This window comes from Streptomyces uncialis (genome assembly GCF_001905345.1).
Lineage (GTDB): Bacteria > Actinomycetota > Actinomycetes > Streptomycetales > Streptomycetaceae > Streptomyces > Streptomyces uncialis.
Map to the genome: position 1 here is coordinate 288,109 of NZ_LFBV01000002.1, position 230,686 is coordinate 518,794.

At 73.0% G+C, this 230,686-nt stretch carries 193 protein-coding genes and 2 pseudogenes (1 of these 195 cut by a window edge); 98 read left to right on the forward strand and 97 right to left on the reverse strand.

Features of this window, described 5'->3' with window-relative positions:
* Positions 1–48: 48 nt before the first annotated feature.
* Both AB852_RS09615 and AB852_RS09620 read right to left on the reverse strand, forming a co-directional pair.
* Positions 49–711, reverse strand: coding sequence for a hypothetical protein (locus AB852_RS09615; protein WP_073786065.1), 663 nt, complete (start codon positions 709–711; stop codon positions 49–51).
* A 154-nt stretch (positions 712–865) separates the two neighbouring features.
* Positions 866–7,051 carry an RHS repeat-associated core domain-containing protein gene (locus AB852_RS09620; protein ID WP_425444165.1) on the reverse strand — a complete coding sequence of 2,062 codons (6,186 nt, stop codon included), beginning with the start codon at positions 7,049–7,051 and terminating at the stop codon, positions 866–868.
* Between the two features lie 222 nt (positions 7,052–7,273).
* On the opposite strand from AB852_RS09620, the gene AB852_RS09625 reads away from it, so the two are divergent.
* Positions 7,274–7,726: a hypothetical protein gene (locus tag AB852_RS09625; protein ID WP_143201204.1), complete on the forward strand. Its 453-nt coding sequence runs from the start codon at positions 7,274–7,276 to the stop codon at positions 7,724–7,726.
* A 169-nt stretch (positions 7,727–7,895) separates the two neighbouring features.
* On the opposite strand, the gene AB852_RS09630 is transcribed toward AB852_RS09625, so the two are convergent.
* Together AB852_RS09630 and AB852_RS09635 are read right to left on the reverse strand one after the other, a co-directional pair.
* The gene (locus tag AB852_RS09630; protein WP_073786069.1) at positions 7,896–8,501 is read right to left on the reverse strand and encodes a short chain dehydrogenase; all 606 of its coding nucleotides are present in this window, start codon (positions 8,499–8,501) and stop codon (positions 7,896–7,898) included.
* Complete coding sequence (locus tag AB852_RS09635; RefSeq protein WP_073786071.1) at positions 8,498–9,388, reverse strand: helix-turn-helix transcriptional regulator; 891 nt, start codon at positions 9,386–9,388, stop codon at positions 8,498–8,500. The genes AB852_RS09630 and AB852_RS09635 overlap by 4 nt, the downstream gene beginning before the upstream one ends.
* 344 nt (positions 9,389–9,732) lie before the next feature.
* On the opposite strand from AB852_RS09635, the gene AB852_RS09640 reads away from it, so the two are divergent.
* Both AB852_RS09640 and AB852_RS09645 read left to right on the forward strand, forming a co-directional pair.
* Complete coding sequence (locus AB852_RS09640; protein ID WP_073786073.1) at positions 9,733–10,164, forward strand: DUF4440 domain-containing protein; 432 nt, start codon at positions 9,733–9,735, stop codon at positions 10,162–10,164.
* 317 nt (positions 10,165–10,481) lie between these two features.
* A complete protein-coding gene (locus AB852_RS09645) occupies positions 10,482–10,862 on the forward strand; it encodes a hypothetical protein (RefSeq protein ID WP_073786075.1) in 381 nt (126 codons plus the stop codon).
* Positions 10,863–11,311: 449 nt separating this feature from the next.
* Here AB852_RS09645 and AB852_RS09655 read toward each other — a convergent pair.
* From AB852_RS09655 to AB852_RS09660, 3 genes and pseudogenes are all read right to left on the reverse strand, one after another.
* Positions 11,312–12,478, reverse strand: a pseudogene (locus AB852_RS09655) (SMI1/KNR4 family protein); the annotation flags it as partial.
* Between the two features lie 57 nt (positions 12,479–12,535).
* Positions 12,536–12,742: a hypothetical protein gene (locus AB852_RS41625; protein ID WP_178390976.1), complete on the reverse strand. Its 207-nt coding sequence runs from the start codon at positions 12,740–12,742 to the stop codon at positions 12,536–12,538.
* A 131-nt stretch (positions 12,743–12,873) separates the two neighbouring features.
* Positions 12,874–13,857, reverse strand: coding sequence for a zinc-binding dehydrogenase (locus tag AB852_RS09660; RefSeq protein WP_073786079.1), 984 nt, complete (start codon positions 13,855–13,857; stop codon positions 12,874–12,876).
* 61 nt (positions 13,858–13,918) lie between these two features.
* On the opposite strand from AB852_RS09660, the gene AB852_RS09665 reads away from it, so the two are divergent.
* The 5 genes from AB852_RS09665 (at position 13,919) to AB852_RS09680 (ending at position 18,050) form a co-directional block, all read left to right on the forward strand.
* Positions 13,919–14,227 carry an ArsR/SmtB family transcription factor gene (locus AB852_RS09665; protein ID WP_073786081.1) on the forward strand — a complete coding sequence of 103 codons (309 nt, stop codon included), beginning with the start codon at positions 13,919–13,921 and terminating at the stop codon, positions 14,225–14,227.
* Positions 14,228–14,434: 207 nt separating this feature from the next.
* Entirely contained in the window at positions 14,435–15,145 is a 711-nt protein-coding gene (locus tag AB852_RS09670; protein WP_073786083.1) for a GNAT family N-acetyltransferase, read from the forward strand.
* Positions 15,146–15,192: 47 nt separating this feature from the next.
* Complete coding sequence (locus tag AB852_RS41315) at positions 15,193–15,315, forward strand: hypothetical protein (protein ID WP_281257724.1); 123 nt, start codon at positions 15,193–15,195, stop codon at positions 15,313–15,315.
* Between the two features lie 103 nt (positions 15,316–15,418).
* Positions 15,419–16,933, forward strand: coding sequence for an alpha/beta hydrolase (locus AB852_RS09675; protein ID WP_073786085.1), 1,515 nt, complete (start codon positions 15,419–15,421; stop codon positions 16,931–16,933).
* Between the two features lie 313 nt (positions 16,934–17,246).
* Positions 17,247–18,050: an SCO4651 family lipoprotein gene (locus AB852_RS09680; RefSeq protein ID WP_079184466.1), complete on the forward strand. Its 804-nt coding sequence runs from the start codon at positions 17,247–17,249 to the stop codon at positions 18,048–18,050.
* Between the two features lie 141 nt (positions 18,051–18,191).
* Here the strand turns inward: AB852_RS09680 and AB852_RS09685 are convergent, their stop codons facing one another.
* Positions 18,192–19,142: a poly-gamma-glutamate hydrolase family protein gene (locus AB852_RS09685; protein WP_073786089.1), complete on the reverse strand. Its 951-nt coding sequence runs from the start codon at positions 19,140–19,142 to the stop codon at positions 18,192–18,194.
* Positions 19,143–19,411: 269 nt separating this feature from the next.
* Here AB852_RS09685 and AB852_RS09690 point away from each other — a divergent pair, with 269 nt between their 5' ends.
* The 5 genes from AB852_RS09690 to AB852_RS09710 all read left to right on the forward strand — a co-directional run bounded on the left by AB852_RS09690 (position 19,412) and on the right by AB852_RS09710 (position 23,210).
* Positions 19,412–20,320, forward strand: coding sequence for a phage holin family protein (locus tag AB852_RS09690; RefSeq protein WP_143201205.1), 909 nt, complete (start codon positions 19,412–19,414; stop codon positions 20,318–20,320).
* Positions 20,321–20,735: 415 nt separating this feature from the next.
* The gene (locus AB852_RS09695; RefSeq protein ID WP_281257725.1) at positions 20,736–21,176 is read left to right on the forward strand and encodes an HIT family protein; all 441 of its coding nucleotides are present in this window, start codon (positions 20,736–20,738) and stop codon (positions 21,174–21,176) included.
* A gap of 185 nt (positions 21,177–21,361) precedes the next feature.
* Positions 21,362–22,147, forward strand: coding sequence for a hypothetical protein (locus AB852_RS09700; protein ID WP_073786096.1), 786 nt, complete (start codon positions 21,362–21,364; stop codon positions 22,145–22,147).
* 186 nt (positions 22,148–22,333) lie between these two features.
* The gene (locus AB852_RS09705; protein ID WP_073786098.1) at positions 22,334–22,738 is read left to right on the forward strand and encodes a hypothetical protein; all 405 of its coding nucleotides are present in this window, start codon (positions 22,334–22,336) and stop codon (positions 22,736–22,738) included.
* Positions 22,739–22,805: 67 nt separating this feature from the next.
* A complete protein-coding gene (locus tag AB852_RS09710; RefSeq protein WP_073786100.1) occupies positions 22,806–23,210 on the forward strand; it encodes a hypothetical protein in 405 nt (134 codons plus the stop codon).
* Between the two features lie 220 nt (positions 23,211–23,430).
* Here AB852_RS09710 and AB852_RS39625 read toward each other — a convergent pair whose 3' ends face one another.
* Together AB852_RS39625 and AB852_RS09720 are read right to left on the reverse strand one after the other, a co-directional pair.
* Entirely contained in the window at positions 23,431–24,057 is a 627-nt protein-coding gene (locus AB852_RS39625; protein WP_178390977.1) for a hypothetical protein, read from the reverse strand.
* Between the two features lie 618 nt (positions 24,058–24,675).
* Positions 24,676–25,200 (reverse strand): CGNR zinc finger domain-containing protein, encoded by a 525-nt coding sequence (locus AB852_RS09720; protein ID WP_073786102.1) that lies wholly within the window; start codon positions 25,198–25,200, stop codon positions 24,676–24,678.
* 26 nt (positions 25,201–25,226) lie between these two features.
* On the opposite strand from AB852_RS09720, the gene AB852_RS09725 reads away from it, so the two are divergent.
* A complete protein-coding gene (locus AB852_RS09725) occupies positions 25,227–26,471 on the forward strand; it encodes an MFS transporter (protein ID WP_073786104.1) in 1,245 nt (414 codons plus the stop codon).
* A 252-nt stretch (positions 26,472–26,723) separates the two neighbouring features.
* Here the strand turns inward: AB852_RS09725 and AB852_RS09730 are convergent, their stop codons facing one another.
* A complete protein-coding gene (locus tag AB852_RS09730) occupies positions 26,724–29,792 on the reverse strand; it encodes an amidohydrolase family protein (protein WP_425444166.1) in 3,069 nt (1,022 codons plus the stop codon).
* 537 nt (positions 29,793–30,329) lie between these two features.
* Between AB852_RS09730 and AB852_RS09735 the strand changes: the two genes are divergently transcribed.
* The 5 genes from AB852_RS09735 (at position 30,330) to AB852_RS09755 (ending at position 33,698) form a co-directional block, all read left to right on the forward strand.
* Complete coding sequence (locus tag AB852_RS09735) at positions 30,330–30,767, forward strand: DUF3618 domain-containing protein (RefSeq protein WP_073786109.1); 438 nt, start codon at positions 30,330–30,332, stop codon at positions 30,765–30,767.
* Positions 30,764–31,030, forward strand: a complete 267-nt coding sequence (locus AB852_RS09740; protein ID WP_073786111.1) for a DUF4235 domain-containing protein — start codon at positions 30,764–30,766, stop codon at positions 31,028–31,030. Before AB852_RS09735 ends, AB852_RS09740 begins: the two co-directional genes overlap by 4 nt.
* 401 nt (positions 31,031–31,431) lie before the next feature.
* Positions 31,432–31,881: a hypothetical protein gene (locus tag AB852_RS09745; RefSeq protein WP_073786113.1), complete on the forward strand. Its 450-nt coding sequence runs from the start codon at positions 31,432–31,434 to the stop codon at positions 31,879–31,881.
* A gap of 294 nt (positions 31,882–32,175) precedes the next feature.
* A complete protein-coding gene (locus tag AB852_RS09750; RefSeq protein ID WP_073786116.1) occupies positions 32,176–32,550 on the forward strand; it encodes a hypothetical protein in 375 nt (124 codons plus the stop codon).
* 653 nt (positions 32,551–33,203) lie between these two features.
* A complete protein-coding gene (locus AB852_RS09755; protein ID WP_073786118.1) occupies positions 33,204–33,698 on the forward strand; it encodes an STAS domain-containing protein in 495 nt (164 codons plus the stop codon).
* Between the two features lie 174 nt (positions 33,699–33,872).
* Here the strand turns inward: AB852_RS09755 and AB852_RS09760 are convergent, their stop codons facing one another.
* The 5 genes from AB852_RS09760 to AB852_RS09780 all read right to left on the reverse strand — a co-directional run bounded on the left by AB852_RS09760 (position 33,873) and on the right by AB852_RS09780 (position 38,695).
* Positions 33,873–34,970 (reverse strand): glutamate--cysteine ligase 2, encoded by a 1,098-nt coding sequence (locus tag AB852_RS09760; protein ID WP_178390978.1) that lies wholly within the window; start codon positions 34,968–34,970, stop codon positions 33,873–33,875.
* A 211-nt stretch (positions 34,971–35,181) separates the two neighbouring features.
* The gene (locus AB852_RS09765; RefSeq protein ID WP_073786120.1) at positions 35,182–35,949 is read right to left on the reverse strand and encodes a metallophosphoesterase family protein; all 768 of its coding nucleotides are present in this window, start codon (positions 35,947–35,949) and stop codon (positions 35,182–35,184) included.
* 221 nt (positions 35,950–36,170) lie between these two features.
* A complete protein-coding gene (locus tag AB852_RS09770) occupies positions 36,171–36,713 on the reverse strand; it encodes a hypothetical protein (RefSeq protein ID WP_073786122.1) in 543 nt (180 codons plus the stop codon).
* Positions 36,714–36,843: 130 nt separating this feature from the next.
* Positions 36,844–37,350 carry a hypothetical protein gene (locus AB852_RS09775; protein WP_143201206.1) on the reverse strand — a complete coding sequence of 169 codons (507 nt, stop codon included), beginning with the start codon at positions 37,348–37,350 and terminating at the stop codon, positions 36,844–36,846.
* 658 nt (positions 37,351–38,008) lie between these two features.
* Positions 38,009–38,695, reverse strand: coding sequence for an adenylate kinase (locus AB852_RS09780; protein WP_073786126.1), 687 nt, complete (start codon positions 38,693–38,695; stop codon positions 38,009–38,011).
* Between the two features lie 382 nt (positions 38,696–39,077).
* Between AB852_RS09780 and AB852_RS09785 the strand changes: the two genes are divergently transcribed.
* On the forward strand, positions 39,078–39,473 hold the full coding sequence (locus AB852_RS09785) for a DUF4259 domain-containing protein (RefSeq protein ID WP_073786129.1): 396 nt from the start codon (positions 39,078–39,080) through the stop codon (positions 39,471–39,473).
* A gap of 26 nt (positions 39,474–39,499) precedes the next feature.
* On the opposite strand, the gene AB852_RS09790 is transcribed toward AB852_RS09785, so the two are convergent.
* From AB852_RS09790 to AB852_RS09810, 5 genes are all read right to left on the reverse strand, one after another.
* Complete coding sequence (locus tag AB852_RS09790) at positions 39,500–40,027, reverse strand: AAA family ATPase (RefSeq protein WP_073786131.1); 528 nt, start codon at positions 40,025–40,027, stop codon at positions 39,500–39,502.
* Positions 40,028–40,140: 113 nt separating this feature from the next.
* Entirely contained in the window at positions 40,141–41,151 is a 1,011-nt protein-coding gene (locus AB852_RS09795) for an amidinotransferase (protein ID WP_073786133.1), read from the reverse strand.
* A gap of 131 nt (positions 41,152–41,282) precedes the next feature.
* Positions 41,283–41,648, reverse strand: coding sequence for a hypothetical protein (locus AB852_RS09800; RefSeq protein WP_073786135.1), 366 nt, complete (start codon positions 41,646–41,648; stop codon positions 41,283–41,285).
* Positions 41,649–41,815: 167 nt separating this feature from the next.
* On the reverse strand, positions 41,816–43,219 hold the full coding sequence (locus tag AB852_RS09805; protein WP_073786137.1) for a chloride channel protein: 1,404 nt from the start codon (positions 43,217–43,219) through the stop codon (positions 41,816–41,818).
* 171 nt (positions 43,220–43,390) lie between these two features.
* The gene (locus AB852_RS09810) at positions 43,391–43,969 is read right to left on the reverse strand and encodes a TetR/AcrR family transcriptional regulator (RefSeq protein WP_073787601.1); all 579 of its coding nucleotides are present in this window, start codon (positions 43,967–43,969) and stop codon (positions 43,391–43,393) included.
* A gap of 105 nt (positions 43,970–44,074) precedes the next feature.
* Here AB852_RS09810 and AB852_RS09815 point away from each other — a divergent pair, with 105 nt between their 5' ends.
* A complete protein-coding gene (locus AB852_RS09815; protein ID WP_073786139.1) occupies positions 44,075–44,944 on the forward strand; it encodes an alpha/beta fold hydrolase in 870 nt (289 codons plus the stop codon).
* Positions 44,945–45,126: 182 nt separating this feature from the next.
* Here the strand turns inward: AB852_RS09815 and AB852_RS09820 are convergent, their stop codons facing one another.
* A complete protein-coding gene (locus AB852_RS09820; protein WP_079184468.1) occupies positions 45,127–46,332 on the reverse strand; it encodes a serine hydrolase domain-containing protein in 1,206 nt (401 codons plus the stop codon).
* A gap of 287 nt (positions 46,333–46,619) precedes the next feature.
* Between AB852_RS09820 and AB852_RS09825 the strand changes: the two genes are divergently transcribed.
* The 5 genes from AB852_RS09825 to AB852_RS09845 are packed head-to-tail and all read left to right on the forward strand — an operon-like array spanning position 46,620 to position 51,253.
* Positions 46,620–47,213: an RNA polymerase sigma factor gene (locus AB852_RS09825; RefSeq protein ID WP_073786141.1), complete on the forward strand. Its 594-nt coding sequence runs from the start codon at positions 46,620–46,622 to the stop codon at positions 47,211–47,213.
* Complete coding sequence (locus AB852_RS09830; RefSeq protein WP_342748471.1) at positions 47,210–48,325, forward strand: serine/threonine-protein kinase; 1,116 nt, start codon at positions 47,210–47,212, stop codon at positions 48,323–48,325. The genes AB852_RS09825 and AB852_RS09830 overlap by 4 nt, the downstream gene beginning before the upstream one ends.
* 50 nt (positions 48,326–48,375) lie before the next feature.
* Positions 48,376–49,239, forward strand: coding sequence for an ABC transporter ATP-binding protein (locus tag AB852_RS09835; protein WP_079184584.1), 864 nt, complete (start codon positions 48,376–48,378; stop codon positions 49,237–49,239).
* Positions 49,236–50,609 (forward strand): hypothetical protein, encoded by a 1,374-nt coding sequence (locus AB852_RS09840; protein WP_079184469.1) that lies wholly within the window; start codon positions 49,236–49,238, stop codon positions 50,607–50,609. Before AB852_RS09835 ends, AB852_RS09840 begins: the two co-directional genes overlap by 4 nt.
* A complete protein-coding gene (locus AB852_RS09845) occupies positions 50,606–51,253 on the forward strand; it encodes a hypothetical protein (protein WP_245876701.1) in 648 nt (215 codons plus the stop codon). The genes AB852_RS09840 and AB852_RS09845 overlap by 4 nt, the downstream gene beginning before the upstream one ends.
* Before the next feature lie 12 nt (positions 51,254–51,265).
* Here AB852_RS09845 and AB852_RS09850 read toward each other — a convergent pair whose 3' ends face one another.
* Positions 51,266–51,862 carry a GNAT family N-acetyltransferase gene (locus AB852_RS09850; protein WP_073786145.1) on the reverse strand — a complete coding sequence of 199 codons (597 nt, stop codon included), beginning with the start codon at positions 51,860–51,862 and terminating at the stop codon, positions 51,266–51,268.
* A gap of 49 nt (positions 51,863–51,911) precedes the next feature.
* Positions 51,912–55,211, reverse strand: coding sequence for an AfsR/SARP family transcriptional regulator (locus AB852_RS09855; protein WP_073786147.1), 3,300 nt, complete (start codon positions 55,209–55,211; stop codon positions 51,912–51,914).
* Positions 55,212–55,406: 195 nt separating this feature from the next.
* Here AB852_RS09855 and AB852_RS09860 point away from each other — a divergent pair, with 195 nt between their 5' ends.
* Both AB852_RS09860 and AB852_RS09865 read left to right on the forward strand, forming a co-directional pair.
* Positions 55,407–57,005 (forward strand): MFS transporter, encoded by a 1,599-nt coding sequence (locus AB852_RS09860; protein WP_073786149.1) that lies wholly within the window; start codon positions 55,407–55,409, stop codon positions 57,003–57,005.
* Between the two features lie 362 nt (positions 57,006–57,367).
* Positions 57,368–58,774, forward strand: a complete 1,407-nt coding sequence (locus AB852_RS09865; RefSeq protein ID WP_079184470.1) for an MFS transporter — start codon at positions 57,368–57,370, stop codon at positions 58,772–58,774.
* Positions 58,775–58,871: 97 nt separating this feature from the next.
* Here the strand turns inward: AB852_RS09865 and AB852_RS09870 are convergent, their stop codons facing one another.
* Entirely contained in the window at positions 58,872–59,321 is a 450-nt protein-coding gene (locus AB852_RS09870) for an MmpS family transport accessory protein (protein ID WP_073786151.1), read from the reverse strand.
* Between the two features lie 431 nt (positions 59,322–59,752).
* On the opposite strand from AB852_RS09870, the gene AB852_RS09875 reads away from it, so the two are divergent.
* Positions 59,753–60,787, forward strand: coding sequence for an acetylserotonin O-methyltransferase (locus AB852_RS09875; RefSeq protein ID WP_245876702.1), 1,035 nt, complete (start codon positions 59,753–59,755; stop codon positions 60,785–60,787).
* A gap of 151 nt (positions 60,788–60,938) precedes the next feature.
* Here the strand turns inward: AB852_RS09875 and AB852_RS09880 are convergent, their stop codons facing one another.
* On the reverse strand, positions 60,939–61,592 hold the full coding sequence (locus AB852_RS09880) for a DUF4230 domain-containing protein (RefSeq protein WP_073786153.1): 654 nt from the start codon (positions 61,590–61,592) through the stop codon (positions 60,939–60,941).
* A gap of 198 nt (positions 61,593–61,790) precedes the next feature.
* Between AB852_RS09880 and AB852_RS09885 the strand changes: the two genes are divergently transcribed.
* Complete coding sequence (locus tag AB852_RS09885) at positions 61,791–63,251, forward strand: Gfo/Idh/MocA family protein (RefSeq protein ID WP_073786155.1); 1,461 nt, start codon at positions 61,791–61,793, stop codon at positions 63,249–63,251.
* A 61-nt stretch (positions 63,252–63,312) separates the two neighbouring features.
* Here AB852_RS09885 and AB852_RS09890 read toward each other — a convergent pair whose 3' ends face one another.
* Complete coding sequence (locus AB852_RS09890) at positions 63,313–63,792, reverse strand: hypothetical protein (RefSeq protein WP_073786157.1); 480 nt, start codon at positions 63,790–63,792, stop codon at positions 63,313–63,315.
* A gap of 314 nt (positions 63,793–64,106) precedes the next feature.
* Here AB852_RS09890 and AB852_RS09895 point away from each other — a divergent pair, with 314 nt between their 5' ends.
* The 3 genes from AB852_RS09895 to AB852_RS09905 all read left to right on the forward strand — a co-directional run bounded on the left by AB852_RS09895 (position 64,107) and on the right by AB852_RS09905 (position 68,725).
* Positions 64,107–65,381, forward strand: a complete 1,275-nt coding sequence (locus AB852_RS09895; protein ID WP_073786159.1) for a DUF1266 domain-containing protein — start codon at positions 64,107–64,109, stop codon at positions 65,379–65,381.
* A 670-nt stretch (positions 65,382–66,051) separates the two neighbouring features.
* Positions 66,052–67,629, forward strand: a complete 1,578-nt coding sequence (locus tag AB852_RS09900) for an alpha/beta fold hydrolase (RefSeq protein ID WP_073786161.1) — start codon at positions 66,052–66,054, stop codon at positions 67,627–67,629.
* A 487-nt stretch (positions 67,630–68,116) separates the two neighbouring features.
* Positions 68,117–68,725, forward strand: coding sequence for a response regulator transcription factor (locus AB852_RS09905; protein ID WP_073786163.1), 609 nt, complete (start codon positions 68,117–68,119; stop codon positions 68,723–68,725).
* 100 nt (positions 68,726–68,825) lie between these two features.
* Here AB852_RS09905 and AB852_RS09910 read toward each other — a convergent pair whose 3' ends face one another.
* From AB852_RS09910 to AB852_RS09935, 5 genes are all read right to left on the reverse strand, one after another.
* A complete protein-coding gene (locus tag AB852_RS09910; RefSeq protein WP_079184471.1) occupies positions 68,826–70,829 on the reverse strand; it encodes an ABC transporter ATP-binding protein in 2,004 nt (667 codons plus the stop codon).
* Complete coding sequence (locus AB852_RS09915) at positions 70,826–72,598, reverse strand: ABC transporter ATP-binding protein (protein ID WP_079184472.1); 1,773 nt, start codon at positions 72,596–72,598, stop codon at positions 70,826–70,828. Before AB852_RS09915 ends, AB852_RS09910 begins: the two co-directional genes overlap by 4 nt.
* A gap of 145 nt (positions 72,599–72,743) precedes the next feature.
* On the reverse strand, positions 72,744–72,872 hold the full coding sequence (locus tag AB852_RS09920) for a SapB/AmfS family lanthipeptide (RefSeq protein ID WP_073786186.1): 129 nt from the start codon (positions 72,870–72,872) through the stop codon (positions 72,744–72,746).
* A 29-nt stretch (positions 72,873–72,901) separates the two neighbouring features.
* A complete protein-coding gene (gene lanKC / locus AB852_RS09925; RefSeq protein WP_073786188.1) occupies positions 72,902–75,559 on the reverse strand; it encodes a class III lanthionine synthetase LanKC in 2,658 nt (885 codons plus the stop codon).
* Between the two features lie 830 nt (positions 75,560–76,389).
* Entirely contained in the window at positions 76,390–76,992 is a 603-nt protein-coding gene (locus AB852_RS09935; RefSeq protein WP_079184473.1) for a CGNR zinc finger domain-containing protein, read from the reverse strand.
* 154 nt (positions 76,993–77,146) lie between these two features.
* On the opposite strand from AB852_RS09935, the gene AB852_RS09940 reads away from it, so the two are divergent.
* Together AB852_RS09940 and AB852_RS09945 are read left to right on the forward strand one after the other, a co-directional pair.
* On the forward strand, positions 77,147–78,577 hold the full coding sequence (locus AB852_RS09940) for an MFS transporter (RefSeq protein WP_079184474.1): 1,431 nt from the start codon (positions 77,147–77,149) through the stop codon (positions 78,575–78,577).
* A 54-nt stretch (positions 78,578–78,631) separates the two neighbouring features.
* Entirely contained in the window at positions 78,632–79,207 is a 576-nt protein-coding gene (locus AB852_RS09945; protein WP_073786192.1) for a GNAT family N-acetyltransferase, read from the forward strand.
* Positions 79,208–79,266: 59 nt separating this feature from the next.
* On the opposite strand, the gene AB852_RS09950 is transcribed toward AB852_RS09945, so the two are convergent.
* The gene (locus tag AB852_RS09950; RefSeq protein WP_079184475.1) at positions 79,267–80,274 is read right to left on the reverse strand and encodes a CehA/McbA family metallohydrolase; all 1,008 of its coding nucleotides are present in this window, start codon (positions 80,272–80,274) and stop codon (positions 79,267–79,269) included.
* A gap of 3 nt (positions 80,275–80,277) precedes the next feature.
* Complete coding sequence (locus AB852_RS09955) at positions 80,278–81,120, reverse strand: helix-turn-helix domain-containing protein (protein ID WP_073786194.1); 843 nt, start codon at positions 81,118–81,120, stop codon at positions 80,278–80,280.
* Positions 81,121–81,259: 139 nt separating this feature from the next.
* On the opposite strand from AB852_RS09955, the gene AB852_RS09960 reads away from it, so the two are divergent.
* On the forward strand, positions 81,260–81,694 hold the full coding sequence (locus AB852_RS09960) for a hypothetical protein (protein ID WP_073786196.1): 435 nt from the start codon (positions 81,260–81,262) through the stop codon (positions 81,692–81,694).
* 238 nt (positions 81,695–81,932) lie between these two features.
* On the opposite strand, the gene AB852_RS39630 is transcribed toward AB852_RS09960, so the two are convergent.
* Entirely contained in the window at positions 81,933–82,202 is a 270-nt protein-coding gene (locus AB852_RS39630) for a hypothetical protein (protein WP_073786198.1), read from the reverse strand.
* A 270-nt stretch (positions 82,203–82,472) separates the two neighbouring features.
* Complete coding sequence (locus tag AB852_RS09970) at positions 82,473–83,327, reverse strand: (2Fe-2S)-binding protein (RefSeq protein ID WP_073786200.1); 855 nt, start codon at positions 83,325–83,327, stop codon at positions 82,473–82,475.
* Positions 83,328–83,527: 200 nt separating this feature from the next.
* Here AB852_RS09970 and AB852_RS09975 point away from each other — a divergent pair, with 200 nt between their 5' ends.
* The 9 genes from AB852_RS09975 to AB852_RS10015 all read left to right on the forward strand — a co-directional run bounded on the left by AB852_RS09975 (position 83,528) and on the right by AB852_RS10015 (position 97,027).
* Positions 83,528–84,727, forward strand: coding sequence for an ATP-grasp domain-containing protein (locus AB852_RS09975; RefSeq protein WP_073787626.1), 1,200 nt, complete (start codon positions 83,528–83,530; stop codon positions 84,725–84,727).
* Entirely contained in the window at positions 84,724–86,478 is a 1,755-nt protein-coding gene (locus tag AB852_RS09980) for an IucA/IucC family protein (protein WP_079184477.1), read from the forward strand. Before AB852_RS09975 ends, AB852_RS09980 begins: the two co-directional genes overlap by 4 nt.
* 7 nt (positions 86,479–86,485) lie before the next feature.
* A complete protein-coding gene (locus AB852_RS09985) occupies positions 86,486–88,270 on the forward strand; it encodes an IucA/IucC family protein (RefSeq protein ID WP_073786204.1) in 1,785 nt (594 codons plus the stop codon).
* Positions 88,267–89,523 (forward strand): type III PLP-dependent enzyme, encoded by a 1,257-nt coding sequence (locus tag AB852_RS09990; RefSeq protein WP_079184478.1) that lies wholly within the window; start codon positions 88,267–88,269, stop codon positions 89,521–89,523. The genes AB852_RS09985 and AB852_RS09990 overlap by 4 nt, the downstream gene beginning before the upstream one ends.
* 136 nt (positions 89,524–89,659) lie before the next feature.
* Positions 89,660–90,397 carry an HAD family hydrolase gene (locus AB852_RS09995; RefSeq protein WP_073786207.1) on the forward strand — a complete coding sequence of 246 codons (738 nt, stop codon included), beginning with the start codon at positions 89,660–89,662 and terminating at the stop codon, positions 90,395–90,397.
* Entirely contained in the window at positions 90,394–92,739 is a 2,346-nt protein-coding gene (locus AB852_RS10000; protein ID WP_073786209.1) for a glycoside hydrolase family 65 protein, read from the forward strand. Before AB852_RS09995 ends, AB852_RS10000 begins: the two co-directional genes overlap by 4 nt.
* Positions 92,740–93,038: 299 nt before the next feature.
* Positions 93,039–94,268 carry a Cmx/CmrA family chloramphenicol efflux MFS transporter gene (locus tag AB852_RS10005; RefSeq protein WP_073786210.1) on the forward strand — a complete coding sequence of 410 codons (1,230 nt, stop codon included), beginning with the start codon at positions 93,039–93,041 and terminating at the stop codon, positions 94,266–94,268.
* A gap of 342 nt (positions 94,269–94,610) precedes the next feature.
* Positions 94,611–96,008 (forward strand): hemolysin family protein, encoded by a 1,398-nt coding sequence (locus AB852_RS10010; RefSeq protein WP_079184479.1) that lies wholly within the window; start codon positions 94,611–94,613, stop codon positions 96,006–96,008.
* Positions 96,005–97,027, forward strand: a complete 1,023-nt coding sequence (locus AB852_RS10015; RefSeq protein ID WP_073786212.1) for a hemolysin family protein — start codon at positions 96,005–96,007, stop codon at positions 97,025–97,027. The genes AB852_RS10010 and AB852_RS10015 overlap by 4 nt, the downstream gene beginning before the upstream one ends.
* A gap of 231 nt (positions 97,028–97,258) precedes the next feature.
* Here the strand turns inward: AB852_RS10015 and AB852_RS10020 are convergent, their stop codons facing one another.
* The 3 genes from AB852_RS10020 to AB852_RS10030 form a co-directional block, all read right to left on the reverse strand.
* Positions 97,259–99,085, reverse strand: coding sequence for a glycoside hydrolase family 3 protein (locus AB852_RS10020; protein ID WP_073786214.1), 1,827 nt, complete (start codon positions 99,083–99,085; stop codon positions 97,259–97,261).
* A 781-nt stretch (positions 99,086–99,866) separates the two neighbouring features.
* Positions 99,867–100,853, reverse strand: a complete 987-nt coding sequence (locus AB852_RS10025; protein WP_073786216.1) for an MASE1 domain-containing protein — start codon at positions 100,851–100,853, stop codon at positions 99,867–99,869.
* Between the two features lie 142 nt (positions 100,854–100,995).
* Positions 100,996–101,877 carry a PP2C family protein-serine/threonine phosphatase gene (locus tag AB852_RS10030; RefSeq protein WP_073786217.1) on the reverse strand — a complete coding sequence of 294 codons (882 nt, stop codon included), beginning with the start codon at positions 101,875–101,877 and terminating at the stop codon, positions 100,996–100,998.
* A gap of 250 nt (positions 101,878–102,127) precedes the next feature.
* Between AB852_RS10030 and AB852_RS10035 the strand changes: the two genes are divergently transcribed.
* The gene (locus AB852_RS10035; protein WP_073787628.1) at positions 102,128–102,853 is read left to right on the forward strand and encodes a hypothetical protein; all 726 of its coding nucleotides are present in this window, start codon (positions 102,128–102,130) and stop codon (positions 102,851–102,853) included.
* A gap of 14 nt (positions 102,854–102,867) precedes the next feature.
* Here the strand turns inward: AB852_RS10035 and AB852_RS10040 are convergent, their stop codons facing one another.
* From AB852_RS10040 to AB852_RS10055, 4 genes are all read right to left on the reverse strand, one after another.
* Positions 102,868–104,232 (reverse strand): NAD(P)/FAD-dependent oxidoreductase, encoded by a 1,365-nt coding sequence (locus tag AB852_RS10040; protein ID WP_073786218.1) that lies wholly within the window; start codon positions 104,230–104,232, stop codon positions 102,868–102,870.
* A 272-nt stretch (positions 104,233–104,504) separates the two neighbouring features.
* Positions 104,505–104,855 (reverse strand): UBP-type zinc finger domain-containing protein, encoded by a 351-nt coding sequence (locus tag AB852_RS10045; protein ID WP_073786219.1) that lies wholly within the window; start codon positions 104,853–104,855, stop codon positions 104,505–104,507.
* A complete protein-coding gene (locus AB852_RS10050) occupies positions 104,852–106,351 on the reverse strand; it encodes an ATP-binding protein (RefSeq protein WP_073786220.1) in 1,500 nt (499 codons plus the stop codon). The genes AB852_RS10045 and AB852_RS10050 overlap by 4 nt, the downstream gene beginning before the upstream one ends.
* Positions 106,348–108,024 carry an NAD(P)/FAD-dependent oxidoreductase gene (locus AB852_RS10055; protein ID WP_073786221.1) on the reverse strand — a complete coding sequence of 559 codons (1,677 nt, stop codon included), beginning with the start codon at positions 108,022–108,024 and terminating at the stop codon, positions 106,348–106,350. The genes AB852_RS10050 and AB852_RS10055 overlap by 4 nt, the downstream gene beginning before the upstream one ends.
* 551 nt (positions 108,025–108,575) lie before the next feature.
* On the opposite strand from AB852_RS10055, the gene AB852_RS10060 reads away from it, so the two are divergent.
* From AB852_RS10060 to AB852_RS10070, 3 genes are all read left to right on the forward strand, one after another.
* Complete coding sequence (locus AB852_RS10060; protein ID WP_073786222.1) at positions 108,576–109,919, forward strand: glycoside hydrolase family 18 protein; 1,344 nt, start codon at positions 108,576–108,578, stop codon at positions 109,917–109,919.
* A 354-nt stretch (positions 109,920–110,273) separates the two neighbouring features.
* A complete protein-coding gene (locus AB852_RS10065; RefSeq protein ID WP_073786223.1) occupies positions 110,274–111,203 on the forward strand; it encodes a hypothetical protein in 930 nt (309 codons plus the stop codon).
* 126 nt (positions 111,204–111,329) lie between these two features.
* On the forward strand, positions 111,330–112,688 hold the full coding sequence (locus AB852_RS10070) for a S28 family serine protease (RefSeq protein WP_073786228.1): 1,359 nt from the start codon (positions 111,330–111,332) through the stop codon (positions 112,686–112,688).
* Positions 112,689–112,900: 212 nt separating this feature from the next.
* Here AB852_RS10070 and AB852_RS10075 read toward each other — a convergent pair whose 3' ends face one another.
* From AB852_RS10075 to AB852_RS10105, 7 genes are all read right to left on the reverse strand, one after another.
* Positions 112,901–113,326 (reverse strand): SgcJ/EcaC family oxidoreductase, encoded by a 426-nt coding sequence (locus AB852_RS10075; protein WP_245876703.1) that lies wholly within the window; start codon positions 113,324–113,326, stop codon positions 112,901–112,903.
* A gap of 124 nt (positions 113,327–113,450) precedes the next feature.
* Complete coding sequence (locus tag AB852_RS10080; protein ID WP_079184481.1) at positions 113,451–114,653, reverse strand: S1 family peptidase; 1,203 nt, start codon at positions 114,651–114,653, stop codon at positions 113,451–113,453.
* A 327-nt stretch (positions 114,654–114,980) separates the two neighbouring features.
* A complete protein-coding gene (locus AB852_RS10085) occupies positions 114,981–115,400 on the reverse strand; it encodes a hypothetical protein (protein ID WP_073786233.1) in 420 nt (139 codons plus the stop codon).
* Positions 115,401–115,674: 274 nt separating this feature from the next.
* Complete coding sequence (locus AB852_RS10090) at positions 115,675–116,400, reverse strand: Clp protease N-terminal domain-containing protein (protein ID WP_073786236.1); 726 nt, start codon at positions 116,398–116,400, stop codon at positions 115,675–115,677.
* 176 nt (positions 116,401–116,576) lie between these two features.
* Positions 116,577–117,404 (reverse strand): MIP/aquaporin family protein, encoded by an 828-nt coding sequence (locus AB852_RS10095; protein WP_073786237.1) that lies wholly within the window; start codon positions 117,402–117,404, stop codon positions 116,577–116,579.
* A 365-nt stretch (positions 117,405–117,769) separates the two neighbouring features.
* Positions 117,770–118,873, reverse strand: a complete 1,104-nt coding sequence (gene ku / locus AB852_RS10100) for a non-homologous end joining protein Ku (protein WP_073786239.1) — start codon at positions 118,871–118,873, stop codon at positions 117,770–117,772.
* 102 nt (positions 118,874–118,975) lie between these two features.
* Positions 118,976–119,548: a TetR/AcrR family transcriptional regulator gene (locus tag AB852_RS10105; protein ID WP_073786241.1), complete on the reverse strand. Its 573-nt coding sequence runs from the start codon at positions 119,546–119,548 to the stop codon at positions 118,976–118,978.
* 261 nt (positions 119,549–119,809) lie between these two features.
* On the opposite strand from AB852_RS10105, the gene AB852_RS10110 reads away from it, so the two are divergent.
* Entirely contained in the window at positions 119,810–120,802 is a 993-nt protein-coding gene (locus tag AB852_RS10110) for a DMT family transporter (protein WP_073786242.1), read from the forward strand.
* Here the strand turns inward: AB852_RS10110 and AB852_RS10115 are convergent.
* The 5 genes from AB852_RS10115 to AB852_RS10135 form a co-directional block, all read right to left on the reverse strand.
* On the reverse strand, positions 120,769–120,999 hold the full coding sequence (locus tag AB852_RS10115; RefSeq protein ID WP_073786243.1) for a hypothetical protein: 231 nt from the start codon (positions 120,997–120,999) through the stop codon (positions 120,769–120,771). The two genes, AB852_RS10110 and AB852_RS10115, sit on opposite strands and share 34 nt — an antisense overlap.
* Positions 121,000–121,088: 89 nt before the next feature.
* On the reverse strand, positions 121,089–121,850 hold the full coding sequence (locus AB852_RS10120; RefSeq protein WP_079184482.1) for a GNAT family N-acetyltransferase: 762 nt from the start codon (positions 121,848–121,850) through the stop codon (positions 121,089–121,091).
* 220 nt (positions 121,851–122,070) lie between these two features.
* The gene (locus AB852_RS10125) at positions 122,071–122,802 is read right to left on the reverse strand and encodes an LAETG motif-containing sortase-dependent surface protein (RefSeq protein ID WP_073786245.1); all 732 of its coding nucleotides are present in this window, start codon (positions 122,800–122,802) and stop codon (positions 122,071–122,073) included.
* 263 nt (positions 122,803–123,065) lie between these two features.
* Positions 123,066–123,923 (reverse strand): SMP-30/gluconolactonase/LRE family protein, encoded by an 858-nt coding sequence (locus AB852_RS10130; RefSeq protein ID WP_073786246.1) that lies wholly within the window; start codon positions 123,921–123,923, stop codon positions 123,066–123,068.
* 280 nt (positions 123,924–124,203) lie between these two features.
* Positions 124,204–124,728, reverse strand: coding sequence for a mycothiol transferase (locus AB852_RS10135; protein ID WP_073786247.1), 525 nt, complete (start codon positions 124,726–124,728; stop codon positions 124,204–124,206).
* A gap of 219 nt (positions 124,729–124,947) precedes the next feature.
* On the opposite strand from AB852_RS10135, the gene AB852_RS10140 reads away from it, so the two are divergent.
* Positions 124,948–125,964, forward strand: a complete 1,017-nt coding sequence (locus AB852_RS10140) for a hypothetical protein (protein ID WP_073786248.1) — start codon at positions 124,948–124,950, stop codon at positions 125,962–125,964.
* Positions 125,965–126,009: 45 nt separating this feature from the next.
* Here the strand turns inward: AB852_RS10140 and AB852_RS10145 are convergent, their stop codons facing one another.
* Together AB852_RS10145 and AB852_RS10150 are read right to left on the reverse strand one after the other, a co-directional pair.
* The gene (locus AB852_RS10145) at positions 126,010–128,535 is read right to left on the reverse strand and encodes a SpoIIE family protein phosphatase (protein ID WP_245876704.1); all 2,526 of its coding nucleotides are present in this window, start codon (positions 128,533–128,535) and stop codon (positions 126,010–126,012) included.
* A gap of 239 nt (positions 128,536–128,774) precedes the next feature.
* Positions 128,775–131,453, reverse strand: coding sequence for a SpoIIE family protein phosphatase (locus tag AB852_RS10150; protein ID WP_073786249.1), 2,679 nt, complete (start codon positions 131,451–131,453; stop codon positions 128,775–128,777).
* Positions 131,454–131,693: 240 nt separating this feature from the next.
* On the opposite strand from AB852_RS10150, the gene AB852_RS10155 reads away from it, so the two are divergent.
* The 5 genes from AB852_RS10155 (at position 131,694) to AB852_RS10175 (ending at position 136,663) form a co-directional block, all read left to right on the forward strand.
* Complete coding sequence (locus AB852_RS10155) at positions 131,694–132,773, forward strand: iron-siderophore ABC transporter substrate-binding protein (protein ID WP_073786250.1); 1,080 nt, start codon at positions 131,694–131,696, stop codon at positions 132,771–132,773.
* A gap of 53 nt (positions 132,774–132,826) precedes the next feature.
* The gene (locus AB852_RS10160) at positions 132,827–133,909 is read left to right on the forward strand and encodes a FecCD family ABC transporter permease (protein WP_107499194.1); all 1,083 of its coding nucleotides are present in this window, start codon (positions 132,827–132,829) and stop codon (positions 133,907–133,909) included.
* A complete protein-coding gene (locus tag AB852_RS10165) occupies positions 133,906–135,018 on the forward strand; it encodes a FecCD family ABC transporter permease (protein WP_073786251.1) in 1,113 nt (370 codons plus the stop codon). Before AB852_RS10160 ends, AB852_RS10165 begins: the two co-directional genes overlap by 4 nt.
* Before the next feature lie 4 nt (positions 135,019–135,022).
* Complete coding sequence (locus tag AB852_RS10170) at positions 135,023–135,907, forward strand: ABC transporter ATP-binding protein (protein WP_073786252.1); 885 nt, start codon at positions 135,023–135,025, stop codon at positions 135,905–135,907.
* Between the two features lie 231 nt (positions 135,908–136,138).
* Positions 136,139–136,663: a GNAT family N-acetyltransferase gene (locus tag AB852_RS10175; protein WP_073786253.1), complete on the forward strand. Its 525-nt coding sequence runs from the start codon at positions 136,139–136,141 to the stop codon at positions 136,661–136,663.
* On the opposite strand, the gene AB852_RS10180 is transcribed toward AB852_RS10175, so the two are convergent.
* Positions 136,655–137,920, reverse strand: coding sequence for a cation diffusion facilitator family transporter (locus tag AB852_RS10180; protein WP_245876705.1), 1,266 nt, complete (start codon positions 137,918–137,920; stop codon positions 136,655–136,657). The genes AB852_RS10175 and AB852_RS10180 overlap by 9 nt on opposite strands.
* 118 nt (positions 137,921–138,038) lie before the next feature.
* Here AB852_RS10180 and AB852_RS10185 point away from each other — a divergent pair, with 118 nt between their 5' ends.
* The 10 genes from AB852_RS10185 to AB852_RS10230 all read left to right on the forward strand — a co-directional run bounded on the left by AB852_RS10185 (position 138,039) and on the right by AB852_RS10230 (position 148,294).
* On the forward strand, positions 138,039–138,374 hold the full coding sequence (locus tag AB852_RS10185; RefSeq protein ID WP_073787636.1) for an ArsR/SmtB family transcription factor: 336 nt from the start codon (positions 138,039–138,041) through the stop codon (positions 138,372–138,374).
* 443 nt (positions 138,375–138,817) lie between these two features.
* Positions 138,818–139,993, forward strand: coding sequence for a transcription termination factor Rho (rho, locus tag AB852_RS10190; RefSeq protein ID WP_073786254.1), 1,176 nt, complete (start codon positions 138,818–138,820; stop codon positions 139,991–139,993).
* 67 nt (positions 139,994–140,060) lie between these two features.
* Complete coding sequence (locus AB852_RS10195; RefSeq protein ID WP_073786255.1) at positions 140,061–140,753, forward strand: SMI1/KNR4 family protein; 693 nt, start codon at positions 140,061–140,063, stop codon at positions 140,751–140,753.
* Positions 140,754–140,936: 183 nt separating this feature from the next.
* A complete protein-coding gene (locus AB852_RS10200; protein ID WP_079184483.1) occupies positions 140,937–141,974 on the forward strand; it encodes a methyltransferase in 1,038 nt (345 codons plus the stop codon).
* Between the two features lie 219 nt (positions 141,975–142,193).
* The gene (locus AB852_RS10205) at positions 142,194–143,018 is read left to right on the forward strand and encodes a DNA polymerase ligase N-terminal domain-containing protein (RefSeq protein WP_107499197.1); all 825 of its coding nucleotides are present in this window, start codon (positions 142,194–142,196) and stop codon (positions 143,016–143,018) included.
* On the forward strand, positions 143,015–144,031 hold the full coding sequence (ligD, locus tag AB852_RS10210) for a non-homologous end-joining DNA ligase (protein WP_073786257.1): 1,017 nt from the start codon (positions 143,015–143,017) through the stop codon (positions 144,029–144,031). The genes AB852_RS10205 and ligD overlap by 4 nt, the downstream gene beginning before the upstream one ends.
* Positions 144,032–144,404: 373 nt before the next feature.
* Positions 144,405–145,322: a zinc metalloprotease HtpX gene (gene htpX / locus AB852_RS10215; RefSeq protein WP_073786258.1), complete on the forward strand. Its 918-nt coding sequence runs from the start codon at positions 144,405–144,407 to the stop codon at positions 145,320–145,322.
* 5 nt (positions 145,323–145,327) lie between these two features.
* Positions 145,328–145,906 carry a PspA-associated protein PspAB gene (gene pspAB / locus AB852_RS10220; protein ID WP_073786259.1) on the forward strand — a complete coding sequence of 193 codons (579 nt, stop codon included), beginning with the start codon at positions 145,328–145,330 and terminating at the stop codon, positions 145,904–145,906.
* Positions 145,907–146,007: 101 nt separating this feature from the next.
* On the forward strand, positions 146,008–147,045 hold the full coding sequence (locus AB852_RS10225; protein ID WP_073787642.1) for a PHP domain-containing protein: 1,038 nt from the start codon (positions 146,008–146,010) through the stop codon (positions 147,043–147,045).
* Between the two features lie 214 nt (positions 147,046–147,259).
* Entirely contained in the window at positions 147,260–148,294 is a 1,035-nt protein-coding gene (locus AB852_RS10230) for a glutathione S-transferase family protein (RefSeq protein ID WP_073786260.1), read from the forward strand.
* Positions 148,295–148,325: 31 nt separating this feature from the next.
* On the opposite strand, the gene AB852_RS10235 is transcribed toward AB852_RS10230, so the two are convergent.
* Positions 148,326–149,096 carry a hypothetical protein gene (locus AB852_RS10235; RefSeq protein WP_073786261.1) on the reverse strand — a complete coding sequence of 257 codons (771 nt, stop codon included), beginning with the start codon at positions 149,094–149,096 and terminating at the stop codon, positions 148,326–148,328.
* An 89-nt stretch (positions 149,097–149,185) separates the two neighbouring features.
* A complete protein-coding gene (locus AB852_RS10240) occupies positions 149,186–150,001 on the reverse strand; it encodes a VOC family protein (protein WP_073786262.1) in 816 nt (271 codons plus the stop codon).
* 626 nt (positions 150,002–150,627) lie between these two features.
* Here AB852_RS10240 and AB852_RS10245 point away from each other — a divergent pair.
* Entirely contained in the window at positions 150,628–151,590 is a 963-nt protein-coding gene (locus AB852_RS10245; RefSeq protein ID WP_079184484.1) for a pentapeptide repeat-containing protein, read from the forward strand.
* 320 nt (positions 151,591–151,910) lie between these two features.
* Here the strand turns inward: AB852_RS10245 and AB852_RS10250 are convergent, their stop codons facing one another.
* Complete coding sequence (locus tag AB852_RS10250) at positions 151,911–152,252, reverse strand: DUF6479 family protein (RefSeq protein ID WP_079184485.1); 342 nt, start codon at positions 152,250–152,252, stop codon at positions 151,911–151,913.
* A gap of 278 nt (positions 152,253–152,530) precedes the next feature.
* A complete protein-coding gene (locus tag AB852_RS10255; RefSeq protein WP_143201208.1) occupies positions 152,531–154,792 on the reverse strand; it encodes a LuxR C-terminal-related transcriptional regulator in 2,262 nt (753 codons plus the stop codon).
* 274 nt (positions 154,793–155,066) lie between these two features.
* Between AB852_RS10255 and AB852_RS10260 the strand changes: the two genes are divergently transcribed.
* From AB852_RS10260 to AB852_RS10275, 4 genes are all read left to right on the forward strand, one after another.
* The gene (locus AB852_RS10260; RefSeq protein ID WP_073786265.1) at positions 155,067–155,906 is read left to right on the forward strand and encodes a class I SAM-dependent methyltransferase; all 840 of its coding nucleotides are present in this window, start codon (positions 155,067–155,069) and stop codon (positions 155,904–155,906) included.
* Entirely contained in the window at positions 155,906–156,937 is a 1,032-nt protein-coding gene (gene egtD / locus AB852_RS10265; protein WP_073786266.1) for an L-histidine N(alpha)-methyltransferase, read from the forward strand. Before AB852_RS10260 ends, egtD begins: the two co-directional genes overlap by 1 nt.
* A 357-nt stretch (positions 156,938–157,294) precedes the next feature.
* Complete coding sequence (locus AB852_RS10270) at positions 157,295–157,984, forward strand: hypothetical protein (RefSeq protein ID WP_073786267.1); 690 nt, start codon at positions 157,295–157,297, stop codon at positions 157,982–157,984.
* Between the two features lie 413 nt (positions 157,985–158,397).
* Positions 158,398–159,486: an NAD(P)/FAD-dependent oxidoreductase gene (locus tag AB852_RS10275; protein WP_073786268.1), complete on the forward strand. Its 1,089-nt coding sequence runs from the start codon at positions 158,398–158,400 to the stop codon at positions 159,484–159,486.
* A gap of 169 nt (positions 159,487–159,655) precedes the next feature.
* Here the strand turns inward: AB852_RS10275 and AB852_RS10280 are convergent, their stop codons facing one another.
* The 7 genes and pseudogenes from AB852_RS10280 to AB852_RS10310 all read right to left on the reverse strand — a co-directional run bounded on the left by AB852_RS10280 (position 159,656) and on the right by AB852_RS10310 (position 164,248).
* Positions 159,656–160,372, reverse strand: coding sequence for an SDR family oxidoreductase (locus tag AB852_RS10280; RefSeq protein ID WP_073786269.1), 717 nt, complete (start codon positions 160,370–160,372; stop codon positions 159,656–159,658).
* 50 nt (positions 160,373–160,422) lie between these two features.
* Positions 160,423–160,926: a DoxX family protein gene (locus tag AB852_RS10285; RefSeq protein ID WP_073786270.1), complete on the reverse strand. Its 504-nt coding sequence runs from the start codon at positions 160,924–160,926 to the stop codon at positions 160,423–160,425.
* Positions 160,927–161,033: 107 nt separating this feature from the next.
* A pseudogene (locus AB852_RS41490) lies at positions 161,034–161,198 on the reverse strand (hypothetical protein); the annotation flags it as partial.
* Positions 161,195–162,082, reverse strand: coding sequence for a VOC family protein (locus AB852_RS10295; RefSeq protein WP_245876706.1), 888 nt, complete (start codon positions 162,080–162,082; stop codon positions 161,195–161,197). The gene AB852_RS10295 and the pseudogene AB852_RS41490, both read right to left, overlap by 4 nt.
* 229 nt (positions 162,083–162,311) lie before the next feature.
* A complete protein-coding gene (locus AB852_RS10300) occupies positions 162,312–162,782 on the reverse strand; it encodes an ATP-binding protein (RefSeq protein ID WP_079184488.1) in 471 nt (156 codons plus the stop codon).
* A 420-nt stretch (positions 162,783–163,202) separates the two neighbouring features.
* Positions 163,203–163,379 carry a hypothetical protein gene (locus tag AB852_RS10305; protein ID WP_342748472.1) on the reverse strand — a complete coding sequence of 59 codons (177 nt, stop codon included), beginning with the start codon at positions 163,377–163,379 and terminating at the stop codon, positions 163,203–163,205.
* Entirely contained in the window at positions 163,376–164,248 is an 873-nt protein-coding gene (locus AB852_RS10310; RefSeq protein ID WP_073786273.1) for a fumarylacetoacetate hydrolase family protein, read from the reverse strand. The genes AB852_RS10305 and AB852_RS10310 overlap by 4 nt, the downstream gene beginning before the upstream one ends.
* A gap of 134 nt (positions 164,249–164,382) precedes the next feature.
* On the opposite strand from AB852_RS10310, the gene AB852_RS10315 reads away from it, so the two are divergent.
* From AB852_RS10315 to AB852_RS10330, 4 genes are all read left to right on the forward strand, one after another.
* Entirely contained in the window at positions 164,383–165,084 is a 702-nt protein-coding gene (locus AB852_RS10315; RefSeq protein ID WP_073786274.1) for a GntR family transcriptional regulator, read from the forward strand.
* Between the two features lie 79 nt (positions 165,085–165,163).
* A complete protein-coding gene (locus tag AB852_RS10320; RefSeq protein WP_245876707.1) occupies positions 165,164–165,892 on the forward strand; it encodes a hypothetical protein in 729 nt (242 codons plus the stop codon).
* Positions 165,893–166,269: 377 nt separating this feature from the next.
* Entirely contained in the window at positions 166,270–167,934 is a 1,665-nt protein-coding gene (locus AB852_RS10325) for an ABC-F family ATP-binding cassette domain-containing protein (RefSeq protein ID WP_073786276.1), read from the forward strand.
* A gap of 61 nt (positions 167,935–167,995) precedes the next feature.
* Entirely contained in the window at positions 167,996–169,603 is a 1,608-nt protein-coding gene (locus tag AB852_RS10330; RefSeq protein WP_073786278.1) for an ABC-F family ATP-binding cassette domain-containing protein, read from the forward strand.
* 104 nt (positions 169,604–169,707) lie between these two features.
* Here the strand turns inward: AB852_RS10330 and AB852_RS10335 are convergent, their stop codons facing one another.
* Positions 169,708–170,370, reverse strand: coding sequence for a hypothetical protein (locus AB852_RS10335; RefSeq protein ID WP_073786280.1), 663 nt, complete (start codon positions 170,368–170,370; stop codon positions 169,708–169,710).
* 316 nt (positions 170,371–170,686) lie between these two features.
* Between AB852_RS10335 and AB852_RS10340 the strand changes: the two genes are divergently transcribed.
* Positions 170,687–171,184, forward strand: a complete 498-nt coding sequence (locus AB852_RS10340) for an OsmC family protein (RefSeq protein ID WP_245876708.1) — start codon at positions 170,687–170,689, stop codon at positions 171,182–171,184.
* A gap of 85 nt (positions 171,185–171,269) precedes the next feature.
* Positions 171,270–173,090: an ABC transporter ATP-binding protein gene (locus tag AB852_RS10345; RefSeq protein WP_073787660.1), complete on the forward strand. Its 1,821-nt coding sequence runs from the start codon at positions 171,270–171,272 to the stop codon at positions 173,088–173,090.
* 203 nt (positions 173,091–173,293) lie between these two features.
* On the opposite strand, the gene AB852_RS10350 is transcribed toward AB852_RS10345, so the two are convergent.
* Complete coding sequence (locus tag AB852_RS10350; protein WP_073786284.1) at positions 173,294–175,687, reverse strand: phosphoketolase family protein; 2,394 nt, start codon at positions 175,685–175,687, stop codon at positions 173,294–173,296.
* A gap of 346 nt (positions 175,688–176,033) precedes the next feature.
* Here AB852_RS10350 and AB852_RS10355 point away from each other — a divergent pair, with 346 nt between their 5' ends.
* Positions 176,034–176,402, forward strand: coding sequence for a hypothetical protein (locus AB852_RS10355; protein ID WP_073786286.1), 369 nt, complete (start codon positions 176,034–176,036; stop codon positions 176,400–176,402).
* A 685-nt stretch (positions 176,403–177,087) separates the two neighbouring features.
* Complete coding sequence (locus tag AB852_RS10360) at positions 177,088–177,600, forward strand: lytic polysaccharide monooxygenase auxiliary activity family 9 protein (protein WP_073786288.1); 513 nt, start codon at positions 177,088–177,090, stop codon at positions 177,598–177,600.
* 701 nt (positions 177,601–178,301) lie between these two features.
* Here AB852_RS10360 and AB852_RS10365 read toward each other — a convergent pair.
* From AB852_RS10365 to AB852_RS10375, 3 genes are all read right to left on the reverse strand, one after another.
* The gene (locus tag AB852_RS10365) at positions 178,302–179,282 is read right to left on the reverse strand and encodes a hydroxyacid dehydrogenase (RefSeq protein ID WP_073787663.1); all 981 of its coding nucleotides are present in this window, start codon (positions 179,280–179,282) and stop codon (positions 178,302–178,304) included.
* A 450-nt stretch (positions 179,283–179,732) separates the two neighbouring features.
* The gene (locus AB852_RS10370; RefSeq protein ID WP_073786290.1) at positions 179,733–180,119 is read right to left on the reverse strand and encodes a VOC family protein; all 387 of its coding nucleotides are present in this window, start codon (positions 180,117–180,119) and stop codon (positions 179,733–179,735) included.
* Entirely contained in the window at positions 180,116–180,409 is a 294-nt protein-coding gene (locus AB852_RS10375) for an ArsR/SmtB family transcription factor (RefSeq protein WP_073786293.1), read from the reverse strand. The genes AB852_RS10370 and AB852_RS10375 overlap by 4 nt, the downstream gene beginning before the upstream one ends.
* 518 nt (positions 180,410–180,927) lie before the next feature.
* Here AB852_RS10375 and AB852_RS10380 point away from each other — a divergent pair.
* The 3 genes from AB852_RS10380 (at position 180,928) to AB852_RS10390 (ending at position 184,310) form a co-directional block, all read left to right on the forward strand.
* The gene (locus AB852_RS10380; protein WP_073787664.1) at positions 180,928–181,740 is read left to right on the forward strand and encodes a class I SAM-dependent methyltransferase; all 813 of its coding nucleotides are present in this window, start codon (positions 180,928–180,930) and stop codon (positions 181,738–181,740) included.
* A gap of 157 nt (positions 181,741–181,897) precedes the next feature.
* Positions 181,898–183,091, forward strand: a complete 1,194-nt coding sequence (locus tag AB852_RS10385; RefSeq protein ID WP_079184489.1) for a hypothetical protein — start codon at positions 181,898–181,900, stop codon at positions 183,089–183,091.
* A 34-nt stretch (positions 183,092–183,125) separates the two neighbouring features.
* Positions 183,126–184,310 (forward strand): hypothetical protein, encoded by a 1,185-nt coding sequence (locus tag AB852_RS10390; protein WP_143201209.1) that lies wholly within the window; start codon positions 183,126–183,128, stop codon positions 184,308–184,310.
* An 84-nt stretch (positions 184,311–184,394) separates the two neighbouring features.
* On the opposite strand, the gene AB852_RS10395 is transcribed toward AB852_RS10390, so the two are convergent.
* Positions 184,395–184,844, reverse strand: coding sequence for a VOC family protein (locus tag AB852_RS10395; protein ID WP_079184586.1), 450 nt, complete (start codon positions 184,842–184,844; stop codon positions 184,395–184,397).
* A complete protein-coding gene (locus tag AB852_RS10400; protein ID WP_079184490.1) occupies positions 184,841–185,761 on the reverse strand; it encodes an AraC family transcriptional regulator in 921 nt (306 codons plus the stop codon). Before AB852_RS10400 ends, AB852_RS10395 begins: the two co-directional genes overlap by 4 nt.
* Positions 185,762–186,006: 245 nt before the next feature.
* Here AB852_RS10400 and AB852_RS10405 point away from each other — a divergent pair, with 245 nt between their 5' ends.
* Together AB852_RS10405 and AB852_RS10410 are read left to right on the forward strand one after the other, a co-directional pair.
* A complete protein-coding gene (locus tag AB852_RS10405; RefSeq protein WP_073786297.1) occupies positions 186,007–186,450 on the forward strand; it encodes an SPW repeat protein in 444 nt (147 codons plus the stop codon).
* Positions 186,451–186,743: 293 nt separating this feature from the next.
* The gene (locus tag AB852_RS10410; protein WP_073786299.1) at positions 186,744–187,199 is read left to right on the forward strand and encodes a peroxiredoxin; all 456 of its coding nucleotides are present in this window, start codon (positions 186,744–186,746) and stop codon (positions 187,197–187,199) included.
* 70 nt (positions 187,200–187,269) lie between these two features.
* Here the strand turns inward: AB852_RS10410 and AB852_RS10415 are convergent, their stop codons facing one another.
* The 3 genes from AB852_RS10415 to AB852_RS10425 all read right to left on the reverse strand — a co-directional run bounded on the left by AB852_RS10415 (position 187,270) and on the right by AB852_RS10425 (position 189,997).
* Entirely contained in the window at positions 187,270–188,058 is a 789-nt protein-coding gene (locus AB852_RS10415; protein WP_425444159.1) for a VanZ family protein, read from the reverse strand.
* 116 nt (positions 188,059–188,174) lie between these two features.
* Entirely contained in the window at positions 188,175–189,014 is an 840-nt protein-coding gene (locus AB852_RS10420; protein ID WP_079184491.1) for a response regulator, read from the reverse strand.
* Complete coding sequence (locus AB852_RS10425) at positions 189,011–189,997, reverse strand: sensor histidine kinase (RefSeq protein ID WP_073786303.1); 987 nt, start codon at positions 189,995–189,997, stop codon at positions 189,011–189,013. Before AB852_RS10425 ends, AB852_RS10420 begins: the two co-directional genes overlap by 4 nt.
* 329 nt (positions 189,998–190,326) lie before the next feature.
* Here AB852_RS10425 and AB852_RS10430 point away from each other — a divergent pair, with 329 nt between their 5' ends.
* Both AB852_RS10430 and AB852_RS10435 read left to right on the forward strand, forming a co-directional pair.
* Entirely contained in the window at positions 190,327–190,812 is a 486-nt protein-coding gene (locus AB852_RS10430) for a cation:proton antiporter regulatory subunit (RefSeq protein WP_073786306.1), read from the forward strand.
* A 4-nt stretch (positions 190,813–190,816) separates the two neighbouring features.
* Positions 190,817–192,106 carry a cation:proton antiporter gene (locus AB852_RS10435; RefSeq protein WP_073786308.1) on the forward strand — a complete coding sequence of 430 codons (1,290 nt, stop codon included), beginning with the start codon at positions 190,817–190,819 and terminating at the stop codon, positions 192,104–192,106.
* Between the two features lie 64 nt (positions 192,107–192,170).
* On the opposite strand, the gene sph is transcribed toward AB852_RS10435, so the two are convergent.
* Both sph and AB852_RS10445 read right to left on the reverse strand, forming a co-directional pair.
* Entirely contained in the window at positions 192,171–193,160 is a 990-nt protein-coding gene (sph, locus tag AB852_RS10440; RefSeq protein WP_073786311.1) for a sphingomyelin phosphodiesterase, read from the reverse strand.
* 292 nt (positions 193,161–193,452) lie between these two features.
* Positions 193,453–193,848, reverse strand: coding sequence for a hypothetical protein (locus AB852_RS10445; protein WP_245876709.1), 396 nt, complete (start codon positions 193,846–193,848; stop codon positions 193,453–193,455).
* 58 nt (positions 193,849–193,906) lie between these two features.
* Between AB852_RS10445 and AB852_RS10450 the strand changes: the two genes are divergently transcribed.
* Entirely contained in the window at positions 193,907–195,142 is a 1,236-nt protein-coding gene (locus tag AB852_RS10450) for a DUF4032 domain-containing protein (protein WP_073786316.1), read from the forward strand.
* Between the two features lie 87 nt (positions 195,143–195,229).
* Here the strand turns inward: AB852_RS10450 and AB852_RS10455 are convergent, their stop codons facing one another.
* The 3 genes from AB852_RS10455 to AB852_RS10465 form a co-directional block, all read right to left on the reverse strand.
* Positions 195,230–195,751, reverse strand: a complete 522-nt coding sequence (locus tag AB852_RS10455; RefSeq protein ID WP_073786318.1) for a DinB family protein — start codon at positions 195,749–195,751, stop codon at positions 195,230–195,232.
* Between the two features lie 115 nt (positions 195,752–195,866).
* The gene (locus AB852_RS10460) at positions 195,867–196,343 is read right to left on the reverse strand and encodes a DUF5709 domain-containing protein (protein WP_073786320.1); all 477 of its coding nucleotides are present in this window, start codon (positions 196,341–196,343) and stop codon (positions 195,867–195,869) included.
* 95 nt (positions 196,344–196,438) lie between these two features.
* Positions 196,439–197,668: an MFS transporter gene (locus tag AB852_RS10465; protein WP_245876710.1), complete on the reverse strand. Its 1,230-nt coding sequence runs from the start codon at positions 197,666–197,668 to the stop codon at positions 196,439–196,441.
* A gap of 84 nt (positions 197,669–197,752) precedes the next feature.
* Here AB852_RS10465 and AB852_RS10470 point away from each other — a divergent pair, with 84 nt between their 5' ends.
* Positions 197,753–198,172: a MerR family transcriptional regulator gene (locus AB852_RS10470; protein ID WP_073786322.1), complete on the forward strand. Its 420-nt coding sequence runs from the start codon at positions 197,753–197,755 to the stop codon at positions 198,170–198,172.
* A 107-nt stretch (positions 198,173–198,279) separates the two neighbouring features.
* Entirely contained in the window at positions 198,280–199,308 is a 1,029-nt protein-coding gene (locus tag AB852_RS10475; RefSeq protein ID WP_073786324.1) for a slipin family protein, read from the forward strand.
* Between the two features lie 5 nt (positions 199,309–199,313).
* Here the strand turns inward: AB852_RS10475 and AB852_RS10480 are convergent, their stop codons facing one another.
* Positions 199,314–200,570: a cytochrome P450 gene (locus tag AB852_RS10480; RefSeq protein ID WP_073786326.1), complete on the reverse strand. Its 1,257-nt coding sequence runs from the start codon at positions 200,568–200,570 to the stop codon at positions 199,314–199,316.
* 1,166 nt (positions 200,571–201,736) lie between these two features.
* The gene (locus AB852_RS10485; protein ID WP_073786328.1) at positions 201,737–202,150 is read right to left on the reverse strand and encodes an SsgA family sporulation/cell division regulator; all 414 of its coding nucleotides are present in this window, start codon (positions 202,148–202,150) and stop codon (positions 201,737–201,739) included.
* A gap of 397 nt (positions 202,151–202,547) precedes the next feature.
* Between AB852_RS10485 and AB852_RS10490 the strand changes: the two genes are divergently transcribed.
* Positions 202,548–203,996: a PP2C family protein-serine/threonine phosphatase gene (locus AB852_RS10490; RefSeq protein WP_073786330.1), complete on the forward strand. Its 1,449-nt coding sequence runs from the start codon at positions 202,548–202,550 to the stop codon at positions 203,994–203,996.
* A gap of 27 nt (positions 203,997–204,023) precedes the next feature.
* Here the strand turns inward: AB852_RS10490 and AB852_RS10495 are convergent, their stop codons facing one another.
* Complete coding sequence (locus tag AB852_RS10495) at positions 204,024–205,523, reverse strand: DNA-binding protein NsdB (RefSeq protein WP_073786332.1); 1,500 nt, start codon at positions 205,521–205,523, stop codon at positions 204,024–204,026.
* A 243-nt stretch (positions 205,524–205,766) separates the two neighbouring features.
* Between AB852_RS10495 and AB852_RS10500 the strand changes: the two genes are divergently transcribed.
* Both AB852_RS10500 and AB852_RS10505 read left to right on the forward strand, forming a co-directional pair.
* A complete protein-coding gene (locus tag AB852_RS10500; protein ID WP_073786334.1) occupies positions 205,767–206,954 on the forward strand; it encodes an aminoglycoside phosphotransferase family protein in 1,188 nt (395 codons plus the stop codon).
* Positions 206,955–207,181: 227 nt separating this feature from the next.
* Positions 207,182–209,134, forward strand: a complete 1,953-nt coding sequence (locus tag AB852_RS10505) for an N-acetylmuramoyl-L-alanine amidase (protein WP_107499223.1) — start codon at positions 207,182–207,184, stop codon at positions 209,132–209,134.
* Positions 209,135–209,205: 71 nt separating this feature from the next.
* Here AB852_RS10505 and AB852_RS10510 read toward each other — a convergent pair whose 3' ends face one another.
* Together AB852_RS10510 and AB852_RS10515 are read right to left on the reverse strand one after the other, a co-directional pair.
* Complete coding sequence (locus AB852_RS10510; RefSeq protein ID WP_073786336.1) at positions 209,206–209,706, reverse strand: hypothetical protein; 501 nt, start codon at positions 209,704–209,706, stop codon at positions 209,206–209,208.
* A gap of 64 nt (positions 209,707–209,770) precedes the next feature.
* Positions 209,771–210,397, reverse strand: a complete 627-nt coding sequence (locus AB852_RS10515) for an ABATE domain-containing protein (RefSeq protein ID WP_107499224.1) — start codon at positions 210,395–210,397, stop codon at positions 209,771–209,773.
* A gap of 79 nt (positions 210,398–210,476) precedes the next feature.
* On the opposite strand from AB852_RS10515, the gene AB852_RS10520 reads away from it, so the two are divergent.
* Positions 210,477–211,208 carry a pyridoxine/pyridoxamine 5'-phosphate oxidase gene (locus AB852_RS10520; RefSeq protein ID WP_079184494.1) on the forward strand — a complete coding sequence of 244 codons (732 nt, stop codon included), beginning with the start codon at positions 210,477–210,479 and terminating at the stop codon, positions 211,206–211,208.
* A 38-nt stretch (positions 211,209–211,246) separates the two neighbouring features.
* On the forward strand, positions 211,247–211,927 hold the full coding sequence (locus AB852_RS10525) for a leucine-rich repeat domain-containing protein (RefSeq protein WP_073787672.1): 681 nt from the start codon (positions 211,247–211,249) through the stop codon (positions 211,925–211,927).
* A gap of 255 nt (positions 211,928–212,182) precedes the next feature.
* Here AB852_RS10525 and AB852_RS10530 read toward each other — a convergent pair whose 3' ends face one another.
* From AB852_RS10530 to AB852_RS10550, 5 genes are all read right to left on the reverse strand, one after another.
* Positions 212,183–213,088, reverse strand: a complete 906-nt coding sequence (locus AB852_RS10530; protein WP_073786340.1) for a universal stress protein — start codon at positions 213,086–213,088, stop codon at positions 212,183–212,185.
* Between the two features lie 395 nt (positions 213,089–213,483).
* Complete coding sequence (locus AB852_RS10535) at positions 213,484–213,726, reverse strand: DUF397 domain-containing protein (protein ID WP_073786342.1); 243 nt, start codon at positions 213,724–213,726, stop codon at positions 213,484–213,486.
* 170 nt (positions 213,727–213,896) lie between these two features.
* Complete coding sequence (locus AB852_RS10540; RefSeq protein WP_073786344.1) at positions 213,897–214,619, reverse strand: alpha/beta fold hydrolase; 723 nt, start codon at positions 214,617–214,619, stop codon at positions 213,897–213,899.
* A gap of 118 nt (positions 214,620–214,737) precedes the next feature.
* A complete protein-coding gene (locus AB852_RS10545; RefSeq protein ID WP_079184495.1) occupies positions 214,738–216,030 on the reverse strand; it encodes an MFS transporter in 1,293 nt (430 codons plus the stop codon).
* A 369-nt stretch (positions 216,031–216,399) separates the two neighbouring features.
* Entirely contained in the window at positions 216,400–217,995 is a 1,596-nt protein-coding gene (locus tag AB852_RS10550) for a fatty acyl-CoA synthetase (RefSeq protein WP_079184496.1), read from the reverse strand.
* 191 nt (positions 217,996–218,186) lie between these two features.
* Here AB852_RS10550 and AB852_RS10555 point away from each other — a divergent pair, with 191 nt between their 5' ends.
* Together AB852_RS10555 and AB852_RS10560 are read left to right on the forward strand one after the other, a co-directional pair.
* The gene (locus AB852_RS10555; RefSeq protein WP_073786346.1) at positions 218,187–218,780 is read left to right on the forward strand and encodes a MarR family winged helix-turn-helix transcriptional regulator; all 594 of its coding nucleotides are present in this window, start codon (positions 218,187–218,189) and stop codon (positions 218,778–218,780) included.
* Between the two features lie 362 nt (positions 218,781–219,142).
* Entirely contained in the window at positions 219,143–220,918 is a 1,776-nt protein-coding gene (locus AB852_RS10560) for a serine hydrolase domain-containing protein (RefSeq protein WP_073786348.1), read from the forward strand.
* Positions 220,919–221,150: 232 nt separating this feature from the next.
* On the opposite strand, the gene AB852_RS10565 is transcribed toward AB852_RS10560, so the two are convergent.
* Together AB852_RS10565 and AB852_RS10570 are read right to left on the reverse strand one after the other, a co-directional pair.
* Positions 221,151–222,713: a phytoene desaturase family protein gene (locus AB852_RS10565; RefSeq protein WP_073786350.1), complete on the reverse strand. Its 1,563-nt coding sequence runs from the start codon at positions 222,711–222,713 to the stop codon at positions 221,151–221,153.
* A gap of 149 nt (positions 222,714–222,862) precedes the next feature.
* A complete protein-coding gene (locus tag AB852_RS10570) occupies positions 222,863–225,079 on the reverse strand; it encodes a serine/threonine-protein kinase (RefSeq protein ID WP_073786352.1) in 2,217 nt (738 codons plus the stop codon).
* Positions 225,080–225,395: 316 nt separating this feature from the next.
* Here AB852_RS10570 and AB852_RS10575 point away from each other — a divergent pair, with 316 nt between their 5' ends.
* A complete protein-coding gene (locus AB852_RS10575) occupies positions 225,396–228,140 on the forward strand; it encodes an alpha-L-rhamnosidase (protein ID WP_073786354.1) in 2,745 nt (914 codons plus the stop codon).
* Between the two features lie 132 nt (positions 228,141–228,272).
* Here the strand turns inward: AB852_RS10575 and AB852_RS10580 are convergent, their stop codons facing one another.
* Entirely contained in the window at positions 228,273–228,935 is a 663-nt protein-coding gene (locus AB852_RS10580; RefSeq protein ID WP_178390980.1) for a TetR/AcrR family transcriptional regulator, read from the reverse strand.
* A gap of 175 nt (positions 228,936–229,110) precedes the next feature.
* Here AB852_RS10580 and AB852_RS10585 point away from each other — a divergent pair, with 175 nt between their 5' ends.
* Positions 229,111–230,686, forward strand: partial view of an ABC transporter ATP-binding protein gene (locus tag AB852_RS10585; RefSeq protein ID WP_073786358.1) — the 5' portion only. Its footprint extends 266 nt past the window's final position; 1,576 of the gene's 1,842 nt are visible here — the first part of the coding sequence; it begins with the start codon at positions 229,111–229,113; its stop codon lies off the right edge, out of view.

Genomic DNA, 230,686 nt, shown 5'->3' on the forward strand with positions numbered 1-230,686 from the left:
TACTGGCGTTCCGGCGGAGGGCCGGGCCGCCGAGGTGTGGAACACCGGTCAGCCCAGGTCCGCAGGCCGGAGCTCAGGGCCGGCTCCGGGTCCGTCGTCGGAGCAGGTCAGCTCGTACGCCTGCCCCGGAGCCCCGGGTGCACCGCCGTTGTCCACGATCGGACGGACGATGAGCCGCTCCCCCGGAAGGAGGGCGAACAGGGCGACTCCGCAGGTGGGCGTCTTGCGGAACCGGGACGGCTCGGCGTCGGGTCCCGAGGACGCGCGTTCCACGTCCAGAAGCCCGACCTCCTGGCCCACGAGTACCTCGTGGAAGCACAGTCGCTCGCACCCTTCGTCGGCCTGGGGCCGTCCGGTGAACAGCTCGGTCTCCGACTCCCCGAACGGCGCCAGCGGTCTGCCGCGCAGTACGCCCGCGACATCCCGGCCGTCGGTCGGGTCGATCCCGAGGACACCTCCGGACAGGTGGTCGGCCGCCGTCCAGGACCCGTCGTCCCGCCGTGTCGAGAAATAGAGCTCCTCGGCGGCCTGGCCGTCACGGCGCCGGTGCAGGAGCAGCACGAAACCGAGGCCGCCGCGTACACAGATGTCGGCGACGACGGGTCCGGCCCCGATGCCGGGCCGGACCGCGGCGGCCTGGGTCACGGCGGTGTCCCGCTCGGCTTCGGCCGTCAGGGCGGCGTGGGCGAGCTCTGCCAGGTTCTTGGGCATGTGTGGGTCCTTCGGGCACGGAGGCGGTGTCCTCGCGGGATTCCTGACGAGCCGGGGTGGCCCACCGAGGCTTCGGTGGGCCACCCCGGGAGTGCGCCGCGTACGCACCGATGTGATCACCGTACGGGCATCACCGTACGCGGCTGTGGACCGGCTAGGAGCTGGCGTTGCAGATGGACGAGACCGCGGTCACGAAGCCGTTCCAACCGATCACCACGCCGTTGCCGTGGGTCACGATCCTCGTACCGGGCTTGACCTGGATGTTGTAGTGGACCTCCCACTGCTTCTTCCAGGGCGTGTACCAACTGGCCTTGCCCTGGAGCTTGGTCATCCTCCTCTTGCCGGGCCGGGTGCCCCAGGTCTCCGCGTAGACGGCGTTCCTGGACAGGTAGCGGTTCGCGAAGCCCTTGATCTGGGTCTCCACGTAGTACCCGATGTAGCGGTGGCCGTCCCGGGTCACACCGCCGCCGCGGCGCCTGGTGATGATCTGGAGGCTGTAGCCGTTGGTCTTGTGGACCTTCCCGCACTTGGGTGCGAGCCCTGTGGTGTCGGAGCTGTTGCACGGGTCGGCGTTGGCGTAGTCGTAGGCGTTCGCCGACCCGCCGGGAACGGGGTCGGCCTGGAGGAACCGGCCGAGCTTCGGGTCGTAGAGACGGACGCCCATGAGGACGAGTCCGGACAGGGTGTCCGCGGAACGCTGTCTGCCGCCGAGCCAGGCGTAGCGGGCGGCCGGGCGGCTGTCGCGCGGACCGCCGTACTCGTCGTGGTCGAACGCCGTCGGCGCCTCGGCGCTGTTCAGCGGGAGTCGCAGGGCGACGTCCCCGTGCAGGTTGGTGAGTTGGAGCACCACGTCACCGGTCCTGGTGCTGGTCGCGGTGAGGGCTCCGGCGGCGGAGACGATGTTGCGGGTGATCGCGCCGGTCGCGGTGTCCTCCACGACCCATCGGGGGCTGTCGGAGTCGCTGTCGTAGTGGTTGCGCTTGGACGCGGTCTGCGTCCAGGTGCTGCCGGAGCCGGTCTCCGTGGTCCAGGACCGTACGCGCAGCTCCGGGTCGCGCTGCCAGGTCTGGCGGCTGGAGCCCACCGTCTGGCGGTGGACGAGATCGCCCGCGTAGTAGGAGAGCGTGCCGTGGCCCGGGGCGGTCGTCGTCCGGCCGAAGGCGTCGTGGACGTAGCCGGTGCCGGTGAGGCGGTCACCGCTGTCGTAGGTGTGGGTGGTGGTGGTGCCCGCGGAGGTCGGGCAGTCCAGGCCCGGGGCGGCGGTGGCCGTGGTCAGGGCGGTGCGGGTGCTGCGTTCCCCGAAGGTGTAGGAGCGACGGGTGCAGACGGTGGCCGCGGTGTCGTCGACCCCGGCCAGCCGTCCGACGGCGTCGTACCGGTACTGCTGGTTCGACCAGCCCGAGTGGGCCGTCCGCTGGCTGTGGACGGATGTCTCGATCGAGTCGCTGAGGACGACCGCGCTGTCGGAGTTCCTGGTGTAGGTCCGGGACCGGGCCGAGCCGGTCGGGTCGATCTCCTGGGACAGGGTGTGGCCGCCGGGGAGCGTCTCCTTGGTCACGGCGCCGTCGGCGTTGTACACGGTGCCGATCTCACCGGCGACGGAGTCGGTGGTGCTGGTGGCCAGGCCGCGGGGTTCGGCCTGGTGGTCGTAGGTGTAGGTGACGGTCGAGGGGACGGAGTCGGAGGTCTGGGTGATCCGGTCGAGCAGGTCGTAGCGGATCTGGGTGACTCCACCGTCCGCGTCGGTGTAGGAGATCTGACGTCCCAGCTTGTCGAACACCTTGGTGATGGCGGCACCGCCGTCCGCGGTGTTCCGGACGGCTTCGCCGGTGGTGTCGTCGTACGTGGTGGTCGTCGTGGGCTGGGCCTGACCGATGCCTCCGGTCATGGCCACGGACACCGGGCGGCCCGCGTCGTCGTACGTCGTCACGGTGTCGCGGGTGATGCCCCCGGCGGTCTCGGAGACCTTGGCGGGGCTGCCCCACCGGTCGTACTCGGTGACGGTGACCGGCAGCTCGGCGGGGTTGGTGCCCCCGCCGACGACGGCTCCGCCGGGTGAGGTCCGGCACGGCAGGTCGGCCCATTCGGGGCGTCCGGAGCAGGTGCCTGTGCCGGTGGCCGACCAGTAGTCGGTCACCCGGGTGGTGGCCGATGTCGCGGCACCGCCGGGGCGGATCTCCTTGACCACCCGGCCCTGCGCGTCATGTTCGGTGACCGTGGTGACGGAGAGGCCGCCGGGGTCCTGGACGGTCCGGGTCGCCAGGCCGCGCTGCCAGTCGTAGACGGTCCGTGTCTCACGGGTGTCGGCGTGCAGGGTGGGCTGGTCGCGGAGCTGCGCCCCGGTGACGGTGCCGGTGATCTGGTCCTTGACGGTGGCGGTGCCGTCCGTCGGCCGCCCGGTGTCGTAGGTGTTGACGGTCCAGGCCCGCGCCACCACGGAGGAGCCCGCGGAGTTGAGGGTGGTGGTGCCGGACGTGAGGTCCCGTGTCAGGTCGATCCGGGACAGCGGTCCCAGTTCCTGGAGTTCGCGGGTCCCGGTGGCGTCGTGGACGGAGCGGGTCGAGAGCAGCTCGGCCCGTTCGGCGCTGGGCAGGTCCCCGATGCCCAGGTCCGCGAGCGCGGCGCGGTCGGCGGCGGTGGTGCCGAGTGCGAGGGCACGGTTGGCGGGAGTGAGCTCGCGGACGGTGTTGCCGAACCGGTCGGTCTCGGAGGCGGAGATGCGGCCGCCGGGCGCGGCGACGTTGACCTGGTGGCCCGAGGCGCCCAGGTACTGGACGGTGGCCCGTGCGTAGTCCCCGGCTCCGAGGGCGCCGCCCGTGTGGGAGGCGGGTGCGGAGTCGGCCGGGAAGACCGCTGTCGCGTCGGTGGGCGCGTCCGACTGTCCCCATGCCTTCACGTCGGCGGAGCCCATGCCGTAGGGGGCGGACGGGCCGGTGAGCGGTACGTCGTAGACGACGCTGGTGACGGCTTCGCCCTGCACGGTCCCGGCGCTGCCCGGCTGGAGGCCCGGACGCGTCACGCGCAGCAGCATGCCCGGTCCGGCGGCGGCGGAGTTCCCCGCCTGACCGTAGGCGAAGGTCCAGGGCAGTTGGCCCGGCCTTGTCTGCTGGGTGACCCGGCCCGCGCTGTCGTACGTGTACTCGGTGAGCAACCGCGGGATGATCTGCGGGTTCCAGGTGTGGCGCAGGCGCCCGGAGGTGTCGTACGCGTAGCTCTGGACGGACTTCGCGGTGGCCGCCGTCGCTCCGGGCGCGGTGGCCCAGACCTGGATCTCCTTGACCTGGCCGGTGAAGTCCCCGGGGGTGGTCGCGGTGGCCGTGGTGGCGGTGGCGTAGACGAACTCCAGCACCCGGCAACCGCGGGTGGCGGGGGTCTGTGCGCAGGTGCCGGCGGCGACGGCGGAGGTCGCGGCCACCATGCGCTTGGGCCGTGCCTTGATCCCGCCCGCCGTCGACACGTTCTCGGAGACGACCGTGGTGGTGGAGTTGCCGCGCCCGTCCAGCCGCACCGAGGAGACCTGCCAGGTGGTCGCGGCGGCGTCGAGCTTCTCGAAGTCGGTGACCGTGCCCTCGGCGTCGGTCAGGGTGAACGAGCCGGTCGTGCTGCCGCGCAGGGTCAGCTTCTCCGCGCCCGGTTCCGCGATCCACGCGGTCCTGGCGGCGTTGGCGGTGAAGTGGACGGCGTCGCCCTGGCTGCCGACCACGTTCACGGCGGTGTCGGAGATCCTGGTGATGTGGGAGTAGTCCGCACCCGCGGACTCCGCGACCACACCGGAGGCCCATTCGTCCCCGAAGATGGCTACCTGGCCTTCCTGGTCACCGGCGGACGGGGTCCGTGAGGAAGCGGTACGGGTCACGGACAGCCCGAAGTGCGGGGCCTCGACCTCGGAGAGGGTGAAGTCCCCGGTGAGCAGGTTCAGCGCCCCCGGTCCGACGAGTCGGGGTGCGGCGCCGGGTGCGTGCCGGTCGACGACCACCGTGTGCGGTTCGGTGCTGCCCGGGGCGCTGCCCGGTCCGGTGAAGTCGGCCTTGATCTGCACGGAGCCGTCGACGGCGACGGTATTGACGGCGTTCCACGCCAGCGGCGCGTTCTTGCCGTTCGTCAGCGGGACGGGCCACGCGGCGACCGGGCTGCTCCCCGAGGTGACGTCACCGGCCGGGATCTGCTGCCAGTTGTCCGCCGCGGAGCGGCGCCAGGAGAAGGAGACCTTGTCGTACTTGCTCGCGTCACCCTCGGCGACCAGCGGCAGACGTCGTGCGGTGCGTTCACCGTCGGACGGCTGGAGGAAGCCACCGGGGCCGGCGTGGAACCGGTACTCGGCCGCCTCGGACTTGTTGTCCGCGTTGTCCACGGCGCGCACCTGGAGGACATGGGTGCCGTCCAGCGGCGGGGTGACGGAGAGGGCCTTGGCGGCGTTGGAGCCGCCGGTGACGACCTTTGTCCAGGTCACACCGTCCAGGGACCATTCGAGCCAGTGGTGGTCGGCGGCGGGCGGGGTGACGGTGAAGGTACCGGCCTGGCCCGCGCCCTTGACCCATGCGGTGGACGGGTAGTCCGTCGAGGTGACGGAGGTGGGGGCGGAGGGAGCGGCGGTGTCCACGGTGAACGTCTTCCACGCCGACCAGCCGTTGTTGTAGTGGCTGCCGTCGTAGGGGGAGGTGCGGAACTTGTACGTCCTGCCGTTGGTCAGCACACCCGTGGGCACGGTGACGGAGGCGACCTGTCCTGACGGTACGTACTTGGAGACGAGGACATCGCCGGCCTGGGTGTTGGTGGCGTTGTCGAAGATCTGGAAGGTGCCGGTGACCTTGTCACCGTCGGCGTCCACGAAGGTATCGCGCAGGGTCGGCGTCACCGTGTTGACGGCGTAGGTACCGCCGTTGGAGAAGTACGGCGGTCCGGCCTCCTGCTTGGTGCCGGTACGGGGCCGGTAGTTGTAGGTGACCACGAGCTTGGGCGGATTGGACGCGGCGTTGGCCGAGTTGAGCCGCTTCCACTGCGCGGTGACCGACTCGCTGGAGGCGCGCAGACCCATATGGCCACGGGTGGCCTTGGCCGACGCCCACTCCTGGACCAGGGTGGACACATCGGCGTCGACCCAGCCGTCGGGCTGGGCGGCGCAGCCCGGGTTTCCCCTGGTCTCGGTGGAGGTGGCCCGCTTCGCCGTCCAGGCCGGCTGGGCGGACCAACGCGAGGAGGTCGTGGCAGCGCCGGTCGCCCACACCTCCCATGGGTATGCCTTGCAGTCGGTGTTGCCGGAGTGGAAGTTCCACAGCGACAGCTTGGCGTTCACGACCAGCGCGTCCTGGATCGGCGTGGTGTTCCAGGAGATGAACGAGCGGGCGGTCCGCGGCGTGCCGTCGGGGTTCGTGGTACCGGGGTTGCCCAGGTCCAGCTCGGTGTCGGCGGACCAGTCGACGGTCTCGCCCTGCTGCACATAGGTGTCGAACACGTTCGAGAGGGCGGACGTCGACGGATCGACCGTCACCGGGTACTTCGTGGCCGGGTCGGCCAGGAACTCGGCGTCCGGGGTCACCACCAGTTCGAAGGACGAGCCCTTGGCGGCGACCTTCATCCCCACCGGCACGCGCCGGGTGTGCTCGCCGGAGACGGGGTCGACGGTGGCGTCCCACATCACCGGCGCGGGCATCAGGGCCGTCTTCTTGTTCTTCCTGTCGGTGAAGAGCACGCTGCCGTCGGCCTGTTGCCGGACCTTGAGGCCCTGTGCCTTCAGGGGCAGGGTGTAGCTGTAGCCGTCGGAGGCCGGTCTCCGCTTGATCTCGACGAACTGCTCGAAGCCGGTCCGGGTCGCTTCGACCACGACGTCGGCACCGGGGACGGCGTTGACGTACTCGGCGCGCGTACCCTCCAGCTTCGGAGCGGGCAGGCCGCCCTTCCACTGGAGCGTGATCCGCTGATCGCCCTCGCCGAGCGTCACCAGATCGGTGGCCTTCGCCGTTCGCGCCGCCTTGAGCGACGTGGCCGGGCTGCCGGTCCGGCCGGCCAGCGTCAGCCCCTCGGGGTGGGCCACCGGCGCCACCGAGCCGTCGGCGCGCGCGGTGAGTTCGAGGTCGACGTTGCGCCAGTCGTCGGTGGCCCCGTCCCGGAAGCGCACCGGACCGGCGGTCAGTTCCGAGGTGAGTGAACCGTCCTTGTTCACCCAGGTCGTGGAGGTCTCCGTGCGCTCCGACAGCGCCTCGACCCGCTTGCCGGACAGCCGGGCCGCCACCCGCGCGGAGGTGATGTCCGCCGCCTGGGTCGCCGACGTCTTCCGGGGTTCCGCGTCCGGTTCGGCCGGGAGCGCCCTCGCGGGTGATCCGTCGAGCAGGGTGATGGACAGCGTCAGGACGAGACTGCCTGCTATGAAGCCCGAAATCCCTCCGGACCAAACCCGTCCGCGCTCTTCCGGCGCGGGCAGATGAACCGTCATATTCCCTCGTTTTCCGAATACTTGACCTTCACATCTATGAGTCGCCTGTGAACGTAGCAAGGAGGAAATGCGCTTGAAAGCGTGCCTAAACCGGCGAAAGAAGTTGCATCCGCTCATGGCGGGCGCGTGATCATGATCACCGAGAATTCGGGATTACGGCGCCCGAGGGAACAACTGCTCCGCTTCGACACGGACATCTTCGAGGAGAACCTGCGCACCATCGTGTTGGGCCTCGCCCAGGAGGCACTCTCCGAGCAGCAAGCCGCCCGTATCGCGCTCGCGCTCATGATCGCCGCGCCCGGAAGCCTGCAACAGGGGCGGGAGATCCTGCGCAACCTCGCGGACCAGCGCACCCCGCCGACCACGGCGAACGGAGCCGCGTCGGACCGCAGTCGGAACCCGGCCCACACGCACCACACCGCGCGGCACTCGTTCTGGCCGCCGCCGTCGTCTGGAGCAGACGGGGAACACAGCCGAGACCGGCCGCACCGGACACCCCGGGACAGCCCGTGTCCTGTCCTGCATCCCGCCGGGTACGGGACGACCGCTGATACCGAACGCCCGCTGATACCCCAGGAGGCGTGAACCAGGGCGGGCCGTCGGGGCACCTGCCCGAATCCAGGCAGCCACGACGCGGCCGTGGGGGCACCGCCCCGGATTCCGGTCCTGCCCAGCCGGGGTGCGGGCCGGACTGCTGCGGTTTCTGGCTGGCCTTACCGGGCTTGTGGTGGCCCGCGGCAGCGGAGCGGGGTGGTTATCCGTAGGCGCGGATGATCCGGCCGGTGTCGGTGCCTTCGACGCAGTCCAGGTAGTGGGTGACGAGTTCGTCCATGGGTACGGGTCGCATGCCCGGGAAGCGTGGGGAGAAGGCTTCTGTGGAGTCGCCGACCATCGTGGGGCTGACCACGTTGATCCGCATGCCCCTTGGTAGTTCGATCGCTGCTGAGAGCGTGAAGCTGTGGAGGGCGCCGCTGATGACGCCGCCGCCGGTGGCGTGGGGCCATGCCTGGTCCGCGAAGATGCCGGAGGTGAGGGTGAAGGAGGCGCCATCGGCGCAGTGGTGCTGGCCGGTGAGGACCAGGTCCGCCTGTCCGAAGAACTTCGCCCGCGTGTTCTCGTGCAGCGCGTCCGCGGTGAGTGCGGCGAATTCGTCGAGGAGTCCGTGCGCGGCGACGCTCACGACGCTGTCGACGGCGCCGGCCTCGCGGTACATGGCTTCGATGGAGGTGTGCGAGAGGAGGTCGACGTGGAGGTCGCCGGAGGTGCGTCCGGCGACGACGACGTCGTGGCCGTGGGACCGGAGTGCGGGTACCAGGCGTTGGCCGATGGTGCCGCCACCGCCGACCACGATGATCTTCATCGGGTGTTCTCCTTCTGGGGCGTGGATTCGGGTGCGGGCCGCCGGTCGAGGCTCTGTGCGAGCAGGGTGAGGGCGTCGGCGTCCGGGGTACCGGGGCGGGCGTGGAAGAGGCCGATCTGCTGGTCGTCGTCCGGCAGGGTGAGCGTCTCGTTCGCCAGGGTCACGCGGCCGATGAGGGGATGCCGCAGTTCGCGTACGTGGTAGGAGCAGATCCGCACGGGGCGCCTCGCCCACATCCGGGCGAACTCGGGGCTTCTGGAAGCGAGTTCGCCGATGCGTCGTTCGAGTGCGGTGTCGGCGGGGTGCCGTGCGGACGCGTGGTGCAGGGCCGCGACCGTGACCTGTGCCTTGGCGGACCAGTCGTGGTGGAGGGCGCGGTGGTGCGGATCGAGGAAGAGCATGCGGGCGATGTTCGGCCGGATCTGTGCGTCCGGGGCGTCGGCGTCGAGATGGCCGGCCAGCAGGGCGTGGCCGAGGCGGTTCCAGCCCAGGACGTCGGCGCGGTGGTCGATCACGATCGCCGGTGTTCCCGGGATCGCGGCGAGCAGGTCACGCACCGAGGGCCGCAGCCTGCTCCTGCGGGAACGGGAGGGGCTCGGGCGTCCGGGGGCCGCGAGGATCCGCAGGTGTTCGTGTTCGGCCCTGTCCAGTCGCAGCGCGGCGGCCAGCGCGTCGATGACCGCGGGCGAGGCACTGCTGCTCGCGCCCTGTTCGAGGCGGGTGTAGTAGCCGACGCTGACCCCGGCGAGTTCGGCGAGTTCCTCCCTGCGCAGGCCCGGGACCCGACGGTGGGAGAGGCCGGGCGCGATCCCTGCCGCATCCGGCGTCAGGCGTTCACGCCGGGTACGCAGGAATCCGCCGAGGTCGTTCGTTCCTGTGGTGGTCACCGGCCCATCGTCGCGTGATCCGTCCGCGTCTACCTGCCCCGGACAGGGATACCCTCACGCCCCGCCGACCACCCGGAGGAACCGGTCCCAGCGCCTCGTACCGCTGGAGCGGTGTTCCGCGGCCAGTCGGATCGCCCGTCCGGTCACGACGCCACGGCGGGTCAACCCGGCCCGGAGGGTCCCGCCACTGCCGTCGGCTGCATCGCATCGCGGACCTCACGCTGCCGCCGCAGGGCCGGAGAGCCGCACCACCCACCCCTCAGTAGTCAAGCTTGACTAATAGGGGTCGGCGGGCATACCTTGACCAGGTAATCGCTTGTGATCAGCTCGTTGGAGGAATACGCGTGACCCAGCTTCCGGACGCCGGATACACCCCGACCCCCGCCGACCACGCCGGTGTCCAGGCATGGTTCGCGGAGTACGACGCAGCCGCCGCGCGACGGGACATCGAAGGGATGGCGGACCTCGCCGTCTTCCCCCTGAACCTCGTCAGCGACGACCCCGCGGGCGAGGGCGCCTCGGCCCAGTGGGACCGCAAGCAGTTCATCGACACCATGACGCACGTGATGGGTGAGGGTTCCGAAGACATCACCTTCGAATCCGTTCGCACCCCGGTCTTCCTGAGCCCCGCGATGGCCGTGGTCTTCACCGACTCGACGATGACGGCGGGCGGCACCACCCAGCAGTTGCGGTACGCCGACATCCTGATCAAACGGGACGGGCGGTGGGCCTTCCAGACCATGGTCCAGGGAGGGTGGGGCGACAACCTCCGCTGACGGGGCGGCACGTGCCTCGTACATCGCCAGACGCGAACGGCTGTCTCGTGAATGACCCTCGGACGTATCCCCGCCGCCCTGCGCGAGACATACGAAGCATCACACTGAGCCCGGGACCGGCCTCCCGACCGATGTCCCTGAGCCCATGCTGCCGACTGGTCAAGGAAATTCGCTGACTGCGACAACGAGGACGGCCGCCTCGAAGCCGACGCAGCCGCTCCCCGGGGCCGCGGGTCACGGTGACGGGAGTTCCCGCCACGGCCCCGGGGGTGCGGCGAAGCGGGGCGGTCCGGGTCATCCGGCCAGGTGGGGCAGGTATGGGCGAGGGTCCGCCCGGTCAGCCGGCCGGTGAGGTGCGTGCCGGTCACGGCTGCGTCCGTGACCCTCTCGGCAGTAAGCGCAGGGCCTGGGAACTCGCCGGACACCCGCCCGTCGCCGGGACGGATCTCGCGCGGGAGCGTGTACCGGCCGCCTCTCACAGCCTCTACGGCACCGAGGTGGCGCCCGCCGAACTCCGCACCCGGATGCTCGCCCGCCACCGGATCATCGCCGTTGGCTCCCCGCCCGGCGACGCGGTGGAGAACGACCCGATGGCCCGGGTGAAGCGGGACACGCTCGCCAACCACTTCCAGGCATGCGGCGAGCGCCGGGCCGGCGGGGCGATGATCACGGTGTACGCACGCCCCGACCAGTGCTGAGTCGAACGGGACGGAGTCAACAGGGGGGACGATCCGCCCGTGGGCGAGGCGGATCGCACCGGGACGGTGGTTCAGGACTGTCCCCCGCGTGGGCGGGACGAATACTGCGTGACCTGCGGCGTTGTTACGTGATCATGCTGTTCGTCGTCACATCCTGCCTGTCGTCCTCTCCACTGAGGACTTCGTCCTGCTCGGCCAGGAGGGCGCGGCCGGACTGGGATTCGACCGGTTGTCCGGCCACCGTCGCCCCACCTGGCCCGGAATAGAGGCGTCCGGTACGGGCTCCGCAGCCACCCCGGGTGGGCGGCATCCCGTGACGGTCCGTCGGGCCGAGGCCGTCGCCTCGGCCGGTGGGAACGGCGCGGGCGGGTCCGTCCTCGTCCAGCACCTCACCTGCCCGGTCCTGCCCGACGCGGGCGCCGTCGGGTGGGGACGGCCTCGACCGACCGGGCGGGTTCCGTCGCCCCGGCCCGCGGTGCGGCGAGGATCTCCCGCCCGCGCTCCGGGGTGATCAGCGGGCCCAGGACCGGATCGGCGAGCAGGCCGATCGGAGCGATCAGCGAGGGCCCGGGAGCCTCCCACAGCGGAAGCGCGTCCCGCAGGGTCCGCCACGCGGCGTCACTCGCCCCCGCGCGGGCCGATTCCCGGGCCTGGGCGACGGCCCGGCCCCAGGGGCCGGGAGGCGTGTAGCGGTGGGTGCCGTCCTTCACCGCGTCCAGTACGGACCCGGCGGCCTCCCGGACGGCCCCGCAGGCGGTCATCGCCTCCAGCCAGCGGCCGTCACCGTCCAACCGCCGGTCGTCGTGTGCCCGCGTCATGGCCTCCACGGGCAGGATCTCCGGCAGGTAGCGCGGGTCGGCGACCAGGGCGCCATAGCTCCGCCGGAAGCCGTGCGGCTCCAGCAGATGCCGTATCTGGGTCAGCAGAACGGCGCTGTGCGGCCGTCCGAAGGACAGTGCCTCCTCAAGCAGGGGCACGGCCTCCTCGTACCGTCCCCGCAGCGACAGCAGGCGGGACTCCTCCACCCGGGCGTCATGGAATCGCGTGGTCGCGTTCACGAAGTCGGTTCTCTCCGCGCGGTCGGAGTGGAAGCCGCGGTACATGGCTTCCATGTACGCGCGGAACGACGGGTACCGGTCCGGCAGTTCACCGCTCCAGCCCCTGAAGACGTAGAGGGCCCACTCGCCGTCCTGGTCCTGGTCGCCCGGGTCGAGCAGGGCGTGCGAGATGTCGGAGTCCGTCTCCAGCCGTAGCGCCCGTCGCCACATCCCGGCGAGCAGGACGTCCTCCCTGCGCGGGTCGTCGCCCAGATTCTGCTCGAACACCGGGGTCACGTCGTACGGGTCCTGGAACCAGTCGATATCCGTGGCGCCGCCGAGCTGGTAGACCCCGGCCGTCTCGTCCACATGCCAACCGTCGCTCACGGCGAGGAACTGCCGGTACGAAGGCGGCAGCCTCCGGCCCAGCCGCTCTTCGGCCGCGACGATCACCGCCTCGTCCGCCCCGGGCCTGCCCAGGCGCACAGCCGTCCGCTCTCCGTCATCCTCCTCGCGCGGAACCCACTCGTCTTGCCAACGTCCTAGGAACTCACGCAAGTTGCGGGACTCGTGACTCATGGCCGAATGCTGTCATGCGGCACCGACAACGGCCCGCGACGACGGGCCGGACTCAGGTCAGGGTTCCGGGCGCCGGATCTCTGCGGACAGGATGGTGTCGGCGGTGGCCAGTTGGGAGTGCAGATGGTCCATGGCCCTGGGGCCGATCAGGACGTCACCGCGTACTCGCTTCTGCGCGGCATCGGCAATCGGTGCGTCGGCGCCGATCCCCGCTACGACGCGCGCCGCCTCGTCGATCTGGCGGTCATGGGACTGAGGCAGCAAGGCGCCGACTGAAGTGACCGAGGGCCGCGATCGGCCATACCACCTCGCCCCGAAGTCCCAACTCGACTCCCCCGCCGTTGAACGAGGCCACTCTCCACCGGGGTCCACGGGACTGACACAGCCCCACGCACTCACAGGTCCACAGCGACGGTGATCTTGCCGCGCGGACGTCCGCGGCCCTCGCCGGGAGAGCCGCCTTCCAGCAGGGTGTGCGCCTGCGCTATGTCGGCCAGCGGTAGCACGGCGCCGATCACCGGCCGGAGTTCGCCCTGGTCGACCAGTCGGCCGAGGGCCGCGAGCTTGGCCCGGCCGGGGCTGACGAAGAGGAAGTGGTAGGTCGCGTTCACGCCCCACGCGGCGAGCAGGTTCTGAGGTTCGGGGATGTCCACGATGGACACCACGCGGCCCCGGTCGGCGAGGACCTCCGGGCTGCGGGCGAGGGTGTCCCCACCGACCGTGTCCAGTACGACGTCCACCCCGCCCAGCGCGCGGACCCGCGGCACGTAGTCACCGGCCGAGAAGTCGATCGCGGTGTCGGCTCCCAGTCCGGTGACGAACTCATGATCCCGGGCCCGCGCGGTGGTCACCACCTCGGCTCCCAGCGCACTGGCGACCTGGACCGCGACCGAGCCGACCCCGCCCGCTCCGCCGTGCACCAGGACCCGTTCCCCGACCCGCACCCCGGCGCGTTCGACCAGCGCCTCCCACGCCGTCACACCCACGAGCGCGAGACCGGCGGCCTCGACGTGCGACAACCGTGCGGGCTTAGGGGCGACCAGTGCCTGGTCGACCACGTGGAACTCGGCGTAGCTTCCCTGCCCGGCGAACACCGGCGCCAGGTACCAGACCTCGTCGCCAAGCTGGAAGTCGTCTGCCTCAGGGCCTGTCTCGACCACCACGCCGGACACGTCGTTGCCGATCACCGCGGGCAGCGCCACCTGATCGCGGTAGTCGCCGCGCCGGGTCTGCAGGTCGAGGGGGTTCACGGACGTGGCCATCACGCGGACCAGCACCTGACCGGGTCCGGGAGCGGGTATCGGCAGCTCCCGGATGGCGAACGCGGTGTCCGCGTCACCGAAGCGGACGAGTTCCATCACACGCATCGACGTAGACATGCGATTACCTTAGATCGACATATCGCAAATCGTCAATATGTAGGTGCGTTAGGATCGCCGCATGTTCTCGGAGGCGGAGTTGCTGGCTGTGTTCCGGGCCCTGTCCAACCCGGCCCGCCGCCAGATGCTGGTGTGGCTCAAGGAGCCGATGAGCTTCCCCGGCCAGGAGCCCGAGGACGTCGAGATCGGTGTCTGCGTGACCGACATCCAGCAGCGCGCAGGCCTGGGGCAGTCGACCACCTCGCAGTATCTCGCGATGCTGCGGCAAGCAGGACTGGTGGTCGCCACCCGGCGGGGCAAGTGGACCTACTACCGCCGCGACGAGGCGAACATCGCCCGCCTCCTGGACACCCTGCGCGACGTGTTCTAGATCAGATTCCGTTCGGTCCGGTCCCGCTGCGGGCGAAGGCTCCGGCCATCCCCTGACCCCGGCCAACCGAAGAGCGGGTCCAGCCATGTCACGACGGCGTGAAGCGGCCGGCCACCCCGTCCAGACCCGGATCCCGCCCCATCGCCCGACCCCTTGCCCGCCCCATCGCCCGACCCCTTGCCCGCGACGCGCAGCTAGCCTCTTGCCATGAGCTGGGACGAAGAACGCCTGCTGACCCTGGAGATCGACGCGAACTACGGCCTCGCACCGGACGCGGACACCCCCTGTCGGACAGCCCTGAGAGATCCGTCCCTGCTCGCGGTGTGGGCATGGTCCCCCCGCGCACGTCTCCTGGCACTCGCGCCCGGACTCACGCTCCCCAGCTCCATCGACGGCATGGAGGAGAAGTACAGCCCCGGCCGACTGCCCGAGGCGCTTCGCTGTCTGGTCGCGTCCCTCGACGACCGGACGGTGGACGTCGAGGGTGGCCCGTGTTTCGTCTTCCCGGACCGCCTCGCCGTCCCGGACCCGACCCCGCTGCCCCTCATCGCCTCCACCACCGACGGCCGCCGCACCGCCGGACACCTCATCAGGCCTGACAACTGGCAGCCCGACGAGTGGAACGAACTGGTCGACGGACGCATGGGCGAGTGGGCCATGGCCGTCCACGACCGGGAGCCGGTGTCGATCTGCTTCACCCCCGCGTCGAACGCCACCGCAGCGGAGGCAGGCGTCTGGACCCGCCCCGACTTCCGCGGCAAGCGCCTCGCACCGGCTGTCGTGGCCGCCTGGTCCCAGCGTGAGCATCGCACCAGGACCGTGCTCTTCTACAGCACCACCGCGGACAATCACGCCTCCCGATCCGTCGCCCGCACCCTCGGCCTCACCCCACTGGGCTGGATCTGGACCGCACGCTGAGGGAGGAGCTCGTCGAGGTCAGCACGTACTTCACCGGCGACGGGCCCATGATCGGCGGCCTCATCACCGTCGGCCCCGGCACCTACCGGCTGCGCGTCCACGCCCGCGGACGGGACACCGCCTTCGAACTCACCCCCGACGGCTCGGCCAGTACTCGGTCCGGGCGTTGATCGGTTGCCCGGCCGTCCCCGCCCGCGAGGGAGTGCGTGAAACTGGACGACATATCGCCACCGACCGGGCGATATCAGGTTCGACGGCAGTAGCGTGCGGAGCGTGAAGAGGATCAGTGTGCTCAGCCTTGTCGTCCTCTCGGTCGCGGCCCTCGGACCGGCCGCAGGCGCCCCCGTTCCCGCGTCACGGTCCGGTGGTGACGGCCTGGACCGGTTCCGGAACCAGTCCGTCGACTGGGGAGTGTGCGCTGACGCCTCGCTCGCCGCGAGCGGTACCGAATGCGCGCACCTCACCGTCCCGCTCGACCACGGCCGCCCGCAGGGGCGCACCATCAGGATCGCCGTCTCGCGGGTCGCGTCGGCGGACCCGGCTCGGCGGCGCGGCATCCTCCAGACGAATCCGGGCGGTCCAGGTGCCCGGGGGCTCGGTATGCCCGCGGATCTGCGGAGGGTGATGAGCCCTGGGGTCGCTGCGGCGTACGACATCATCGGCATGGACACCCGCGGGCTCGGCGGGAGCACCCCGGTCGGCTGCGGACTCGGCCGCAGCAGCTGGCTGCTGTACGCGCCCGGGGCCGACCGGGCGGGGTTCGGGGCGGCTGTGCGGCTGTCCCGCGAGGACGCCCGCAGGTGCTGGAGGAACGCGCCGGGGCTCGTGCCCCATCTGTCGACGCGCAACATCGCCCGGGACATGGACCTCGTCCGTGCCGTACTGGGTGAGCGGCGCACATCATGGTTCGGGCAGTCCTACGGAACGGTCCTGGGCGCGACCTACGCCCAGATGTTCCCCCACCGGGTGGACCGGCTGGTCCTGGACAGCGCGCCAGACCCCGCCGAGTACCCGCTCCGGATGGTGCGCCGTCAGGGCCCCGCCAACGAGAAGGCGCTCGACGACCTCGCGCGCTGGGCCGCGTCCCGGGACGGTGTGTACGGTCTGGGCACCACACCCGCGGCGGTGCGTGCCGGGATCGAGAGGGTGATCGCGCGGGCGGCTCAGGAGCCGATCCGGATCGGCGGGCACCGGATCAGCGACCATGAACTGCCGCTGCTGCTCTATCTCTCCCTCGTGGACGACCAGGCGAACCCGGAGGTCGCGGGCATGCTGCGGGTCCTGCGGGACGCGGCCGACGGGCAGGCGGTCATCGTGCCGCCGGTGCTGCGGGCGACCCTCGACCTGATGTTCGCGGGCGCGGGTAGCCGTCAGGCGGCGGACTACGCGGCCCAGCTCGCGATGATCTGCGCCGACGCGGCCGTGCCCCGCGACCTGGGGCACTACCGTCGGGCCGTGGAACGCAGCCGCCGTTCACAGCCCGTCTTCGGACCCCTGACCCACACGCCGTTCCCCTGCGCGTTCTGGGAACAGGAGCCGCTCCAGCCCCTGATCCCCATCGGCAACAGGGTCCCGGCACTCCAGATCCAGGCCATCAGGGACCCGCGCACCACCTACGCGTCAGGGCTGAGGATGCACCGCGCGATGCGCGCCTCCCGACTCGTGACCCTGCCCGCCAGAGCACACACCGTCTACCTCAACCACCCCGACGACTGCGTCAGGCACACCGTCGACACCTACCTGCTGCACGGCACCCTCCCCGCCGACGACACCCGCTGCCCCGGATGACACGACGGCCGGAGTGCAGATCCGACGGATTCAAGGACGGGTTCCAAGGCACAGGGCAGGGGCAGATGCCCCGGCACAGCAGCGCGAGCCGGGCCGGACCGCCCTCGCGGGCTCGGACGGACGCGCTGCGCGAGATCCTCGGCTCCTCCCCTCCCAAACGCCCGACCGAAGGGCATCTTGTACGATCAGCGGACCAAGTGCCGCTACCTGCCCTACCCCGACACTTCACCCCGGTTCGGGTCATATGGGAGCAGCGGAACGCATCACGTGACGCGGTCCGGATGCGTATTCGCCCACATCTCCCGGAGAACCCATGCACCGCCCTCTGTCCCTGGTCGCTGCCGCGCTGCTGTGCGCGGGCTGTTCCGCGGTCGACACCCCGACCGCCAAGAACGCTGACGAGCCTGGCGTGACGGCGGTTTCTCCTGCTCCTCACTCCGCCGTGCGGGCGGCTGTCACCACCACCGGCAGGAGCTCCGCCCGGATCGACCAGAAGGTCGTGATGGCGAACGGTGAGAAGGAGTACACGCTGACCGTGACCGGCGGCTTCGACTTCGCGGCGGACCAAGGCCGCATCGCGGCCGCGATGCCGGGGGGCCCTTTCGGTCGCAGTGAGGTGACCTTCGCGGGCGGCAACGCCTACATCTCCGGTGCCAAGGGTCTCGACGACGGTGTCTGGGGGGTCATGCCCCGGGCGAAGGCAGAGGCCCATTATCTGCTGCGGGCCCCGCTGAACGACCCCGAACACATCCTCAAGCAGGTGTCCGCACTGCGGAACGTCTCCCATGAGGGCGAGGCCACCGTCCACGGGGTGCGAGCCGCGCACTACCGGGGCACGCTCGACCATGAGGCCTTCACCCTGCGGATGGCGCGGGACGTGCGGAAGGCGGCCGACCAGATCCGCGAGAAGTTGGGCGACGACCTGCCGGTATTCGCGGACGTCTGGGTCGATGACCGTGGGCGACTCGTCCGGACCCGCATGGCCGTGGGCACGGGCCCGGTCGACATGACGGTGACCATGACCCTCACCGACTTCGGAAAGCCGGTCCGCGTGACAGTCCCGAAGGCCGGGAACACCCTCCCGGTCGCCGCCGGCACCGGCATACTCCTCGGCTGATGTCGAGCGTGGACCGGGACGAGCGCCTTCGACCGGTACGGGAATGACGCGTGCTCGACGATCGGGCAGCGCGAGATCACCGCAGGGCCCGGTACGCCGTCACGGCGTACCGGGCCCCGGCTTTGACGGACGGACTCGCGATCAGTAGTGCGCCTGGTCCGTACGCTGCTCCATCTGGTGGATGGCACTGCGGCAGGCATTGACGAAGTGGCCGAACTTGGCGGTGGTGCTGCCGGGGCGGCCCGGGCGGGTGAAGGTGCCGAACATGCTCTTCCGCAGTCCGAGGGTGAGTTCGAGCTGGGCGCCCTGGCGCAACAGGCCGCGGTTGCAGGGGTTGTCGGGATCAGTTCCCGCCAGGGCGGGGACGAGGTCGCCGTCGTACGCGGTGATGTTGGCGAGCCCCAACTCCTGGATGAGGAGTGCCTTGAAGGTCGCGTTGAGGCCGCCGACCAGGACCGAGTCCACCGCAGGGTTCGGAATCCCCGGGCCCTGCGGGACGGTCTGCTTCAACTGGTCCACGTTGCAGCCGTGCACGCTGATCACGTTGGCGCTGCCGCCCGCCATGGAGAGGGCCACCAGGTCGTCGCAGCGGGTGGAGGTGATGTGCAGGTCGCTGTTGCTGGGGTCGCCGGGGCCGGTGGGTGTGCCGAGCAGTCCCTCGAACATCCAGTAGTCGTGCACGGCCCGGCCGTCGGGGGGTACGGGGACGACAGGGGCGAGCGTCGCCGGATCGTACCCGGCGATCCCGAGGGCGATCTCGGAGGTCCCCGGCTCGATGCCACCCCCGTGCAGCGCCAGCACGGTGGTGCGGGTGAAGGGGTGGGACGCGGCGAGATCGGCGTCGGTCCGCGCCTGACGCTTGTAGCGGCGCGCGTAGTGGGTGCCCTCGGTGAACTGCGGATCCCGGTAGAGGTCCGTGTTCGTGACGAACGGGGTCCGGCGGGTGGCCGGGATGACGGGCACCGTCGGACACGCGGCCGTCGTGGCGGCCGTGGTGCGGGGCGCGGCCACGGCCTGCCCTCCCACCAGCCCGGTCCCGAGAGCGGCTCCGGTGAACGCGGTCAGTATGGATCTACGCCTGGTTTCACTCATGATGACATGATCATGTGAAGAGCGTGTGGTGATCAACCCCCGGATGACGGGCGCCTCCGCAAGTGCCGACCCCGCTACATGGGGATGCTTCACGCGCCCCCGGCCCCGTTTGTCCGGGTCCCCTCGGCTTCCCAGCGCGCCTGGTCGGGGACGCTGTCGGCCACGTCGTGGACGAGTGTGGCATCGGTCGTGACGGGGGCGGCACAGCCGATCGAGGACTGCCTGCGGGCGGGGTTCCCCTGCCGACTGCCGAGCGGGATTCTGGCTCCATGAAGACTACGGGGCGGGTCGCCAGGAAATGGGCGTGCGCGGCCATCGGCGTGTGGGTGGCCTCCGAGGTTGTCGGCCCCTTGCAGCTCGGCGGCACCGGGACCGAGCGGGCGGCGGCCGTGGTGGTCGTCGCCGTCGTGTTCACCGCCGTCGTCCTGCTCGTGCCCATGCCACTGGGGCGGATGCTCCGACGGGCCGCGGTGCTGAATCAGCGGCGTATGACGGAGGAGCCCGACCGGGACACCTCCGACTCGAAGCTCTTCGAGCTGATGCGCCGTCATTTCATCTACGTCGGACTGGGCATGGCGCTGTCGACCGTCGTGCTGACCGTCGCGGGGCCCGCCGCCCTAGGGGCCGGCGTGGAGCTGGGCGCCGAGCTCGGCCTGGACGCCGAGCTCGGCGGCGGGCTCAAGGACCTTGTCACCGTCGGACTCGTCGTCGCCGCCGTGGAGACAGTGCTGCTGCTCGTGCTCGCCCTGCCGGTGAAGCGCCGCCGTCCCGAGGCCATGCGTTCGCTGGCCGGCTACCTCTTGTGTCTGGCGGGTCTGGCGCTCGCGGCGCTGTGGTTGGACGGGGTGGAGGCGGCGGGTACCTCGTGGCTGACGCTCGCCGTTGTCGCCGCCCTGTTCCATCTGCGGTTCGCGCTGAACCTGACAGTGCCCGTGCCCGGGATGGCCTCGCTGGTCCTCGTGTCGGCCAACGCTCTGGTGCTCTGGCTCATCGTGTGGCTCACAGGTCTGCTGCACATCGACGGTTTCTGGCCCCTCGTCGGGACGGTCGCCCTGATGTGGGTGGCGGAATGGCCGAGCCGCCTCGCCGACGCCGCCGCGGAGAACCGGACCAGCCCACCCCCGCCCCCCGACCCCCTCTGGCCCGACCACCATATGCCGCAGTCGCCGCTGTACTGACCGGGTCGCCGCGGTCCCTCGCCCCAGGAGCGAGCCGGACGCCCCGGAAGCTTGCGGACGGCCAGCTCCTCCGGCGTGACGGCTCGGACGGCTCGGACGGCGTCCATCGTGCCCGAACTCCGGGCGACCTCCGCGACAGCCTCCGACCCGGTCCGCACCACGCCCAGCGCCGAGAACACCGGCTCAGCAGCTGCCCGGTGGCAGCGACGTCGGCCGGGTCGGCTCAGCGCACGAGCGGGGCGGCTGCGGTGGCGGCCTGGGCAAGCGGGTCACGTACGTCGGCCACGCTCTGCGCGGGCGCGGACTGCGCAGTCAGGAGCACGTCACATTCCGGCGCTGTGGAATCGACTGGCGCGCACGCTCTCGCACCTGGTGTCGTGGAGGCACAAGGAGTTGCCGGGTCGGAGGTCAGATCGTGGACGGTGGATGTGTCTTCTGCGCGATCGCTCGGGGCGAGGTGGCAGCGAGCCGCGTGTTCGAGGACGAGTGGGTCATCGCGTTCATGGACCTCCAGCCCGTGACCCCGGGGCACCTGCTTGTCGTTCCGAGGTCACATGCGGAAGGACTGGAGGACCTTCCGGAGGACATCGGTGTGCGGATCTGGGCGGTGGCTCACCGGCTCGGCCGTGCGTTGCGGCTGTCCGGCCTGCGGTGCGAGGGGGTCAATCTCTTCCTGGCCGACGGCGAGGCCGCCTTCCAGGAGGTCTTCCACGTCCATCTGCACGTCTTCCCCCGCTTCAAGGGGGACCCTTTCCGTATCGAGGCGAACTGGCAGGTGCACGAGCGTCACCAGCTGGACGAATCGGCGAAGAGGGTCCGCAAAGGAATCGCCGCCCTGGATATCCGCCCCCGCTGACGTGCTCAAGCTGCCCTCATGAGCTGAGGCAGCGCCAAGGCCGTCGTTCCGCCCGCTGGTGCAGCTGCCGGAGTATCGCCGAGCTGACGGCGGCTCTCGGTTCCTGGCCGAGAGCCAGGTCCGGGGCGGTGGTCAGGCGCAGGGTCTGGTGTACGGATGGTCGGGGCGGGTGCGACCCTGATCCGATGAACGAGACAGCCGCCGCCCTGGCAGCCGCCCGGTGGCCGCTCGCCGCGTCCGGTGAAACCGCCTGGCTACGGGAACTGACCTCCGAGGACGGGCTCACCGGGTTCATGCCGCCGGCGCTCCCCGACGCGGCTTGGGTGCTCCACTCCATGTACGAGCACCAGCTCGGGCCGACCGGCATGTCGTACCTCGACCACCGACGCGCCGCGCTGACGGACGGCGGGCCCGGGATCGTCCCCGGCTTCGAAGCTGCGGACGTGCTCACCGGTACCGCGGGCGAGCACCCCGGCCCTCGCTGGCGCCGGTTGCGTTGGGCCGAGCTGGCGCTGCGGAACGGTGACCCCGTAGTACCCGAGGGGCAGCTGCCTTGCTTCAGCGCGTTCCCTTCGATCGCGCCGGAATGCTGGCCGGTCGGCATCCAGGCGCCGTCCGAGGGCACCCTGGACCGAACCGACTGGAACCGACTGGTCGACATCCTCACCGACCACAGCCCGCAGGGCGCGGACACCCGCTGCCTGGCCTACTACAACCCCCTGCTGGAAGGAGCCGCAGACCTCGACAACCTCCACGTCCGGGCCGGCACGCTCGGTGACGCCAAAGCGTTGTACGACCACCCTGAGGAAGACAACTGGAGCCCGTCCAACCTCTGGGCCCAGGACCGGACCTGGCTGCTCTGCACGGACCACGATCTATGGGCCACCAAAGTGGCGGGACCCGCCCCGCTCATCAACGCCTTCCTCGACGACGTGGAAATCGAGGCCCTGCGACTGCCCTGGGCACGGTGACATCAGCCCCGCACACCGTGGTTGAAGGTATGTCGTCGCCGGGTGCGAGCGGGTGTTCTCGGCCATTGCGGGCAAGGAACCGGGCACTCCTCCCAGCACCTGGCGTGTCGCCGCGCGGAGAGTTCGACGATCGGCAACCGCGGCCCCGTCCGGGCCCGCGGCAATGTCTTCCTGGGAGACCGCTCCGTGTCCGAAGTCATCACGCCCGCTGACGATCCCGATCTCGCCCATCTGATCGACCTCATCGACATCCTCCCGCCACCGCGGGTGGCGAAGTTCTGGGGTGAGGGCGACAACAGCATCGCGTCCAAGTTGGGATACCGGCTGAACGAGATCCTCAGCGGCCGGGGACGGGCAGACGACGTGGACTATCTGGCGGTGTATGTCCTGAAGTGCCTCGGGCACGGCAACGGGCACATCTCCCAGGAACAGATCACCGAGCACCTGATCGGCGTCGGTGACCTGCCCGCAGCCGGGCACGCGTGGGTGGAGGACGCCACCCGCACCGCATGGACCCTCGTCACCCGCTACAGCCTCCCGCGCTGGCGCGGCATCCGCTCGACCCCCGGCAGGGCATGGATCGGAGACTAAGGTCTCCCGCATACCGCCAGGGTCGGCCGACTGCCTCATACGGTGGGCCGTACAAGGGAAGGACGACATGCACCGCAACAGCCTCATGCTGCGCATGCTGCGAAGGGCATGCGGCATCATCGTGGCGCTCGGCGCGGTATGCGCGGCGCTCCTGCTGCTGGCCGCCGACCCCGACGCGGTGCTGATCACCTACAGACGCGGTGAACTCACCCCGCTGATCACCTTCTTCGCGGCGGCATGCGCCGGCTGGCTCTGCCTGCGCCTGACCGGACCGCAGGAACGCCCACCGGTCCTACCGGTCATCGCCGTTGTGTCGGCAATGGCCCTCCTGATCGTGCTGTGGCGGACGACCGACGGCACGGCCGACGAGCAGCACATCGTCACACCGTCCCCCAGCAGCGGACACTCCCAGCCCGACGGACGGGCCCCGGACACCGCGGTGCCCACAGCAGCGCCCACCGTCGGGCCGTGATCGCGCACGGACCCCGGAGCCCCGGACCGCGCCACCCGTGAACACGCCGCCGGTACGAGCCTGCGTGCGGCACATCGTATGGCGCCGCATCGGCGGTCACGACATCCCATCCGCACGACCCTCGACGGGTTCAGTGCCCGCGACGACTGCTCCGTCATGGAGTCGCCGTCAGCCTTGAGCTTCGGTGCGGGCCTGGTGTCGGACGGTCAGAGGGGTGAGGTCAGCAGGGGAGGGTGGACCTACCGGCGGCGCCGGTGGCACCGGTGGTGCCGTTCGCCGTGGCCGTGGCGGCCGTGCCGTTGCCGCCGGGCTTACCGGGACAGACCGGGCTGGCCGCGCCGCCGGCACCGCCTGTGCCGCCGGTGAAGACACCGCCTGCGGTGGAGGCGCCGCCGTTGCCCCCCGCCCCGCCGGGGATGCCGCTTCCGGCGTTGCCGACGCCGCCCACGCCGCCCTTGCCACCGGTGCCGCCGAGCGTGGCGGCGCCCCCTGCGCCCCCCTTCCCACCGTTGCCGTTGGCGCCGCCCGCGCCGCCGGCACCGCCCTGGCCGCCGATGCTCCCGCTGCCGTTGGCGTTGCCGCCATTGCCCCCGTTGCCTCCATTGCCGTTGGCGCCGGCAGCACCTCCGAGACCTCCGAGACCACCGATGCCGCCGCCGCTCCCGACCCCGCCCGTGCCGTTGCTGCCAGGAAATCCGAGGACGCCGAAGCCGCTACGGGCTTCGGAAGCGGCCGGGTCCGCGTGACCGGCGGTGGAGGCGACGGCAGGGGCCGCGGTGAGGCCGACGACAGCGATGGAGGCGACGAGGAGGGTCCGTGAAGCGGTGAGGGTGCGCGTGAAGCGCATGAGGTGCCTCTCGATGGATGCAGCCGGAGATACTCCCCAGCTGACTCGGTGTCAACGTAGCTCGCCCAGGAACGTGGCGCCGTCCACGCGGCCACTCGATGGCCTTAAATGGACTCTTTCACTATATTTTGGCTTTAAGTTCAAATTCTTCCGCTTCTTCAAGGGTCATGCCGAGGTGTACAGGGCCGGCTCTGCGGGGCGGGTCCAGGTAGAAGCAGCAGCTTGAGCAGCTGGCCGCGGGCGTGACTTGCCGATGGCCACGACGGCACGTCCGCCGACTGTTCGTGCGCATCGCTACCCGCCTTGGCGCCACCCGCACCCGCACCCGCACCGGAGTAGAGACTGCCCTTGAGCGTCACGGACCGAGTCCGGTTCATCCGGCATGCGGGGCAAGGTGGTTGGTGCGGTTCCGCTCCTGACCGGCCTGGGAGTCCTGGCCCAGACACCAGCCGCAAGGTAGCGGGTGATCACACGCTCGCCGCCGTGGCCACCTTCTCGTCGTGCTCGCGCAGCGTCCGCATGACGGTGGCGGGTGAGGGGTGCTGACCCTTCGAGGTGGACCGCCGGGCGGCCGGGCGTTTCACGAGCGACCACCTAGGAAACGGCCTCGGCGACTGGTCAGGTGACCGCGGTTCGTGCCCGGTGCCTGCGTACGGCGTCGCGATTGGCGCAGCGGTGTGAGCAGTAGCGCTGCCGTCCGGTCCGCGAGGTGTCGGCGAAGGCCCTGCCGCACTCGATCACCTCGCAGCGCCGCAGCCGGTGCATGCCCCGGCCCGCCAGATGCAGTGCGGTACCGACCGCGAACAGTGTGAACAGCACGGAGCCGAGCGGCTGTTCCGCGTCTCGGTAGTGCAGATGCCAGCCGGTACCGGGGTGGGAGGTCAGTCGCGGGTAGGCGGCTGCCTCGGCCAGCATCCGGTTCAGCAGATCGGCGCGCTCCTGCTCTCCGGCCGCGTCGACGATCCGCTCCCAGGCGTTCAGTGCGGCCTGGGAGCGGCTGAGATCGTCCGCTGTCACCCGGCGTTCCAGCGTGAGCCCGGCGGCGCGGCAGCGGTCTGCCAGCTCAACTGCGCTCTCAGGCCGGCGGTTGGCCAGGTCTGCGGCCAGGTTCACCGCGTCCTCGCCGTAAGGGTTGAGCAGCATAAGACCATTACAGCAGTGTGGTCGGTATGACACAACAAACCGGTGGACGCGCCGGATCCCGGGCCCGTGACCCGTGGCGCTATCGCTGGATCGTGCTGGGCATCGCCACCTTCACCCAGGCCGCGTCCGGCTTCTTCGTAGGCGGCATCGGAGCGCTCGGCGTCCACCTTCAGAGCGCCCTGGACCTGAGCACGGCGCAGCTGGGTCTGCTGGTCTCGGCGGCCCAGCTCGTGCCGTTGGCCGGGCTGCTGGTGGCCGGCGAGCTGCTGGACCGCTACAGCGAGCGCTGGGTGGTCGGGATCGGGGCGGGCGTGGTCGGGCTGGCTCTGGGTGCGGGGAGCCTGGCGCCGGGATACACAACCCTGCTGGTCGCCCTGTTGGTGGTCGGCATGGGATACAGCACCGTCCAGCCGGGTGGGAGCAAGTCGGTGGCGTCCTGGTTCGACGCGTCACAGCGCGGCTTCGCCATGGGTATCCGACAGGCCGGGCTCCCGCTGGGGGCGGCGCTCGCCTCGGCCGTACTCCCGCTCGTCGCCGAGGAGTTCGGCTGGCGGGCGACGCTGCTGACCGGCGGCTTCGTCGCGCTGCTCGGAGCCGGCCTCTTCATGGGCTGCTACCGTCGGCCACCCACACCGCCCGCCCCGGAGGGCAAGGAACCGTCGGACCCGCTCACGGCACAGCTCCGCGCCCGGCTACGAATGCTCCGGGAACCGTCCACAGTGAAGATCATGCTGTCGGGAACCAGCCTGATCTCGGTGCAGTACGGCGTGGGCATCCTGGCGGTGCTCCACCTCCACCAGGCGTCATCGGTCGGCGCCGCGAAGGCGGCCCTGGTCTTGGTGGCCTCCCAGGGTGCGGGCGTTGCGGGCCGGATATGCCTGGCGGCATGGAGCGACCGGAGCAGGTCCGGGCGCTATGCCATCGTGCTGGTCTGCATGGTCGCTGTGATCGCCGGGCTGGTTGTGCTGATGACACCGGCCGGGAGGGCACCGGTCGTCGCTTCCGGCGTCTTCGTCTGGCTCGGCTTCTTCGGCTTCGGCTGGTACGGCCCGTGGGTCGCCTACGTCACCGAAGCGGCTCCACCGGGCAGGACCGGCTCTGCCCTGGGTCTGGCCATGTCCGTCAACCAGATCGCCATCGTCACGGTGCCGCCCGTGCTGGGCCTGCTGGTCGACCGCACCAGCAGCTTCACCCCGGCCTGGGCACTGCTGATTCTGCTGACCGTCATCGCCCTGGCGGTCACAGCCGCCACGGAACGCCGCCCCCGCTAACGTCCCGGATCACACGCTGTCAAAACTTCTGACACGGTCTTCGAGCCGGGAGGACTGGCTGACGCCGCCATCCGCCACGAGGCGTCTGCCTGAGGGTGATCCCTCCCCCGCCCTCCCGCATCCGGCGGACCGGCTCGCAGGCTGTCGGCTGGGGCGGGGCTTGTTGAAGCTCCGCCCCAGCCAGGGTCATCTGCCGTCAGGGATCCGGCCTCCGCGCACGACGTGCGTCCCGGTGCGGCAGAGCGCCGTCTCTCACCACCCGACCTGAGGGAGCGCCGAGGGGCCTTCGCAGCAGCCGTCCCGGAGCATCTGGTCCGAGACGGTGGCCCAGCCTCCGTGCGGCGCCGAGTGCGCGGCGGAGTGGGAGAACGCCCCTTCCAGCACGGCCCGTTCGTACAGCCGACCGCCACGGACGGCGCCTCTGATCCGGATCAGCGCGTCGAAGTCCTCGAACGGGTTGCCGTCGACGATGGTCAGGTCGGCCAGTTTGCCCGGTTCCACCGTACCGAGGTGGTCGGCGACCCCGAAGACGCGCGCGGGGGCCCGGGTCGCGGTGGTCAGGACCTCGGCGGGGGACATGCCGTATCGGTGCAGCGCCCGCATGGCCATGTGCAGATGAAGTCCGACAGGGGTCAGGGGGGCGTCGGTTCCCAGCAGCAGCCGGCCGCCTCCGTGCACGACCCGGCGGTAGACGCCGACCTCCCGCCGCAGGGACGTCAGTTCGTCCGAGGTCGGTTGCCTGGCCGCCATGCCTTCGACGGCCGTGACGTCCCACGACGGCATCATCGCCTTGACCCGGGCATCGTCGGCCACCTCGGGATGCAGCCCGATCAGCAGCGTCGCGGCGAAGGGCGTGGCGATCATATGGAAGTCGCCCCTGGTGTAGAGCTCCAGGGTGTCCTGGTGGGTATGTCCCTCGGGGGTCGCGCCGTGCCCGTACTCGGCGCGTTCGGTGGCCTTCAGGTGCGTGGTCAGGTCCTGTCCGGCCAAGAGGCCCTGGGAGCACAGGTGTCCACCGCTGAGCACCCCGAGGCGTTCGTGGGCGTGACGTGCGGCCTCCTCCATCCGCGCGTAGGGGGCCCGCACATAGGTCTTGACGAAGTCCCAGTCCAGGGCGGCGGCCCGGGACAGTGAGCGGGCGAATCCCTCACGCGTGCGGTGGGCACGCCCCATGCTGTAGGCGACGCGGGAGCCGTCGAGCAACTCACCGGTCGCCAGCAACCGGGGCGCCGCCAGCCGGCCCGCCGCGATGTCGTCCCGCAACCGTGTCTGCTCGTACGCGAACCCGCCCAGGGACACCGTGGTGGTGATGCCGTACGCGAGCTGGAGTGCTCCCTGCCGGGCACCGTACGTGTACTGCCACGGGTGCGTGTGCGCGTCCCACAGGCCGGGCAGCACCGTACGGTCCGACGCGTCGATGTGACGGACGGCGGGTCGGCCGGGCCGGTGCGGTTCGACGGCCGTCACGCGGCCCCCGCTGATGAGGATGTCGACGTCCGCGCGCGGTGCGGAACCGGTGCCGTCCCAGAGCAGGCCGGTGTGCACCACGGTGTCGACGGGCGTCGGACGCCGGTACGTCAGGGTGACCGGCACGGTTCGCGGAGCGCCCGAGGGCGAGCCGGAGGCGTCGATGGTGAGCAGCCGCAGTCGGCCGTTGGACTGGTAGAGCAGGGTTCGCGAGTCCCCTGACCACGACGGGTGGTCGGCCGGTTCATCGGACAGGGCGCGGGCGGGGCCGTTGGGCGCGCCGTCCGCGCCGACGGGCAGCAGCCACAGCGCGGATTCGCTGACGCAGGCCAGCCAGTGTCCGTCGGGCGACCACACCGGTCCCGAGGCGTACCGGTCGGACAGCGAGACATGCGGGGCCAGTCCGTGCAGTCGCGAGGCGCCGCTGTCCGTGTCCACGACGCGGATGAGGTTGTGGCCCTCGCGGAAGCGGTTGTTGAGCCGGTTGCGGTCGCACAGGGCGAGGTACCGTCCGCCGGGTGACCAGCTGGGACGGCTGGGCAGCCCGCCGCCTCCGAGAGATGCCGCCAGGACCCTCTCCTCTCCGGTGGCGAGGTCCTTCACCAAGAGGTTCCCCGCCAGGTCCAGACAGGCCAGGCGGGCACCGTCGGGCGAGAGCGTCCCGTGGACCCGGCCGCCGGGAGCGAGAACCGTCTCGCGGCCGTCGGCCTGTTCACGGCGGCGTACGGCGTTGAGCCCGTCCCGGTCGTCCGTGAAGATCAGCGCGCGGCCGTCCGGGGACCACACCGGCCCTTGCACATAGGTGGTGGGGGAACTCCGCGACACCTTGCGCGGAGTGCCGCCGCGCGCACCCACCACCCACAGCGAGTTGAGCGCGGCGAAGGCGATGCTCCCGCCGTCCGGTGAGAGATGAGGAAGATGGACACCGCGGACCGGGCGGGACCGCTCGGCCTCCAGCATGTACTTCTTGACCGTGTACGCGGGCCTTCGCACTTCGAGGGTGGCGTCGAGCGGGATCTCCTCCCCGGCATGGTCCCGGTGCGGCCGGATCATCCGGAACCGGCCCCCGACGGTGAGCAGCAGCCGCTCGTCGTCGATCCACCGCGGCGGCGCGGCCGCGATCTCGTCGTCGAGCTCCACCGCACGGCCGTCCGCGAACAACGCGATCGCTTCTGTCCTGGAGGGCCTGGGGGTGCTACGGAGCCAGGCGATGCGGCCCGCGGGGGAGACAGCGGGTGCGAGCAGGTTGCCGGTGGTGGCCGTGTGCTCGACGGTCACCGGTCCGCCGGTGGCCGGGACGGACGCGATCGTGCGGGCGGTGAGGCCGGAAGCGGCGACTTCGGCGCGTACGAACAGTACGCGGGTGCCGTCGTGGGACCACACCGGGTCGAAGTCCTCCCACGCTCCGTCCGGGCGGGGGCCCGGCTGGTCGCGCGCTCCTGTGAGCCGACGCGGTTCGCCGCCCGCCGCGGACACGGCCCAGATACGGTACGGGCTGCCCTCGACCGGATCGCCACCGCGCTCGGAGCAGAAGGCGATGGTGCGGCCGTCCGGGGACCAGGCGGGTGCCCGGTCGTCGAAGGGTCCGTCGGTGAGGCGGCGCAGGCCGGAGCCGTCCGCGTCCATCACCCAGATACCGAAGGACCCCCCGCGGTAGGCGCTCATGACGACCTTGCGGCCGTCCGGCGAGAGGGCCGGGCGGCTGGGTTCGAGGTCCGGTGGCGTGAGCGGGGTGGCGGCCGTTCCGTCCCGGGGGACGGACCAGAGGATGTTCTGCACCTCCGCGACGACGCGCTCCCCGCCGTGCGCGGCGGTGGCCATGCCGTTGGTGACGGAGGTGAACCGCAGCCGCACCGGTACTGCGTCACCCGCGACGACCGGTGTGGCGGCGGATTCGAGCGCCCGCGCGGGCGCTGTGGTGACCAGTGAGCCTGCCGCGGCTGTGCCGGAGGCCGCCTTCAAGAAACGTCTGCGGGTCACATGCCACACGGTTCCTCAGCTCTCCTCGGAGTGAACGGCCCTGACCGGGCCGTGGGTAGCCCCTTGGAGGTGGCTACCACTCGTCCTGGGAGGAAAACGAGCGGGAGGGGGGTTCGGTGCCATCTTGGCCGAAGACGACTCCTCACCGCTGAGGGCGAGGGTGGGGGCCGAGGTGCCGACCGGCGGCAGGGGTGTGCGGGCGGATACCGGGTAGCCGCGCACCAGACACCGGTGTTCCCGCCTCCAGGAAGGATCGATCCCATGACGGGCCACGCACGACCCGGTTCCGGCCCGGCCGCGGGTACGGATCCGTTCCGAGGGCGGCCGGAACCGGCGGGCCGTCGCAGATCCCGAGCGGACCGTCGAGAGCGTCAGGGCCGAGGCGGCCCAGATCAAGGAGAAGGCATACCGATGACCGAGCGAACCCCCTCTCCTGACGACGAGTCGCCGCTCGTCGTCGAGGAGATGCGTGAACAGATCGAGCAGACACGTGAGGAGTTGGGACTGACGGTCGAAGCTCTGGCGGCGAAGGCCGATGTGAGGAGCCGGCTGCGGGAACAGGCCGCCGGGAAGGCCGCCCAGGTGCGCGGCGCCGCGGAGCAGGCCAAGCAGCTGCTGAAGGAGAAGACGCCCGATCCCGTGGTCGACCGGGCCGCCCGGACCGCGGCGCAGGTGCGGAACGCCGCCTCACGTGCGGGAGAGCGCGCCGCGAGCGGGGCACCCGGCACTCTGCCGGAGCGGACGGGCCGGGTCGCGGCCAAGGCATGGAACCACCGCGCTCCTCTGTTCGGCGTCGGGGCCGCGTTCGTTGTCCTCCTTGTCGTCCGACGCGGCCGGAGGCGTCGATGAAGGCGTCCAAGATCGCCTACCGGCCGGTCGGCCTGGTCCTGGGCGCCGCCGGCGGCATGCTCGCCGCGGCGGCCTTCAGGAGGACGTGGAAGATGATCGAGCACGACAAGGACGCTCCCGACGCCACCGACGAGGACCGCGCATGGCCGGAGATCCTCGTCGCCGCAGCGCTGCAAGGGGCGATCTTCGCCGTGGTGAAGGCCACCGTCGAACGGGCGGGCGCCACCGCCACCCGACGGCTGACGGGCACCTGGCCGGCCTGACCCCGTCGCGCCTTCGGAGCGGAGGCCGAGGCCGGGCCGGGACGGGTGTGCCCGTCCCGGCCCGGCGTCCGTCGGGGCCGCGGAACGCGGCATCCGGGCGGACAGTATCGGTCTTCCACCGTTTACCGCGTGCGGTACGGCAGTGGGGACGGGAGAGTGGGAGTGGGCGCGTTCCGGCGGCCGGGCCGTCACCGGACAGGCCCACCGGGATCACACCCTCCCCTGGCGGCTCGGCCCGGCCCGCACGGACCACCGGCGGTCAGCGGCGGTCAGCGGCGGTCAGCGGCGGTCAGCGGCGGTCAGCGGCGGTCAGCGGCGACGGACCATGGCACGTCTTCCGGCTCACCGCCCGTGGACGACCTCACCCGGGCCGCCTGGCCCGTGACACGCACAGGAGCCCCATGACCACAGACCCGAACGGCCAAGAGGAGCATTCCCGGTCGTCACATCGTCGGCCCGACGGCACAAGCGACGCGACCGTACTGGCGCTGGGAGTCCTGTCGGAGGCGCTGGAGACGGTGGAACGGGCCCGCGGCAGCCTCTACGCCTTCCATCAGCTCACCGGCGGCGCCGACCTCAAGCTGGACCGGGCACTGGAACTGCTGCGCGCCGCGGGCCACCACGCACAGGCCGACCTGCTGGAGCGCGAGATCGTGGGCCGCAACGTCATTCCCGGACACTGGACCTTCCAGATCGTCGAGGCGTACAACAGCCACTACTACCGGCCCTTCACCGACATCGAGGCCCGTCTCCGGCGCGAACTGCTCGACGGACACGAGCACGTTCACGAGGCGGAGATGAAGGAAGCCCGCCGCACCCACGGACACCCCGGACACACTCCGGAGCCGTGAGTCGGACCTACGTGGGCCGTGTGGTTCTCCCACGGCCCACGGTTCTCACCGGAACCGTCCGGCCCCCTCCTCCCCGGGGACCGGCACGGGAGAGAACTCCGGCAGCCACCACGTCCGGCATCACGGCCGTCGACGTTCATACCTGGCCGTCAGGCATGGGCCGTATCCGGGTGGGGTAACGAGAGCAATGGCGGTCGGACCGCATGCATCCTGGGGTGGCCCGTACTGTCGCGGGTCGGCCCGGGAGATGGTGAGCTGGACCGCGGGACTCCGGTCGGGGAAAGAGGTACGGGCATGCGGGAGATCGCCGGCGGGCTGGGCTGGAAGCGCCGAGGGCATGTGTGGCTGGTTCAGATCCCGGCGGACGGCGGGAAGCAGGATCTGCCCGGCCCGAGGGCGGTGCTGCGGGAGCTGGGGGCGGAACGCGGCGCGGCCGTCGTCGTCGACACGTCCGCCGTCAGGGACGCGAACGGACGCCTGCTGGACTGGCTCGCCGGTCTCGCCCGGGACACACGGCTGTGCGTGGTCGCCCCGTCCCTGACGGTACGGCAGCGTCTCGCCGGCACCGCGGGCCCCTCGTCCATGCGGGTGACGGGGTCACTCGGTGAGGCCCTGGACGTCCTCGGACCGGAATCCACCCTGGGGATCGAGGCCCGCCTGCCGGGGTGAACGCGTCTCCGGCGCGAGCGAGTACTACGGCGGTGTGCCGACGATCGGCTGTCCGCCCAACGGCCGAACCTGCCCTGGGACGACGGCCCTCGCCGCGCCGCCCCTCCGCCCTCCGCACGGCCCTCCCCCTCAGCCCGGCCCGGGACCCCGTCTCGCACCGGCCCGGGTGCGCCTCGCATCCGTACCGGCCCCGCCGACAGGCGCGGCGCACCGTCCTCCAGCCCGAGCAGGGTCTGCTTCACCTCACCTGAGGTCTTCCGGGCTGCGCGGCACGCGGTAGTCCGGGCGGCCTCTGTCCAGCACGTGCGTTTGCCGGGGGGAAGCCGGGGCAGCAGCGCGGTACGTGCTTCGGAACGGCAGGCACATCAGCAGGGCCGGACGGGACACTGTCCCCCGGCAAGTGGCGAGGTCCTCCGAAGGACCGTCGCTCGTGCGGCCCTGCCCTCCCGAGCAACGTGATCCAGCCGTATGGAGTTGGTCCCCGTGCGAGTTCCCTCCGCCGCCCGGTCCGCCCGGTCCGCCCGGCCTTCCCCGCCCACTCGTCGCGACAACGACCCTCCCGTCACCCCCGGCTCCGTCCTTCACCGGCCCCCGGCCTTCCGTGGCCCCGCCCTCGTCTGCGCCGCACCGCCCCGGCATGCCGGGGGTGCGGCATGATCCGGCCCTCAGCGTTCGCACACCGCACCACCTTCGCCCCGGACCCGGCCACAGGTTCCGATTGGGCCACCATCCGCCTGCAAGGCGAGCTGGACCTGGAATCAGGCACGGAGTTCAGCTCGACCGTCGGGCTGTGCCTGGCCTGCGGTCCCGCGGGCATTCGCGTCGACCTGACCAGCCTCCAGCTCATGGACTGCACCGGACTCCGCCATCTGGAGGAAGCGGCCGCCAGGGCGCGGGAGGCCGGTGTCGCCTTCAGCCTCATCGGCGCGCCCCCGCCCCTCGTACGACGAGTGCTCCTCCTCACCGGCTCCCCCACGCTGCCCCAGCCGCCCCGCACTTCACGCACCCGGGAGCACCCTGCCCCGGACCGGGCCGTACCGAGCCGCACACGCCACGGCTACTGGACGCGGATCCTGCGGCTGTGCATGCTCACCGCCGCCGGCGGCACCATCATCGGCTCACTCCTCCTGACAGTCCAAGGGGCGTGACCGACGGGAGGTCCGCGAAGGCCGGCCGTCACGGAGCTCCGGGCCGTTCCGGCCGCGCCGGACGCTCCGCAACAGCAGCCGGACGACCGCGACGCCGACGACGACGAGTCCGATCCCGGCGATGCCCTGCCCTTCCCCGCAAGGTCCGCCCCCAAAGCGGCCGAACCGCCCGGTCTACCGGGCGGTTCGGCGGGCGCAGGCGATGACCATGTCCCCCAGGCTCTGCGTGCGGTTCAGGAGTTCGCGCTGTGCCCTCGCGCCGGTACCGTTCGCGAGCAGTGCGAAGAGCGCTTCCCGCGCGGGCAGGGCGTCACCGCTGTCCTCCAGCGCTTCGCGGACATGGTCGTACAGGGCACGCACCACCTCGTCCGCCGGGGCGGGGCGCATGGTGAGCGGGTGGAGAAGCTGGCCGTCCAGTCCGGAACGGGCCGCGCGCCAGGAGGCCAGGCGGAGAAGTTCCGTCCGGTGCGGTACGGGGGGCTCGTCCGCCTTCCACTGCCGGGCGGCGGTCTCCACCAGGGCGCGGGCCAGGGTGGCGACGAGGACGGTGGTGGAGGCGTCGAGGCAGACGTCGGCGATCCGGAACTCGACGGTGGGGTACGACCGGGAGAGGCGGGCGTCGAAGTAGATCATCCCTTCGTCCCGCAGCACGCCGGTACCGATCATCGCTTCGACATAGGCGTGGTACCGGTCGGCCGTGCCGAAGAGATCGGTCGGCCCGGCCGAGGGCCAGCGGTCCCATACCCGGCTGCGGTAGCTGTGGTAACGGCTGTCCCGGCCCTGCCAGAAGGGCGAGTTCGCGCTCATCGCGAGGAGAACGGGCAGCCAGGGCCGGACGCGGTCGAGGACCGCCACACCCTCCTCGTCCGACTCCACCGACACATGCACATGGCAGCCGCAGGTGAGCTGCTCGTACGTGGTCAGCCCGAAGTGCTCCTCCAGCCAGCGGTACCGCTCACCGGAACCCACCGATGGGCTGACCGGCAGCGGCGAGGTCCCCAGCGCGACGACGGTCGCCCCGTGCCGTCCGGCGTGGCGGGCCGCGTCGGCCCGGCAGTCGGCGATCTCCCGTGCCAGCTCACCCATGTCGGTCTGCGGCCGGGTGGCGAACTCCAGCTGCTCCCGGTGCAGCTCCGCCTCGAACACCTCCTCCTTGCGCTCCGAGGCCTCACGCGTGGCGGCCGCCAGCACCGCCGTGGCCAGCGCCCGCGGCTCCCCACTGGCCTCGTCCACCAGGAGAAGCTCCTCCTCCACACCCACACTCCGCACCATCACTGCCTTCCCCTCGCCCAGCTGCGCGTACCGGCGAACGGACCGGCGACAGGAGGGGCGCACCGTACGAATCCGGTGCCGGTCCCCACAGCGCCTGGCCATCGGCCCGGACACACCCCGCATGCCCCGTCCGGGACTCTTCACGCCCGGACCCGCGCGGGGCAGCGTGAGGGGTGGTCGAACGCCTTCCGTCAGGTTCGCCCCCGGCCGGTCAGATCCGGGGCGGGCCGCCGCGTCCGTCCCTCGGGCCGAACGCCTCCAGGGCGTCCACGTCGCTCGCGCGGGCCCGGAGGAAGTAGTCGGCCCACTCGGCGGCGTCCGGGTACGCGGAGTCGCGGACGATCTCGTGGACGGCCGCGTCGAGGTCGAAGTCCGTGGTGCGCAGCTCCGCGCCAGGGCCCAGCAGCGCCCAGTGCGCCCCGGTCCGGCCGTAGGGCATGCCGACACTGCCGGGATTGATGACGAGACGTCCGTGGACGAGCCGGACGAAGGGCATGTGGGTGTGCCCGAGGACGACCGTACGGATGTCGTCGTCCAGTTCGCCGAACACGTCCCGCCAGCGGTCGAGCCGGGAGTCGACGAGGACGACCTCCTCGTCGTCGCGGGGAGTGGCATGGCAGAAGAGGACGTTGCCCAAGCCGCGCAGTGACAGGGTGCGTGACTTCGGCAGGCCGGCGAGCAGGTCGAGATGGTCCGGGCGCAGTTGCCCGGCCGCCCAGGCAGTGAGGGGGTCGGTGTCCGGGCCGCTCAAGCCGCTCCGGTGTTCGAGGAGTTCACGGTCGGCGTTCCCCCCGATCCACAGGAAACGGTCTCCGAGCGAGGTCAGCCGGTCCAGGACCTGGGTCGGCTGAGGACCGGTCGCTATGTCACCGGTGAGGACGACGAGGGACGCGGCTCGGACGTCCGGCTCGGCGAGTACCGCTTCCAGGGCGGGCAGTACTCCATGGATGTCGGACAGTACGGCGACACGGCTCGGCATGAGGCCGAGTATGCGACGACACCCCGGACGGACGGGAGCGGGTTCGCTCCCGGCATAGGCCCGGAGGGGGCGTCGTGCGCGAGGGCTGTCGTCCGGGCCGGGGCCGTCGTCCGTTCGGGCCGCGGGGACGTCCTACGTCCGGGGCGGGGCCCGCCGTGTGTCCGAGCGGGGCGGGGCCCTCGTATGTCCGGGGCGGGGTGGTCCGCCTGGCGGCTCAGCGGTCAGAGGACCGTGAGCGACCACTTCGCGAGGCAGGCCACCTCGATGATTCCCGGCCCCGGCAGGGCCAGGGTGCCGCGGAAGGGGCCTGAGCTCAGGTGGAGTTGGGTGCTGCGTCCACCGGAGATCGAACTGTGCCTCACCGTCGCGTGGAACTTCTCCACCTCAAGCCTCACCTGTGCGGGCGGGCCGGTGTAGCGCAGGGCGTCGGGGAAGCGGCCCGAGGCGGTGGCGGAGAGTTCGGCCAGTGAGTCGCCGGTGCCGAAGCCGAGCTTCCAGCGGGGAGAGAGCCCGCCGGGCTTCCCGGTCGCGACGTGCGTGTACTCCTTCGGCACCAGGGCTCTGGCATGCCCCTTGCCCCAGCAGTAGTTGATCAGTTCGCGGCCCTGCTCCAGCCGGTCCGGGGTGTCGGTCATCCCGTACACCTGAAGGGCCGACAGCAACCCGCCCCTGAACTCCAGCACCGTGGCCACTCCCGCCGGGGCGTGGGTGACCCGGACCGATCCCTTGCCCCAGCCCGAGTGGATCAGCTCTATCCCGTCCATGCCCAGGATTGTGCCAGCGCGCCGGGACGGACCGACGCCCGGCCCGCGCCACTCCTCCCGCTCCCACCTCGCCCACCTCGCCCTCCGCGTCTCCCGGCATCCGGCATCCGGCATCCGGCATCCGCGCGGGCTACGCCGTTCCGAACGGGCTCGCCGGTGGGGGTTCGATGGGGGTGACCACGTGCTTGGCCACCGAGACACCGCTGCTGCCCCGGTGGGTGATCCCCGCCTCGGCCTCCGTGCGCAACCCGACGACCCACAGCGCCGGGAACGTGACGAAGACCGACGCCAGGGAGGTGAGTCCCGGTGCCGAGGACATCGACGCCGTGACCCCGAAGTAGATGATTCCGGCCAGACCGGCGAGCAGGAGGAACGCGCAGAACCAGGTCCAGCCCCGGAAGCGGGCTTGCCGACGACGGGTGTCGGCGACGCTGTACACGACGATGGCGAGGGACTGTTCGCAGGTGCCGCATCTGACCTTGCGTCGCAGTGGCTCGTCACCGTCCGCAGGACGCTCGATCGTCCATAGGGTGGTCTCGTAGTCCCAGCTCACCGCGTTGGGGCCGCTCGGACGGCCCACGGTGTTCATCCGGTGACCCACCTGTGTCTCCTGGACGCGAGCGACGTTGACCGGCATGCCCATCCCCTCCATGGCCGCGCTGCCGAACTCGACATGGGCGATTGTGAGGACAACACGCCTTGCCTGTCACGTGGTTGACAGGACGAAAATCGGAGAGGATCGGCGGTCGAGTGTGCCGGGGAGCGGTGACCCGGTCGGAGGCTGGTCCTCCTCACCCTGTTCCAGGCTGACCAAACCGCCCGTGCGGGTGGTGTCGTCGGGTGGGTGGGGCGGCAGCATCACCCGGACCGGCGGTTTGCCGGAGTGGCGCGACCCGGCGCCGATGGAGTGCTGTGAAGACTGTCGGTCGTCCACCTTCCTCCAGCGCGATGAGGGGTGCCCATGTGCCGGGCAGGCCAGGAATCCGTTGTGATCAGTGCGCCCGAACGTCCAGCCGTCCCCGGGTCGTCGGTGCGCCCGGGTGCGGGGCCGACGGCCAGACGTGGCCGGGCCCGCCGTACACGGCCGCTGCGGCCGCCCCGCCCACCCCGCTGCGCACCGCCGCCGACCCGCCGTGGCCTGTTCACGCACCGCTCCCCCGCCGGGGGGCGCCGCCCTGTGCCGTGACGCCGACGGACGACCGGCGGAAGGCGGCGAGTGGGCGTCCTCCTCTACCGCGAAGACGGCCGACTGTACGACGGACTCCCGGGGGCATCCGACGGCCGGGGCGGAGAGGTCAGCGGCGCGACGTACCGGAGGCATCGACCCGGCCCTGGCCCTGACCGATCGCGAGCAGCGCGCGGTCCAGGACCTCTTGGACCTGGCCGAGGGCCGAGATGGTGCTCACCAGACCTGCGGCCCGGTAGTGGCCGACGACCGGCGCGGTCTCGCTGCGGTGGATCTCCAGCCGTCTGCGAACCGTCGCCTCGCGGTCGTCGTCGCGCTGGTACAGCTCACCGCCGCAGACGTCGCAGGCTCCCGCGACTTCAGGCGGGCTGTGGTCCACATGGAAGATGTGTTCGCGGTTCCGGCGGCACAGCCGTCGTCCGGCGATCCGCCCGACCACCTCGGCCTCGGGTATCTCCAGGTCGAGCACGGCGTCCAGTCCCGACCCCGAGTCGGCCAGGATGCCGTCCAGCGCCTCAGCCTGGGGGATGTTGCGGGGGAAGCCGTCCAGCAGGAATCCGCGTTCGGTGTCCGGGCGGCCAAGGCGCTCCGCGAGCACACCGATCGTGATCCCGTCCGGTACCAGCCGGCCGGAGCTGATGTGCGTACGGGCGTTCCGCCCGAGCTCGGTGCCCTGGTCGATGTGCTCGCGGAACAGGTCACCGGCGGAGATGTGCTGGATCGACAGACGCGAGGCAAGACGTACGGCTTGCGTGCCCTTGCCGGCTCCGGGCGGCCCGATCAGGAGGATGCGCATCGATGAGGTGTCCCTTCGTCATACGTGGCCAGGGTCGGTCTCAGGATTCGAGGCAGCTGGGCGTCGTGACTGCGTGGAGGCCCTTTGCGCGTTCCCACCGAGGATAGGGACCGTCGACTCTCTTCGCCCGGGTGCCCACGTATGACCTTGGCCTCCCCCGGGATGCCGAGCGGGTGCGGGTGGCAGCGCCGTCGGCCCGAGCGCCCTCACGACGGACGGCACGGAACGCGCCTTCGTCCCCGTACCGCCGTCGCCCTGGCTGCGGGCCGGGTGCCGCACGCGTACCGGCACCCCGTACGGTGCCGACCGCCTGGCGGACGCCGGGGCGGTGTCAGTGGGTCGTGCCACGATGGCCCGACATCACCACGACCGGGAGCGACGCATGGGTACCTGGGACATCGGCCCCTTCGACAACGACACCGCGGCCGACTTCGGCGGCAGGCTGGACGAGGCGGCGGCGGACGTACGCGGCTCCCTCGTCCGGGAGGCGCTGGACTCCGGTGGCGGCGAGGAGAAGGTCGCGGCCGCCGCGCTCGTCGCCGCCCACTGTCCCGGTGGTGAGCCCGTCGACACCGCCTACGGGCCGAAGCAGCCCCTGCCGGACCTCAGCGGCCTGCGGGACCTCGCCCGTACCGCTCTCGACGGACTGGTGGACAGGCCTTCCGAACTCTCCGAGCTGTGGGCCGAGTCGGGCGACGACAGCTGGCGGGCCGGTGTCGTCCGGTTGCGGGATCTCCTCGCTTCCACGCCTGCGGGAGGAGCCGCCCGCCCGGTGTGAGGGCCACCGGCCGTGGCGCCCGCTGTTCAGGCCGGGTTCGCGACGCTCGCCATGATGATGTCGGCGACACGGTGGGGAGCGATGCCCACGGTGTCGATGACCTCGGCCTCACGACGGAGCCAGGGCAAGGACGCCTGGTAGGCGGCGAGATGGTCGAGGCGCCACTGGCGGGCGCCGACGCTCTCTTCCTTGGTGTCGGTCCCGATGCGTTCCACCAGTGTGTCCTGGTCGGCGTGCAGGAGGAAATGCCGCACCGGGACACCGGCACGGGTGAGGCCCGTGCGCATCTCCGTCCAGTACTGCTCGACCAGGACGGTCTGGGTGACCACCAGGACACCGCCCACATGGTCGAGCACCTGCCGCGCGGTCTCCACCACGAGTCCGCGCCAGGGCGGGAAGTCCTGGAAGTCCCGGTCGGGCACGCCGAGGACGTGCCACAGCATCTCGCCGACCTTCTCCGCGTCGAAGAGCCGGGAGTCCGGGATGCGTGAGGTCAGCTCCTTCGCGGTGGTGGTCTTGCCCGCGCCGAATGTGCCGTTCAGCCACACAATCATGCTTGCGACCCTAACGGAGCCACGTCGGCGGACGGGGAACGCTCACCCGGCCCTCACTTCTCCCCCGCGCGCACCGCCCCACGTCGCGAGGGGACGCGCGGCGCCGCCGTTCGTCACCGGACGGGGAGCGTGCGTACCAGGGGGTGGTGGGAGCAGCGGAAGCCGCCGGCGAAGGGGGTGACGGCGTCGTAGGGGAGGGTGTGGACGGTGACGTCGTGGGCGGTGAGGGACTCCGCGAGCCGGTGCAGGCGTTCGTCCACGAGGACCTCGCCGGGGGCGAGGACGAGGCTGTTGCCCGCGAGGAGGTTGACCGCGTCCCACAGGTCGACCTCGATGATTTCCCAGTCTGCGAGGAGCGCGGGCAGTCCGTCGGTGAACTGTTCCCGGCAGACGACGGCCAGGCCCTCGCGGACGGCGGTGAGACCGTCGTCCAGGTGGATGACGCGGTCGGACAGCGGCACCGGGTGCACACGGTGGTCGTCGCCGAGGAGTTCTTCGAGCCAGCGGACACCCGCCATGTCGGTCGCGGCGCCGCTGCCGTGGCCGACCAGGATGTCCTTGCCGAACAGCAGCACATCGCCGCCTTCGAGGAACGGTCCGGTGGCCGTCCGGAGGTCGGGGACCGGGACGGGGGCGGGCGGCGGCACGACCGAGCGGCGGGCGCCCCGGGCGGCGGCCTCGTCGATGACCGGGCGCAGTCCGAAGCGTTCCTTGTAGCGGGCGGGCAGCCGCAGCGCGGTCTCGATGACGTGGTCACCGATGACGAGCAGGGGGTCCCGGACGAACGTCTGCATGCTGAACTGTCCGCCGTCCTCGTAGGACCGCAGTTCCATGGGGGTGAGCGCACGGGGGCGGTGGACGGTGGTGCCCCGGCCGGTGAGGAAGCGGGCCAGTCCCTCGACCTGTGCGACGCAGGCTCCGTAGCCCTCCGGGTCCGCTTCGGACCATGACCGGCCCGCCCAGCGCGGCAGTTGGGCCCGGGTGCGTTCGGGGAGGAATCCGAGGGAGTCGGGTACTCCGTGGGCGAGTCCGGCGGGGAAGGTGAAGTCGATGACGCGTCCGACGACGGTCTCTTCGAGCACCCCCCATTCATGGGTGACGTGGATCCGTCGGGGCGCGGGCATGCGCGGGCTCCTGCCTGGGAAGGGGCGTTCGTCCGGGCAGTGGAGCACACGGGCGCGCGCGGCGCGGGTACGCGCCGGGAGGAGTCCTCCGGACGGGTCGGTGTCCGGGTGAGCGGGGCGCCCGCCGGGTGTCAGACGGAGTCGGGGCGGCAGAGGTCGAAGCTGTAGGAGGCGGTGCACTCGGTGACGGTCGGGATCACACCGCTGCCGCGCACCAGTTGGAACACGCTCACGACGACCAGGGCGATGAGCAGTGCCTTGTACGTGGTGGTGAGCCGGGACTCGTGGCGCAGGCCGGAGAAGGTGCGCACGGTGAAGCTGATGGCGACCACCGCGGCGACGAGGGCGGTGATGTTGAGATAGCTGTACGAGGTGAGTTCGCCGTTGAGCACCGACCTCGACTCGATGTTCAGGGGGAGCACGAACGGGAGCAGCGCGACGAGGGCGATGGCTATGCCGAGGCGCTTGGTGAGCTGTCTGTCCTGGGTGGTGGTCATCGCGTGATCGTAGCGCGGTGGCCTGCGGGGACGGGGTGCTTCCGGGCGGGGCGGAAGGTGTCGGGAGAGGCCGGGCGGTGGCGGCAAAGGACCGGAGGACAGCGGCCCGGTGGGGTGGCGGCGGGGTTCCCTCCCGGGGGCGTCGCGGCTCCTGGGGCGCCTCGGCCTCAAGTCCGTCCGGTGGGGGCGGTGTCCGGGGCGCCCGGGGGGCTCGGACCGTCCGGGGCGCCCGGGGCGGGAGCGGAGCCCGGGGCGGGGGCGGACGGAGGGGTCGGGTTCAGGTACAGGGTGAGTACGTAGGAGACCACGACCGCGACGATCACCAGTGGCATGACGGTGAGTCCGTCCTTGCCGAGCAGCAGGGTGGCCAGCAGGACGGAGGTCATGGGCAGCCGGAGCATGGCCACGCACATGGCGCCGAGTCCCATCGCGAATCCGGACGTGAGGTCCAGTCCCGGCAGATGGGACAGGGCGATGCCGCCGACCGCGCCGACGAACATCGAGGGGAAGACGGGGCCGCCGCGGAAGCCGCCCAGGGAGAGCCCGTACGCGAGTGACTTGCAGGCGAGCAGCACCAGCAGGGTCCCGGCCGAGTACCCGGCGCTGGATGCGAGCAGCGGGCCGAGGGCTTCCTGGCCGGAGTAGAGCACGTCACGGGCGTCGCGGCCGGTCCACTCGGCGTACACCAGCGCGCTGACGCCGACGAGCGCGCCGACGAGGACGGTGCCGGTGACGCGGCGGCGCTCGACGCGGTGCTGGACGCGCAGGGCGAGGCGGTGGATGGCGGTGCCGATGAGGGCGGCGGCGGCTCCGGCCACCAGTGCCCAGCCGAATCCGGCGAGGTCGGGCTGACCGGCGGGCGGTACATGGCCGAGGGTGAGGGAGTAGGTGCCGAGGCCGGTCCAGGAGCCGAGGCCGGTGAACAGGAGGGCGCCGACCCCGGCGGCGAGGAGTCCGGGCACCAGGACGACGCCGAGCAGGGGTCCGCCGAGCCCGGCGGCCTCCATCAGGAGGAACGCGCCGAGGAGCGGTGAGCCGAGGAGGGTGCTGATGGCGGCGAAGCTGCCGGCGACGCCGACCACGGTGAGGGTGTCGGGAGGCAGATCCGCGCGCAGCAGCCGGACGGCGGCGACGGCGAGTCCGCCGCCGAGGGCGATGAGCGGTGCCTCGGGGCCCAGGACGATTCCGAGGCCGAGGGCGGCGAGGGCGGCGAGGGCGATGCCGGGCAGGTCGACGGCGCGGGGCGCGCCGGTGGTCATCATGCCCTCGGCGGGTTTGTGGCCGCCGTCGCCCGGCAGATGGCGGATGGTGAGGCCGGTGAGGAGTCCGGCGACGGCGAGCAGCGGGACGGGCCACCAGTTCGGTGTTGTGTCGAAGCCGAGGGCGCGGGGCAGGTCGTGCCAGGTGAGTTCCTGGAGTGCGGAGACCAGGGCGAGGAAGCCGAACGCGGCGGCGGAGACGGGCAGGCCGAGGGCGGCGGCCAGCAGGAGCAGTCGGGGGTAGCCGCGGGTGCGGACGATCGCGTAGGGGTCTCGGTGCGCCGGGGGCGTCGCGGTGGGCTCGGCCGGCATCGGCGGTCTCCTCAAGCGTGGATCGTCCGGAGGGCGGGCACGCGTGGTGACCCCCGGCCGTGATAGCACGGCCGGGCGGCGGTCGGGTGGTGCGGCGGCGTCGGCCGGGCGGGGCGGGGGGCGGTTGTCACCCGGACGGCCCTGTCGGTGTGTCTGTCCCCCCGGTGGGGGTCATGTCCGGGGCGCGGGGCCCGTCGCTGCGTCGAGCAGGATGCGGGCGGCGTCCCGGGCCTGGTGTGCCGCATCGGGGGAGCCGTTGATCCCAGCGACGGCCATCGCGCCGTTGGCGAGGAGGGCGAGGTGGTCGGCGGTCGCGTCGGGGGCGCCGAGCTGGGCGGCCAGGTCCGCGAAGTGGTCGCGCAGGGCGGCCTTGTGGGTGCGGGCGATGTCCGTGACGCCGTCGGAGGTCCCGCCGAGTTCGCCGAAGGCGTTGATGAAGACGCAGCCCCGGAAGCCGGGCTGGGCGAACCAGTCGGCGAGGTAGTCGAAGACGTCGAGGACGCGGTCGTACGGGGTGTCGGCGCCGGTGGCCTGGGCGTGGGCGGCGATCCCCTTCCGGACGGCCTGGTCGCGGCGCCGGAGCACCTCCTCGACCAGGATCTCCTTGCTGGGGAAGAGCTGGTAGAGGCGTTTGAGGGAGACACCGGACGCGGTGCGGACGGCGTCCATGCCGACGGCCTGCACCCCGCGTTCGCCGAAGAGGGCGCGAGCGCTCTCCAGGACCTGCCGCCGTGCGGTCTCCGCGTCCATCGCCGTCATCACTCCTTGCGGGAGAACCATCGTTCTCGTATCGTACAGGGCAACGGGAGAACGACCGTTCTCTGCGTGGTGCACCGCTGTGAACAGGGAGTTCCCATGTCCGTCCACGACACACGGTTCGCGACCGAGACCATCGACGGCGTCGATGTCTTCTACCGGGAGGCGGGGAGCCGGGACCGGCCCACGCTCGTCCTGCTGCACGGCTTCCCGACCAGCTCCCATATGTACCGGAACCTGATCGCCGACCTCGCCGACGAGTACCACCTCGTCGCGCCCGACCACATCGGCTTCGGCGCGTCGGCCGCCCCGGACCCCGGCTCCTTCCCGTACGGCTTCGAGAAGCTGACGGAGGTGACACTGGCGCTGCTCGACCGGATCGGGGTGGACCGGTTCGCGCTCTACGTACAGGACTACGGCGCGCCCATCGGGCTCGGCATCGCCGCCCGCCACCCGGAACGGGTCACGGCGATCGTGACCCAGAGCGGCAACGCCTACCAGGAGGGCTTCACCCCGTTCTGGGACGTGCTGTTCGCCCATGCCCGGGACCGGGCGGCGAACGAGACGGCGGTACGGGAACTGCTCACCGCCGAGGCGACCCGCTGGCAGTACACCCACGGGGTGCCCGCCGACCGGCTCGACCGGATCGCACCGGAGACCTGGACCCTCGACCAGGCGCTGCTCGACCGCCCCGGCAACCAGGAGATCCAGCTCCAGCTCTTCTGGGACTACCAGTTCAACCTGGACCGCTACCCCGCGTTCCAGAAGTACTTCCGCACCCACCGTCCGCCGCTCCTCGCCGTCTGGGGGCGCGGGGACGAGATCTTCGGGCCCGCCGGGGCCGAGGCGTTCGCCCGGGACCTGCCGGACGCGGAGATCCATCTGCTCGACGCCGGGCACTTCGCGCTGGAGACCCACGGGGCGGAGATCGCCACCCTCGTCCGGGACTTCCTGCGCCGGTCCGTGTGACCCCCGGATCATCCGGCGGGGCCCGTCCATCCGCCGCGTGATCCGCCGGGACAGCGGGCGATCCGGGCCTCGTGGTCGATACGGGCCTCATGGTCGATACGGACCGCGCGGCTGATGCGTGCCGACCGCGCGGCTGATCCGGACCGTGCGTGGGGACGGGCCGTGCGTGGGGGCGGCCCGGATCAGGCGCGGGACCCGCCGGGGCAGAACACCGTCTCCAGCACGGCGACGACCGGTTCCTCCCGTTCGAGCCAGTCGCCGTTGACGTTGAAGGTGAGCTGACGGCCGCCGTCGGCGGTACTCACCGTCCAGGTGAGCGAGCCGTGCAGACCGCCGGAGTGCTCCCAGGTGCGGACCCCGCAGGACAGCAGCCGGGACTGGAGGCCGAGTCCGTACGTCTGACGGCCCCGCGGGTCGATCCGGACACCGTCGAGGAGTTCGGCGCGCTGGGCGGGCGGAAGCAGCCGGCCGGACAGCAGGGCCCGGTAGAAACGGTTCAGATCGCGGGTGGTGGAGACCAGGTCCCCCGCCGCCCCCGCCCATGACGGGTCCTGACGGGTGCTGTCGAAGATCCGGCCCGCCGCGTCCTTGCTGTAGCCGCGCCCGTGCGGCCCCGGCAGATCCGGCGAGTGCCCGGGCGCGCTGGTGCCCCGCAGACCCAGCGGTCCGGTGACGCGCTCCCGCAACTGGGCCGCGTACGACGCGCCGCCCGCCTTCTCGATGACCATGCGCGCCAGGACGTAGTTGGTGTTGGAGTACTTCCAGCCCCGGCCGGGCGGGAAGACGGGCCGGTGCCTCATGGCGAAGGCGACCAGGTCGCGGGGGGTGTACGCGTGATAGCGGTACCGGGGGAAGCCGGGGCCGAGGCGCCGCTGGAACTCGGCGTCGTCGGTGTAGTTGTGGACGCCGCTGGTGTGGTTGACCAGCTGACGCAGCGTCACCCCCCGGCCGTCGTGGCCGTTGCCCCGGACGAGGCCGGGCAGCCAGTGGTCCACGGTGTCGTCGAGGGACAGCGCCCCGCGCGCCTCCAGCTGGAGCAGCAGGGTCGCGGTGAAGGTCTTGGTCACACTGCCCATCCGGAACCGGTCCGTGTCGCGGCGGGGCCGCTCGGTGCGCAGGTCCGCGACCCCGGACCGGCCCGTCCAGCTCCGGCCGCCCGGACCGTCCACCCGGGCCAGGACACCGGGCAGACCTGACTCGGTGAAGACGTCGAGGGCCCGCTGAGTGGCCTCGTGCCCCCGCTCCCCGGCCCCAGGAGCGGTACCGGGAGCGGCACCGGCCGGTACGGCACCGGTACCGAGGACGGCCGCCAGCAGGACCGCGCACACGGCGGCCGTCCTCCCTCGTCGCCGCCGCCCGTCCGTCGTTCCCGTGCTGCTGCCGCGCATCGCCCGCCTCCGGATCGCCACCGGGGCGGGGCCCGCCCGCCCGGATGGTGGGGAGGACCCGCCGTCCCGCGGGGAAGTTGACGGCGGGACCGGAGATCAGGGATGTGTCAGGGTCGGGTGGCGGGCGGGTGGTACGGGACGTAAGGGGCGGACGTACGGGTCCCGGCGACATGGACGGCCTCGCGGAGATACGGGGGCATCCGCGCGGGCACAGCGGGCGGCCCACGCCGGACGGGTGGGACACCGGGCGGAGAACCGGATCGGGGGTACGCGGCGATAGAGGGAGCATGAGGCCGATACGCCCCGCGGGGGCAGGAGGGGGCGACGACGCGGCATTGCTGCGGTCCGTCGCCCGGGGGGACACCGACGCCCTCAGCGTGTTGTACGACCGGCACGCGGGCTGGCTGCACACCCGGTTGAGCCGCCGCTGCGCGGACCCGGAGACCGTACGCGAAGTGCTCCAGGACACCTTCGTCACCGTATGGCGGTCCGCCCGTGCCCATCGCGGGTCCGAGGTGGGCGGCTGGCTGTGGGTGATCGCGGCACGGCGGCTGGTGGACACCCGGCGGGCGCAGGAACGCCACGAACGGACCGCCGTCCCGGAGCCCTGGGACGGCGCGGGCGCGCCCTCGGCGGAGGAACGGGTCCTGGCGGGACTGGAGTACGGGGACGTGGGGGCCGCGCTGGAAGGTCTCTCGCCGGAGCTGCGGGACGTGCTGCGGGCCACCGTGATCGACGGACTGACCACCCGTGAGGCGGCCCACGCGCTCGGCATCCCCGAAGGAACCGTCAAGACCCGGGCGGCACGCGCCCGTCGCGAACTGCGGGTCGCGCTGGAGCGGCTCGCGCCCCGGACCCGTCCGCTGGGAGGCACGGCATGAGCACACGACCGGTGAACGGCCCCGGGGACCGTCCCCAGGACGGGCGGCCCGGCGACACCCCCGGCCGGGGCGCGGACGACGGCTCGGACGATCCGCGCGGGCGGGGCGGGTGGCACGGACCGGGTGACTGGCATGTCAGCGACCGGCTCGCCGCCCGCTACACCGGCGGCTCGATCACGGAGTCCGGCGCATGGTCGGTGGAGAAGCACGTGGAGTCGTGCGGACCGTGCGCGGCCAGGGTCTCGGCCGCCGCCCGGGCCGGAGCGGCGGGACCCGTCCTCGGCCAGGTCCGCGCCGCGCTTCTCGCGGAGGTACTGGCGGACGCCCCCGAGGACTCCCGCGCCCCGGGCCGGGCGAACGACCGGCGCGGGCGACGGGCCACGGAGCGGCTGACCGGCCGGGTGACGGACCTGGTGCGGAACCGGCGGCTTCGGGGCCGGGCGGCGGACCCGGGGGCGGTACGTGCGAGGCACGGGGTCGCGTTGCCGCTGCCGGTCGCCCGGTTGCTGTGGGCGGCGGGTCCCGCGCTGCGCGGGTCCTGGGCCGTCGGCGTCCTGCTCGTGGCGTTCGGCGCGCTGCTGCTGGCGCACGGCACGGGGCTCGCCGGGGACGCCCGGCCGCTGCTGCTGGCGGTGGCCCCCGCGCTGCCGCCCCTCGGGGTCGCCCTCTCGTACGGGGCGGGCAGCGACCCGCTGCACGAGATCACCGCCGCGACCCCGGCCGGGGGTCTGCGGCTGCTGCTGACCCGTACGGCGGCGGTGCTCCTGCTGAGCCTTCCGCTGCTGACGGCCGCCGGGGCGCTGCTGCCCGCCGCGTCCGGGGTCCCCGGGGCGGCGGCGTGGCTGCTGCCGGGGCTCGCGCTGACGACGGGCTCGCTCGCGCTGGGCTCGTTCATCGGCTGCCGCCGCGCCGCGTCCCTGCTCGCGGGCGGCTGGCTCGCGGCGGCGTTCCTGCCCCCGCTGCTGTCCGCGCCGGGGCGTACCGGGGGTCTGCCGCTGCCCCTGCACGCCACCGGGCCCGCCGCGCAGGCCGGCTGGACGCTGGCCGCCCTTCTCTGCGCGGCGCTGGTCGTCATGCGCCGCGCGTCCTTCGATCGTATGGAGAAACTGTGAGCACGACAGAGGGGCCGTGGTACGGCGTCCCCGGGACGCGCGCGGTCGACATCACCGCGCTGACGGTCCGGCACCGGCGGACACTCGCCCTGGACGGGGTCGACCTGGCGTTCGGGACGGGGGTGCACGGTCTGCTCGGCCCGAACGGCGCGGGAAAGACCTCGCTGATCCGGGTACTCGCGACGGTCGCCGCGCCCTCGTCGGGCCGGGTCGTGCTGCTGGGTGACGACGTGTCGTCCCCGGCGGGGCGCTCGGCGGTGCGCCGGAGGCTCGGATATCTCCCGCAGGAGTTCGGGTACTACCCCGGCTTCACCGTACGGGAGTTCGTCGGGTACGTGGCCTGGCTCAAGGAGATGCCCCGGGACACCGTGCCGGAGGCCGTGGAGCGGGCGGTGCGCAGGGTCGGGCTGGGCGACCGTATCGACGACCGGGTGCGGACCCTGTCCGGGGGGATGGTCCGCCGGGTCGGGATCGCGCAGGCCGTCGTCAACGACCCGGAACTGCTGCTGCTCGACGAGCCGACGGCGGGGCTGGACCCGGAGCAGCGCGTCGAGTTCCGCGCGCTGCTGCGGGAGCTGGGCGGCACCACCACCGTGATCGTGTCGACGCATCTGGTGGAGGACGTGGCCGCCGCGTGTTCCCAGGTGGCGCTGATCGACTCCGGCCGGGTCGCGTACCGGGGTACCACCGAGGGCCTCGCGGCGCTGGGCGGGACGGCCGGGCCGGAACCGGGCGGCGGCCCGGACGGGGACGGCAGCCCGCTGGAACGCGGGTACACGGCCGCGCTGCGCCGCCATCGCGCCGAACGCGGCACGGGCCACGGCCCGGGCTCCGCCTCGGGGTCCGGCTCGGTGCGGGGCGCGGGCCGGCGGGCTCGGGCGTCGGTCGGCGGCCGGTCGGGGTGGCGCCGATGAGCGCCGTCGGGACCCGCCCCGGACCCACGGTGTCCGGGACCGCGCGGACGCGCGGCACGGTACGTGCCCACCCGGTGCGGGCCGAGCTGCTGCGGGGGCTCGCTCCGTGGGCCGGTGTGCTCGTCGGGTGCGCCCTCGGGCTCGCCATGGCGCTCAGGGCGTCGTGGTGGCAGGGCAGTTGGTCGGAGACCCAGTCAGCGCTCCGGTACGCCGGCGTGCTGTTCGGAGCGCCGCTGGCGGGGGCCGCGGGCTGCTGGCAGGGGGCGCGGGAGCACCGCAGGCGTACGGTCGAACTGCTGGCCAGCACCCCGCGCGGCCCGTTGGCGCGGCTGCTGGCGGCGGCGCTGCCCGGGGCGCTGTGGTCGGCCGCGGTGTATCTACTGGTCGCCGCAGCCGCGTTGCTGGCGTGTCTGCCGTACGCGGGGCCGGGGCGGCCGGAGTTCACGGCGACGCTGACGGACGCGGTGTTCCTCGTCGCGGTGACCGTGATCGGCCATGTGTGCGGGTCGCTGGTCCCGCGCAGGCTCACCCCGCCCGGGTACGCGGTCGTGCTGCTGCTCGTGTTCTCGTTCACCGCGACGGCGTCCTCGGGCGTCCGGCATCTGACGCCGATGGACGCGGAGAACGTCATGTCGGGGTCGGTCGCCGTGTGGTGGCAACCCCTGGCGTCGGCCGTCTGGTTCACCGGGCTGGCGGGAGCGGTGGTGCTCGCCCACGCGGCGCGCCGCCGGTACACGGCCCTGGTACCGCTGGCCGCGGCGGCGGTCGCGGCCGTCCTGATCGTCCAGACCGGTGACCGGATGTGGCGTGATGACCCGTTGTCCCGTCGCGAGGTGTGCGACACCAAGGCGGTACCGGAGGTCTGTGTGGCCGCTTCCGAATCGCCGCTGCTGCCGCGGGTGACGGCCGCGCTGTCGCCGCTCACCGACAAGCTGGCGGACGTCGAGGGAGCGCCCCGGCTCACCGGTCTGCGGCGCGAAACCCGGCCCGGCGAGGCCCCGCTGCCGGAGCTGCGTCCGGGACTGTCCGTCGTACGCGGTGAACTGATCGACGCGACGGGTTACCTGACCGCGACGGCCTCGAATCTCGTGGCTCCCCCGGCCGTGTGCGGACCTCCCGCGCCGGATGGGGTGTCGGAGGTCCCGGGCGCGGTGGAGCTGTGGCTGCTGCCGTCGTCCGCGCGGGCCGAGTGGCTGGCACGTCAGCGGGGTTGGGCGGCCGGTGACACCGGCGAACTCGCCCGGCTGGAGCGGCGGGCCGAGGCCGCCGAGCGGCTGGCCGGGCTGCCCGACGAACGGCGCCGGGCCTGGCTGACCGGATTCTTCGCGGCCCTCAAGGACTGCGCGCCCGGGAAGACGCCGCCGCTGTGACGCTGACGAGCGGTTCCCTGGACCCCGGCCCGTCCGTGGCCGCGCCGCGCGGCCGTCGGCTGTATCTGCGGTCACGGCGGCTGACCGGCTCGGTCGTCGCGCTGGCGGTGACCGCCGCGCTCACCGCATGGGCCGACCGGGGTGCCGGTGCGGGCGACCCGTCCGTCCGGGCGTCGCTGCTGACGGCCGCCCCGCTGGCGGCGGCGGCCGTCATCGGGACGGGTCTGTACACGCACAGCGACGAGCTGGACCGGACCGCCGCGCACCGCTGGTGGCCGCGGCGGTTCGCGCATCTCGTGGTCCTGTCACTGACGGCCTCGGTCCTGCTGGGGTGCGCGGTGCTCGGGACCGGCGGGGAGCACGGTGTCCAGGCGATGGTCCGCAACACGCTCGGCGCGACCGGCACGGCCGCCCTGGCCGCGGTGGTCATCGGCGCCCGGCTGAGCTGGCTGCCGCCGATGGTCCAGCTGATGGGCGCGTACATGGCGGCCCTGACCGGTGCCGTCGGCGGCGGGTGGGTGACGCCGCTCGTCTGGCCCGCTCAGCCGGGTGACCGGGCCGGTGCGTGGCTGGCCGCCCTCGCGCTGTTCCTGGCGGGGGCGGGTCTCCACGCGTGGCGCGGGGCGGGCCGACGGGACGCGTGAGACGGACGCGGCTCAGGAGGCCGGCTCCCGGCGCATGCACCAGACCCGGGGGCCGCCGTCCGGGAGCGTGGTCCCGGCCGTCACCCTGAAGCCCAGGCGCTCGTAGAAGCGGACGTTGCGTTCGGTCGCGGTCTCCAGGAACGCGGGGTGACCGGCGCGGTCGGCGGCCTCGATCCCGGGGCGCAGCACCGCGGCGCCGAGGCCCTTGCTCTGGATGCCGGGGTCCACGGCGACGGTGGCGAGGAACCACACCGGTTCCGTCGGCCGGTGGGGGGCCAGTGCCTCCTCGGCGGCCATGAACGCCGGTGCCCGGTCACCCGCGAGTTCCGTCACGAGGGGTCCGACCTCCGCGAGGCCGGGCGCGGGGTCCTGTTCGGGGGTGGTCCAGGCGGCGACGCCGAGGCCGTCGTCGGCGACCCAGACCCGCCCGTGGGCCAGGCCCACCCGGGTCAGGAACAGTTCCTGGAAGCGGCGGACCCGCTCGGTGTGGTCGTCGGCGGCGACGACATGGCGGGTGAACGGGTAGTCCGCGAAGGCACGGGCGAGGGTGCGCACGGCGGCCGGTACGTCCGCTTCGGTCGCGGGGCGGACACGGTCGTCGGTGGTCATGGGGTGCCTTTCGGGAGAAGGGTGACTGTGCTGTCCCGGGGAAGGACGGTCATCGGCCGTCCCGGGTTGCCCGCGGCCGGTCGCCGTGGTCCGGGGTCCCGGGGGCGGTGCCGTCCGCGCGGATCGTCGTTCCGAGCGCCCGGCCCGCGTGGGTCTCGGTGTCGAACCGGTCGCCGTCGAGCGCGGCGCGCACGGCCCGGGTGATCCGGTCCACGTCGCCGCGTTCGGCGGGCGGCAGCGGCGCGTCGACCTCCTCGCGGGCGGCGGCGGCAGCGCCGAGGAGCCGGGCGGCGGCGCGGGGGCGGCCGTCGAGGGCGGCCGTTCCGGCGAGTCCTTCCAGCGCGAGGGCGACGGCCCGGGGGTCGGCCACGACCCGGGCGACCGCGAGTCCTTCCTCGTGCAGGGCGCGCGCGGTACGGGCTTCGCCGCGCAGTTCCGCGACGAAGCCGAGTTCCGCGAGGAGCAGGGCGACGGCGACGTCCACGCCCCGGGCCCGGTTCCAGACCAGACAGCGGCGCAGCAGGTCCTCGGCGGTGGCGAGGTCGCCGCGCCGCCGGGCGCCGAGTCCCAGTCCCAGTTCGGCGAGCTGGCGGCCGAACTGGTCGCCGTGCCGGACGGCGAGCCTTCGGGCGCGTTCGTGCAGGGCGTCCGCCTCGGCCGGGTCCCCGGCGAGGAGGGTGACCCGGCCGAGTCCGGAGAGCAGGTAGCAGAGCTCGGGCCACAGCCGCAGTTCCTCCGCGACGCGCAGGCATCGGCGGTGCAGCCGTGCGGAGGTCCCGTAGTCGCCGGCGATCTCGGCGAGGGAACCGAGGGTGGGGACGACCTGGAGGCGTCCCCAGTCGTCCCCGAGCGCGTCGAAAAGGGCAAGGGAGCGTTCTCCGTCGGCGCGTGCCCCGGTGAGGTCGCCGCGTGCCATCCGCTGCCAGGAGCGGACGCTGAGGACCGCCGCGGTGCCCCACGGGTCGTCGAGGGCGGCGACGGCGTCGGCGGCGCCGATGGCGAGGCGTTCACTGCCCGCGAGGTTGTCCCAGCCGAGGAGGGAGGCGAGGTACCAGCGGGCGCGGGCCCGGCGGACCGGGTCGGTGGTGACGCGGGCGTGGGCCGCGAGCGCGGGCGGGTCGGCGGCGGGGTCGTGCGGGGAGGCGTCCGCCGGGGGCACGGGGCCGGCCGGGCCGGGTGTCTCCCCGAGGACGAGTCCGGCGCCGAGCCGCCAGACCCCTGCCTCGGCGGCGAGGGCCGCGTCCCCGGGTGCGGCGGGCAGCGCGAGGACCGCGTCCAGCCAGTGGCGGGCCTCGGTGAGACGGCCCCGCAGATGCCAGTACCAGGCGAGGGCCCCGACCAGGCGCAGCGCGGAGGTGGTGTCGCCGTCCTGGACGGCGCCGCCGAGCGCGGTGCGCAGTCCGGGGGACTCCTCGTCGAGGCGGTCGAGCCACCGGCGTTGCCCGGGGCCGCGCAGCTCGGACGCGGCGCGTTCGGCGAAGGCGACCAGATGGGCGCGGTGGGCGCGCCGGACGTCCGCCGTCTCGCCCGCCGCGTCGAGCTGTTCGCGGCCGTACACGGCGACGGACTCCAGCAGCCGGTACCGCAGCCCGTGGTGTCCCGGGGCGGCGACGACCAGGGAGCGTTCGACCAGGCGGGCGAGGAGGTCCGCGATCCGGTCCCGGGGCACGGGCGGGCCCGCGCACACCGCTTCGGCGCCTTCCAGGGCGCAGCCGTCGCGGTGGAACGCGAGACGGCGCAGCAGGGCGCGTTCCTCGTGGTCCAGGAGGTCCCAGCTCCAGTCGATCATGGCGCGCAGGGTGCGGTGCCGGGCGGGGACTCCCCGGTTCGCGGTCGCCAGCAGCCGGAACCGGTCGTCGAGCCGCCCGGCGAGGCCGTCGAGACCGAGGGAGCCGACGCGGGTGGCGGCGAGTTCGAGGGCGAGGGGGATGCCGTCGAGACGGCGGCAGATCGCGGTGACGGTGGCGGTGGCCGGGCCGTCGGTGCGCACGGCCGGCGCGGTGCGGGCGGCGTGGGCCCGGAAGAGGGCGACGGCCTGCGGCTCGGCCAGCGGTGCGACGGCGAGCACCGACTCGCCGGGGACGCGCAGGGGTTCCTGGCTGGTGGCGAGCACCCGCAGCATGGGCGCGGACCGCAGCAGACGGGACGTCAGTTCCGCCACAGGGTCGGCGAGGTGTTCGCAGTTGTCCAGGACGAGGAGGAGGGGCCGGTCCGCGACGGCGGCGGCGAGCCGGTCGACGCGGTCGGGGGCGCGGCCCGGAGCTCCGGCGGCCGGGGCGCCGGGGGCTGGCGGGCCGGGCCGGGGTGGGCGGCGCGGCGCCGGTGGCTCGTCGCGGACCCCGAGCTCCGTCGCGACGGCTTCGACGACGGACGAGGCGGGCGCGTCACGGGCGACGGCGGCCAGTTCGACCAGTGCCACCTGCTCGCCGGTCGCCGCGATCCGGTGGGCGGCCTCCAGCGCGAGCCGGGTCTTGCCGACACCACCGGGGCCCGTGAGGGTGAGCAGTCGGCCGGTCCGCAGCCGGGTGACGGTGTCCTCGACGGCGTCCTCCCGTCCGACGAGCGCGGTCAGCGGTACCGGCAGCCGGGAGCCGCCCGGGGTCAGAGCCGGGTCCTGGCGCAGGATCGACCGGTGGAGGGACGCGAGGCCGGGGCCGGGGTCGACGCCGAGTTCACCGGCGAGGCGCGCGCGCAGCTCGTGGTAGGCGGCGAGGGCCTCGCCCTGGCGTCCGGCGCGGTACAGCGCGCGCATCTGCGCCGCGCGGAAGCGCTCCCGCAGAGGGTGGCGCTCCACCAGTTCGGCCAGCTCACCGAGGAGTTCGGGGAATCCGCCGAGCTGGAGCCGGGCCTCGGCGTGGTCCTCGGTCGCGACCAGGCGTTCCTCCTCCAGCCGTTCGACCACCGCCCGGGTGAGGAACGTGTCACGGAAGTCGGCGTAGGCGGGCCCCCGCCACAGCGCGAGCGCCTCGGTCAGCAGCCCGGCGCGCCGTCGCGGGTCGTGGCTCGCGCGGGCCTCGGCGGTGAGCCGCGCGAAGCGTTCCGCGTCGACCGTGCCGGGGCCGGTGACGAGCCGATGGCCCGCGGGGGTCGCCGCGATCAGTTCCCGTCCGCCCGGTTCGGCGTCCTCGAGGGCACGGCGCAGCTGGGACACCTTGGTACGCAGTACCCGGGCGGGTTCGGCGGGCGGATCGCCTTCCCACAGGCCGTCGATCAACTGTCCGGGCGGGACGGGACGGCCGGCGTGGGCGAGCAGCGCGGCGAGCAGCGCGCGGACCTTGCGTTCGGGTACGCGTACCGGCGTCCCGCTGTTGGTCCACACCTGAAGGGGACCGAGCACCCCGAATCGCATCGGCCCAGCCTATGCCCGGTGATCGTCCCCGCGGACCGGCGGCCGCGCCGAGGGACGGAAGCCGGGGGTGCGGGGAGGCACGGTGAACCCGGGGCGCCGGGGGCCCAGCGAGGCGACCGAAACATTTCCAGGACCGGCGCCACGCATCCTCGACCCGTCGCACCGACACCGCGCGGTACCGCCGAGGAGGCCCCCATGCCGTCGTACGCACCACCCCGTCCCACGCATCGGGCGGGCCCGAGGCAATGGGCCGGGCTCGCCGTGCTCTCGCTCCCGCTGCTGGTGCTCGCGCTGGACGTCAGCGTGCTGTTCCTGGCGGCGCCGCAACTGGTCGCGGATCTGCGGCCGAGCGGCGCCCAGACCCTGTGGATCATGGACATCTACGGCTTCGTGATCGCGGGGTTCCTGGTCACCATGGGCACGCTCGGTGACCGGCTGGGGCGACGGCGGCTGCTGCTGACCGGCGGGGCGGTGTTCGCCGTGGCGTCGGTCCTCACCGCGTACGCGACCAGCGCGGAGATGCTGATCGCGGCCCGCGCGCTGCTCGGGGTGGCGGGGGCCACGCTGATGCCGTCGACGCTGTCGCTGATCAGCACCATGTTCCTGGACGCGCGGCAGCGCGCGCAGGCCATCGCGATCTGGATGACGACGATGACGGTGGGGGTCGCGATCGGGCCGCTCGTCGGCGGTGCGATGCTGGAGCACTTCTGGTGGGGCTCGGTGTTCCTGCTCGCCGTCCCGGTGATGGCCGTGCTGCTGGCCCTGGGGCCGGTGCTGCTGCCCGAGTACCGCGATCCGCGGCCGGGCCCGCTGGACATGCCGAGCATCGCGCTGTCCCTCGCGACACTGCTTCCGGTGATCCATGGGCTGAAGCACCTGGCCTCCGAGGGGCCCGGCCCGGTGACGGCGGTGGCCGTGGCGGCCGGGGTGCTGTGCGGGGCGCTGTTCGTACGACGGCAGCGGCGGCTCGCTCATCCGCTGCTGGACCTGTCGCTGTTCTCGAACCGTACGTTCTCGGTCGCCCTCGGCCTGCTGCTGTTCGGGCTGGTCGCGATCAACGGCGTGCAGTATCTCGCACCGCAGTACTTCCAGTTGGTCGCGGGCATGTCCCCGCTGCGGGCGGGCCTGTGGATGCTGCCGGTGGTCCTGGCGGCGACGGCGGGCATGATGCTCGCGCCCCCGCTGGCGCGGCGGTTCGGCCCGGCGCGGGTGATGGCGGGCGGCGCGCTGCTGTCGGTGGCGGGCTTCGCGCTGGTCAGCCAGGTGGACACGGCCGGCGGGCTGTCCACCCTGGTGACCGGGTCGGCCATCGCCATCGCCGGGATCAGCCCGCTACCGGTCCTGACGACCGAACTGGTGGTGGCCGCCGCCCCGCTGGAGAAGACGGGCTCGGCGGCGGCGATGTCCGAGACCAGCGGGGAGCTGGGTGTCGGTCTGGGGGTGGCGCTGAACGGGAGCCTCGTCGCCGCGGTGTTCGCCGCCCGGACGGCTTCCGAGCCTGCGGCGGGCGACGATCTGGCGAGCACTCTGACGGTCGCCGGGACGCTGCCCTCCCCCGCCGGTGACGAACTGACGGCCACCGCCCGGGACGCGTTCACGGCGGGCCTCAACATGGTCGGGGTCGCCGGGGGCGCGCTGATGCTGCTGCTCGCGGTCGGCGCCGGATGGGCGCTGCGCGGGACGCGGAGCGCGACGGACGACGCGACGAACAGGGCGGCGGACGAAGCCGGGGACGACGCGGCGGGCGACGACGCGAGCCACCGTGCGGCGGCCAGGGTCGACAAGGCCGGGTGACGCGGGGGGCGTGTCCGCGGTGACGACACCTGTCACGGCCGCCGCCGCCCGCACCCCCAGCGGTGACCAACGCGGGTGTTCGGGAGCCGGGTTGGAGCCTGGGGCGCGGCGTCCCAGACGGGTGACGGTGACCCGGCCGAACGGTTCCGGTGCGGGCCAGGGCGGGAACGGGACGGCCGTCGGGCGGATGGTACGGTCGCGGGATGAGCGGTACCTAGAGGTTCTCAGGGTCGACCGGGCGTCCGGCCGCCGTCACGGCGGATACGGGGACGAACCCGGCGGCGACGTCTGTCCGTGTGCCGTTTCCGCACGGAGCCCCCGTGCGGCGCGCGTCTTCCTGAGAATCCGGAGTACCGCTTCCCATGTCCTTCCTTGCCCGTGACGGGCGGCCGAGCGCTGCCGTCGGCCGTCCCCGGTCCCGTCGGCTGACCCTGCTGGTCCTCGCCCTGTTGCAGTTCCTCATCGCCGTCGACGTCACCGTCGTGAACATCGCGTTGCCCTCGATCGGCACCGACTTCGGTGCGGACGCCCGTCAGCTCACCTGGGTCGTGACGGGATACACCGTCGTCGGCGGCGGGCTGCTGATGGTCGGCGGCCGGATCGCCGACCTCCACGGCCGCCGCCGCACCCTGTTGGTGGGCGCGGCGGTGTTCGGTCTGGCGTCGCTGGCCGCCGGACTCGCGACCTCGCTGGAGATGCTGGTGCTGGCCCGCTTCGCCCAGGGTGCCGGTGAGGCGCTCGCCGCTCCGGCGGCGATGTCGACGCTGGCACTGCTCTACCCGGACCCGGCGGCCCGCTCCAGGGCGCTCGGGGTCTGGGCCGCGGTCGCGAGCAGCGGTCTGGTGCTGGGCTTCCTGCTGTCGGGTCTGATCACCCAACTCCTCCACTGGCGCTGGATCTTCCTGGTCAATCTGCCGCTGATCGCCGTGGTGCTGGTGGGCGTACGGGTGCTGGTGGTGCCCGACGGGCGGCGGGCCGCGCGGCAGCCGCTCGACCTTCCCGGGGCGCTGCTGCTGACGGCCGCGCCGCTGCTGCTGATCCACGGTGTCATCGAGTGGGGCGAGCAGCGTCCCGATGTCCTGTCGGCCGCCGGGACCACGCTGGCCGGTGTGCTGTGCGCCCTGGCGTTCCCGGTGGTGGAGCGGCGCTCACCGCATCCGCTGGTTCCGCTGTCGTTCTTCCGCGACCGGGTACGGGTCGTCGCCAACCTGGCGACGGCGCTGCTCAGTGCGGCGCTGTCGACGTCGTTCTTCCTGCTGACGCTGTTCGTGCAGCGGGATCTCGGGCTCTCGCCGATCGCCGCGGGGCTGTGGTTCCTGCCGCTGGCGGTGACCCTGATCCTTGCGACCGTCGTCGTGCCCGGTGTCCTGCGGCGGGTGGGCGACGCGCGGGGCGCGGTGCTCGGGATCGTGGCCACCGGTCTCGGCTGCGGCTGGCTCGCCGTGTCCCCGTCGGATTCGGCCGCCGTCGCGGTGCTGCCCGGGATGGTGTGCGTCGCGTCCGGTATGGGGGTCGCCCTGGTGGCGTTGCAGAACGCGGCCCTGCACTCGGTCACCGAGGACGACGCGGGTATCGCGTCCGGGGTGCAGCGGTGCGCCGATCAGCTGGGCGGGGCGGGCGGTGTGGCGCTGTACGTGGGGATCGGGTTCTCGTCGCTGCCCGGCGGTGACACCGATCCGTATGCCGTCGCGTACGGGATGGCGATCGTCGGGCTGACCGTCGCGGCGATCGGTGTGCCGCTGCTGAGCCGGGGCGGGCGCACGGCGTAGCGGGGCCGTGAACGCGGCCGAGCCGTGCCCGGGAACGGTCCCGGTGCACGGCTCGGTGCGGGTCGCGGCGGGCCGGGGTCCCCGGCCCGCCGGACCGTCAGACGATCGGGGAGACGGCCACGCAGCCGGCGGCGGAGGCGGCACCCTTGCCGGCCTCCTCGGCGATGGGCTTGCCCTTGTAGATGATCTTGCAGGCGACCTCGGAGTCACCGGTCGGGTCGACGGCGAGCGGCAGGACCGAGGGCGGCATGATGCCGCGCAGGGTCACGGTCTTCTTCCACGGGAGGGTCGGGTTCTCGACCGTGGCCAGCTTCGGGTTGGTGGCGGTGCCGCCGCCCTCCGCGTACTGGATGCTGGCGATGCTCTTGCCGGTGACCTCGTACGTGACCTCGTACTTCTCGTTCATCGACTTGTCCACCGCCTTGTCGACCTCTTCGGTCGCCTTCTCCTTGGCCGCGTCGGTGACCTCGGAACAGGCGCTGAGGCCGAAGACGAGGCCCGCGACGGTCAGCGCGGCCAGGGCGGAATTACGGATGGAACGGTGCATGAGGGACCCCCGGGTCATGATGGTGAGACCCGCACACAACCGTAAAGCGGTGGTAAAAGTCAAACCGGTCGGACCCTCCGAAGAGCAGGTCAGCGCAGCCGCGGTGACCCTCCCCCAGGTGGCACGGGGGACGCCGGGGGCGGCCTGCGGGAAGGTGTCCCGTTCGCGCCCCGCGCGCGCTTGCCCACCACGGCACGCGTGTCGGCCGTTCCGGGTGTCCCGTTCGCGCCGGATGAGTGCCGCCGGCGCCGCGGGCCACGTCCGGGGCGGAACGGATCGTCCACCGCACCGGTACTCGCTCCGGGGCTCACACCACCCACCCGTGACCCCGAAATGTCACCGAAAGTGTCTGAACGATCACAGGTTTGGGTAGCTTCGGGGCTGTGCGGCGCGGTCGCGGCGTACGGCAATCCCCCACCAGGAGCCATCCGTTGAGCAACACCACCGTCCGCCAGGACGACGCCCCGCCCCTCGGCCATCTCATGGAGCTCGCTTCCGGGTTCATGGCCTCGAAGGTCCTCCTCGTCGCCGCCCGCCTCGGGCTGTTCACCGCTCTCGCCGAACAGCCCCTGACCGCGCCGGACCTGCGGACCCGGCTCGGTCTGCACCCCCGCTCCGCCCGCGACTTCTTCGACACCCTGGTCGCGCTCGGCGCCCTCGACCGCGACGGCGACAAGTACGCCAACACCCCGGCGGCCGACTACTACCTGGTGCGCGGCAGGCCCGCCTACGCGGGCGGCTTCCTGGAGATGAACGACAGCAGGATGTACGCCCTGTGGGCCGACCTCGAAACGGCGCTGCGCACCGGACTCCCGCAGAACGGCATCACCGATGGCGACGACGGGATGTACACCGCCCTCTACCAGGACCCCGACCGGCTCGCCGTCTTCCAGGAGGCCATGACCGGGCTGTCCATGGGGTCCGCGCACGCCCTGGCCGAGGTCTTCGACTGGGCGCCGCACCGCAGCGTCGTGGACATCGGGTGCGCGGAGGGCGCCGTCCTCACCCATCTGCTGGACCGCCACCCGCATCTGCGGGGCATCGGCTTCGATCTGCCCGCCGTGGCACCCGGTTTCCACCGGCGCCAGGAGGAATCCGGCCTCGGCGACCGGCTGGCCTTCCAGCCCGGCGACTTCTTCGCCGACCCGCTCCCCCGGGCGGACGTGCTCGTCCTCGGACACATCCTCAGCGGCTTCGCGCTCCCCCAGGCCCGCACCCTGCTCGACAAGGCGTACGAGGCGCTGGCGCCGGGCGGCACCCTGATCGTCTACGAGTCCCTGCTGGACGACGACCGGCGCGAGAACGTCCATGGGCTGCTGATGAGTCTGACCATGCTGCTGGAGACACCCGGCGGCTTCGAGTACACCGGCGAGGACTGCCGCGGATGGCTGGCGGAGGCGGGGTTCAGCGAGAGCCGGGTCCACCATCTGTCCGGCCCGGAGTCCATGGTCGTCGCGGTGAAGTAGGCGCCGCCGTCCGGGGTCCGCCGCCCGCCCGTTCCGCCGCCGTCCCGCGCGGGGCGGCGGCGGTACGGGCCCGTCCGCCCCGCCTGTCGGTCCTGGCGTCCGTCGCGGACCGGGGTGTCCGGCCGACGCACCTCCGGTCGGCCCACGGTCGTCAGCCGGCGCCGTACACCACCTTCACCTCCTCGAAGCCGAGCGACCGCAGCAGCCCGCGCAGCATCGTGGTGGTGTTGGCCTCGGCGCGGTCGACAAGGCTGGTCTCCTGGGCCGCGTCGGCGATGTGCCGGGCCGCCAGCCGCTGCACCGCGCGCTCGTCGCCGGGGTTGTCGGAGAAGAAGTCCCCGAGGCGGTCGAGGAGTCCGCGCTGCTTGGACACCGCGTAGGAGCGGTCGGGGTCCAGCGCGGGCTCGGCGAGCCGGGCGTGCGGCAGCCGCAGGGTCGCGGAGCCGCGGTCCTTGTCGACGGTGACGGCACCCTCGTCGATCCGTCCGAGGTCGACGTACGCGTCGACCGAGCCCGCGCCGACGTACAGGACGCGTGTACCGCGCAGCGCGTCCGGCAGATAGCGCGCGTCCTTCTCCAGGTCCACCACCACCTGGAAGTTGCCGGACGCGGCCTGGTAACGGCTCATGTCCTGGATGGACTTGAGAAGCACCGGGCCCGTACGGTCCTTGGTCTCCTCGCCGAACATCCCGTCGAACCCGGAGGACAGCCGGGCCCCCGTGACGAACACCCCGGCCGCCAGCGCCGCCACGGCGAGCGCCAGCGCCCACCGGGGAGCCTTCCTCACCACACCACCCAGGAGCATGACTCCTCCTTCCGTCGGTAGACGATTGCCCCGGACTGCGTGGATCAGGCCATGCCGCGGCGAGCGGCCCGGGCGAAGAGTCCATGCACTCGCGCCAAGAGTCCAAACGGGCCCCTTGCGCATCAGGGGACCCACCGACCATCGTCCTTCGTGAGGTTCATGACAAAGCCACGCACCATCAGCTCCCCTGGAGGCTCGATGAACGACGAGGCAGTACAGGACCGGTCCCCCGAGGACGGCGACGACGGGCCGATGAGCCGCCGTTCCGTGCTGCGGACCACGGCGGGCGCCGCGGGCGCGGGGCTCGCGCTGGGCGCGCTGGGCGCGGGTCCCGCCGCCGCGGCCGGACCCGCCGACGCGGTCGCCGCGGCGGCCGGACGGGAGCCGGACGCGACGCCCGCGCGCAAGGGCCGCACGATGGCGGGGGTTCCCTTCGAGCGCCGCACCACCGTCCGGGTGGGGATCATCGGGCTCGGCAACCGCGGCGGCTCGATGGCCGATCTCTTCCTGGCGCTGCCGGGGGTCCGGGTGGTCGCCCTGTGCGACCCGGTGCGGGACAAGGCGGAACGCGTCGCCGCGAAGGTCGTCGCGGCGGGACAGCCCGCCCCCGCGGTGTACGCCAAGGACGAGGACGACTACGAGAACCTGTGCGCACGCGGCGACCTGGACTTCGTCTATGTGGCGACGCCGTGGGAGACGCACTTCGCGATGGCGAGAGCCGCGATGCTGAGCGGCAAGCACGTGGGGGTGGAGTGTCCCGTCGCGATGCGGCTGGACGAGCTGTGGGCGCTGGTCGACCTGTCGGAGCGGACCCGGCGGCACTGCATGCAGCTGGAGAACTGCGCCTACGGCCGCAACGAGATGCGGGTGCTGCGGATGGCGCACGCGGGCAAGTTCGGTGAACTGCTGCACGGCGCGGGCGCCTACAACCACGATCTGCGCGGTCTGATGTTCGACGACGACTACTACGAGGGACCCTGGCGGCGGCTGTGGCACACCCGGCTGCGCGGTGATCTGTACCCGAACCACGGTTTCGCCCCGGTCGCCAACTACATGGACGTCAACCGCGGTGACCGGGTGGTGAGCATCTCCAGCTTCGGCACCCCGGCGCTGGGGCTCGCCGAGTACCGCGAGGCCCATGTACCGGCGGGGCATCCGAGCTGGAAGGAGTCGTACATCGGCAGCGACCGTACGGTCAGCATGCTCCGGACGGCGAAGGGCCGGATCATCCGGCTGGAGCACGATGTGTCGACCCCGCACCCGTACAGCAGGATCAACAGCCTCGGCGGGACCAAGGGGGTCTTCGAGGACTACCCCGCGCGTATCTACATCGAGCCCGACCACCTGGACGACCGCTGGGCGGACTTCTCCCGCTACGCCGAATGGGACCACTGGCTGTGGAAGGAGCACGCGAACCCGCCGGGCGGCCACGGCGGGATGGACTACATCATGCTGTTCCGGCTCACGCAGTGCATGCGGCTGGGCCTGGTACCGGACTTCGACGTGTACGACGCGGCGACCTGGACGGCGCCCGTCCCGCTGAGCCACGCGTCGGTCAAGGCACAGGGCGCGCCCCAGGCGATCCCCGACTTCACCCGGGGCGAGTGGCGCAAGGCCCGCGCCGGGACGGACTCCGAACGGCCCGCGAACGACGGATGACCGGTGGTGCCCGCCCCGCCCGACGGACGGCGGTCCGCGGGCGGGGCCGGGCACCCGGTGGTCAGATGCCCTGCGACGCCATCTCGATGATGGAGCGGTAGTAGGCGGCGGTCGACACCACGCAGGCGCGGTAGGTGCGGTTCTGCTTGACGACCAGGTAGTAGTCACGCAGGTTCTTCCAGTACTGCACCAGGTATCCGAGGCCCGGGACGAACCCCGGCGGCCTGGGAACGAGGGCGAACGCCGCCGAACATTCCAGGATGCGTTCCGTGGCCTGCGACAGGACGCCCGCGACCTCGGCGTTCATGTTCCAGCCGGCGGCGAGCTCCGGGGTCCAGATGGCGCCCGCGATCTCCCGCAGCCGCTCCTGCTCCTCCGGGGTGGGATCGCTCTGGAACCGCGCCTGGGCCGTGCCCGTGGCGCGGTCGGCGCCGCGGTGGTCGGCGGCCTGGGCCGCCGACCCGAGCGCGCCGACGGCGAGTGTCGCTCCGGCGGCGAGCAGCGCCGTCGCCGTGGTCCAGCGGGTCCCGCGTGTGCTCATGGTGTTCCCCCTCGGTTCCCGTGCGGGCCGCCCGGATGGCGGTCCGGTCGTGGTGCGTGGGCGGATCGACGCTGACACGCCCGCCAGGAGCCGTCAACGAGGCCTCGTCGGACGGTGGTTGTCGGACAGCACGCCGCACGGCCGCGGGGCGCGTCCGTGGTCCGTGGGCCCGGCGCGGCCGGCCTCCGTGCCGGGTCCGGCTGCCCGGACAGAGCGCGCGGGGACGGGTGCGGGCGTACCGCGCGGGGGCCGGTAGCGTGTGCGGCTCGATCTTGGACGGGCGCCGGGGAGGCGCCCGGGAGAGGGGGTTCGGGATGGACACGGGGGTCGAGGACGAGGTCCATGACGAGGTGTTCCCGAAGGTGGCCGCCCCTGCGGACGGCAGCCGGTGGACCGCGCCGACGGACATCGAGCAGCGGCTGCACTCACTGTGCGCGAAGGACAACGACCACGCCTATCTGCGGACCGTCGCGCTGGAGGGCGTGTACTACCCGGTGCGGCTGGACGTGGCACGGGCCCGGCGGGAGGACGGCGACGACGCGTCGGCCGACCTGCCGATGCTGACCGTCGACGCGCCGGACGGACGGACCGTGGCACAGGTCTACACGACGGGACTGCTGCCGCGTCCGCATCCGTATCTGGTCTACGAGTACGCCTCGTTGGGACGGCTGGCGTTCGATCTGCCCGCGCACGTCGATGTGCTGGCCGTGAACGTCGCCACGCCCTGCGAGCGCTACTTCGCGACCGACGCCGAGGAGCGGAAGGCCTGGCTGGAGTCGCACAACGAACTGTTCGACCCGGACGCCCTCGCGGACCGGGTGGTGACCCTGCGCTCCGGCGGTCCGGGGCAGGGCGATCTGCTGCACGGTCTCGCGTGCGGCGCGCATCTGTGCTTCGCGAACGGCGAACCCTGGAACGCCCACCACTGGCACGGCGGCAAGGGGCACACGGGCGAGGTCGACCGGATGGCCGAGGGCTGGGACGTGGGCGACCGGGACGACTGGCTGGACACCCAGGAACGTCTGCTGCTCCGGGAGGTGAGCCCCTGGGGCTGGGACTTCGTGCTGGACGCGCGGACCTCGCTGCTGGAAGGCGCGGCGGACGGCGGAGCCGATCCGCGGCGGTGGCGGGATCACGCCGAGGAGGTGCTGCGGGCGCGGCTGGCGGAGGCCGGACGGGCGACCGCCGAGCAGACCGGCGAACTCGTGCACAAGGTACGGGCGCTGGTGGGTTCGGTACTGCGGTACGAGTCCCGGTTCCGGGCCGACGGACTGCTGCCGCCGGGCGGCCGGATACGGTCGGTCGCGGCCTGGGACCTGGGCCGGGCCTCGCAGATGGCCCGCTGGGGGCGGGGCGCGCGGTACGCGACGCAGGCGGAGACGTACGCGGCGCTGGAGCGGGTGTCCCGGGTGGCCAGGGTGATGTACGGCTCCTGGGAGGAGTTCTCGGCCGGGTACGTGCTGGGGCGGTGTCTGCACTTCGACGAGGAGAGCTTCGGGTCCTGGTACACGGAGGTCCTCGACGCGCACCGGGCGCTGACCACCGACCCTGACGGACCGTGGCGGACGGTGCCCTTCACGGCGGACTGACCAGGGGCGCCCGGCACCGGAGGGCCGCACAGGTCCGGCACTTCGGGACCGGGTACGTCCAGCGGTTCCGGCGCCGGGCGTACCCGATCCCGAAAACGCCGGGCGTACCCGATCCCCAATCCGCACCGTCGGCACAGAGTCCCCGTTACCCCGGGGCGGAACGGGGAGTCACCCACGCTCCCGGAACACGGAATTCACCGGACCGACGGAGCGGAACGCATTCACCGGCGCCCACGCGGCACTCCAACTGCCCTCCCCCGCAAGGCGTTCGGGACCGCCATGAGCCGCTCGCTGCGCCCGGGAATTCCGCCATACGGGTGAGAGCGCTCTCACTCCCGCAGCGATTCCCCAGGAGGCCGCATAGGCGAACCCACGAAGCCGCCTCTTCACATGGACGGAGCTTCTGTTCTCCATTTGTTCACCTTGTGCGCCCTCGGAGTTCCGGCATTTCGAGCACCCCGGAGGAGGGCTATGGCGCGCGTCACAGGGAACCCGGGGGTAGGACCGGACACCACCCGGCGTGAACGCAAGGGTGCCGACTCCCCCTGACTCAGGGGGGATTACCCCACCCGGGAGCGACTGGTGTACCCCAGTGATCACGCGCGACGGGGGTCCTACGTTGGGGTGACCGGCGTTCGCCGGGACTCCACCGCTCTGGAAGGGAACCCCCATGCCCCGCTCCTCGCGCGCCATCCGTACCGCCGCGCTCGGCGCCACCGCCGCCGCGGTCTGTCTGTCGGTCCTGCCTGCCGCCCCCGCCGGGGCCGCCGGTCCGGCGGCCGACCCGGGGCGGGCCGGTCCGGCCGCCCGCTTCCACCATCAGCAACTCGACTGGCGCAGTTGCGTCCAGGGCCCCGGTGACCAGGTCGGGAAGGACCTGGAGAAGGCGGGCGCGCGCTGCGCCGGGGTGACGGTCCCGCTGGACCACCGGAACCCCGAAGGACGGACGATCACCATCGCCGTCTCCCGGATCGAGGCGACGGACCGGGCCCGCAGGATCGGGCCGCTGCTGCTCAACGGCGGTGGCCCCGGCGGCCCCAGTCTGGGTGACGCGCCGGCGGCCCGGGACGCGATGAAGGACGTGGCGGGCCGCTACGACATCATCGGCGTCGATCCCCGGTTCGTCGGCCGCAGCGCCCCCGTGGACTGCGGCTGGCCCACCGGGACCGCGTTCCGGTCGGCGGGGAAGGACCGGGCCGGGTTCGACCGGACGACCGCGCTCTTCCGGGACCTGGCCGAGCGCTGCCGGACCGCCGTGGGCGATGTGCTGCCGTTCGCGAGCACCCGTGCCACGGCACGGGACATGGACATCATCCGTGCCGCGCTCGGTGAGCGGAAGATCTCCTACCTCGGTTACTCGTACGGGAGTTATCTCGGTCAGGTGTATGTGTCGATGTTCCCGGGCCGCGCCGACCGGGTGGTCCTCGACGGGGTCATCGACCCCGTCGCGTACGGCCCGCGGCTGCTGGCGGGCGCGACCGCGGAGAACCGCGCGGCTCTGGAGAACTGGGCGGCATGGGTCGCGGACCGCCACCGCGCCTATGGGCTGGGGACCTCACGGAAGGCCGTGGTGCGGACCGTGGAGGGGGTGCAGCACTCCGCTGAGCGCGCGCCGTTCCGGCTCGGGGAGTTCACGCTCGACGAGCACACCGTCCCCGCGCTGGTCTTCGGCTCGTTGTCGGACGACAACGCCGCGGCGTTCGACCGGTTCGCGCGCATGGTGCGGGAGATGCGGCAGGCCGCGTCCGGTACGCAGGTCTCCCCGTCACCGGATGTCGCCGAGACCCTGAAGTTCGTGTTCACCGGCGCGGTCTCGGCCGGTGGCAGTGCGCAGAACGCCATCCTGTGCGCCGACAAGGCCGCCCCGCGTGATCCGGAGGTGTACTGGCGGGACATCGAGCGGGCCCGTGCGAAGGACGCGCTGCTGGGTCCGTTCACCCAGAACGCCAATCCGTGTGCCTTCTGGGACCGGCCGGCCGAGCGGCCGACGAAGGTGACCGGTGACTTCCCGGCGCTGCTGGTCAACTCCGTCGGGGACCCGCGGACCACGTACCGCGGGGCGCGGGTGGTGCGTGCCGACTGGAGCTCGTCGCGCCTGATCACCCTTCAGGGCTCGGACCAGCACGCGGTGTACGGCTTCTTCGGCAACCGGTGCGTGGACGACCGGGTGAACGCCTATCTGGCGACGGGTGAGCTGCCCGCGAAGGACTCGACCTGCCGTCCGGAGCCGGGGCAGGGTACCCGCTAGCACGGCTCCTGTCCGGCTCTCCGTCATTCTCCGCCGATGTGTGCGGTACCCCGGTCCGGCCCGGGGTACCGCACACATCGGCATATGCCTTTGGGGAATTACAGAGGGTGCACGCCGACCGGCCGACCACAACCCCACGATCCGCCACTTCATCGACGAATTCACCGGCGCATCGGCGGCAATTCCCCCCCGGGTCACCTGCTACGACCCCGACCGCCCGCGCACCGGCGGATCGAATTCCCGCCAAATGCTCCGCGGTGTGCGCGGCTTCAGCCATTTGGGGCAGGCGGTGGGCGTGGGGGCGCACGACTGTGCCTGTCGCGCTCTTCCGTTGCTCCCCCGTGCATCCGGCCACCAGTCAATTCCCGGTGAATCGGACAGTATTGGCATGGCACCACTGATGTGCTGGGGGTGAAGGTTGATCGAGAAGAGACCCGACGGGTACCGATCGGCGGGACTCACGGGAGATTGTGTCGAGGAGCAGCTCATGACGAAGGTTCTGCTGGTGCACACGGTGTCCCTGTGGCGGGCGTCCTTGGCTTCGCTGCTCAGCAGGGACCCTGGCCTCAAGGTGGCGGCCACCGACCTGGACGGTGTGCCCGCGGCCCTGGCGGAGTCACCCTCGGACATAGTTCTCACGGATCTCGACTGTCCGGATTCCCGGGACATCATGAGGCTGGTGGAATCCTTGCGCGGCGGCCGCCAGGGGCAGCACATCGCCCTGGCCGTGCTCGCCCGCCGGAATCGTATCGGGGATCTCCGTACCGCGTTCGAGGCGGGGGCCACCGGATACATCGACAAATTCGGTCCGGTGGATCACCTGTGTGAAGTGGTGCGGAAAGTCGGGGCGGGTGGCCGTCATATCGACGAATCCCTCGCTTTCACCCTTCTCCAGGCCTCGGAGGTACCGCTTTCCTCGCGTGAGTTGCGAGTTCTCTCGCTGGCCGCGGACGGTGAGTCGGTGGCGTCGATAGCGCGTTCCCTGTGTCTGGCGAGCGGTACGGTACGCAATTACCTCGCCGCGGCGATACGTAAGACGGGGGCGCGCAACCGGCTCGACGCGATAAGGCTCTCCAAGGAATGCGGGTGGTTGTGAACCGCCCTCGCGCGACGCGGCCCACCGGGAAGCCGGTCGGGTCCGGGGCAGCCGTGGCACCCGGCCGTGAGCGGTCAGGGTGGCGGCCATGGCCCGGCTCCTATCGGGGTTGGGGAATCCGGTGGTCGGGTGCCCAGTGGCCCGCGAGGTCCCGGTAGCGGGCGGAGCGGGCGAGGAGTTCGTCCGGGGTGCCGTACTCGGTGGCCGCGCCGTCCATGAGCAGGACACGGTCGGCCCGCCGGGCGGACGCGAGACGGTGGGCGATGACGACGAGGGTCCGGGGGCGGCGGGCGAGCGCGTCCTCCGCCCGTGCCTCGGCCGCCGGGTCGAGATGGCTGGTGGCCTCGTCCAGGACGAGCAGCGGGACGGTGGTGAGATGTGCGCGCACCAGCGCCAGCAACTGCCGTTCGCCCTGGGACAGCCGGGCGGGGCCCACCGGTGCGTCGAGCCCGCCGACCCGCTCCGCGAGCCGGTCCGCGCCCAGCTCGGCGAGGGCGTCGGTGATCTCCCGGTCGGTGGCGCCGGGACGCAGATAGCGCAGATTGTCGCGGAGCGTGGCGGTGAAGATGTATGCCTGCTGCGGCAGCAGGGTGCGCAGGGCGGTGGGTTCCGGGCCGTCCGGGGACGCCGCGGGCCGTCCCAGCCAGCGCACCTCGCCCCGGGTCGGGGGCAGCACCCCGGCGAGGAGGGCGGCGAGCGTGGACTTGCCGCTGCCGCTCGGGCCCACCACGGCGAGCCGTTCACCGGGACGCAGGCCCAGGTCGAGCCCGTCGACGACCGGCCGGGCGGCGGGCCCGTACGCGAAGCTCACGGAGCGCAGTTCGGCGGTGAGCGGGGCTTCGGGCAGGGCGTGGCCGTGGCGGGGGTGCGCCGCGGGCGGGGACGGCAGGGACAGCGGCCGGGTGAAGCGGTCGAGGACGACCACCAGTCGTCCTCCGGCGGTCCCGAGGACGGTCAGCAGCGCGTGCACGGCCGGTGCGAGCGACTGGGTGAGATAGGTGAAGGCGCCCAGCAGCCCGCCGGTGGTGAGTCCGTGGTCGAGCAGCCAGGGCGCGGTGAGCAGCAGCAGGATCGGGGGCAGCGCCCCGCAGAGTCCGAGGGCGACGATCCGGGCGGCGGCCCAGCGGGCGAGACTGCGGGCGGCCCGTGTCTGGTCGTCGGTGAGCCGGGCGGCCCGTTCGCGCACCTGCGGGGAGCCGCCCGCCGCCGCGATGTCGGTGAGGGCGCCAGCCGTCGTACCGGTATGGGCGGCGAACGCCTCGTCGGCGTCGAGGTAGGCGCGCTGATGGACGGCCATGGGGGCGAGGGTGACGGCGAACAGGGCGATCCCGGCGAGGAGCGGGGGCAGCACCACGAGCAGCAGCCGGGGGGACAGTACGGCCATCCCGGCCAGCGCGCCGACGGCGGTGAACACGAATGAGCGCAGGGACAGCACGAGTCCGCCCCATCCGTCGCGGGCGATCTCGCTCTGATGGGTCACCCGGGACACGGACCGGCTGTCGGCGGGGCCGCCGTCCAGGGCCTCCCCCAGCCCGCGGGTGACGGCACGTCGTACCAGGCCGTCCCGCAGCGGTTCGACCAGGTCGGCGAGGCCCGCGAAGACCCCCCGGGTGGCGAGCGCGGCGGGCAGCACCGCGAGAGCGGCGACGGCCAGCCACAGCAGTCCTACGGCCGGGGCGCCGTCGAGGAAGCCCCGGTCGAGGGCCTGGGCGACGGCGTATCCGCCGATGAGGGTCTGGCCGAACTCCAGCAGCGACCAGGCCGAAAGCCGGCCCATGGGTCCGGTGCGCGCGCGCAGGAACGGCCGGGCCTCACGGGTGACCCTGCGCAGGGAGCCTTTGGTGGCGGCGGTGGCGCTGACGGTGGCCGCGGTGGCGGGCCGCTCGGTGTCGGGGGCCGTGCCGGTGTCGGCGGGCCGCTCGGTACCGGGAGCCGTAGCCGCGTCGGGGGACGTGCCGGTGTCGGCGGGCCGCTCGGTACCGGGAGCCGTAGCCGCGTCGGGGGACGTGCCGGTGTCAGGGGCGTCGGCGGGCCGCTCGGTGCCGGGGGAGGTACCGGGAGCGGTGGCGGAGGGGCTGCCGGAGGGCGTGCGGGGGGCGCTCATCGGGTGTCGTCCCCTGTTCCGGTCCGGAACACCGCCCGGTAGCCGGGGTCGGCCCACAGTTCGGTGTGCGGGGCGTGGGCGCGGACCCGGCCGCCGTCCAGCCAGATCACGCTGTCGGCGTCGGCGGCCGTCGACACCCGGTGGGCGACCACGATCCGGGTGCGGTGGCCGGTGCCGTGGATGAGCGCCCGCTGGACGAGCCGTTCGGTGACGGTGTCGAGGCTGGACGTCGCGTCGTCGAGGACGAGGAGCCGCCCGGGGTGGGCGAACGCCCGTGCCAGACCGAGACGTTGCCGTTCACCGCCGGACAGCGGGGCCCGGTCGAGCGGGGTGCGGTAGCCGTCCGGGAGCAGGGCGATGAACTCGTCGGCCGCCGCGGCCCGCGCGGCGGCGCGGACGGCCGGTCCGTCGGGTGTGACGGCGCCGAAGGCGATGGTGTCGCCGACGGTCGCGCCGAGCAGGGCGGGGCGGGCGAACGCGAAGGTCACCTCGGTGCGCAGCAGCAGCGGGTCGACCCCGTCGAGGGGGACGCCGTCGAGGGTGACCGTCCCGGTGTCGGGGTCGAGGAGCCGTCCGGCGACCGCCGCGAGCAGGGACTTGCCGGAGCCGGAGGGTCCGACGACGGCGACCGTCGCGCCGCCGGGCACCGTGAGGTCGACCCCGGTCAGCAGGGGGCGGCCGTCGCGGACGACGCCGACGTCCCGCAGCCGGAGTTCGCCGGGGCCGTTCCCGGGCAGGACGCGGCCGTGGTGCGCGAGCGGGGGCAGCCCGCGCAGTTCGTCGAGACGGCGGTCGGCGGCCCGGCCCCGGGAGATGGCGCCGAGCGCGCCGGTCAGCGCGCCGAGGCCGACCGCGAGGACCGCGTACCGGGCGACGGCGAGCAGGTCACCGGTGGTGAGCGCGCCCTGGGACAGACGCAGTCCGCCGACCGCCAGGACCAGCAGGGTCAGCAGCGGCAGCAGCGCGGCGGCCCCGCCGACGGCCCGGCCCTGGACCTGCCAGGTGCGCCGTCCGTGGGTGGCGAGCCGGTCGAGGGGTTCGAGGGCGCGGGCCCGTTCACGGTCGGCGGTGGCGGCGGCCCGGACGGTGGCGATGCCGTCCAGCGCCTCGCTGAGCCGGGTCGCGATCGTGGACTGTTCGCGCTGGTAGTCGGCGGCGGCGGTGGCCGTGTCCCGGACCAGTGCGCGCAGCAGCAGGGCGAACAGCGGCAGTCCGGCCAGCAGCGCCAGCCCGGTCCAGGGGTCGATGAGGAACAGGCAGAGCGCTCCGCCGAGCGGGAGCAGGACGGTCCCGGCGGCGGTGGCGATGGTGACGGGGACGGCTCCGGCCTCACCGGCGTTGGCGGTGAGACGGGTGGTCAGGTCGCCGGGGCGGAAGCGGTCGGCGTGGTGCGGGGCGGCGTGCAGCACCCGGTCGAGCACACCGCGGCGCAGGAAGGCGGTGTGCCGTGCGGTGGTGGTCCCGCCGATCACGGCGACGGCGCTGTCGAGCAGGATCTCGGCCGCGGTCAGGGCGGTGGCGAGCAGCAGTCCGGCCCAGGGGACGCGACGGGTGGCCAGCAGGGTGTCGAGGGCGGCGCCCAGTACGGCCGGCAGGGCGAGGGCCGCTCCGGCGGCGGCCACGGAGCACAGCGTGACGGCGGCGAGCGGCAGCCGTCCGGCCCGCGTCCGGTCCTCCCGGTGCGGCTCAGGCCCGGTCGCGGGGGGCCCGGCGGGGCCGGGGTGGTGCTGGTGGCGGGGGCCGCCCGTGGTGGGTGGGCTGGTGTTCACGCCGGGGTCCTTCCGGGGAGCCGGTCGCACGCGACCGGTCCCGGGCCACGAGGGCCCGGGACCGGGGAATCACAGCCGGGAGTGACGGGCGGGTGCGTCGGCCGGACCGGCGCAGCGGCTCATCGAGCGGACTCCCGGCGGATCATCACGGGGTGCAGAGCAGCGCGCTCAGCGAGCTGTACTCACACACGATCAGGCTGACCTGGCTTCCCGTGGCGGTGTCGCCGAACTCCTCGGTGGGGGTGTCCAGGGCCTGAAGGTCGAGAAGAGCCATGATTGATCCTTTCTGGGGACGGATGGATCTCATTGGGTTTCGGCCCCTGGCTGGGGCCGGTCTGTGGGCCGCGTGAGCGGCGGGAGGAACGGCAGCGCGGCGGGTTCGTCGCCGAAGGCGCTGCCGAGGGCGAGCAGGCAACCGGCGGTGCCGGTGGCGAGGTCCATGGAGCGGCGCAGCATCTGCTCGCCGGGGAACGCGAGGCCGCCCGCGTAGGGCACCGCGTGCAGGGCGAGCAGCCGGCTGTGCCGGAGGATCACCCGCTGCCGTTCGGCGGGGTCGCCGAAGGGGGTGCGGGCGAGGAGCAGGACCAGTCCGGCGGCTCCGCGGAACAGACCGGGCTGGATGTAGAAGGAGGAGCGCAGTCCGGGCTCGATCCGCAGCCGCGCGTCATGCATCCCGGGGTCGTGGCGGTGCGCCAGGTAGTCGTCGAGGACGAGGGCGAGACCCGCGCTGCCGCCGCCGAGATAGGGCAGGGTGCGTTTGCCGTCGAGGACGAGCAGGGCGTCCTCGGGGCCGGTGCGGCAGCGTGCCAGGTCCTGGCGCAGCGCGGTGGCGGCGAGGTCGAGGTACGCGGGGTCGCCGGTGCTCTCGTGGCGGCGCAGGAACAGCAGCGCGAGGCCCGCGGCGCCGTGGAGGAGTCCCGTACGGCGGATCGGGGTGGTGGAGTGCAGGGCGCGTACGGCGAGTTCGGTGCAGCGGTCGGCTGCCTCGGCGAGTTCGGCGGCCTCGGCGCCGGTGGCGGCGCGGGCCAGGTCGCCCAGTGCCAGGGCGATGCCCGCGTGTCCGCTGTGCAGGTCGGCGGATCTGCCGTCGAGCGGCTGGCGGGCGATCAGTCGCGCGGTGGCGAGTGCCTCTTCGGTGCGGCCGAGGCGGTTCAGGGTCCAGGCGATGCCGGCGAGGCCGTCGTAGAAGCCGATCGGGGTGCCGGAGGCCGGGTCCTTGACGCGGTCGAGGAGCCATTCGAGGCTCTGGGGGCAGACCGGGGCGCCGGTCTGCTGGAGGGCGTACAGGACACCCGCGGCGCCGTAGCCGAAGCTCTGGCCGCCGACCGGGGACGCGAACTGGGCGATGTCGCCCGGGAAGCACCGGTCGTCGCGTTCGGGGGTGCGGGAGGCGAGGATGGCCTGTGCGATCGAGTCGCGGCTGCGCGGCCAGTCGGCGGGTTCGGGGACGTCCCAGTCATCGGCCACCGCGCCCCGGGGTCCGGCCGTGTCGGCGGCGGTGTTCCGGGCGGCGGGCCGGGGCCCGGTGACGGGCGCGCCGTCGGGGTTGCGCAGGATCTCGGCGAGGGCGGGCGCCAGTTCTTCCTCGGTGACGGGGAAGGTCCGGGTGATCTGGCGCACCAGATGGCGTGCCTTGACCCGGTCGATGGCGAACAGCATCGTCAGCGGGGTCAGCAGCGCGATCCGCAGACAGGCCAGCGCGTACCGGTCGATGTCGACGCCGCGCCGGTCGGCGGGGGCGACGAAGGACGGGTTGGCGACGATCTGCCGCTGCCGCTCGTCGGCCTGGGAAGCGGCCTCGAAGTCCAGCAGGACGACCCGTGAGTCGTCGTCGCTGACGATGACGTTGGCCATGTGCAGATCGCTGATCACCAGGCCCCGGTCGTGCACGGCGTGCACCGCGTTCTCGACGAGGCCGTACATGTGCCGTGCCCACGCGGCGTGTTCGGCGAGTTCGGCTTCGGTGACCTCGGAGCGGGCCAGCGGATAGCGGCGGGCCAGCACGGTGCTGAGGGTGGTGCCCTCGATGTGTTCCAGCGCGAGGAAGCGGTGTCCGTCGATGTCGAAGGAGTCCAGCAGCGCGGGGACGCAAGGGAGCCCGGCGAGCTGTTCGAGTGCGGCGCGTTCCCGTTCGAGCCGGGCGACCGCGTCGGCGCCGTCGGCGGCGAGTCCGGCGTGCGGACGGCCTTCCTTGAGGACGACACGGTCACCGGAGCGGTTGTCGCGGGCCAGGTAGACACCGCCGCCGTTGGAGAAGTGCAGAGCGCCCTCGACCGTGTACGGCATGACGCCGGCGGAGGCGGAGCGGGCCGCGACATGGGGTTCCAGGAAGGCGGGCACGGTCACCCAGGAGGGGACCCGGAAGGAGGGTCCGCGCAGATCGGGTACGAGGGTGCCCTCGGGGTCGGCCACGGCGGGTACGGTGCGGCCGTCCGTGTCGATGCAGAATCTGCGGGCGAAGGCGCCGTAGCGCACGTACACGGGTCCGTCGCCGCAGCGCAGATCGCTCAGTACGTACGGTCCCGGCTCACCGGCGAGCAGCTCCGTCAGTTCCTCGACGATCGCGGGGAACTGCTCCTCGGAGTGCGGGTAGACGGTGATGAACTTGCCGCTTCCGGCGCGGTCCGCGTACTTGGCGTTGCGCAGATGCAGCAGCCGGGGCCCGGGGACGAACTTCATGGGCAGCCGGTGGGTGACACAGACGGCGAGGACCCGGCGCAGCACGCTCTCGGCGTTGTCGAGCCCGGCGGAGACATGGATCTTCCAGCCCTGGGCGGGCAGTCGGACCCCGGGCGGGGTGAAGGACAGCCAGTCCCCCCGCGACTCGGCCTCCCAGCCGTCCGGGGCGCCCTCCCGGGCGGGGCCGAACAGCTCGGGCCCGCCGGTCGACCCGCCGCCGCTGTGGGGGGCGTCGTAGAAGTCGGGGTCCGTCTGGCAGTACGCGGCGTACTCGGGATTCATACTCGCTCCTCACAGGTTCCGAAGTTCCGGCTGGATGTTCCGACCGGCTGATGGGAGAAACGTTTCCACAGTGTTGCGGCGCGGCACAGTCGTCGTTGTCACCTCTCGCCGGCACGTCGCCGCCGTGCGAAGTGCACACGGTGGACGTGGACTTCACACCCTCCCGGTGTGCGTCATGACCGGGGCCGGGTCAAGTGCCACCACCCGCCGACGAGGGCGACCGTGACGCGATCCGTCCAGGTCAGCACCTGTCCGCCGACCAGGCGCGGCCCGACGGCCCGGCCGGGGTGCCGGGCGGAACGGTGAGAGGGCACAGGCGGGAAGGGCGGCGAACGCACGTCCGGGATGACGACGTGCACAGGGCGTTCCGCATGTCCGGGTGAGGTTCCGCGTCATCTCCATGACGTTCCGCGTCTCCGTGACCCGGGGCGGGTGGCCGGGGTGGCCCGGGGGACGGGGTCACCGCCGGTGGCGGGTGGCGGGTGGCGGGTGGCGGGTGGCGGGTGGCGGGTGGCGGGGAGAACGGCCCACCGAGGTCGCGGCGGAGGGCCTGCCGGGTCCGGGCGGCGACGAACCGGGTTCGCCGCCGACGCGGTCGCCGCCACGCGTCGGACGTGGATCACGTCGGGCGTGAATCACGTCGGGCGTGAATCACGTCGGACGGGATCGCGTCGGACGTGGATCGCGTCGGGCCAGGGCGCGGGAATCGCCCGCTCGGCCGGCCCACGGGTACCGGCTCGGCCGAGCGGCCGTGGGAGGCCAACGCAGCCGGGCGGCCGTGCGAGCCCCGCGCTACCGTGCGGAGGCTCGACGCACCGCCTGACCTGGTGTCACGAGGCGTCCGCAGCGCCTCGGCGCTGCTTGTCGCGGTAGCGGCGGGCCTTCACGATGCTGCCGCAGGCACGCATGCTGCACCACCGGGCCGTCCGGCTGCGCGACCCGTCGTAGAACAGCCATCGGCACTCCGGGTTGTCGCACGACTTCAGCCGCGTCCATGTCCCCGTGAGCACGGCCCCGTGCACGGCGGCGGCGAGCCGTGCGACAACACCCCCGGGGCCGTCCTCGCACGGCTCCAGCGAGGCGGCCGTCGCACCACTCCCCACGTCGAGGCGGACCGAGGCGGCGTGCCGTGCGGCGAGGCCGTTGAACGTGTCGACGGCCCCGTGGGGCGGCTGCTCGCCCTGGGTGTTGGCCGCGGCCATCGTCCGTAGCGCGTCGCGCAGGTTCCGCAGCACCGACAGGTCATGTGCGGTCATCGACGGGCCCTTGTCCAGCATCCCCTCGGCGACCAGCCATTCGGTCGCGGCCGTCACGTCGGCCAGCGCGTCGCGGCCGTTGTAGATGTCGTCGGTGTCGACGAATCTGCGGACCGCTTCCAGCGCCCCGGGCGCCGCGTTGCTGGGGTCGTTGTGCATGTCGGAGCCGTTGTCCACGTCGAAGCCTCCTCGGTCGCGGGCCCCTCGTCGTCGCGTTCCGCTTGACGATGTCGACCCGCCCTCCTAGCGTCACCATCGTAACCCGTTTGATGGTGACGATCGAGAGGGCGCCGCGGGCACCGGCGGTGCGCGCGCGGAGGGAAGGTCTGCGATGACCCAGGACAAGGACACGCTCAGCGACGTGCGCGCCGACCGGTCCGCGGCACCGCCCACCCGTCGCGGGCTCGGGCTGCTGGTGATCTGCGCCGCGCAGTTCCTGGTGGCGCTGGATCTCTCGATCGCCAACATCGCCATGCCGCGTATGACCACCGAACTGGGCTTCGCGCCCGCCTCGGCAGGTCTCGTGCTGTCCACCTTCGCGCTGGCCTTCGCCTCGACCCTCCTGCTGGGCGGCCGGGTCGCCGACCTGTACGGGCGCCGGCGGGTCTTCATCACCGGCCTGCTGGTACTGGGCGCCGCGTCGGTCCTGGCGGGCGCCGCGTGGAGTCCGGCCGCCCTGCTCACCGGGCGGGTCCTCCAAGGGCTGGCCGCGGGGTTCATCGCGCCCTCCGCCCTGGGTCTGCTGACCGCGACCGTTCCCGAGGGGCCGCGGCGGGAGCGGGCGTTGGGGATCTTCGGCGCGATCATGTCCGCGGGATTCGTCAGCGGCATGATCGGTGGCGGTGTGCTCACCGAGTTCCTGGACTGGCGCTGGACGATGTACATCAATGTGCCCGTGGTGATCGCGGCGGTGGCAATGGCGCTGCGTTTCCTGCCCGAGAGCCGTGTCGACGGAGCCGGGCGGCTGGATGTCCTGGGCGGTCTGCTGTCGGCGGGAGCGATGCTGTGCGTCGTCCACGCGCTCGAAGAACTCGGAGCCGGTACGGCGTGGGCGTCCACGTCGCTGTTCCTCGCCGTCGGCGTCTGCCTGGCACTGGCGTTCGTCAGGGTCGAGCGCCGGAGCCCCCACCCCCTCCTGCCCCTGTCGCTGTTCCGGACACGGGCCGTGGGCGCGGCGAATCTCATCGGTCTGGTGATGGTCGCCGCCTACGGCGGAATGCTCGTCATCGTGACCCTGTATGTGCAGGAGGTGCTGGGTTACGGCGCGCTGGCCACCGGAGCGGTGTTCGCGGTCTCGGGCGTCATCGGCATCGGCAACAGCGTGCTGACCGGCAGGCTCCTCCAGCGCCGACGGCTCGACCGGATGCTGCTGGCCGGCATCGTCATCGCGACGACCGGGCTGCTGCCTCTCGCCTTCCTGCCCGAGCGGGGCGGGTTGCGGCTGGTCCTCATAGCCACCTCGGTCAACGCCTTCGGCCATATCGTCGTACTGGTCGTCTCCAGCGTCGCCGCGAACGACGGCGTGCCCGCCGACCACAAGGCCGTCGCCGGGGCCGTGATGAACACCGGCCAGCAGTTGGGCATCGCCCTGGGGGTGGCCCTGCTGACCTCCCTGGCCGCCACGGTCACCGCAGCCCAGCCACGGCCCGAGACCGCGGCGGCGCTGGTCACCGGCTGGCGGTGGGCCCTGGCACTGAGCGCGGCCATGGCGTTGTCGACCGTTCCGATCGCCCTGGCCCTGCGCGGGAGGCTGCGGACATGACTCCTGTCCCGGTGCGGTCCCGGAAATGACGACTGGCAAAGGAGAGGCACCCTCATGACGGATTTCACGACCCGCCCGCTCGCACCCGGGACCTGGAAGGACTTCGAGCGCGTCATGGGCTCGAACGGAGGCGCCCGCGGATGCTGGTGCATGCACTGGCGGCTCCCGTTCAAGGAATGGCAGGCCGGCGCGGGCGACGGCAACCGGGACGCGCTGCGCACCCGCTCGGCACAGCGGCCACCACCCGGGCTGGTGTGCTATCTGGACGACAAGCCCGTGGGCTGGGTCGGGATCGGCGCACGCCCGGAGTACCCGCGCCTGCGGCGTTCACCGGTCACCAAAGCTCTCGATACCACACCGGTCTGGGTGATCAACTGCTTGTTCGTCCGGCGCGACCACCGCCACCGAGGGCTCCAGACGAAGATGATCACCGCCGCGTGCGGCTTCGCCGCCGAGCACGGACAGCACACGGTCGAGGGCTTCCCTGTCGACCCCGCGCCAGGCAGGACCGCCGGCGCGGACAACGCGATGACCGGCATCGCGTCCGCGTTCCGGGAAGCCGGGTTCACCGAGGTGGCCCGCCGCAGGAAGGACCGCCCGGCGATGCGCCGTACCGTCGGAGGCACTTGACGGCCCTGACCGGGCAGCCCTGTGCGCACACCCGGAAGGGCCGCCTGGTCCCATGGGATTCAGGCCAGGACGACGGGGTTGCTGAGCGCGGCCATATGCCCTCCGGGGTGGCGTACCTCGACCCGGACGAACGCCGAGTCCGCCGCGCTCACGCGCCACTCCACCACGGCCGCTCCCGAGCTGGTGAGCGGGGCGCGGTGCGCCGTTCCCTGTTCGGTGTGGAAGCTGACGGTTCCGGACGGCACACCGCGTACGTCGACCCGGGCCACGACCGGCTCGCCGCCGGTTGCCAGCCGTTCACCGATCCCGGCGCTCCGGTCTCCCGCGGAGACCGTGAACGACAGCTCGACCGCGGTGGATCCGGCGATCCAGCTCCGGCCCGCGCGGATCGCGGCAAGGATCTCGTCGGCGCTCAGTTCCTCGGCCAGCACGACGGTGTGCGGCACACCGAGCTGGCCCTTGAGGTGGGTGTCGCTGTTGCCTGTCGCGGGCCGCCACCGTCCCTGGTGGAGGTCCGCGGCCAGGCTTCGGCCCCATTCGGCCAGGGCCGCCTCGTTGTCCGCCTGCCACGGCACGTCCGAACTCCAGGGCCCGTTCCACACCTCGACCGCGTCGAACCCCTGGTACGGGTACATGAAGGTGCCCGAGGGGTAGGGCGCGTGCGGGTGGGCGGCGACACAGAGTCCCCCGGCCCGGTGGACCTCGGCCAGCTGCCGCTCGATCACGTCGTCCCGCACCCCGTAGCGCCAGTCGACCACATGCCCCGGCGGGAGTCCCAGGGCGAGCCAGTGTCCGGTGCGGGTGACGACCTCCTGGCCCAGGATCACCAGCAGATCGCCGTCCGCCTGACGGCTCCAGGTGTCATGTGTGGCGGCGGTGTTGTGCTCGGTGGCCGCGAGGAAGTGGAGTCCCGCCGCACGCGCGTCGGCCACGACCTGCTCCGGTGTCAGCTCGCCGCCGCTCGACGCCAGCGAGTGCAGATGGCAGTCACCCCGGTACCAGCCACGCCCGTGGCGGACCGGCGCCGGTGCGGTCCCCGCTCCCGCCGCGCTCTTCGGGACGCGCATCGGTCACACCTCCCGGTCCGGCGACACGGAGCCCCGGGGCTCCCCCGCCGCGCTCAGCTCGCGCAGCGTCCGCGCGGTGAAGTCGTCGAGCGGGTAGAACAGCTCGATCGCCAGTTCCGACAGGGTGACGTCGGCCGGGGCACCGAATGTCGCCAGGGTGCCGAACATGGAGAGTTCACCGAGCGGGCTCCGTATCCGCAGCGGGACCTGGATGGGCCCCGGCACGGCGGCCGGGGGCGCGTCCGTGTCCTGGCCGGTGGGGTGCGGATAGCCCAGCACCTCCTCATGGAGGGCGCGCAGCTCACCGTCCCCGGTGGCGACGGCCTGACGGCGCAGCCGTTCGAGGAAGAGTTCCCGGACCTCGGTGCGGTTGGCGAGCCGGGGTGCCAGTCCGTCGGGGTGCAGGGTCAGCCGGAACACGTTCGGCCGGGGCTCCAGCACATGGGGCGGGATGCCGTCCATGAGCACGCCCGTCGCGCGGTTGGCGTCGACCACGTTCCACCAGCGGTCGACCACCACGGCGGGAAAGGGCTCATGGGCCCTGAGCATGGTGTCGATCGCGGACCTCACCAACGCCATGTACGTGTCGTCCAACCCGCTTTCCCGGTACGCGGGGGCGTGACCGGCGGCCAGCAGCAGGGTGTTGCGTTCCCGCAGCGGGATGTCCAGAGCGGTGGACAGCCTCAGCAGCATCGTGCGGCTCGGGCGGGCCCGGCCGGTCTCCAGACAGGACAGATGCCGGGCGGAGATGTCCGCGAGCAGGGAGAGGTCGAGCTGGCTGTACCGGCGCCGGGTGCGCCATTCGCGCAGCAGGACACCCGACGGGGAGGGCTGGTGCTGTTCCATGGCCGCGAGCGTAGTCACGGGGGACGGTCGGGGCCCATGACCTGTGAGGTCATTGAGCTGATGAGGTGTGCGGTGCGATGGTCGGGGCCGGACCGGGCGGTGTCCCGTCCCGGCCCCCCGTCGACCAGAGGAGTACCCCATGACCGTCCCGGCCACGACCGGCGCGCGACCGGTGCGCCCCGTCTCCGCCCCGGATCTGCTCCGTACCGGTCTGCGGGCCGATGCCTGGAGCACCGCCGTCCTCGGCGCGGTCCTGCTCTTCGGTGGCGAGCGGATCGGTGACCCGCTCGGCCTTCCGCTGCCGTGGTCGATGGCGTTCGGGATCGGCATGCTGGCCGGGGCCGTCGTGCTCGCGCTGATCGCGCGGCGTCGGCCGATTCCGGCGGGGCTCGGCTGGACGGCCGTCACGGTCAACACGGTGTGCGCCGCGGCGATGCTCGTCCTCGCCTTCGTGGACGTCCTGCCGCTCACGGTCGCGGGGAAGGTGTTCATGGTCGTGGGAGCGCTGGTGGTGGGCGGCTTCGCAGCCGTCTACGTCGTCGCGCTGCGGCGGTCGGCCCGCTCCGGCGGATAGGCCGGGCGGCCGGCCGACCCGACGAACCGCCGCTTCTTCAGCACGGGCGGGAGGGGGATCAGGCGGCCACGGGGCGAACCTCGCGGATGCCGTGGTGCGCTCGGCGCGGGCGGGGCTCAGGCCGACCACGTCGGTGGTGTCGCCCTCGGCATCCGAACGCTCGGCGCGGGCGGGGCGTCAGGGAGAGCGCGGACGCGGACGACACGCTCGCCGAGTGCGCTCCGGGCGGGCGCGGGGCTCAGGCGGCGTGCGGCTCGGAGCCGGTCGGGGCGGCGGTGGCGGCGGGGGCCGCCCGGGTGGGGCGCGGCAGGGTGGCGGGGCGCGGACCCCGCGCGGGCGGACGCTGACGGGCCTCGGACCACTCCATGACCAGCCGCTGGTACTCGCGCCGCTGTTCGGTGCTCAGTCTGCCGCCCGCGCGTGTCCACAGCGCGCGGATGTCCTCGTTGACCTCGGCGGCCGTGCGTGGCGCCTCGGTCCGGTGGGCCGGATCGGAAGTCGTGGACATACGGCGAATCATACGGTTTTGGTTGTGAGGATCTCGTCAGATTTACGCGGGTTCTTGATCTTGACGTACCGTCGGCCCGGCGTGAGCCCGGGCACCCGGCACGGTCACCCGCCCGGCCGGTTGCCTCCCGGCACGATGTGACCGTACGAGCCGGGGCCCGGGTCGGTCGCGTCCGGTGGTCCCTTCCGGCGAGGGCGGCCGGTGTCGTCGCGGACGCGCTACGGGAGCGGCGGACCGGGAGCCGCACCGGGGAGTGCGTCCCGGTACGGGTCAGGAGGCCGCTATACGGCGCAGCCGTTCCTCGTCGCTCGTGCGCGGGCAGGTGGCACAGGCCTCCGCCGGGCGGATCGTGTAGTAGAGGCAGCAGCCGAGCCGGGTACGGGTGGGATGGGTCCGGCCGTCGGCCGAGGTGAGATTGCGGAACGCGGCGCCCCCGGGGTAGGGGGAAACGGCGCCGGGAAGCACCGCGTCCGCCTCGCGGACCCCGCGGTCCTCCTCGTCGAGCATCCGGCCGAGGTACCAGATGGCGGAGACCAGGTCGTCGCTCACCATGCCCCACAGCGCGCGGGGACCGCGGCGTACCCGGGGACCGGTCGCCGCGAGCAGCGGTCGGACGTGGTCGGCGAGGGCGGCGCGCAGTTCGGCGCGCAGCGACTCCTCGTCGGGCAGCACCCGGACGCCGGGCAGTCCGGCGGCGGGGTCGCCGGGCAGGCAGGAGAAGCCGCCGGGGACGATCTCGTAGCGGTCGCTCGTCCGGCTGATCCGCAGATCGGCGGGGCGGACGCGGGGCACCCGCCGTTCGAGGTACCAGGGGCCGCTGATGAGCAGCGCCGCGGTCCACAGATAGCCGTGCAGTGCGCGGGAGGCGACGACATCGGGCCGGGCCTCGTGGTCGTAGCGCAGGCGGACACCCGCCGCGTGGTTGTCCAGCCAGGCGTGGAGGAAGTCCTCACGGCACGCCAGTTCCGCGCCGTCGAACCAGCCCTGACGGACCGTCGCCGAGGGTTCGGCGGTGTGGACGTCGAGGGCGGGACAGTAGGCGATGAGGCGCTGGTAGGTCGCGGTCAGCAGGGCGGAACAGCTCACGGCAGGGGCGGGCGGGGCCGACGCCGGGGCCAGGAACACGGACACTCCTAGAACACCGTCAGGGAACGGGGGTGGGGGGCATGAGAAAATCGGGGTGACGGACGGCGGCAAATCCGTCGGGCTAAGGAAAGGCTCACCTTACTAGCACCGGTGGGGTGACACGCCAATCAACATGACGCCAGGACGAATTGACATTCTTAGGCATGCCTAACCTAAGCTCTCGGCTCGTGTTCCCGATCATGAGGATGTACCTGCTCGCGCTGAACCCCACCGACTCCGTCACCGAGGGGTTCCTCCCGGCCGCGCGGACCCTGGGTCTGGGGGTCACCGTGCTCACGGACCAGCCCGCCGCGCACCGCGCGCGGTACCCGGACACCGAGGTCCTGGAATGCGATGTACGGGACTTCCGGGCGGTGATCTCGCTGATCTCGGCCCGGCGCCCCCCGGACGCGGTGTTCACCAACAGCGACCATCTCCAGACCCAGGCCGCGCTCGCGGCCGAGTACTTCGCACTGCCCGCGAAGGACTGGCGGGCGGCCCTGCGCACCAAGGACAAGGCCCTGCTCAGACGGCATCTCGCGGCGGCCGGGGCGGACCGGGTGTTCTCCCTGGAGATCCCCGGCCGCACCCCGCCCGCCGAGGTCCTGGCCACCACCGGCGAGCCGCCGTTCCCCTGTGTGGTGAAACCGCGCGAGGGGGTCGCCAGCGAGGACGTCGTCATGGCCGGTACGGCCGGGGAGCTGCTCGCGCGCTGCGAGGAGATCCGGGCCCGCCGCCCCGGGACCGCGCTGGTGGTGGAGGAGTTCCTGGAAGGCGAGCTGTACACCCTGGAGACCCTCGGTGACGGGCGGACCAGGCATGTGCTCGGCGGATTCCGCACGGAGCTCTCCCCCGCCCCGTACTTCATCGAGGAACGTCTGAGATTCGTCCCCGCCCATCCCCCGGACGTGGTGTCCCGGATAGTCTCCCAACTCGACGCCCTGGGTGTGGGCTTCGGTTCCTGCCACACCGAATTCGTGGTGGGTCCGGACGGCCGCGCCCGGATCATCGAGGTGAATTACCGGGCCATCGGGGACCAGTGCGACCTGCTGCTCGCCGAACTGCTCGGCATTCCGCTCTTCGAGCATGTCCTGCGCACCCATCTGGGTGAACCACTGCCCGCCGACCTCGGCGCCCGCACGGACGGCGCCGCGCTCCTCGACTATCCGTACGCGCGCCACCCCGGCACCCTCACCGCGGCCCCCGGCCCCGCCGATCTGACCTTCGGTGACGTCCGGCTGACGTACCGTCCGCTGCGGGAGACCGGTGAACGGCACGACCTGTACCACACCAACCGCGACATCCTCGGTGTCGTCCGGGCGACCGGCCGGGACCAGGGCTCCGTGGACACCGCCGTACGGGACTTCCTGGCCGCCCAGCAGTGGGAGATCACACCGTGACCGAACGGACCGCCACGGACGAGGACCGGCATCTCGTCCGGGTCCTGAGCGCCCTGCTCCGGGAGGACGTGGCCGGGCTGCGCACCCGGACCACCCGGGTGGAACGGGCCGACGGGAGCTGGCTGCGGCTGCCGCTGCCCGCAGGCGGCTCATTGACCCTGCCGGTGGAACCGGACGGCTTCCAGTGCGAGCTCGCCGCCCGGCTGCCGCTGCTGCGCCACGAGGACGGCGGGGGCGCACCGTCCGACCTGACCACCACCGACGCGGTGCTCGGCGCGCTCAAGGACCTGGCCGACCCGCCGGACCGGCCCGGCTTCGACGCGTTCGCCGAGGAGTGCCGGCTGTCCCTCACCGCGGAGCTGCTGCACCGCGACACCCGTGACGAGATCACGGCGCGGCTCAGCGGCACCTACGGTCCCGACCCCGCCCGCTGGACGGACCCGCTCCCCTTCGACGCGCTCGCCGCCCGGCTCGACCACCCCGTCTACCCCACCGGGCGCGGGCGCAGCGGTCTGACGCCCCGGCAGCTTCGCTCCTACGCGCCGGAGTTCCATCCGGCGTTCCGGCTGCGCTGGCTCGCCCTGCCCCGGACCACCGTGACCGACGAGGGACTGAGCACGACACCCGGCTGGCCGTCACCGTCCGAGCTGGGGCTCGACCGCGCGCTCGACGACGACCATGTCGCCCTGCCCGTCCATCCCCTGACCCTCGGCCGCCCACTGGCGGACGCCCTCGCGCAGCGGGGGCTCACCGGCCGGGCGCGGCTCGCCGACCGGCCGCACACCGAGGTCGTGCCGACCCTGTCCATGCGGACCGTGGCCCTCACCGGCCGGCCCGGGGTCCATCTGAAGCTGCCGCTGGCGACCGCCACCCTCGGACGGCTCAACCGGCGCACCATCAAACCCGGCACCCTGCTCGACGGCGCCGTCTGCCAGCGTCTCCTCGCGGCGGTCACCGCACGGGAACCCCGGTTCGCGGACACGGTGCTGCACGCCGACGAGACCCGTTACGCGCACGCCGGGCATGAGCTGCTCGCCGTGCTGCGCCGTGGCTGGCCGGACGGACTGGACGGTTCGGTGGTGGTGCCGATGGCCGCGCTGACCGCCCCGGAGCCGGGCGGCGCCCTGGTGATAGACCGGCTCGCGGACCGCTTCCACGGCGGCGACCCGCTCGCCCTGCTCGACGCGGTCCTCACCCTGCTGTTCGACTGGCAGACCACCCTCTTCGGCTACGGCATAGCGCTGGAGTCGCATCAGCAGAACATCTCGCTGGCCTTCGACGACCGCCCCGGACGGCCGACGCTGCGTCTGCTGTTCAAGGACAACGACGGCCCGCGCATCCACACCGGACGGCTGCGCGCGGCGCTCGGCCGTGATGCCGGCGCTCTCACCGGCTTCGACGACGCCCGGATCACCGGCGGCGACGACCGTCCCGTGCTCGACCTGTTCACGACGATCACCGTCCATCTGTGCGCGGGTTCCTGCGCGTTCGGACTGGCCCGGCACGGGCGCGCGCCGCTGGAGCGGCTGCTCGCCCTGGTGCGCGACCGGCTCGGTGAGGCCGTCGAACGGCTGGGCACCCGGCCGGGCCAGCCCGGCGCCGCGCTGCGCGCCCATGTACTGGACGCCGCGAAGCTGCCCGTGAAGGCGATGGTGACGGCGGGAACGCTGCTCACCAAACAGCGCTCGGGGGCGTCCGACATCAACAAGCACTACACCACCGGTCCCAACTATCTTCTGCGAGGGGCGTAACCCGCCGATGCCCAGCACCATCCCCGGCCGGCCGGACGCTCCGGCCCCTGTCCCGGCGCTGCCCGGCGCGGATCTGGCCGTGGCGCACACCCTGCTCAACTGTCTGCTCCGCGAGGTGTCGGGGCCCGAACGGCAGGCCGCCGTCATCGGCGGTCATCTGCTGCTGAGACTTCCCCGCCGGGGCGTCCTGCTGCGGGTCGCGCTGCGCCGCACCTCGCTGCTGGGCTCCCACCGCTTCACCGGCCCGGTCACCGAACGGCTCGCCGGGCCCGGCACCGAGGAGGGCGACGGGTACGGCGCCTGGTCCGAGGTGGACTGGCTGCGGCTGGCCGAGTACACCCGCGCCGAGCTCTCGCTGCGCACCGGTACCGACAACGACGAGTTCCTCGGCCAGGTCACCGCGAGCCATCGCGGGGTCAGTGCCGCGCTCGCCGCGCCTCGCCCAGGCGCCGCGACCCGGGGCGGCGACCCGCTGGCGGTGTACCTGGACTCCGAGCAGTCCCTGTTGTTCGGCCACCGGTTCCATCCCACGCCGAAGGCCCACAGCGGCGACCCGGCGAGCTGGGCGGCCTACGCCCCGGAGGCCGGGGCGTCGTTCCCGCTGCGGATGCTGGCCGTCCGGGACACGCTGCTCGCCGAGGAGCGCGCCGACCCCGACGCCACCGGTCCCGTCGACCGGCTGCGGCCGGTCCCCGCGGGCTACCGGCTGCTGCCCGCCCATCCCTGGCAGTACGAGATGCTGGGCGGGCATCCGGCGCTGCGCGCGGCCCTCGCCCGGGGCGATGTCCTCGATCTCGGCGCGGGCGGCGAACCCGTGCGGCCCACCGCCTCGGTCCGGACCCTGCACACCGGCGACGCCTTCCTCAAGTTCAGTCTGAACGTGCGCATCACCAACTGTCTGCGCAAGAACGCCGCCTACGAGCTGACCGGCGCGGTCGCGCTGACCCGGCTGCTGGCCCCGGTGTTCGCGGACCTCGCCGCCCGTTTCCCCGGTACGGCGGTCCTGCGGGAACCCGCGTACCGCTCGCTGGCGCTGCCCGGCCCCGACGGGCGGCCCGACCGGACCCTGCTGGAGGGCTTCGGGGTCATCGTCCGCGAGGGGCTGGAGCGTCATGTCCGGCCTGGTGCGACCCCGCTGCTGGCCGCCGCCGTCGCCGACGAGTACGCGACGGGCCCCGCCCAGGTGTCCCGGCTGCTCGCGGGCGCCGGACCGGGCGCGGCGCTCGCCTGGTGGTCGGCGTATCTGCGGCTGCTGGTGCCACCGGTCCTGGCGGCCTATCTGGACCACGGGGTCGTCCTGGAGCCGCATCTCCAGAACGTGATCGTGTGCGTGGACGGCGACGGGACGCCCGTACAGATCCTGTTCCGCGACCTGGAGGGCACCAAGCTGCTCCCCGGGTACCACGCCGACGCCCTCGCCGCGCTGCCGCCCGAGGTCGCGGGTCCGCTGACCTACGACGCCCGGCGCGGCTGGGACCGGGTGGTGTACTGCCTGCTCGTCAACCACGCCGCCGAGATCCTCGCGGCACTCGCCGATCTGCACCCGGACCATGAACGCGAACTGTGGGCGCGGCTGCGGGCCACCATCGAGGAGTACGCCCGGGGCCACGGCTGCCCGCCGCCGCTGCGAGCGCTGCTCGCGGGGGTCCCGCTGCCCGCGAAGGCCAATCTGCTGGCCCGCTGGGACCGTTCCGCCGACCGTGACGCCGGATACGTACGGCTGCCGTCGCCGCTGGCGGAGGACGTCCTGTCCGGGGCCAGCCGTACCGACACCGACTGGAGTGCCCGGTGACCGCGCCCACCGAACCGGTCCGCGCGCGGGCCCTCGCCCTGCCCGCCGACCGGCTGCCCGCCTATCTCTACGACCTCGACGCGCTGCGCGACCACGCGGCGGCCGTCCGGGACGCGCTGCCGGAACGCGTCGAGCTGTACTACGCGGCCAAGGCGAACCCCGAGCCGCCGGTGCTGGCCGCGCTGGCGCCGTTCGTGGACGGCTTCGAGGTGGCGTCGATCGGTGAACTCACCCATGTGGCCGGGGCCACCGGCCGTCCGATCGCGTTCGGCGGGCCCGGCAAGACCCCGGCGGAACTCCTCGCGGCCCTGGGCCGCGGGGCGCCCGGCGCGTCAGCGTCCGAACGGCCCGTGCACCGGTTCCATGTGGAGAGCGGACACGAGCTGCGGATGCTCGCGGACCTCGCGGCCCGGGTGGCGCCGGGGGTGCGGGTGCCGGTGCTCACCCGGTTCAATCTGACGGTCGGCGGGGGCGCGCTCAGCGGCGGGGCGCTGGCGATGGGCGGCGGGCCGACCCCGTTCGGAATCGACCCGTCCGAGGCCGACGACGTGCTGCGGGACCTCACCGACGGTACGTACCCCCAGCTGGAGTGGTGGGGCACCCACGCCCATCTGGCGAGCGGGCTCGCCGCGCCGGAGCTGGCCTCCGTCGCCGGTGAGGTGGTCCGCTGGTCCGCCGCGCTCGCCGCCCGGCACCGGGTGCCGCTGCGTGAGGTGAACGTGGGCGGCGGGATGGCCGTGGACTACGCGCGCCCCGGGGACCGCTTCGACTGGGCGGGCTACGGCGCCGCGCTGCGCCGGCTGCTCGCCGCCCACCCCGGTCCGACGCTGCGGATCGAACCGGGACGGGCGCTGACGGCGTACTGCGGCTGGTACGCGACGGAGGTGCTGGACGTGAAGCGCAGTCACGGCGAGGACTTCGCCGTCGTACGCGGTGGCACCCATCATCTGCGGACCCCGGCGACCAAGGGCCATGACCAGCCGTGCGTGGTGCTGCCGGTCGACGAGTGGCCGCATCCGTGGCCGCGCGGGGCGGCGGCCGGGGAGCACGTCACCCTCGCGGGCCAGCTGTGCACCCCGAAGGACGTCCTCGCCCGCCGGGTCCCCGCCGCCGGGCTGCGGGCCGGGGACCGGGTGGTGTTCGCGATGGCCGGGGCGTACGCCTGGAACATCTCCCACCATGACTTCCTGATGCATCCCAGGCCCGGCTTCCACTTCCTCGGCACGGGCGGTGACCCCGGCGACCCGGGGTGACCCCCGGCGACGGCCGTCCGGGCCCACCGCGGCTCCGGACGGGCGGCCGCCGACGAGTGGCGCGGCCCGGGGCGTCCTACGATGGCGGCGACCGCGCCGACGCGTCGGTGACCCGGACCCCGGAGGGTTCTCGCCCATGAGCAAGCTCGGTCTCCCGGACACCATCACCGCCTGTCTGTTCGACCTGGACGGGGTCATCACCAGGACGGCCGTGGTGCACGCCGCCGCCTGGAAGGAGATGTTCGACGCCTTCCTGCGGGACCGTGACGGCGCCGGGTTCCGGCCCTTCTCCCAGGACGACTACGACCGGTACGTCGACGGTCTCCCCCGCGCCGACGGGGTGCGCGCGTTCCTCGCCGCACGCGGTGTCGAACTGCCGGAGGGCACCCCGGACGATCCGCCGGCGGCCGGGACGGTGTGCGGGCTGGGCAACCGCAAGAACGAACTGCTGCTGGCCCGGATCAGGAAGGGCGGCGTCGAGGCGTACGAGGGATCGCTGCGCTACCTCCACGCGGTCCGCGCGGCGGGCCTGCGGACCGCGGTCGTGTCGTCGAGCACCAACTGCCGGGACATCCTGCGGGCGGTCCACGCCGAGGACCTCTTCGACGTACGGATCGACGGGGAGGTCGCCAGGCGGCGCGCCCTGCCCGGCAAACCGCGGCCCGACACCTTCCTCGCCGCGGCGGCCGACCTCGGCGTCACGGCGGGGCGGTCGGCGGTGTTCGAGGACGCGCTCGCCGGGATGGACGCGGGCCGTTCGGGCGGCTTCGGCTATGTCGTCGGCGTGGACCGGGTCGGCCAGGCCGACGCCCTGCGCGCGCACGGCGCGGACACCGTCGTCGAGGACCTCGCCGAACTGGGGGCACCCGCGTGATCACCCATTCGTCGTACACCGTCGAACCCTGGTCGCTGCGCGAGCGCGCGCTGAACCTGGAGGTGCTGCCGCAGAGCGAGTCCGTGTTCGCCCTGTCCAACGGGCATGTCGGCTGGCGCGGCAATCTGGACGAGGGTGAGCCGCACGGACTGCCCGGCTCCTATCTGAACGGGGTGTACGAGCTCCATCCGCTGCCCTACGCGGAGGCCGGGTACGGCTATCCGGAGTCGGGGCAGACGGTCATCAATGTCACCAACGGCAAGATCATCCGGCTGCTGGTGGACGACGAGCCGTTCGATCTGCGCTACGGACGGCTGGTGTCCCATGAACGCACCCTCGATCTGCGGACGGGACTGCTGACCCGTACCTGCGAGTGGGTGTCCCCGGCGGGCTGCCGGGTCCGGGTGCGCTCCACCCGGCTGGTGTCGTTCACCCAGCGGGCCATCGCGGCGGTCCGCTACGAGGTGGAGCCCGTCGACTCCGAGGTACGGATCGTGGTGCAGTCGGAGCTGGTCGCCAACGAGCAGCTGCCGGGCGCCGACGGCGACCCGCGCACGGCGGTGGCCCTGGAGTCGCCGCTGGACGCGGAGGAGGACTTCGCGTCGGGCAACCGGCTGAAGCTGGTGCACCGGACCCGCGCCAGCGAGCTGCGGGTGGCCGCGGCGGCCGACCATGTCGTCACCGGCCCCCGCCCGACCACGACGAGCTGCGAGAGCCGCGCCGATGTCGCCCGGCTCACCATCGCCTCCGCGCTGGCGCCGGGCGACACCCTGCGGCTCGACAAGATCGTGTCGTACGGCTGGTCCAGCACCCGCTCGCTGCCCGCGGTGAGCGACCAGGTCGACGCGGCGCTCGCGGCGGCGAAGAGCGGCGGCTGGGACGGTCTGGTCACCGAACAGCGCGCGTATCTGGACGACTTCTGGGCGCGCTCCGACGTCGAGATCGACGGCGACGAGGAGATCCAGCAGGCGGTGCGGTTCGCCCTGTTCCACGTCCTCCAGGCGGGAGCGCGCGCGGAGCAGCGGGCGATCCCCGCGAAGGGGCTGACCGGCTCCGGGTACGACGGGCACGCCTTCTGGGACACCGAGATCTTCGTGCTGCCGCTGCTCACGTTCACCTCCCCGCACGCCGTGGCGGAGGCGCTGCGCTGGCGGCAGAACACCCTGTCGGCGGCCCGGGAGCGGGCCGCGCAACTGGGCCTCCAGGGCGCCGCGTTCCCCTGGCGGACCATCGAGGGGTCGGAGGGGTCGGCGTACTGGCCGGCGGGTACGGCGGCGTTCCATGTGAACGCGGACATCGCGGACGCGGTCGTCCGCTATGTGACGGTCACCGGCGACGAGCTCTTCGAACGGGACACCGGCGTCGAACTCCTCGTGGAGACGGCCCGGTTGTGGCGTTCGCTGGGTCATCACGACCACCATGGGAAGTTCCATGTGGACGGGGTGACGGGGCCGGACGAGTACAGCGCGGTGCAGGACGACAACACGTACACGAACCTGATGGCGCGGGCGAATCTGCTGGCCGCCGCCGACGTGGTGGAGCGGCATCCGCACAGGGCGGCGGAGCTGGGGGTGGACGACGAGGAGAGCGCGGCCTGGCGGGACGCCGCCGACGCGATGAACATCCCGTACAACGAGGAACTCGGGGTGCATGAGCAGTCGTCGGGGTTCACCCGGCACCAGGTGTGGGACTTCGCCGCGACCCGCGCGGACCAGTATCCGCTGATGCTGCACTTCCCGTACTTCGACATCTACCGCAAGCAGGTCGTCAAGCAGGCCGATCTGGTGCTGGCGATGTACAAGTGCAGCGACTGGTTCGACGACGAGCACACCGCCCGCAACTTCGCCTACTACGAGCCGCTGACGGTCCGGGACTCGTCCCTGTCGGCGTGCAGCCAGGCCGTGATCGCGGCGCAGTCGGGGCATCTCGCGCTCGCCTACGACTATGTGGCCGAGGCGGCGCTGATGGACCTGGAGGATCTGGAGAACAACACCCGGGACGGCCTGCACATCGCCTCGCTCGCGGGGACATGGATGGCGCTGGTGGCCGGGTTCGGCGGGATGCGGCTGAGCGGCGGCACCCTGGACTTCGCGCCCCGGCTGCCGGAGCGGTTCAGCAGACTGGCGTTCACGCTGGAGGTGGTGGGGCGGCGGCTGCGGGTGGAGATCACCGGGGACTCCGCGTCGTACAGCGTGCTGTCGGGCGAGCCGCTGCGGGTGACGCACTACGGCAAACCGCTGCTGGTGACGCGGGGTTCGCCGGAGCGGCGCGGGATCAGGCCGGTGCCGGTACGGCCCGCGCCGGAACAGCCGCCGCACCGGGGCCCGGCGCGGCGGCACTGAGCGGACGGGCCACGAGGGCGCAAGGCGCGGGGTGCGGGGTGCGGGGTGCGGGGTGCGGGGTGCGGGGTGCGGGGTGCGGGGTGCGGGGTGCGGGCCGGATATCCGGTGGACGGGGCGGGGCCGGAGTCCGTAGGGTGCGCGGCGTGAACAGCCCCGAGTCCGACAGAGGCTAGCCACCGGCCGTCCGGTGGCTTCCCCGCCCTTACCCCGCGCCATCGGCGCCAGGGGTGTGCGCGCTGCCATGCGGACCGCCGACCGGTTTCCCTTGCTGGATCTCGAATCGGCTATGGAGTTCCGCGGTGCCTTTTGCCCTTTACATGCTCGGACTGGCGGTCTTCGCCATGGGCACGTCCGAGTTCATGCTGTCCGGACTGATTCCGGACATCGCCCATGACCTGCATGTCACCGTCCCGGCCGCCGGGTCCCTGACCTCGGCCTTCGCCGTGGGCATGGTGATCGGGGCGCCCCTGATGGCGGTGATCGGCATGCGCTGGTCCCGTCGTGACGCGCTGCTGCTGTTCCTCGTCGTCTTCCTGGCCGCCCATGCGATGGGCGCGCTCACCGACAGTTTCGACGTGCTTCTGATGACCCGGGTGCTCTCGGCGCTCGCCAACGCGGGATTCCTGGCGGTGTCGTTCACCGCCGCCGCCGGGATGGTCCCGCCGAACGCGAAGGGCCGGGCCGCCGCCGTCCTGCTGGGCGGGGTCACACTCGCCTGTGTCGCCGGGGTGCCCGGCGGTGCGCTGCTCGGGCAGTACTGGGGCTGGCGGTCGGCGTTCTGGGCGGTCGTGGTGCTGTCCGCGCCCGCCGTACTGGCCGTGGCGCTCACCGTCCCGGCGGGCCGCGGGGACGGACAGGTGCCCACCCTGCGGGACGTCCGGGCCGAACTCGGGGTGCTGCGCCGCCGCCGACCGGTACTCCTGCTGGCGCTGTGCGCGCTGGTGAACGGCGGCACGTTCTGCACGTTCACCTATCTGGCCCCGCTGGTCACCGGGGTGAGCGGCATCCCGGACGGCTGGGTGCCGGGGGTGCTGACGCTGTTCGGGCTCGGCTCCTTCGCGGGGGTCAGCGCGGCCGGACGGCTGGCGGACACCCGGCCGGTGGCGGTGCTCGCCTGGGGCACGGCCGTCCTCGCGGTCGGCTGGGCCGTGTTCGCGCTGGGCGCGGCCCGTCCGGAGGTGGTGCTGCCGCTGGTGCTCCTCCAGGGGGCGCTGGCGTTCGCCATCGGTTCGACGCTGGTGACCCAGGTGCTGTACGCGGGCGCCGACGCGCCGACCCTGGCGGGGGCGGGCGCGACGGCCGCCTTCAATGTCGGCGCGAGCCTCGGACCCTGGCTCGGGGGTGTCGCGATCGCCGCCGGACACGGGTACCGCTCACCCGTGTGGGTGAGCGCGGGGCTGGTGTCGGCGGCGCTGGTGACGGGGGCGGTGGCCCTGGCCGCCGGGGGGCGGGGGCGGCGCGCGGCCGACCGGCCGCGTGAGGCGGACGAGGCGGGCCGCGAGGCGGGCGAGACGGCCCCGGCGGGCTGACCGGTCCACCGTCCGGTTCCTTCGGGGAGCCGGACGGGTGCCGGGTCCGGCGGGCGGGGTACGGCGGGCCAGGTACGGGGCGGGTTCGGGCCGGGTGCCAGGTGGGCGGAGCGGGTCCGCCAGGCACCCGTTCCCGGGCCCGGGGACCCGGCGACGAGTGCCGTGGAACGGGCGGGAACAATGATCGGCGAGTGTTCGTTGTAGGGAACACGCTGATATCGACCACCTACAAGGAGTGGCCACTTTGTCCGCCCAGAAGACGGACCCTGATCCTCCGGGACATAGTCCCGGACCATCCCGCCCTCTTACGCGTGATCGCGGCATCCGGCGGGGTGGTGTTCGGTGAATGCCGCACTCGGCCTGGTGGCGGTCCTTCTGCTGACCGTCGGCACAGGCTATTTCGTCCTCCAGGAGTTCACCTACGTCTCCGCCGACCGGCTCGCGCTGGCGCGTGAGGCGGAGGCCGGTGACCGGCGCGCGGCGCGTGCCCTGAAGGTCATGGGACGGCTGTCCTTCATGCTGTCCGGCGCGCAGCTCGGCATCACGGTGACGGGCCTGATCGTCGGTTTCCTCACCGGGCCGTCCGTGTCGGCGGTGCTCAAGCCGCTGGTCTCCGGGGTCGGGGTGCCCGATGGTGCCGTCGACGGGATCTCGGTTGCGCTGGCGTTCGTCGTCGCGACCGTGATCCAGATGGTGCTGGGCGAGCTGGCGCCGAAGAACCTCGCCATCGCGGTGCCGGAGCGGCTCGCGAAGTCGCTCGCGGGGTCCACGCTGGCGTATCTGAAGGTCGTCGGCCCCGTGGTGCGGATCTTCGACAACGCCGCCGCGCGGCTGCTGCGGATGATCGGTATCGAGCCGGTCGAAGAGCTGCACCACGGCGCGACCCTGGAGGAGCTGGGACAGCTCATCGGGGAGTCCCATGAGCGGGGCGCGCTCCCCCGGGACACCGCCGAGCTGCTGGACCACGCCCTGGAGTTCTCCGAGCGGACCATGGGCGAGGTGATGGTGCCGCGCGCGGACACCGTCTTCGTCCGTGCGGACGCCACGGCCGCCGAGGCGGTGGAGCTGATCGCGCGGTACGGCCATTCGACGTATCCGGTGCTCGGTGACCATCCCGACGATGTCGCCGGGGTGCTCGGGGTGCGGGAGCTGGCCCGGCTGCCCGCCGAGCGGCTCGCCGTCGCCACGGCGGGTGAGCTGGCCCGCCGTCCCCTGCTGCTGCCCGACACGCTTCCGCTGCCCGGGGCCGTCGCGCGGATGCGTGAGCTGGACGACGAGTTCGCGGTCGTGCTGGACGAGCACGGCGGTATCGCGGGTGTCGTCACCTATGAGGACATCGCGGAGGAACTGGTGGGTGACATCGCCGACGAGACCGACCGGGTCACGGAGCTGGCGGTGCCCGACGGTTCCGGCTGGCTGGTCGACGCGGGCCGCAGGCTCGACGAGGTCGCCCAGGCCATCGGCGTGGAGCTGCCGCAGGACGACGACTTCGACACCGTCGCCGGACTCGTGGTCGACCGTCTCGGCCGTTTCCCGGCGATCGGTGACCGGCTCACGGTCACGCTGCCGGACGGCGGCTCCGCGCTCATCGACGTCCGCACCCTGAACCGGCATGTGCCGCGCCGGGTACGGATCGAGGCGCTGCCCGTGCCCCCCTCGGGGGACGGGGACGAGCCGGGTGAGCGGTCCGCCGGCCGCGGCGCGGTCGCGAAGCGCGCGGAAGAGGGGGCGCGGGTATGAGTCTGCCAGTGGCCCTGTTCCTGACCGTGCTCCTGCTGATCGGCAGCGGGTTCTTCGTCGCCGCCGAGTTCGCGCTGGTCGCGGCGAAGCGGCACCGGATGGAGAAGGCGGCCGCCGAGGGGCGGCGCGGTGCGAAGGCCGCGCTGTCCGGGATGCGCGAGCTGTCGCTGATGCTCGCGGGCGCGCAGCTCGGTATCACGGTGACCACGCTGGGCCTGGGGTCGATCTCCAAGCCCGCCGTGTCCCACGCGCTGGACCCGGTGCTGCGGCACTGGGGTCTGCCCGACGGGGTGAGCTACGGCGTGTCGTTCGCGGTGGCGATCGTCGTGGTGGTGTTCCTGCACATGGTCGTCGGGGAGATGGCGCCGAAGTCCTGGGCCATCGCGCACCCCGAGCGGTCGGCGATGCTGCTGTCACCGCCGTTCCGGGCCGTGGTGAAGGCGGTCCGGCCGCTGATCCGGGTGCTCAACGCGGTCAGCAATGTCCTGGTGCGGCTGTGCCGGGTCACCCCGCGTGACGAGCTGGTCCCGGTGCACGACCGGGAGCAGCTCACCGATCTCGTCGCGGAGTCGCGGCGGCTCGGGCTGATCAGCGCGGCCGACTCCGAGCTGATCACCCGCTCGCTGACGGAACCGCTGACGCCTGTCGCGGAGTTGCTCGTCCCGGCGTCCGACATCACCTGGGTCGACGCGTCCGCCGGACCGGCCACGATCCTGGGGGTGGCCTCGGCCGCCGACCGGACGAGGCTGCTGGTCCGGGACTCCGGCCGGGTGGTGGGGTCGGTGCACACCCGGGACGCCCTGGTGGCCCGGACCCGCTCGCGGGCGACGACCGCGCGTGAGCTGGCGAGGTCGCTGCCGGAGCTGACGGTGGACGACACCGTCGCGCACGCGGTGGAGCAGTTGCGCAGACGCCGGGCGTCGCTCGCGGTGGTCCGCGACGCGTCGGGCGGGCTCGCCGGGATCGTCTCGCTGGACGATCTGCTGGCGCGCTATCTCCAGCCGGTCGCGGCGGTGTGACGGCATGACGGACGAGGAGCCCGGTCCCCCCAGGGACCGGGCTCCTCGCGTTGTTCCGATGTCCTCCCCGAACACCGGGACCTGCGGGCGGAGCCGGTTCCTGGTGGGGTCCGGCTCCACCGGATCAGCGCGGGTGCCTGGTACGGCACGGCGGCGGGTGCCGCGCTGAGGTGGGGGGCGCGGCGCGGTCCGTGTTCACCGCGTCCGCGCTTCGGCGGGGATCAGCTGTGGTCAGTCGTCGTACGACAGTCCGTGTCCGGAGCGGAACAGCACCTTCGTGGGGTCGTCGGCGCGCTGGATCGGCACCGGCAGCTTGCCGCGCGGTTCGGTCCGGCCGGCGATGACCCGGGCCGCGGCGCGCAGTTCGACCTCGGTCCAGCAGTAGGAGACGAGCGAGGCCCGTACCCCGGGGAGCTGGGCGATGTCGTACGGGTTGCGGACCGCGAGGTGGATGACGGGCACGCCCGTCTCCAGCAGGCGGGCCACCAGGGTGCGCTGGGCACTGGTGGGGCCGACGTTGTCGGTGGTCACCACGACGGCGTCCCGGCCGTACGCGGCGGCGACGGCCTCGTCCACCTGGGCGGCGGTCGGGGCGCGGCCGGTGGCGAGGGCGGTCGTGGTGTAGCCGAGCTCACCGAAGACCTTGGTCAGCTCGGGGATCGACGTACGGGCGGCGTCCGTCGGGAAGGCGGGGCTCGCGCCGACCACGAGCAGCTTCTTCTGCTTGCGGCGCAGCGGAAGCGTCTCGCCCTTGTTGACCAGCAGCGTGGTGGTGCGGTCGGCGATGCGCGCGGCGATGGCCTGGTGCTTGCGGGCACCGACGACGCGGTCGACCTCCTTCTGCGAGATGTAGGGACTGCCGCTGAGCAGGCCCACCTTGTCCTTGAGACGGAGGATCCGCAGGACGGACTCCTCCAGCCGGGCGACGGTGATCTCGCCCGAACGGACCGCCGCCAGCACGCCGTTGAAGGCGACGTCGATGTTCGGCGGGAAGAGGAGCTGGTCCACGCCCGCCTTGAGGGCGAGGACGGGGACCCGGTCGTCGCCGTACTTGGTGCGCACACCGGTCATGTTGAGGGCGTCGGTGACGATGACGCCCTTGAAGCCGAGCTCTCCGCGCAGCACCCCCTGGAGGATCTTCGGGGAGAGGGTCGCCGGCTCGTTGCTGTCGTCGAGCGCGGGGACCTGGAGGTGGGCGGTCATGATCGAGTCGACACCGGCGGCGATGGCCGCGCGGAACGGCGGCGCGTCGATCCGGTCCCATTCCTCACGGGTGTGGGTGATCACGGGCAGCCCGGTGTGGCTGTCCTGGGCGGTGTCACCGTGGCCCGGGAAGTGCTTGGCACAGGCCACGACGCCGACGCTCTGATAACCCTTCACCTGGGCGGCGACCATCCGGCCGGCTGCCTCGGGGTCCGCCCCGAAGGACCGGACGTTGATGATCGGGTTCTGCGGGTTGACATTGACATCGGCGACCGGGGCGAAGTTCTGGTGGATGCCCAGGGCGGCGAGTTCGATACCTGATATCTGCCCGGCGGTACGGGCGTCGGACAGCGAGCGGCCCGCGCCGAGGGCCATGGCTCCCGGCAGCTGGGTGGCGCCGGAGCCGATGCGGACGTTGGCGCCGTGCTCCTGGTCGATGGAGATCAGGGACGCGATGGGGGTGGGCAGGCTGAGCGAGGCCTTCTGGACCCCGTTCGTCAACTCCGCCACCTGGCGGGGGTTCTGGATGTTGTTCGCCCAGCCGGAGAAGTAGATGACCCCGCCGACGTGGTACTTGGTGATCAGCTCGGCGGCGGTGGCGACGCCGAGTTCACGCAGATTGTCCTCCCGGTCATCCGCGCTGGGGTCGGTGGCCGACGTGCCGTAGAAGTACGGCACGAACAGCTGGCCGATCTTCGCCTCAAGGCTCATCTCTTTGATGATCTTCTTGAGGCTCGCGTCACGGTTGTGGGCGAGTGCGGGGGTGGCCGTGACGCCCACGACGCCCGTTACACCGGCCGCCACCACGGTGGCGGAGGCGAGGATGGTGCGCCTGGTCAGACTCCGGTCCTGCATGCGGACATGCTCCTTCCAGCCTTGCTCGTCAAGGGAATTGAAGGAAACTTGAAGTACTTCGGAACGACCGGAAACGTAGCCCGCAGATCGCGGCCGGGGCAAGAGGTCTAGACAAAATAGGTCTAGACAAAATTACGAACACCGGTGCGACCAGCGCTCGTTCTAACCGCGCGGTAAGACGGGTTCCGGCCAGTTCGTTCCGAACCGCGCACACTGTCGGCCGCGCCCCCTGGCGGACGCCTCGACACGGGCGCTGACCTGCGTATCGTCCTGATCGTTCGAGGCGACCCGAGCATCGCGGACCCACCGGGGCGCGAGTTCGGGCGGCGCTCAAAACGGTGGCTTCCCGGCGCTCCGGACCCGCACCGGCCGACTCCCCCGGGAGGAGCGATCCGGCCGCGTCGGCAACCGCCACGCGGGTGCCGGCGCGGAAGGCGCCGGTGGCGGAAAACAAGGCGCCCCGGCTGGACGGGGGGAGACCAGCCGGGGCGGTTCAGGGAGGACGCGGAAGGCGGTCGCCTCACGGCGGAAGGCTCCACGAGGCTTCAGCCGAACGATCGTCCTCGTGGGCGGAAGGTTGAGCCCGGGGACACTGTTCCCTCCGCGTCCACATATCCAAGAACGACCGGTCGGCCCGAATTGTTCCGACCCCTCTGTGAACTGCGGCACGCCGCTCCCACCTGCGGCTGTCACCCACCGTGCGCACACCGTCCGGGCCTCCCCCGAACCCCGTCCGGGACCTCCGCACCGTACGGATCCCGCGCGGGGCCGCCCCCGTCCGTCACCCACCGTGCGAACGCCGTCCCGGGCCCTCCCCGGGGGCGAGCCGCTCCACGACATCGGCCAGCTCGGCGACCGCCTCCTCGACATGGCGGCGGGTCTTCAGCTGCTCGGTGACCAGCGCGGCGAGCAGCAGCGCGGTCAGGGCGATCGCCCCGTTGAACGCCTGGAGGTTGATCATCACTCCCAGCCGGGTGTGGTCCCGGAACGGCCCGTCGCCGTCCGCGGCGGAGACCGCCGTCACCACCGACACATACAGCGCGCACAGGGTGGCGCCGGGGAGCTGGAAGCGCAGCGCGGCCCAGATCAGCAGGGGGTAGACCAGGAACAGCAGGCTGAGGGTGCTGTAGGCGACGAACGGGGCGACGACACCCGCGCAGACGGCCAGTACCAGTGCCTCGGGCCAGCGGTCCAGGGAGAGCGGCGGCCGGGCGCGCCACAGGATCAGCAGGACCGGGGCGACCACGAGCACCCCGAGCGCGTCCCCGGTCCACCAGGCCGCCCACACGGGCCAGAACTCCCCGCCGGAGATACTGCCGCCCAGCAGCAGCTGGCCCGCCCCTGCCGTGGCGCTGACGAGCATGCCCAGCAGCGCGCCGAGGAACACCAGCGCGAAGCCGTCCCGCAGCCGGTCGAGTTCGGTGCGGAAGCCGACGATCCGCAGCATCACGTAGGCGCAGAACGGGGCCAGGGTGTTGCCCACCAGGATGGCGAGGGCGCCGGGTTCCAGCGAAGGGCTGAGATGGTGGACGACGAGGAGGGCGCCGAGCGCGATGCCCGGCCAGACGCCCGGCCCGAGGAGCAGCAGCGCGGCCAGCGCGATACCGGTCGGCGGCCAGACGGGGCTCACGACGGAGCCCTCGACCACCAGCGCCTTCAGGAGCCCCAGGCGGCCCCCCAGGTAGTAGCAGGCGGCCACGGCGAGGTTCGCCAGGACGAGGACGGCGGCCCGGCGGCCCTTGAGCTGGATTCGCACCACGCCAGTCATCAGACACCGGCGGCCGCCGGTCGGCCCGTCGAGACACGCTCGGCGGCCCGCGCGAGGGCCGCCGGACCCGGGTCAGGTGTCCGGCCCGCGGCAGGCGTCCGACCTGCGCAGGCGTCCGGCCCGGGTCTGGTGTCCGACCCGGTCAGGCGTCCGGTGGACCGGAGGGCGCGCGGTGCGCGGGGGCGGGGTGCTCACGGGCGGCGTCGGGCGGCCCGTCGTGGGCGATGACCAGGACGGCCGCGTCGTCCTCGTGGCCGATCGAGTCGGCGATCCGCATCACCGAGGTGGCCAGCGGTTCCGCGCTCAGCGCCGCGCCGGTGCCGACCCCGGCGAGCCGGGCGACCTGCTGGAGCCCGTCCTCCAGGGGCAGCGAGGGGCCCTCCACGACACCGTCCGTGACGAGGACGAACACCCCCGGCCCGGAGAGCCGGTAGCGGGTCACCGGGTACACCGCGCCGGGCTGGACGCCCAGCGGCGGCCCGCCCTCGTCCTCGATGACCCCGGCACGCCCGTCGGGGGTGGCCCGTACCAGCGGGACATGGCCCGCGCGGGCGCTGCGCAGCTCCCAGGCGACCGGGTCGAAGCGGACCATCGTGCAGGTGGCGAAGAGGGAGGCTCCCATGGACAGCAGGAGTTCATTGGTGCTGGCCAGCAGCTCGCCGGGGTCGCTGGTCACCGAACCGAGCGCCCGCAGGCCGACCCGCACCTGTCCCATGAAGGCGGCGGCCTCGATGGTGTGTCCCTGGACGTCACCGATCGAGTAGCCGATGCAGCCGTCGGGCAGGAGGAAACCGTCGTACCAGTCGCCGCCGACGTTCAGCCCGGTGAAGGCGGGCGCGTAGCGGGCGGCCACCCGCAGTCCCGGGACGACGGGCAGTTCCCCCGGGAGCATGCCGCGCTGGAGGGCCAGGGCGAGCTGTACCTGGGTCCGCTGGGCCTCCGCCCGGACCCTGGCCTCCGCGGTCAGGGACCCGAGTCTGGCCAGCAGGTCGTCAGGGGTGTCCGCGGGGCGGTTCGACGCCATCGACTCATCTCCGCCGCACGTCCGGTCCGGGCTTGTGACCTCGCCATTCTATGCCGATTGTCCGATTTCGCCCCTGGCGGGCGGCGAACGCGGCCCATGCCTGCGTGCGACGGCCCATGTCCAGGAACCGGTGCCGCACTCGGCCGTCCGGGTGACCCGACCGACCCGGACACCGGGGCCGCCCGTCCCGGGACGCCGATCTCGCCGTACGGCACACGGGCGCCCGCCGGGTCCGGCTAGTCTCATGATCATGGTTGGTGACTTCGAGCTGAGGAGCGCGCTCGCGGCGGCCGTCGGCTCCGGCGCGCCCGACCGGGCCTGGGGATTCGTCGAGCGCTTCGCCGCGCGCTGGGCGCGCCCCCTGGGGCCGGGCGACGGCAGCGACGAGAGCGAACTGCTGGCGGTGGAGGAGCGGTTGGAAATCGGTCTGCCCGCCGCCGTCCGCGACGCGTACCTGCTGTTCGGACGGCGCGACGATCTGGTCCGGGGCCAGGACCGGCTGGTGCGGCCCGCACATCTGGACACCGACGAGACCGGCGGGAAACTGGTGTTCCGGGTGGAGCACGGTTACGTCGTCGAGTGGGGCGTACCGCTCGGGGAGGGGGACGATCCCCCGGTGCTGTTCCGCCCGACGGACGAGGAGGAGTGGTCGCCGTTCCTGGACCGCTTCTCGCTGGCCTGTGTGGAGATGGTCCTGTCGGAGTGCGTGCTGGCCCCCGGCGCCCCGGGCGACAACCGCCAGCTCGACCCGGTCACCCTGGCCGCGCTGGCGGACGCCTTCCCCCCGCTGCCGCTGCCCCGGTATCCGGTGTGGGCGGCCCCGGACGGCCCGCCGGTCCGCTGGTTCGGCGGGGACGAGGTGATCCTGCGCGCGGACGGCGAGGACTGGATGTGGGCGCGGGCCCGGGACGAGGCCGTGCTGGAGTCGGTCCGGGCCGCGCTGCCGGGTGTCTGGCTGGTCGGCTCCGCGCCCTGACCTGGGTGGGGCGGTCAGGTGCCGGACGCCCGTAGCGCCGCCGTGTGGGCGCGGACCTGCTCCGCGGAGAGATAGGCGTCCGTGTGTTCGAAGTCGCGCAGGGTGGCCGGGTTGCGGGCGAGGAAGCCGGTGCGGACGTAGTCGTCGCCCGCGACGGCGTTGAGCACCCAGTTGGTGAGCACCCGGGCCTTGGCGACATTGGTCCGCAGGGCCGACCAGTGGTAGCCCCGGGCGACGGCCTGCGCGGGCAGCCCCCGCAGTTCGACACCGAGCGGCTTGGAGACGGCGTCCCGGCCGCCGAGGTCGACCACCAGACCGAGGTCCTGGTGTTCGTAGGGCTGGAGCGGCTGGTCGCGCAGGGACGCGATGACGTTGTCGGCGACCTTGCGGCCCTGGCGCATCGCGTGCTGGGCGGTGGGCGGGCACACCGCGTCCCCGCCCTTGACCAGGTCGGGCACCGCGCCCGCGTCGCCGAGCGCGAAGACCCCGTCGGCGCCGGGCAGGCTCATGTCCGCGCGGACGGCGAGGCGTCCGCGGACCGTCTCGGCGTCGAGCGTGGCGATCAGCGGACTCGCCACCACCCCGGCGGTCCAGATCAGGGTGCGGCACGGCAGGACCCGGCCGTCGGTGAAGGTGACCTTGTCGGCCGACGCCTCCGCGACGGACACCCCGAGCGAGACCTCGATGCCCCGGCGGCGCAGGATCTCCAGGGCGACCAGCCCGAGCCGGTCCCCCAGCTCGGGCATGAGCTTCGGGGCGATGTCGATGAGGTGCCACTTGATCTGCCGTGCGTCGAGCCGCGGATAGCGCCGGACGGCGTGACTGGTGAGCCGCTGGAGACAGGCCGCGGTCTCGGTGCCCGCGTAGCCCCCGCCGACGACGACGAACTGGAGCCGGGAGGCACGTTCCTCCTGGTCGTGGGAGGCGTCCGCGAGGTCGAGCTGGGCGATGACATGGTCGCGTACGTAGGCGGCCTCGGCGAGCGTCTTCATCCCGCGCGCGTGGTCGATCAGGCCCGGGATGTCGAAGGTGCGGGTCACACTGCCGGGGGCCAGCACGATGATGTCGTACGGCTCGTCCACCAGCTCGTCGGTGATCTTGCGGATCACACAGACCTTGGCCGCCGGGTCCACCCCGATGGCCCCGCCGGGGATGATGCGGGTGCGGTGCTTGCGGCTGCGCCGCAGGGACACCGCGATCGACTGGGGGGTCAGCACGCCCGACGCGACCTGCGGCAGCAGCGGGAGGTAGAGCTGGTACGAGAACGGCGTGACGAGGGTGATGTCCGCCTCCCCGGGGGAGAGCCGGCGCTCCAGCCGGCGTACGCACTCCACTCCGGCGAAGCCTGCCCCCACCACGAGAATCCTGGGTCGCGCCACGGTGTCCGTCCTTCCCTGAGACCTCTCGTCCCTATCCGGCCCCGCCTGCCCGCATATGGGCGGCGCATCCCCCATCTTTCAGGGCGGTCCGCCGCCCCGCACCCGAAGCGGCACACGCTTGCCGCACCCGGGGTACGGGCGGGGCCGCGGACAGTACGTGTCAGGCGGCCGGACCGGCCGGTGAAGGCCCTGGTCAAAGGCACCGTGGAGCACACGGACCACCGGTCGGCCGTGCCCGGGACCCGCTCGTCCGGCGCACCCGCCACCCGGGCTCAGCGCAAGGTCTCGGCCCAGTTCGCCGGGACGCGTCCCACGGGTCCGGGCGCGGGCTGCTCCACCGGGTGGGACTGCGGGGGCGCCAGGGCGGGACCGGACTCGTACATCTGCTCGCTGTCGTAGTCCCAGAACCACTGTTCGCCGGGCTCGAAGCTGCGGACCAGCGGATGTCCGCTGTCCTTGGCGTGGGCGGTCGCGTGTTTCGCGGGTGAGCTGTCGCAGCAGCCGATATGGCCGCACCGGGCGCACCGCCGCAGATGGAACCACCAGCCGCCCGAGGTCTCGCATTCGGCGCAACCGGTGCCGGAGGGCAGGGCCGTGGGGTCGATGCCGTCGGGAAGGCTCATGAGGACTCCTCGGGGGGCTGGGGGTCGGCCGGCGGGTCGGGGTCCGCCGGAGTGAGGGGGAGACGCACCTGGAACCGGGTGTCACCGGGCTCGGAGCGGGCCACCGAGAGATCCCCGTGGTGCTTGTTGACGACGATCCGCCAGGAGATGTCCAGTCCGAGCCCCGTGCCCTCACCGACGGGTTTCGTGGTGAAGAACGGATCGAAGATGCGGCCGCGGACCTCCGGGGGCATCCCGGGTCCCGTGTCACCGAACTCCACGAGGACGCGGTCCCCGTCCCGGGCGGTCCGCACGGTCAGCGTGCCCTGGTCGGGGTCGTCGGCGCGGTGCACGCTCTTCATGGCGGAGACGGCGTTGTCGATGAGGTTGGTCCACACCTGGTTGAGTTCGCCGGGGTAGGCGGGGATGCGCGGCAGGCCGGTGTCGTAGTCCTTGACGACGGTCACCCCGGGGCCGATCTTGGCGGTGAGCATCATCAGGGTGGAGTCGAGGAGTTCATGGATGTCGGCGTCCTGATGGGGGGCGCGGTCCAGCTGCGAGTACTGCTTCGCCGCGCCCACCAGATGGGAGATCCGCGTCGAGGAGTCCTCGATCTCGTTCATGAGGAGTTCCGTCTCGACCGTGTAGTTGAGCCAGCGGACGGCGCCTTCGAGGGTGTCCTGGTCGACGGTCGCGGCGACCTGGTCGAGCCATTCGGTGTCGAGTCCGGCCTGGACGAAGGTGGGGGCGAGCCGCCAGCCCTCGGCGACGCCGTGGTCGTCCAGCCAGTCCCCGACGGCGTCCTCCCGGTCGCTGGCCTCCAGCGGGCTCAGACCCGGCGCCTTGGCGATGCGTTCGGCGGTGCGTTCCTGGAGTTCCACCAGGGAGGCGAGGGTGTCGCGGTGGTAGGGGCCGGAGGCGATCACCGCGAGCTTGTGGCGCATCCCGGCGACACGTTCGCGCAGCGACGCGGTGGCGCGGACGGCCGCCGCGGCCGGGTTGTTCAGCTCATGGGTGAGCCCGGCGGACAGCGAGCCGAGGGCCAGGAGCCGCTCCCGCTGGCCGACGGCCTGCTGGGTGGAGCGGTTGCCGAAGAACAGGCCCTCCAGGAGGTGGACCGCCATCGGGAACCACTCACGCATGATCATGGCGAAGGTGTCGGCGGACAGCACGAAGAAACGGGAGGGCTCGGTGACCCGCAGCGAGCTGTTGTAGCGCTGCGGGACCCGGTCCCCGAGGTAGGCCTGGAAGGCACCCGCGTACACCCCGGGGTCGGAGGTGCGGTTGATCTCGATGTCGTCGGCGCCGACCCGTCTCGACATCACGACGGTGCCGTCGAGCAGGACGTAGAAGCAGGTCGCGGGCTCGCCCTCGGTGTACACGGGGCCCGTGTCGTAGCGCTCGACGGCGCCTTCCCGGCAGAGCCGGTCCAGCTGGTCGGGTGCCAGCTTCTCGAAGAGGAACAGGGTGCGCAGTTCCGCCGCCTCGCACGGCAGGGGGGTGGGTCGCCCGTTCATGACTGCTCCAGGTAGCGGTGCACCAGCATGACGGCCATGGCGCCCTCCCCCACCGCGGACGCGACCCGCTTCGCGGACTCGGAGCGGGCGTCCCCGGCGACGAACACGCCCGGCACATTGGTCTCCAGGTGGTACGGCGCGCGGTCCAGCTCCCATTCGGGGGGCGGCGCGCCGTCGGCGGAGAGGTCGGGTCCGGCGACGATGAAGCCGCGCGGGTCCCGCAGGACCGTGCCGTCGAGCCAGTCGGTCAGCGGCGCCGCGCCGATGAACACGAACAGCCAATGGGTGTCGACGAGTTCGGTGTGTCCGGTGGTGGTGTCCCGCAGGGTGAGCTGTTCGAGGTGGTCGGCGCCGTGCGCGGACTCGACGACGGTTCCGGTGCGGACGGTGATGTTCGGGGCGTCCTCGACCTGCTGGACGAGGTAGTGCGACATGGAGGCGGCGAGCGGACCGCCCCGGACCAGTACGGTGACGGACTTGGCGCCCCGGGACAGATACATGGCGGCCTGGCCCGCGGAGTTGGCGCCGCCGACCACGTACACGTCATGGCCCTGGCAGGAGGCGGCCTCGGTGAGCGCGGAGCCGTAGTAGACGCCCCGGCCGGTGAGGTCCGCGACGCCCGGCGCGTCGAGCTGCCGGTACGACACACCGGTGGCGAGGAGCACGCTGTGCGCGGCGATGGCGTGACCGTCGGAGAACCGCACGGCCTTGGCGGCGCCGTTGATCTCCAGCCCGGTGACCTCGCGGGCGGTGAGGATCTCGGCGCCGAACTTGGCGGCCTGGCGGCGGGCCCGGTCGGTGAGCTGGGAGCCGGAGACCCCGTCGGGGAAGCCGAGATAGTTCTCGATACGGGAGCTCTGGCCGGCCTGCCCCCCGGTGGCGGAACGTTCCACCAGGACGGTCCGCAGCCCCTCGGACGCGCCGTAGACGGCGGCGCCGAGACCGGCCGGACCGCCGCCGATGACGATCAGGTCGTAGAATTCGGCGGTGGGGGTCGTGGCGAGGCCGACCCGGGCGGCGAGGTCCTGGTCCCCGGGCTCGATCAGGGCGGTGCCGTCGGGGGTGATCACCAGTGGCAGCCGCAGCGCGTCGGTGTCCGCCGCTTCGAGGAGGCGGCGCCCCTCGGGTTCGTCGGAGGAGTACCAGCGGTAGGGGACCTGGTTGCGGGCGAGGAACTCCCGGACCTCGGAGCACCGCGCCGACCAGCGGTGTCCGACGACCTTGGTGGTGGGAACGGCCCGGTGGTCGGTGTGCCGCCAGGTGTCGAGGAGCTCGTCCAGGACGGGGTACAGCTTCTCCTCGGGCGGGTCCCACGGTTTGAGCAGGTAGTGGTCGAGGTCGACGACGTTGATCGCGTCGATCGCGGCGTCGGTGTCGGCGTAGGCGGTGAGCAGCACGCGCCGGGCGCCGGGGAAGATGTCGAGTGCCTGTTCGAGGAACTCGATGCCGTTCATCTGCGGCATGCGGTAGTCGGCCAGCAGGACGGCGACCTGTTCACCGCGGAGTTTCAGCTCGCGCAGGGCCTCCAGCGCCGCGTCCCCGGACTCGGCGCGCACCACCCGGTGCTCCCCGCCGTAACGGCGCCGCAGGTCCCGCGCGACCGCGCGGGACACCCCCGGGTCGTCGTCCACGGTGAGGATCACTGTGCGTGCAGCGACGGAAGCTTCCGGCATACGTCTCCCGCCCCCCGGTCGGTGAGTACGGCGTCGTACTCGGCGCTCCGGTCCATCGTATGGGGCGGTGGCGCGGCTCGCCGGGTGAACTGCGGGGGCCCGGTGCGGGGCGGGCTGGGGGACGGCGGTCCGGGCGGCCGTTCCTCTGTACGGCCGTTCCGATGGACGGCCGTACGCGGCGGCGATCGCGTGACACCGGTCCCGCCGCCGTGCGACCGTCCGGCGCGCACCGACCTCGCGGCCGTTCCGGTGGCACCGCGGCCGGTTACCGAAGGACCTCGCCCGGCCACCGGGACACCGCGGCCGATTACCGAGACACCTCGGCCGGCCACCGGGACTCCGTGGTCGGTTCCGGACCAGCCGGAACCAGCAATGATGAATGCCAGGAAAGGAACTGACGAATCCTCATCAATGCGACAGACGAAAGGGGGTAGCGCCAGGTCAGCCGGGGCGGTGGCACCGGGGGCCGGGCGAGGGGGGTGGCTGGTTCCCGGCCATCGTCATTGGTTCAACCTCTTGACCGGTCTGGTCCAGACCAATAACTTCCCGACATGCGTCGAAGAATCCTCGCCAGGCTGGCCATAGCCACCTGCGCCGCGTCTCTTCCGGTTTCCCTGATGGTCACGGCTCCCGCCTCGGCCGACACCAGCAGCTCGCAGAAGGACAAGAAGAACCAGCCCGATCTCAGGCGGATCGGGTACTTCACCCAATGGGGTGTCTACGGCCGGGACTTCCAGGTCCAGGACCTCGACAAGAGCGGCGCCGCGGCGCGGCTCACCCACATCAACTACGCCTTCGGGAACGTCAATCCCGAGGGCAAGTGCTTCATCGAGAGCATCCCGGGCGAGGGCGACCCGTGGGCGGACTACGTCCGGCCCATCGACGCCGCGAACTCGGTCGACGGCGTCGCGGACAACGACACCCAGCGCCTCGCGGGCAACTTCAACCAGCTCGCCGAGCTGAAGAAGAAGCACCCCGGCCTCAAGGTCATGATCTCGCTCGGCGGCTGGAGCTGGTCCACCCACTTCTCGAACGCGGTCAGCACCCCGGCCAAGCGCACGGCACTGGTCAAGTCCTGCGTCGACCTGTACATCAAGGGCAACCTGCCCGTGGACGGCGCCCGCGGCGGCGAGGGCGCGGCGGCCGGTGTCTTCGACGGCATCGACGTGGACTGGGAGTGGCCGGGCTCCTCCGGCGACGACGACACGCCTTACACCCCCGCGGACAAGAAGAACTTCACCGCGCTGATCAGCGAGTTCCGTACCGAGCTGGACGCGTACGCGAAGTCGCAGAAGAAGCGCCAGCGCTACGAGCTGTCGGCGTACGTGCCGACCGCCCCGGCGAAGATCGACGCGGGCTTCGAGGTCCGCAAGATCATGCGCGACTTCGACTTCGTGAACCTCCAGGGCTACGACTTCCACGTGTCCGGCGAGAGGACCACGAACCAGCAGTCGGCGCTCTACGCCAAGAACGACTTCAGCGTGCACCAGACGGTCAACGACTGGCTGCGGCGCGGCGCTCCCGCCCACAAGCTGGTCGTCGGGATGCCGCTCTACGGACAGGGCTGGACCGGGGTCACCGGCGGCGGCGACGGTCTCCACCAGCCGAACACGGGCCCGGCGCCCGCGACCTTCCAGGCCGGTTTCGAGGACTACAAGGCCCTGAAGAAGCTGGCCGAGTCCGGTACGTACAAGCTCCACCGCGGCACGAAGAACGGCGACGCCTGGCTGTTCGACGGCAAGACGCTGTGGACGTACGACGACCCGACCGTCCTGCGCGCCAAGACCAAGTACGTCCAGGACCGGGGCCTCGGCGGGGCCATGGTCTGGTCGCTCGACGGCGACACCGCCGACGGTGAGGCGATCCGCGCGATCGACCGGGGTCTCGACGACTGATCCCGGGCGCGCGCACCACGCCGGTGCCCGGTGGGACGGGGTCACACGTCCCACCGGGCACCTTTCCGTTCGCCGCCCCGGCACACCGCCCTCCCGGGCCCGCACCGGCCACAACCCCCTCGACCGCAAGGAATGCCTGCTCCGGGTGACCCGCAAGGTCACCACCCGCTCCACCGTCTGACCGCCCGCCCCGGGCACACATGTGCGCCGCGAAGCCCGGATCACCCAGGACGGTGGTCCTGTCGGCCGACACTCCCTCGTCCTGGGTGGGGAGGCGGATACGCCTGGCGGTCGATGCTTGCGGGTTCGGTCCCGGCCGAGTCTTGAACTCCGCTGTCTGAGAGGGGAGTTCCGGTGGATCGTTGGGATCGGGTCGGGCGGTTCGCGGCATACGGGGCGGCGCTGGCGTTGACGCCGTACTTGCTGATCAAGGTGTCGTGGGTGGTCGGTTCGCTCCTGGGGCTGCTGCCGGTCGGGGCCGGGTTCGGCAAGGCGGAGTGGGTGGTGCTGAACAGCGCCACGATCGGTATGGCGGGCATCGGGATCGCGATGGCGCTCGCACTGGTGAGGCCATGGGGAACCCGCATACCGGGAGCGCCGCTGGTCTTCTGCGCCTGGGTCGGGACGGGGTTCCTCGTCCCGGTGCTCCCGTACGCCGTTCTCGGTTCGCTGCTGGACGCTCCGGAATCCGGGAGCGGCACCGACCCGTCGATGCCGGTCTGGGAGGCCGTGCTGGTCCAGATCGGATTCGTGGGTACGGGGCTGGGTCTGGCCCTCGCGCTGCCGATGTACTTGCGGCGGCGCTGGCCGGAGGCGTTCACCGGCCGGCTCGGGGACGGCGGAGGGGGCTCACCAGGGCTGCCGCCGTGGACGGCCGCGGTCGGCGCCGCGGTCGGTCTCGTCTGGCTGTACTGGGCGGTGGGCGGCACCGCGGGTGTCGCCCACCGCGACGATCGGGACCTCGTCTGGCACGCGCTGTCCGGAGTCTTCGGACTCTGGGCCCTGGCGGCTTCCGCCGCTGTCTGGGCTGCCGTCCGGGGACGGCCCGCGCGTGTCCCTCGATGGGGTCCGACGGTGCTCGGCTGGCTGGGCTCGGGCTCGTTGTTCGCCTGGAGCGGCTGGAAGCTCCCGTTCACCCTGTACCTGGCGGTCGCACGACCGGCCGGCGTTTCCCTGCCGGAGAACCTCGCGCTCGCGGCGGTCCTGCACCTCGCGGCGGTGGCGACGGGCGCCGCGATGCTGAGGACGCTCGTCCGCGCGCGGCCCGCGTCACGGGACGCGTAGGCGCTTGCTCCCGCCTGTCCGGTGCTCCTCCTCCCCCGGCAGGGGGAGCCGGTCCCCTCGCGTGGGGGATCTTCCAGGTGCCGCCGCCCGATGTACTTGAGGCGGTCGGCACAGGAAAGGACCCGCATGCGCGCCCCCACGAGACGACGTCTGCTCACCTCCGCCGCGTCGGCGGCCTCGGCGGCCGGCCTGGCCGCGGCCCCCGTGCGGGCCGCGGAGCGGAAGCCCGTAGGCACCGTTGATCCGATGGACGCCCTGCGGGCGCTGCCGGGCCTGCGTGTCATCGAGGAACGGCCGGGCGCCGAGCCCGGCTACCGCTTCTTCGTGCTCGGGCTGCGCCAGCCGGTCGACCACGGCGCGCCCGGGGCCGGGACCTTCGAGCAGCGGCTGACCCTGCTCCATACCGCCGCCCACCGCCCGACCGTCCTGTTCAGCACGGGATACGAAGTGCCGCTCGTGCCACGGCGGACCGAACCGGCTGTCCTGCTCGGCGGCAATCAGATCGGCGTGGAGCACCGCTTCTTCGGCACCTCGCGTCCGGCGGCTCCCGGTTTCGAGACGTTGACGATCCGGCAGGCCGCCGCGGATCATCACCGTGTGGTGCGCCTCTTCCGCCGCCTGTACCCCGGTGCGTGGATCTCCACCGGAGGCAGCAAGGGTGGTACGGCCAGCGTGTACCACCGCCGCTTCCACCCGCACGACGTGGACGGGACCGTCGCCTACTCCGCCCCGAACAATGTCGACGACCGCGAGGACTCCGCGTATGTGCGGTTCCTGGAGCATGTGGGCACCGTCGCCGCCCGTGACGCGCTCAGGACGGTCCAGCGGGAGATGCTGCTGCGCCGCGGCCATCTCGTCGCCCGTTACGAGGCCTGGGCCGCCGCCACCGGCGACACCTTCCGCGTCATCGGCAGCGCCGACAAGGCACTGGAGACCGCGGTGCTGCGGGTGCCGTTCATGTTCTGGCAGCGCCACACCGCCGAGGACGCCGCGGCTGTCCCGGGCCCCGACGCCTCCACCGACGCGCTGTACGCATGGCTGGAGCGGACCGCCGCCCTGCCCGCCTACGCGGACTCCACGGCGAGGGACTTCATCCCCTACTGGTACCAACTCGGCACACAGCTCGGCTATCTCGACGTACCCACCGCCCATCTGGACGGACTGCTGCGCTACCCGGACGCCGTCGAGCCCCGCAGTTTCGTGCCGCGGGACATCCCGATGCGGTTCGACACCGAGGCCATGCCCGACATCGACAGCTGGGTGCGGCGGCGCGCCTCCCGGCTGCTCTTCGTCAACGGCACCCAGGACCCTTCCGTCGCGGAGCCCTTCCGGACCGGCCGTGGCGACGCGCGCGTGCTGTGGGTGCCGGGCGGCAACCACCACGTCACGATCGCGGATCTGTCGCCCGGCGACCGCGCGGAGGCCGTCACCGCACTGCGCCGGTGGGGCGCGGGCGGGCGAGGCCGGGGTTCGCGGGACGAGTGAATCTGGCCGGACGGACGCCGAAGGCGACCACGGCACGCGGGGTCACGGAACCCTCGTGGGCGCGGAGTCACCGGCGGCCGGCACACGGATGCGGGGGTGGTCCGGAGGCGGGTGCCTTCCGGACCACCCCCGGTGGGGGCCACGGGGTGCCGTGGGGGGATCGGCGACCGCGTGGCTCGGGGTGGTGGCTGATGCGCTCCGCCGGGTGCGGGCTACTCGGCGAAGACCTGGGTGTTCTGACTGGCCGTCAGGACCCAGCGACCGTCCTCCTTGGACATCACATGGAGCGGGGTGCCCTCACCTTCGCTCTCGATGAGCTCGCCGTCCGGGGTGACGTACCGCTGGCGGACCTTGACCGCGGCGACATCGGGGCGGACGAACAGGATGTGCACCACCTCATAGGTACCCAGTCCGTGCTTCGACGAGCCGGGGGGCACCTTGCGGGTGAACTCCGCGATCTCGTCCCGTCCGATGAGCCGTTTGCCGTGGCCCGTCGTCCAGATCGCGTCATGGCGGAACAAGGCCGCGAATCTATCGGGGAGTTCGTTGCGCTGCGCGTACTGGATCTCGGCGACGACCTGCTCGATCGCCTCGGTCTCGACCGCGCGGGTCCTGTCGTCCATGCTCGTCGCGTTCATGGGAGCAGCATCCGGCCTCAACCATGATTGAGGTCAAGCGCTGTTCCCCGGTGGCCGCGAAGGACGCCCGATGGCGGTCCGGCCGTGCTGCCGGGACGGCCGGACCGCCCGCTTCGGGGGCGCGTCAGTCGTCGTCCTCACCCGGCGCGCCGTCCTCGGGCGGGTTCGTGGTGCCGTCCTGCGGGGGCGCTGGGTCGGTGGGCGGCTGCTGGCCACTGCCGCCGTCGCCGAGGGTCGCGCCGAAGGCGGTCAGCGCGGTGGTGACGGGCTGGAAGAAGGTGATGCCGCCGCCCGCGCAGTCGCCGCTGCCGCCGGAGGTCAGACCGACGGCTCCGCCGTCACGGGTGAACAACGGGCCGCCGCTGTCACCGGGTTCGGCACACACATCGGTCTGTACGAGTCCGCTGACGGTGCCCTCGGCGTAGTTAACGGTGGCGTGCAGACCGGTGACCCGCCCCTCGTGCAGCCCGGTGGTGCTGCCCATCCGGGAGACCTCCTGGCCGACGGTCGCGTCGAGAGCCTGGCGGATCGCGACGGTCCGGCCCTGGCCCACGGCGACCACGCTCGGCGCCTGGACCGCCGGGTCGTCATACGACGCGACGGCGAGGTCCCCGGAGCCGGGGAAGGTCGCCTCCTGGATCGTGCCGAGCGGGGTGCCGTTGGCCTCGGTCCAGCGGGCGGTGGCGACCCCGCAGTGGCCCGCGGTGAGGAAGCCGGGGGCGCCGTCGCGGGTGGTGACGTTGAAGCCGAGTGAACAGCGCGCGCCGCCGCCGAGGATGGCGTCACCGCCCGAGGCGAAGGGGGTGAACTCACCGGCGGCCCGTTCGATCCGGGCCATGTCCGCGCCGAGTCCGGCGACGGTGGCCTTCAGCCGGTCCCAGTCGGCGCCCTTGACGGTCCGGTCGGCGGTGACCCGGATCTCGTTGGTGACGGGGTCGACGGCCCAGGACGTTCCCGGGATGGTGGCCTCGGCCTTGAGGGTGCTGGAGGCGGCCTTCAGTTCGGTGACGCTGTGCTCGACGCTGCGGACGACGGCTCCGGCCGCGCGGACCTGGTCCGCGGCCGTGTCGTCGTTACCGGCGACATTGACGACGACACGCCGCTCGTCGCTGTCGTAGTAGGCGCCGCCGAAGTTCTGGCCCAGTCGGTCGGCGAGCCGCGCGGAGAGTTCGGAGGCGGCCGGCGGGGTGAACTGCCGCAGGGCCGGGGTGTCCGGGCCGCTCTGCGTCGCACCGGCGTTCGGCAGGAGGACGGCCGCGGCGCCGAGGGCGACGACAGCGGCGCCCGCCACAGCCGCCTTGCGCTTGGGTATGCGTTGGTGTTTCAACGGGGTGACCTCCTGGGGAGCGGTGCCGCCCGTGGCGGCGAGCCGTGGAGCGGCCGAACGGCGTTGAGTACGGGCGAGCCGCGCCCCGCGTTCAGACCACCGCGCGTCGCTCCGGGGCGGCTGGCCGAAACCCGTCTCCCCCGCACCTCGTTGACCTGCGGTCCCGTCGAGCGGCCCACGGACGGGCGGCTTCCGTCCGACGGGAATTCACCGGACCGCCATCGACGGCCGTACGCGCTACGGCACAGAACTCCGCGCCGTTCCGGGTATGTTCGCGCCCCACCGGTACGACGCGGGGAACAGGCGCACCGGGCGGTCGGTGGCCGCTCACACCCGGGTGCCAACGGCTATCCGCCCGTTCCCGGACAGCCGGACCAGGGCCCGCAGGACGATGGCGAGCCGGGCCTCGTCCAGTTCCTGGACCCGGGACAGGGCGGTCTGATGGGAACCGGCCATGGACAGCACGAAGCCGAGGAACACCCGCTCGGCGGCGGACAGTTCCAGGACGTACAGCTGGCGGGCGAGCGCGGACCAGTCGCAGCGGAGCCCGGTGGCCGTGTCCTCCCTGACGAGGACGAGCCGTATGTCGTCCCGGCCGAGGAGCCCGGCCTCCTCGGTCAGCGCGCTGACGGCGGCCTGGTCGCGGGCGGTGACGGCCCAGCGCCGGAGCCGTTGCGGCAGCGCGGGCGGCGGGGCCGCGCCGCCGGGGTCGGACGAGGTGAGGTCGGTGTCTCTGCTGATGGGCATGCGGGGCCTCCGCGGGGGCGCGGCCACCCTGGACGGTCGCCCCGGCGGCCCCGGGGGCGGTTGCGCCGCCCCCGGGGCCCGGCCGGGGCGGTCGGACCCGGGTGAGCGGGTTCGCCGGTACGTTCCGGTTTCACCTGCTCATACGCTTCCGGCCGCCGCTTGGTTCAGCCTGTGACGGTTCACACGCCGAGCGGCCGAACGCACGAACGGGCGCACCCCGGCGCACGACGCGGCGCACGCCCCGGCACACGGTCGCCGCCGGGCGGGCCGGGGATCATCCCCGTACGGCTTCCAGTTCGGTGACGACGAACTCCTCCGCCGCGGCCTTGGCGACCCCCGCGGCGGAGAGCACGCCCCGGCCGTCCTCGAACTCCAGCAGGGCGAGCAGGAGATGCTCGGTGCCGACGTAGTTGTGACCGAGCCGCAGCGCCTCACGGAAGGTCAGTTCCAGCGCCTTCTTCGCCCCGGCGTCGTACGGCACCAGGTCCGGCACGTCCTCGGCCGCGGGCGGCAGGGCGGCCCTGGCGGCCTCCTTGAGGGCGTCGAGGCCGACGCCCTGCGCGGTGATCGCGCGGGTTCCGAGGGATCGCGGTTCGGTGATCAGCCCCAGGATCAGATGGACGGTGCCGACCTGGTCGTTGTCGGCGGCCCTGGCGTCGTTGTGGGCGACCGTGACGACATTGCGCGCGGGGACGGTGAAGCGGCTGAAGCCCTGACCGGGGTCCAGGGCCGGAGGCTCCCCCGGATTCTTGGGCACGAACCGCTTCTGGGCGGCCTGGCGGGTGACTCCCATGCTCCTGCCGATGTCGCTCCAGGACGCTCCGCCCCGGCGGGCCTGGTCCACGAAGTGGCCGATCAAATGGTCGGCCACCTCACCGAGATGGTCGGCGGCGACTACCGCGCTGGTGAGCTGTTCGAGGGTGTCGGGATGCGCGGTCTTGATGGCGTCGATCAGATCGTCGAGGCGGACGGGTGGCTTGATGTGCTGCGCTTCGGTCATGAGGCAACCCTAGGTTGACACTCCAGCTGCCGTCAACCCGAGGTTGACACCTTTCGGCCTCTCGTAGGTCGGGTCCTCCCCCACAGGTACGGGGCCCCGCGCGCGGTCAGCGAAGAACGACGTGCCCACCCGGGCGGACCCGGGTGGGCACATGGTCATGGTGGAGGTCCCGGAGGTCAGCTCTCGCCGTCCGGCGCGGGTACCCGGCCGGGTTCCTGCGGTTTCGCGTCGGCCTCCGTCAGGAACGGGCTGATGAGGAAGCGGTAGGCCGCGGCACCCAGCACACCGCCGACGAGCGGTCCGACGATCGGCACCCAGAAGTAGATGTTGCCGTATTGATCTCGCCATGCGTCGTGATAGCCGGTGATGTAGCTGGCGAACCGGGGGCCGAGGTCACGGGCCGGGTTGATGGCGTAGCCCGCGTCGGTGCCCCACGCCATCCCGATGGCGACCACCAGCAGACCGATGATCAGCGGTCCGAGGTTGGCGCCCGGCGGTGTGTTGAGGAGGTCGGTCACCGCGAAGATGACGAACAGGAGGATCGCCGTACCGATGATCTGGTCCCGCAGGGCCCCCCACTCACTGATCGGGAGGCTGCCGTTGCCGGGCAGGGTCGAGAAGACGATCTGGGTCTTGAAGGTGTGCCCCGGGTCCGCCATGGCCAGGACTTCGCTGTAGTTCCAGCGGACGAGCAGCGCGGCGAGGAAGGCACCCAGTGTCTGCGCGAGCGCGTACGGGAGCACCTTGCGCCACGAGAAGCCCTTGAACACCGCGAGCGCCAGCGTCACCGCGGGGTTGATGTGGGCGCCGCTGATCCGGGCCGCCACGTACACACCGAGTGTCACGCCGAGGCCCCAGGCCCAGGCGATGCTGTCGTGGTCACCGATACCGGCGGCGACCACCTGCGCGACCACTCCGCATCCGAAGAGGATGAGGATGAAGGTTCCGGCGAACTCGGCCGAGAGCTCCCCGGCCATACTGTTCCGCCACCCACGTTTCGTCATGAGTACCGGCCTCCTGACCTTGGGATTCGGCTGCCCTCCGACGATATGCACGAAAGGTCGCCTTTGACGCCTGGAACGGCGTGAAGTGAGGCCATTCGGGGCGCGATCCGGCACACGGCACCGCTGTTCGGGACCCGGGTTACGGCGGCGATGCCGGGCCCGGGGCCACGCGGCCCCGGGCAGTGGAGCGCGGCAGGGGCCGGGCCGCGACCGAAGCGCGGGTCGACGGCGACCGCGGACGGGCACCCGGGGGCGGGAACGCGCGGGGGCGGGGCGGGGGCATTGCGAGCGGGAAGGCGGAGCCGGGGCCCGGCCCCTCGCCGCGCGCGGCGCCCATCGCGGCGCCCCGGCAGCCCGTGGGTCCGTCACGCCGACTTGTCGGTCCGGGTGTTCCGTTTCGTGGTGGACGCGGACGCAGACTTCTTCGCCGGCTTCTTCGCGGTGCTCGCCGGACTCCGGGCCTTCTTCGCCGCGCCCTTGGCCGCACCCGACTTCTTCGCGGGCGCCTTCTCAGCAGCCGACTTCTTCGTGGGTGCTTTCTTGGCGGCGGCCTTCTTCGCGGGTGCCTTCTTGGCGGCGGCCTTCTTCGACGTACCCCGAGCGGCCCCGTCCCCCGTCGCGCCCTTCGCGCTGCCTCGCCGGGCCGACCTGCGGGGCAGTTCATGGACGGTGGCCTCGCGGCCCGCGGGGGCCTCCTCGCCATGGGTCCGTTCGAGGGACTGCCGCAGCGCCGACATCAGATCGAGCACCTCGCCGCCGGGCTCCTCGTCCGGCACGGCCTCGGGCGGTGCGGTGCCGGAGGACTTGGCGGCGATGACCTGTTCCAGCGCTTCGCGGTACTCGTCCTTGAACGCCGAGGGCTCGGTCGCGGGCATGCTGTCGACCAGGGTGACGGCGGCCTCGATCTCCCGTTCGCCGACCTCGACGTCACCGGGCACCAGCGCGTCGGGGGACCGCACCTCGTCGGGCCACTTCATGGCGTGCAGCACCAGGACATCGTCCTTCACCCGCAGCAGCCCGAGCCGTTCCCGGCCGTGCCAGGCGAACTTGGCGACGGCGACCTTGGCATTGCGTTCGAGCGCCTTGCGCAGCAGGACGTACGGCTTCGCCGCGACCTGTCCGGCGCCCTCCAGGTAGTAGCCCTCACCGATCCGGATCGGGTCGATGCTCGCGGCGGGCACGAAGCCGGAGATCTCGATGGCCTTCGCGGTGGGCAGCGGGATGGCGTCGAGCTCGTCCTCGGTGATCTCGATCGTGTCGCCGTCGGGGGTCTGGAAACCCCGGCCGATCTCGTCCACGGAGAGGGTCCGGCCGTCCGTCTCGCACACCTTCTTGACCCGGACCCGGGCCATGTCCGTGCGGTGGTACTGATGGAAGGAGATGCTGTGGTTCTCGGTGGCGGGCACCACCTTGACCGGGATCGTGACCAGGCCGAAGGTGATGGCCCCCGACCATACGGGACGCGGCATGACGGACCTCCCGATCCCCTGGGACTGCCGTCAGCCTAGGTCGGCGCACCGGGCCCGGCACCCCGGGGCGAAGGTCCGGCGCACCCTGGACGACGGGTCCGGTCACCGTCCCCGTCCGGGCGGCCCCGCCAGTTCGACCGCCCGGGCGCCCGCGTGGCCGATCGGGTCAGGGAAGAGCCCCAGTCCATGGGCGACCAGAGCGCCCTCGTGGAGCAGCATCACCGAGCGGGCCACCGCGTCGGCCCGCCGTCCCGTTCCGGCGCCGCCGCCCTCGTGGACCAGCCGGGTGAAGAGATCCAGCATCCAGCGCTTCTGACCGCTGATCACGGGGAGCGCCGGATGCCCGGGGTCGCTGATCTCGGCGCGCGCGTTGACCATGCCGCAGCCGCGCGGGCTGTGCTCGGTCATCCAGTCGGCGGACGCGTCGAAGACGGTCCGCAGCCGGTCGGCGGGCGCGGCGGCGCCGAGCCGGTCCAGAAGGTAGGCGCGCCAGCGTTCGTCCCGGTCGGCGAGGTACTCCACGACGAGCTGGTCCTTGGAGCCGAAGCGGTCGTACAGGGTCTTCTTGGTGACTCCGGCCTCGGCCGCGATGAGGTCGACGCCGACCGCGTGGATGCCCCGGTCGTAGAAAAGGCGCTCGGCCGCGGCCAGTACGCGGCGCCCGGCGGGCGTCATGGCGACCCGGCGGAGTCCGGCCGCCGGAGCATCCGGACCACCCGCGCCTGGCGGACCACCCGAGCCGGTCGAGCCGCTGTCGTGGCCCCTACCACTGCCACTGCCACTGCCACGGTCGCTGTCGCTGTCACGGTCCGAAGAAGTACTCACCTCCCCATAGTAGACCGATCTGTATAGTGAGCCAGGTGCCGAGGTAAACAGATCGGTATACCCGGAACGGAGACGGCCCACGGGTGATCGGGTCGTGGGAGGTGAGGAACCGTGAACGTCCTGCTCTCGGCGGCATTGGTGGTGTGCTGGAGTTCCGGGTTCATCGGGGCGAAGCTCGGGGCGGGGACCGCTCCCGTGCTGACGGTGCTGATGTGGCGGTTCGTGCCGCTGGCCCTGCTGCTGTTCGCGTTCGCCGCGCTGCGGGCGCGGGGCGCCTGGCGCGGACTGACCGCGCGGGAGGCCGCCCGCGAGATCGTGATCGGCGCGCTGTCCCAGAGCGGATACGTCCTGGCGGTGTACTACGCCATCCAGCTGGGCGTCTCCAGCGGGACGACCGCGCTGATCGACGGCATCCAGCCACTGGTCGCCGGAGCGCTGGCCGGACCGCTGCTGCGGGAGTACGTGTCGGGGCGGCAGTGGGCGGGACTGTGCCTGGGGGTCGCGGGTGCGGGGCTGGTGGCCGCGGCCGACGCGGCGGGGACCACGGCGCCGTGGTGGGCGTACGCGATACCGGTGCTCGGCATGCTGTCCCTGGTGGCGGCGACCGTGCTGGAGGCCCGCTCCCCCACCCGGGTCGCCCCGGCGGTGTCGATGACGCTGCACACCGGGACCAGCGCGGTGCTCTGCGCGGCGGCGGCGCTCGTGAGCGGTTCCGCCGTCCCGCCGGCCGACCCGGACTTCTGGGCGGCGACGCTCTGGCTCGCGGCCGTCGCGACACTCGGCGCCTACGGGCTGTACTGGCTGATGCTGCGGCGGGTGGGTGTCACCCGGGTCAACACCCTGATGTTCCTGATGGCTCCGGTGACGGTCGTATGGGGCGCCCTCACGTTCGGTGAGCCGCTGGGCCCCTGGACGGTGGCGGGGCTGGCCGTCGGACTGATCGCCGTGGCCGTGGTCCAGTACGGCGCGCCCCCGCCGCGACCGGCGGCGGTGCTCCGCGTCGGCATCGGGGCGGACGCGCGACGGGGACCCGTGTCCCGGGCCGGGGGTGAACGGGTCCCCGGGGCGGCTCAGCCCCGCGGCCGGGCGGCCGACAGCAGGTAGCCCGCCATATGGACCGGGGTGGTCGCCTTGCGGTCCATGTCGTGCGTGAGGTGCGCGGTCTCCTTCCTGAGGTCGACGGACCGCCCCTGGTCGTTGCTGTCGGTGGTGACGGACGCGGCCGCCGCCTGGGCGGTGGCCGCGCCGCACATCATCAGCGCGCCGGCGGTGGCGGCGAGCGTGGCGTGACGGAGGTTCACTGGCTGGTCTCCCGGATCGTGTCGTCGGTCGGATACGCGCCTTGTCAACGAAAGACGCGCCCGTTCGTGGCGGTCCGGGGCCACGCGGTTCAGTCCGGCACCGCGCCGGGGACGATCACGGTGAGATAGGTGCCGGTGAGGCGGAAACCGAGGGTCTCGTAGCGGCGGCGCGCCGGATTGCCGTCGGTCACCGCGAGTTCGAGGGAGTCCAGCCCCCGCGCGGCCGCGTCCGCGAGCACATGCCGCAGCAGCGCGTCGCCCACCCCGGCGTAGCGGGGACCGGGCTCCCGGAACACGTCCGCGATCCACGGCTGGCCCTCGCGGTCCGTGACGATGACGCCCGCGACCACCCGGTCGCCGCCGTCCACGGCGAGCGCGCTGCACGGCAGCACCGGCCCGAGCACCCGTCCGCCGAGCAGCGGCGCCAGCCGTTCCCGGAACGCCTCCTCGTCCCCGCCCGGATGGTGGTCGGGGTGTCCCGGGCCGAACGCGGCACGCCAGGCGGGCAGCAGCGCGCGCGGGTCCCGGTCGTACGGCACCACCGACGGCGGGCCGTCCGGGCCCGCCGGGAAAGGGGCCAGGGGTGGCAGATCCCCCGTCAGCTCGCGGCGCATCCCATGGGCGTGCCGCAGCACCCGCGCGCCCTCGGCGAGCAGCGCCCGCCCCAGTTCCACCCCGCCCGACACGGCCCAGCCGGGCATACCGGCCAGCACCGCCGGTACGGCGCCGGGGCCGGTCACCTCCGCGAGATCCGCGCAGGGGAGCCCCGCGCGTTCACCCCTGACATAGGTCATCACCGGTATGCCGTCGGCACCGGTGAGCACCTGCCGTTCGTCGTCTTTCCACGTCACTCGTCGTATCCGTCCCTCGTCCGACCGGTCGCGTCGCATGGTGCGGTGCGGTGCACGCGGTCCGCAACGCGATTTCCCGGCACGTGTCACATGGCCGGACGTGACCTTCGTACGGGTGTCCGACGCCTGCGCTGGACCGGGACGGCGGCCGGGCCGGGGCGGACGCGAAGTGCCCCGCCGTCCTGGGGACGGCGGGGCACCGGTACGGCTGTCAGGGGCGTCAGTCGCTGGCGCCGCGCCGCTTGCGGGTGGCGATCAGGATGCCGCCGCCGGCCAGCACCACGAGCGCCGCGGCACCGGCGATCACCGGGGTCGCGCTGGAGCCGCCGGTCGCGGCCAGGTCCTCGTCCGACGGCGCCGTGCTGGACGCCGGGGTGGGCACGGCCGGGGCCGTGGAACTCTCGCTCGCCGCGGGCTCGGACGGCTCCGGCGAACCGGTCCCGCTCGGCTCGGGCGAACCGGGCTCCGAAGGCTGCGCCGGGCCCGAGGACGGCGGCTCCGACGGCACGGGGGTCTGCGTCGGGGTGCCCGGCCCGGACGGCTCCGGGGTGCCGGACGGTTCGGGCGTCCCCGACGGCTTCGGGGACTCGCACACCGGAGCGGTCTTCGTCTCGTCCACGTCGAACTGGTCGCCGTCGCCCGCCTCGACGACCAGCCGGACCTCCAGCTCCTTGCTGTGGCCGGGCAGCGTCAGCTTGTCCGAGAACGCAGCTCCGAACTTCTTCGTCGGCAGCAGGTCCTTACCGTCGACCGTGATGGTCACCGTGTTGGTGACCTTGTCGTTCTTGTCCTGGTATCCCTTGAGGTCGACGGTCACCTCGGAGCAGGTCACGGACCACACCGGGGTGTGGGCGGACGCCGGGAGGGCGCAGAGGCCGAGCCCGACGAACCCGGCGGCCGCGCCCGCCACGAGGACGCCCGAGCGCTTCCACGCACGGGGTGTTCCCTTCATGAATCCTCCACGAACTGTCGTACTTCCGTACGGGGGGTCTGACAACCAGCGCACAGTACTCCCCCGGTCCCCCTGGTCCGCAGCCGTACCGGGAACCCCGACGCCCACTCGTTACCCGGAGTTGGCACCGGGTCCCTCGACGTCCCACCCGATCCCCTCGCCGTCAGGCCCACTTGACGCCCTGATGGCGAGGCGCACGACCATTTCGCCTGCGTACACGGGACGTTCAGCTCGGACGAGCCCGGAACCCCGCCCGTGGCCGGTCAGAGCGGCCGGTACGCGGCGGCGGGCGGGCCGGGGACCTCGACGCGGGCCGTGAAGACGGCGCCGTCGTACGGGCCCGGGTCCGCCAGACCGCCCCTAGCGCTGGTCACATGGAGCGTGTCGCCGTGCAGACAGACCCCGGCGGGCTGGGCGGCGGGCAGCCGCAGCAGATGGCTGCGCACCCCGTCGGGGCGATACCGGTGGACGGTGCCGGTTCCCCACACGGCGACCCACAGCGCGCCCTCGTCGTCCACGGTCATCCCGTCGGGCAGCCCCTCGGAGAACGTCACGAAGAGCTGCGGAGTACCGAGTTCACCGCTCGCCGGGTCGACCGGATAGCGGCGCACCACGCCCTTCACACTGTCGGCGAGGTACATCAGGGTGCCGTCGGCGCTGAACGCGGGGCCGTTGGGGACCGTCAGTCCGGTGACCGCCCGGGTCACCGTGCCGTCCCGGTCCACCCGGTAGAGGGACGAGGCACCCGCCACCGCGTCGTACGCCATGCTGCCCGCCCAGAACCGGCCGTGCGGGTCGGCGCTCCCGTCGTTCATCCGCATCCGCTCGGGCGCGTCGTCCTCGGGCCGCGCCAGCCAGCGGGTCCCGCCGTCCGGACCGAGCAGGCAGATCCCGGTGCCCGCCGCGGCGATCCAGCTCCCCGGACGCCCGGCGACGGGGGCGACCGCGCCCAGCGGCACCCCGGTCCGCAGCACGGTCTCCAGCGGGGCGGCCGGGTCGGCGGGCGCCGCGAGGAGACGGCCGGTGGGGATGTCGACCAGGAAGACCCGGCCGTCGACGGACCGGACGCCCTCGCCCAGTTCGAGTCGGTCGGCGTACCGGGGCATGAGGTCGGTGGCCATGTGCGGGACTCCTGTGGTGGCGGGCGCGGTGGGCGACCGGGGCGTTCCCCGGCGGGGCGGGACACGGGGTCGGATCGCGGCCGGCGCGGAACGCGGTCGCGCGCCGGGCCGGACATGATCGATGCACGCTACATGGACGATCGTGGGGGTCGTGCCCGGGGCCGGTCACGGAGGCCAGGCGGCACCGGTGGCAGTGGCTACGGGCCACCGGGCGGTCAGGCCACCGGGCCGTCGGGCCACCGGGCCAGGGAAGGTCCGGCGTCGCGCGCGAGGTGAGGGGCTAACCGCCCGCCCGCTCCAGCATCCCCCGGACGAACGCGGCCTGCCCCACATGCTGGAGGTCGTCGCTGAGCACGCTGATCAGCCGGACGCCGAGCGTCACCGCCGGGGACCAGCCCTCGTCCACCACCCGGTCCAGGTCGGTGTCCGCGAGTTCCCGTACGTAGCGCACCGTCCGGTCGTGCACGGCGTCGTGGTAGCCGGTCAGCAGCCGCGCGGACCCGACGCGCATCCGGCCGACCTGACGGGCGGAGTGCCCGTACCCGGTGGCCAGCCGGGCGTACGGCAGCCCGAACCGGGTCACCCAGTCCCCGGTGACCCATTCCTGAGTGATGCCCGCCGCGTCGGACACATGGTCGTCCTGGACCCGGGTGAGGTGCCAGACGAGCCAGCCGACGCTGTTGGCGTCCGGGTCGACCCGGGCCGTGAGGTCGTCCGGGGTGAGTCCCCCGACGACCGCGTGCACCTCCTCCCGGACCCGCCCGAAGGCGTCCACGAGCAGTTCGGCACTCCGCGCACCCGCCATACCCGGCACTCCTGATCCGTCTCGTCCACGCCCGCGCCGCGCCCCGGCCCGGCCGCGGTCTCCCGTCCGCACCTGCCCCGTCAGGATCGCCGACGCACGTCCCCGTGTCCTGCGGAGCACCCGCCGCGAACCGGACCCGCCGATTCCGACCGGCGGCCCGGTACAGCCGATCCCGGCGGATCAGGTCCGCTTGTCGGACCTTGCCGTTATCGTGCGTGCATGATCTTCCGCAGAGCCCGGTTCACCACTGCCGTGGCCGGATTCGAGGCCGCCGTGCGGGGCAGGGACCCCCGGACCTCGCAGGAGGCGTTCGCCGCGCTCCACCAGCACTTCGAGCGGGCCGGTGAGAGCGAGTTCGCCGACGCGGCGCCCCGGCTGGCCGCGCTGCTGGCGGAGTTGCCGCCCGGCCCCCGCGCGGTCACCGCGCAGCTGATCGGGGCGTGCGTGGAGCGGGGCGCGGACCCGCTGGTGTGCGCGCCCGCGCTGCTGGCGGGGCTGGCCCGGACGCTGGAGGCGGCGGCGGAGTTCCCGGCCCGCTGGCGCGCGGCCGGCGGGGGCGAGCTGCCGCAACCGGACGCGGGGGAACCGCACTCCGGGGTGGTCGCACGGGTCGGGGAGGACGTTGCCCGGGGCTGGTGGAACCTGCCGCTGTGGGAGACCGCGGCGCTCGCGGTGCTCAACCACCGGGCGGTACGAGGCGTGGTCCCGGACCGGCCGGGGCTGCTCGCGACGGCCGGCCGGATAGCCGACGCGGCCGACGGCCATCTCCAGTGTCTGATCCACGCGCTGCTGGTGCTGGACGACGAGCCGCTGGTCGTCCTGCACCGCGACACCCGCACGGGATACCGGATGCGGATGACGGGGATAGCCGACAACTTCCAGCTCCACACCCTGCTCGCGGCGGAGCTGGCCGGTGCCGGGCACGTCCCCGGCGAGATCCCGGCACCGGAAGCCGTGGCCGTGTGCCGGGACGCCCCCGGCCAGGTGCCCACCACGGGCACGTTCCAGCTGACCGCGCCGGACGGCGGTGCGATCTGGAACGAGGGCACGCCGTCGGACATCCCGGTGGTGGACGGGGTCCGGCTGCTGGTCCTCGATCCGCCGCCGTACGCGCGTGGCTGGCCGACGGGCCGCTTCCTCGCCGGGATGCCCGGTGATCTGCGGCTGGAGCGTGTACTCGACGCGGCGGAGACCGGCCGCTGGTTCGGCTCGGTGGCCGACGAGGCCAGACGCTGACGCACGGCTGGTCCGAGGCCGGGCACCCGGTCCACGGATGGCCGTTCAGGGGCGGGCCGGACCGGTCACGATCTCGGCCCAGACCTGTTTCCCGCCGCTGACCGGTACGGTCCCCCAGGCCGCCGTGACCGCCTCGACCATGAGCAGGCCCCGCCCGCCGGTCGACTCCCAGGGCGTCGCGACCGGTTTCACGGGGGACCGGGGCGAGGCGTCACCGACGGCCACCCGCAGCCGGTCGCGTACGAGGGTGAGATCGAGCCGGACCGGGCCGGTGGTGTGCAGCAGCGCGTTGGTGACGAGTTCGGTGACGACGAGGAGCACGGTGTCGGCGGTGTCGGCGCCGCCCGTGCCGCTGCCGTTGGTTCCGGTGCCCTCGGTTCCGGTGCCGGGGCGCCAGTCGTCCAGGGTGCGGCCGGTGAAGTCGCGGGCCGCCCGGACCGCGTGGGGCTCTCTCCGCACGGTCAGGCCCGCGCGGCGCGGGCGGACGGCGGTGCCGTCGTAGCGCATCAGCAGCAGCGCGACGTCGTCGTTGCGGTTGGCCCCGTCGAGGAGGGCGTCGGCGACAAGGCCGAGATGCCCGGGGTCGGAGCGGGCGAGCGCGTCCCCGAGCGCGGCGATCCCCACATCGATGTCGCAGCCCGCCGACTCCACCAGGCCGTCGGTGGTCAGCGCGACGAGCGTGCCCGGTTCCAGTACGAGTTCGGTCATCGGGAAGTCCGCGTCGGGGACCACGCCGAGCGGGGGGCCGCCCGCCGTGTCGACGGTGTCGACGCGCCCGTCGGGCAGCCGCAGCACCGGCGGCAGATGGCCCGCGCGGACGCACAGCACGGACCCCGACTCCATGTCGACGTCGAGGTAGCAGCAGGTGGCGAAGAGGTCGGTCTCCATCCCGACGAGCAGCCGGTTGGTGTGCGAGATGACGACGTCCGGTGAGTGGCCCTCGATGGCGTAGGCGCGCAGCGCGGTCCGCATCTGGCCCATCAGGCTCGCGGCCACGGCGTTGTGCCCCTGGACGTCACCGATCACCAGGGCCACATGCTGGTCGGGCAGCGGGATCACGTCGTACCAGTCGCCGCCGACCTCCAGTCCGGCGACGGTCGGCAGATAGCGGGCGACGGCCCGGCCGCCGGGGATGTCGGGGAGTCTGCGGGGCAGCAGGGACCGCTGGAGGGTGCCGACGAGTTCGTGTTCGGCGTCGCTGGCGCGGACCCGGGTGAGGGCCTGTCCGGCGAGGCCCGCCGCGGCGGTGAGGAAGGCGCGTTCGTCGGCGCCGAAGGCGTGCGGCTCGTCCCAGCCGATCAGACAGAGTCCGGCGGTGCGGCCCCCGGCGGGCAGCGGCAGTACGGCCAGGCCGCCGGGGCCGACCTCGGCGACGTCCGGTTCGAGCGGGGTGCCGGCCTCCAGGATCGCGGGGCGGCCGTCGCGGATGGCGGCGGAGAGCGTCGGCATGGCGCGCAGCGGGGCGTCGGGCCACTCGGAGCGCCATTCGGTGCGCCAGGTCCCGGGCCACAGTTCGGGGTCGGGCGGGTCGAGGACGGTGACGACGAGGCGTTCGCCCTCCAGTTCGGCGAGGGCGATGCGGTCGGCGTTCAGGGGTCCGCGCAGTCCGGCGGCGACGGCCTGGCTGGCCTCGCGGACGGTGGAGGTGCCCGCGAGGACGGCGGCGAGGCGCTGGACCCGGGTGACGTCGGTGACGCCGGAGCGCAGGTCGGAGGTGTCGGTGACGGTGCCGAGGAGCCGGGTGCGGCCGTCGGCGTCGGCGACGACCTGGCCGCGCAGCCGCAGCCAGCGCGGTTCACCGGAGGGCCGCTGGATGCGGAAGTCGAGTTCGCGGTCGCCGATGGCCATGTGGTCGGCCTCGACGACGGACATCAGGGTGGGCAGGTCCTCGGGGACGGTCTGGGCGAGCAGGGTCTCGACCCGGCCGTCGAAGTCCCCCGGGGCCATGCCGAAGAGGGCGAGGAGCCGTGCGTCGGCGTCGATGCGGCCGGAGTCCATCGCGAGGCCGAAGGAACCGGCGTCGTCGTGGTCGCCGGGGCAGGTGTCGCGGGCCGGGGCGGGGACGGTGCCGCCGAGGGCCGCGGCGAGCAGTACGAGGACGTCCTGTTCGCCGGTGCCGAAGCCGCCGGGGCGTTCGGTGACCGCGAGGAGGCATCCGGCGTGCCCTGCGGCGTCACCGAGCGGCAGCGCGGCGACGGAGATGTCCTTGGCCCGCGACTGGTCGGGCGGCGGGCAGCCGTCGAGGGCGTCGGGGGTGAGCCACAGCGGGGCGCGTTCACGGCGTGCGGCGGCCATGGGTGAGTCGCCGTCGGCGGGGTAGGTGTCGCGCAGTCCGTACAGGCTCCGGGGTACACCGGCGCTCTCGACCAGGGCGAGGGCGGAGCCGGTCGTGTCGGGGGTGTAGACGGCGGCGAGGGTGGCTCCGGAGAAGACGAGGGCCTGTTCGATGACGGAGCGGAGCCTTCCGGCGGGTTCGCGTGGTCCGGGGAGGGCCGCGATGGCGCGTTCGGCGCTCAGGGCGCCCGCGGTCGCCGTGACCCGCGGCGCCCCGGTCGCCTCCGCGGCCGTCATGCCCTGTTCTGACCCGCCCTCGCTCGCCACATCCGTCATTACAGCGCTTCCGGGGCGTGGGCGCAGCCCTTGCCGGGTTCCGTGTCCTGCGCGTCGTGGGGCGGCCCGCGGGACACGGCACGTCCGGGTGACCGGCGGTACAGATGTGCGGTGGACGGGGTCGTACGGATGTCCGGCGCGAGGTGACGGGTGCCGACGTGTGCGGGGCGGGGGTGGCTCGCGGGTGGGGCGAAGGGGGTTCAGGGGAGGGGCTGTTCGGTCCAGATGACCTTGCCGCCGCTGGTGTAGCGGGTGCCCCAGCGTTCGGCGACCTGGGAGACGAGGAACAGTCCCCGGCCGCCCTCGTCGGTGATGGCGGCCTGTCTGAGGTGGGGTGAGGTGCTGCTGTGGTCGGACACCTCGCAGATCAGGGCGCGGTCACGGATGACCCGGACGCGGATGGGGCCCGCCGCGTAGCGGATGGAGTTGGTGACCAGTTCGCTGAGGATCAGTTCGGTGGTGAACGCCTCGTCGGCGAGGCCCCATTCGGTGAGGGTGCGGGCGACGTCGGAGCGGACCTCGGCGACGGCGGCGGGGTCGGAGGGCACTTCCCAGTCGGCGACCCGGTCGGGTCCGAGGATGCGGGTGCGGCCGACGAGCAGGGCGATGTCGTCCCGGGGGGTGTCGGGGACCAGGGCGCTCAGGGTGGCCTCGCACAGTCCGTCGACGGTGCGGTGGGTGTTGGCCTCCAGGGTGGTGCGCAGCAGTTCGAGTCCTTCGTCGATGTCACGGTCGCGGTCCTCGACGAGTCCGTCGGTGAACAGGACGAGGCGGGTGTGCTCGGGGAGCTGGAGTTCGAGGGTCTCGAAGGGCAGTCCGCCGAGGCCGAGGGGCGGGCCGCCGGGTACGTCCGCGAACCGGGCGGTTCCGTCGGGCAGCAGGAGGGCGGGCTGGAGGTGTCCGGCGCGGGCCATGGAGCAGTGGCCGGTGACGGGGTCGTAGATGACGTAGACGCAGGTGGCCCCGGTGACCCGGAGGGTGGGGCCGGGGACGGCGATGTCGTCGCCGCTCTCCTCCTGGTCGAGGCGGGTGACGAGTTCGTCGAGGTGCCACAGGAGCTCGTCGGGGGGCAGGTCGAGGGTGGAGAAGTTGTGCACGGCGGTGCGCAGCCGGCCCATGGTGGCGGCGGCGTGCAGTCCGTGGCCGACGACGTCCCCGACGACGAGGGCGACCCGGCCGCCGGGCAGCGGGATGATGTCGAACCAGTCGCCGCCGACGCCGCCGAGTCCGGCCTGGGCGGGCAGGTAGCGGAAGGCGGCGGCCAGCGCGCTCTGCTCGGGCAGGCCGTGCGGGAGGAGGCTGCGCTGGAGGGTGACGGCCATGGCGTGCTCGCGGGCGTAGCGGCGTGCGTTGTCGACGCTGACGGCGGCGCGGGCGACGAGTTCCTCGGCCAGTGAGCGGTCGTCGTCGTCGAAGGGTTCCCGGTCCCGGGAGCGCCAGAAGATTGCGACGCCGAGGACGACGCCCCGGGCCCGCAGGGGGACGGCGATCATCGAGTTGAGGCCCGCGGCGACGACGGTGCGGGCCCGTTCGGGCGACTGGAGCTCCCAGCCGGAGTAGGCGCTCAGGTCGGCGTCGAGGACGGAGGTGCCGTCGGTGAGGACGGCGCCGAGCGGGGTGGTGCCGACGAAGCTGATGTGGTGGCCGACGGGGAACAGCGCGCCCCCGTCGTCGGGGCCGCTGTAGGCGGTGCGGCGCATCTCGCGTCCGGTGCCGGTCGCCTGGGGTTCCTCGCCGCGCAGGACGGCGGTGACGAGGTCGACGGAGGCGTGGTCGGCGAACTCGGCGGTGGCGAACTCCGCGAGTTCCTCGCAGGTGCGGACCATGTCGAGGGTGGTGCCGACCTTCGTCCCGGCGTCGTAGAGCAGCCGCAGCCGGCCGCGGGCGAGGTCGGCCTTGCCGGTCAGGGACCGCAGATCGGTGGTGTCACGGAGGGTGGCGACGCTGCCGGGGGGTCCGCCGTGCTCGTCGGTGGGGCGCTGGTTGAAGGCGAGGAGCCGGTCGCCGACGGCGAACACCTCGTCGTTGGCGGGGCGCCCGGACTCCAGGAGCTCGGCGGCGCGCGGGTCGAGGCCGAGGTCGGCGACGGGGCGTCCCTCGACGTCGGACGGCAGATCGAGCAGCCGTCTGGCCTCGTCGTTGGCGAGCAGGAGCCGTTTGTCGCCGCCGACGATGAGGACGCCTTCGCGCACGGCGTGCAGAACGGCGTCGTGGTGTTCGTACATCCGGGTCATCTCGGTGGGGCCGAGGCCGTGGGTCTGGCGGAGCAGCCGGCGGTTGACGACGGCGACACCGGCCGCCCCGAGCAGCAGAACACCGGCGGCGACGCCGAAGACCAGGGGGAACTGGGCCTCGATCACGCTCTGCACCTGGGAGACGGCCATCCCGGCGGAGACGGCGCCGATGACCTGGCCGCCGGCGCCGTAGATCGGGACGGTCGCCTGGACGAGCTGGCCGATGGAGCCCTCGGACTTCTCGGTGACGACCTGTCCGGCGAAGACGGGGCCGAGGTCCCCGACGAACCGCAGACCGATGCGCTGCGGTACGGGGTGCGTGTAGCGGATGCCCTCCCGGTTGACGACGACGATGAAGCCGACGTCGGAGCGGCGCTGGGCCTCCAGGGCGCGGGGCTGGAGCACGGCGGACGGGTCGCGGCTGCGCAGGGCGGCCTCGATACCGGGGGAACTGGCGAAGGTCTCGGCGACCGCGATCGAACGGTTGCGCGCCTCTTGTTCCGCGTCCGCCCGCGTCTGGAAGATGAGCGCTGCGAGCGCGGTCGCGACGAGCAGCACCACGATCGCCAACTGCACGAGGAAGACCTGACCGGCGACAGTTCGCATGCTCGGAACCAGGCGCGGGCGGCCGTAGCGGGCGGCCATGTCCTCATTACTACACCCACCGCCAACGGCCCGCATGGCGCGCCGACGCGGCCGCGCGAGCGTACGGAGTGTTTTCCTCCGGTCGGAAATCAAGTTAGGCTGACCTAACTTTTCAGCCATGGGTCGCCACCCGGTCCGCACCCGCGGGGCCTCTTCCGCCCGCCGCGTACGTCCCGGTCGGCCGCCCATGGCCGTATCCCGTTCCACGCTGTTCCCGCCGCTCCCGAAGGACCCCGCCAGATGCCGCCACTCCGCAAGCGTCTCTCCACCCGCTTCGCCGCCGTAGCCGCCGGTACGGCCCTGCTGGCCGGAGCCGCCGCGGGCTGCGGCTCGCCGGACCGGGACGGTGAGGACTCCGGGAGCACCGGCCGGTCGGGGGCCGTCGAGAAGGGCGCCTTCCCGGTCACCATCGAGCACAAGTACGGATCGACGAAGATAACCGAGGAGCCGGAGCGGATCGTCACGGTCGGTCTGACCGACCAGGACGCGGTCCTCGCGCTCGGCAAGGTCCCGGTGGGCACCACCGAGTGGCTGACCAGCGGATACAAGGGCAACATCGGGCCCTGGGCCGAGGACGAACTGGGCTCGGCGAAGCCGCCCGCCGTCCTCAAGGACACCGGCACCGGCCCCCAGACGGAGAAGATCGCCGCGCTGGACCCGGATGTGATCCTCGCCCTGTACGCGGGTCTCACCAAGGACCAGTACCGCACCCTGTCGAAGATCGCTCCGGTGGTCGTCCAGCCCCAGGGCTACAACGACTTCGGTCTGCCCTGGCAGCAGCAGACCGAGGCCATCGGTACCGCGCTCGGGCAGCCCGCGAAGGCCAGGAAGCTGGTCGCGGCGACGGAGAAGCACATCAGCGACGCGGGTGCCGCCAACCCCGCCTTCAAGGGCCGCACCGCCGTGATGGCCACCCCCTACCAGGGCATGTTCGTCTTCGGCCCCGAGGACCCGCGTACCCGGCTGCTGGCCAGTCTCGGCTTCACCCAGCCCGCCGGGCTGAAGGAGGTCGTCGGCGACGAGTTCGGCGCCAACATCAGCAAGGAGCGCACCGACCTCGTCGACACCGACGCCCTCGTGTGGACGGTCCCCGACCTCAAGAAGGACGCCGCGAAGCTGCACGCCAACAAGCTCTACAACGGCCTGGACGTCGTCAAGGAGGGCCGTGAGGTCTTCGTCCAGGACGGCACCCCCTACGGTGACGCGGTCAGCTTCGTCACCGTGCTGAGCCTGCCGTACACCACCGACCGGCTGGTTCCCCAGCTCAAGGCCGCGGTCGACGGCAAGCCGGGGACGAAGGTGAGCGGACCCGAGTCCTGAGCCGGGGGCGGCCCGGCGCGTGACGCGCCGGGCCGCTCCGGCCGGAGCCTTCCATGCTGACGAAGAAGACGACACCACCCCACGGCGCCCAGTCGGGCCCACCGCTCCCCGCTCCCCCGGCCTCCCGGGGCCGGGCCGTCCTGCTCACCACCGTCCTGGCCGGCGGACTGCTGGCGCTGTGCCTGCTGTCACTGGGGCTCGGCGCGCTGAGCATCCCGCCCGGCCAGGTCGTCGACGCCCTGCTGGGGAACCCGGTCGGCGAACGGGTCGAGAACATCGTGTGGTCGGTCCGGGTGCCCCGGACGGGACTCGCGCTCGCCGCCGGGGCCGCCATGGGGCTGTCCGGCGCGGTGATGCAGGCACTCACCCGCAATCCGCTGGCCGACCCCGGCATCCTCGGGGTCAGCGCCGGGGCGTCCTTCGCGATCGTGCTCGCCGCCGGGGTGCTCGGCCTCGGCTCGCTGCTCGGACAGGTGTGGTTCGCCTTCGCGGGCGCGCTGATCGCCGCCGTCGTGGTGTACCTCCTGGGACAGCTCGGGCGCTCCGGGCCCACCCCGGTCAAGCTCGCTCTCGCCGGGATCGCCGTCACCTCCGTACTGTCCTCGCTGACCAGCGCGATCGTGCTCACCGATCCGGAGGCCCTGGACCGGTTCCGGTTCTGGTCGGCGGGCTCGCTCGCCGACCAGGACGGCGCCACCGTCGTACGGATGCTGCCGTTCCTCGCGCTCGGGGCGGCCCTCGCGCTCGCGGCGGCGCCCGCGCTCAACAGCCTGGCCCTCGGCGACGACGTCGCGACCTCGCTCGGCCGCCGCCTCGGTCTGATCCGGCTCCAGGGGGTCGTCTCGATCACCCTGCTCACCGGGGCGTCCGTCGCCGCGATCGGACCGGTCGTCTTCCTCGGCCTGGTGGTGCCGCACGCCGCACGCTCGCTCGCGCAGTACACGGGGCGCGGTCCCGACCAGCGGCTGCTGCTGCCGCTGTCGGCGGCCCTGGGCGCGGCGCTGCTGCTGGCCGCCGATCTGCTGGGCCGTCTCGTCGCCCGCCCGGCCGAGGTCCAGGCGGGACTCATCATCGCCTTCATCGGCGGACCGTTCTTCATCGCGCTGGTCCGTCGGCGCAAGCTCGCGGAGGTATGACCGTGTCGAGTGCTCCACCGGCCGGCACGGTCGGCGAGACGGACAAACTCCGGCCACGGCGGCCGTTCGGCGGGCCCCGCCCCTTCCGGCTCACCCTCGTACCCGTCTCGGGAACGCTGCGCCCCCGGCTCGTCGTGGTGACGGTCCTGCTGGCGGTGGCCGTCCTCGCCGCCCTCAGCCGCCATGTCTCCGTCGGGGAGTTCGCCGTACCGCTGCCCGAGGTGATCGCCGCCCTCACCGGCTCCGGCGACCCGGGCACCACGCTCGTCGTCACGGAACTGCGGCTGCCCCGGGCCATGGTCGGACTGCTCGCGGGCATCGCGTTCGGGGTGTCCGGCGCGCTGTTCCAGACGATGACCCGCAATCCGCTCGCGAGCCCCGACATGATCGGCCTCACCCAGGGCGCTGGCACCGCGGTCGCCGCCGGGCTGGTCCTCGGCTGGGACGGCGGCCTCGGCACCCAGGCACTCGGCCTGCTCGGCGCGCTGGCCTCCGCGTTCGTGGTGTACTCCCTCGCCTGGCGGCGCGGCACCACCGGCTACCGGATCATCCTGGTCGGCATCGGGGTGTCCTGGGTGTGCACCTCCGCCACCGACTATCTGCTCGCGCACGGCGGCCGGATGCAGGCCCAGGCCGCCTTCGGCTGGCTCGTCGGCAACCTCAACGGCCGCGACTGGCAGCAGGCCGGACCGCTCGCCGCCGCGCTGCTCGTCCTGCTGCCCACCGCGCTGCTGCTGGGACGGCTGATGCGGACCCTGCTCCTCGGGGACGACGTGGCCGCCGGACTCGGCACCCGGGTGCAGACCGTACGGCTCGCGGTCCTGCTGTGCGGGGTGGGCCTCGTCGCGTTCGCCACGGCGGCGGCCGGTCCGGTCGCCTTCGTGGCGCTGGCCGCCCCGCAGATCGCGCAGCGCCTCGCCGGTACCGCCTGGCCGCCACCGCTGGCCGCCGGGCTGACCGGCGCCCTGCTGATCCTGGTGTCCGACATCGCCGCCCGGACCCTGATCGACGGCACCGAACTGCCCGTCGGCATCGTCACCGGCGTGCTCGGCGCGCCCGTCCTGCTCTGGCTGCTCATCCGCGTGAACCGCGCGGGTTCAGGAGGCTGACCCCATGTCGACAACCCCGCCCCCGGCGGCGCCGGACGACGCGCCCGATCTGCGCGCGGAGAACCTGCGCCTCGCCTACGACGACCGGATCGTCGTCGACGGCCTGGACCTCGTGGTGCCGCCCGGCCGGATCACCGCCGTCGTCGGCGCCAACGCCTGCGGCAAGTCCACCCTGCTGCGGGCCCTCGCCCGGCTGCTGACCCCCCGGGAGGGCGCGGTCCGGCTCGACGGACAGGCGATCCACAAGGTCCCCACCCGGCAGCTCGCGCAACGCCTCGGCCTGCTGCCGCAGTCCCCGGTCGCCCCCGAGGGACTGACCGTGGCCGATCTGGTGACCCGGGGCCGCTCCCCCCACCAGACCTGGTGGCGGCAGTGGTCCACCGGCGACGAACAGGCGGTACGGGAGGCCCTGGCCGCCACCAGCATGACCGAGCACGCGGACCGCGCGGTCGACGAGCTGTCCGGCGGACAGCGCCAGCGGGCCTGGATCGCCATGGCCGTCGCCCAGGGCACACCCATCCTGCTGCTGGACGAGCCGACCACGTATCTGGACCTCGCCCATCAGATCGACGTCCTGGACCTCGTCACCGATCTGAACCGCAACGAGGGCCGCACGGTCGTCATGGTGCTCCACGACCTCAACCAGGCGTGCCGCTACGCCGACCACGTCGTCGCCATGAAGTCCGGCCGGATCGCCGCCGAGGGCCCGCCCGGCGAGGTCATCACGGCGGAGTCGGTGCGGGACGTGTTCGGGCTGCGCTGCCAGGTGGTCGCCGACCCCGTGAGCGGGACCCCGATGGTGATCCCCGTGGGACGGCACCACACAGGCGACCCGGCGGTCACGGCCGACGACGCGGTCAAGGTACTGGGCGCGCCCCGGGGTTCCTAGGTACGGGTCGCCGCCGGTGGTCAGCGCGGAACGTGGGGCGTCGGCGGGTGGGGAGTCCGGACTCGGTACCAGGGTGGGTGGGTCGGCGGCGGAGGCAGGGCGGGGCAGCGGGCCCAGGGCGTCGCCGGCGGGGGCCGGGCGGGCCGTTCGCCGGCGGGGGCCGGGCGGGCCGTTCGCCCGCCCGGACGATATTCCGTGGGAAGCGGGGCCGGGCATGCGTACCGTACGCGTATGCCAGAGATCCAGTTGCTCCGCGCCGACCACGCCGCCGCGCTGCGTGCCTTCGAGTGGGAGAACCGCGCGTATTTCGCCGAGTCGGTGCCCGACCGGGGTGACGCCTACTTCACCGGCTTCGCCGAACGGCATGAAGCGCTGCTGGCCGAGCAGGCCGCCGGACTCGGCTGGTTCCATCTGGTCGTGGACGGGGACGGCGAGGTGCTGGGCCGGGTCAATCTGATCGATGCCGCGGACGGCGAGGCCGAACTGGGCTTCCGGATCGCCCGCAAGGCCACCGGCCGGGGGCTCGCCACCGACGTGGTGCGGCGGATCTGTGTCCGCGCGGCCCACGAGTACGGTCTGACCTCGCTGCGGGCCGCGGCGACCCTCGACAACGCGGGCTCGCGGGCGGTGCTGGTCCGCACGGGCTTCGTACCGGCGGGCGAGACCGTGCTGGACGGGCGTCCGGCACGGTGCTTCACCCTCGCGCTCGCGGTACCGGACGGCGAAGGCCGCCCGGTGCGGGTGTCCTCAGGGTGACGGATGGTGGGCGAGCGTGAGATGCGGATCGGGTCCGCCAGGTTCCGGCGCGGGATCGGCGTGCACCAGCGCGGCCGTCAGCCGGGGTACGGAGTGCAGCAGCGCGTGCTCCGCGTCCACGGCCACCTGATGTGCCTGCCGGACCGTCAGATCCCCGTCGACCACAACCGAGACCTCGGCGCGCAGCCGGTGCCCGATCCAGCGCAGCCGCAGCTCGCCCACGGACCGCACCCCGGGAGTCGCGAGCAGGGCGTGTTCCGCCCCGTCGACCAGCGCCGGGTCCACCGCGTCCATGGCCCGCCGGAACACCTCGCGGGCCGCGTCGCGCAGCACCAGCAGGATCGCGGCGGTGATGGCGAGACCGACCAGCGGGTCGGCGAGCCCCCAGCCCAGGGCGGCTCCCCCGGCGCTCAGCAGCACCGCCAGTGAGGTGTACCCGTCCGTGCGCGCGTGCAGTCCGTCCGCTACCAGCGCCGCCGAGCCGATCTCCCGGCCGACCCTGATGCGGTAGCGCGCGACCGCCTCGTTGCCGAGGAATCCGATGACCGCCGCGACGGCGACCACCGGCACATGGGTCATCTCCCGGGGTGACAGCAGCCGCTCGACGGCGGACCACGCGGCAAACGCCGCCGAACCGGCGATCACCAGCAGCACGGCCAGTCCCGCCAGGTCCTCCGCCCGTCCGTAGCCGTAGGTGAACCGACGGTTGGCGGCCCGCCGCCCGAGCAGGAACGCGACGGCCAGGGGGACAGCGGTCAGTGCGTCGGCGGTGTTGTGGACGGTGTCCCCGAGCAGCGCGACGGAGCCCGACAGCACGACGACGACCGCCTGGGCCACGGCGGTGGCACCGAGCACGGCGAGCGAGATCCACAGCGCCCGCAGACCTCGCGCGGACGCCTCCATGGCAGCGTCGACCTTCTGCCCGCTGTCGTGGGAGTGCGGCCGGAAGCGGTGGGCGAGGCGGTCCGTGAGGCGGCGCGGCCGGGACCGGTGACTGTGATCGTGGCCTTGTCCGTCACCGTGACCTTGGCCCTGGCCCTGGCCCTGGCCCTCGTCGTGACCCTGGCCCTGGCCGTGGCCCTGGCCCTGGCCGTGGCCCTGGCCCTGGCCGTGGCCCTGGCCGTGGCCCTGGCCGTGGCCGTGCTGGTGCTGGTGCTGGTGCTGGTGACCCGGTATGTACGGGTGTCCGTGACCTTGGCGGTGCTCCTGGCCGTGCTCGTGGTGATGACCCTGGTGCGGGTGGGGGTCGGGACTCATCCGGGGACGTCCTCCATGGCGGTGGGCGGGGTCCGGCCGCGGCCGGGGGCCTCTCGGGGGCGGGCGGTTCCTGGCCCGCACGGTGGACATGCCCCGCGCGGCGGCCCATCATGTGCGTATGAGCGCACGCATGCACCTTTCATCTGCGCAGGATGCGCACCCGCGCCCCCCGGGCGACAGCGACGCGTACGCACGCGCGGCGGAGGTGCTCGCCCTGCTCGGGGATCGCACCCGGCTGATCCTGCTGAAGCGGCTGGCCGGGGGCGAGGCCGATGTGAGCACGCTGACCAGGGCCTCGGGCGCCGCCCGGCCCGCTGTGAGCCAGCATCTGGCGCGACTGCGGCTGGCGGGGGTGGTGAGCACGCGCAAGGACGGCCGCCGCGTCGTGTATTCCCTCCCGGAGGGACCGGTGCGACGGGTGGTGGACGAGGCGCTGCGACTCACCGACCGGTAATCGCAGCGGGAGCGGGCGCCGGCGGGCCGGAAGCGCCTCCCAGGAATTCAACTGCTCTGCTTCGTAGTACGGTTGGGCATCCGGGAGCCCCGGGCCGCCCAGGCCCGGACCGGGGCCGGAAACCGGTCCGTGTCGTCCGCGCGGCGATCAGGACCATCCGCCGCCACCGCGTGGTACTTTGAATGTGGCACATGTGTACGCCGCTCTCGGCGCCGTTGCCATATCTCTCCCTATCACCTCTTCGCCGCCCCGCCCACGGGGTGCGCCACCGCTCGTCCTTCCCGGGCCGGCGGACGTCGAGGAGTGTGTGTTTCTCCGTTCTGTTCCGGTCGCGGGCCTCTTCCGCCCGCCGCGGGGGCGTGGTCGTGCCGCCCCTTGCCCCGACACCGGGTCCACCCCTTGCCAGTTCACTCACCCGCCGTCCGCGAAAGGACCCCGTCCCCATGACCAGCATCCTCGAACACCCCACCACGCGAGGCACCACCGTCCGGCCCGCCGAGGTCACGGTGGCCGGTGTCCTGGACCTCACCCCGCAGGGCCACGGGTTCCTGCGGCCCCCCGACCTCATGCCCACCCCTCAGGACCCGTATGTCCCGGTCACGCTCGTGCGCCGGCTCGGGCTGCGCACGGGTGACGCCGTCTCAGGAACCCTGAGCACGGGCGCCGACGCGAAGCGGGGCGTCAAGCGGACCGTCGGCCGGGTCGACCTGGTGGAGGGCCTGCCCCCCGAGCAGCTGGGCCTCCGCCCGCACTTCGGTGATCTCACCCCGCTGCACCCCCGGGAGGCGCTCCGGATGGAGGGCGGGGCGAGCGGGCTCACGATGCGCGTCACCGATCTCGTGTCGCCCGTCGGCAAGGGACAGCGCGGGCTGATCGTCGCCCCGCCGAAGACCGGCAAGACCGTGCTCCTCCAGCAACTCGCCGCCGCCGTCGCCCGCAACCACCCCGACTGCGTGCTCATGGTCGTCCTGCTGGACGAGCGGCCCGAGGAGGTCACCGACATGCGGCGCACGGTCCGCGGCGAGGTGCTGGCCTCCACCTTCGACCGCCCCGCGAAGGACCACATCGCCCTCGCGGAACTCGCGGTGGAGCGCGCCAAGCGGCTGGTCGAACGCGGCAAGGACGTCGTCATGCTGCTGGACTCGCTGACCCGGCTGTGCCGCGCGCACAACAACGCGGCCTCGTCCGGCGGCCGTACGCTCAGCGGCGGGGTCGACGCACGGGCCCTGTCGGGATCGAAGCGGCTGTTCGGGGCCGCGCGCTGCGCGGAGGAGGGCGGATCGCTGACCATCCTCGCGACGGCCCTGGTCGAGACCGGCTCCCGCGCGGACGACTACTACTTCGAGGAGCTCAAGGGCACCGGCAACATGGAGATCCGGCTCAGCCGGGAACTCGCCGACAAGCGGGTGTACCCGGCGGTGGACATCGTCGCCTCGGGCACCCGGCGGGAGGAATTCCTCGTCCCCGCACCGGATCTGGCGGTTGTCCGGGGCCTGCGCCGCGCGCTGATCGGCCAGAGCGTCCAGACCGCGCTGGAGACCCTGCTGGACCGGATGCGCAGCACCCCCTCCAACGCCGACTTCCTGCGCAAGGCGCGGGCCACCCTGCCGCCGTCCTGACGGTCGGCGACAACGGCGAAGCGCCTGGTCACCGGGGGTTGTCAGTGGTGGCGCCTAGGATCGCGCCATGGATGAGAACAGGTGGGCGGGGGTCCGCGAGCGGGTGCTGGCGCTGGCTGGACACCCGGGTGCGGAGCAGGTGTTCGGCCTGCCGGACGGTGAGCCGCTGCGGGCTCCGCTGACCCGGGCACAGCTCGCGGAGCTGGAGGGCCAGATCGGTACGCGGCTGCCGGAGGAGTACCGCGGATTCCTGCTCCAGGTGGGCGCGGGCGGAGCGGGCCCCTCGTACGGCGTGTTCCCGGTGGTCCTGGACGCGGACGGCCGCTGGGGCTGGGAGGGGGACGGCGGTGACATGACGGATCCCGCCCGGCTCGGGGAGCCGTTCGCCACGGTCCGTGCGGACGCCGCCGAGCTCGCCGCGCTCCAGGCGAGGACTCCCGAGGAGGAGGACTTCCCGGACGCCCCGGACGCCTTCGAGGCCGCGTACGACGAGTGGGACGAGCGCCATTCCGAGGTGCTGTTCTCCGGGGAGCGGACCATCGGCGCGATATGTCTGTGCCATAAGGGGTGCTGTCTGCGGCAGTGGCTCGTGGTCTCCGGTCCGGAGGCGGGCACCGTCTGGGACGACCCCCGGGCCGACTGGGCCGACATCGAGCCCCTCACCGGCCCGGACGGCCGCTCGCTCACCTTCGCGCAGTGGTACATGAGCTGGCTGGAGGAGGCCGAGCGCACGGCGGAGCGGTACGGGGAGGCGGCCTGACGGCCCCGGACGTACCCGGTGCACGGGTCTGGCGTGGCCCGCGCGGGTGCACCATGATCATCGGATGCCGGGTGTCCGGGGTCGAAACCTCCGGGCCCACGCGTACCGCCCTGACGCCCGACGGGTCCGCCGCGCCGCCGTGACGCCCCGTCAGCCGTCCACCGACCATGGGAGAAGCACGCCTTGACCCCTTCCGTTCCGTCCTCCGCCGCGGCCCCCGCGCTCGCCGATCAGCTGGTCCAGCAGTCCTGGGGGTTCGTCACCGACCGGGCGCTCCAGACCGCCGCGGAGCTCGGGATACCCGATCTCGTCGCCCGGGGTCCGGTTCCCCTGGCGGCGCTCGCCGAGGCGACCGGTTCGCTGCCCGATGCCCTGGGCCGGCTGCTGCGACCGCTCGTCGCCACCGGGGTGTTCACCCTGGACGGCACCGGTGGTTACGGTCCCACCGGGACCAGCGTCCTGCTGGAGTCGGCGCATCCGCAGACCCTGCGCCCATGGTTCAGGCTGATGTACCGGGTGACGTTCCGGATGTTCGACGATCCGCTGTTCACGCTGCGGACGGGACGGCCCGCGTTCGAGGAGCGGTTCGGCAACACCTACTTCGGCCATATGGCCGAGCACCCCGACGACAACGACGTGTTCCATGCCGCCATGGCGTCCTTCACCCGCCGGACCGCCCGCGCGGTCGCCTCGGCGTACGACTTCTCGGACGCCGGGTCCCTGGCCGACATCGGCGGCGGGCTGGGGACCCTGATCTCCGAGATCCTCTCCTCCGCCCCGGCGGCGACCGGCACGGTCTTCGATCTTCCGCACATGGCGGAAGCGGCCCGTGGCGCGCTGGACGCGGCAGGGGTGGGCGAGCGGGCCACGGTGGTGTCCGGGGACTTCTTCGCCGCTGTCCCCCGGGCCGACACGCTGCTGCTGTCCTGGATCCTGCACGACTGGGACGACGAGAAGTCGCTGGAGATCCTGCGCGCCTGCCGAAAGGCCCAGGAGAGCGGACAGGGCCACCTGCTGATCGTGGAGGCGGTGCTGCCCGAACTGCCGGGCCCCGGGCAGACGACGGCCCTGGATCTGGTGATGCTGTTCGGCCTGGGCGGACGGGAACGCACCGAAACCGAGTACGCCGCGCTGCTGGACACCGCGGGCTACGAGCACATCCGTACGCTGCCGCTCGAAGCACCCGGGATGCATGTCATCGAGGCCCGCACCCGCGGCTGAGCCCCCCGTCCCCGGCGTTCCGGCTGGGCTGCTGTGCTGCTGTGCTGCTGTGCTGCTGGGTCCGGTGTTTCCGGCGGGGGCGGCTGGGTCCGCCGGGGCGGCCGGGGACGGGTGCGGCCCACCTCGCGGACACCGACTGCCGGTGCCCGCGCCGGTGCGGCGGGCACGGGTGCGGGTGATGCTGGTGGGGCGGGGGCAGCCGTGCGCGAAGGAGGCTCCATGCCCGACGACGAGCCCGGCGAACGTGACGGCGAGCCCGGTACGCGACACGACCACGGCTCGAAGCGCGACAGCGGCACCGAGCACGGCGGCGGCACCGAGCAGGGCGGCGGACCCGGCGGTGAACTGCGCGAGTACCACGCCAAGCGCCGTTTCGACCGGACCGGGGAGCCCCGGGGCCTGCCCGCGTCCACCGAGGACACGGCCGTACCGGCGGACGGCGAGGCGGCGGAGCCCGGCGCCGGACACCGGTTCGTCGTACAGATCCATGCCGCGAGCACCACGCACTTCGACTTCCGGCTGGAGGTCGACGGTGTCCTCAAGTCCTGGTCGGTGCCCCGGGGGCCGTCCACCGACCCCGGGGACAAACGGCTGGCGGTGCCCACCGAGGACCACCCGCTGGAGTACCGCGCGTTCGAGGGAGTGATCCCGCCCGGCGAGTACGGCGGCGGCACGGTCATCGTCTGGGACCACGGCACCTACCGGCCGACCAGCCATGACCGGCGCCACCGGCCGGTCCCCTTCGCCCGGTCCCTGGAGCTGGGGCACGCGACGTTCTGGCTCGACGGGACGAAGCTGCGCGGCGGCTACGCGCTGACCCGGTTCCGGGACGGCGAGGGCGGATCGGGGCGGGCCGCCTGGCTGCTGGTGAAGTCCCGGGACGAGCGGGCGCGCCGGGACGGCCATGGCACCCCCGACCCCCGCCGGGCCCGGTCCGCGCGCAGCGGCCGGACGCTGCGGCAGGTCGCGGAACGTCCCGAGGCCGTCTGGGAGAGCGACCGGGGCGGGCGGCGGGCCGGGCGGCCGGGGAGCGCGCGGGGATGAGCGGGCTGCTCGGTTCGCTGCCGCCGGAGCAGGTGCGGCTGCTGTCCGTGGCGCGCCCCGGCCGGGAACTCGCCGCGCGTCCCATGACCGCGACGCTCAGCGACCGCCGGGAGTTCTCCGCGCGCTGGATCTTCGAACGGAAGCTGGACGGCGTGCGGATGCTCGCCGTCCGGGAGGCCGGCACGGTCACTCTGGTCTCCCGCAGCGGGCGTCGGGTCGACGGCAGTTACCCGGAGATCGCCGCCGCGCTGGCCGCGCAGGAGCGCGCCGATTTCACGGTCGACGGGGAGATCGTGGCGTTCACGCACGGCCGGACGGACTTCGGGCTGCTCCAGCGGCGGATGGGGCTGACCCGGGCCGCGGAGGTGGCGGCGAGCGGGGTGGCGGTGACGTACTGCGTGTTCGACGTGCTGCGGCTCGACGGGGCCGACACCACCGGGCTGCCGCTGCGGACCAGGAAGTCGCTGCTGCGCCGGGCGCTGACGTACCGGACGCCCCTGCGGTTCACCCCGCACCGCAACGCGGGCGGCACCGATCTGCTGGCGCAGGCGTGTGCCCGGGGCTGGGAGGGGCTGATCGCCAAGCGGGCCGACAGCCGGTACCAGCCGCGCCGGTCCCCGGACTGGCTGAAGCTGAAGTGCTCGCGCGGCCAGGAGTTCGTGATCGGCGGGTTCACCGAGCCCGCCGGGGGCCGGACCGGGTTCGGCGCGTTGCTGCTGGGCCACTACGCGGACGGGGTGCTGCGGTACGCGGGCAAGGTCGGCACCGGCTTCCCGTCCCGGACGCTGACCGTGCTGCGGACCCGGCTCGACGGACTGCGCCGCCCGGACTCCCCCTTCGGCGACCGGGTCACGGAACGGCACCCCCGGTGGGTGGAGCCGAGCCTGGTGGCGCAGGTGGAGTTCGCGGAGTGGACCCGGGACGGGATGCTGCGGCATCCCCGCTTCACCGGACTGCGGGACGACAAACGCCCGCGGGACGTGGTCCGGGAGGAGGCCGGTCCGCCACCGTGAGGAGCCCGGGGGCGGGCCCGGTCACACGGGACGCGGCATGCCGGATGCGGCGAGGGACTGCCTGGTGGTTACGCCCTGCTGGTTACGCCACGGTCGGTCGCTCTCCGTGGCGGGTCGCACTCTCCGCGGTGCACGAGCCGCCCCGGGGCCGGGGAGCACGGCACCCGAGAGGCCCACACACTCCTCACATCAGAACGAATCATCTGAGAAGCGTATGAAATATCCCGAACCATCCCCTCGCCGCTGTCCTCCGGACGCCTGATGACGGACCATGGAGGTACCCGGCCGAACCGGCCGTGCGTGGTGGCGGCTGTGCCGCCCTGCGTACGGGGACGGCCGGAAGCGGCACCCTGACCACCGGGGAGGTGGGCCCATGCGAAGCCGTTTCGAGCCCGACCGGCGCCTGACCGCGCGTATGGCGCTCACGATGTTCCTGCTCGGCCTGTTGTACGTGGTCTTCGTGGGCGTACTGATCTTCCTGCTGAAGTCCTGGGTGCTGGTCGTGGTGATCGCCGCCGCGGCGCTGTGGGCGCAGTACTGGTTCTCGGACCGTATCGCCCTGTACGCGATGCGCGGCCGGATCGTCACCGCCGAGGAGGAACCCCGGCTGCACGGTGTGGTGGACCGCTTGTGCGCCACGGCGGACATGCCGAAGCCGGAGGTGGCGGTGTCCGCGCTGGATCTGCCGAACGCGTTCGCCACGGGCCGCAACGCCGACCACGCGGTGGTCTGCGTGACCCGGGGGCTGATGCGGCGGCTGGAGCCGGACGAGCTGGAAGGCGTCCTCGCGCACGAGCTGTCCCATGTCGCGCACCGGGACGTCGCCGTGATCACCGTCGCGTCGTTCCTCGGGGTCCTCGCCGGGCTGGCCGTGCGCTTCGCGTTCTATTCGGGGGCGTTCGGCGGGCGGCGCGACCAGAACGCGTTCGTCGTGCTGATGAGCGTGGTCGCGGTCTCGGCCGCGGTCTACGCGATCAGCTTCGTACTGATCAGGGCTCTGTCGCGGTACCGGGAGCTGGCCGCCGACCGGGCCGCCGCGCTGCTCACCGGCCGTCCCTCGGCGCTGGCGTCCGCGCTGACGAAGCTCACCGGGGACATCGCCCGCATCCCCACCTCGGATCTGCGGACCGCGCAGGCGTTCAGCGCGTTCTACTTCGCACCGGCCATCAGCGGCGAGACGAACCGCAGTCTGTCCCGCCTGCTGTCGACGCATCCTCCGCTGGAGAAGAGGCTGGAGCAGCTGGCCGCGATCAGCGCGCAGCTCGGCCCGACCGCCGGACAGCGGGGCTGACGGCCATGGGGTTCCTGGACACCCTCCTCGGCCGGACCCGGCCGGTGCCGCCCGATCTGGACCGGCTGTTCGGACTGCCCTCGGCGGCGGTGACGCTGGAGGCGGCGGCCGGGTTCACCGCGACCGGGGTGGGGTCGGTGTGCTTTTCCAGCGTGGAGGGCGCCGAGTTCTCCCGTATCCAGGACGAGGTCCGTGAGCTGCTGGCGGCCGACGAGCAGCGCACGGGTCCGCCGGTCGGGTCGGAGCGTGACGCGTTCGGGTACTCCTGGCTGGTGTCCCACCGGGACGCGGACGATCTGCCCGCCCTGGTGGGTGATCTGCACGCCGTGAACTCGGCGCTGGAGGAGAGCGGCTTCGGCCCGCAGCTGCTGTGTTCGCTGGTCGGTTTCCGGGACCCCGAAGGGCGCCGTCTCGGGCTGGTCTATCTGTACAAGCGCGGCACCTTCTACCCGTTCGCCCCGGTCGCGGCGGACCGTCGTGACAACGCCCTGGAGCTCCAGGTGCGGGGGGTGCTCACGGACGATCTGCGGATCGAGCCGGATCTCTCGCGCTGGTTCGCCCTCTGGGGCGCCCCGGGGCTCTGACCCTCGGCCGCGCGTACCGCACCCGAGGTCCGCCGTGCGCGGCCGTGCCACGGGGGTGAAGCTGGAGTACGGGGCCGGGACCCGGGCGGGTGGAGGTGGCGATGGAGCCGGTGGCGGCGCTGGAACGGATCGCGTTCCTGCTGGAGCGGTCGCTCGCACCGCCGTACCGGGTGCGTGCCTTCCGTACGGCGGCCTCGGTGGTGGCGGGAATGCCGCCGGAGGAGGTCGGGCGGCGGGCGGCGGCGGGCTCGCTGGAGAAGGTCAAGGGCATCGGTCCCAAGACCGCGAAGGTGGTCCACGAGGCGCTGGAGGGGCGGGTACCGGAGTACCTGGCGACGGTGGAACGGGAGGCCGGGGGTCCGCTCACCGAGGGCGGGCAGGAGCTGCGGCGGCTGCTGCGCGGGGACTGTCACACGCATTCCGACTGGTCGGACGGCGGCAGCCCGGTCGAGGAGATGGCCCGTACGGCCGCCCGGCTCGGGCACGAGTGGACGGTACTGACGGATCACTCGCCCCGGCTGAAGGTGGCCCGGGGACTGTCGGCCGAGCGGCTGGCGGAACAGCTCGCCCTGGTCGACGCGCTCGCCCCCGGGCTGACGCCGTTCCGGCTGCTCAAGGGCATCGAGTGCGACATCCTCGACGACGGCTCGCTCGACCAGGAGCCGGAGCTGCTGGACCGGCTCGATCTGATCGTGGTGTCGGTGCACTCGAAACTGCGGATGGACGCGGGCGCGATGACCCGCCGGATGGTCGCGGCTGTGCGTGATCCCCGTTCCGATGTCCTCGGGCACTGCACCGGCAGGCTGCGGGGCGATCCGGGGCGGCCCGAGTCCTCGTTCGACGCGGACGAGGTGTTCGCGGCCTGTGCGGAGACCGGGACGGCCGTCGAGATCAACTGCCGTCCCGAGCGCCTCGACCCGCCGCTGCGGCTGCTGCGGCGGGCGGTCGACGCCGGGGTGCTGTTCGCCCTCGACACCGATGCCCACGCGCCGGGCCAGCTCGACTGGCAGCCGTACGGCTGTGCCCGCGCCGAGGAGTGCGGGGTGCCGCCGGAGCGGATCGTCACCACCTGGTCGGCCGAGGAACTGCTGGCCTGGACCGCGACCCGCCGCACCCCCGTGCGCGCGGGCGCGGGCTGAGGAACGGGCCGGGGCCGGGTGGCGCATCGTCCGGTACGGGTCGGGAATACGCGGGAAAGGACCGGAGCTGACCGGGAAGCACCGGATCGTCCCGTGGCGGGCCCGGACGGTACGGACGAGCAGAGCGAAACACAGCGGACAACACCACAGCACCCAGTGGACACCGGGACCCGTGCGGGAGACGGACGGGCACCGGACAGAGAGGGGAATTCCGATGAGCCCGAGCGACGACGGCAACGCGGCGTACGGCAAGAAGAGGTTCAAGCGCTCGCGCAGTCACTTCGCGGACCGGATCACCGCCGACGGGCGGGACGGCTGGCCGGTGGAGGCGGGCCGGTACCGGCTGGTGGTGAGCCGCGCGTGTCCCTGGGCGAACCGGACGATGATCTCCCGGCGGCTGCTCGGTCTGGAGGACGCCGTGTCGCTGGCGATCACCGACCCGATCCAGGACGACCGCAGCTGGCGGTTCACCCTCGATCCCGACGACCGGGACCCGGTGCTCGGCATCAAGTACCTGAGCGAGGCGTACGACGCGCGGGAGACCGGATACCCCGGCGGGGTCAGCGTCCCGGCCGTGGTGGACGTACCGAGCGGCAAGCTCGTGACGAACGACTTCCAGCAGATCACCCTCGACTTCGCCACCGAGTGGACGGCGCTGCACCGCGAGGGCGCGCCCGACCTGTATCCCGAGGCACGCCGGGACGAGATCGACACGGTGATGGAGGGCATCTACCGGGATGTCAACAACGGTGTGTACCGCTCCGGTTTCGCGACCGGCCAGGAGGAGTACGAGACGGCGGTGCGGGGACTGTTCCGGCGGCTGGACGAGGTCACCGAACGGCTCGTCGGGCAGCGGTACCTGGTCGGCGACACCCTCACCGAGGCGGACATCCGGCTGTTCACCACGCTGGTGCGGTTCGACCCCGTCTACCACGGCCACTTCAAGTGCAATCTGTGGAAGATCACCGAGAACCCGGTGCTCTGGGGTTACGTCCGTGATCTCTACCAGACGCCCGGGTTCGGTGACACGGTCGACTTCGACCACATCAAGCGGCACTACTACCAGGTCCACACGGGCGTGAACCCGAGCGGGATCGTCCCGGTGGGACCGGATCTGTCGCAGTGGCTGACCCCGCACGGCCGCGAGGCGCTCGGCGGCCGTCCCTTCGGTGACGGGACCCCGCCGGGCCCGGTGCCGCGCGGCGAGGAGGTCCCGGCGACGGGGCGTCCGCCCGTACCGGCCGGCTGAGCGCGCGGCCCGGCCCTGTGGCGCCCCGGTGTCACGGGGCCTGTTTCGGCGGGAGCGCCGGGACGGGGGTGGGGCGTCCGCCGATGAAGTAGTTGACCCTGCGGCGCAGCCCGTTCCAGCGGCGGTCGTGGTGGTAGGCCCTCGTCCAGGCGCGGGCGCGGGCCCGGGGCCGTTCGCGGTACAGGCGCCGGGCCCACCAGGAGGCGGGGCGGGCCAGCCGGACGGCGCCGACCAGGGCGACGAAGGGGACCAGCACCCCGATGACCGCGATCCTGGCCTTGCCCTTCAGCAGGGCCAGGACGGACATCAGCAGGTTCCCCACGACGGTCGCGACGACGTTGGCGCGCCCCTGGACATCGGCGTCGGAGAGTCCGTCCACCCCGAACGGCGCGAAGCCGCACAACAGGAGCAGCGCGAGCGCCACGGTGATCATGACGGCCTCGACGCTCTTGGTGCCCTCCTGGGTCCAGTACACATCGCTGAGGTAGAGGACCAGCGCGAACTCGTCCAGCACCAGGCCCGTGCCCGCCCCGAACAGGACGGCCGCGATTCCCGAGCCGACGCCGTGCCGGGCCCCGGCGAGCAGCAGGAATCCGCCGACGACCATCAGGATGATGCCGGGCACCACATGGTGGACGTGCATCCCGCCCGGGGTGACGTTGCGGAAGGGGCCCTTCCCGGCGCGGATCATCCGGGTCACGACCCGGGTGACGGCGAACGCGACCACGAACGACACCAGCGCGAGCAGCAGCGGGAGCTTCCCCGGTTCCACGATGTTGCGGTACCACCAGCCGCTGTCCATCCGCCCATCGTCGCCCCGTCATGGGGGGCCGGACCCCTGGGGCGAAGCCGGACGGGTGAGTGCGGTCGCCGGACGCCCCCTCGGGCGGCTCAGCGGCGCGGGACGTCGGAGGTGAGGGTGAACAGTCCGCCGTCGGGGTCGCGCAGGGTCACCTCGGGGCCGTACGGGGTCGTCTCCCGGGAGACCTCGGCGCCGCCGTGCCCGACGGCCGCCCGGGCGCCGTGCTCGACATCCGGCACCGGGAAGTACACCTGCCAGTGGGGGCGGATGGTGGGGTCGACGGCCGCTTCCACCGCTCCGGAGCTGAGGCGGGCGACGACATGACCGCCGCTGCGCAGCACCACCTCGTCGTCCTCGTAGTCGACCTCGCAGCAGCCGGGGCGCTCGGAGGCCCATTCGAGGACCTCGCCGTAGAAGATCGCCGCGTCGAACGCGTTGCGGGTGCGCAGCCGCAGCCAGGCGGGGGCGTCCTTGTGCCAGACGTCCCAGCCCGAGTACAGCTGTCCCTCCCAGATCCCGAACACGGCGCCGTCCCGGTCGGCGGCGAGGACCCCGCGCCCGCCGGCCAGCGCCAGCGGGCCCACGGCGACCGTGCCGCTGCGTTCGCGGATACGGGCGGCGGTGGCGTCCGCGTCACCCACCGCGAAGTAGGGGGTCCAGGCGACCGCCATCCGCAGGGTCCGCGCGAGTGCGCCGATCCCGGCGACGGGCACCCCGTCCGAGAGCGCGACGGAGAACTCGTCGCCCAGGCGGCCCTTGCGGAAGGTCCAGCCGAGGACATGACCGTAGAAGTCCTGGGCGGCGCCCAGGTCGCGTGCCATGAGGCTCACCCAGCACGGGGCACCGAAGACGGTGTCGGTGGTGAGGGGCTGTGCGGCGCTCGCCGCCGGGGTTTCCTTGTCCATCGCAGGCAGTGTCCCGCTCGCAGGAGGGCGCCGCCGACAGCGGCCGGAACCGGGCCCGTCGTGGTTGACGGCCGTCCGCCCCCCGCCGGGTCCGCCAGGACCCGGGGGGCTGCGTCCCAGACTGCCAGCGTTCACACCCGTCCGCAGGGCGGGCGCCACCCGCGCGACCTGCGGACCCGGTCCTTCCCCAGGCCCGGGGCGCGCGGCGGGCCCTCGGGCGGCCCCGGGTGGCGGGGGCCGTTCGGGTGCCCCGGCATGTCGTCAACATGGCGCGAACACGGAAACCCGTTCGGGGACGAGGGGCGCGTGCGGGACAATGAGGCGGGCCCGACCGGCCGTCCTCGCCCCGACGGCGGTTGTTCCCTTCCGGTCCCAGGAAAGTGGGTTTCGTGTCGCCCCAGCGGGATGCAGTCCCGGCCGAGGACCCACAGGACCCACAGGACCCACGTGCCGGGACCGGTGCCGGCCAGTCCCCCGGTCCCGGTCCCGGTCCGGGTCCTCGGACGGCTGTCGGTCCGGGCTCCCCCACCGTCGCGGGGCCCACGGCTGCGGTCGCGGGGCCCACTGCTGCCGCCGGGGGGCCCGCGGCGCGGGACGCCCGCGCCCGGCCCTCGGTCGCTCTGCCGATGCCCGTGCTCCGCTCCCCCGGGCCGGTGTCCGACACAGCGGTCGGCGCCGGGGCCGACGCGGCGCCCGAGGTCCGGGCGGACTGCTCCCGGTGCTTCGGGCTGTGCTGTGTGGCGCTGCCCTTCGCCCGCTCGGCGGACTTCGCGGTGGACAAGCCGGCGGGAACCCCCTGCGGCAATCTGCGGCCGGACTCCCGGTGCGGCATCCATGACCGGCTGCGCGACCGCGGTTTCACGGGCTGCACGGTCTTCGACTGCTTCGGCGCCGGACAGCAGGTGTCCCAGGTGACGTTCGGCGGACGGGACTGGCGGGGCGACCCCGGTATCGCGGGGCCGATGTTCGCGGTGTTCCCGGTGATGCGGCAGCTGCACGAACTGCTGCGGTACCTCGGTGACGCCCTGGCCCGGCCGGAGGCGGCACCCGTCCACGCCGAACTGCGGGTCGCGGCCGGTGAGCTCTCCGCGCTGACCCGCGCCGACGCGGACACCCTGACCGGACTGGACGTGCCGCCGCTGCGGCGGACGGTGAGTGATCTGCTGCTGCGCGCGAGCGAGCTGGTCCGGGCCGGGAGCCGGGGCCGCGAACTGCGGGGCGCCGACCTGTTCGGGGCCCGGCTGCGGGGCGCGGCACTGGGCGGGGCGAGCCTGCGCGGCGCGCTGCTGGTCGCGGCGGACCTGTCGGGTGCGGATCTGCGCCGCGCCGATGTGATCGGTGCGGATCTGCGGGACGCGGATCTGAGCGGGGCGGACCTGACCGGGTGTCTGTTCCTCACCCAGGCGCAGCTCGACGGGGCGCGGGGCGACTCCGCGACCGTCCTGCCGGACGGGTTCACACGGCCCGCCCACTGGTCGGAAGCCGACGGGTCCCGTGCGTCCCGTGCGGCGTCCGACCGGTCCCGGCCGCGGGGCGGGCGGGACCGGCGCGGGGGCCGGGGGCGGCGGGGTTCCCGGAAGGCGGGCTGAGGTTTCCGGCTCCTGGCGTTGCTCGGCAGTGCCGGTTGCCTGTAGGTGTTCCGCCCTGGCGTTGCTGGGGCTGTGCGGGTTGCGCTTGCGCGTTCCGCCCTCTGGCGTCGCCCGGCTGTGCGGGTTGTCCGTGGGGTTCTGCCCCTTGGCGTTGCTGGGGCAGTGCGGGTTGTCCGTGGGGCGCAGTTCCCCGCGCCCCTGGGTTGCTCCCTGTGGGCGTACCTGTTGTGTGCGGGTACTTACATGGGTGCGTGGGTGGCCGGTGGGCTCGCTTGACCGGTGCGCAAGCCGGATGGTTGCGCACCGGTTCCGCTCCGGAGTCAGTGGGCTCCGCCGCCTCCGCCTCCGAAGGAGCCGCTGTGACCTGGGGTCCAGCGCCTTCGGCGCTGGTCCTCGCTGCGTTTGTTGGGGAGGTTGCCGTGGAGCTGGTACGGGTTGAGGCCGCCCTGTTTGTCGAGCGGGAGCTCGTCCGGCTCGCGGCGCTCGCTGACCTCATGGACGGCGCCGCCCTCGGGAAGGTGCGGCTGTTCGTCGGCGCTCGGGGGGCCTGGTTCCCTGCTGCGTACCCCGATGCCGAGCCAGACTATCCAGATCAGGGCCCCGACGATGACCGCCCCGACCAGCAGGGGGATCAGGATGAGGGCTCCGTCGGGGGCTGCCATAAAGACAGTGTTTGGGGTCATATGACTGGAATACCCGTTCCCAGGGCCACCAGTCCTCCGATGTCCGACTATCGCGACGAGAAGCCCCCACGGTCACGGCGCGACCGCACTCAGTAGCGCCGAGCGCACAGGTCCCGCACCTGTTTCATGGGAGAAAGCCGGCTCGCCCGGCCGACCCGGACACACCGCGACCATGAAGACGAGCCCGCCGCGGACCGAGGTGCGGCTTACCGGGCCCTCCCCGCACCCCCGCGGTGCGGGGGTCACGCGTTGCTCACTCACCTGTCCGCCGCAGGCGGCTCCGCGGCGAGTCGCCCGGCCAGTTCCGTGCGTCTGCGCACGCCCAGCTTGCGGAAGCTGTTCGTCAGATGGGTCTCCACGGTGCGCAGCGCCACCCGCAGCAACCTCGCGATCTCGGGGTTGGAGTGGCCATGCGCGGCGAGCCCGCAGACTCGCAGCTCGGCGGCGGTGAGGGCCCGGGCACCGGTCCGAGGGGCGGTGATCCGGCGTGCTCCGGCGGCGGCGAGCAGGTCGGCGACCACGCCGCGCGATCGCTCGGCACACATCCGCTCGGCATGCTGGGCGGCCTCGCGCAGCACCTGGCGGGCGGCGGTGGGACGGCCTGCCTCGGTCAGCATCCGTCCGTGGGCGACGAGCGCGGAGAGCAGTTCAGGGGTGGTGGCGGTGTTACGCAGGAGGCCCACCGCCTGCTCGACGGCGGCCAGACCAGCCCGGCCGCCGGTCGCTGTGCCGAACGCCCGCATGGCCCGCCCGATACAACGGGGGGTGCCCCAGTGCCGGGCCGCTTCCAGTTCCTCGGAAGCGAGGGTGATGGCTGGGCCGGTTCGGCCGAGGAGCAGCTGGCAGTCCGCGGCGGCGGACCGCCACGGAGTGACGATCGGGCTGATCACCTGCCGTTCGCTCTGCCGGCGCCCGCACTCCAGCAGGTCCTCGAGGGCGGCGGCCGGGGAGCCCTCGACAAGACTCAGCAGCCCTCGGGCGTATAAGAGTTCGTTCCACTCCCAGGATCCTCGGGACGCCTCGGCGGTGACCGAATCGGCCAGTCGACGGGCCTCGGTGGCGCGACCCGTCTCGGTGAGCGCGATGACGGCCTGCGCGACCAGATGAGCGTTGGGGTGGCCGCCGGGGGCGCGGCGCGTCGACGGCTCGATCAGGATGCCCCAGTCTCCGCACGCCTCCAGCAGTTCGTGGTACCGGCCGCGCATCACCAGGGTCTCGGCACGCACACTCAGCAGGCTCTGATAGCCGGGGTCGGCCGACGGGCCGGGGTGTCCGGTGATGCCGTTCGCCACCAAGCGGTCGGCGAGCGCGAGTTCGTCGGCCCACTGGGCGAGTGTGGCGGCCGAGGCCAGCACGTAGGTCCGGGAGAACGGCTCCAGCGGTTTCGCTGTCACCTCGCGGGCCACCTCGGCGGCCTGCGCCGCGGACAGCCGTCCGCTGGTGGAGTCGAATTCGGCGAGCAGCGCGCTGACGGCCGGTGCCGGACGCTGGGAGGTGCGGGCGGCCAGCCCGCGCAGTCGGCCCACCGTTTCCAGCCAGCTGTGCCCGTCGTGCGAGGCGATCAGCGCCGCGGCGCCCTGTACGGCACGGGCGAGTTCCGGGTGGTCGGTGAACCGCTCCGAGAGTTCCTCCATGACATCCAAGGCGATCGAGGTCTGGCCCCGGGCCGCGAGCGTCGCGCCCAGCGCGTTCGCCGCCTTGAAGACCCCCGCGTCGGACTGCTCTTCCAGCCGTATCGATTCGGCGAGGTGCCGTACGCCCGAGGCCCGGTGCTCCGGACCCAACGTCACCTCCAGACAGCCCAGTTCGGTCAGCGCGCCACCGCGCCGACCGGGCGGCAGCGGCTCCGCCAGCGCCCGGCGCAGGATGTCCACGGCCTGTCCCGGTCGCCCTTTGCGGCGGGCGGTGTGGGCGGCGGACAGCAGCGTCTCGGTGGCCCAGCCGGGCCCGCTCCCTCCCGCCGCCACCAGATGCGCGGCCACCTCCTCGTCCGGTGCGCCTCGGTGATGCAGCAGTTCGGCGGTGGCCCGGTGCGTCCCGGCCGGGTCGAGCGGCGAGCACCAGGTCGGCAACTCCCGGCCGGGCGAGCCGAGTTCCGTCCCGCCTCCGGCCGACTCCTCCGTCGGCGATCCCCACGCGATCTCCCAGCGGTTGCCCTCGGGGTCGGCGATACAGGCCGACCGGCCCCCCGAGGGGCGATCCGCTGGAGCGGCCACGGCGGCGGCGCCCACGTTCACCGCGGCCGCGAAGACGGCATCCACCTGCCGGGAGCTGTCCACGGCACAGGTCAGTGTGACGCCGGACCAGCCCGGCACCGCCCCTGGTTCACCAGGGGCGCCGCTCGTCACTTCGGCCATCGGGCGCAGCGCCAGCAACACCCCACCGAGCAGGAAACCGGACGGGCCGTCCGCTCCGGGTGGCAGCTCCGTCCATCCCAGTCTGCGGTAGAACCCACGCAGCCTCGGCATGTTCCACGCACCGAGCGTGATGACAGAGAGACGGGGAGGCAGCTTGTTCATGATCAAAAGCTTGCCGCCCCGGTACACCGGCCGACAACAAAGCGAACGCGTCAGTGGCTGAGAGTGCCACCGTACGAGGCCACCCGGTTGCTCGGGAGCGACCGGCGTACTCCCGCGGAAAGGCCGCGGTCCGCACCGAACTCGTGGTGTTCCACGATGGTCGGCCGGAAACCCGCACGGCAGGCTGGTTCCTGATCGACGACCGGTGCGCCGCGGCCCCTCGACCTGGCCGATCGGCGCCGGACCGCATCGCGGCACGTACCGAAGGAGCCTTGTGCAGACCATCAATTCCACCGCGGGGTGGACAGCGGCGGCCAGAGAGCTGGAGAACGCGCGGGAGGACCGGTTCCTGGCGGATCCGCTCACCCTGTGCACGGAGGCGGAACGCCGTCAGTGGCACGACGTGGTGGTGTCCGTGCTCGGATACTCACCCCCGGTCGTGTCCGTACGTGCCCGGCTGGGCGACGAAGTGGTGCGGGCGGCCGCCGCCGACGGCATACGTCAGGTCGTCTCGCTGGCCGCCGGCCTGGAGTCACGGGTCTTCCGGCTCGACCTGCCGGCGGACCTGCTGTACATGGAGGTCGACCTGCCCGCGCTGCTGGAGGCGAGGAGCGAGCGTCTGGCCCGGGCCGGGCGGTCCTTACGCCCGACCTGCCGCCGCGCCGAGGTCTCCGCAGACCTGAGCAAGGACTGGAACGGCCCGCTCGAAGACGCCGGATTCGACCCACGGGCCCGCACGATGTGGGTGGTCGAAGGGCTGCTGCCCTACCTGGAAGCCGATGTCTGCCGCACGCTGCTGCGTACCGTACGGGACCTGTCGGCCCCCGGGAGCCGGTTGTGGTGCGACCACATCCACCCCGACGTGCTCACCGCCGAGCACTACGCGCCGGTCCTCGAACGCCTTGAGGAACTCGGGGTCCTGTGGGCGAGCAGCTGGCCGGATCCCGTGGCACAGCTCAAGGCCGGCGGCTGGGAGGCCGGTGCCTGGACGGTCAAGGATCTGGCGTACCCCCGGCCCGGTAATCCTCCGGCGGTGTGGATGCCACCGGTCCCCGCCAGGGCGGACACCTCCGACTCCGGATACCACTGGCTGATCTCGGCGCGCACCGACTGATGGCGTCCTCGGTTGCCCCACGCAGCGGGAACAGGCCGCAGGCCACCGGTGCGCCGGCCCGCCCCGAAACGACGACGACCCAGCACCACGAGCTGCTGTCCGGACTGACCGCCCGGCCCAAGCACCTTGCCACCAAATGGCTTTACGACGCCTGTGGCAGCGCGCTCTACACGGACATCACCCGGCAGCCCGAGTACTACATCGACGACGCCGAACGTGAGATCATCGGCCGGCGCGGCGCCGAGATCGCCGCGCTGACACGTGCCCGGGTCCTGGTGGACCTCGGTGCCGGTTCCGGCCGCAAGACCCGCCTGCTCATCGATGCCCTCCTCAGCACAGGCTCGCTGGAGCAGTACGTGCCCGTCGATGTCAGCGGCGCCGCGCTGCGGACCGCGGCGCGAGCCCTGGGCTCCGACTATCCAGGTTTGCGGATCCTGCCGTACGCCGGTGAATTCACCGACCCGCTCGGCCTGGATCCACAGGACGCCCCCGTCCTGCTGACCTTCTTCGGCGCCACCTTCGGGAACCTCCGTCCCCCGGAGCGGCGAAGGTTCCTGGCCGCCCTCCGGGCTCGGATGCGCCCCGGCGACGGGCTGCTCCTGGGCACCGACCTGGTCAAGGACGTGGCCACCATGACGGCCGCGTACGACGATCGCGCCGGGGTGACCGCGGCCTTCGTCAAGAACGGTCTGACCGTGCTCAACAGGGAACTCGGCGCCACCTTCCGCCCGGGCGACTTCAGTCACCGCGCCACCTGGAACCCCCGCCTGGAGCGCGTGGAGAACACCCTGGAGGCCCGGCACGCACACCGCGTCGGCCTCACCGCGCTGGGCCGCAGCATCTCCTTCGACCGCGGGGAGCCGCTGTACGTGGGGGTATCGGCCAAGTTCCGTGAGCAAGGTGTCCGTGACGAAGCCGCGGCCACGGGTCTACGGGTGAGCCACTGGTGGACCGACACCGCCCGGCGCTACGCCGTGTCCCTGATCACGGTCGCCGGCCACGCCACCGCCCACGGCACGCATCCGCACTGAGACAGCTGCGGTGCCGTTTCGCCGGGGAGCCGCAGGGGCGGCCGGGGGCTGACTGGGTGTTCGGTCCTGAGCGGGATCGGACACCCGCCGCAGGGCACCGCGCGTCACGAACACCCGCGGCGGGCGGCCCGTGCCCGTCCGAGCCCGTCCCGCAGGTCGCACGCCCCGGAATCCGCACCCCGGGCCGGGGCGTGCCGCCACCGGGATTCCTCCGTCCGGCGCGGTACTCCGCCCGGATGGCCCCCGCCGGGCGGCGCCGGGCCCGCGCGGCTCCTAGCGTCCAAGCCAGCAGGGACCTGCGCGACAAGCGACTGCTCCGCGACGGCCCCCGGGCACGCGGAGGACGGGAGTGGTGAGATGCGGGCGATCGTACGGGCCTCGGGTGCCGTGAGCGCGGCGGTGGCCCTGGCAGCGGCCGGCGTTCCGGCGGCCGTGGCCGAGGAGGGCGCACCCTCGCAGGAACAGCCGCCGGCTTGGGAGGTGGGGGTCTCGCCCGGCACGGTCCGGCCGGGGGAGACGGTGACCCTGTCCTCCAAGGGGTGTCAGGTGCCCGCGGTGGCCGTGGACTCGGGGATCTTCGACGCGGTGGAGCTGGACGAGGGGCGTTCGGCACCGGCCGAGGTCTTCCCGGACGCGCTGCCCGGTGCCGCGCACGAGGTGACCTTCACCTGCGACGGCCAGGCGAAACGCGTCAAGGTCACCGTCGCGGAGGCCGGGGACGGCCCCGTGGCCGAGGACCGGGAGCGGGAGGACGACGGGACGGAGCGGCTGCGCCCCGGGGAGCACGAGCCGGTGGAGCACCCGCCGGAACGGGAACATCCGCAGGAGCGCGAACCGGCGCACGAGCCCGAGCGGGTCCATCCCGAGGGGCACGAACCGCAGCCGCCGGGCGGGCACCGTGAGGAGCAGCCGGAGCGGAAGGGGGTCCGGGCCGGGAGCGGCGGGGACCTCGGCGAACCGGGCCCGGTCCAGCTCGTGCTCGGCGGCGCGCTGATCGCGGGTGCGCTGGGCGGCGCGGGGTACTTCCTGTGGCGCCGCCGCGCCTGACCCACGCCTGACCTGCGGCTGACCTGCGGCTGACCCCCGTCTGACCTGCGGCTGACCCGCGCATGCCGGACCGACCGTCTGGCGCACACCCGACCGCCTCACCCGTGCCCGGCCCGACGGCACCCGCCCGGTCACCGGCGTCCCCGGATTCCGCGTACCGCGGGCCCGGGGACGCGGGCATTCCCCTGGGCCCCGTCGGACCCCTTCCGGTCCCGGTGCGGCCCCGTGCGGCACCGAGCGGCCCCGTGCGGCCCCGGGTGCGACCGATGGCAGCACCTCCGGAATAAAAATCAACGTCCGTACAGTTTTCCGGATGCCGTAGGACAGGCCCCCTGACCCTGAGCGCACGTGCCCCCGCACGGCGGCCCGGCGGACCCCCGACCGGCATCCCTCATATCTGTACTGGAGACACCATGCCCCCCAGAGTCGTGATCATCGGTGGCGGATACGGCGGCAGCGCCGCGGCCAAGGCACTCGACGACGTCGCCGAAGTGACGCTCGTGGAACCCAAGGACGCCTTCCTGCACAACGTCGGCGCCCTGCGGGCCGCGGTCGACGCCGACTTCGCGCCGCGGATCTTCCTGCCGTACGACAAGCTGCTCAGCAGGGGCCGTGTGCTGCGCGACCGAGCCGTCCAGGTCGAGCCGGGAACGGTGACCCTCGCCTCGGGCGCGACGCTGGACACCGACTACCTCGTCCTGGCCACCGGCTCCGGCTACCCTTTCCCCGCCAAGAGCGACCTGGACGACTCCGCCGCCTCCCTGGCGAAGTTCGGCGCCACCCGCGAGCAGCTCACGGAGGCGGACCGGGTGCTGCTCCTCGGGGCGGGCCCGGTGGGACTGGAGTTCGCGGGGGAGATCAAGGCGCGGTGGCCGCGGAAGCAGGTCGTCCTCATCGATCCGTCGCCGGGCATCCTGAGCGGCTACTCGGAGCCGTTCCGCGCGGAGATCCTGCGTCAGCTGGACGGCCTCGGCGTCGAGCTGCTGCTCGGTGACTCGCTGGCCCAGGACCCGCCGACGGAGGTCGGTACGGCGGGCGCGTTCACCGTCACCACCCGGGCGGGCACCGAGGTGAGCGCCGGGCTGTGGTTCCGCACCCATGGGGTCACCCCGGCCACCGGTTATCTCACCGGGGCGCTCGCCGGTGCCCGGCTGAGCGGCGGGCAGGTGGCGGTGGGCCCCACCCTCCAGGTGAAGGGCCAGAGCACGGTCTTCGCGCTCGGTGACATCACCGACGTGGCCGAGCCCAAGCGCGCCGGGGCCGCGATGCGGCACGCCGAGGTGATCGCGGAGAACATCACCTCCCTGATCGGGGGCGGGACGGAGCTGGGCCGCTACGAGCCCGGGCCCGCCGCCCTCCTGCTGCCGCTCGGCCCGCACGGCGGCGCGACGGAGCTGCCCGGCGGACAGTTGCTCGGCCCCGGGACGACCTCCGAGTACAAGGGCGCCGATCTGATGGTCGGCCGCTTCTCCGAGACCTTCGGCCTCACCGGGAAGGACTGAGCGGGGCCGCCCCGAAGAGGCATCCTCACCACGGACGGCCCCGCCCCCGCAGATCGTGCGGGGCGGGGCCGTTCGTCCTGTGCGGCGGGCAGCGGCCGCACAGGAGTCCCGGACCGCGGCGGGCCAGGGACAGCGCGCCGGTCAGAGCGGGTCGTCCTTCCGGCGGCGGTCAGGCGAGGTGCATCCCCGCGTCGACGACGAGGTTCGCGCCGTTGACGCCCGGGCATTCGAGGAGGAACAGCGTCGAGGCGACGATGTCGTCGGCGGTCGGCAGCCGCTTGGCGGGGGTGCGCTGACGCATCGCCTCGAACCAGTCGGCGCGGACGTCGTCCGCGTCGTCCACGGCCGCGGTCCCGGCGACGACTCCCGGGGTGATCGCGTTCACCCGGACCGGGGGCACCTCCACCGCGAGGGAGTTGACGAGGCCGATGATGCCCGCGTTCGCCATGGAGATCGTGGTGGAGCCCGGCACCGGACGCCACATGGACAGTCCGCTGAACATCACGACGGACGCGTCCGCGGTGAACTTCGGCAGCGCCTCATGGACGGCGGTGGCGTACCCGACCGTCTTCATCAGGGTCGTCCGGGCACAGTCGTCCGGCCGGAAGTCCGCGATGGTGTTGAAATCGCGGTCCAGGGCGGTGAGGACGATGTGGTCGACGGTGTCCATACCGGCGAACAGTTCCCTGATGGAGTTCCAGTCGGTCAGCTCACAGACGGCGCCGCCCGCGAGATCGCCGAGTTCCTTCGCACGAGCCTGCGCGGTGGCCAGGTCACGACCGGTGAGGGTGACCCGCGCGCCGCGCGCCACACACGCGCGGGCCACCTCGTATCCCAGTCCCTTGGTACCGCCGACGACCACGACGTGACTGCCTGCTCCGACCATGTGGGGTGCCTTTCTAGTTGCGGGGGGGGAAGGGTGGGGCGTCATGGGCGCTACGCGGTCCGGCGGCGGCGTTCACGTGCCGCCCGCGCGACGGCGACCAGTCCGGTGAGCAGTCCGAGGGCCACGGCCGCGCCGCCCCAGCCCGCGCCGGACAGCTCCGTGAGTCCGAAGGCGTGGTCCAGCGACCACTCCCCCGGTCCGGTGAATCCGAGCCCCACGGCCAGACCGCCGTACACAAGGGGGAGTTCGTAGCCGCCGCTCTGGGCCCAGAGCCCCTTGGAGACGTTGACGGAGCCCGCGACGAGCATCGTGCCCAGGGCGATCGCCGCGCCCAGCGGGATCAGCAGCCCGGTCACCATCGACGCGGCGGCGATCAGTTCGCACAGCGCGGCCAGGACGACCAGCGGCTTCCCGGGCCGGAAGCCCCAGGTCTCGAAGACCGTGCCGGTGCCGTCCGGGCCGTGCCCCCGGAACCACCCGAAGAGCTTCTGCGCGGCGTGCCCGAACAGAAGCCCGCCGAGCAGCAGACGCAGTACGAGAAGGCCGATTTCCATGGTGGTTCTCCTTGGGGACGCATCGTGAGGAGGGGCGCTCGGCGCAGGTCGAGCAGCTGCCGCATGACCTGACGCAGGGTGCGTACCGGGTCGGCGGCCATGTCCTGGGCGCGCCAGGCGATGTGCCGGTCGGGGCGTACGAGCAGAGTGCCGCCGTCCTCGGCCTCCCGCAGCCGGCTCCGGTCGCCGTAGACGTCGTCGTAGGTCAGCCGGTGGCCCACCGCGCGCGGGACGATGGCGACGTGGGCGAGCACGGCTGACGGCGTGGTCATGAGTTCTGGTGGGAGCCGGTCATCAGCGCCGCGAGATCATCGGGACGCAGGAAGGACGGGGGCGGCGGCGGTCCCCAGCTGAAGAGGCCCTTGGCGCCCTCCAGCGTCTGAGGGGTCCACAGCTGGTCGTCCACGATGCTGTCCATGTCGGAGTAGTACTCGGAGAAGTTGCCCGCCGGGTCCTTGAGGTACCAGAAGAAGTTCGAGCCCGCGTGATGGCGGCCGAGCCCCCAGACATGGCGCTCCGGGTGGCCCTCCAGCATGGTGAAGGCGCCCCGGCCGACCTCGTCCACGTCCTCGACCTGCCAGGACGTGTGGTGCAGGAAGTTCACCGGGGCGGCGAGCACCAGGACGTTGTGGTGGTCGGTGGAGCAGCGCATGAAGGTGCCGTGGTCCTTGATGGCGTCGCTGGTCCTGAAGCCGAGCCCGTCGGTGAAGAAGCGGCGGGTCGTCCCGTGGTCGGTCGAGCCGACGACGACATGGCCGAGTTTGCGGGGTCGGACGGGGTGTTCGCGCAGCACCCCGGGGGCACGGCCGGGGCCGCGGTCCAGCCGGCCGGGGCCGTTGTACGGCGTCGGCGGCTCCTCGGGCTGCCGGAGGCGTTCGGCCACGGATATCACGGCGCGGAATCCGGCGACGGGCTCCCGGGTCACCAGGGCCGCGCCCTCGCGCCAGGACGGGATGTCCAGCCTGGCGAGGCGGCCGGCGATCCGGTCGAGGTCGTCGGGGTCGTCGGCGCCCATGCTCACCTCGACGAGGCGGCGGGTCGGAGCGTGCACGATCTTGAGCTGCCGACCGGCGTCGCGGGTGGTGAACCATCCCGCGTCGTCCTGGGCCAGGCCGAAGTCCGCGTAGTAGCGGGCCGTTCCGGCGACGTCGGGCACTCCGATGACAAGGGAGTTGAGGCGGTGGAGCGGTTCGTCGAGTCAATAAGGTTTCGAAAGTTTCAGGCACTTTCGCCAAATGCTCGATCGGAGGTGCATTCCCCGGCACCAACGCGCGAGGAACCGGCACGGAACGAGCCACGGGACCGGTACGCGATCGGGTACGGGTCCGGGTACCGAACCGGCACGGGAGGGGTACGGAACCGGGCACCGGATCGGCCGGAGCGGCCTACCGCCGAGAGTCCGGTTCACCGGCCGTCACCTTGAGCGCCACATCGACCCGGCAGCTGTGTTCGCCGAGCGACACATCCATCCCCTGCGCCAGGAACCGCACGATGCCGGTGCCGCGCCCGTGCTCGTCGGGGTCGAACCCCTCGGGCGGCCGGTGCGGTACGCACGCGCCGGTGTCGGACACGGCGATCAGCAGCACACCGTCCTCCAGCGCCATGACCAGCGTGGTGTCGGCGTGGCCGTGCTGGACCGCGTTGACGGTGAGTTCGTCCACGATGAGCACCGCGGACTCCCGGTCCTCGTCGGCGACCTTCCAGGAGCGGAGCAGATCCGTGGTGAAGCGGCGGGCGGCCCCCACCCATTCCCCCTGCGAGGGAAGCGCCAGAAGGGCGCGCGGGCTCGTGAGCCGGGGACAGCGGACGGTGGAGGCGGAACGGGCCGGGGTGTTCACATCGCCGGAGGAGAACATCGTCGTCCTCTCGCAGAGGGTTGACCGACGAGAGAGGGCAGCCGCCGTACGGCACTGAAGGCTGCCGCGATCCGGGGATGGGAGGGCTGTTCCGCCGTCCCGGTGGAACGGGCGTCGCACGCCGGCACAGGCCGACGGCGCTGCGGGGACACCCCGTGATGTCGCTGCCCATGTGCCGCTCCGGGCAGTTCCCAAGCGAATCCTTTTGTTTGCGCACGAATGTAACACGGGGGACTTTCGCGGTATTCCCGCCCGAGTTGCGAGGGTGCTCCGGATGTGCTGGGCACCCCCGGACGCGCTGACCCGGCGACCTGGTGGCGGGTCGCGCGAGGGCCCGGCCCGGTCCTCGCCATGCCGTGCGCCGCCCACCGCGCCATGCCCTACCAGCGGTGCGGGTGGTGCGCGGGTGGCGTCAGACCGTCATGGTGAGCGGTGCGGTGGCTGTGCCCGCTCCCGGATGTCATCGGTGGTGACACCCGGCGCGAGTTCCCGCAGCGTCAGTCCGTCGGGGCGGACATCGAGGACCGCCAGATCCGTGATGATCCGGTGGACCACGCCCCGGCCGGTGAGCGCCGGGCCGCCCGTCCGGCCGGTCATGAGCGGGTGCGAAGGGGCGGTGCGGCGGCTCGGTCCCGGACCATCCGGTGGCGCATCTCGCCGATGCCCTCGACGTAGCTGACCAGTTCCTCGCCCTCGGCCAGGAAGCGCTGCGGCCGTCGGCCGAGTCCCACCCCGGCGGGGGTGCCCGTGAAGATCACGTCCCCGGGGAGCAGCGGCAGTACGGCGGAGAGCCGGGCGATCAGTTCGGGTACGGAGAAGACCAGGCTGGATGTGCGGCCGTTCTGGAGTTCCTCGCCGTCGACGGCGCAGCCGAGTCCGAGGTCGTCCGGGTCCTCGAACTCGTCGGGGGTGACCAGGTACGGGCCGAGCGGGGCGAAGCCCGGGTGGGACTTGCCGAGGCTGAACTGGGGGACGGGGCCGGACAGCTGCTTGTCCCGTTCGGAGATGTCCTGTCCGACGGTGAGGCCCGCGACATGGGCCCAGGCGTGTTCCCGGCCCACCTGCCAGGCGCGGCGGCCGATGACCGCGACGAGTTCGACCTCCCAGTCCACGCTCCCGTCCGGGAGGGTGACGTCGCCGTAGGGTCCGGTGATCGAGGAGACGAACTTCGTGAACACGGGCGGGTGTTCCGGGACCGCGAATCCCGACTCGGTCGCGTGGTCGCGGTAGTTCAGCCCGATGGCGAGCACCTGGCGCGGCCTCGGCACCGGGGGGCCCAGGGTGGCCGGGGTCGGCACCACATCGCCGCCGGGCGGCGCGGTGGCCGCCCAGTGCCGGAAGTCCTCCCAGCGCTCGTACAGCTCCTGGGGGTCGGCCGGGAACAGCCCGCCGCTGGCCCGCTCGACATCCGTCCACCCCTCGGCGGTGAGCAGCGCGGCCCGTCCGGCCGCATTCGCAATACGCATGGCACGCTCCTGGAGCGGTCGTCCCCGGTGCGGTCACCGGGGGATACAGCACCGTTGTAGGCCGGATAGATTCGATGAGTCAATACATTTTCGAAAGTTTCGGACCTATTCGATCGATGTGTACAATGACGCCCATGGCGACCAAGGGCGGGAAACAGACGCTGAGCGACGACGTACGGGGGCAGTTGCGCGCCGACATCCTGAGCGGTCGGCTGCTGCCCGGTCACCGGCTGAAGTTCCCCGTACTCAGCGCCCGCTACGACGTGAGCGTCAGCGTGCTCCGGGAGGCCCTCGTCCGGCTGGCCGAGCAGGGTCTCGTACGGTCCGAGCCCCATCAGGGCTTCCTGGTGACCCCGCTCTCCCGGGAGGACCTCACCGAGCTGACCGAGGCACGTATCGAGCTGGAGACGCTCGTCCTGCGACGCTCCGTGACCGAGGGCGACCTCGCCTGGGAGTCCCAGCTGGTCGCGGCCCATCACACCCTGGAACGAACCCCTTACACCGCCCAAGGCGACCACGACCGTGTCGACGACTGCTGGTCCGCGGCCCACGCCGACTTCCACCGGGCCCTGCTGAACGGCTGCGCCAACCGCCGGCTGCTGCACATGGCACTCGGGCTGCGCGACGAGGCCGAGCTGTACCGCCGCTGGTCGCGGCCGCTCGGTGACGAGCCGAGCCGGGATCTGGCGGGCGAGCACCGCGCCCTGCTCGACGCCGCCCTGGCCCGCGATCCGGAAGCGTCCGCCGAGGCGCTGTGCGCCCATGTGCGGCACACCACCGAACTGCTGCTGTCCGCCGCCGACCGCCTCGACCAGCGGCAGCCGTCGGACTCCTGACCCCTCCCCCGCCGACCGGTCGCACCCCCGCACCCCCACCGAAGCGCACCGAAGCGCACCGACCGGGGAGAATGTGCGGATGGACGACTATCCCCTGGTGCACCGGGAACCCGCCTCGGAACGCTACGGACAGCTGCGGGTGCGGACCGCCGATCTGAGCCCGGCCCGGTGGCTCACCGAACAGACCTCGGGGCAGGGGGACTTCGGAACGGTGGCGGGTGTCGCCGCCCCCGGGTTCGCCGCCTACGCGCGTGTGCTGCATCCGGCTTCCCTGGACGAACGGCCGGTGCGCTGGTCGACCGTGGCCGCCGCCCACGACCGGGAGGCGGCGCCGCTCAGCAGATGGCATGAGCTGATCGGCGTGGACGCCTTCTACCAGAACGACTCGGAGTACGGCCTGGCCGACGTCTGGGACGAGCACCCGGTGGAAGGCCCGACCCCGCCCGATGTGGCCCGGGCACTGATCCCCGTCCTCGCCCGGCACACCCGGACCCCCGAGCACTGCTGGTTCGGCCTGTGGCACGGCTACGGGCACCTGGACTTCGACCACTTCCCCACGTTCGCGACCCCGGGCCGGGACGAGATCCTGCTCTCCGGGTCGCTCACCGAGGCCCTCTCACCGGCCTCCCTCGACGAGTTCGTGGAGCTGCCCGACCTGTGGTGGCCGCAGGACCGTGCCTGGTGCCTGGGCGGGGACGTGGATCTGGTGAGCACGTACATCGGCGGCTCTCCCGAGCTGATCGCCGAGCTGCTGGCCGCCACGGAGTTGGAGGCCCATCCGGTGTCGCCCGGCGACCCGGTCGGCTGAGCCGACGACCGCGTACGGGCGCCCCCATCGGCGCGCCCCCGGTACAGCGGCCGGGGGCGGCGAGGCGACCGGGACGGCGAACCGGCTCGGGCGGTGAGCCGACCGGGGGCCGTACGCCGACAGGCCGGCGGTGAGCCGCGAAAACCATTCCCGTGTCGGCCGTCCGCCCCGCTACGATGCTGACGACCGCGCACGAGCGATCCGCGACCAGGGAGCAGACATGGCGGGTGACGACGACATCTCCGGGTGATACCGGACATGCACGGCCACGGCTTTGAGCGCGGGAAGCGCCGCCGGGGCTGTTTCGTCGTTCCGTCAATCGACCGTCTCCGGCGGGCACCCTTCCGTGTGCCCGCCCCACGCGCGAGGTCTCCCGTATGTCCGACGCATTCATCGTCTGCTCGAATCTCTCCTTCTCCTGGCCCGACGACGACCCGGTCTTCCAGGACCTGTCCTTCACCGTCGGCGGCGGCCGGACGGGCCTGGTCGCACCGAACGGAGCGGGCAAGAGCACCCTGCTCAAGCTGATCGCCGGTGAGTACCGGCCGAGTCGTGGTTCCGTGACCGTCCAGGGCGAGCCGGGCTATCTGCCGCAGACCCTCGCCCTGGACGGCGGCCTCGACGTCGCGGAGGTCCTGGGGATCGCCCCGGTCGTCCGCGCGCTGGACGCCATCGAGTCCGGGGACACCGGCGAGGAGCACTTCGCCACGATCGGCGACGACTGGGACATCGAGGAACGCACCCGGGCCCAGCTCGACCGGCTCGGCCTCGGTGACCTGTCGTTCGACCGGCCCCTGCACACCCTGAGCGGCGGCCGGATCGTTTCCCTCGGCCTGGCGGCACAGCTGCTCAAGCGGCCCGCGGTACTGCTCCTGGACGAGCCCACCAACAACCTCGACCTGGACGCGCGCCGCAAGCTCCAGGACGTGCTGGACGACTGGCCCGGCTGTCTGCTGGTGGTCAGTCACGACCGGACGCTGCTCGACCGGATGGACCGTATCGCCGAACTCGACCGGGGCGCGCTCCGCTTCCACGGCGGCGGCTTCACCTCGTACGAGGAAGCGGTGCGCGCGGAACAGGAGGTCGCGGAGAAGAACGTCCGCCACGCGGAGCAGGAGGTCAAGCGGCAGAAGCGGGAGATGCAGCAGGCACGCGAGCGGGCCGAACGGCGGGCGGGCAACGCCGCGCGCAACCTCGGCGACGCGGGCCTGCCGCGGATCTTCGCGGGGAACATGAAGCGCGGCGCGCAGGAGTCCGCCGGGAAGTCACGGCAGACGCACACCGCACGGGTCGACGAGGCCAGGACCCGGCTCGACCAGGCGGGCCGCGCCCTGCGCGACGAGCAGCGCATCGCGCTGGAACTGCCGGGGACCGCTGTCCCGGCCGGACGGACCGTCTTCCTCGGCGAGCGGATGCAGGTCCGGCACGGCGATCGCGCGGTCTTCGCCGGAGAAGGCGTCGACCTCACGATCCGGGGCCCCGAACGGATCGCCCTGACCGGCCCCAACGGCGCGGGGAAGTCCACGCTGCTGCGGGTGATCAGCGGTGATCTGACGCCGGAGGCCGGTCCGGCGAAGCCCGCCGTGGGCCGGGTCGCGTATCTGTCCCAGCGACTGGACCTGCTCGATCCGGACCGTACGGTGGCGGAGAACCTGGCCGACTCCGCGCCCGCGATGCCGCAGGCGGAGCGGATGAACCTGCTGGCCCGCTTCCTGTTCCGGGGCTCCCGCGTCCAGCTGCCCGCCGGGGTCCTCTCCGGGGGCGAGCGGCTGCGGGCCACCCTGGCCTGCGTCCTGTACGCCGAACCGGCCCCGCAGCTCCTGCTGCTGGACGAGCCGACCAACAATCTCGACCTGGCGAGCGTCGGGCAGCTGGAGAGCGCCCTCACCGCCTTCCAGGGGGCCTTCGTGGTGGTCAGCCACGACGAACGGTTCCTCACGGAGATCGGGGTGGACCGACGGCTGCGGCTCAGCGACGGCCGACTGACGGAGGGCGAGCCCCCGGCGGTGACCGGTCCGCACGACAGCGGGACGGGCCGGTAGAGCCGGTAGGGCCCACGCCGTTCCCCCGTCCTCCTCTCCCCTCCCCCTCGGTGGTGTCCCCATGTCTCCCTCCCCCCTGCTCGCCCACGACCTCGTCCGCACGCTCGGTACCCGGCGGGTGCTCGACGGTGTCTCCCTCACCGCGGCCCCGGGCAGCCGGATCGGGCTGATCGGTGAGAACGGCGCCGGTAAGTCCACCCTGCTGCGGCTCCTCGCCGGAGCGGACCAGCCGGACTCCGGCACCGTCCACCGCCCGCCGGACCTCGGGTATCTGCACCAGGAGATGCCCTACGCCGCCACATCGACCGTCTCCGACGTGCTCGACAACGCCCTGCGTGAAGCCCGTGCGGACCTCGCGGAACTCGACAGGCTCGCCCGGGCACTCGACGCCGCCGCACCGGACTCCCCCGGTCACACCGGCCTCCTGACGGAGTACGGCGAGCGGCTCGACCACGCCCGGGACCATGACGTCTGGGACGCCGACCGGCGGGCGGGGATCGTCCTCGCGGGCCTCGGTCTCGGCCGGACGGCGCACGAGCGGGTGCTCGGCTCCCTGTCCGGCGGTGAACGCACCCGGCTGGCGCTGGCCGCGCTGCTGGTGCGACGGCCCGCCGCGCTGCTGCTCGACGAACCCACCAACCATCTCGACGACGATGCCGCGGCCTTCCTGGAGGAGCGGTTGCGCGAACTGCCCGGGGTGGTCGTGGTGGCGAGCCACGACCGAACGTTCCTCGACGCGGTCTGCACCGATCTGATCGACCTCGACCCGGCCGTGGACGGCCCGGTCCGCTACGGCGGCGGGTACACCGCCTACCAGGCGCACAAACGCGCGGAACGGGAGCTCTGGGAGCGCCGCCACGCCCAGGAGCAGCAGGAACTCGGCGAACTCGGCCGGGCGGTCACCGTGACGGCCCACCGGGTCGCGGCCGGTGGCTGGCGGCGCGACAACGAGAAGATGGGGTTCGGCCGCACCGGGGGCCGGGTGGAGAAGCAGGTGTCGCGGCGGGTGCGCGACGCCGCCCGCAGGCTCGACCGGCTGGAGCGCGAGCAGGTCCCCGAGCCGCCGCGGCCCCTGCGGTTCCACGCCCCCGCGCTCGCGGCCCCGCCCGCCGACGGGATCCTGCTGGCCCTGCGGGACGTCCGGGTGGCCGGTCGGCTCGCACTCGACCGGCTCGATGTGACGACGGGCGACCGGCTGCTTGTCACGGGGCCCAACGGAGCGGGGAAGTCCACGCTGCTCCACGTGCTGGCCGGGCGTCCGGCCCACTCCGGTGAGGTGCTGCGGCGGCCCGGTCTGACGGTCGGGCTGCTGGCCCAGGACACAGTGTTCGACCGGCCGGACCGTACGGCGCGGGACATCTACGCACGGGTCCTCGGTGCGGCGCGCGCCGATTCCGTGCCGCTGGAGTCGCTCGGTCTGCTCGGCGCCCGCGAGCTGGAGCAGCGGGTCGGGGAGCTGTCGGTGGGCCAGCGCCGTCGGCTCGCCCTGGCGCTGCTGGTGGCGGACCCTCCGGGGTTGCTGCTGCTCGACGAGCCCACCAACCATCTGTCGCCGCTGCTCTGCGACGAGCTGGAGGAGGCGCTGGGCAGCGGTCCCGGGACTGTGGTGGTCGCCAGTCATGACCGGTGGCTGCGGTCGCGGTGGCGGGGCCGCGAGCTGCGGTTGTGAGTCCCCGGCCGGTCCGACCGGCCCTGCCGGTGCGTGGCGCGGCCCGGACGGTGGCCCTTCCTGTGGGGCCGCCGTCCGGGCCGGGTGCGTGCGGGGAGCCGTCCTCAGTGGCGGCCCGCCCGTGTCCGACGCCGTATCACCAGGCCGGCGCCCACCACCCCGGCGACCAGGAGGCCCACGCCGACGGTGACCTCGGAGGGGGTCGGGTGACCGCCGAAGGTGCCGCCGAGCCCACCGCGCACCCCGCCGACGGTCGCGCCGCCGCTCGCCGGGGGCGCCGTGCTCCGGCTCGTACCCGGAGCCCGGGTCACCGTCGCCGTGGCTCCGGCGGTGGCACCGGCGGACGGGACCGGTGACGGGGTGGGGGATGCCGTCCCGGTGGTCGCGGTGGTGCTGACGAGCATGCTGGCGATCCAGCGGCTGTCCGGGCCTCCGCAGTCACCGTCGACGCCCACGGCGGTCGCCCCGGCGAGGTCCCGGGAGAGCCGTCCGGCCGCCTGGAAGCGACCGCCTCCGGCCGGGGTGAGCGTCAGCGGAGCCGCCAGGCCCTCGCTGTTGCCGGTCCTCGGGGCGGGATCGTCGACCGCCGAGCAGTCGACGATCAGGGTGAAGGACCCGCCCGGGGCCACCACGGACGGCGTCACGGCGGCGCTCGCGCCGTCGGCGGCCGTCGCGGTGGACGTCCCGACGAGCACCGGCAGCAGGGCGGCACCCGCCACCACCAGCGTGTCGCGTATACGGACCCTCCGGCTGTCCATCCAGGGCATGAGCCCGTCCTCTCCGACCGCAGGACCGGTCACGCTGGCTGGTGCCCGACGAAGCCCTGAAGCCACGTCAGCCCATATCACCCGATATTCCGCCCGCTAAGCGCAATGCCCGCGTTGTCCCCGATTCGGCCCACCAACCGTTACCCGCACAAGACCGACCACACCCATACGCTCGCCCCCGGGGGCGCGGGGAACCAGATGCGGGGAGTCACGCGCCCATGGACAACCCGTACCAGAACAGCTGCCCCACGAGCGGGAACCCCGGCGCGCCGCGGTTCCCGCCCGACCCACCGGTACGGTGCGATGCTGCGACGACATGACGACGCCGCGGCGCGACGACACCGCGCCGCCGACCGAGCGAGGAGCGACGACCATGGCCGACTACCGCGTCGAGACCGTCCGCAACGGCCACCGGGACTGGACCGCCCGTAACGACAGGGGAGCCGAGGTCCGGATCGGCGCCGCCGACGATCCCGGTGTCCAGCCCTCGTTCACCCCCGTGGAACTGCTGCTCGCCGCCCTCGGCGGCTGCGGCGGACTCGTGATGGACCGCACCGCGCGGTCGGTCCCGCACGACGGACTGGTCATCCGGGTGGAGTCCAGGTCCCGACCTGAGGATGAGGGCCGGGTCGGGGTGCTCCGCGTAACGTATGAGATCGATCTGCCCGAGGGCGACGACCGGGCCGCCGAGGTCTTCGAGCGCGGCGTCCGGCTGACCCATGAGAAGTACTGCACCGTGAGCCGCACCGTGGAACACGGGGCCTGGGTCGAGGCCGTCCTGCCGGACGGCACGGTCGCGTTCGCGGCGGGCTGATCGCCGTCCCGGGTCCCCCGGGGCGACGGACGGACGACCGATCTCAGCTCCGGGGGGACCCGTGGACACCTCATCGCACGACGGCATACCGACCGCCGCACCGCCTCCCCCGCAGGCCACGGCCGACGGGGACGCCGGAGTGCCCCCGTGGCGGCTGCTGCTCGACTACGCCCGGCCGCACCGCTGGGCGCTGCTCGCCGGCGCGCTGCTGGGCCTGCTCACCGGGGCCACCGGGCTGGCGCTGCCCCTGGTCGCGAAGGCCCTGATCGAGAATCTGGCGGACGACAAGGGCATCGCCGGACCCCTGATCCTGATGTCGCTGCTGGTCCTGATGAACGCCGTGATCGGCGCGCTCGGCGGATACCTCCTGCGGCGGACCGCCGAGTCGGTGGTGCTCGGCGCCCGCCGCCGGCTCACCTCGTATCTGCTGCGGCTGCGCATCACGGCGATGGACCGCAGCGAGCCGGGTGACCTGATGGCCCGGGTCACCTCCGACACGACACTGTTGCGCGAGGTCACCACCGAGGCGCTCGTCGGGATCTGTACGGGCGGTCTGACCCTGGTCGCGACGCTCGCGATGATGGGCTGGACGGACCCGGTGCTGATGGGCGTCACCCTCGGGGTGATGGTCCTGGCGGGCTCGCTGCTCGGGGTGATCGTGCCCCGGATCAGCAAGGCGACCAAGCGGGCCCAGGAGTCGGTGGGGCTGATGGGCGCCGCGCTGGAGCGTGTGCTCGGTTCGCTGCGGACCGTCAAGGCGTCCGGCGCCGAGCTCCGGGAGGAGCGCGCGGTGCACGCGGCGGCCGAGGACTCGTGGCGGCAGAGCGTCCGGGCCGCCAAGTGGGAGGCCATCGCGGGGAACACCGCCGGGCTGGCGATCCAGATCGCCTTCCTCACCGTGCTGGGTGTCGGTGGCGCGCGCGTGGCCACCGGGTCCATCGGGATCGGCACGCTGGTGGCGTTCCTGCTGTACGTCTTCTATCTGATGGGCCCGATCCAGCAGGTCGTCGGCGCCGTGATGCAGTACCAGACCGGGTCGGCGGCGGTACGGCGTATCCAGGAGGCCCACCGGCTGCCCGCCGAGCCCGTCGGGGAGCCCGCGCCGCTCCCGGGCCCCGACCAGCCGCCGCTGTCACTGGCGTTCGACGGGGTCCACTTCCGGTACGCGGACGATCTGCCGCCCGTCCACCACGGGGTCACGTTCCAGGTTCCCGCGCGTGGCATGACCGCGTTCGTGGGGCCGTCGGGCGCGGGCAAGACCACGGTGTTCTCGCTGATCGAGCGCTTCTACGAGCCGACGGCGGGCCGGATCGAGGTCGACGGCCGGGACCTCGGCGACTGGGACCTCGCCCGGCTCCGCGCGTCCATCGGGTACGTGGAGCAGGACGCCCCCGTGCTGTCCGGGACGCTCCGCGACAATCTGCTGCTCGGCAACCCGACGGCCGGTGAGGACGAGGTGCGCCAGGTGGTCACCACGACCCGGCTCGGCCCACTGGTCGAGCGGCTGCCCGACGGACTGGACACCCTGGTCGGGCACCGGGGCACCAAGCTGTCGGGCGGGGAGCGGCAGCGGGTGGCGATCGCCCGCGCCCTGCTGCGCCGCCCCCGGCTGCTGATGCTGGACGAGGCGACGAGTCAGCTGGACGCGGTCAACGAGGCGGCGCTGCGGGACACCGTGGCGGAGGTCGCCCGGACGACGACGGTCCTGGTCGTCGCGCACCGGTTGTCGACGGTGACCCTCGCGGACCGGATCGTGGTCATGGACGCGGGCCGGGTCCGCGCGGTGGGCACGCACGGGGAACTCGTCGCCCAGGACGCGCTGTACGCGGAGCTGGCGACGACGCAGTTCCTCGCGGCGGCCGACTCGGGGGTTTCCGGGAGCAGCACGCCCGAGCCCGTCGGCTGAGCGGCGGTCGTTCCCGGCCGGCGGGAACGGAGACGCGCCATGACTCCGCGTCCGGGCTGTTCTACTTCTGGCGATGTCAGGTTTCTTTGACATCGCCAGAAGTTAAGAAGTCGGGAGCCAAGAATGGCGCCGCTCCGTTCCTGACAGGCCGGGCCGCGGGGAGCCGCGCGGGCCCCGGTACCGTACCGACAGGATCGCGCGGGTCAGCCGGTCCAGGTCCAGTCGGCGACCTCCGGCAGGTCCGTACCGTGCTCACGGATCCAGGCGTGATGGCGGGTGCGGACATCGGCCATCGCCTGCCGCAGGGCGACCGCCCTGACCCCGAGCCCCGGTACCCGGTCGATGACGTCCATGACCAGCCGGTAGCGGTCCAGGTCGTTGCGGACGACCATGTCGAAGGGCGTGGTGGTGGTGCCCTCCTCCTTGTAGCCCCGGACATGGGTCTGCGCGTGCCCGGCGCGGCGGTAGATCAGCCGGTGGATCAGCCAGGGATAGCCGTGGTAGGCGAAGACGACCGGCTTGTCCGGGGTGAAGAGAGCGTCGTACTCGAAGTCGGTCATCCCGTGCGGATGTTCCCCGTGGGGCATCAGCCGTGCCATGTCCACGACGTTGACCACGCGTACCGCCAGCTCGGGCAGATGGTGCCGCAGCAGTTCGGCGGCGGCCAGTACCTCCAGGGTCGGTACGTCACCGGCGCACGCGAGGACGACATCGGGTCCGTCGTCGCCGTCCACGGCCTCCTCGGTACCGGCCCACTGCCACACTCCGGCGCCACGGGCGCAGTGCGCGCGGGCCTCGTCGAGGGTGAGCCAGTCGAAGGACGGCTGCTTCCCGGCGACGATGACGTTGACGAGGTCGCGGCTGCGCAGGGCGTGGTCGGCGGTGGCGAGCAGGGTGTTGGCGTCCGGCGGGAGGTAGACGCGGACGACCTCGGGGCTCTTGTTCAGCACATGGTCCACGAAACCGGGGTCCTGGTGCGAGAAGCCGTTGTGGTCCTGGCGCCATACATGGGAGGTGAGCAGGTAGTTGAGCGAGGCGATCGGGCGCCGCCACGGCAGCCTGCGGGCGGTCCTGAGCCATTTGATGTGCTGGTTGACCATCGAGTCGACGATATGGGCGAACGCCTCGTAGCTGGAGAAGAGGCCGTGCCGGCCGGTCAGCAGATATCCCTCCAGCCAGCCCTGGCAGAGGTGTTCGGAGAGGACCTCCATCACCCGGCCGTCCCGGGCCAGGTTCTCGTCGGTGTCGAGGTACTCCCCCTGCCATGCCTTCGCGGTGACCTCGTACAGCGCGTCGAGCCGGTTGGACGCGGTCTCGTCGGGTCCGACGACCCGGAAGTCCCGCCGCCGGGCGGTGTCCCGCATGATCCCGGCGAGCAGCCCGCCGAGCACCCGGGTGGGTTCGTGCAGGGCGTTGCCGCGTTTGTCGACGGGCACGGCGTGTTCCTCAAGGGGCGGGATCGGCAGATCGCGCAGCAGCAGTCCGCCGTTGGCGTGCGGGGTGGCCCCGAGGCGGTGCTCGCCCTCGGGCAGACAGGACAGCACCTGCGCGGTGGGACGGCCGGTGGGGTCGAAGAGTTCCTCGGGGCGGTAGGAGCGGAGCCACTGTTCGAGCTGGCGCAGATGCTCGGGGTTGTCACGGACCTGGGTCAGGGGCACTTGATGGGAACGCCAGGTGTTCTCGACGGGCAGTCCGTCGACCACGGCCGGTCCGGTCCAGCCCTTGGGGGTGCGCAGCACGAGCACGGGCCAGCGGGGGCGTTCGGGGCTGCGGCCCTCGCGAGCCTGGCGCTGGAAGGTGTCGATGCGGTCGAGGGCGGTGTCGAGGGCGGCGGCCATCGCCTGGTGCACCGCGAGGGGTTCGTCACCGGTGACATGGAGGGGCTCGTGGCCGTAGCCGCGCAGCAGGTCGTCCAGTTCGTCCTCGGGGAGCCGGGACAGGACGGTCGGGTTGCCGATCTTGTAGCCGTTGAGGTGGAGGATCGGCAGCACGGCCCCGTCGCGGACCGGGTCGAGGAACTTGTTCGAGTGCCAGGAGGCGGCGAGCGGCCCGGTCTCGGCCTCACCGTCACCGATGACGCAGGCGACCAGCAGCCGGGGGTTGTCGAGGGCGGCGCCGTACGCGTGGGTGAGCGAGTAGCCCAGTTCGCCGCCCTCGTGGATGGAACCGGGGACCTCGGGCGCCACATGGCTCGGCACCCCGCCGGGGAACGAGAACTGTTTGAACAGCCGTGCCATGCCGTCCGCGTCGCGGGTGACGTCCGGGTACGTCTCCGAGTACGTGCCCTCCAGCCAGGAGTTGGCGAGGACGGCCGGGCCGCCGTGTCCGGGGCCCCAGACGCACAGGGCGTCCAGGTCCCGGTCCCGGATGGCGCGGTTGAGGTGGGTGTGGACGAGGTTCAGACCGGGTGAGGTGCCCCAGTGGCCGAGCAGCCGGGGTTTGATGTGTTCGGGCCTGAGAGGTTCGGTCAGCAGGGGATTGGCCATCAGATAGATCTGACCGACGGCCAGGTAGTTCGCGGCCCGCCAGTGGGCGTCCAGTGCGGCTGCTTCGGTGTCGGTGAGTACGGGGGAAGCCGGGATTCGGACGTCCGGCATGTGCCTCATCTCCTGATGCGTCGGCTGTTCGTCGTACGTGGTGTCTGCTCCGACCCTGGCTGTGGTGGGGCCGTCACGCAACGCGAAGGGCCCCGCCGTACGCGCGGGTACATGTTTTCGCACGTGCCCCGACTGGCCGGGAACGATTCCTCTGCGTAGGAACCCTGCGTGAGCTGCGGTACGCGCGCCTGGCCACCAGGCCGTAGCGGCGGGGGCCCGAGCGGTGGCGGAGGGTGCCTCAGGTGGGCTCGGCTCGCACCGGGGGCGGCGCGGGGCGAGCCTGGAAGGGACGGCCGTCCCCCGGTGGCCGACCGGTTCAGCACCTGAGGGAAGGGGATGACCCATCGTGAACACCACAGCACACCCCGCGGCCGAGGTCGTGGTGGAACTGAGCGACTGCACCAAGGATGACGCGGGCGCGGTCTTCGGTGTCCTGCGGTCCGTCTTCGACTGCGACCGCGCGCCGGACGATCCGCCCCGCGACACGGCGGGGAGTCGCCCGGCCGTCTGGTCGGCCACGTACGACACGACGCAGATCAGGGGCGCTCCCCCGGCGACGGTCCTCGGTGACACGGTGACCGCGGAGGTCCAGGGCGGCTATCTGGCGGTGGACCGGCTGCGCACGGCACTCGCCGCCGCGTTCACGGTCGCCGAGGAAGGCATGGCGGCCGGCGATCAGGAGAAGGAGGTGGAGCTTCTCCTGAGGAGCGGTTGACCGGCGGCGGAGGGTCGGCGCGCGTATCCCCACGCTCGGGTGGGGGCGCGTGCGCCGTTGACGTTGCGTGCGCTCCGGAGTGCGGTGGGTGCGCGGTCGCGTACGGGCACGCCCCGCGCGCGTACGGGTTTGGGCGCTTGGCCAGGGGCGCTCGGGGCGGGGGGCGCTACGCGGGTGCGCCGGGGGCGGCGTGCGCGCGGGGTGTTCCTTCGCGCGGTGCGTTTCGTGCGTGGGCCGGGGCCGGGTGGGACGAGGGGCGGCCTTGTGGGTGGGTCGGGGGCGCGGAGGTCGGGCGGGGGAAGCGTGAACGCGGCACGGGGATGTGGTGACGTCCGCCCGTCGGGACGCACGCGTGTTCGTGGTAGGCCGCCCGGTGGGCTGTTCCGTTTCCGCGTGATTGACACCGTATCGGCGAGGCGCCAAGTACCCCAAGGGCGACAACCTTGAGCATTCCCGTACGGCCAACTCCCCTTTCGCACAGCCCCCTTGACGCCTCTTCTGCCATCTGTATGGTCTAGGCCAAGAAGCAAACGCGTAGCAAATCCTTCCGGATGCCCGTGGCTCGCGCCACGCACCCCGTGCGTGGACGGTCACGGCTCTTGGCCCCACCCGAGTGGCCGCCCGTCGTGCCGGAGTCCCCACACCCCGGCAACGCCGACGCGGCGGCCGATGCGAAGGAGAGATCATGCACACGAGCAGGAAAACCGCCGCGATCATCGGCGCGGCGCTCGCCCCCGCACTCGCCCTGACCCTTCCGGCCAGCAGTGCCAGCGCGCACGGATACATCTCGACCCCGCCCAGCAGGCAGGCGCAGTGCGCCGCCGGGACCGTCAGCTGTGGTGACATCAAGTACGAGCCGCAGAGCGTGGAGGGTCCCAAGGGGCTGCGGAGTTGCAGTGGCGGCAACTCCCGCTTCTCCGAGCTCGACAACGACGGCAAGGGCTGGACCGTGACCCCGGTCAGCCGGACCACGCAGTTCCAGTGGAAGCTGACCGCGCGTCACGCGACCAGCACCTGGCAGTACTACGTGGGTGGGCGCAAGGTCGCCGAGTTCAACGACGGTGGCGCCCAGCCGGGTTCGACCGTGTCCCACTCGGTGAACCTCGGCGCGTCCGGCAAGCAGAAGGTGCTCGCGGTGTGGAATGTCGCGGACACGCCCAACGCGTTCTACGCCTGCATCGATGTGAACGTGCGCTGAGTCGCCGGCGCTGAGCCTTTTCGGGGACGCCCGGGACCCGGCTCAGCGAAGTCCCACGCGTACGGCGGCGCCGTGTCCCTGGTGGGGGCACGGCGTCGCCGCGGGTCGCCTTCGCTTGCGCCTCCCAGGTCTGTCCGGCTGGACGCACTCCGGTCCTGTGCCGTCGCTCGGCGGTTTGCGCAGTTCCCCGCGCCCCTGGATGCTGCCCCTTGCCGTCGCTCTTCGGGTGCGGGCCGGTTCTCGTTTCGCGCAGTTCCCCGCGCCCCTTTGGGGCGCGTTCTGCTGTCTTTCGGGTCGGTGCCGGTCGGGATTCTCCGTCCTCGATCCGACACGCTCGGTAAGACGTCCAGTGGATCTACTGAAGAGCATCGGAGTCTGCGAGCAGAGATTCCCGCCCACCCCCGCAGACGGAGAACAGCCCCAGGTAGGCGCCCCCAAAGGGGCGCGGGGAACTGCGCGAGCAACCAAGGACCATCCGCAGCCGAACGGAAACCGTAAGGGGCGCGGCCCAAGGGGCGCGGCCCAAGGGGCGCGGGGAACTGCGCACCCACGGACGAGCCGCACGGGAACACGTACGCCCAGGTGTGGAACCCCAGAAGCGCAAGCGAAGGCGGCACGCGGGGGAACTGCGCACCCACGAGCGACCCGCACGGGGACAAGTGCGCCCGGCACAGGAAACCTGAAGGCGCAAGCGAAGGCGATTACGCGGTGAAGGGCAGGCGTTCGCGTAGCACGGGGTGGGCGAAGCCCTCTCCCGCCGCCCACCGCGCGACCTCCCCCACCGCCACCTCCGCGAGCCGCCGCCACTCATTGCCCTGCGACCCCGCGAGATGCGGGGTGATCAACGCGTTGTCGCACTCCCACAGCGGATGGTCCGCGGGCAGCACCTCCGGATCGGTGACGTCGAGGACGGCCCGCAACCGGTCGGCGAGCAGGAGTTCGGTGAGGGCGTCCTGGTCGACGACACCGCCGCGCGAGGTGTTGACCAGCACCGCGTCCTGCCGCATCGAGGTGAGCAGGCTCCGGCTGACCAGACCCTGGGTGGCGGGCAGCAGCGGGGTGTGGACGCTCACCACATCGCTGTTCGCGAAGAGTTCGACGAGCCCGACGGGCCGGGTGCCGAGCGCCGCGGCCTCCGTGTCGGTGACGTACGGATCGTGCAGCAGGATCTCCAGGTCGTACGGGCGCAGCAGGTCGATCACCCGCCGTCCGATGAGGGAGGCGGAGAGGATGCCGACCGAGCGGCGGTAGTTGCCGTCGGTGCGGGGGACGCCGAAGCCCTGGTCACGGGCGCGGGTGCCCCGGTAGGCGCGGGCGCGTTCCACGACGCGTTTGCCGGAGAGCAGGATCATCGCGACGGTGTACTCGGCGACGGGCAGTGCGTTGGCGGCGGCGGCCGAGGAGACGACGATGCCGCGTTCCCAGCAGGCGTCGGTGATGTGGTGCCGGACGGAGCCCGCGGTGTGGACGATCGCACGCAGCCCCGGTGCCGCTTCGAGCGCGGCGGGATCGAGCGGCGGGCAGCCCCAGCCGGTGACGAGGAGATCGGTGTCGGCGAGCGCGGCGCGGGCGTGGTCGGTGTCGAAGTCGTCGAGGACGGGCAGGGCCTGGAGGTCGCAGACCCGGCCGAGCGCGGTCAGCGTCTCCGGTTCGAGGAGCGCCGTCGCGGCCTGCTGGGACATGGCGACAGCGGCACGGGGCCGGCCGGGGCGGGGGACGGGGTTCTCACCGGTCGGGGTCACAGGGTCGCTCGCCTCTCAGGTCCGGGGCGCCGGGGCGCGTCCGCCGCCCACCCGTCATGGTGCGGGTAGGGGCATCTTGATCGGCCGACCGGAATCGGTCAAGACGGCGGCCGGGGCGGACGGGAACCGGTCAAACAATCGATTCCGGGCCATCCGGACGGAGTCCGCCGGTCCGGATCGACCCACATGTCGGGGTGGACGGCTGCCTGTGTCCACACAGGTCACCGCTGGGTCGTCGATGTGCTCGCCCGAATTCATGCGGGCATCGTCGCGTTCGTCGTCCCGGGCTGCCACCGCACAGGGGACTCCGCGTCGGCGGGCCGCCGTGGGCCGCCTCCGCGGCGGCCCGCCGCGTTCCGGCGTGGGGCGGTCGGAGCGTTTGTGGTCTCCTCAGGCCTGGTGGACGATCTGGATCAGGTTGCCGCAGGTGTCGTCCAGTACCGCGGTGGTGACCGGGCCCATCTCCAGCGGCTCCTGGGTGAAGCGCACACCGAGGCCGCGCAGCCGGTCGAACTCCGCGTGGACGTCGTCCACGGCGAAGGCGGTGGCGGGGATGCCGTCCTTGGCCAGCGCGTCCCGGTACGGCTTCACCGCGGGATGGCCCGCGGGCTCCAGGAGCAACTCGGTCCCGTCGGGCGCCTCCGGGGAGACCACGGTCAGCCAGCGGTCCTCACCGATCGGGACCTCGGTCTTCTTCACGAAGCCCAGCACCTCGGTGTAGAAGCGCAGGGCCTTGTCCTGGTCGTCGACGAAGACGCTGGACAGATGAATCCTCATGGTGTGCTCTCTGATTCGTCGGGCATGGTCCACCGCTCCGCGATGCGTTTCAGGGGTGCGGTGTTCAGGTCATGGAACTTGTAGCGCCCCTCCCGCCGGCTCTCGACCAGACCGGCGGCCTCCAGCACGGCGAGGTGCTGGGAGACCGCCTGGCGCGAGATGCCGAGCTGATGCTTCACGCTCAGCCGCGCGCAGATCTCGAAGAGGGTCTGCCCCCGCTGCTCGGTGAGCTCGTCGAGGATCTTCCGGCGGGTGGGGTCGGCCAGGGCTTTGAATATGTCGTCGGCCACGCCCCATCATAGGCAAGCGCATGCTTGCCTATCAAGTCGTGACGTGCCGTTTCGCGAGGGGTCGCTTGGTCGACGGCCGGTCCGGGGCAGCTGTCGGACCAACCGGTGATGTCCAGCGGCCGGGCTCCGTCACGCCCGTACGGGAACCCGCAGGCATGGCCCCCGGCTCGCGGGGCAGGCGGACCTTACAGGGGTGACACCCGAGAGCGCCGTATCTGGTCCTTCGGCGCTCGCCGTGGACCGGGCCGCCCCGCTTTCCCTGGGACGGGGGCGCGGGCGGCCGGTCCTTACGGTTCCATGGGGACATGACCGACGCGATCGACGACAACCACCGGACAGGCTCTGAGGGCCTGGAAGAACGGGGTGACGGTTTCGTGACCAGGGGTGAGTCCATGGACAGGGACAGGGACAGGGACAGGGACAGGGACAGCACGACGGTGAACGGCGGTGCCCCGGACAGGGGGACCGGTGCGGTACACGCGGGTGGTTCCGGGGAACTGTCCGGTGCGGCAAGGCGCATGATGGGTTCGAACGAGGCCAATTGGGACGCCCGTACACCCGTCCATCTCGCCAGCGGATTCTACGGGCTGGCCGACGGGCTCGATCCGGCCCGCTGGTTCGCCCCGTTCGAGTGGGACGACCTCGGGCCGCTGGACGGGCGGGATCTCGTGCACCTCCAGTGCCATCTGGGCACGGAGACCCTCGCGTTCGCCGAGCGGGGCGCCCACGCGGTGGGGCTGGACCTGTCGGGCGCGTCGGTGCGCGCCGCGCGGGACATCGCGGCCCGCGCGAAGGCCGACATCCCCTATGTCCAGGCGAATGTGTACGACGCGGTCGAGGCCCTGGAGGGGCGGCGGTTCGACGTCGTGTACACCGGCAAGGGCGCGCTGTGCTATCTGCCCGACCTCGACCGCTGGGCCGGGACGATCGCCCGGCTGCTGCGGCCCGGCGGACGGCTGTACGTGGTGGAGTTCCATCCCCTGCTGAACGCGCTCGGGCCGAAGCCCGGTGCGGACGAGGGTCCCGAACTCCTGCTGCGGCACGACTATCTGGGCGGCCGGGGCGCGGTGCTCCGGGACGCCCGGTACACGTACACGGACGGCCCGGCCGTCTCGGGGGCGACGGACAGCTACGAGTGGATGCACGGCCTCGGTGAGATCGTGGACGCGGTCGTCGGCGCGGGGCTGCGGATCGAGACGCTGCGGGAGTACGACGAACTGCCCTGGCCCCGCTGGCCGGACATGACACGGACGCCCTCCGGCTGGTGGCGGCTGCCCGAAGACGCGCCGCGCGTCCCGCACATGTTCGCCCTGCTCGCCTCCGCTCCCTGACCCGCCTCCGGACGTGTCCCCCGCGATGCCGCGCGCCGGGGGCACGTCCGGTGGCCCGTACACCGGTCGCTACGATCTTCCCGGCGGCCGGGCCGCACGAGCGGCCGGCCGGAACCACGGGCCGCGGGTCCGGCGTCCTGGCGGGGGAACCCGTGGGGTGGCCCCGGCCATCCGCCCGGTGACCGGGCTCGGGGCGAACGGTGAGGGGACACACGGGGTGACCGAGGGGCTGGGGCGGTTCGGCGAGGACGGCCGGGAGCGGGCGGCGGAACCCGGTGCGCTGGGCCGCCGGATCAGCGCGCGGCGCCGACGGCGGGCCCTGTTCGCAGGAGGCGTGGTCGTGGCGCTGCTCATCGGCTGGGGCGCCGCGGAATGGGTGCGGGACGGCGGGCCGTTCGGCACCGAGGCGCGCCACTGCTGGGATGCCTGGGCACCGGACGACGCGCCCTTCCTCTCCGACGCGTGGCTCGGCGAGGCGGGCCACCGTACGGGCACCTCGGAGGGGCCCGAGCGGGGCGAAGGGGAGTGCACGGTCTCGGTCGCGTCGAGCGACCGCGACGACCTGCGTTCCGAGATCGAGGTGGTCTACGGTCCTGCCCCCGAGGGCGCCGACGAGCGGTTCGACTGGCTGCTGGAACACCTCGGCGGTACGGCGGTCCCTGTCCCGGACGGGCTGCCCGGTGCGGTCACGGCCGAATCGGGGATGCTGGTGCTGCCGGAGCGCTGCGACAACGCCGACGGCCGTCCGACGACCGTGTCGCTGACGGCGAAGTCGACGCGGAACTGGAACAACGGGCGCCGCGCCACCTCCTCCGGGCTCGGCGGGGTGGACCGGGTGGCGCGGCTGCTGGTGGCGGCGGCCGACGCGGCGATGGACCGCGCGGGCTGCGGCGGGCCGCGCCAGGAAGTCCGGTCGCCGGTGCTGAACCTGCCGGAGGACGCGGAGAAGGTGTTCTGGTCGTCCGCCTCGTCGCTGTGCCGGATTCCCGGGCTCGCGGTCGACAAGGTGACGGCTGATTCCCTGGGCGACCAGCGGGTCGGTGTGGTCGGCCCGGAGCTCCAGACCTGTGTGGTGACCCGTCGGCACAGCGCGGAGCCGTATCTCTCGGCCGTCATGGTGGCGCGGCCCGGGCTGATGCGGCTGTTCGAGGGGCTGGCGGGCGACGGCGTGCCCGCGCCGGGGTGGCGGGGCACCGGTTCGCTCGCGGGGAACCGTCAGGTCGTCCGTACCGAGTGCGGGGACCGGCGGATGGGGTTCCTGATGGCGGGGACGAGCGAGGAACAGGCCGCCGCCTTCGCCAACTCCGCCGCCGACCGGCTGGGTTGTGCCGCGGTGGCTCCGCGCCCCTGACCCCCGTACCGAGCCGCCCGACGAGATCCGTCCCGTGTTCCGACTTCCCCTGGGGGACCGCACCATCATGGCCGACGTACCGCGCACCGGGGATTCCCCGCTCACCCCCGTGACACCGTCCGACGGGCCCCGCCGCCGGTGGCATCCGCGTGGGCTGCTGTGCGGCGCTCCGGGTGCCGCCCTGATCGCGGCGGTCACCGGTGCGCTGCTCGGTGCGGGACTGACCGCGTGGGGCTCGGGATCGGGGCCGTTCGCGCGTTCGGCGGCCGACTGGTGCGGGGGCACCTTCGCGGACGGTGATGTCGAGCGGCTGTTCCGGGGGGCGGGCGATGTCCGGCAGGCCGAACTGCCGCTGTGGGAGGGGCGGCGCAGCCTCGTGGGACCGGCCGGGACCTGTCGGCTCACCACGGAGAACTGGCAGGTCACCGTGCGGGTGCACCGGCTGGACACGGAGTGGACCGGTGAGGGGCGCTGGGCGAACGAGTTCCTGGCCGCGCGGCTGAGCCCGCTGGGCGGCGGTCTGCTGGGGATGGCCTCGGACACCCGGGCCTGGCTGGCCGTGCCGGACGGGTGCGAGGGAAGGCCCGGCGAGGGTGAGGGACCGACCGTGGTCGACATATCCAGCGGTTCCGCCGGTCCCCGTGACGATGTCGACGTGACGGACCGGGCCGCGCTGGCCCGGTCGGTGGTCCGCGCGGTGAACGGTCTCCTCGCCGGGGAGGACTGCGCGGGCAGGCTCGCGGACCCGGTGAAGGGCCTGCCCGAGCCCCCGGAGCACCAGGCCGAGGCGCCGGACGCGCTGTGCGGTGTGAAGGGGCTGCGGCTGCCCGGGAAGCGGGAGTTCGACGAGAAGCGTCCGCTGATCACCCGGGGCGCGGGCCCGGTCCGCACCTGCGACCGGGGCGAGAGCCCGCGGCGGCCCGGTCTGCGGCTGATGACGGTCGCGGACCCACGGCTCGCGCGGGTCTTCGACCGGCTCGTCCGGTCGTCCGGCGCTCCGGTCCGCCATGAGCGCGGGCGTGGGGTGCTGCGTGCCGACCTCGGGGCGTTCCAGGCCGACTGCCCCACCGGTCCTGTGGTGTTCCTGGTGGCGGCGGACGACGGGGACCGGGCCGCGGACATCCGGGCGGTGTTCCCGGGGTACGTGCGCGCCGAGGCGCAGCGGGTGGGGTGCGGGACGGTCAGGGTGACACTGCCGGGTCCGGCGGCGTCGGGGTGACGCCGCCGGACCAGGCGGTCCGGCCCTTGGTTCCGGTCGAGGGCTCCCGGCCCCGGGCTGGGCCGGGGGCGGGAGCGGGGCGCTTCAGGCGGGTTCCCCGCGGTAGGTGCCGAAGGCCCAGGCGTTGCCCTCCGGGTCCTGGATGGTGAACCCCCGGCTGCCGTAGGGGCGGTCCTGGATCTCGCGGGTGATCCTGACTCCCGCGTCCGCGAGCCGCCTGTACAGGGCGTCGACATGGTCGGTGACGACGTACGCGCCGGCCGTGCCGGGCATGAGGGTCACGGGGCTGTCCGGGCGGTACGACCCGAGCATGACTCCCCCGCCCTCGGGCCAGTCCAGCTGAGCGTGTTCGACGATCTCTCCGTCCTGGTACACGGCCGTGCGGCGGAAGCCGACGGTGCCGACGAGGAAGTCGATCAGCGCGGGCGCGTCGTGGGCCTGGAGGGTGAGCCAGACGCCCGCGTCCTGCCGGGTCCTGGTGGCGGCGCGGACGGCCTCGCTCTTGGTCTCGTGGATGCTCCGGTTGCTGTTCATGCCTCCCACTGTGCTTCGTACCGATGGGCACCGGCTTGGATATTCCGGCACTCCTCGGCGAGCCACGCGGTGGGGCTGACCCCGGTGTACTGATGGAAGTCCCGGACCAGGTGGGAGTGGTCGAAGTAGCCGCATCCGGCGGCCACCCCGGACAGGTCCAGCGGGCCGCCGCCGGCCGCGCGGACCACCGCGGACCGGGCGTGCTGGAAGCGCATCATGCGGGCCGCCCGTTTGGGGCTCAGCCCGGTCTCGGCGCGGAACAGCGTGCCCAGTCGGCGCGGTCCGAGCGCCACGTGACGGGACAGGCCCTCCAGGGTGCCGGCGCCCCGGTGCTGGGCGAGCCATGTCCACGCCTCGGCGACCTCGGGCCGCACCGCGCGGTCCGGGTGGGCGTCCGCCGCGCGGCGCCGGAGGTACGCGGCGAGCAGGGCGAACCGCCGTGCCCAGTCGTCGGTCCCGCGCAGCCGGTCGCGTATCTCGGCGGCGCGGGCGCCGAGCACTTCCGCACCGGGGATCACGGACTGGGTGGCCAGGGCCCCGGCGGGCAGGCCCAGCAGGGCGCGGGCGGCGAGCGGATGCAGATCGAGCTGGATGCCCTCCTCGTGCGGGGGCTGCTCCAGATACACGGGTCGCTGGTGCAGTCCGCCGACGACGATGTCGGTGCGGATGGCGTCCGCGGACCGTGCCTGACCGGCGCTGTCGCCGCCCACGACGGGTCCGTCGAGGGAGAAGAGCAGCGTCAGGGACGGTGACGGCAGCCCCCGGTGCAGCACGGGCGGCAGCCCTCCGGAGCGGTAGCCGACGGCGGACACGACCAGTCCGCCGAGACCGGCGGCGGCGCCGAGGAGAGGTCCGGCCCAGACGTACTCCCGGAACTCGCCCTCCGGCCCGCGCTCGGGACGGGGCACGGCGTCCATGCCTCCAGTATGCCGTCCGGGTGCCCGCCCGGCCCGGCCACGGAGCCGCTCCGGGGCGGTCGTGAGCGGCCGGGCCGGGGTGGCCGGGTCCGGCCGCGCGGAGGCCGATGGGGGGTGAACGGATTTCCCGGAACTCCCACCTCAGCGCCCTACACATAAAGAAAAAATGAGAGCACTATGGACATAAGCACTGAAAAGCCGCACACCATGCGGTCGGACGAGCGGAACGAAGGAGAGCGAGTCCCATGGCCGACGTCTCACACCACAGGGCGGACATCACGAGCCACCCTGATGCCTCCGAAATGCGGGCCCGGCACGATCGTGTGCTCGGTGGTCGCGATGTGACGCTTGTGGACGGACCACTGTTCCTCGTGGGTCTGTACTGCGCCATCTCCCCCTGGACGGTCCACTTCGCGAGCAGCCAGTCCACCCTCGCGACCCACAACCTGATCATGGGCGTCGCCATAGCGGCGCTGGCCATCGGGTTCGCCGTCATGCCCGCCAGGATGTACGGGCTGAGCTGGGCCATCTGCGCCATGGGTGTCTGGCTGATCGTCGCGCCCTGGATCGTGGGCAGCAGCCCCGACACCGGCGTCGTCATCAACAACATCGTCATCGGCGCGCTGACGCTCCTGCTGGGACTGGTGTGCACGGGAGCGGCGATGAGAACCGGACGAGGCAAGTCGTAACCCCGCCCCCGGCGTCCCGCGCGCCGCGGTGGTGAGAGCAGAGGCGGTACCGGGCGGGAGCGGTACCGCAGCCACGCGGGAGAACGACCGCCGGCCGGTCCAGCGCAGACGCGGACCGGCCGGTGGCATGCGCGGGCCCCGCACATCAGCCCCCCGCACATCCGCCACACGTACTCGGCTACCGTCCTGAGCATCCGCCGGGACATCATCCGGCGGACCGGGCCCCGTGCCCACCGCCCGCCCTGGACCGCTCCAGCCGTCCGGGCCGGTCCGACGAAGGGACTTGGCCGCGCATGAACGTCGGTGACACCGTCGAGGACTTCACCCTCCCCGACGAGACCGGAACCCCCCGCGCCCTCTCCGAACTGCTCGGGGACGGGCCCGTGGTGCTGTTCTTCTACCCGGCAGCGATGACGAGCGGCTGCACGGCCGAGGCATGTCACTTCCGTGACCTGGCCGCCGAGTTCCGGGCGGCGGGCGCCCGGCCGGTGGGGATCAGCGGGGACCCGGTGGAACGCCAGCGGGAGTTCGCGGAACGTCACACCCTCGGCTACCCGCTGCTCGCCGATCCGGACGGCACGGTCCGGACACTGTTCGGTGTGAAGCGGGGGTTCTCGCCGGCGCCCACCAAGCGCGTCACCTTCGTGATCGGCACGGACCGTACCGTGCGGGAGGTGGTCCGCAGCGAGCTGCGGATGAGCGTGCACGCGGACCGGGCGCTGGCGGCGGTACGCGCGTCACGGGCCTGACGCCGGGACCTGCCCGGGTCCGGCCCAGCGGCGCGCGTCAGCTGCGGTCTCCGGGCGCGGGCGGGCCGCCTCAACGGTCCCGTCGCCGCAGCCGTGCGGCGGCCCGGGCGACGGCGCCGTCCTTCGTCCGCTCCGGCTTGGACAGCCGTGGCGCCGGACGCACGGGGCCGTCGGGCACCGGGCGGGTGTCGGGCACCGTACGGGCGGCTGGTGCCTTACCGATGTCCGGTGCCGTACGGGTATCGGGTGAGGTGTGGTCGTCAGGGGCCGCGGGGGCTACCGGTACGGTGTCGGGTCCCGTCGCGGGGCGCGTCCCGTCATCGGTGGCGGCGGGTGCCGTGCGGCGGGCCAGCGCGTGATGGTAGCGGCGGGAGACCCGTCGGCCGAGCAGCAGATACGCGAGGAACGCGCCGCTCGTGTTGAGGATGACGTCGTCCACGTCGAAGGCGCGGCCCGGGACGATGGCGCCCTGGACGAGTTCCACCAGGCTCATCACGGCCGCGGTGAGCAGCACCATCCGCAGCATCCGCAGCCGCCGGGGCACCAGCAGCGGAAGCAGCAGGCCGAACGGCGCGCCGAGCAGCAGATTGCCGCCGAGCTGCTTGCAGGCGGCGAGGAAGGTGTAGTCCTCGGCGTACTGCCGCAGCGAGTGGCCGGGCCGCAGATTGGCTCCGGCGATGGATTCCGACGCGGGGGACGGGGTCAGGGTCAGCCGTGCCAGGACGGCGGCGAAGGCGACCAGCCCGAGGAACGCCGCCGTCGCGACCAGTACCCGCAGCAGGACCCGTCCACGGGGGACGGGCGCGGGCACGTCGAGGGAGGGGGGCGGGCTCTTGCGGGGTTCACTGATTGCCGTCACGGGGTCCGTGTGCCCCTGGATGTGGCGAGTACACGGGCGGACACGGAGCACGGGGGCGTGCGAGGGGCGCGTCGGCCCGGTGCGCGCCACGCGCCCCCGGTGTCCGGGAGGCGGGTTCAGGGGTCGATGAGTCCCGCGCGGATCGCGTACCGGGTCAGCTCCAGGCGGTCCTTGAGCCCGAGCTTCTGGAGCAGGTTCGCCCGGTGGCGTTCCACCGTCTTGACGCTGATGACCAGCAGATCCGCGATCTCCTTGGAGGTGTGCCCCTCGGCGACCAGTTTGAGGATCTCCTCCTCGCGGTCGGTGATCGCCCGGACGGGCAGCCGCTCGCCCTGGCGGACGCGGTCCAGATAGCCCCGGACCAGCGCGGGGACCGCGCCGGGATGCACGAACGGCTCGTCGCGCATCGCGGCCCGGCACGCCTCGACCAGATCGCGGTCGACCACCGACTTCATCACATAGCCGCTGGCGCCGACCTTCAGGGCCTCGAAGAAGTACTGCTCGTTGTCGTACATCGTCAGGAAGAGGATGCGCAGCGCGGGGAAGCGCCGGGTGAGTTCCCTGGCGGCCTGGAGGCCGGTCATCCGGGGCATGCCGATGTCGAGGATCGCGAGGTCGACGCCGGTGGCGCGGGCGCGGGCCACGGCCTCGGCGCCGTCACCGGCCTCGGCGACGACCGTGAGGTCGGGTTCGCTGTCGAGGATGAGCCGCACCCCGCGCCGGACCAGGGCGTGGTCGTCGGCGAGGAGGATACGGGTCGGGGCGCGGCCGTGCGCGGCCGGGTGGGGTCCGCCCGGCGCGGGGCGCGCCGGGGGCGGGGACCCGGGGCCCGGTGGCCGCCGGTCGCGGCCCGGTGGGCCGGGCGGGGTGTGCGGTGGGCCGCTGCGGGCGGCGGGCGCGGGGTGGGCGGGCCGGGTGCGCGCGTTCGGCGCGGACCGTGTCACCTGGGGGTTCATGAGGTGATGCCCTCCGCCTCGTCGTGGACCCTGAGCAGCACTTCGGTGCCCGTCGCGCCCTGGCGGGGGCCGACGACCAGTTCGGCGCCGATGAGCAGTGCCCGCTCCCGCATGCCCCGGACGCCGGCGCCCTCGGCGGCGGAGCCGATGCCCCGGCCGTCGTCGATGACCCGCAGTTCGACGCGGTCGGAGACCCGTCGCAGTTCCAGCGTGACGTGGGAGGCGTGAGCGTGCCGGGCGACATTGGTGAGGGCTTCCTGGGCCACCCGGTACACGACGAGTTCGGTCTCGTGGCCGAGGGAGGGCGGCGCCCCGGGGTCGTCGTCGCCGGGGGCGGGGAAGCCGGTGACGCGGGTGCGTACCCGGACGTCATGGTCGGGGAACTCCGCGGCGAGCGCCCGCAGCGCGCTGACCAGTCCCAGTTCGTCGAGGACACCGGGGCGCAGCCTGCGGGCGATCCGGCGGATCTCGTCCAGGCTGCCCCGGGTGGCCTCCTGGGCGAGTGTCACCTCCTCGCGCAGTTCGCCGGGGGTCCGGTCGGCGACCCTCTTGAGCTGGAGGAGGACGGCGGTGAGGGTCTGGCCGACCTCGTCGTGGAGTTCCTGCGCGATGCGCTGCCGTTCGTCCTCCTGCGCGGACAGGACCCGGGCGGTGCTGCTGGCGCGGTCGTGTTCGAGGCGGTCCAGCATGGTGTGGTAGGTGCCGATGAGTTCGGCCATCTCGGCGGGTCCGGTGGCGGCGGGACGGCCGCCGGGGCGCAGCAGGTCGGCGGTGGCCATGGCGCGGCTGAGCCGGCCGAGCGGGGCGAGGCCGATGCGCAGGATGAAGGCGCTGACGGCCAGCATGAGGCCGAGTCCGGCGCCGACGGCGAGCGCCTCACCTGGGCGGACGGGGGTGGAGACGGTCACGGGTCCCAGCAGCAGTACGGCGGCCACGACCAGCATGGCGGCGTTCAGCAGGAAGATCCGCCAGAACAGCGACACGCTCCCGATACCCTCTCTCGTACATGGCGGGGCGGTGGTGCCACCGCCGCGGACCCGCGGCGCGGACCTCTCCCCCACCAGTGTCACCCGGCGGACGGGAGACCGTCCATCCGTGCTGACACCCATGTCGGGCGACCGGTGCTGATGGCAGCATGGGGCGGCTCCGCGGAGCACTCACGGTGACCGGGCCGTGTCCGGACGGGCCGTGCGGCGGCGTCCGGACGGCCCGGTCGGTGCGGCCCGGTGACCGGCATGATCGACTTGGTCGGCCCGGTCGGCGACCGGTGTGACACGAGACAGCGACACGACGACACGAGGGGGGACAGGCCATGCCTGCTCCACGGATGCGTACGACGCCCCTGCCCGGGATCGGCGTTCAGTACGACCTGACCACACGGGAACACCGACATCTGTCGGTGGTAGCCCATCGAGACGGCACCCGCACGGTGAACATGTACCACGCGGACGACCCGGACGCCTGCGCGCATTCCATGCATCTGACGGCTCCCGAGACGGCGTCCCTGATCGACGCCCTGACCCCGGAGCACCACAGCCCGAGCGTGCTGCACACCACCGATCTGGGCCTGGTGGCCGAGCGTCTGGAGGTGACGGCGGTCTCGCTGTGGAACGGCCGGGTGCTCGGCGACACGCGCATCCGCACCGACACGGGCGCGTCCGTCGTGGCCGTGCTGCGGCGCTCGGGGGCGGTTCCGTCCCCCACCCCCGACTTCCGGCTGGCCGGCGGGGACACCCTCATCGTCATCGGCACCCGTGAGGGTGTCGAAGCGGCGGCGACCATTCTCGGGCAGGAGTGAGAGCGTGCATTCTGCGGTCCTGTTGATCGAATTCGGTGCGATCATCCTCGCTCTGGGGCTGCTCGGTCGGATAGCCGGCAGACTCCGGTTCTCCCCGATACCCCTCTATCTGCTGGCCGGGCTCGCCTTCGGGCAGGGCGGGCTGCTGCCGCTCGGGGCGAGCGAGGAGTTCGTGGCGACCGGGGCCGAGATCGGTGTGATTCTGCTCCTGCTGATGCTGGGGCTGGAGTACACGGCCAGTGACCTGGTGTCGAATCTGAAGACGCAGTATCCGGCGGGCGCCGTGGACTTCGCGCTGAACGCGCTGCCCGGCGCCGCCGCCGCGCTGCTGCTCGGCTGGGGTCCGGTGGCCGCGGTGGTCCTCGGCGGGGTGACCTGGATCTCCTCGTCCGGGGTGATCGCCAAGGTGCTCGGTGATCTGGGCCGGGTCGGCAACCGTGAGACGCCGGTCGTCCTCAGCATCCTGGTGCTGGAGGACCTGGCGATGGCGGTGTACCTGCCGATCGTCACCGCGCTGGTGGCCGGGGTGTCGCTCGCGGCGGGCAGTGTCACGCTGGCGATCGCGCTCGGGGTCGCCGGTCTGGTGCTGTTCGTGGCCGTCCGGTACGGGCGCATCATCTCCCGGTTCGTCTCCAGCGACGATCCGGAGAAGCTGCTCCTGGTGGTGCTGGGTCTGACGATCCTGGTGGCCGGTATCGCGCAGGAGCTCCAGGTGTCGGCGGCGGTCGGCGCGTTCCTGGTGGGTATCGCCCTGTCCGGGGAGGTCGCGGAGGGCGCGCACACGCTGCTGAGCCCGCTGCGGGACCTGTTCGCGGCGGTGTTCTTCGTCTTCTTCGGTCTGCACACGGACCCGGCGAGCATTCCGCCGGTGCTGCTGCCCGCGCTCGCGCTGGCCGTGGTCACCGCCGGGACGAAGATCGCCACCGGTTACTGGGCGGCGAAACGCGCCGGGATCGGGGTCAAGGGCCGCTGGCGGGCCGGTGGCACGCTCGTGGCGCGCGGCGAGTTCTCCATCGTCATCGCGGGTCTGGCGGTCACCGCCGGGGTCGAGCCGCAGCTCGGCCCGCTGGCCACGGCGTACGTCCTGATCCTTGTGATCGTCGGTCCGCTGACCGCCCGCTGGACCGAGCCGGTCGCGGCCCGGGTCACGGCGTGGCGGCGGGCCCGCCGAGACGGTGACGGCCCCGCCGGCCCCGCTCCCCAGGACGCCGTCGGCGCACGTCCGGAGACGGTGGAGAAGGTTCCCCTGTCGAAGCGGCAGGGGCCGGTGGAACCCTCACCGGTCGTGGACTGACCGCTCCCCCTGGCGCCCGCCCCGGTATCGCACCGGGGCGGGCGTCGCGCTGTGCGGGCTCCGGTCAGCGGGCGTGTCCGAGGACCGGGTAGTGGTCCGACAGATCGGTGTACGTGTACGTGGTGCCCCAGCTGGTGACGGTCCAGGGGGCGGGGCGTTCCGCGACGACCTCGTTGGTCCAGCCCTCGGGGCGGGCGTTGTCCGCGCGGAACAGGACATGGTCGAGGTTCTCGCGGGGGTCGTCGGGGTAGCGCTCGCGGGCGATGGAGTTGTCGCGGGTGTCGAAGGAGTACGGGTGCCCGGTGTGTTCGGCGGGGGCGAGACCGGCGTCGGTGAGCATCGAGGCGTACTCGGCGGAGTGCGAGTCGACGTTGAGGTCCCCGGCGACGACGACCTGTTCGGAGGCGGGGATGTCCTTGGCGTCCAGGAACCTGTCGAGTTCCCTGAACTGGCGGGCGCGGACCTGGGCGGCCTGTCCGGGGGCGCAGCCCGGGTCGGTGGACTGGGCGTGGGTGCCGACCACATGGACGGTGCTGCCGCGGACGTCGAGCGCGGTGTAGACGAAGCCCTTGTTGGAGAACCAGTCGCCCCCGCAGGCGTCCTTGTAGACGTACTGCTCCTTGCGGAGGACGGGCCACTTGCTGAGGACGGTCACCCCACCGTCCTCGGGTGTGGTCGCGGAGTAGGCGCCGCCGGTGGCGTCCCAGCCGCCCTTGCCCCGGCCGAGGACGGGGGTCCGGTGCGGGTACTCGGCGGACGCGGCCCGCTGGAGGGCGCCGGAGGCGGTGTTGTCGAACGCCTCCTGCACCACGACGACGTCGTTGCCCCGGAAGGAGGCGGCCCGGGGTAGGGCGGCGGCCCGGTGGTCCTGGCCCCAGTTGGGGTACAGCCCCCGGCTGAACAGGAACGCGTTGTACGTGGCGATCCGCAGCTCGGGGGCGGTGTCCGGCGCGGGCGCGGCCGTGGCGAGGGGCGCGGCGGCGCCGAGGGTCGCGCCGACGAGGGCAGTGGCGAGAAGGGCGCGGGAGCTGCGGCGGGATGCGGTGCGCGGCACGTGGCTCACCTTTCGGGAGGGGAGGCCCGACCGGCCGGGGCGGCGGTCGGCACCGGGGGGTGAAAGGGGGGATCGCCGCGCAGTCAAACAGCCGGAGGTTACTTCCGGGTAGCCCTCCGGGCAAGAAAGAGTGGGGAGGTGTTGTGCAGCCGTTTCCCAGGTGCCGGCCGTTCCCGTGTGCTGCCGTTTCCCAGATGCGGCCCGTTCCCCCTGTGCGGCCGTTCCGGTGTGCGGCCGCTCCCCTGTGCAGGGTTCCTCTGTGTGCGACCGGCCGGGGCGGGACGGAAGCCGGTCAGTGCGGGGATATCCGGCGGTAGGCCGTGCGGGCGCTGGCCACCCGGGCGACGGCCGTACCGGCGAGCGCGGCGCCGAGGAGCAGGGACATCCGCAGCAGATCCACCGAGCTGTCCCAGGTGAGCACCCCGGCCGGGGGTATCCCGAAAGCGTTGAAGAACAGCCAGCACAGCCCCGCGGTACCCGGCGCGGCCGTCACCCGGGCCCGGGCCCCGAGCAGGGCGGCGAGCGCGGACAGCGCGACGAAGTGCCACAGGGGTTCACCGGGGTCACCGAACTGGTTGAGCGCCCCGACCAGCAGGCCCGACCCGAGGAGGGCTCCCGACCACACCAGTGGGGTCGCCGCCGGTTCGGGTACCGCCCTCGCCCCGGCGCTCACCAACCGCCACTCCACGTGTCCGCCCCTCCTCAACGGTTCCCCTCGCGCGAGTATCGGCAAGTAGCTTACGGTCATGGTTCTCCAGATCAGCGCGACCAATCCCGAGCATCCGACGCTCCTGTTCGACCTTCCCTGGGACACCCCCCTCGAACACTGGCCCGAGGAACATCTGGTGTCCCTGCCCCGGGGAATCTCCCGGCATGTGGTGCGTTACGCCCGCGCCGGGGACGAGGTGGTGGCGGTCAAGGAGCTGGCGGCCCGTCCGGCGCTGCGCGAGTACGAGCTGCTGCGGGTGCTGGACCGGGTGGGCATACCCGGCGTCGACCCGCTGGCGGTGGTCACCGGGCGGGCGGACTCGGCGGGTGAGCCGCTGGAGCCGGTGCTCATCACCCGCCATCTGAAGGGTTCGCTCCCGTACCGCTCGATGTTCGAGACGACGATGCGGCCGTCCACGATGGGACGGCTGATGGACGCCCTGGCGGTGCTGCTGGTGCGGCTGCATCTCGCGGGGTTCGCCTGGGGCGACTGCTCGCTGTCGAACACCTTGTTCCGCCGGGACGCGGGGGCCTTCGCGGCATATCTGGTGGACGCCGAGACCGGCGAGATGCACGAGCGGCTGAGCGACGGCCAGCGGACGTATGACATCGATCTGGCCCGGGTGAACATCGCGGGCGAGCTGATGGACCTGGAGGCGTCGGGGGCGCTGCACCCCTCGGTCGATCCGATCGAGTTCGGTACGACGATCTGCGCGCGGTACGGCGAGCTGTGGACCGAGCTGACCCGGCAGTCGGTGTACCCGGTGGACAAGCGGCATTACATCGACCGGCGGATACGGCGGCTCAACGACCTCGGGTTCGATGTCGCCGAGATGCAGATCAGCCAGGGGAACGAGGGCGACACGGTCACCTTCGTGCCGAAGGTCGTCGACGCGGGCCATCATCAGCGCCAGTTGCTGCGGCTGACCGGGCTGGACGCGGAGGAGAACCAGGCGCGGCGGCTGCTGAGCGACCTGGAGAGCTGGATGGCGACCCAGGACGACTACGCGCCGGGCGACCCGCTGGGCGCGCGCCCCGAGGTGCTGGCCCACCGCTGGGTGCGGGAGGTGTTCCGGCCGACGGTCCGGGCTGTGCCGCTGGAGATCCGCAAGCAGCTGGACGCGGCGCAGATCTTCCATGAGCTGCTGGAGCACCGCTGGTTCCTGTGCGATCAGGCCCAGCACGATGTGGGGCTGGAGACGGCGACGGACGACTACGTGGCCAACTGGCGTCCCCCGGCGGCCGAGCAGAGCACGGCCGCCCCTGCCGGGTAGGGCGGCCCCGGTCAGGTAGGGGCCCCGGTCGGGTACGGGTCCCCTGGCCAGGGCCTTCCCCTGCCACCCGGCCGGGCGGACAGGCGGTCAGGAGGCGGCGCGCAGCAGGCGGAGCTGACCGATCTCGGTGACGTTCTTCATCAGCTCCGCGTTCACCCAGGCCAGCAGATGGGCGACCTTGTGGTCGGGGTCGGCGTGCCAGAGGGAGGGGGCGGCGGCGTCCAGGTCGCCGTCGGTGAGGGTGTCGAGGTGTGCCGTCCACTCGTCGCGCAAGGAACGCAGCCGGGCGACGGCGGCGGCTCCGTCGCCGGGCCAGGTGACCGTCGTCCGGTCGCGGGGCGCCCGGCCCTGGACGTGGTCGAGCGCGGTGGACCACCACCAGTCGATGTGCCAGGTCAGCCAGCCGATCGTGGGCACGGGGACGGGGTCGGGTTCGGTGTCCGCCCAGTCGGGCGCCCAGGTGCCGTCGGCGGTGGGCCGGACGGTCCAGACATGAGCGGCGGGCTCGGCAAGGAAGTCGGCGGGCTCCAGCCGCTCCAGGTGGTACTCGAAGAGGGACCAGGTCAGGTCGAACTGCCAGCGCAGCAGGGCGTTTCGGGTCACGTTCACCGGCCGACCCAAGCAGACGGGGCGGGTGGCGGGGAAATGGTTTTCGGGAGCGGCCGCATCGCGGTCGCCGCTGCCCGGCCCGCGTACACGGCCCCGCCCCGCGCGGCGGGGTTCGTCAAGCGAATCCGCTGCCGCTGTCCGGTTCGACGAGATGGACGGCGGCCTCCTCGGCGGACGCCGCCGCGCCGTCGATGCCGACGTCCTCGGCGACGAGGTCTCCTACCGGGTTCTCGTGCGCCCCTTCGCCGGGGGCGACCAGACGGCCCGCGCGGGTGTCGCCGACCTCGGCGTCCCGTGGTTCGCCGTCGGTGTCCAGCGCGTCCCCGATGCCGTCGCCCTCGGGCTCGGAGACATCGGGGAGTTCCTCCGCGAGGCGTTCGTCAAGGGTCTCGCCGCGCAGCTGCTCGGCGAAGGTGAGTCCCTCGCGGTCCACGGCACGTGGCCGGTCGGGCGGTGAGTACCCCCGGTCGAGGGGGTCGTCCACGTCCTCGGCGACCAGGGTGTCGGACGCGTCCAGCAGCCCCTCGTCGTCCTGCACCTCGGAGCCGTCGGGCTGGTACACGTCGTCGCCCCGGGCGTTGTCGCGGTCCATGTCTTCCATCGTCCTCCCGCGCCCCCGTTCCGCAAACCCGCGCGGGGAAGACCTTCCAGTGCCCGGTTCCGGCTCCCCGGCCGCCGCGGGCGGTTCTACCGTCCGGTGAGGCGCCGTCCCACGACCGGCGCCACCAGCAGCGCCACCGCCGCCAGACCGGCCGCCTGCCACGGGAGCGCGCCCGGCCCGGCGCGCTCCAGCAGCAGGGCGCCCGCCGAGGAGCCACCGGCGATGCCCACGTTGTAGACGGTCGCCTGGAGGGCGGTCGCCACCTCGGCGTCCCGGGGGCCGGAGACGGCGACCAGCGCGGTCTGGATCAGGGTCGGAGCCGCGCCGAACGCCGCGCCCCACACCGCGACGCCCGCCACCAGGGCCGCCGGGACCTGCCCGGTGGCCCCCAGGAGCGCGAGGCTTCCGGCGACCGCGCCGAGCGCCCCGACCAGCCCCGGCCGCAGGAAGCGGTCGGCGATCAGTCCCGCCGTCCAGACCCCGGCCAGCGTGCCGCACCCGAAGACGAACAGGAGCGGTCCGGCCGCGCCGAACCCGTGGTGCGCGGCGAAGGGGACGAGATACGTGTACAGCGTCTGATGGCCGAGCAGCAGGAACAGCGTCACGCACAGCACCGCGGGAACACCCGCCGTGGTCGCGACCCGGGACAGCGGCATCCGCTCCGCCTTGCGGGTCCCGGGCAGATCGGGCACCCCGAGCCGGACCCACAGCAGCAGGACGGCGGCGACGGCGGTGAGCCCCGCGAACGCGGCACGCCACCCGACCAGCGAGCCCAGCGCCGTGGCGGCGGGCACCCCGGCGCACAGGGCGACGGTGATCCCGGCGAGGACGACGGCGATGGCACGTCCCCGCAGTCGCGGCGGCGCGAGCCGGGCGCCGTATCCGGCGAGCATCGCCCACATCGTGCCCCCGGCCGCGCCCGCGAGGAGCCGCGCGGCGAAGGTGAGGGGGTAGCTCGCCGAGAGCGCGGTCACGGCGTTGGCCAGCGCGAGGACGGCGAGCGCGGCGAGCAGCACCGTACGTCGCGGCAGCGCCCGCAGGGCGGCGGTGAGCGGGATCGCGGCGAGGAACGAGGCGACGGCGTACCCGGTGACGAGCAGCCCGATACGGCCCTCGGGGACGTCCAGGGACCGGCTCATCGCGGGCAGCAGCCCGGCCGGGAGGAGTTCGGTCAGCACGGCGGTGAAGGCGGCGGTGAAGAGCGCCAGCAGGGGCGGCCAGGGCAGCCGGGGGGTGGCGGGGCCCGGGAGCGGGACGCCGCCGGGGCCGTCCGCCGGTGCGCCGCCGCCGGCCATGGCACGGGGGGAGGTGGTCATGCGACGATGCTCGGACCTTCACATCGATGTGAACGCAAGTATGACCTGGGTCACATTTCAGGGTCGAGGATGCCGAGGGGGACGATGCGGATCGGGGAGCTGTCCCGGCGTACGGGCGTCCCGGCGAGGATGCTGCGTTACTACGAGGAGCAGGGGCTGCTGCGGCCCGCACGGGCGGCGAACGGCTACCGGGTCTACGGCCCGGCGGCGGAGCACACCGTGCGCCAGATCCGGGGGCTGCTGGACTCGGGGCTGACGACCGGGATCATCGCGCGGGTCCTGCCCTTCCTCGACCGCCCCGACGGCATCCTGATGCATCCGGACTGCCTGACCCGCGAGACGGCGGACCTGCTGCGCGGCGAGGCCGACCGGCTCCAGCAGCGGATCGACTGCCTGTCGGGCAACCGGGACGCGATCCTGGCCTATCTGACGGCGGTACGCGCCCGCCAGGAACGCGAGCGGCGTCCGGTCGGCCGGCGGTCCCCGCCCGCCGGGGACGGCTGAGGCCGACGACGGGCGCCGGGGGCCGATCCGAGGCGGACGGACCCGCCGCCGGGCCGGTCGCGGGCATACCCTGGAACGCGGGGACGCTCGGACGTCAGGGGGTCCTGATGATCGCGGAACTGGTGGGAGCGGCCGTCGCGTGCGCCGGTGTGGCGGGTGTGTACACGGCCGCCGCCGCGCGGGTCGTCAAGCAGTACGAACGCGGTGTGGTCTTCCGCCTCGGCCGTCTGTACGGCGGGGTCCGGGGCCCCGGGTTCACCATGGTGCTCCCGCTGGTGGACCGGCTGCGCAAGGTCAACATGCAGATCGTGACGATGCCGGTCCCCGGCCAGGAGGGCATCACGCGGGACAATGTGACGGTCCGGGTGGACGCGGTCGTCTACTTCAAGGTGATCGACGCCGCCAACGCGATCATCCAGGTCGAGGACTACCGCTTCGCGGTGTCGCAGATGGCACAGACCTCGTTGCGCTCGATCATCGGCAAGAGCGATCTCGACGATCTGCTGTCCAACCGCGAGAAGCTCAACGAGGGCCTGGAACTGATGATCGACAGCCCCGCGGTCGGCTGGGGCGTCCAGATCGACCGGGTGGAGATCAAGGACGTCTCCCTGCCCGAGACGATGAAACGCTCCATGGCACGCCAGGCCGAGGCCGACCGGGAGCGCCGGGCCCGCGTCATCAACGCGGACGCGGAACTCCAGGCGTCGAAGAAGCTCTCCGAGGCGGCCAAGGAGATGTCCAAACAGCCGGCCGCCCTGCAACTGCGGCTGCTCCAGACGGTGGTGGCCGTCGCCGCGGAGAAGAACTCCACCCTGGTCCTGCCGTTCCCGGTGGAACTGCTGCGCTTCCTCGAACGCGCCCAGCGCGACCCCGCCCCGCCACCCGCGGCGCCCTCGCCGCCGACGGCCGCGGTGCCCGTGACCGACGGCGATCCTGAGGACCCGCCCGCGCTGGCGGAGACCCCGCAGCCGCCGGGCATCCCCGGGCCCGAGGCTCCGGACCCCGGGGCGGCGGAGGACCCCGGGCCGACCGGGCTCACCGCCCCCGGCGGGCCGGAGCCGTCCGCGCTGCCCGGTCCCGCCACGCCCCCCGACGACGAACCCCCCTCAACCGCCCCGGACGACCCGGGCCGGTGACGGGGTCACCAGGTGACGTCGAGGGTCTTGGGGCCCCGGATGAAGCCCTTGCTCTGGAACGGCGTGTCCTGCGGGTCACCGGCCAGCCGCAGCTTCGGATAGCGGGCGAGCAGTGTGGAGATCATGACCTCGGACTCCATCCGGGACAGCATCGCGCCCATGCAGTGGTGCGGTCCGTGCCCGAAGGACAGATGGGCGGTGCCCTGCCGGTCGAAGTCGACCGTGTCGGGGTCCTCGAAGATCTCGGGGTCGCGGTTGGCCGCCAGGTACGAGGCGTAGACGGCCTCACCCGCGCGGATCAGCACCCCGCCGACCTCGACGTCCTCCGTGGCGATCCGGGGCAGGCCCACGCCGTTGCGGTGCGGGATGTGCCGGATCAGCTCGTCCACGGCCTGCGGCAGGATCTCCGGCTCCCGGCGCAGCCGTGCCGTCAGCTCCGGCTGGGTGAGAAGCATGAAGACCATGTTGGCGGTGTTGTAGCGGACCGCGTGGGCGCCGCTGACGAGGATCGCCGTCGCGAGGGAGACCGCCTCGTCCTCGGTGATGTCCCCGGCGTCCAGCGCCTCCGCGAGCGCCCCGGCGAGGTCGTCCGACGGCTGTCCCCGGCGGGAGCGCAGCAGGGAGACGATGAACTCCCGGACATGGGCCTTGGCCTCGTTGCCCGCCTTCGGGGTGGTCATCGACAGGATGATGTCGCCCCAGCCGAGCAGCCCGTCCCGTTCGGCGCGGGGCACCCCGAGCAGATCGCAGACCACGGCCAGCGGCATCGGCGCGTGCAGATGCTCGACCAGGTCGGCGGGGGAACCCTGGGCCTCCATCCGGTCGAGGAAGGTGTCGCACGTCTCCTGGGCGAGGGGCCGCAGCCGTTTCATGGCGTGCCCGGTGAACGCCTTCTGCACGCTCTTGCGCAGTCTGCTGTGGTACGGCGGGTCGGCGTAGTTGAGTCCGGCGGTCGACGCCACCCGGTGACCGGACATCCCGGTGACGGTGGTCTCCGCGAGGGCCGCCCGGCTGAAGCGGGGGTCGGAGGTGACGGTCTTGACGTCCTGGTAGCGGGTGACCAGCCAGGCCTCGTGCCGGTCCCCCGCGAAGGGCAGCGTGATCCGGGCGACGCGTTCGCCGTGCAGGACGTCGTACAGCAGCGGGTCGAAGGTGAGGGCGGGCAGGTCGTCCACGGGCCAGTCCCGTACCGGGTGGTCGGCGGCGGGGCCGTCCGACCCGGCGGGGGCGGCGGTCTGGGGGGTGCTGGGCCGGTACGTCATCGCGGTCGTTCTCCCGGTGCTGGTGCCCGTGCGGGCCCGGCGGGCGGTTCGTCCGCGGCGCCGTCGTCCGGGCGGCGCCGTGGCCGCCGGGCCCCTGGTCCTCGCCATGTCTTCCCGGTCCGGCCCCGGTCCGACCCGGGTTGCGGCTGGGGCCGCCTGAACGGAGCAGGGCGCCTTTGCTTGCGCCTTTGGGGTCTGCCCGGGTGGGCGCGGTTGTTCCTGTGCCGTCGCTCGGTGGTTTCGCGGTTCTCCGCGGGTCGCCTTCGCTTGCGCTTCCCAGGTTCGTCCGGCTGGGCGTACTTCGTTCCTGTGCCGTCGCTCGGTGGTTTTGCGCAGTTCCCCGCGGGTCGCCCTTCGCTTGCGCTTTCGAGGTCTGTCCGGGTGGGCGCGTTTGTTCCTGTGCCGTCGCTCGTCGTTTTCGCGCAGTTCCCCGCGCCCCTGTCGGGGCGCTGCCTGTCCGGTGTTGTCGGTCGGGTGCGGGTCTGCCCTCGTCTTTGCGCAGTTCCCCGCGCCCCTTTGGGGCGCGTTCTGTTTGTTCTTCGGGGCGGGGCCGGTCGGGATTCTCCGTCCTCGCTCCAACGCGCTCGGTACGGACGTCCAGTGGCCGTACTGGTGGCGTCGGAGTCTGCGGGCAGAGATTCCCGCCCACCCCCTCCCGTAGCGGGGCGGGTCCGCGAGGAAGGTGGTTCCGCACCCGAAGGACAACGGGAACGGGGCGCCCCCAAAGGGGCGCGGGGAACTGCGCACCCCCGGACGTACCCGCACGGGGAAAGGTACGTCCAGGTGTGGAACCCCAGGGGCGCGGGGAACTGCGCGAGCAACCAAGGGCCACCCGCACCCGAACAGGAACCGTAAGAGGCGCGACCTCAGGGGCGCGGGGAACTGCGCGAAGACGAGGACCGGCCCGCACCCGACGAACGACCGCAAAGGGGCAGCATCCAGGGGCGCGGGGAACTGCGCACCCACGGACGTACCCGCACGGGAAAGGTACGCCCAGGTGTGGAACCCCAGGGGCGCGGGGAACTGCGCGAGCAACCAAGGGCCACCCGCACCCGAACAGGAACCGTAAGAGGCGCGACCTCAGGGGCGCGGGGAACTGCGCATCCAAGAACGACCCGCACGGGGACCAGTGCGCCCGGCACAGGGAACCCGGAGGCGTGACCGGGTCAGGTGGGGCCGAAGAGGGTGGACAGGTCTCGGTCCACCGCTTCGGTGAGGGGCTCCTGGCCCGCCGGGACCAGGGAGTACGTACGCAGGAGGAACCGGCGCAGTACGGGCTCGTCGAACTGGACGAGCGCCATGCCGCCGGCGGAATGCACCTCCAGGACGGTCCGGGCCCGACCGCAGGGCCAGACATGGACGTCACCGCACCCCGCGGGCACCCGCAGCCCGCGCTCCAGCAGCTCCCGACCGAAGACCCAGACGACCTCGGAGCCGTCGGCACCGACCTCCGCCGGGAACACCACCTGGACGGCCAGCGGGTCGTCCACCACGTAGCGCAGGGCGACGGTGATGCCGTGTTCCTGCCGTTCGGGGGTGATGAGCCGGGCCCTGGTCTGCTGTCGGAGGGTCACGGACATGGTCGGACTCCCGTTCTGGTCGTGTGCTCGTCCGTTCGACCCGCTGGGGGTCCTGGTGTTCCGCGCAACCTCCGCCCGATCAGGTGATGTACGTCACATCCAGCTTAGAGCTCCGACATTCCTCGTATAACGCCATGGATATGCCGCAATGCGGATGGAGTGGATTCGCGCAGATGCGCGACGACCCCCCGTCACCAGGCGGGTACGCGGAGTGGGACACTGGCGGGACCCTCACGGCCGGACCTGGAACGGGGTCGTCCGGATCGCCTGAGGCATATGCCGTCCGCAACTCCCGTCCGGTTGTTGCCGAATGCCTTACGGCACCTGCCCCGCTGTGCGACAGTCGTCACGGTCCTTCCGCCAGTCCTGGCCGTACCGTTCCCTCTCGGAGTACGACATGCCGCCCCACGTCTCCGCGGACCGCGCAGCGGACCCGCCGCCACCGCCGCGTGGCCCGGTCGAGTCGCTGATCACGCAGACCCGCCGACTACGGGGGGAGGTCGACGCGGTACGCCGCGAGACCCCCCCGGACGACACCGACGCCCAGGGCCGCTGGCAGCGTGCCCTGTGCGAACTGGCCCTGCACCAGCTGGACGACCTGGACGAGCATCTCGCCCAGCTCCGCGAAGGCCCCCCGGGCAGCGTCCCGCCGCCGCACGTCCCGCGCGGCCCCGTGATCCCGCCGCCCCTGGCCCGCCGCCAGGAACCCCGGCCGGGTTCGCTGCTCAGCCGGGTCGGCAGCGCCGAATGGGACCTCCTCACCGACCAGGCCGTCTGGTCCGGCGAGCTGTACGCGATCCTCGGCCGGGACCCCGCGGGCGGCCCGCTCACCCTGGACGAACTGCCCTCGGTGGTGCATGTCGAGGACCAGCCGCTGCTCACCACGATGGTCACGGGCTGCCTCATCGACGGCAGGCCCATCGACGGCGAGTTCCGGGTGGCCCGCGCGGACGGCAGTCTGCGCACCGTCCATATGATGGGCGAACCCGTCCTCGACGCGGACGGCAGCACCGCCGCGATGTGGGCCGTGCTGCGGGACGTCAGCGAACTGCGCCGCAGTGAACGGGCCGTACGCGACAACCATGAGGCCCTGCACCGCGAACGCCACCGCGAACAGGCCGAGCACCGGGTCGCCGTCGCCCTCCAGGAAGCCGTACTCCCCCCGTGGGGCGGGTCGTTGCGCTTCCCGCGGCGCGGTACGGGCTCCCTCGATCTCGCCGCGCGCTATCTGCCCTCCTCGACCAGCGCCCTCATCGGCGGCGACTGGTACGACGCGATGGAACTGCCCGGACCCGAGGTGCTGCTCAGCGTCGGCGACCTCACCGGGCACGGGGTGCCCGTCACCTCCGGGATGGCGCTGCTGCTCGGCGCCCTGCGCGGGATGGCCGTCTCCGGCACCGAACCGGCGCCGATCCTCGGCTGGCTCAACCAGCTCCTCGACGACTCCGTCCAGCCCTCCCTCGGCAGCGCGGTGGCCTGCCGCTACCGGCCCGCCACCCGCACCCTGGTATGGGCGCAGGCCGGGCACCCCGCCCCGCTGCTGTTCCGCGACGGGACGGGGCACGCGCTGACCCCGCCGGGCGGCGTCCTCCTCGGCGCCACCACCGGAGCCGTCTACGAGCAGGCCGAGGAACGGCTCAGGCCCGGTGACCTGCTGCTGATGTACACCGACGGACTGGTGCCGCGGCGCGCCGGGACCGCCGCCCAGCAGCGTCTCCTGGCGCTGGCACCCCGGTTCGCCGGGGCACGCACCGCCCAGGACTGCGTACGGACGGTCGTCGAGGAACTCGGCGGCAGGGAACGCGAGGACGACGCCTCTGTGCTGGTCGCGAGGGTCGTCGACTGAGCACAAGCGGGCAGCGCCCGCCGGGGGTCACACCACGGCCGGACCGGCCCCCGGCTGCTTCTCACGCGGCGGCGGCATCACCATCTTGATGTCCTCGCGCAGCTCCTCGATCCGGGGATAGCCCGTGAACTGGCCGGTGAGCCGGTACATCTCCCGCAGCCGGTCCCAGGTGCGGTGGGAGGAGTTCGCCCCGATCGAGGACAGGGCGAGCCGCGCGTAGACGTCCGCCTGCTCCGGGTCGTCGGCGATGAAGCACGCCGAGGCCAGGGAGATGTGGTCGAAGATCTGCGACCGGTCGTGCCCGTCGCTGCGCAGCTTCAGGGCCTTCTTGGCATGGCGCTGCGCGGTGCGCGCGGCGGCCGGCTCGTGCTCCGCGAGGGTGCGGTAGGCGAGGGCCTGCATACCGTGCAGATCCGCCTCGTCGAACATCTGCATCCAGCTCGGCGGTGGCACATCGCCCTTGTCGGAGACGAACAGGTCCTCCGCGTGCCCGAGGGTGCGGCGCATGGCCTGGCCGCGTCCCATGGACGCCTGTGCCCAGGCCTCGATGGTGTAGAGCATGGCCCGGGTCCGGGGCAGCGTCTCGTCACCGGAGCCGGACTGGGCGAGTGTCATCAGGTCCAGGGCGTCGTCGGGCCGCCCCAGATGGACCATCTGACGGGCCGCCCGGGACAGCGCCTCGCTCGCGCGCGGCCGGTCACCGCCCTCGCGGGCCGCGTGCGCGGCGATGACGAAGTACTTCTGGGCGGTGGGTTCGAGGCCGACGTCGTGGGACATCCAGCCCGCGAGCACGGCGAGGTTGGCGGCGACGCCCCACAGCCGCCGCTGGAGGGGTTCGGGGTGCCGGTAGGTGAGCATCCCGCCCACCTCGTTGAGCTGGCCCACCACGGCCTTGCGCTGGAGTCCGCCGCCGCGCTGCGCGTCCCATTTGCGGAAGACCTCGACCGATGCCTCCAGGCCCTCGATCTCCTGCACCCCGATGGGGGCGGCCTCGTAGCGGTCGTATCCGGCGGGGTCGGCGTGGAGGGGGTCGAGGAGGCGGGGGGCGTCGGCCGCGAGGACCGGATCGGCGTGCAGCCAGTCGTGCATCGCACTGCTGAGTGCGGAGCCGGCGGCGAGCACGGCACCCGCGCCCACCAAGCCGCGTCGGTTGAGCATGAGATCCATTCCCGTGAATTCGGTGAGGACCGCCGCCGTCCGGTCGGGTGCCCAGGACACTCCGTCGGGATGCTCCACGCTCCCGGCGTCGCGCCGCTTGCGCGGGCGCCCGTGCCGGACCAGAGCGAGATCCTCGATGGTCACGACACGGCCGAGCCGCTCGGTGAACAGCGCCGCCAGCACCCTCGGCACCGGATCGCGCGGAATCTCCCCCGCGTCGATCCAACGCCGCACCCGCGAGGTGTCGGTGGCCAGCTGCGGATGGCCCATGGCCGCCGCCTGCCGGTTCACCAGTCTCGCGAGTTCGCCCTTCGACCAGCCGGTCAGGCCGAACAGGTCGCAAAGGCGGGTGTTGGGTGGTCCGCTCACGTCAAGCCCCCAGGTTCTCGGCTGGCCTGACAGTATCTCCGGCCACCCCCGTGGCAGATGCTGAGCGACTATTCGCCAGGGTTCGCCAGGGTGCGCCACATGGTGTGCCACCACGTCGTGGGTGTCAGGTAGGAAAGCGCCACCCCGGCCCGGCGGCCGAAGGAGCACTCCCCAGGGTGCCCGTCGGCCGCCGGCCGGGAGGCGCAGGCAATCCGTCGGCACACGAAGGGATCTGTTTCGCCCATGTACGCAGCGTCGTCCTCCGTGTCCGCTCCCCCCCGGCCCCAGCACAACCCCCTCACCCGCGCCGTCCCGCCGCCCGGCAGGACCCGTGAGGTACCCCCGCAGCCCGGCGCCGGTCCCTATCTGGACCCCACGCGCTCGGCGCTCGGGGGCCGGCCCCGGCGGGTGGCAGGACTCGGCACAGGACCGCTCAGCGGACGACTCGACCTCTCCGGGCCCCAGGGCGCGCAGCTGCGCACGGCCATCGGCTCCGTGCACCGGATCTGCCCGGAGTTCAGCCCGGTGCAGGTGCTGCGGCGCAGCGGCCGTTCCGTGCTGCTCGTCGGTACGACGGGACGCGGCACGGCGGTCGCCAAGTGCCTGCTGGACCAGTCGCCGGCGTGGGCGGAGCGGAGCAGGCACGAAATAGCGGTGTACCGCACGTTCGTCCGGCACCGGCCGCCTGTGCGGGTGCCGAGACTGATCGCGGCGGACCCGGACAACTGCACCCTGGTCATCGAGCGGATGCCCGGCCGCCCGGCGGCCCTGCAACGGCATCCGGTCCAGGCACCGCCCCGGGCGGACATCCGCGCCGCGCTCGGGGCGGTGTGCAGGCTCAACCAGTGGCAGCCGCCGGAGGGTGCCTTCGGCAGGCCGCTGGACTACGGCACCAGGATCAACCGGTACCACGAGCTGGGCCTGCTGACAGATCGTGACCTGGGCGATCTCCAGAAGCTGCTGCACGGGATCGCGCAGGTCGCCCAGAACACCGGGCGGCAGAGCATGCTCCAGTTCTGCCACGGCGACGCGCTCCTGTCGAACATGCTGCTGTCCCCGGCGGGGCCGGTACTGGTGGACTGGGAGCACGCGGGCTGGTACCTGCCGGGCTACGACCTGGCGACGCTGTGGGCGGTCCTCGGTGACGCGCCGATGGCCCGTCGTCAGATCATCGCCCTCGCCCACGCGGCGGGCACGGCGTCCCGGGACGCGTTCCTGGTCAATCTGATGCTGGTGCTGACCCGGGAGATCAGGATGTACGAGACGGCCGTGCAGCGTTCGATGCACGAGGGGCCGCCGCCGATGGCCCAGGGGCACGGCCAACCGGGCGCCCTCCCGTCGGGTGAGGAACAGCGGCTGCTGCTGCGGCGGCTGCACGACGACTGCCAGATGGTCCGCCGGGCCGTCCGCGCGGCCGTCGGCACCCGCTGACCGGCGGGCGCGCCGCCCGCCGGGGCGGTGACCGGCACGAAGGTCCGCGGAGCACCCTCGTCATGGGGGCGTTCCGCGGGCCTTCGGGCGTTCCCGGGCCCGGCGCCGGGAAGTGTGACGGTCCGTCGGCGAGCGGGTACGGGTGATGCGGTCCGCCCCGGCGCCCCCGCGCCCGACCCCGGAGGTACGTCTTGCCAGGTCCGTTCGTCCGCCGCTCCCCCGGCGCCCTGCCCGTCCGGTCCCGGGCGGGTGCGCTGCCCCGTGCCGTACGGTCCGCCGTCCCGGCGCTGCTGCTCCTGCCGCTGCTGGGGGCGGCGCCGCCCGGTGCGCGGGCCGCGGACCCGGCAGGGCGGCTCCAGGACGTGTTCACCTCGGCGGCGGCCGAGTACGGGGTGCCGCCGAGCGTGCTGCTCGGGGTGGCGTACCTCCAGTCGCGCTGGGACGGGCACGGCGGGGCGCCGAGCGTGACCGGCGGGTACGGGCCGATGCATCTGACGGACGCCCGGACCGCGCTGGAGCGCTCCGCGCGCCCGCACCACGACGACCCGGCCGGGGACCCGAGGGGCGATCAGGCCCGGCCCGCCGCCGTACGCCCCGGCCCGGCCGACCTCGCGCCCGATCCCCGGCGGCTTCCGGACCGGCTGACGACCCTGCCCCGGGCCGCCGCCCTGACCGGACTGGCCGCCGGGACGCTGCGCGGCGATCCGGCCGCGAACGTCCGGGGCGGGGCCGCGCTGCTCGCGGACGCCCAGCGACGGCTCGGCCGGCCCGCCGGTGGTGACCCGGCCGACTGGTACGGGGCGGTGGCGCGGTTCTCGGGTGCCACGGACCGGGCGGGGGCCTTCGCCTACGCCGACGAGGTGTTCACGGTGATCCGGCAGGGCGCGGCGCGGACCACCGACAGCGGCCAGCGGGTGACGCTCGCGGCCCGTGCCGTGCCGCGCCCCGAGGCCGGCGCGCGGACGCCGGACCCCTCGCGCGCCGAGTGCCCGCCGGACCTGTCCTGCACCTGGCTTCCCGCCCCGTACCAGGAACTGGGCGACGGCGACTACGGCAACCACGATCTCGCCGACCGGCCACGCGACCAGCGCGTGGACTTCATCGTCGTCCATGACACGGAGACGACCTGGGACCGGACCCTGAAACTGGTGGCCGACCCCGCGTATGTTTCGTGGCACTACACGATCCGCTCCACGGACGGACAGATCGCCCAGCATGTGCGGACCAAGGACGTGGGCTGGCACGCGGGCAACTGGTACGTGAACGCGCGGTCGGTGGGGATCGAGCACGAGGGATTCCTCGCCGAGCCGGACGCCTGGTACACGGAGGCGATGTACCGGTCGTCCGCGCGGCTGGTGGCGTATCTGGCGCGCGAGTTCCAGGTCCCGCTGGACCGCGCGCACATCATCGGCCACGACAACGTGCCGGGTGCCACGGCCAAGAGCGTGCCCGGGATGCACACCGATCCTGGCCCGTTCTGGGACTGGCGTCACTACTTCGAGCTGCTGGGCGCGCCGTTCGAGGCGGCGCCGGACGCGAGCGGCGCGCTGGTGACGGTGCTCCCCGGCTATGACGCCAACCGGCCCGAGTTCCTGGGATGTTCGGAGCCGGGAGTGCCCTGTCCCGCGCACGGTTCGGGCGCGCTGCGGGTGCGCACGGAGCCCCGCGACGACGCGCCGCTCGTCCCGGACGCCGGGCTCCGGCCGGACGGCGGCGCCACGACGGCCGGGGTCAACGACACCGGGGCGCGGCTGTCCACCGGGCAGCGGTACGCGGTGGCGGAGCGGAGCGGGGAGTGGACGGCGGTCTGGTACCTGGGCCGCAAGGGGTGGTTCAGGGATCCGGCGGAGCGAGGGGTGACGGTGCCTTCGCGGGGGGTCGTGGTGACACCGAAGCCGGGGCTCGTGGACGTCCCGGTGTACGGGCGGGCGTATCCGGAGGCCGCGGCGTATCCGTCGGAGGTGCCGGTCCAGCCGTTGTCGCCGCTGCCGTACCGGCTCGGGGCGGGCCAGCGGTATGTGTCGGGCGGCGAGGTGCGGGGCGAGTTCTTCCACGCGCCGTCGTTCGACACCGGGAAGCACCGGGTGGTGCGCGGTACGGAGGGCTACCACCTGATCCAGTTCGGGCACCGGGTGGCGTATGTGCGGACGGCGGACGTGGTGGTGCGGGAGGCCGACTGACCGGCGGAAACACCCCCGGGACGACGGGACCCCGCGGGGCCGGCTGCCGCGCGGGGTAGGGGGACGGTGGATCAGCCCTGCTGGAAGAGTTCCGCGGGCAGGGGCTTCAGAAGGGCGTAGAGGTCGTCGGTGATGGGACGGTCCCAGGCGGCGATGGTGACGAGGACGCCGTCGCTGCGGTCGAACTGGACACAGGAGATCCGGCTCTCGGAGAGCTTGATCCGGCGCACGATGAGGAGGTTGTCGCCCTGCATCACCGGTACGTCCTCGGAGCCCGTGACGGTGACCTCCTCGTCGTTCTCCAGGGCGAGCAGGAGCTGGGCGACCTCGAAGGGGATCTGGCCGTCGGCGACCTCGCGGGCGGGGGAGCCCGTGGGGAGGTTGCCGATGATCATCGCGGGGCCGCGCCCGCCGAACAGGTCGTAGCGCAGGAACACACCCTGACAACTGCCGTCGGGGGCCGGCAGGAGTCCGGCGCCGAGGTTGCCGGGCCAGTCGCCCGGGTCCATGGCCAGAACGTCGAAGTCAGGGCCCGCAGGGGTCGCGGCGCCGCGTCGGCGGAGGAAGGACATGCGGCCATGGTACGTCGTGGAGCGGGCCGGAATCCGCCGTGCGGGCGGATGTCCGCGAAGGCGCTCAGCCCGCCGCCCGGTGGCGTTCGTGATGGCGGGCGACCCGGGCCCGGTTGCCGCAGGAGGGCTTGCACCATTCCTGGCGCGGATGGTCCTTGAGGAAGTAGCGGACGCAGCGGGGGGCGTGGCAGGCCCGCAGCCGCGCCAGATCGGGGCCGGTGAGGAAGTCCGCGGCGGCGCTCGCGAGGGTGGCGAGGAGCAGGTCACCGGGTTCGGCGGGGGCGGCGGGGAGGTGCCGCGCGGCGGGCCGGTCGCCCTCGGGCCAGCGCAGCACGGGGACGGTGGGGACCCGGCGCGCGGCGGTGTTCAGCACGGCGAGGGCGTCGGGTACGGGCATGAGGCGATCCGCGTCGGCGGGGCTGGGGGCCGCCGGGCGCACGGCCCGGGCGAGCAGCGCCCGCAGTGCGGCGCGCAGCTCGCGGACCTGTCCGAGAGTGGCCGGATCCGCTGTGCCGCGGTCGGCGCCCGGGGCAGGGCCGAAGGCCCCGGCCCGCCGCTGGACCCAGGCGGTGAGGCCCGCGATGTCGCCGAGGTCGTCGGCGACCCCGCCACGGCCGTCGTGACGGATGGTGAGCGCGAGGTCCAGGGCGAGGGGCGGGGCCGCCGGGACGGCGGAGGGCGGGGCTTCCATGTCCGCCATTGTAGCGGTGCTAATGATAACTTCCACGGTAACCATTAGCCGGATGGGGCCGATCACGGGAGGGCACCGGATGCGCGGATCACCGGGCACACACACGAGCGGACACGCGAACACCCGCACGGGCACCGGGCAGGCGTCGCGGGAGGAGAGCGGCGATCTCCGTGAACTGCTGCGCGGGCTGGAGGTGTTCGCCGGGGAGCTGCCCGGGTTCGATCCCGCGGCGGCGCCGGACACCCCGGTGGAGCTGTTCACCGAGTGGCTGCGGCACGCGCTGCGCTCCGGGGTCCGCGAACCGCACGCGATGACCCTGTCGACGGCGGACCACCAGGGCGATCCGGTGGCGCGGACCCTGATCCTCAAGGGCGTGGACCGGGACGGCTGGCGGTTCGCGGCGGACCGCACCAGCCCCAAGGGCCGCCAGCTCGCGGCCCGCCCGTACGCGGCACTCACGTTCTACTGGCCGCCGCTGGCCCGGCAGGTCCGGGTGCGGGGGCCCGTCGTGGCGGAGGACGCCGACCGGAGCGCGGCGGACTTCCTGGCCCGGGGCGCGGGCGCCCGTGCCGAGGCCCTGCTGGGGCGGCAGTCGGAGCCCCTCACGGACCTCGGTGAACGCGACCGCGCGGTGGCCGCGTCCCTGGCCCGGCTGGACCGGGAGCCGGGTCTGGTCCCTTCGGGCTGGACCCTGCACACCGTACGGCCGGAGTCGGTCGAGTTCTGGCAGGGCGACAAGGAGCGGCGGCACACCCGGCTGCGCTACACCCCCGGGGCGGCGGGCTGGCACCGGGAGCTGCTGTGGCCGTGAGGGGCGACGTCCTCGACTACTGGCGGGCCGGGACGGGCATGGTGCCCGACGAGGTGTGGGAACATCCCGGACCGCGCGTGCTGGTACTCGCGGAGAACGGCCTGACCGTCCTACCGGACCGGATCGGCACCCTGCGTGAGCTGCACACCCTCGATCTCGGGCACAACCACCTCACGACGCTGCCGGACAGCATCGGCGACCTCACCGGTCTCGACCGGTGCCTCTACGTCCACGACAACCGGCTCACCGAGCTGCCCGCCACCCTGGGGCGGCTGCGGCGGCTGACGTATCTGAACGTCGGCGAGAACCGGCTCACCGCACTGCCGGGCAGCCTCGGGGGTCTGCGCGCGCTGATGGAGCTGCGCGCACAGCACAACGAACTCGCCTCACTCCCGGAGGAGTTGGGCTCGCTCGTCGCACTGCGGGAACTCTGGCTGCGTGGCAACCGGCTCACGGACCTGCCCCGTTCGGCGGGGCTGCTGCGGGAGTTGCGGGAACTGGAGCTGCGGGAGAACGCCTTCACCGCCGTACCCGAGGCGCTGCGCGGACTGCCGTCGCTGCGGCGCCTGGACCTGCGGGGCAACGCGGTGCGGGAACTGCCGGACTGGGTCGCGCAACTGCCCGCGCTGGAGAAGCTCGATCTGCGATGGAACGGTACGGAGGTGGCCCCCGCGCTGCTGCGGCGGCTGACCGGGCGGGGCTGTGTGGTGCTGCGCTGAGCGTTCCGGGACGGGGTGCGATCCGGTCCGGCGCCTGAGCGGGTCCGGCTTCTGATCCTGCCCGGCGCCTCACCCGGTACGGCTTCTGAACCGGTCCGGCGTCTTGCGGGCGCCCGTCGTGCGAGGCGGGTCGCCCGTCCGTGTACGGAGGTCCGGGGTGTCACGTACAGGGGGCCGGGGCGTCACGTGCGGCGGGGCCGGGGCGCGGGGAGCGTGTCCGACGCGTCCCGGACCCGCCGGGGGTGCCGGGCCGGGTCAGTCGTCCTCGCCGTCCTCCGGGGGGACGACGGCGACGGGGCTCGCCGCGTGCAGCAGCACGGCCTGGGTGACAGAGCCGAGCAGACGCGCGGGCTTCAGCAGCCGTCGGCGGTGCCGGCCCACGACGATCAGTTCGGCGTCCTTCGACGCGCCGACGATATGTCCGGCCGCGTCCCCCGGGGCCGCGACGACCGCGACCCGTACATCGGGGTGCTCCGCGCGGTAGGGGGCGACGATGTCGCCGATCAGCGCGACGATCTCGTCCTGGGCGGCCTGCTGGTCGGACTCCGAGGGGACGAACCCGCCCACGGCCGTCCAGACGTACTCCGGCCAGGGGAAGGCCGACACCACATCGACGCGGGCGCCCATCCGGTCGGCGGCGTCGAACGCGAAGGCGAGGGTGTGGGCGTCCGGGGCCTCGACGGACGCGCCGACGACCACGCGGGGTCCGGGCTCCACCTCGGACTCGTTGTGGATCTCCCGGCCCTCCTGCGGGACGATCACCACGGGGCAGGCGGCGTCCCGGGCGGCGGCCATGCCGTTGGAGCCGAGCAGCAGGCTGGCGAAGCCGCCGCGGCCGCGCGAGCCGAGCACGATGAGCTGCGCCGAGTCACCGAGACCGGGGATCACGGAGCCGGGTGAGCCCTCGTAGTCGAGGTACTCGACGGGCGGCAGTCCGGCGCGGTCGGCCAGCCGGTCGCGCACCTGGCTGAGTACGGGATCGACGGCGGGCGGCTCCTCACCGGACACCAGGACGTCGGTCTGGTTCGACGGGGCGTACTGACGGACATGGACCACCCGCAGGGTGGTGCCGCGCCGTTCCGTCTCCGCCAGCGCCCAGTCCAGGGCGCGCAGGCTGCTGTCCGATCCGTCCACGGCGGCGATGACGGGCAGGGTGCTCATGGGTTCCTCGTCTTCCGGCGACTGAGTCATGACAGTTCGGCGGCCCGCGCCGCACGGCCGTCATGATCGACTGTTGCTGCTGTCAGCCTGTCGCACGGGGGGACCCCGGGACAGGGCCGAAGGTCACGTGTCCCGAAGAATCACCGGAACCGTCCCGCATCACCACCCTGGCCGGAGCCGCTGGAGCCGTCGGAGCAGTTGGGCCCGCCCGGCCGTCCCGGCCGTGCCCCGGGCTGACGGCTCCTCAGCCCGGGGCGCGACGGCGACCGGGGACGGGACGGGCGCAGCGCCCCGCGCTCGGGCCCGTACGCGCGGGCCCGAGCGTTCCCGCAGGTCCGAGCGTCCTCGTAGGCCAGGAGGTGTCCGTACCGGGAATCGGAGTGGTCCCTGCGGGATCAGGTCAGGTCGAACTCGCCCTCGCGGGCGTTCAGCACGAAGGCCCCCCACTCGGCCGGGGTGAAGATCAGCGAGGGGCTGCCGGGGCGACGGCTGTTGCGCATCGCGATGAATCCCTCGACGAAGGCGATCTGGACGTCCCCGCGTCCACGGCTGCTCGACCGCCAGTCGGCTTCGCTCAGATCCAGTTCCGGTGTCTCCCCGCCCCTGAGCGGATAGTGCTGGGTGGTGCTGTCGGCCACGTCCGTGCTCCTCCCGGTTCGTCGTCGGCGGTCAGCCTAGCGAGCGGTCCGGGGCCGGGAACCGATCGCGGGCACGGCGGCGGGGACTGTTTCCGTCCGCGGGCCGTTCGCGTTCCGTTCGCGGGCCGATTCCGTGCGCGGTGGGCGCGAGGGGGGCGTGCCCTGCGTGGTCAGGACGCGAGGAACGGCTCCACCACGGCGAGGAAGTCACCAGGGCGTTCCCGGTGCACGAGATGCCCCGCGTCGATGGTCACCACCCGGGCGTCCGGGACGAGTCCGGCGAGGACGAGGATCTGGTCCTGCGGGATGAAGCTGGCCGGGCCACCGCCTATGAGCAGGGTGGGCGCGGTGATCCGCGCCATCCCGTCCCACCAGTCCGCGCCCGGCGTGTTGCGCTGCCGGTCGGTGGCCAGGATCATCTCCCAGTCGTACGGCAGCTCCCCGCCGGGGCGTTCGGCGGGTGGGCGCGGCGGGTCCAGCGGGATCGGCGCGGGGACGTCCTCCAGCACCAGGCGGCTTACCCGGCCGGGCTCGCGCTGGGCCAGCAGATACGCCACCGCGCCGCCCAGGCTGTGGCCGATCACGGCGGTCCGGCCGATCCCGAGCGCGTCGAGGAAGGCACCCACGTCATCACGCATCGCCTCGTACGTGTACCCGCCGGACCATTCGCTGCGGCCGTGCCCGGGCAGATCGGGGGCGAGGACCCGGTGCCGCACCGCGAGGGCGGTGGCCACCTCGGCCCAGTCGCCGCCGTCGGCGCCCCGGCAGTGCAGCAGCAGGACCGGAGGCGCGGCCGGATCGCCCCAGGTCCGGTAGGCGAGCGCAACGCCGCCCGCCCGTACGGTGATCGGTGTGCCGGGCGGCACCGTGTCGTGGATGGTCGCGTCGTCCATGATCCGCAACGTAACCGGGTCGCGCCTGGTCCGGTACCCCGCTCCGCGCTCGGCGCAGCCGTACGGCCGTCCGCGAACAGGGGTTGACGCGCGGGGCCCCGGGGACCGCGGGCTCCGTTCAGGCCGCGCGGGTGCGGACGGCGAGCAGCGCGGCCACGGCGCAGGGGACGAGCAGCAGCACGAACGCGGCGCGGTAGCCCCCGTGGCCGCTGGACCCGGCCCCGAGGAAGGCGTTGAACACACCGGAGCCGAGGGCCAGTACCGTCACCTGTCCGAGGTTCTGACTGGTCTGCATCGAGCTGCTGGCGTAGCCCTGACGGCCGCGTGGGCTGTGGGACAGCGCCAGCACGGTCAGGGACGGGGCGTACATGCCCATGCCGACGGCGGCGACGACCATCGCCGACGCGGCGACCGGATCGGGCGCCCCGGGCAGCGTTCCGACGGCCGCGACGGCTACCGCCACGCCTTGCACCAGGGCCCCGGCGACGACGAGCCGGTGGCGCGGGGCGCGTTCCAGCAGCCGTCCCTGTACCGCCGACGAGGCGGCCCAGGCGAGGGCGGCGCCGGTGAAGGCGAGGCCGATCACCAGGGGCGGCACCTCGCGTTCGGTGACGAGGAACAGCGGGACGAGGGCCTCCAGGGTGAAGAACACCCCCGAGCCCAGACCGCACAGCAGCACCGTGGCGGGGAGACCGCGGACGGCCCGCCAGGTGCCCCGGGGCAGCAGCCGGGGCGCGAACGCCACCAGCAGGACGAGGCCGCCGACGGTGAACAGCAGATGCCGCGCGTCCCAGCCGGAGACGCCGTACTGACCCAGTGCGGCGCCGACGCTCACGGCGGCGGCGACCAGCAGCGCGGGGCGGGGCGCGCCGTCGGGCGGCGGGGCGGACGCGGTCCGCCAGGACGGGCCGCGCAGCAAAGCCACCACGGCGAGGGCGGGGACGAGGGTGAGCGCGGCGAGTCCGAGGAACACCGCGCGCCAGGACCAGGTCTCCGCCACGAGTCCCGCGAGCGGCGGTCCGACCAGGGAAGGGACGATCCAGCAGGTGCTCATCAGCGCGAGCGCGCGCGGCCGCAGCCGGTCCGGATAGGCCTGGCCGATGGCGGTGTTGATGGCCACCGCGACCATCCCGGCGGCGAGTCCGTCGAGGAAGCGGCCGGCCGCCAGCTGCCAGATCGAGGTGCTGGCCCCGGACACCAGCAGGGTGACCACCGCCAGTGCCATGCCGAGGGCCAGCGGGCGGTGTGCCCCGGCCCTGTCCGCCCAGTGTCCGCCGAGGACCCCGCCGAGCAGGCTCGCGGCGACGAAACAGCCCGCGACCAGCGGGAAGAGGGACACCCCGTCGAGGTCCCGCGCGGCCGTCGGCAGTGTGGGCACCACCGCGAGGGCGGCGAGTCCGGTCAGGAACATCACCGCCGCGAACAGGGAGGTCGCGGCGGCGTACTCCCGCGAGAACAGCCCTTCGGCGGGGGCGGGCCGGTCCGGCACGGTCCCCCCGGCGGGGGCCTTGCCGGAGGGTTCGGGGGACGCCGTGGAGGAGCCGCCCGTCGAGCGTTTCGGATCATCGGTCACGAGCGGACAAGCTATGCGCGGCACTTGGCGTGTGCCACTGGTTTTCCACCCGGCCGACCTGACCAGCTCTGACCAGCCCCGGCGCGGGTCGGTCGGGTCGGTCGGGTCGGTACGGACGACTCATGACAGCCCCCGGTCGGACCTGTGACGGCCCCGCACCCGCACCCGCACCCGCACCCGCACCCGCACCCGCACCCGCACCGACGGCTACGCCCCGTAAAGGTCGCGCAGTTCCCGCTTGAGGACCTTGCCGCTCGCGTTGCGGGGGAGGGTGTCCGTGAAGACGACGCGCTTGGGGGCCTTGAAGGCGGGCAGGGCGTCCTTGGCGTGGGCGAGCAGCTCGTCCTCGGTGACCTCGGAGCCCGGGTGGCGGACCACGACGGCGGTGACGGCCTCGATCCAGCGCGCGTCGGGGAGCCCGATCACGGCCGCGTCCGCGACGGCCGGGTGCAGATACAGGGCGTCCTCCACCTGGCGGGAGGCGATCAGTACGCCACCGGAGTTGATGACGTCCTTCACCCGGTCCACGACAGTGAGCCGGCCCTCGTCGTCCCGGACGGCGAGGTCGCCCGAGCGGAACCAGCCGTCGCGGAACGCCTCGGCGGTCTCCTCGGGTTTGCCCCAGTACCCCTCGCACAGTTGCGGTGAGCGGTAGACCACCTCGCCGGGGGTGCCGTCGGGGACGTCCCGGCCGTCCTCGTCGACGACCCGGGCCTCGACGAACAGCACGGGCCGTCCGCAGGAGTCCATCCGTCCTTCGTGCTCGTCCGGTCCGAGGACGGTCGCGAGGGGGCCGATCTCGCTCTGGCCGAAGCAGTTGTAGAAGGCGAGGCCGGGGAGCCGGGCCCGGAGCCGTTCCAGCACGGGCACCGGCATGACGGACGCGCCGTAGTACGCCTTGCGCAGTCCGCCGAGGTCGCGGGTGGCGAAGTCGGGGCGGGCGGACAGCGCGACCCAGACCGTGGGCGGGGCGAACAGGCTGTCCGCGTGTCCGCTCTCGACGAGGTCGAGGATCGTGTCGGCGTCCGGCCGGTCGATGAGCCGGTTCTCGGCGCCGACGGCGAGGTAGGGCAGCAGGAACACATGGGTCTGCGCCGAGTGGTAGAGCGGCAGGGCGTGCACCGGCCGGTCGGTGGCGCGCAGGTCCAGGGCGTGGATCGCGCTCATATAGGCGTGGAGCAGGGCCCGGTGGGTCATCATCGCGCCCTTGGGCAGGGCCGTGGTGCCGGAGGTGTAGAGGAGCTGGACGAGATCCTCCGCGGCGGGCCCGGGTCCGGTGAAGGGCTCCGTGGTGGCGAGGGCGGCGAGCAGGGAGTCGTCGCTGTCCCGCAGCGGCAGGGTCCGGGTGCCGTCGGGCAGCCGGTCGGCCAGCGCGGGGTCGGTGAGTACCAGGCCGCTGCCCGACTGTTCGAGGAGGTAGGTGAGGTCGGCGCCGGTCAGCTGGTGGTTGACGGGTACGTGGACGAGTCCGGCGCGGGCCGCGGCGAGGAATCCGATGAGGTAGGCGTCCGAGTTGTGCCCGTAGGCGGCGACCCGGTCCCCCGGCCGCAGTCCGGTGGCGCGCAGGACGGCCGCCGCGCGGGACACGGCGTCGTCCAGCGCCGCGTAGGACCAGGTGCGGTCGCGGTAGTGCAGCGCCGGGCGGTCGGGGGTGCGTCGCGCACTGCGTCGCAGCACTCCGTCGACGGTGCTGTCGCGTCCGCTGTCCGGCGCCGGTGTGTGTACCTGCCCGTGTGCCTGCGCCTGCCCCTGTGCCTGTGCCGTCCGGTCGGCCGTCGGTGTCGCGCGGGTCGCCTCGTCCATGTCCGTGCCCTTTCCGAAGTCCTCTGCGGCGCGCTTCGCCCCGCTGCCGAGACATACCGTCCGGCCGCGCGGGGAGCGGAGCCCCCGATACGTGTACCTCCCCGCGATACCCGGGCACCAGCCCCGGCGGTCGATCGGTCCATGACTGCCCTGGTGGAATCACCACTCAGCAAGTAACGTACTGCTTCATCATGAACGACGTACATAACTCAGCGCAGTTGGCCACCGACGACGCAGGATTCCTCTACAACCCAGGAGTACGCACCGCGATGACCGCGTTCGCCCTCTCCGACGACACCGCGGCGCTGGAGGCCACGGCGGCGGTCCGCACCGCCGCACACGCCATCGAGCGGCTGCGGTCGCAAGGCGCGGGCGGGCGTGGTCTCAGCACCGGGGCGCTCGATGTCCTGGTCCGGCTCTCGAACGCGCCCGAGGAGGGCCTGACCGTGGGCGATCTCGCCCAGGCTCTCCAGGTGACCTCCCGCAACATCACCGGGCTGGTCGACACCCTCGAACGCGACACCCTGGCGCGGCGTGTGCCGGACCCCCACGACCGCCGGTCGGTCCGCGTCACCATCACCTCCGGGGGCCGGGACTGGCTGGACGCCTTCCGGCAGCCCACCCGGCGGGCGATGGCCACCGTCTTCCGCGGCTTCAGCCCGGACGACCTCGTACAGCTGCGGCATCTGTGCCTGCGGCTGGCCGACAACCAGCAGCAGGTCGAGCGGTACATGAACGGCACCGCCGGGAGTGCCGGCACCGGCCCTCAGCCGCCGACGGCCTGAGACACCGGGCGGTCCTGGGCAGCCGGGGCCGGGGACCCGCGGTGAACCGCTCCGCCGCGCCCGGCGACGGGAGGCGGCGGGCGGCGGGCGGGGCGCGGCGCGCCGTGAGGCAGGGTTGACACACCTCCGGAGCGGCAACAGCCTTGCCTCGTTGATCGAGATCCCGAAAGGTTCTTTCAGGAGGGTTGATCATGGCCGCCGATCCGGGAAGGCACCCGGCAAGCGATCCCCGCACCACCCGACAGCCGTTGGCCGGTCCCCCACCGGGACCGCCGCACGGCCCACCGCACCACCGACCGCACGACCCACCGGGCGGCCCGCCCGGCGACAGCCGCGGGGACCCCCGCGCGGAGGGGAGCGACGTGAGCAGACGCGGCCTCGGGGTCCGGGCCCTCGCCCTGGGCGGGGCACTGGCGCTCGTGCCCTTCGCGGCGGGACCCGCGAGCGCCACCCGCGCCGCCACCGGCCCCGGCCGGGACTCCCGACCCCCGACGCTGCGCCGGGGCACCCCCGAGCGGGCCGGACTCCTCGCCGGTCATCTGCGTCAACTCGTCGCCGACGCCGAACGGTTCCTCGCGCCGTCGCCCCGGCACCCCTGGTACGCGGGGGCCGTCCTGCTCGCCGGGCGCGGCGGCACGGTGGCCCTGCACCAGCCGATCGGGATGGCGGTGCGCTACTCGGCGTACGACGAGAGGACCGACACAGGGGTCGAGTTCCCGCCGGAGGAGCAGATCCCGATGACTCGGGACACCGTCTTCGATCTGGCGTCGGTCTCCAAGCTGTTCACCGCGATCCTCGCCGTGCAGCAGATCGAACGGGGCGCACTGGAACTGGCGTCGCCCGCCGCCGCGTATCTGCCGGAGTTCGCGGCGGCCGGGAAACAGGACATCACGGTACGTCAGCTCCTCACCCATACCTCGGGGCTGCGTTCCTGGCTGCCGCTGCACGCCGAAGCCACCCACGAGGCGCGGCTGCGCCGGCTGTGGAACGAGGCGCCCCTGCACCCGCCGGGCAGCACGTACCTCTACTCGGACCTCAATCTGATCACGCTCCAGCTCATCCTGGAACGGCTCACCGGCCGCACTCTGGACGTCCTGCTGCACGACGAGATCACCGGGCCGCTCGGGCTGCGCCGCACCCGGTTCAACCCGCCCGCGGAGTGGAAGCCCCGGATCGCGGCGACCGAGGACGCCCGCAAGCCGTGGTCCGGTCTTGAGCGGGGACTGGTGTGGGGCGAGGTCCATGACGAGAACGCCTACGCGTTCGGCGGGGTCGCCGGGCACGCGGGGGTCTTCTCCTGCGCGTGGGACCTCGCCGTGCTGGGCCGCACCCTGCTGAACGGCGGGTCGTACGGACGCACCCGGGTGCTGCGGCCGGAGTCGGTGGAACTGATGTTCACCGACTTCAACACCGCGCACCCCGGTGACGAGCACGGGCTCGGCTTCGAGCTCTACCAGCACTGGTACATGGGCGCGATGGCGACGCCCCGGACGGCCGGTCACACCGGGTTCACCGGCACCTCGCTGGTCCTCGACCCGACGACGGACTCGTTCCTGGTGGTCCTCGGCAACTCGGTGCACCCGGTGCGCGGCTGGCGGTCCGGTTCGGCGCCCCGGGCCACCGCCGCGAACCATCTCGCCCGCGCGGTACCGGTACGTCCGCCCCGGTCCACCGCCGCCTGGTACGGCGGTATGGCGCACGGCACCGACGCCACCCTGACCCTGCCCGCGCTGACGCCCACCGGTGAACGGGCCCTGCTCCGCGGCGACCTGTGGTGGGACACCGAGCCGCGTGCGGACGCCGTCCTCCTGGAGGCGTCCACCGACGACGGTGCCACCTGGAGCCCGGTGCCGTTCCGTACGGAGCGCCCCGGGGCGCCCGCGCGGGAGCATCCGGAGGGCTCCGCGTCCGGCTTCTCCCACCGGGCCTGGCACCGGGTGAGCGCGCCGCTCGGCCCATGGCGCGGAGCGTCGGTACTGCTGCGCTGGCGCTGTACGACCGACTCGGCCTCGGTGGGGCGGGGGGTGTACGTGACGGGGCTGCGGGTGGACGACGGTCGGCGCCGCCTGTTCGACGAACAACGGCCGCGCGACGCCGCCCGGCTGCTCGTACGGGGCTGGACCCGGTCGGACGACTGAGCGGGGGCGGCCCGTGTCGGCCCGCACGACCGACCCGCGATGGTCGCCCGAAGGGGGCGACGGACGGCCGGATCGGCGCACCGCCGGATCGGCGCACGGCCGGATCGGCGCACGGCCGGATCGGCGCACCGCCGGATCGGCGGCGTGCCGGGGACCGAGGCGGCGGTGGACGCGGGGCGGAGGAGGGGCCGGTCGGACGGGGTGCGGTCGGACGAGGGCCGGCAGGATGCGGTCAGGCGGGGCGTTCCAGGACCGCCATGGCCGCGTTGTGGCCGGGCACCCCGCTGACCCCTCCCCCACGGACGGCGCCCGCGCCGCACAGCAGGACGGGTTCATGGGCGGTCTCCACCCCCCAGCGGCCGATGCCCTCCCGCGCGTAGGGGAAGGCGAGGTCGCGGTGGAAGATGTTGCCGCCGGGCAGCCGCAGCTCGGCCTCCAGGTCGAGCGGGGTCCTCGCCTCGACGCAGGGACGTCCGTCCGCGTCGGTGGCGAGACAGTCCGCGAGCGGTTCCGCGAGATGGGCGTCGAGTTGGGCGAGGGTCGCGGCGAGCACCTCGGCGCGGGTCGCGGTGTTGTCCGCGCGGAACAGCCGCGCGGGGGTGTGCAGTCCGAAGAGGGTGAGGGTCTGGTAGCCGCGGCGGACCAGGTCGGGCGCGAGGATCGTGGGGTCGGTCAGGGAGTGGCAGTAGATCTCCGACGGCGGTGCGGAGGGCACCGAGCCCGCCGCGGCCTCGGCGTACGCGGTCGCCAGCGCGTCGTACCCCTCGGCGACGTGGAACGTCCCGGCGAACGCCTCGCGGGGGTCCACGGTGGTGTCCCGCAGCCGGGGCAGCCGGGTCAGCAGCATGTTCACCTTGAACTGGGCGCCTTCGGCGGGCTCGGGATGTTCCTCGTCGAGGAGCGCGGCGAGCGCTTCGGGCGACGCGTTGACGAGGACGTGCCGCGCGCCCACCCGTCCCGTGTCGTCGCCGGTTCCTGTGCGGAACTCCACCTCGGCGGCGCGGGTGCCGGGGGTGATCCGGGTGACCTCGTGTCCGGTGCGGATCTCCGCCCCGGCGGCGCGGGCCGCGTCCGCGAGGGCGTCGGTGAGGGCGCCCATCCCGCCGACGGGCACGTTCCAGTCGCCGGTGCCGCCGCCGATCACGTGGTACAGGAAGCACGCGTTCTGCCGCAGTGACGGGTCATGGGCGTCCGCGAACGTCCCGATCAGCGCGTCCGTCAGCACCACCCCGCGCACCAGGTCGTCGTGGAAGCGCTCCTCGACGGCGGCCCCGATCGGTTCCTCGAACAGGGCGCGCCAGGCGGTGTCGTCGTCGATCCGGCGGCGCAGCTCCGCGCGGGTGGGCAGCGGTTCGGTGAGGGTCGGGAAGACGCGCCGCGCGACCCGCCCGGTCAGCGCCTGGAACTCCTCCCACGCCGCGTACTCGCGTCCGCCCCCGGTGAGCCGCTCGAACGAGGCGCGGGTGCGGGCCCATCCGCCGCCGACGAGCAGCCCGGTGGCCCGGCCGCCGCGTTCGGCGGGGGTGTACGAGGAAACGGACCGCTCCCGGACCGCGAACCGCAGCCCCAGATCGTCGACGATCTTCCGCGGCAGCAGGCTCACCAGGTACGAGTAGCGCGACAGCCGGGCGTCGACCCCCGGGAACGGGCGGGCGGACACGGCCGCGCCGCCGGTGACGGCCAGTCGTTCCAGGACGAGGACGCGGCGCCCCGCGCGGGCGAGATAGGCGGCGGCGGTGAGGCCGTTGTGTCCACCGCCGACGATCACGGCGTCGTACGAGGCAGGAGCGGGCATGGTCCTTCGTAACACGCGTGCGGCCGGGCGGCCAGTGTCCGTGGCCGCCCGGTCGCTGTCCGGTCCGGGGGGCAGCGGGTGGTGCCTTGGGCGCCGTCCGAGCCGGGGGGCAGCGGGTGGTGCCGTGAGGAGCGCCGTGCGGGCCGGGGTCAGCCGGTGGTGCCGTGGCGCAGTGCGGCGACCCGGCGGTAGAGCTCGACGGCCTCCGCGCCCCGTCCGAGCTGTTCGAGGCAGTGGGCCTCGTCGTTGCGGCTGGCGAGGGTGTCGGGGTGGCCGGGTCCGAGGACCTCGTCCCGGGCGGCGGCCACCGCGCGGTACTCGACGAGGGCGTCCTCCCAGCGGCCGAGCCAGCCGAGCCCCACGGCGACCTCCCGGCGGCTGACCAGGGTGTCCGGATGGTGTGCGCCGAGGACGTGTTCCCGGGCGGCGCACACCTCGCGTGCCTCGGTGAGTGCCTCGTCCCAGCGGCCGAGGCGGCCGAGGTTGACGCCGAGGCCGTGCCGGGCCCGCAGGGTCTCGGGGTCGGCGGCGCCCTGGACCCGGGCCCGGTCGGCGGCCAGGGCCCGGTACAGCTCCAGGGCCAGGGCGCTGTGCCCGAGGCGGCCGAGGCTGATCCCCACCTCGTAGCGGGCGGCGAGGGTGTCGGGATGGTCGGCGCCCAGGGAGCGGGCGCGGGCCTGCGCGACCTCGCGATAGGTGTCCAGCGCCTCCTGCCAGCGGCCGAGCTGGCCGAGCGCGTAGGCGACCTCGTAGCGGGTGACCAGGGTGTCCGGGTGGTCGGCGCCGAGGACCCGGGCGCGTGCGGCCGCGACCTCGCGGGCGATCCGGTGGGAGTCCTCCAGCCGTCCGAGGCGGCTGAGGTTGAAGGCGAGGTTGTGGCGGCAGCGCAGGGTGTCGGGGTGGTCGGCGCCCATGGTGCGTTCCCGGTCGGCGAGGACGGCCGTGTACACCTGATGGGCCTCGAAGTGGCGGCCGAGCTGCCCGAGGACGTACGCGGTCTCCTGCCGGGCGGCGAGCGTGTCGGGATGCCCGGGGCCGAGAACGCGTTCGCGGCCCTCGGCGACCTCGCCGTAGGCACGCAGCGCGTCGGTGGCGCGGCCGGTGCGGCTGAGGGTGAACGCGACCTCGTAGCGGCTGGCGAGGGTGTCGGGGTGGTCGGGACCGAGCGCGTGCTCGCGTTCGGCGGCGACCGCCCGGTGCACCTCACCGGCCTCGGTCCAGCGTCCGAGCCGGCCGAGGCTCAGTCCGGCGTTGTGCCGGGAGACCAGGACGGCGACGGTCTCCGGGGCGGGGGCCGGCCGTTCGGGCGCGAGGACGGGTCCGGTGCGGCGGCTGTCCGCGCGGGGTGTCCACTCCCCCGTCAGTCCGGCGGCCGGATCGGGCACGGTGGCCCGTACGGGGCCGACGGTGGCCTTGCGGCCGGTGGTCATGCCCCGGGTCCAGGCCGGCAGCCTGGTCCCGCGCGGGGTGTCCGGACCGCCGTGGGACGCGGCCGGTATGGGCGGGCGGTGGGCCAGGGCGCGGCCCGCGGTGAGTCTGCGGCCCAGTTCGCGGGCGTCGCGGGGGCGTCCGGCGGGTTCCTTCGCGAGGAGGTCCAGGACGATCGTCTCGAAGTAGCCGGGCAGTTCGGCGCGGTGCCGGCGCGGTGGCCGGGGCGGGGTGTCCCGGTGGCCGACGAGCACGGCCCAGGCGTCGTCGAGGTCGAACGGCGGTGCGCCGGTGGCGATCTCGTAGAGGACGCAGCCGAACGAGTACAGGTCACTGCGCTGGTCGACCTCGGAGCCGCCGATCTGCTCGGGGGACATGTAGTGCGGGGTGCCCATGGCGACGCCGGTACCGGTGAGCCGTGAGGTGAAGCCGACGTCGTGGCCGAAGCGGGCGATGCCGAAGTCGCAGATCTTCACGGTGCCGTCGGCCAGCCGCATGATGTTGGCGGGCTTGAGGTCCCGGTGCACGATGCCCTGTTCATGGGTGTACGCGAGGGCCGACGACACCTGTTCCGCGATGTCGACGACGTCGTCGACGGGCAGCGGACGCTGTTTGTTGTCCTCCAGGAGCTGGCTGAGGTTGCGTCCCTCCAGGAGTTCCATCACGAGGAACAGCACCCCGTCGGACTCACCGAAGTCATGGACGACAGTGACGCCGCGGTGCTGGAGCCCGGCGGCGACCCGCGCCTCACGCCGGAACCGCTCCCTGAGCACCCGTACCAGTGACTCGTCGTGCTGCGGTCCGAGCGGTTTGAGGCACTTCACGGCCACTCCCCGGCCCAGCGACTCGTCCTTGGCCCGCCACACCTCGCCCATGCCGCCCCGCCCGATCACATCGAGCAGCCGGTAGCGGCCCTGGATCAGTCTGGTGTCGGTCATCTCCCGTCGTCGCCCCCGTCGTCACCGCTCAGTGCCCTCCCCGGGCCCGTCCAGTATGGCTACCCCCGCCCCCGGTGGGTACGGGGCGGGACGGCTCCCGGGGCCGAGCCGTGACATGGCGCGGGGGATCCGCCTGGGCGGGGGCCGCGCGGGAGCGGGGACTACCCCGCCCTCGCCCACCCGCAGCCCCCCACCCCGGCCGCCCTTGAACGGCCTCGTACCGGTGCGTAGGATCGCTGGGCACCCGGCCGATGAAACGTTTCATCCGACCGTCGGCCGTCTTCCGCCCGCGTTCACCGCACCCCGAGGATCTCCGATGGCCCATGACCGGAACCCCGACGGCATCCCTTCCCCGCGGGACCCGGCCGCATCGGAGAACACCGGCCCGGACGGGCCGTTGCGCGTGGTCAACACCAGCGTCGAGCACACGGAGAACCTGCTCGGTACGGATGTGCGGCGGCCCCGGCTCGGCTGGGAGCTGTCGGCCGAAGGGCAGCGGGGGGCGCGGCAGTCCGCGTACCAGGTGCGGGTGGCCCGTTCCGCCGCCGCGCTCGGGGACGGGCTCCGGACCGTCTGGGACTCCGGGCGGGTCGTGTCCGAACGTACCTTCGGGGTGCCGTACGACGGTCCCGGGCTGGAGGCCCGGACGCGCTACCACTGGCAGGTCAGGGTGTGGGACGGGGCCGGGCGGGTCTCGCGGTGGAGCGCGGTGCGCTGGTGGGAGACCGCGCTGCCGTCCGACGGGTGGCACGGGCACTGGATCGGGGCCGGACCGGCGGGCGGTAGCGGCGACGGGGAGGTGACGGCCCGTCCGGCGCCGCTGCTGCGCCGGGAGTTCACGGTCGGGGCGCCGGTGACCCGCGCCCGGCTGTACATCAGCGGGCTGGCCTACTACGAGGCGGAGATCAACGGGCGGCGGGTGGGCGAACAGGTCCTCGACCCGGGGTTCACCGACTACGACGCGACGGTCCTCTACGCGGTCCACGACATCACCGGGCTGATCCGTCCGGGCGGCAACGCCATCGGGGTCACCCTCGGGCGGGGCTTCTTCGGGATGACGACACCGAACGTCTGGAACTGGCACCGGCCCCCGTGGCACGGCGAACCCCGGCTGCTCGCCCAGCTGGAGATCGACCACCCCGACGGCACCCGGACCCTGGTCGCCACGGACGGGTCCTGGCGGATCACCGAGGGCCCCACGCGCACGGACTGCCTCTACGCCGGGGAGACGTACGACGCGCGGCTCGCGCCCGGCGGATGGTCGCTGCCGGGCTACGACGACAGCGCGTGGTCGCCCGCCGGGCGGCGCCGCGCCCCCCTGGGGACCGTACGGGCGCAGCCGCACGAGCCGATCGAGGTGACCGGGACCGTGGAGCCCGTGGCCGTACGGGAGACACCCGGAGGGAGTCACGTCGTCGATCTGGGCCGCACCCTCGCGGGCTGGTCCCGGCTCACGGTCCGGGCCCCGGCCGGGACCGTGGTGCGGCTGACGTACGGCGAGAAACTCCACGACGACGGCACGGTGTTCGCCGAGACCGAGCATGTGCCGGGGCGGTTCCAGCGGGACGAGTACGTGTGCGCGGGAACGGGCGGCGACGAGGTGTGGGAGCCGCGCTTCTCCTACAAGGGCTTCCGGTACGTCGAGGTGAGCGGGGTGCCCGCGCTGCGGGGCCGGTGGTCGGTCGTGGGGCGCGAGGTGCGCACCCCGGTCGCGGAGGTGAGCGGGTTCCGCTGCTCGGAGGAGTTCTACGAACAGCTGGACCGGGCGATGCGGCGGACGGTCCGCAGCAATCTGCACGGCATCCCGACCGACACCCCGATGTACGAGAAGAACGGCTGGACCGGCGACGCGCAGCTCGGCGTACCGGTGATGACGTACGCGTTCGGCACGCACCGGCTGCTGGCGAAGTGGCTCGGGGACCTGCGGGACAGTCAGCGTCCCGACGGGCAGCTCCCGGTGATCGTGCCGAGCGGGGGCTGGGGGTACGAGGATCTGGCGCCGTCGCCGGAGTGGACGACGGTGTACCCCTTCCTGGTGCGGGAGATGTACCGGGTGTACGGCGACGAGCGGGCGGTGCGGGAGCACTGGAGGCCGGTGACGCGCTACCTCGACTGGGAGATCGCCCGGCTGCGCGACGGGCTCGCCGTCACCGAACTGGGCGACTATCTCGCGCCCGGGTACGGGGGCAATCCGCCGGAGGACACCCGGCTGACGGCGACGGCCTATCTGTACCGGGCGCTGCTCGCCACCGCCGAACTCGCCGGTCTGGTGGACGATCTGGACGCCCCGGACCAGGACGCGACAGCGGCCCGCTACCGGCGCACCGCCCATGAGCTGCGGGAGGCGTTCAACGCGGCCTTCCTCGGCCCGGCCGGCCACTACCGCACGGACCGTGACCCGGGCTACCGGCAGACCAGCAACTGCGTCCCGCTGGCGTTCGGTCTGGTGCCCCCGCACGCCCGGGAGTCGGTGACCGCGTCGCTGGTCGCGGACATCGCGGCCCGGGGCGGCCATCTCGACACGGGCGCGCTCGGCACCAGCGTCCTGCTGCCGCAGCTCAGCGAGCGGGGGCATCCGGAGGTCGCGCACACCCTCGCGACCCGGCGGACGTACCCGAGTTGGGGGTACTGGTTCGAGCGGGGCGCGGACACCATGTGGGAGATGTGGCAGGCCGATTCACGCTCCCGCGCCCACTACTTCCAGGGGACGGTGGCGCAGTGGCTGTACGAGAACGTGGCCGGGCTGCGCCCCGGGGACGCGGGGTACGGCTCCTTCGTGGTGCGGCCGGACGGGCGCGCGGGGGTGGAGTGGGCCCGGACCTCGATCCGGACGGTACGGGGTGAGGCGGGTGTGGAGTGGTCGGGCGGGTCCGGTGCGGAGCCGTTCCGGATGAGTGTGCGGGTGCCGGTGGGGGCGACGGCGGAGGTGCATGTGCCGGTGGGTCCGGGTCCGGGGACGGTGGCCGTGTCGGCGCACCCCGACGCGCGGTGGGTACGGGTGGAACGGGGGTTCCAGGTGTTCCGGGTGCCGCAGGGGCGATGGGAGTTCACGGCGGGGTGATCCCGCCCGCTGAGGGTTCCCCCGGACACCCGGCACCCGGCACCGACCACCGGCCACCCGCCACCGGCTACCCGCCACCGGCCACCGGCCACCGGCCACCGGCACCCGCCTACCCGGTCCCGCCCTCCGGCCTCAGGGCCCCGCGTCGGCGCCGGTGCCCAGACGTACCGCCAGCCCGTCGAGCACGACATCCAGCTTGCGCCACAGATGCTCCCGGGGCGCGCTCGCGATGCGTTCGACGGCGCCGCGTACCTCGGGGGTGTACAGGGCGAGCGAGTCGGTGATGGCGGTGGAGCGGCGTTCCGGGTCGGCGGGGTCGCGGAGCCGGAGGGTCTGGGTGGCGCCGTCGTGGATGAGGTCGACGACCGCGTCCACGGCGAGCACCGCCTCGTCGAGGGTGAATCCGAGACCGGTCAGATCGCGGACCAGGCGTTCGAAGCGGAGGGTGGCGGCGCCGACGAGTCCGGTGTGGTGCTCGGGAACGAGCCCGGCGTAGCGGATCAGCAGCTCGAAGCGGGTGGCCGCCTCGGTCTCCAGATAGCGGCGCCAGCCGAGTACGGGCGAGGGCAGCGGCGCGGCCCGGAAGACGGTCTCCAGCGCGGCGCCGATCAGGTCGTCCAGACTGTCGACATAGCGATAGAGGCTCGCCGGGGCGGCGTTCAGGGCGGTGGCGACAGCCTGCACGGAGACCTGTTCGATGCCGAGTTCGACGGCGGCTCCGATGATCTTCTCCCGGCTGAGGCGGGGTTTGGGGCCGGGTCGGCGGCCGGGGCGCGGGGAGGTCTCGGACGGCACCACGCGAGGGTATCGCCCGCCGGGCGCCCGCGCCGAACCGGCCGTCGCACGTCAGCGCCGTGATCGTCATGTCCCGGGCGGGCGCGGCCCGATGACGGCCGGTACCGGCCGGACACAATTGCGAATTGGCTTCACCATTAAGTAAGGTGCCCCTAACTTCACGAGAGGGGGCGCCGTGCTGCACGCGGTGAGCGGTGCGCTGCGCCGGGCCGGAGCGGTCCGCGGCGGGGCCGGCAAGGAGGCGTTCGCCGAACTGACCGCGCCGGTGGCGGGACGGCTGCGGGCCGCGGTGGCGCTCCAGGGGGTGGCGACCGCCGTCGGGCTGGTGCCGTTCCTCGGGATCTGGGCGATCGCGGAGGCGGCCCTCGACGGCCGGGCGACCCGGCAGCGGATCTGGGCCTGGGTCGCGGTCGTCGTGGCGAGCGCCGTGGTCGCCTGCGCGGTACGGCTGGCGGCGTACGCGATCAGCCACCGGGCGGATCTCGTGGTCGCCGACTCGGTAAGGCGGCGGATCGCGGACCATCTGTCGCGGGTGCCGCTCGGCTGGTTCACCTCCGGGGCGGCGGGCCGGGGCCTGGACGCGCTCCACAACGACGTGGGGGATCTGCATCCGGCCATCGCGCACGGCAGGCTCGACGTCGCCGCGTCGGTGGTCGCGCCGGTCGCGGCGTACGGCTGGCTGCTGTGCGCGGACTGGCGGCTCGCGCTGGTGGTGGCCGTCCCCGTCGGCGCGTCGTTCGTCCTGTACGTCCGGGCGCTGTCCGGGTCCGAGGAGCGGATGCGGCTGGTGCCGCTGGGGATGCTCGCGGTGAGCGGCGCGGTCACCGCGCTGGTACGGGATCTGCCCACGCTGCGGGTGCTCGGCGGCCCGGGGGCGCGGCGTCCCGAGGCGGCGGCGCTTCGCGCGGCCGACCGGTTGCGCGACGGGCTGCGGATCGCGGTCGCCGAACAGGAATCGCGCGGGGCGCGGGCGAACGCCCTGATCTCGCCGGTCGTCACCCTGACGCTGGTGCTGGCCGTCGGCACCTGGTTCGTGGCCACCGGGTGGGCCGCAGCCGTGGATCTGCTGCCGTTCCTGCTGCTCGCCGTGACCGTGTCCGGGGTGCACCGGATCGCGGAGACGGGCAGTTCGCTGCGGCTCGCGTACGCGGCGGCCGGGCGGCTGCGCGCGATCCTCGATCTGCCGACGCTGCCGGAGAGCGGCGCGCCCCGCGAACCGGACGGCCACCGGGTGGAACTGACGGGGGTGGGGTTCGCGCACGAGCCGGGCACGCCGGTGCTGGAGGGGGTGGACCTCGCACTGGCGCCGGGGACGATGACCGCCCTGGTCGGTCCGTCCGGCGCGGGCAAGTCGACCCTGGCGGCCCTCGTCGCCCGGTTCCACGACCCGGACACCGGGTCGGTGCGGCTCGGCGGGGTCGATCTGCGGGACCTCGCGGGCCACACCCTCTACCGGCGGGTGGGGTTCGTGCTCCAGGACTCGGTCCTGCTGCGGACCTCGCTGCGGGACAACATCCGGCTCGCCGTGCCGGACGCCACCGACGCGGCGGTGGCCGCGGCGGCCCGCGCGGCGGGTGTCCATGAGCGGATTCTCGCGCTGCCCCGGGGCTATGACTCGGTGGCCGGTGAGGACGCGCGGCTGTCCGGCGGGGAGCGGCAGCGGGTCGCGATCGCGCGGGCGCTGCTCGCCGATCCGCCGGTGCTGGTGCTCGACGAGCCGACCGCGCATGTGGACCCCGAGTCGGAGGCGG

Excerpts from the sequence above, each read along its gene's own strand:
- AB852_RS09615 (WP_073786065.1), bottom strand. The coding sequence starts at position 711 with ATGCCCAAGAACCTGGCAGAGCTCGCCCACGCCGCCCTGACGGCCGAA.
- AB852_RS09625 (WP_143201204.1), top strand. The coding sequence starts at position 7,274 with ATGATCACCGAGAATTCGGGATTACGGCGCCCGAGGGAACAACTGCTC.
- AB852_RS09630 (WP_073786069.1), bottom strand. The coding sequence starts at position 8,501 with ATGAAGATCATCGTGGTCGGCGGTGGCGGCACCATCGGCCAACGCCTG.
- AB852_RS09645 (WP_073786075.1), top strand. The coding sequence starts at position 10,482 with ATGGGCGAGGGTCCGCCCGGTCAGCCGGCCGGTGAGGTGCGTGCCGGT.
- AB852_RS09660 (WP_073786079.1), bottom strand. The coding sequence starts at position 13,857 with ATGTCTACGTCGATGCGTGTGATGGAACTCGTCCGCTTCGGTGACGCG.
- AB852_RS09665 (WP_073786081.1), top strand. The coding sequence starts at position 13,919 with ATGTTCTCGGAGGCGGAGTTGCTGGCTGTGTTCCGGGCCCTGTCCAAC.
- AB852_RS09670 (WP_073786083.1), top strand. The coding sequence starts at position 14,435 with ATGAGCTGGGACGAAGAACGCCTGCTGACCCTGGAGATCGACGCGAAC.
- AB852_RS41315 (WP_281257724.1), top strand. The coding sequence starts at position 15,193 with ATGATCGGCGGCCTCATCACCGTCGGCCCCGGCACCTACCGGCTGCGC.
- AB852_RS09680 (WP_079184466.1), top strand. The coding sequence starts at position 17,247 with ATGCACCGCCCTCTGTCCCTGGTCGCTGCCGCGCTGCTGTGCGCGGGC.
- AB852_RS09685 (WP_073786089.1), bottom strand. The coding sequence starts at position 19,142 with ATGAGTGAAACCAGGCGTAGATCCATACTGACCGCGTTCACCGGAGCC.
- AB852_RS09690 (WP_143201205.1), top strand. The coding sequence starts at position 19,412 with ATGAAGACTACGGGGCGGGTCGCCAGGAAATGGGCGTGCGCGGCCATC.
- AB852_RS09700 (WP_073786096.1), top strand. The coding sequence starts at position 21,362 with ATGAACGAGACAGCCGCCGCCCTGGCAGCCGCCCGGTGGCCGCTCGCC.
- AB852_RS09710 (WP_073786100.1), top strand. The coding sequence starts at position 22,806 with ATGCACCGCAACAGCCTCATGCTGCGCATGCTGCGAAGGGCATGCGGC.
- AB852_RS39625 (WP_178390977.1), bottom strand. The coding sequence starts at position 24,057 with ATGCGCTTCACGCGCACCCTCACCGCTTCACGGACCCTCCTCGTCGCC.
- AB852_RS09720 (WP_073786102.1), bottom strand. The coding sequence starts at position 25,200 with ATGCTGCTCAACCCTTACGGCGAGGACGCGGTGAACCTGGCCGCAGAC.
- AB852_RS09725 (WP_073786104.1), top strand. The coding sequence starts at position 25,227 with ATGACACAACAAACCGGTGGACGCGCCGGATCCCGGGCCCGTGACCCG.
- AB852_RS09735 (WP_073786109.1), top strand. The coding sequence starts at position 30,330 with ATGACCGAGCGAACCCCCTCTCCTGACGACGAGTCGCCGCTCGTCGTC.
- AB852_RS09740 (WP_073786111.1), top strand. The coding sequence starts at position 30,764 with ATGAAGGCGTCCAAGATCGCCTACCGGCCGGTCGGCCTGGTCCTGGGC.
- AB852_RS09745 (WP_073786113.1), top strand. The coding sequence starts at position 31,432 with ATGACCACAGACCCGAACGGCCAAGAGGAGCATTCCCGGTCGTCACAT.
- AB852_RS09750 (WP_073786116.1), top strand. The coding sequence starts at position 32,176 with ATGCGGGAGATCGCCGGCGGGCTGGGCTGGAAGCGCCGAGGGCATGTG.
- AB852_RS09755 (WP_073786118.1), top strand. The coding sequence starts at position 33,204 with ATGATCCGGCCCTCAGCGTTCGCACACCGCACCACCTTCGCCCCGGAC.
- AB852_RS09760 (WP_178390978.1), bottom strand. The coding sequence starts at position 34,970 with ATGGTGCGGAGTGTGGGTGTGGAGGAGGAGCTTCTCCTGGTGGACGAG.
- AB852_RS09765 (WP_073786120.1), bottom strand. The coding sequence starts at position 35,949 with ATGCCGAGCCGTGTCGCCGTACTGTCCGACATCCATGGAGTACTGCCC.
- AB852_RS09770 (WP_073786122.1), bottom strand. The coding sequence starts at position 36,713 with ATGGACGGGATAGAGCTGATCCACTCGGGCTGGGGCAAGGGATCGGTC.
- AB852_RS09775 (WP_143201206.1), bottom strand. The coding sequence starts at position 37,350 with ATGCCGGTCAACGTCGCTCGCGTCCAGGAGACACAGGTGGGTCACCGG.
- AB852_RS09780 (WP_073786126.1), bottom strand. The coding sequence starts at position 38,695 with ATGCGCATCCTCCTGATCGGGCCGCCCGGAGCCGGCAAGGGCACGCAA.
- AB852_RS09785 (WP_073786129.1), top strand. The coding sequence starts at position 39,078 with ATGGGTACCTGGGACATCGGCCCCTTCGACAACGACACCGCGGCCGAC.
- AB852_RS09790 (WP_073786131.1), bottom strand. The coding sequence starts at position 40,027 with ATGATTGTGTGGCTGAACGGCACATTCGGCGCGGGCAAGACCACCACC.
- AB852_RS09795 (WP_073786133.1), bottom strand. The coding sequence starts at position 41,151 with ATGCCCGCGCCCCGACGGATCCACGTCACCCATGAATGGGGGGTGCTC.
- AB852_RS09800 (WP_073786135.1), bottom strand. The coding sequence starts at position 41,648 with ATGACCACCACCCAGGACAGACAGCTCACCAAGCGCCTCGGCATAGCC.
- AB852_RS09805 (WP_073786137.1), bottom strand. The coding sequence starts at position 43,219 with ATGCCGGCCGAGCCCACCGCGACGCCCCCGGCGCACCGAGACCCCTAC.
- AB852_RS09810 (WP_073787601.1), bottom strand. The coding sequence starts at position 43,969 with ATGGACGCGGAGACCGCACGGCGGCAGGTCCTGGAGAGCGCTCGCGCC.
- AB852_RS09815 (WP_073786139.1), top strand. The coding sequence starts at position 44,075 with ATGTCCGTCCACGACACACGGTTCGCGACCGAGACCATCGACGGCGTC.
- AB852_RS09820 (WP_079184468.1), bottom strand. The coding sequence starts at position 46,332 with ATGCGCGGCAGCAGCACGGGAACGACGGACGGGCGGCGGCGACGAGGG.
- AB852_RS09825 (WP_073786141.1), top strand. The coding sequence starts at position 46,620 with ATGAGGCCGATACGCCCCGCGGGGGCAGGAGGGGGCGACGACGCGGCA.
- AB852_RS09830 (WP_342748471.1), top strand. The coding sequence starts at position 47,210 with ATGAGCACACGACCGGTGAACGGCCCCGGGGACCGTCCCCAGGACGGG.
- AB852_RS09840 (WP_079184469.1), top strand. The coding sequence starts at position 49,236 with ATGAGCGCCGTCGGGACCCGCCCCGGACCCACGGTGTCCGGGACCGCG.
- AB852_RS09850 (WP_073786145.1), bottom strand. The coding sequence starts at position 51,862 with ATGACCACCGACGACCGTGTCCGCCCCGCGACCGAAGCGGACGTACCG.
- AB852_RS09855 (WP_073786147.1), bottom strand. The coding sequence starts at position 55,211 with ATGCGATTCGGGGTGCTCGGTCCCCTTCAGGTGTGGACCAACAGCGGG.
- AB852_RS09860 (WP_073786149.1), top strand. The coding sequence starts at position 55,407 with ATGCCGTCGTACGCACCACCCCGTCCCACGCATCGGGCGGGCCCGAGG.
- AB852_RS09865 (WP_079184470.1), top strand. The coding sequence starts at position 57,368 with ATGTCCTTCCTTGCCCGTGACGGGCGGCCGAGCGCTGCCGTCGGCCGT.
- AB852_RS09870 (WP_073786151.1), bottom strand. The coding sequence starts at position 59,321 with ATGCACCGTTCCATCCGTAATTCCGCCCTGGCCGCGCTGACCGTCGCG.
- AB852_RS09880 (WP_073786153.1), bottom strand. The coding sequence starts at position 61,592 with ATGCTCCTGGGTGGTGTGGTGAGGAAGGCTCCCCGGTGGGCGCTGGCG.
- AB852_RS09885 (WP_073786155.1), top strand. The coding sequence starts at position 61,791 with ATGAACGACGAGGCAGTACAGGACCGGTCCCCCGAGGACGGCGACGAC.
- AB852_RS09890 (WP_073786157.1), bottom strand. The coding sequence starts at position 63,792 with ATGAGCACACGCGGGACCCGCTGGACCACGGCGACGGCGCTGCTCGCC.
- AB852_RS09895 (WP_073786159.1), top strand. The coding sequence starts at position 64,107 with ATGGACACGGGGGTCGAGGACGAGGTCCATGACGAGGTGTTCCCGAAG.
- AB852_RS09900 (WP_073786161.1), top strand. The coding sequence starts at position 66,052 with ATGCCCCGCTCCTCGCGCGCCATCCGTACCGCCGCGCTCGGCGCCACC.
- AB852_RS09905 (WP_073786163.1), top strand. The coding sequence starts at position 68,117 with ATGACGAAGGTTCTGCTGGTGCACACGGTGTCCCTGTGGCGGGCGTCC.
- AB852_RS09910 (WP_079184471.1), bottom strand. The coding sequence starts at position 70,829 with ATGAGCGCCCCCCGCACGCCCTCCGGCAGCCCCTCCGCCACCGCTCCC.
- AB852_RS09920 (WP_073786186.1), bottom strand. The coding sequence starts at position 72,872 with ATGGCTCTTCTCGACCTTCAGGCCCTGGACACCCCCACCGAGGAGTTC.
- lanKC (WP_073786188.1), bottom strand. The coding sequence starts at position 75,559 with ATGAATCCCGAGTACGCCGCGTACTGCCAGACGGACCCCGACTTCTAC.
- AB852_RS09940 (WP_079184474.1), top strand. The coding sequence starts at position 77,147 with ATGACCCAGGACAAGGACACGCTCAGCGACGTGCGCGCCGACCGGTCC.
- AB852_RS09945 (WP_073786192.1), top strand. The coding sequence starts at position 78,632 with ATGACGGATTTCACGACCCGCCCGCTCGCACCCGGGACCTGGAAGGAC.
- AB852_RS09950 (WP_079184475.1), bottom strand. The coding sequence starts at position 80,274 with ATGCGCGTCCCGAAGAGCGCGGCGGGAGCGGGGACCGCACCGGCGCCG.
- AB852_RS09955 (WP_073786194.1), bottom strand. The coding sequence starts at position 81,120 with ATGGAACAGCACCAGCCCTCCCCGTCGGGTGTCCTGCTGCGCGAATGG.
- AB852_RS09960 (WP_073786196.1), top strand. The coding sequence starts at position 81,260 with ATGACCGTCCCGGCCACGACCGGCGCGCGACCGGTGCGCCCCGTCTCC.
- AB852_RS39630 (WP_073786198.1), bottom strand. The coding sequence starts at position 82,202 with ATGTCCACGACTTCCGATCCGGCCCACCGGACCGAGGCGCCACGCACG.
- AB852_RS09975 (WP_073787626.1), top strand. The coding sequence starts at position 83,528 with ATGAGGATGTACCTGCTCGCGCTGAACCCCACCGACTCCGTCACCGAG.
- AB852_RS09985 (WP_073786204.1), top strand. The coding sequence starts at position 86,486 with ATGCCCAGCACCATCCCCGGCCGGCCGGACGCTCCGGCCCCTGTCCCG.
- AB852_RS09995 (WP_073786207.1), top strand. The coding sequence starts at position 89,660 with ATGAGCAAGCTCGGTCTCCCGGACACCATCACCGCCTGTCTGTTCGAC.
- AB852_RS10015 (WP_073786212.1), top strand. The coding sequence starts at position 96,005 with ATGAGTCTGCCAGTGGCCCTGTTCCTGACCGTGCTCCTGCTGATCGGC.
- AB852_RS10020 (WP_073786214.1), bottom strand. The coding sequence starts at position 99,085 with ATGCAGGACCGGAGTCTGACCAGGCGCACCATCCTCGCCTCCGCCACC.
- AB852_RS10025 (WP_073786216.1), bottom strand. The coding sequence starts at position 100,853 with ATGACTGGCGTGGTGCGAATCCAGCTCAAGGGCCGCCGGGCCGCCGTC.
- AB852_RS10030 (WP_073786217.1), bottom strand. The coding sequence starts at position 101,877 with ATGGCGTCGAACCGCCCCGCGGACACCCCTGACGACCTGCTGGCCAGA.
- AB852_RS10035 (WP_073787628.1), top strand. The coding sequence starts at position 102,128 with ATGGTTGGTGACTTCGAGCTGAGGAGCGCGCTCGCGGCGGCCGTCGGC.
- AB852_RS10045 (WP_073786219.1), bottom strand. The coding sequence starts at position 104,855 with ATGAGCCTTCCCGACGGCATCGACCCCACGGCCCTGCCCTCCGGCACC.
- AB852_RS10050 (WP_073786220.1), bottom strand. The coding sequence starts at position 106,351 with ATGAACGGGCGACCCACCCCCCTGCCGTGCGAGGCGGCGGAACTGCGC.
- AB852_RS10055 (WP_073786221.1), bottom strand. The coding sequence starts at position 108,024 with ATGCCGGAAGCTTCCGTCGCTGCACGCACAGTGATCCTCACCGTGGAC.
- AB852_RS10060 (WP_073786222.1), top strand. The coding sequence starts at position 108,576 with ATGCGTCGAAGAATCCTCGCCAGGCTGGCCATAGCCACCTGCGCCGCG.
- AB852_RS10070 (WP_073786228.1), top strand. The coding sequence starts at position 111,330 with ATGCGCGCCCCCACGAGACGACGTCTGCTCACCTCCGCCGCGTCGGCG.
- AB852_RS10075 (WP_245876703.1), bottom strand. The coding sequence starts at position 113,326 with ATGAACGCGACGAGCATGGACGACAGGACCCGCGCGGTCGAGACCGAG.
- AB852_RS10085 (WP_073786233.1), bottom strand. The coding sequence starts at position 115,400 with ATGCCCATCAGCAGAGACACCGACCTCACCTCGTCCGACCCCGGCGGC.
- AB852_RS10090 (WP_073786236.1), bottom strand. The coding sequence starts at position 116,400 with ATGACCGAAGCGCAGCACATCAAGCCACCCGTCCGCCTCGACGATCTG.
- AB852_RS10095 (WP_073786237.1), bottom strand. The coding sequence starts at position 117,404 with ATGACGAAACGTGGGTGGCGGAACAGTATGGCCGGGGAGCTCTCGGCC.
- ku (WP_073786239.1), bottom strand. The coding sequence starts at position 118,873 with ATGCCGCGTCCCGTATGGTCGGGGGCCATCACCTTCGGCCTGGTCACG.
- AB852_RS10105 (WP_073786241.1), bottom strand. The coding sequence starts at position 119,548 with ATGACGCCCGCCGGGCGCCGCGTACTGGCCGCGGCCGAGCGCCTTTTC.
- AB852_RS10125 (WP_073786245.1), bottom strand. The coding sequence starts at position 122,802 with ATGAAGGGAACACCCCGTGCGTGGAAGCGCTCGGGCGTCCTCGTGGCG.
- AB852_RS10130 (WP_073786246.1), bottom strand. The coding sequence starts at position 123,923 with ATGGCCACCGACCTCATGCCCCGGTACGCCGACCGACTCGAACTGGGC.
- AB852_RS10135 (WP_073786247.1), bottom strand. The coding sequence starts at position 124,728 with ATGGCGGGTGCGCGGAGTGCCGAACTGCTCGTGGACGCCTTCGGGCGG.
- AB852_RS10140 (WP_073786248.1), top strand. The coding sequence starts at position 124,948 with ATGATCTTCCGCAGAGCCCGGTTCACCACTGCCGTGGCCGGATTCGAG.
- AB852_RS10145 (WP_245876704.1), bottom strand. The coding sequence starts at position 128,535 with ATGACGGCCGCGGAGGCGACCGGGGCGCCGCGGGTCACGGCGACCGCG.
- AB852_RS10150 (WP_073786249.1), bottom strand. The coding sequence starts at position 131,453 with ATGGCCGCCCGCTACGGCCGCCCGCGCCTGGTTCCGAGCATGCGAACT.
- AB852_RS10155 (WP_073786250.1), top strand. The coding sequence starts at position 131,694 with ATGCCGCCACTCCGCAAGCGTCTCTCCACCCGCTTCGCCGCCGTAGCC.
- AB852_RS10160 (WP_107499194.1), top strand. The coding sequence starts at position 132,827 with ATGCTGACGAAGAAGACGACACCACCCCACGGCGCCCAGTCGGGCCCA.
- AB852_RS10165 (WP_073786251.1), top strand. The coding sequence starts at position 133,906 with ATGACCGTGTCGAGTGCTCCACCGGCCGGCACGGTCGGCGAGACGGAC.
- AB852_RS10170 (WP_073786252.1), top strand. The coding sequence starts at position 135,023 with ATGTCGACAACCCCGCCCCCGGCGGCGCCGGACGACGCGCCCGATCTG.
- AB852_RS10175 (WP_073786253.1), top strand. The coding sequence starts at position 136,139 with ATGCCAGAGATCCAGTTGCTCCGCGCCGACCACGCCGCCGCGCTGCGT.
- AB852_RS10180 (WP_245876705.1), bottom strand. The coding sequence starts at position 137,920 with ATGAGTCCCGACCCCCACCCGCACCAGGGTCATCACCACGAGCACGGC.
- AB852_RS10185 (WP_073787636.1), top strand. The coding sequence starts at position 138,039 with ATGAGCGCACGCATGCACCTTTCATCTGCGCAGGATGCGCACCCGCGC.
- rho (WP_073786254.1), top strand. The coding sequence starts at position 138,818 with ATGACCAGCATCCTCGAACACCCCACCACGCGAGGCACCACCGTCCGG.
- AB852_RS10195 (WP_073786255.1), top strand. The coding sequence starts at position 140,061 with ATGGATGAGAACAGGTGGGCGGGGGTCCGCGAGCGGGTGCTGGCGCTG.
- AB852_RS10205 (WP_107499197.1), top strand. The coding sequence starts at position 142,194 with ATGCCCGACGACGAGCCCGGCGAACGTGACGGCGAGCCCGGTACGCGA.
- ligD (WP_073786257.1), top strand. The coding sequence starts at position 143,015 with ATGAGCGGGCTGCTCGGTTCGCTGCCGCCGGAGCAGGTGCGGCTGCTG.
- htpX (WP_073786258.1), top strand. The coding sequence starts at position 144,405 with ATGCGAAGCCGTTTCGAGCCCGACCGGCGCCTGACCGCGCGTATGGCG.
- pspAB (WP_073786259.1), top strand. The coding sequence starts at position 145,328 with ATGGGGTTCCTGGACACCCTCCTCGGCCGGACCCGGCCGGTGCCGCCC.
- AB852_RS10225 (WP_073787642.1), top strand. The coding sequence starts at position 146,008 with ATGGAGCCGGTGGCGGCGCTGGAACGGATCGCGTTCCTGCTGGAGCGG.
- AB852_RS10230 (WP_073786260.1), top strand. The coding sequence starts at position 147,260 with ATGAGCCCGAGCGACGACGGCAACGCGGCGTACGGCAAGAAGAGGTTC.
- AB852_RS10235 (WP_073786261.1), bottom strand. The coding sequence starts at position 149,096 with ATGGACAGCGGCTGGTGGTACCGCAACATCGTGGAACCGGGGAAGCTC.
- AB852_RS10240 (WP_073786262.1), bottom strand. The coding sequence starts at position 150,001 with ATGGACAAGGAAACCCCGGCGGCGAGCGCCGCACAGCCCCTCACCACC.
- AB852_RS10245 (WP_079184484.1), top strand. The coding sequence starts at position 150,628 with ATGCCCGTGCTCCGCTCCCCCGGGCCGGTGTCCGACACAGCGGTCGGC.
- AB852_RS10250 (WP_079184485.1), bottom strand. The coding sequence starts at position 152,252 with ATGGCAGCCCCCGACGGAGCCCTCATCCTGATCCCCCTGCTGGTCGGG.
- AB852_RS10255 (WP_143201208.1), bottom strand. The coding sequence starts at position 154,792 with ATGAACAAGCTGCCTCCCCGTCTCTCTGTCATCACGCTCGGTGCGTGG.
- egtD (WP_073786266.1), top strand. The coding sequence starts at position 155,906 with ATGGCGTCCTCGGTTGCCCCACGCAGCGGGAACAGGCCGCAGGCCACC.
- AB852_RS10270 (WP_073786267.1), top strand. The coding sequence starts at position 157,295 with ATGCGGGCGATCGTACGGGCCTCGGGTGCCGTGAGCGCGGCGGTGGCC.
- AB852_RS10275 (WP_073786268.1), top strand. The coding sequence starts at position 158,398 with ATGCCCCCCAGAGTCGTGATCATCGGTGGCGGATACGGCGGCAGCGCC.
- AB852_RS10280 (WP_073786269.1), bottom strand. The coding sequence starts at position 160,372 with ATGGTCGGAGCAGGCAGTCACGTCGTGGTCGTCGGCGGTACCAAGGGA.
- AB852_RS10285 (WP_073786270.1), bottom strand. The coding sequence starts at position 160,926 with ATGGAAATCGGCCTTCTCGTACTGCGTCTGCTGCTCGGCGGGCTTCTG.
- AB852_RS10300 (WP_079184488.1), bottom strand. The coding sequence starts at position 162,782 with ATGTTCTCCTCCGGCGATGTGAACACCCCGGCCCGTTCCGCCTCCACC.
- AB852_RS10305 (WP_342748472.1), bottom strand. The coding sequence starts at position 163,379 with ATGACCGGCCGGACGGGCGGCCCGGCGCTCACCGGCCGGGGCGTGGTC.
- AB852_RS10310 (WP_073786273.1), bottom strand. The coding sequence starts at position 164,248 with ATGCGTATTGCGAATGCGGCCGGACGGGCCGCGCTGCTCACCGCCGAG.
- AB852_RS10315 (WP_073786274.1), top strand. The coding sequence starts at position 164,383 with ATGGCGACCAAGGGCGGGAAACAGACGCTGAGCGACGACGTACGGGGG.
- AB852_RS10320 (WP_245876707.1), top strand. The coding sequence starts at position 165,164 with ATGGACGACTATCCCCTGGTGCACCGGGAACCCGCCTCGGAACGCTAC.
- AB852_RS10325 (WP_073786276.1), top strand. The coding sequence starts at position 166,270 with ATGTCCGACGCATTCATCGTCTGCTCGAATCTCTCCTTCTCCTGGCCC.
- AB852_RS10330 (WP_073786278.1), top strand. The coding sequence starts at position 167,996 with ATGTCTCCCTCCCCCCTGCTCGCCCACGACCTCGTCCGCACGCTCGGT.
- AB852_RS10335 (WP_073786280.1), bottom strand. The coding sequence starts at position 170,370 with ATGCCCTGGATGGACAGCCGGAGGGTCCGTATACGCGACACGCTGGTG.
- AB852_RS10340 (WP_245876708.1), top strand. The coding sequence starts at position 170,687 with ATGACGACGCCGCGGCGCGACGACACCGCGCCGCCGACCGAGCGAGGA.
- AB852_RS10350 (WP_073786284.1), bottom strand. The coding sequence starts at position 175,687 with ATGCCGGACGTCCGAATCCCGGCTTCCCCCGTACTCACCGACACCGAA.
- AB852_RS10360 (WP_073786288.1), top strand. The coding sequence starts at position 177,088 with ATGCACACGAGCAGGAAAACCGCCGCGATCATCGGCGCGGCGCTCGCC.
- AB852_RS10365 (WP_073787663.1), bottom strand. The coding sequence starts at position 179,282 with ATGTCCCAGCAGGCCGCGACGGCGCTCCTCGAACCGGAGACGCTGACC.
- AB852_RS10370 (WP_073786290.1), bottom strand. The coding sequence starts at position 180,119 with ATGAGGATTCATCTGTCCAGCGTCTTCGTCGACGACCAGGACAAGGCC.
- AB852_RS10380 (WP_073787664.1), top strand. The coding sequence starts at position 180,928 with ATGATGGGTTCGAACGAGGCCAATTGGGACGCCCGTACACCCGTCCAT.
- AB852_RS10395 (WP_079184586.1), bottom strand. The coding sequence starts at position 184,844 with ATGAACAGCAACCGGAGCATCCACGAGACCAAGAGCGAGGCCGTCCGC.
- AB852_RS10400 (WP_079184490.1), bottom strand. The coding sequence starts at position 185,761 with ATGGACGCCGTGCCCCGTCCCGAGCGCGGGCCGGAGGGCGAGTTCCGG.
- AB852_RS10405 (WP_073786297.1), top strand. The coding sequence starts at position 186,007 with ATGGCCGACGTCTCACACCACAGGGCGGACATCACGAGCCACCCTGAT.
- AB852_RS10410 (WP_073786299.1), top strand. The coding sequence starts at position 186,744 with ATGAACGTCGGTGACACCGTCGAGGACTTCACCCTCCCCGACGAGACC.
- AB852_RS10420 (WP_079184491.1), bottom strand. The coding sequence starts at position 189,014 with ATGAACCCCCAGGTGACACGGTCCGCGCCGAACGCGCGCACCCGGCCC.
- AB852_RS10430 (WP_073786306.1), top strand. The coding sequence starts at position 190,327 with ATGCCTGCTCCACGGATGCGTACGACGCCCCTGCCCGGGATCGGCGTT.
- AB852_RS10450 (WP_073786316.1), top strand. The coding sequence starts at position 193,907 with ATGGTTCTCCAGATCAGCGCGACCAATCCCGAGCATCCGACGCTCCTG.
- AB852_RS10460 (WP_073786320.1), bottom strand. The coding sequence starts at position 196,343 with ATGGACCGCGACAACGCCCGGGGCGACGACGTGTACCAGCCCGACGGC.
- AB852_RS10465 (WP_245876710.1), bottom strand. The coding sequence starts at position 197,668 with ATGACCACCTCCCCCCGTGCCATGGCCGGCGGCGGCGCACCGGCGGAC.
- AB852_RS10470 (WP_073786322.1), top strand. The coding sequence starts at position 197,753 with ATGCGGATCGGGGAGCTGTCCCGGCGTACGGGCGTCCCGGCGAGGATG.
- AB852_RS10475 (WP_073786324.1), top strand. The coding sequence starts at position 198,280 with ATGATCGCGGAACTGGTGGGAGCGGCCGTCGCGTGCGCCGGTGTGGCG.
- AB852_RS10480 (WP_073786326.1), bottom strand. The coding sequence starts at position 200,570 with ATGACGTACCGGCCCAGCACCCCCCAGACCGCCGCCCCCGCCGGGTCG.
- AB852_RS10485 (WP_073786328.1), bottom strand. The coding sequence starts at position 202,150 with ATGTCCGTGACCCTCCGACAGCAGACCAGGGCCCGGCTCATCACCCCC.
- AB852_RS10490 (WP_073786330.1), top strand. The coding sequence starts at position 202,548 with ATGCCGCCCCACGTCTCCGCGGACCGCGCAGCGGACCCGCCGCCACCG.
- AB852_RS10500 (WP_073786334.1), top strand. The coding sequence starts at position 205,767 with ATGTACGCAGCGTCGTCCTCCGTGTCCGCTCCCCCCCGGCCCCAGCAC.
- AB852_RS10510 (WP_073786336.1), bottom strand. The coding sequence starts at position 209,706 with ATGTCCTTCCTCCGCCGACGCGGCGCCGCGACCCCTGCGGGCCCTGAC.
- AB852_RS10515 (WP_107499224.1), bottom strand. The coding sequence starts at position 210,397 with ATGGAAGCCCCGCCCTCCGCCGTCCCGGCGGCCCCGCCCCTCGCCCTG.
- AB852_RS10520 (WP_079184494.1), top strand. The coding sequence starts at position 210,477 with ATGCGCGGATCACCGGGCACACACACGAGCGGACACGCGAACACCCGC.
- AB852_RS10525 (WP_073787672.1), top strand. The coding sequence starts at position 211,247 with ATGGTGCCCGACGAGGTGTGGGAACATCCCGGACCGCGCGTGCTGGTA.
- AB852_RS10530 (WP_073786340.1), bottom strand. The coding sequence starts at position 213,088 with ATGAGCACCCTGCCCGTCATCGCCGCCGTGGACGGATCGGACAGCAGC.
- AB852_RS10540 (WP_073786344.1), bottom strand. The coding sequence starts at position 214,619 with ATGGACGACGCGACCATCCACGACACGGTGCCGCCCGGCACACCGATC.
- AB852_RS10545 (WP_079184495.1), bottom strand. The coding sequence starts at position 216,030 with ATGTTCCTGACCGGACTCGCCGCCCTCGCGGTGGTGCCCACACTGCCG.
- AB852_RS10550 (WP_079184496.1), bottom strand. The coding sequence starts at position 217,995 with ATGGACGAGGCGACCCGCGCGACACCGACGGCCGACCGGACGGCACAG.
- AB852_RS10555 (WP_073786346.1), top strand. The coding sequence starts at position 218,187 with ATGAACGACGTACATAACTCAGCGCAGTTGGCCACCGACGACGCAGGA.
- AB852_RS10565 (WP_073786350.1), bottom strand. The coding sequence starts at position 222,713 with ATGCCCGCTCCTGCCTCGTACGACGCCGTGATCGTCGGCGGTGGACAC.
- AB852_RS10570 (WP_073786352.1), bottom strand. The coding sequence starts at position 225,079 with ATGACCGACACCAGACTGATCCAGGGCCGCTACCGGCTGCTCGATGTG.
- AB852_RS10575 (WP_073786354.1), top strand. The coding sequence starts at position 225,396 with ATGGCCCATGACCGGAACCCCGACGGCATCCCTTCCCCGCGGGACCCG.